This is a genomic window from Sphaerisporangium sp. NBC_01403, from assembly GCF_045040145.1.
GTDB classification, from domain to species: Bacteria; Actinomycetota; Actinomycetes; order Streptosporangiales; family Streptosporangiaceae; genus Sphaerisporangium; species Sphaerisporangium viridialbum.
This window is the reverse complement of sequence record NZ_CP109534.1, coordinates 6,630,228-6,860,913: the sequence shown is the minus strand read 5'-3', so window position 1 is coordinate 6,860,913 and position 230,686 is coordinate 6,630,228. Positions and strand designations below refer to the sequence as shown.

Genomic DNA, 230,686 nt, shown 5'->3' with positions numbered 1-230,686 from the left:
TACTTCTCCGCCCCCTGGACCACCGACTGCCGCACCTGGTCGCGGCCGGGCAGGGCGTTCGGCACGGTCGCGAGGTCGAGGCGGCCGAGCTGGGCCACGTGGCCCCAGTCGAAGCCGCGCGGTCCCCAGATGTCGGCCGTGTGCTGCGGCGAGGCCAGCACGTAGTCCTTGAACTCCTTCTCACCGGTGGTGATGTAGAGCTCGGCGGCGGCCCAGTAGAACTCGTCGCTGACGTCGGCGTCGTCGTAGGTGCCGCCACCGGTGCCGTCCGCGGGGGAGGCGAGCTTGGCGGGGTTGGCCTTGGCGGCCGCCCAGGCCTTGCGGGCGGCGGTCAGGTTCCTGGCCGCGAACGCCGCGTCGTAGGGGGCGTACAGCCTGGAGGCCTGGGCGGCGGTGGCGGCGAGGTTGAGCGTCGCGGCCGTGGAGACCGGGTGCAGCTCGCGCTTCTGGGCGTCCAGGTGGGGGAGCAGCGGCAGGCCGGTCCAGTTCTCGTCGTGGATCTTGTGGTGCGCCATGCCCGCGAACGGCTTGCCGTCGGGGACCTGCATCTTGAGCAGGAACTCCTGCTCCCAGCGGGCCTCGTCGAGGATGTCGGGGACGCCGTTGCCGCTCTCGGGAATGGTCAGCGTGCCGTCGGTCAGCGGCTTGGCCGTCGCGGCGTTCTTGGTGCGCTCGTACTCGCTCATGAGCTGGGCGACCGAGATGCCGCCGTTCACCACGTACTTCCCGTGGTCGCCCGCGTCGTACCAGCCGCCTGAGACGTCGAGGGAGTAGTCGCAGACCCCCGGCTGGCAGGGCACGTTCGTGTCGCCCTGGTTCGGCGCGACCCCGACGTGGCCGGCGGGCCTCGCGTATCCCGGCCGCAGGCTGTCGAGGATCGCGATGCCGCTGCGCTGCGGGTAGTAGAACTTCAGGGCGTCCGTGCCGAGCTGCTCGTAGGCGGTCGCGCCGATGTCGAACGGGCGGCTGGTCTCGCCGTCCGCCGAGAGCGTGTAGCCGGTGCCCGCCTTGGTGTACGACCCGAAGTCGATCGAGTGGACGTTCTGCCCGGAGCTGGCGTCCACGCCGCGCGGCGTGGTGCTCCCGGAGGCGACCAGGTGGCCGCCGCCGTCCTTCAGCTGCCAGGGCAGCGCGGTCGTGGCGTCGGTCACCACGGTCGCGTTCTTCGGGCCCTTGGGCAGGTAGGCCACCTGGTTCACGCGGACCCTCGGGCCGGTGTCGGGCTTGTAGACCTCGCGCTCGGCCCCGCCCTTGAGCGAGATGTCGTCCACGCAGAACCGCCACGGCGTGGCGCTGCCGCCGATCTGGAACACCACCTGGGCGTTCGGCAGATCCACCGGCGAGGTGAACGTGTACGAGTAGGTTGCGCCGTCCGGGCCGAGCTCGGGGTTGGCGGTCAGGTAGGCCGTGTACGGGTCGACGGGGAGCTGGACCAGCGCCCGTCCGACCCTCGCCGGGGTGGCGGAGCCGTACAGGCTGAAGGCGTAGGTCTCGCCCTTGACCAGGGGGATGCCGTCCTGGCCGATGATGGCGTCCCACGGGTTGACGGTGCCGCCGGGGACGTCGGCGCACAGCCGCCCGCCGCTGGTGTCGAAGGTCAGGTTGGCGGTGTGCCACCAGGGGTCGCCGCCGCTGTCGAAGGTCCCGTTGACGATCTGCTCGGGGCCCTCCGCGAGCGCGCTCGCGGCCGGGATGGCGGTATTCGTACCGGACGCGCGTGCGGCCGGGGCGGACAGAGCGGACGCGGCCAGCGTGGCCGCCGCGGTGACGGCGAGCGAGGCCGCCCACCGCCGGGATGGTCTGATCACGCGATTTCCCCAGGAAGTCATGGATTGGAGCGCTGCATGGGAGCGCTCCCAGACAACGGTCCCCGCATGGTTCCAACGGGTCACGTGCCCGTCAATGGATGATCGCGACCCGGGCGCGCGGTCAGGTCCTCCCGGTACGGCTTGCGCCCGTCGCCGTGGCCGCGAGGGGTTCCGGGGGTCGCTCCCGGCGTGAAAGTTTCACCTCCGGGATCCCAAACGAACCTTTGCAAAGTTATCTTTGCAAAGCTATCTTTGTCATATGAGCGAATCTCCGGACACCTACCGTGTGAGCGATCCCCAGGCGCTGAAGGCCGTGGCGCATCCGCTGCGGGTGCGGTTGCTCGGCGCCCTCCGCCTCGACGGGCCGGCGACCGCCACCGAGCTGGCCGCCAGGTTCGGCGAGAGCTCCGGCTCCACGAGCTACCACCTGCGGCAGCTCGCCAGATACGGCTTCGTCGAGCAGGACCCCGAGCAGCGCGACGCGCGGGAGCGCCGCTGGCGGTCCGTCCACAGCTACACGTCGTGGAGCGAGCTGGAGCTGGGCGGCAGCCCTGAGGGCCGGGAGGCGGCCCGGTTCATGCGCAACCGGCAGATCGAGGTCCTGGTCAACGACCGCGAGCGGTTCGAGAGCGAGCGGGAGTCCTGGGGCCCGGCCTGGGTGGACGCGGCCGGCATGGCCGACGACATCGCCCGGCTCACCCCCGCGTCGGTCAAACTCCTGTACGAGCGCTTCTCGGCCCTGATCCGCGAGATGGAGGCGAACGACGCGGGTGGCCCCGACGTGCAGAGGGTCTCGCTGCACCTGGCGGCCTTCCCGACCAGGGGGTACGGCCGATGAGAGCTCCCCACCACGCGGGCCGGTCCGGTCGCGCCTCCAGCCCGCCGGACGACGCTTCCAGGGCGGCCGGCGCCACCGGATCCCTGCCTCGCCTCGATGCCCTCCCCTCGCCCGCCGCCGACGGCGGCGCCCGTGTCCTCGCCCCTCGTACGGCGCTGCGGCGCTACGGGCTCATCAGCTTCCTGACATGGTTTCCGCCGGGCCTGACGATGGCATCGATGATCTTGCTCATGACCTCGCGGGGCCTGGACCTCGCGCAGGTGGGGATGGTGATGTCCGTCCAAGCGATCGTCGTCGTGGCCCTTGAGCTCCCCACCGGCGGCCTCGCCGACGTCCTCGGGCGGCGGGTGCTTCTCGCCGTCTCCGCCCTCTTCAGCGTCGCCGGGCTGGCGCTGCTGGCCGTGGCCACCTCGGTCTGGCTGTTCATGGTGGCCTCGGTGCTCAAGGGGGTCGCCCGTGCGCTGTCCAGCGGGCCCGCCCAGGCTTGGTATGTCGACATGCTGCACGCCGCGCGGGGAGCGGAGGCGGATCTCAAGCCCGGCCTGGCCAGGGGAGAGGCCATGGGGTCGCTGTCGCTCTGCCTGGCCACGCTGACCGGCGGCTTCATGCCGCTCGTGCTGCCCGGTGGCCTGGTCACGCCGATGATCGCCGCGGCGGTCGCGGCGGCCGTGCTGTTCGTCGTCGTCCTCGTCGCCATGCCCGAGCCGCCCCGCCCGCGTCCCACGATCGGGTCGGTCATGCGTGACGTTCCGGTCACCATCGGGGCCGGACTCCGGCTGGGGCTCCGGGACCGGGCGCTCAGCCGGCTGCTCCTGGTGTCCTTCGCGATAGGGGCGGGGCTCTACTCGATCGAGGTGCTGACACCGGGGAGGCTCGCCTCGCTGACCGGAGGGGCGGAGTCCGCCAGCTCGGTGTACGCCCTGGTCGCCTCCGCCGGGTTCGCCGCCAGCGGTTTCGGGTCCTGGTCGGCCCCGTGGGTGGCGCGGCTGCTCAAAGGATCGGTCCCGGCGGCCGTGGCGGGCACGGGGGTCGGAGCCGCCGCGTTGGGGACCCTGGCGGCCACGACCGTGTTGACCGGAGTCTGGGGTGTGGCCGCCGCGGGCGCCTCCTACGTGGTGATGTTCGCGGCCATGGGGGTCGCCGGGCTGCTGCGCGTGGAGATGATGCACCGGAGGGTCGGCTCCTCGCAGCGTGCCACGCTGATGTCCGTCGACTCGCTGCAGCTGCAGTTCGGCGGGGTGGTCTTCTCGCTGGGCCTCGGGCTGCTGGCGTCCCGGGCCGGAACGGCCGCGGCCTGGTGGTCCGCCGCCGCCGTCGTGCTCGTGTCCGCCCTGCTCTACTTGCGGCTGCCGGCCGCTGGGACACCCCCCGAGTAGAACATCGTTCGGTGGCCGGGGCACAATCGTGGCGTCGAAGGCCGAAGGGAGCGCGGGCATGAGCGATCAGGGGGCGGGACCGGCCATGGGCGAGGCGACACCGGACGTGCGGGCCGCACAGGCACAGGCCAGGGCCGCGGACGGCAAGGCGGCCGAGCGCGGCAGGAGGGCCACGCCGGCGAGCGAGGAGCAACGGGACGCCTGGAAGAGCGGGGCCATGCCGAAGGTCGAGCAGGTGCGCCCGGGGCTGTGGTCGATCCCGGTGCCCATCCCGATCAACCCGCTGAGGTACGTCCTCGTCTACGCCCTGGAGCTGCCCGGCGGCGTGGCGATCATCGACGCGGGCTGGAACACCGAGGAGGCCTACACCGCCCTGGTCGACGGGCTGGCCGTGGCCGGATACGCGATCACCGACGTGCGAGCGGTGCTGGTGACCCACATCCACCCCGACCACTACGGCCTCGCGGGACGGGTGCGCGAGGCGTCGGGCGCGTGGATCGGCCTGCACCCGGCGGACGCGGCGCTGTTGCACGACCGCTACGACGAGTCGGCGATCGACGCGCTGGTCGCGCGCGAGCGGGCGCTGCTGTCCCGCTCGGGCGTGCCGCCGCTCACGCTGGACGAGCTGAGCGGGGCGTCGAAGATGATCCGGCACTACGTGACGATGGCCGCGCCCGACCGGCTGATCGAGGACGGCGCCACGCTGGACCTGCCCGGCTGGGACCTGCGGGCCGTCTGGACCCCCGGCCACTCGCCGGGGCACCTGTGTTTCGTGTCACCCTCGCGGCGGGTGCTGTTCTCCGGGGACCACGTGCTGGCGAGGATCACCCCGATCGTGGCCGTCCACCCGCAGTCGGCGCCCGACCCGCTGTCCGACTACCTCGACGCCCTGGCGGCCGTCAGGGACTTCGAGGTGGACGAGGTGCTGCCCGCCCACGAGTACCGCTTCCTGGAGCTGGCCGACCGGGTGGACTACGTCATGGCCCACCACGCCAAGCGGCTCGCGGAGATCGAGTCGGTGGTGGCGGGCGCGGACGGGGCCCACTGCTGGGACATCACGACCCGGCTGACCTGGTCGCGGCCCTGGGACACCATCCCGGCCTACATGCGGAGGGCCGCCACCAACGAGACCCTCGCCCACCTGGTCTACCTGGAGGCGCGGGGCCGGCTGCGCCGCGTGGCGGGGGAGCCCGACCTCTGGTATCCGGACATTTAGTATTTCAGGGAAAACCAGTAGGGAATATTGACATTACGGTTTGGTCTACGTAGGTTTTCGAGCATGAGCCAGATCCCCCTGACCAGGCGCGCGCACGTGGACTTCGGCCACGTCACCAGTGCGCAGTGTCGCCGCACGAGCTGACAACGGCAATCTCTGAGCACTCCTCGCATCGGCTCGACGCGGCCGGTGCCGTCGCGGGAACCGGGAGAAGAGTGGTGAGCGACAGATGAGTTTCGTCACGTTGGTGGGCAATCCGCGGGAAGGGTCACGTACGCGGACGGCGGCGGAGCACGCGGCCGGGCTGGTGGCAGAGCGCCTCGACTACCCAGGAAAGCGAGATGTGGTGGACCTGGCCGCCCTGGCCACGGTCCTGCTGGCCCCGAAGCCTCCGTCCGAGGTCCAGGAGGCCCTCCAGCTGGTCGCGGACGCGAAGGTCCTGCTGGTGGCCAGCCCCACGTACAAGGGCACCTACACCGGCCTGCTGAAGGTCTTCCTCGACCGGCTGCCGTCCCAGGCCCTGGCCGGGACCGTGGCGCTGCCCGTGCTGGTGATGGGCGACGCGCGGCACGCCCTGGCGGTCGAGACCCACCTGCGGCCGCTCCTCGTGGAGCTGGGCGCGAACGTACCGACCCCCGGCCTGGCGCTGCTCGAATCCGAGATCGCCGCTCCCGAGGAGGTGCTGGGCCGGTGGGCGGACCGGGTGGTGCCCCAGATCGTGCTGAGGGAAGGCGCGACGGTATGACCGAGACACTTTCCGAACGGGCCGTGGACAACGAGGGCTTCCGCCGGGCGCTCGCCGTGCACGCGGCCGGGGTGGTCGTGGTGACGGCGCAGACCGGCGGGGTGCCGGTCGGCCTGACCGCGACCTCCTTCTCCTCCGTCAGCCTCAACCCGCCCCTGGTCTCCTTCTACGTCGACCAGTCGTCCACGACCTGGCCCTGGCTGCGGCAGGCCGAGAGCTTCGCGGTCAACGTCCTCGCCAGCGACCAGGCCGACCTCGCGTCCAGGTTCGCGCGCAAGGGGGTCGACCGGTTCGCCGAGCCGACCAGGTGGGGGCCGGGCCCCGGCGGCGTGCCCCTGCTGAGCGGCGTGTCCGCCCATCTGGTCTGCGCGCCGCACACGACCGTCGAGATCGGCGACCACATCCTGGTCGTCGGCCTGGTGACGGGTACGGGGATAGACACGGCGGGCCGTCCCCTCCTGTACCACCAGGGCCGGTTCGGCCGCTTCACCCCGCACTCCTGACCCCTCCCCGCCGCGCGGTTGAACGCGATAGGAGAAACGCGCGTATCTCGGCACGAACGGAGCGCGGGTCTCCTCCGCGCTCCGGCCGGTTCCGCGCCGGACGCCGTCGCGGGGGAAGGGGAAGCCGATGCGCGGGAACCTCGCGGCCGTTGGCCTCGTCGCGGCGCTGGCCGTTCCCGGGGTCGCCGGGTGCGCCTCGGCCCCCGGGCGCGCCGTGCAGGTGGCCGCGACCTACGACATCCCGTACAACCTGACGGACGTGCTGTTCTCGCGGGAGATGATCCTGCACTACCGCCAGTCGATCACGCTGGCGCGGCTCGTCCCCGGACGGAGCCAGGACGGGTACGTGAAGGGCCTGGCGGAGAGGATCATCGGCGAGGAGACCCCCCAGATCGAGGTGATGGCGCGCTCGCTGAGGGCCTGGGAGTTCGCGGTGCCGGACGCGGACAACCCTCCCCAGCACCAGATGCCCGGGATGACGTCCCCGGCCCAGCTCCTGCTTCTGAAGGGCAAGTCGGGGCCGGAGTTCGACCGGCTCTGGCTGACGACGCTCGCCCGGCACGCCGACTACGGCGCCCGGCTCGCGGAGAAGGCGCGCGACGAGGGCAAGGACCGGGGGACCGTGGCCCTCGCGCGGCGGCTCGCCGCCGCCCAGAGGGCCCAGGTCGCCGAGATCGTCCAGCACCTCTCGTGACGCCCGCCCGTACGGACGCGCGGGCGCTCAGGCCAGGCGGGTGGCTCCGCGGCCCGTGGCGAGGGGGAGGTCGAGCAGGGTGCGGATGCCGGGCGGTGCCGCGCACACCGAGGCGATGGAGTTGACGGCGTGCGCCGCGGCGCCCGCCAGCCCGTGGGACACCTCGTCGATCGTGATCATCATCTGCGGCCGGCCCTCGATGTGGATGGCGAAGCCCGGCGCGGGCCACCGGTCCACCTTGGCGGCGTCGGCCTTGTAGACGCACTCCACCGTCATGAACGGCCTGCCCTTGATGAGCCCGGAGAAGATCCACCGCGAGGCGCAGACCGTGCCGGGCCGTACGACGCCCGCGGCGATCTCGAACTCCTCGGTCGCCAGCTCGTACTCGTCGGTCTCCTCGACCTCGTCCAGCCTGACGTCGAGCGCGCTCGCGACGAGCTGGACGCTCTCGGAGAACAGCGCCCGCTGGACGTTCCTGAACGGGCGCACGGCCACGGCGTAGTCCTTCGGGGCGCGGCCGAACCCGATGAGGTCCATGACGATCTGCCGCGAGGGATGGCCGAGGAAGTCGGACGACTCGCGGACGTAGATGTGGTCGAGCCGAGAGGACAGCCCGGTGAGGGTCAGCGGCAGCAGGTCGCTCATGAACCCCGGGTTGATCCCGGTGCCGTACACCGAGGTGCCGCCGGCCAGACAGGCGGCCTCCAGGCGATCGACCACCGCGGGGCCGTACACCTGCGGGTAGATGAAGCCCGTGGTGGTGATGACGTTCTTGCCGGCGGCCAGGAGCGCGCAGACCGTCTCCAGGTCGGCCGCGTAGTCGCCGCCGAAGTAGGCGGCGGGGAGCGGCATGTGCAGGACGCAGTCGGCCTCGGATGCGATGACGCCGTCGAAGTCGTCGACGCACAGGATGCCCGTCTCGGGCAGCCCGACCAGTGCCCCGGCGTCCAGCCCGACCTTGTCGGGGTCGTAGACGAGCACGGCGGAGAGCTCGAACTCGGGACGGGTGATGACGCTGCGGAGCGCATAGCTTCCGACGGCCCCCGTGGCCCACTGGACCACGCGGAGGGGCGGCTGTGCGGGCATGCGGGGCCTCCAGCCCGGATTCCGGGCGGGGCCGTGCAGAGATAGGGGTCGACGCTGACCCACGCCCATGCGAGGCGGAAACTATAGCAGAATACAACTCTCCTGATCACTATCCGCAACGTCACACGGCGTGTCCCCGAGCCGGGCCTGGGTGCGGAGGGCGCCGCGAGCTATTGTGTGATCACTAGAATCTTATTCTCCTCGAAGGGTGGGCGGCATGCCAGAACTCAGGTTCGACGGGAAGGTCGCGGTCGTCACCGGCGCCGGACAGGGGCTCGGCCGGTCGCACGCGCTCCTGCTCGCCGAGCGTGGCGCGAAGGTCGTCGTCAACGACGTCGGCGGGTCGCTCGACGGCACCGGAGCCTCCAGGGGGCCCGCGGCCGACGTCGTGGAGCTGATCGTCAAGAACGGCGGCGAGGCGGTGGCGGACGCGAACAATGTCGCGACGCCCGAGGGCGCCGAGGCGATCATCCAGGCCGCCCGCGACGCGTTCGGCCGCGTGGACATCCTGGTCAACAACGCCGGCATCCTGCGCGACAAGTCCTTCGGCAAGATGACCGTCGAGGAGTTCGACGCCGTGCTGGCCGTGCACGTCCGGGGGTCCTTCCTGGTCAGCCGCGCGGCGTTCCCGCACATGAAGGAGCAGCGCTACGGGCGCATCGTCAACACCTCCTCGCCCGCCGGGCTGTTCGGCAACTTCGGCCAGGCCAACTACTCCACGGCGAAGATGGGGCTGGTGGGCCTGACCAAGACCCTCGGCATCGAGGGCGCCCGCGCCGGCATCAAGGCCAACGCCATCGCGCCGATCGCGTGGACCCGGATGACCGAGGCCCTGCTCCCCGCGGAGTTCGAGGAGAGGTTCACCCCCGGCAGGGTGAGCCCGCTGGTCGCCTTCCTCGCGCACGAGAGCTGTGAGACCTCCGGCGAGGTCTTCAGCGTCGGCGCAGGGCGCGTCGCCCGCGTGTTCGTGGCCGAGGGGCCGGGGTGGCGCACCGACGACCTGACCATCGAGGCGATCCGCGACAACTGGGACGCCATCCTCACCGAGCAGCCCTACGTCCAGCCGACCACCCTCGGCGAGCAGGCCAGTGCCTCCATGAAGGCCATGCTCTGACCCCCTGACGGCCCTGTGGTCCCACCGGAGACCTTCCGGCGGAACACCCCCGTAACCGCATGATCATCGCAGCCCGGCGCGGCTCCGCGATGATCATGCGGTTCGCGTATGTGGGTGAGTTGCGTCACCGGCTTTCGTTTATAACGGCGAAAGTTATGAATTGTCATCTAAAAGGGCTTCCCGAATCAGCGGAAGTAAACTAGCTTCGGCCTCACATCACTCCGATCCCGGAGGCTCTGTGAAGCGCATGCCCGTACGGCCTGACAACGTCCACCAGGCGACCCTGCTGCGCCTGCTGCGAGACGGCGGCCGGTCGCGAGCGGAGCTCGGGGACGTCGTCGAGCTGTCCCGCTCGAAGCTCAACCTGGAGCTCGACCGCCTGATCGAGATGGGCCTGGTCGAACAGGCCGGGCTGGCCGCGTCCCGCGGAGGAAGACGGTCCGGCATGGTCCGGCTGTCGCCCCACATGAGGTTCGTCGGCATCGACATCGGCGCCACCTCGGTCGACGTCGCGGTCACCAACGGCGAGCTGGAGGTGCTCGGCCACGTCAGCGAGCCCTGCGACGTCCGCATCGGACCGGCCGCGGTCCTCGACCGGGCGATGGAACTCCTCGGCAAGCTGCGCGAGCAGGGCCTGTACGCCCAGCTCCACGGCGTCGGAATCGGAGTGCCCGGCCCTGTGAGCTTCCGGGAGGGCGTCCCCGTGGCGCCGCCCATAATGCCCGGCTGGGACCGCTACCCGATCAGGGAGGCGCTCAGCCAGGAGCTCGGCTGCCCCGCCATGGTCGACAACGACGTCAACCTCATGGCGCTGGGCGAGCTGCACGCCGGGCTCGCGAAGCAGGTCGACGACTTCCTGCTCATAAAGATCGGCACCGGCATCGGCTGCGGCATCGTGGTCGACGGCAAGATCTACCGGGGTGTCTCAGGCAGCGCCGGCGACATCGGCCACATGCGGGTCGACGACCAGGGGCCGACCTGCACCTGCGGCAACACCGGGTGCCTTGAGGCCTACTTCGGCGGCGCGGCGCTCGCCAGGGAGGCGGTCAGGATCGCGCCGCGGTCGGCGTACCTCTCCGAACGCCTCGCCTCGGCGGGAAGGCTCTCCGCCGAGGACGTGGCCGCCGCCGCGACGGTCGGCGACCCGGCCGCGATCCAGCTCATCCGCGACGGGGGCCGCCAGGCCGGACAGGTGCTCGCGAGCCTCGTCAGCTTCTTCAATCCGGGCCTAGTGATCGTCGCGGGAGGAGTGGCCCGTCTGGGCCATGTACTACTCGCGGAGATCAGGAGTGTCGTGTACCGGAGGTCGCTGCCCCTGGCGACCGGAAACCTCCCCATCGTGCTCTCCGAGTTGGGGGACACGGCGGGGGTCATCGGGGGCGCCAGGCTCATCAGCGACCACGTCTTCTCTGCTCCGTAACCAGTCAAACATCCGATCTTTTGCGGGCCTTTGAATCATGTTTGCATCGTTCCGTTGCCTACCTGCCTCACACCTCCGATCTATGAAACACTCATGATGGCTCCAGCCCCTCAGAACCCCCCTCTCGATCCACCTTCCGGAGGCCCTGTGAGCGACCTGCTGGTCATGCGCGGGATCGTCAAGCAGTTTCCCGGCGTCCGTGCCCTGGACGGCGTGGACCTCGACGTCCGCGCCGGCGAGGTCCACTGCCTGCTCGGGCAGAACGGCGCGGGCAAGTCGACCCTCATCAAGATCCTCGCCGGAGCCCACCAGCCGGACGAGGGCACCGTGACCTTCGGTGGCGAGGAGGTCCGCTTCGCCGGGCCCATCGCCGCCATCAAGTCGGGCATCTCGACCATCTACCAGGAGCTCGACCTGGTGGACGGCCTGTCGGTGGCCGAGAACATCTTCCTCGGCCACGAGCACGCCGCGTTCGGCTTCACCCGGCGCGGTGAGATGAACAAGGCCGCCGCGGAGCTGCTCGGCAGCCTCGGTCACGGCGAGATGCGCGCCACGACCGAGGTCGGGCGCCTCTCCGCGGCCGGGAAGCAGATCGTCAGCATGGCGCGGGCGCTGTCCCACAAGACGCGGCTGATCGTCATGGACGAGCCGTCCGCCGCCCTCGCGCACGACGAGGTCGGCAACCTGTTCCGGGTCATCAGGGACCTCACGGCACAGGGGGTCGCGGTCGTCTACATCTCCCACCGGCTGGAGGAGATCCGCGAGATCGGCGACCGCGTCACCGTGCTCAAGGACGGCAGGACCGCCGCCGTCGGGCTTCCCGCCCGCGAGACGCCGACGTCTCAGGTGGTGTCGCTGATGACCGGCAGGGACGTGGAGTACGTCTTCCCGCCGCGTCCTGCCCCCGGATCTCACGACAACCGTCCCGAGGTGCTGAAGGTCGAGGGCCTCACGCTCCCCGGCCGCTTCACCGACGTCTCTCTGACGGTGCGGGAAGGCGAGATCGTCGGGCTGGCGGGACTGGTCGGCTCAGGACGCTCGGAGATCGTCGAGACCGTCTACGGAGCACGCCGCGCCTCCTCGGGACAGATCGTGCTCGCGGGCGAGCCCGTGCCTCCCGGCAGCACCTCCAAGGCCGTACGGCTCGGCATGGGTCTCGCGCCCGAGGAGCGCAAGTCCCAGGCCCTGCTGATGAACGAGAGCGTCGCGCGCAACATCACGATCGCGGGCCTCAGCAAGTACGCCAGGTTCGGCTGGGTGGACCGCAAGGAGGAGAGCGCCTCGGCCGCCCGCCTGGCCGAGACGGTCGACATCCGGCCGGCCGATCCCCGCCGCCCGGTGCGAACCCTCTCGGGCGGCAACCAGCAGAAGGCCGTCTTCGCCCGATGGCTGGTCGAGGACCGCAAGCTCCTGCTCCTCGACGAGCCCACCCGGGGCGTCGACGTCGGCGCCCGGGCCGAGCTGTACGCCGTGATCCGGCGGCTCGCGGACGAGGGCGTGGGCGTGCTGCTGGTCTCCAGTGAGGTCCCCGAGGTCCTCGGCCTCGCAGACCGGGTCCTCGTGCTCCGCGAAGGCAAGGTCATCCACGAGTCGGACGCACGAGAACTCGACGAACCCCGGGTTCTAGACATGATCATGGAAGGGAGCGCGTTGTGACGGACGCACGCGCCTCGGGTGGCAGCACCCCGCAGAGCACCCAGCCGCCCGCCGACGAGCATCACCGGGTGGAGGAGCAGGCGCGAGCCGCCCAGCCCGCGCGGCCCAGTGTGCTGAGCAGGATCGGGCAGGAGCGCCACCTCGGCCTCGTCGTGGCGCTGATCCTCCTGGCCGTGGTGGGCCTGGTGACGAGCCCCGAGAACTTCGCCACCTCGTCGAACATGGTGAGCATCCTCGCGCTGGCCTCGACGATCGGCGTCATCACCGTCGGCATGACCTTCGTCATCATCGGCGGGGGCATCGACCTGTCGGTCGGCGCGGTCATGGCGCTCGCCTCGGTGTGGGCCACGACACTCGCCACCCAGGCGTACGGGCCGGTCGTGATGGCGATCTGCGCGATCGTGGTCGGCACGGGCGCCGGGCTGGTGAGCGGCTTCCTGATCTCCTACGGGAGGATGGTGCCGTTCATCGCCACGCTCGCCATGCTCGTGGCGGCGCGCGGGCTCGCGCAGCGCATGTCCGACCGCAGGACCCAGCTCGTCGGCCCGGACAACAGCGCCATCGTGGACCTCTCGACCACGCGCGTGTTCGGCCTGCCGCTGCTGGTCTACATCTTCGCGCTCGTGGTCGCGGTCGGATGGCTCGTGCTCAACCGCACGACCTTCGGCCGGCGCACCTACGCGGTCGGCGGCAACCCGGAGGCCGCCCGGCTCGCCGGAATCAACGTACGGCGTCACACGATGATGCTGTACGCGCTGTCCGGCCTGTGCTGCGGCATCGCCGCAGTGATCATCATGGCCCGCACCACCACGGGCTCCAGTACCCACGGCGACCTGTACGAACTGGACGCGATCGCCGCGGTCATCATCGGGGGAACCCTGCTCACCGGTGGCCGGGGAACCATCATCGGCTCGATACTCGGGCTGCTGATCTTCACGGTCATCACGAACCTGTTCATCCTCAACGGACTCAACACCAGTGACCAGCTCATAGCCAAGGGCCTGATCATCGTCATCGCCGTCCTCCTGCAGCGGCGAAGCCTCGAATCCCGAACGTAGGGCTCGACGGCACGGGACACAGCAAGGGCTTGACGGCACGTCCGGACGGCCGCGGGGGTTCCGCGGTCGCGTTCGCCGCGCCTAAAAGCCCACCAGTTCACGAAATTTCGTGAACTGGGAGCCCGTGCCGAGGCCCCGGTAACCCCCCGTACCAGAAGGAGAAAGTCACCATGAACAAGAGCGTCGGCCGGCGAGGATTCCTCGTCAGCGGAGCCGTCGTCGGCGCAGGGGCCCTCGTGAGCGCCTGCACCAGCAACGAGCCCGCGGCCGCCCCCAGCTCCGCCGCCCCGCAGGCCACCACGGCCGGCACGGACAACGACCAGCCGGGCACCAAGGTCGTCATCGGCTTCTCCGCCCCTGCGGCCGACCACGGCTGGATCGCGGCCATCGCCAAGAACGCCGAGTCGCAGGCCAAGCAGTACTCCGACGTGGAGTTCAAGCCGGTCGAGCCGACCAACGACATCAACCAGCAGATCTCGGCGGTCGAGTCGCTGATCGCGGCCAAGGTCAACGCCCTGGTGATCCTGCCGAACGACGGCGAGCAGCTCAACCAGGTCGCACGCAAGGCGATGGACGCCGGCATCCCGGTGATCAACCTCGATCGCGTCTTCCCCGAGAAGCTGTCGTACCGTACCTGGATCGGCGGCGACAACTACGGCCTCGGCGTGGCCGCGGGCACCTACATCGGCAAGACCCTGAAGGAGAAGGGCGTCTCCAACCCGGTGATCCTGGAGATCCAGGGCATCGCCACGCTGCCGCTGACGCAGGACCGGAGCAAGGGCTTCGCCGACGCCCTGAAGACCTTCGGCTTCACGGTCACCGCCCAGCAGGACGCCAAGTTCACCGTCGAGTCGGGCACGCAGGTGGCCAGCAACCTGCTCCAGGCGCACAAGAAGATCGACGCGATCTGGAACCACGACGACGACCAGGGCATCGGTGTGCTCGCCGCCATCAAGGAGGCGAACCGCAGCGAGTTCTTCATGGTGGGAGGCGCCGGATCGGCCAACGCCATGCGCGACATCCAGGCCGACAACGGCGTGCTGAAGGCCACGGTGACCTACAGCCCGACCATGGCGTCCTCGGCGATCAAGCTCGCGAGGCTCATCGCCCAGGGCAAGGGCCTGAGCGACCTCGTCGAGAACACCGTGCCGCAGTCGATCACCCTGGCATCGGAGACCATCACCAAGGAGAACGCGCAGAAGTATCTGCCGCTCGGGTTCGAATCCTAATTCGGGGGTTATTTCGTGAGTGACAACAGGCCGGCGCTCGGGGTCGGCATGGTCGGGTACGCGTTCATGGGACGTGTGCACTCCCAGGCGTGGCGCAGCGTCGGAGCGTTCTTCGACCTGCCGGTCGCGCCGGTCATGGCGGTTCTGTCCGGCAGGTCGAAGGACCGTACGGCCGCCGCCGCCGCCGACCTGGGCTGGGCGGCAGTCGAGAACGACTGGAAGGAACTGATCAAGCGGGACGACGTGGACATCGTGGATGTCTGCACGCCCGGCGACTTACACGCCGAGATCGCGATCGCCGCGCTCGAGGCGGGCAAGCACGTCCTGTGCGAGAAGCCGCTGGCCAACACCGTCGCCGAGGCCGAGGCGATGGTCGCGGCGGCGGAGCGGGCCGCCGAGCGCGGCGTGCGCAGCATGGTGGCCTTCAACTACCGGCGGGTCCCGGCCGTCGCGCTCGCGCGGCAGTTCGTGGCCGAGGGACGGCTGGGGGAGCTGCGCCACGTCCGCGCGCAGTACCTCCAGGACTGGATCGTGGATCCGGAGTTCCCGCTGGTCTGGCGGCTGCAGAAGGACAAGGCGGGCTCGGGCGCGCTCGGCGACATCGGTTCCCACATCGTCGACACCGCCCAGTTCATCACCGGTCAGCGGCTGACCGGGGTGTCGGCCCTCACCGAGACCTTCATCAACGACCGCCCGCTGGCCGACGAGTCCGCCGGGCTCGCGGCGGGCGCGTCGGAGGACGCGGACTCGACGGGCACCGTCACCGTCGACGACGCGGCGGTGTTCATCGGCAGGCTTACCGGAGGCGCGCTCGCGTCGTTCGAGGCGACCCGCTTCGCCACCGGGCGCAAGAACGCCATGCGCATCGAGGTCAACGGCTCCCTCGGCAGCCTGTCCTTCGACTTCGAGTCGATGAACGAGCTGTGGTTCCACGACCACACCCTTCCCGCCGAGGAGGCCGGCTTCCGGCGCATCCTCGTCACGGAAGGGGGGCACCCGTACGCCGGGGCCTGGTGGCCGCCGGGGCACGGGCTCGGGTACGAGCACACGTTCAGCCACGAGGTGAAGGACTTCCTGGAGGCGATCGGCTCGGGCACGAACCCCGCCCCGTCGTTCGCCGACGGCCTGCGGGTGCAGCAGGTGCTCGCGGCCGTCGAGCGGAGCGCGGCCAACGAGAGCCGCTGGACGCCGATCCCGTAGAGGGTTCTCGGGGAACCGGGCCCCGGGAAGTGTTGCCTTCCCCGGGCCCAGGTCTCCAGGATCCCTGATAAGCGAACCCTGCAACCGCTTGTAAGCACGAAGGAGAGCGCGGACATGACGCGACCGATCACCTTGTTCACCGGCCAGTGGGCTGACCTTCCCTTCGAGGAGGTGTGCCGCCTGGCCGGCGAGTGGGGATACGACGGCCTGGAGATCGCCTGCTGGGGTGACCACTTCGAGGTCGACAAGGCGCTGTCGGACGAGTCCTACATCCCCCGCAAGCTGGAGATCCTGGACAAGCACGGGCTGAAGGTCTGGACGATCTCCAACCACCTCGTCGGGCAGGCCGTCTGCGACAGCCCGATCGACGAGCGCCACAAGGGCATCCTCCCGGCGCGCATCTGGGGCTCGGGAGACCCCGAGCAGGTGCGCCAGGCCGCGGCGGAGGAGATGAAGGACACCGCCCGCGCGGCGGCGAAGCTCGGCGTGAACACGGTGGTCGGCTTCACCGGCTCGTCCATCTGGCACACCGTCGCGATGTTCCCCCCGGTGCCGCCGTCGATGATCGACGCCGGCTACCAGGACTTCGCCGACCGCTGGAACCCCATCCTGGACGTGTTCGACGAGGTCGGCGTGCGCTTCGCCCACGAGGTGCACCCGAGCGAGATCGCGTACGACTACCACACCACCGTGCGGACGCTCGAAGCCATCGGGCACCGTCCGGCCTTCGGCCTGAACTGGGACCCCTCGCACATGGTCTGGCAGGAGATCGACCCGGTGGGGTTCATCCTGGACTTCGCCGACCGCGTCTACCACGTCGACTGCAAGGACGCCAAGGTGCGCTCGGGCGACGGGCGCCGGGGCCGGCTGTCGTCGCACCTGCCCTGGGCGGACCTGCGCCGTGGCTGGGACTTCGTCTCCACCGGCCGGGGTGACGTGCCCTGGGAGGACTGCTTCCGCGCCCTGAACTCCATCGGGTACGAGGGTCCGATCTCGGTCGAGTGGGAGGACGCCGGCATGGACCGCCTCGCCGGAGCCCCCGAGGCCCTGACCTTCGTCAAGGGCCTCAACGCGATCACGCCCCCCACCGCGTCCTTCGACGCCGCCTTCTCCTCCGACTGACGTGCTACGGTTCGCGCCGACGACGGTCACGTCTGATGGCGCTGATCATCTCCATGCCGCGACAACGTCGTCGGGTCCCCACACCAGGTCGGCGTCCAGACCGGGCGTCACTCCCGACAAGGAGACCACGACGAGTCCACCTGAGTCGAAACCGGGGACCTGGACGGCGGTGTCGCGGAGCTTGGCGAGGTCGTGATCGTCGAACGCCGTGCCGAGCCATTTGATCGAACCGGCGAAGCCGACCCGGCGTGCGATAGGTGACCGGTCCGCGCCTACCAGGTCGACCTCGGGGTCGAACCGGCGGTTCCACCATCCGCCCACCGTCTCCACGTCGTCCCAGGGCAGGCGGCCGGCCACCGCGGCCATCGTCAGCGCCTCCCGTACCACCGGTTCGACAGCGCGGCCGCGCAGTGAGGACCACCGGCGCTCGACGAGGCGGATGGCGGCCTCGGGCTGACCGCGCCGCGACCTTTCGGCCGCGGCGCGGAAGGCTCCGAGGTACAGGCGGAGGTTGTGATCGGCGACACGATAGAGGGCTGGTTTTCCAGGCCGGGTCGACAGCGGCTCATCGACGGCCAGCACCCGTTTCTCTTCCGACAGGCGGCGCAGAAGAGGCGAAAGAGAGCCGGACGACAGGGCGCCTTGGCGTCCTCCGGCCGTCGCCGCGATGTTCGTCTGGGTCCTGTCTCCGCTCCCGACCGCCTCCAGCACGCGACGGGCCTGGTCCGGCGTGGGAAACTCGGCGAGTAGGGCGGATTCGGGCACGTTGAACAGCGGGGAAGCGGGGTCGGCGCATTCCTGACGGATGAAGTCCAGGGCAGGAGTGCCGGTCGGCCAGATGCGGAGTATTCCCGGCAGACCTCCGCACGTCAGGTAGGCGTCGATGGCGTCACCGCCGCTCAGGCCAAGCGCGTCGGCGGTCTCAGCGGGATTCAACGGTCCCAATACCATGGCGTCGGCCCGGCCGAAGAACGGCCGATCGTAGGCAGTGAAACGCTCCATCATGTGGAGATCGCTACCAAGTAGTAGCAACAGGACCGGCTTGGTGGACAACAGCCTGTCCCACGCCGTCTGCAGTGCGCCATCGAACAACTCATCCTGCTCGGCCAGCCACGGTAGCTCGTCGACGACCACGATCGACGGCCCGGAGGGCAGCGCGGATGACAGGACCCGGAATGCGTCCGGCCAGCTTCCCGTGCTCGCCTGCGCGACAGACTCCGGATGGGAAGGTAGCGGGGACTCCCTCAGTTCGGAGCAGAAGGCCTCCACTGACTCCACCGGGGACATGCCTTTGGTGGCGGTGAAGAAGAAGTAGGGCATCTGGGCGCGGTTACAGAACTCCTGGACCAGCCGCGACTTTCCCACCTGGCGGCGACCGCGGATCGTGACCGCCGCGCCGCTCCCGCTTGACCGGACTCGTTCCAGCCGCTTGGTGAGAGCGCCAAGCTCAGACGTGCGACCTACGAATCCCGCTCCGGCCATGCCCCTCCTATGTAGATGAAATCTACGTAGATGCAGTCTACATAGGAGGGCGATGCCGGGCCCGCGACCTCCCGGTCAGTCGAAGACGACGATCTGGCGGAGGACCTCGCCGCTCTTGAGGGCCGCGACGGCGTCGTTGAGGTCGCCGAGCCTGATGCGCGAGCTGATCATGCTCTCCAGGTCGAGCTTGCCGGCCTTCCACAGGCCGGCGAAGAACGGGAAGTCACGGCGCACGTCGCTGCCCCCGTACAGCGAGCTGAGGAGGTTCTTGCCCTCGAACAGCAGGCTGAAGGCCGACAGGGGCACGATGTCGTCCATGGCGCCCGCGCCGACCACGATGACGTCGCCGCCCCGGCGGGTGGCCTGCCAGGCCGACATGATGGACGCCGACTTGCCGACCACCTCGAAGCCGTAGTCGAACCCCTGGCCGCCGGTCAGGGACCCGATCACCTCCATGAGCCGGTCGGGGGTGCAGGCGTCCGTGGCGCCGACCTTCTTGGCGAGCGCGTGCTTGGACTCCAGCGGGTCGACCGCGAGGATCGTCGTGGCCCCGGACACCCGGGCCCCCTGGATGACCGACAGACCCACGCCGCCACAGCCGATCACGGCGACGGTGGAGCCCGGCCTGACCTTCGCGGTGTTGATCGCGGCCCCCACGCCCGTGGTGATGCCGCAGCCGATCAGCGCCGCGACCTCGTACGGGACCTCGGGGTCTACCTTGATCGCGCCCTGCCACGGGACCACGATCTCCTCTGCCCAGGTGCCGCAGCCGGCCATGCCGAACGCGGGGGTCTCGCCGCCGAAGCGGAACCTCGCCAGGGAGAAGCTCTCCATGACGTAGGTCATGCAGAGGAACGGCTGGCCGACGACGCAGTTCGGGCACGAACCGCAGGCCGGGGTCCAGTTGATGATGACGTGGTCGCCCGGCTGGACGGAGGTGACGTGGTCGCCCACCTCCACGACCTCGCCCGCGCCCTCGTGCCCGGGGATCACCGGCAGAGGCATGGGCAGCACGCCCGACAGCACCGACAGGTCCGAGTGGCAGACGCCGGTCGCCTTGATCTTCACGCGCACGTCCGTCGGGCCCACCGGGGCGAGGGTGAAGTCGTCGCGGATGTCGAGCTTGTCGTCGCCGACGGCGTGCAGTAGCGCGGCTCGCATTGAGGGGACCTCCTTGGGGGACGCCTAGTCTCCCTGGAGGGAGAGGGCGGCTTTCGGGCAGGAACGGACCGCGTGGCGCACGCGGTCGAGCATCTCCGGCGGGGGCTCGGGAAGCAGGACGTTCAGGTTGTCGTCGTCGTCCACTTCGAAGACCTCGGGTGCCAGGCCCATGCAGACGGCGTTGGCCTCGCAGACGTCGTAGTCGACTTTGATTCTCATCGGAGCCCTTCTCGCGTTCGTATGGCTTAAGGCGAGACTAGGCCGAAGCGGGGGTGGTGAGCTTGCGGTGGTCCCACGAGACCACGCGTGTCGGCTCGACGAGATAGGCGACGCGCTTGCGGCCGGTGTGCTCGACGTACCCGCGAAGCTCGTCGGAGGCCTCGTCCTCACCGGCTCCCGTCATCCGCCTGGTGATGTTCATGCCGATGTCCAGCACGGCGTCCGGGGCGTCGATCAGCCGCGCGGTGCCGTAGACCAGGACGCCTCTCAGGTCGAAGTAGTCGTCCCCGGCCTCGACGAGGCAGGTCACCCGAGGGTCGCGCCCGATGTTCAGGGTCTTCTGGGCCTTGCCGTAGGTCCAGAACGCGATCTGGCCGTCGACCAGGCCGTAGAACATCGTCACCATGTGCGGTGTTCCGTCCGGGTTGATCGTGCCCAGTTGGAGCTTGCGAGACTCCCGCAGGAACGCCGTCACCTCGTCGTCGGACATCACTATGCGAGCACGCTGGTTCACGCTGCAAAGTAGAACACGTTCCACCAGGTGGGGCAAGGGCGGTGTGGAATATTGTTCGGCTCGCTTCGATCAAGAAGGGGGCACGGTTCCCGCGCCCCGAGCGTTGATGGGTAGGGTGCACCAGCATGTCCTACACAGGGGATAAATCATGACTCATGGGTCCTTGCCGGCCGACCTGCGCCATGCGGCCGAGCGCGCGAAGGGGTTCATGCCGTCGAACGAAGGGCTTGCGCTGTTCGGCATCGCCCGCGCGTACGGCTCGCTCGGCCCCATCTGCGAGATCGGCACCTACTGCGGCAAGTCGGCGATCTACCTCGGGGCCGCCGCCCGCGAGACCGGGTCGGTCGTCTTCACCGTGGACCACCACCGGGGCTCCGAGGAGATCCAGCCCGGCTGGGCCCACCACGACCCCACGCTGATGGACCCGCGCTTCGGCAAGATGGACTCGCTGCCGTTCTTCCGCGCGGCCATCGCCTCGGCCGGGCTGGAGGACAACGTGATCGCGATCGTGGGGCGCTCAGAGACGGTGGCCCGCCACTGGAGGACCCCCCTCGCGATGCTCTTCATCGACGGAGGCCACTCCGAGGAGCCCGTCACCAAGGACTACGAGGGGTGGGCGCCGCACCTCATGCCGGGCGGCGCGCTGGTCTTCCACGACATCTACCCCGATCCCGCCACGGGCGGCCAGGCCCCCTACCGCGTCTTCCAGCGCGCCCTCTCCTCGGGCGACTACAAGGAGATCAGCACCGAGGGCTCCCTCCGCGTCCTGGAGCGCGTCGCTCCCGTCGCCTAGACGGCGACGGGGCCCCGGTGGCGGCCGGGGGCCCCTCGCGCTTCTGGGGTAGGGCTGATCAAGGGGGGGTGCTACCCCAGAAGTCCTTCGCGGGTCAGCCGGCGGCCTGGAAGGCTCGGCCCGCCGGGGTGGCGACCCCGTTGCCGTGGAACAGGCCGCTGCTGGGCTCGGTGTCCGAGGCGGGCAGGCCGAACCACGCGTAGCGCTGGATGTAAGACAGGGAGCCCAGCATCTTGGTGGAGGCGGTGACGAAGTCCGCCTGCTGGGTGTCGCTGGGGAAGCGGGTGCCCTTCGAGAAGTCGATCAGGGCGTACTCGGTCAGCCAGATCGGCTTGTGGTAGCGGTCGTACACGGCCTGCAGGTAGGACTTGAGCTGGCCGACCGCGGCGTCGGTGCGGAAGTCGCCGCCGTACCAGTGCAGCGTGATGAAGTCCACGCGGTAGCCGCGAGAGGCCGCACCCGACATGAACCTGTCGAGCCAGCCGCCCGGGGTGTTCCCGCCGTAGGCGACGGCGGGGCTGCCGAGCACCTTGCCGGTCTCCATGAGCTTGGGCCACAGGGACAGGGCCTTGTCCACGGTCATGTTGGACTGCGCGGCCATGTCCGGCTCGTTGAAGCCGAGCAGGTACGGGCCGGCGCTCTTCGCCTGGGCCAGGTTGGCGTCGGTGACGCTGGCGGCTCCCCAGATCATCGGCACGAACTCCGCCGACTTGGGGGTGGTGACGCCGTTGTGGTTCGTGGACCACGTGTAGTACCAGCTAGCGCCGGAGGCGGCGAGCGCCGCGCTGACGCCGGGCGCCTGCCACACGCCGACGCCCTTCTTCGCGGAGGTCTCCACGGGCTTGGCCGGGGTGCCGCTCGGCGCGGGCTTGGTCGGACTGGCGCTGGGCGCGGGCTTGGTGGGGCCCGAACTCGGTACCGGCCTGGTGGGGGTGGCGCTGGGCGCGGGGGTGACCGAGCCGCTGCCGAAGACCTGGAACTCCCACAGCGAGACGCCGTACTGGCTGGACCGCTTGGTGGCGTAGAGCCGCACATACCGTCCGGTGGTGGACACGTTGAGGGTCTGCAGGCCGCCCTTGCCCGCGGTCGTGGACAGGATCGTCGTCCAGTTGCCGCCGCCGGGGGACGTCTGGATCTGGAACGCGGTGGCGTAGGCGCGCTCCCAGTTCAGCACGATCTTCTTGATCGCGGTGGACCTGCCCAGGTCGACCTGCAGCCACTGCGGGTCGCTGAACTTACTGGACCAGCGAGTGTCGCTCCTGCCGTCGACCGCGGCCGAGGGCGACAGGTCACCGCGCTCCGATGAGGAGGCGACGACCGCCCGGCCCTGCGAGAGGGGGGCCTCGGCCGCGCCTGCGCCGCTCACCATGGAGGCGCCGAGGACGGCCGCGAGGGCGCCTACGAGCGCGACGCGGCGGACGTGCCCCCTGGCTCTGCGGCCTCGTACGGTGCCACGCGGAACAGTCTCACTCATGATGGATGAGATCCTTCGTCGGGAATCGGGGATCGGGTGTCGACGGCGCCCAGGATGGACGCATTCGCTCCTGTACAGGAGACCGGCCCGCGAGCCACGGATAACGAAAAATCAGGAAAACCGAAAAGTCGGCGTCAGGCGGTCACGTGCGGCTGGACGTGCGGGAGCAGCCGCAGGTGTCGGGGTCGGTCACCGGGATGGTGTACCGTCCGGCCTCGCGGAACAGGCCCGCCGCCGGGGTGGCGCCGGAGAGCGCGTCGGCCGCGAGGATGACGGCGGCGGCGGTGTACGCCGACTGCTCGTTCGGGAACGACCGCTCGTTGACGAACTGCCAGCCCGTCCAGTACGACCCGTTCTCGTGGCGCAGGTGCTGCATGTCCCGGTAGATGGTGAGAGCGCGCTCGGTGTCGCCGATCGCGTCCAAGGCGAGGGCCAGCTCGCAGGACTCCGCGCCCGTCACCCACGGCTGGTCCGACACGCAGCGGATGCCGAGCCCCGGGACGACGAAGGTGTCCCACTCCTCCTCCAGCCGCTCGCCCGCCTCCGCGCCGCGCACCGCGCCCCCGAGGATCGGGTAGTACCAGTCCATCGAGAACCGGCTCTTGTCCGCGAAGGCCTCCGGATGGGCGGCGAGCACGTGCCCGAGCCGGTCGGCCGCCAGCTCCCAGTCGGGCTGCGGCTCGCCGAGGTGCTCGCCGAGCAGCACGCCGCAGCGAAGCCCCTGGTAGATGGAGGAGCAGCACGTCAGCAGGGCGTACTCCGCCGGGACGCCCGCCGCGGACCGCTCCCAGACGATCTCACCGCGAGCCGTCTGGAGGTCGACGACGAAGTCGAGCGCCTTCCGCACGACCGGCCACATCGCGCGCGCGAAGTCCTCGTCGCGGGTGACCAGCAGCTCGTGCCACACTCCCACCGCGACGTACGCGGCGTGGTTGCTCTCGCCGTTCTTCTCGACCGCCTCGCCGCGCACGGTCTTCATCGGCCACGAGCCGTCGTCGCGCTGGTGCCGCACGAGCCAGTCGTAGCCCTTTCTGGCCTCGGCGGTGAGCCCGGCGACCGTCATGGCCATCAGGCACTCGACGTGGTTCCAGGCGTCGACGTGCCCCTCCGGCCACGGCACCCCGCCGTCGGCCTCCTGTACGGCGGCGATGCTCCGCGCCGTCTCGACGATCTGCTCCGCTGTGATGATCCCGGGTACGGCCGGGACGGCGGCCCGGCCCGCGCCGGTGGTCAAGCGGGCTTCCGGACGTAGACGACCACGCTCTTTCCGATGAGAGGGTTGAGCACGGCCTCCGCGATGCGGGTGGCCGCGGGGCGCTTCATGATGTCCCAGACGAGCAGCTCGTGGTAGGCCTTGGCCAGCGGGTGGTCGTCGTCGTTCACGCCGACCGCGCACTTGATCCACCAGTACGGCGAGTGCAGGCCGTGGGCGTGGTGGTGCGGGCCGACCTCAAGGCCGGTGGCCTTCAGCTTGGCGCTCAGCTCGGCGAGCGTGTAGATCCGCACGTGACCGCCGGGGGCCGTGTGGTACGCCTCCGACAGCGCCCAGCAGATGCGCTCGGGCAGGAAGCTCGGCACGGTGATCGCGGCCCGGCCACCCGGCTTGAGCACCCGGTGGATCTCGCGCATCGCCGCCATGTCGTCGGGGATGTGCTCCAGCACCTCGGCCGCGATCACGCGGTCGAAGGACGCGTCGGGGAAGGGCATGGCCAGCGCGTCGCCCGTCACGGTCTCGGCGGTCGCCTCCGGTGGCACCTCGCCGGCCTTGTCCATGGCGGCGAACATGCTCGCGACGCCCTCCAGCTCGGCCGCGTCCTGGTCGAACGCCACCACGTCGGCGCCGCGCCGCAGCACCTCGAACGCGTGGCGGCCACCGCCGCAGCCCAGGTCGAGCACGCGGACACCGGGCCCGACCGGGAGCTTCCCGAAGTCGACGGTCAGCACTTACCGCTCCCCTTTCGCCTTACCGCGGGCCTCGATGGCCTCGCGATATGCCTCGACTGTCCGCTTGGCGACGACGTGCCAGGTGTACCGCTCCATGACCCGGTCGTATCCGGCCCTGCCGACGCGCTCCCGCTCCTCGGGGGAGTCGTGCAGCCGGCGCAGCACCGAGGCGAGCTCCTCGGGGTCGCCGGGCGCCACCTGGACGGCCGCGTCGCCGACGACCTCGGGCAGCGCGCCCGTACGGCTGGCGACCAGCGGGGTACCGCAGGCCATGTGCTCGACGGCGGGGAGCGAGAAGCCCTCGTACAGCGACGGCACGACGGAGATCTCGGAGGTCGCGATGAGCTCGCCCAGCGCGTCGTCGGAGATGCCGTGGACGAACTTCACGCGGTCGCCGAGCGCCAGCTCCTGGACGAGCTTCTCGGTGGGGCCGCCCGGGGTGGGCTTGCTGACCACGGTCAGGTTCACGTCCCGCTCGGTGGCGAGCTTGGCGACGGCGCGCAGCAGCGTGGCGACGCCCTTCATGGGGGAGTCGGCGCTCGCCACGGCGACGATCGAGCCCTTGCGCTTCGGGAGGTGCGGGCGCGGGTGGAAGAAGCGGGTGTCGACGCCCAGCGGGATGAGCCGCATGTTGTTCTGCGGCACGTTGAAGTCGCGGTGGATGTCGGCGAGGCTCGACTCGCTCACCGTGAGGATCGGCTTCAGCCGGGGCGCGACGAGGCTCTGCATGCGCACGAAGCCGTACCAGCGGCGCATCGACAGTTGCTTGCGCAGCGGCGCGGCCTTCAGCTCGATGCGCCGGTCCACGCTGATGGGGTGGTGGATGGTGCCGACCACGGGGAAGAGCTTCTGGATGCCGAGCAGGCCGTACCCCAGCGTCTGGTTGTCCTGCACGACGTCGAAGTCGCCCTGACGCTTCTTCAGCTCGCGCAGCGCCCGCAGGCTGAAGGTCAGCGGCTCGGGGAACCCCGCAGTCCACATCGTGGCGACTTCCAGCACGTCGATCCAGTCGCGGTACTCGCCGAGGGACGGGGTGCGGAAGGGGTCCTCGTCGCGGTAGAGGTCGAGGCTCGGGATCTTGGTGAGCACCACGCCCTCGTCCAGCTCCGGGTACGGCGGTCCCGAGAAGACCTCGACGTAGTGCCCGAGGGCGACGAGTTCGCGGCTGACGTGGCGCAGGTAGACGCCCTGGCCGCCGCAGGTGGGCTTGCTCCGGTACGACAGCAGGGCGACCCGCAACCTGCCTTCGCCGCCCTGCCCGTGCTCTCGCGCGTCGTCTGGAACCTCCACGGACACCCCTTTCGAGAGCGGTGCTCGGTAGCCGCCCACAAGGGGCATGTACCGCGAAAGCTGATCTTAGGAGCGAACCTTACCATCTGGTAGTGGACACATCTCTAATATGGAATTGTGCCTCATATCACCCTCACGCACTGCGAACTGCGAAGTTAGACCAACCGAGCGTCACTCGGTAGAACGTGTTCTATGTCCGGCCGACGTAGCATCCTGGGCGTCCCATGGCGCTTGCCGGGGGGCATGGCGGTACATTCGCGTCTTACAGCTCAGAGTTCGGGCGAAGCAGTACAAGCGGCTGATCCCGAAGAACAAGGAGGACCCGTTGGCCAGGCGTGCGCTGATCACTGGCATCACCGGGCAGGACGGCTCCTACCTCGCCGAGCACCTGCTCGACCAGGGATACGACGTCTGGGGTCTGGTTCGCGGGCAGGCCAACCCCCGGGTCTCTCGCGTTCGCAGGCTGCTCCAGGACGTGAAGCTCGTCCGGGGCGATCTGCTCGACCAGGGGTCGCTGATCTCGGCTGTGGAACGTGTTCAGCCCGACGAGGTCTACAACCTGGGTGCCATCTCGTTCGTGCCCATGTCGTGGGAGCAGGCCGAGCTGACGGCCGAGGTGACCGGCATGGGCGTGCTGCGCATGCTGGAGGCGATCAGGGTCTGCTCCGGGATCACCTCCTCCCGGGCCTCCGCCTCCGGCCAGATCCGCTTTTATCAGGCTTCGTCCTCGGAGATGTTCGGCCAGGTGCGTGAGACGCCCCAGAACGAGCGCACGCCGTTCCACCCGCGCTCGCCGTACGGCGTGGCCAAGGCGTACGGGCACTTCCTCACGCAGAACTACCGCGAGTCCTACGGGATGTTCGCGGTCTCCGGCATCCTGTTCAACCACGAGTCGCCCCGGCGCGGCACCGAGTTCGTGACGCGCAAGGTGACGCTGGGCGTCGCGCGGATCAAGCTGGGCCTGGCCTCCGAGCTGCGGCTGGGCAACCTCGAAGCCCGCCGCGACTGGGGCTACGCCGGCGACTACGTCCAGGCCATGCGCCTGATGCTCCAGGCCGGGGCGCCCGAGGACTACGTCATCGGCACCGGTCACACGCAGTCGGTGCGCGAGCTGGTCGTCGCCGCCTTCGAGGCCGCCGGGCTCGACTGGGAGCGGTACGTGGTCGGCGACCAGGCCCTGCACCGCCCGGCCGAGGTCGACCTCCTGTGCGCCGACCCCAAGAAGGCACGGGTCCAGCTCGGCTGGGAACCGGCCGTGACGTTCGAGCAGCTCGTCGCCATGATGGTCGAGTCCGACCTCCGCCTCCTGTCCGACGGCAACGACCCGGAACAGGACACCTCCTGGTCCTGAGGCGTCAGGACGCTCCTGTCAGCCGATCCAGGCGCCTGTGGTGAAGTTGCCGACGTTGATGGCCATGACGGGGATCATGATGGCCATGCTCGTGTACCAGACCCATGGTCTCCGCACGCCGGCGACGCCGATGGCCACCCACAGGGGGAACCACGTCAGCGATCCCCGGCCGATCGACATGTAGAACGACGACAGGGTGAGGAACGACAGCACCTGCGGCGTGATGTAGGCCAGCTCGGGCCACCTGCGCCGCACCGCGAGGCAGACGGCCAGGGTCAGCAGCACGGCGGCCGAGATGATCTCCTCGTAGTAGGAGGTGGTCAGCGTGGCGACGTCGTCGGACATGTTCCAGGTGTTGAGGAACGCCTCCCACGGCCAGACGGCGTGCCTGCCCCAGAACTGGTCCTGCACGGTGTTGTAGGCCAGCCAGTCGCCCGTGCGCGTCCAGTGGTAGGTGACGTACAGGACCATCGGCACGCCCGGCAGGGCAAGCCAGGGGAGCCGCTGCCAGCCTTGGGGCGCCCTGCGGCCGTTCTCGGCCACCAGGAACATGACGAGCATGCCGAGCACCAGGAACAGGCCCGAGACGCGCACGCTGACGGCACCCGTCGCGCACAGGGCGGCGTCCTCCCAGCGGCCCCTGCGGGCGAGCAGCCACGCCGAGAGCGCGAGGGCCAGGAACAGCGCCTCGGAGTATCCCGAGTAGAGGAAGACGCCGAAGGGGCTGAGGAACAGCGCGGCCACGGCGAACTTCCCGCTGCCCGTGGCGTACGACTCGGCGAGCCGCGACAGCGCCACCGCGACCACCGCGCTGGCCACCAGGGAGATGAGCAGTGTCGCCACGCGGCCGTCGTGCACGACCGGCCGCAGGAGCCTGATCAGCAGTGCCATGCCGGGGAAGAACGCGGGCAGCTTGGCGCTGTCCTGCATGCCAGGGGGGCCGTCGTAGCCGTAGTCGGCGATGGCGATGAAGTTCTCGGCGTCCCAGCGGGTGAGCCGGTTGACGAAGGGGTCGGTCGTGCGGCCGGGTCCCGCCAGGTAGGTGTAGATCAGCACCCCGACGTGGGACAGGAACCAGATGAGCAGCGCCCGCTGGTCGGCGGCGTCGCTCAGGAACCGCGGCGACCACCACCGCACCCCACCACCCTCGTCCGGCTCATCTCGATGCTCCTCTGGGGCCGGCGCCGGTCGCTCTCCTAGTTCCTTCACGGGCAAATCCTGATATAGCCCTATATCGGTGGCAAGCGGTTGCCCACCGCGTGATGGCGCCGGCTTGGACGCGCCGCGAAACTTTCACACCGCCTCGGCACGCCGCGAAACTTTCACCCGCCTCAGCACGCCGCGGAACTGTCACACCGCCCCGGCACGCCGCGGGCCGCTCCCGCTGTCCGCGGTGGCGACCCGGGCGACGGACGGCTCAGCCGCCGTGGGCGCCGTGGAACGGGGTGGTGACGCCCTCGTAGGCCAGATGCAGGGCCATGCCCTGGTCGGCGTGGCTGAGGTTGTGGCAGTGGTTCATCCACATGCCGAGATTGTTCGCGCGGAACGCCACCTCCCAGACCTCGCCCGGCCGCACGTCGAAGGTGTCCAGCAGCAGGGGGCCACCCGTCGGCGCGTGGCCGTCGCGAGAGAGCACCAGCACCGTGTGGCCGTGCAGGTGCCAGGGATGGGTCTCGCGCCCCCGGTTGACGACCGTGACGCGCACCAGGTCCCCTTCCCGTACGAGCTGGGTTGGGATGGAGGGGAACGCGTGCCCGTTCACCGTGTGCGCGTATGCCGGCCGGCCGTTCGTGATGGCCAGGCCCTGGTCCAGCACGAGGGTGAAGCGGCGGTCGAACCGGCTGCCCGCGCCGAACGGCGTGGCGGCGGGCGTGCCATACGAAAGCGGGTCGAACTCCGGCCACCCCGAGGTGTCCTCGGTGGCGGACGCGGCGGGCGCCGGGGGAGCGCCGTCCGGGGTGAGGCGCAGAGTGCCCGCGCGGTCGTCGGCGCGCAGCACCGCCCCGGCCGTGGGCATGGGGAAGACGAGGTCGTAGCGTCCGCCGGCGGGCAGGCGCAGCGTCGTCCGGCTCAGCTCGCCCGGGCCGTTCAGGTCCCTGCCGTCGATCGCCGCCACCCTGTACGGCGTGCCGCTCAGGGTGAACTGGTGCGGGGTGTTGTCGGTGTTGACCAGGCGCAGCCGTACGGGCGCGCCGGGCGCCACCCGCTGCTCGAACGGCTGGTCGTGGTCGCCGAGCGCGATCTTCCCCGCGAACGTGTGCACGGGGACGGTGAGGTCGGCCCCCTCCTTGGCGGTCTCGCGGGGAGTGACGACGAGCATCCCGTAGAGGCCCATCTTGACTCCCCGGTCCGAGACCTCGTGCGTGTGGTACCAGTACGTCCCCACCTGGGTCGCGCGGAACCGGTACAGGAACTCCTGCCCGGGCATCACGGCGTCCTGCGTCAGGCCGGGGACCCCGTCCTCGCCCGAGGGCACGTCGTAGCCGTGCCAGTGCAGGGTGACGCCCGAGGTGACGTCGGCGTTGCGCAGCCGTACCTCGATGAGGTCGCCCTCGGCCGCGGTGATCGGCGGCCCGGGCACGCGGCCGTCGAAGGTCCAGGCCGCGACCTCGCGCCCGGAGGACAGGGTGATGGTCGCGGTGCGGGCGGTCAGCGTGAACCGGCGCACCTCCCCGCCCGCCGCAGGAGTGGACGGCCCGCGCAGCGCGGTCACCGGCTGACCGCTGCCCGCGTGGCCGCTGTCGGAAGCGCTGGAGGCACCGGTTCCCATGGCGCTGTGGGCGCCGGTGGAATGAGCCGCCATGGCGGCGTGGGCTCGCGTGGCGTGGGGTTCCATGGCCGCCTGGGGGCCGCCGCCGGTGTCGGTGGCCTCGGCGGGTACGAACACCAGGCCCGCGCCGGCCAGGCCCGTCGCGAGCGCCACGGCGGCGGTGACCCGGAGCCCGGGGACGGACGCCGAGACGGCCCGCCACGTCACCAGCACGGCCCCCGCGACCAGCGCCACGGTCACCAGACCGGTGCTCCACGTCGCCGGGTACCCCACCAGCAGCGTGACCGCCGGCCCCGCCATGGCCGCGTACCCCGCCCCCAGCAGCGGGACCACGACCGCCGCGTCCGACGACGACCCTCCCCGTGCGCGTACGGCCGCGACCAGGCGCGGCGCGGCGAGAACGCTCGCGGCGAGCACGGCGGCGACCAGCAGCGGCAGCGTGAGCGTGACCTTCTCCTGGACGAACCACCACCCGGCGGGGGCCAGCGCGAGGGCCGTCCCCGCTCGGGCCAGTGACGCCGCCACGGCGACGCAGAACAGCGCGAGCGCGAGCCCGGCGCGACGGGCGGCGGCCGCCGCGCCCGAGCCCAGCCACGCCACCGTGGCGGCCACCCCGGCGACGAGCTCGAGCGCGATCAGCCCCGCGACCGTCATCGCACGCGCGCGCTCTCGCCGGGAGCCGCCGTCAAGGAGCCCTTCGCGAAGAGCCGGGCCTGGCGGAGCACCATGCCGGACACGGCCATGACGGCGAGCCCGTTGATCGCGTGGAGCCCGAGGATGGCGAGGCTTCCCGGAGTCGTGTTGCCCGCGCCGTCGTCCAGCAGGCCGCCCACGGCGATGATCAGCACCTGGACCACGACCAGGCCGAGGGGAAGGATGGTCAGGCCGATCAGCCGGCCGGGCGCCCGCGACACGGCCGCGGCGACGGTGGCGAGCAGCGAGAGCACCGGGATGACCATCATGCCGGTCACGCTGTGCAAGGCGAAGGAGCTGTCCTCCTGTGGTTTGTCGAACGCGCCGACCGCGGCGAAGTAGAACTGCGCCACGACGGCGAGAAGCATGAGGCCGGCAAGGACGGCATAGACCCTGCGCACGGTTACCTCCATCGAATTGGGTGGTTACCGCGATGCTGGCCGAAACGGCCCGCCGGGTCGTCCGTCGTACAGCGTCATGTCTCGTACGCCCTGGGGAGTACAGCGCCGGGGAACGCCTAATCCAGCGGGCTCGGGGACGCCCGCCCCGTGGCGGACGACGGGCGCCGCGCCCGGGTCAGCGCTTGCGGCCGACGCCGGCGAGAACCCACATCTTGTCGGGGTCGACCTGCTTGGTGAGGTCAGGACGCCATTCGGGAGCGGTGACCAGACCGGGCTCCACGAGGTCGAAGCCGTCGAAGAAGCGCATCAGCTCGGCGCGGGAGCGGGCCACCCACGGCGCGCCGGCCCGGGTGGAGACCTCGACGAGCTCGGCGGTCTCCTCGGGGTGCGGATCGGGGGTCACGTGCGACAGGGCCAGGTAGCTCCCGGGCGCCATCAGGTCCTTGAGCCGTTCGACCACCTCGTAGGGCTTGTCGGCGTCGTGGACGAAGTGCAGCACGGCGACCAGGAGCACGGCCACGGGCCGGTCGAAGTCGATGAGCCTGCGCAGGTCGGGGTGGTCCAGGATGTGGTCGATCTCGCGCAGGTCGCCGCGTACGAAGGAGACGTTGCCGGTGGTGGCGACCAGCGCGTCGCCGTGCGCAACGACGATCGGGTCGTAGTCGACGTAGACGACGGCGGACTCCGGCGCGGTCTCGGCGACGACCTGGTGGACGTTCTGCTGGGTCGGCAGGCCCGAGCCGATGTCGAGGAACTGGCGGATGCCGGCCTCGGCGCTGAGGTAGCGGACCGCGCGGCCCAGGAACGCACGGTTCTGCCGGGCCATCAGCGGCATCTCGGGCGCGAGGGCGAAGACCTTCTCGGCGGCGGCCCGGTCGGCGGCGTAGTTGTCCTTGCCGCCGAGGGCGTAGTCGTAGATGCGCGCGGAACTCGGGGTGTTCGGGTCGACGCCTTCGGGTGCCGGACGCGAGCCTGACATCGTCTCTCCTCTGCCGCCGCCCACCCCCGATTTAAGAGGGAAATATAGGCTTATCGGCCTCTTGGCGATCTTAGCGGGCAGAGGCCGCCCGATCCGCCGCCGGGCGCGGGAGGGACGGCCGTCCCCGCGGACGTGCGCGGGGACGGCCACCGGATGCCGGCCTGGTCAGACCTCCACGGGGAGGGTCTTGATGCCGTTGATGAAGTTCGACCGCAGCCGCTTGGCCTCCCCGGCCTGGCGCAGGTTGGGCAGGCGCTGGGCGACGACCTCGAAGAGCACGCGCAGCTCCAGCTTGGCCAGGTGGTTGCCCAGGCAGAAGTGGGCGCCGCCGCCGCCGAACCCGATGTGCGGGTTGGGGTCGCGGCCGATGTCGAAGCTCGACGGCGCGTCGAACACGTCCTCGTCCCGGTTGGCCGAGGAGTAGAAGACGACGATCTTGTCACCTTCCTTGATCTGCTTGTCCCGGATCACGGTGTCGCGGGTCGCCGTGCGGCGGAACAGGTTGACCGGGGACACCCACCGGACGATCTCGTCGGCGGCCGTGCGCGCGAGGGAGCGGTCGCGTACCAGCCGCTCCCACTGCGCCGGGTTGTCGAAGAGGGTGAGCATGCCGCCGGAGGCCGCGTTGCGCGTGGTCTCGTTGCCCGCCACGACCAGAAGGAGCACGAAGAGGTCGAACTCGTCCTCGGTGAGCACCTCGCCGTTCTCGGCGGGCTGGATCAGCTTGGTGACGATGTCGTCGCGCGGCTGGTCACGGCGCTGCGCGGCGAGCTGGTTGGCGTACGCGTAGACCTCCGCGGCCGCCATCTGCCCTTCCTCCGGAGTCCCGGCGTAGTCGGGGTCCTCGCTGCCGATCATCCGGTTGGACCACTCGAAGATCTTGTTGCGGTCCTCGACGGGCGCTCCGAGGAGTTCGCAGATCACGTACAGCGGAAGGGGAGCGGCCACGTCGGTGACGAAGTCGACCGTGCCCTTGGCCGCGGCCTCGTCGATCAGGTTGTGGCAGATCTCCCTGATGTGCTCTTCCAGGGCGCCCATCTGGCGCGGCGTGAAGCCGCGGTTCACCAGCGACCGCCTGCGGGTGTGGTCGGGGGGATCCTGGTTCAGCATCATCAGCCGCTGGAGCTCGAGCTGCTCCTCGGGCATCTCGTTGAACAGGGCGAGCTTCTTGCTGGAGGAGAAGAGCTCGGAGTGGCGGGAGACGTGGACGACGTCCTCGTGCTTGGTGACCGCCCAGAATCCCGGCCAGCCGAGCTCCGGATCGCCCTTGTGCCAGAAGACGGGATCGTTGGCCCGCAGCCATTTCAACTGCTCGTGCGGGACACCGTCCCTCGCGTAGTGATCCTGGTCGACGAGGTTGATTTCCATATGACCACCTGAGGTTTCGATCAAACGCTTGGCCGAACCAGTTTCTGAAACGTGTTCTATTACGGGCGTGCGGGCACGTCAAGTCGCGCGGACGGCACTGATGCCCCGCCGCGCCGGACAGCGGAAAGTGTTCGTGCCGTCACTGTGCGAGCGTCATGAACATTCTACGGAAGGAAAAATAAGGATCGGATGAATGCAGCCGCCTGACCTCGACGGACTTGACGCTGGCCTATCTCCGCGTAGTCTTCTCTCTCAAGACATCCGATGAATTGAAGGAGACGCGTGAAGCTACTGCGAGTCGGACCACCCGGAGAGGAGCGTCCCGCGGTCCTGGACGACACCGGACGTCCGCGTGACCTGCGAAGCCTGCTCGGGCAGGAAGCCGACCTCGACGGGGCCTTCTTCGCTTCGGGGCAGATGGCACGCGTCGCCAACGCGTTGCTGAGGAACGAGTTGCCGCTCCTCCGCGAGGACACGGCCCCCGGTGCCCTCGGAGGGCGCATCGGGGCGCCGGTCGCGCGGCCGGGGAAGGTCGTCTGCATTGGACTCAACTACCGCGACCACGCCGAGGAGACCGGAGCGGACCTGCCCGCCGAGCCGATCATCTTCATGAAGGCGCCCAACACCGTCGTGGGGCCGAACGACGAGGTCCTGATCCCGCGTGGCAGTGTGAAGACCGACTGGGAGGTCGAGCTCGCGGTGGTCATCGGGAAGACCGCGCGTTACCTCGACTCCCACGAGGCGGCGCTCAGTTGCGTCGCGGGGTATGCCATCTCCAACGACGTCTCCGAGCGGGAGTTCCAGCTTGAGCGCGGCGGCCAGTGGGACAAGGGCAAGTCGTGCGAGACCTTCAACCCCCTCGGGCCCTGGCTCGTCACCGCGGACGAGGTGCCCGACCCGCAGAACCTCGGGCTCCGGCTCTGGGTCAACGGCGAGGCCCGCCAGAACGGCGGCACCAAGAACATGATCTTCGGCGTCGCCGAGGTCGTCCGCTACCTGAGCCAGTTCATGGTCCTTGAGCCCGGCGACGTGATCAACACCGGCACGCCCGCGGGTGTCGCGCTCGGGATGCCGGACCAGCCCTACCTCAGGAGCGGGGACGTGATGGAGCTGGAGATCGACGGCCTCGGCCGGCAGCGTCAGACCGTGGGACAGGCATGAGCGGCCCCCTGATCACCGCGCTGGAGACCCACGACATCCGGTTTCCCACCTCCAGGGAGCTGGACGGCTCAGACGCGATGAACCCCGACCCCGACTACTCCGCCGCGTACGTGGTCCTGCGGACCGACGCCGGCGTCGAGGGGCACGGGTTCGCGTTCACCATCGGCCGGGGCAACGACATCGAGACCACGGCGATCAAGGCCCTCGCGCCCTTCGTCGTGGGCAGGCGGCTCGACGACCTCGGCGCGCTCTACAAGGAGATGGTGGGCGACTCCCAGCTCCGCTGGCTCGGCCCGGAGAAGGGCGTCATGCACATGGCGATCTCCGCGGTCGTCAACGCGCTCTGGGACGCCAAGGCCAAGGTCGAGGGCAAGCCCCTGTGGCTGCTCCTGGGGGAGATGTCCCCCGAGGACCTCATCTCGCTGGTCGACTTCCGCTACCTCAGCGACGCGCTGACCCCCGAGGAGGCCCTCGACATCCTGCGGCGGGCCGAGCCCGGGCGGCAGGAGCGGATCAGCCGCCTCAGGGCCGAGGGCTACCCCGCGTACACCACCTCGCCGGGCTGGCTCGGGTACGACGACGACAAGCTGCGCCGCCTTTGCAAGGAGGCGATCGACGAGGGGTTCACCCAGATCAAGCTGAAGGTCGGCGCCGATCTGGAGGACGACAGGCGCAGGATGCGCATCGCGCGCGAGGTCTGCGGGCCCGAGTTCCGCATCGCCATCGACGCCAACCAGCGCTGGGACGTCGGCTCGGCCATCACGTGGGTCAACGCGCTCAAGGAGTTCGACCCGTACTGGGTCGAGGAGCCGACGAGCCCCGACGACGTGCTCGGCCACGCCACGATCGCGCGGGCGCTCGCGCCGATCAAGGTCGCGACCGGCGAGCACGTCCAGAACCGCGTGGTCTTCAAGCAGATGCTGCAGGCCGGCTCGCTCTCGATCGTCCAGCTCGACTCCGCCCGCGTGGGCGGTGTGAACGAGAACATCGCGATCCTGCTGCTCGCGGCCAAGTTCGGGAAGCCGGTCTGCCCGCACGCGGGCGGCGTCGGCCTGTGCGAGCTGGTGCAGCACCTGGCGATGTTCGACTACGTGGCGGTCAGCGGCAGCGCCGAGGACCGGGTGATCGAGTACGTCGACCACCTGCACGAGCACTTCGCCGACCCCGTCGTGATCGAGAACGGGCGCTACAAGGCTCCCCTGGCGCCCGGTTTCAGCGCCACGATCCGCCCGGAGTCGATCGCGGACTACACGTTTCCCGAAGGCCCCGTCTGGAACGTCGCCGAGACCGCCGCGCTTGAGTCGGCGTGAGGCAAGAGGAAGAGCCAGAGAAAGAGTTGGAGAAGTCAGATGAGTGAGTTCGGCGGACTCGCCGCGCTGGTCACCGGCGGCGGTTCCGGCATCGGCCTCGCGACGGCGACCATGCTCGCCGAGCGGGGCGCCCGGGTGGCCTGCCTGGACGTCAACCCGCCGGGCGACCCCTTCGTCGGCGTCAAGGCCGACGTCACCGACGACGCCGCGGTGCGCGCGGCGGTCGCCGACGCGGCGGAGCGCCTGGGCGGCATCGACATCCTGGTCAACAACGCCGGCATCGGCGCGGCGGGCACGGTCGAGGCGAACGCCGACGAGGAGTGGTTCCGCGTCCTCGACGTCAACCTCCTCGGCATCGTCAGGGTGACGCGGGCGGCGCTGCCGTACCTGCGGGCGTCCGAGCACGCGTCCGTGGTCAACACCTGCTCGATCGCGGCCACCGCCGGCCTGCCCAACCGCGCGCTCTACAGCGCGTCGAAGGGCGCCATCCTGTCGCTCACGCTGGCCATGGCGACCGACCACATCGCGGAGGGCATCCGGGTCAACTGCGTCAACCCGGGCACCGCCGACACCCCGTGGGTGCAGCGGTTGCTCGACGCCGCGCCCGATCCCGACGCCGAACGCCGGGCGCTGGAGCAGCGCCAGCCCATGGGGCGGCTCGTCAGCGCCGAGGAGGTGGCCGCCGCGATCACGTACCTGGCGAGCCCCCTCGCGAGCAGTACGACGGGCACCGCGCTGGCCGTCGACGGCGGCATGCACGGGCTACGCCCCCGCCCTAAGTCCTAGGCTTCTCAAGCCCAAGGCGCCGGGGACACCACCGGCGGCTCAACAGATGAGAAAGACCAGGCCGCTTCCCAGGGGCGGCCCGCACCCCCCAACTCCCCGTTGAATTGAGGCGACAAGTGAAAATACGATCGTCAGCCACCTGCGTGGCCCTGTTCGCGGTCACCATGACGCTGTCGGCATGCGGGTCCGCGGACCCGGCGACCCCCGCGGCCTCGGCCGGGGGCGGCTCCTCCGCCCCCGCCGGTGGCAAGGTCGGCGTCGACTTCCCCCGCGCGGACTCCGACTTCTGGAACTCCTACAACAAGTACGTGCCCAAGCTGGCGAGCGAGCTCGGCCTGGACCTGATGCCGCCCACCAACTCCCAGAACGACGTCTCAAAGCTGGTGTCCAACACCCAGGCGCTGGTCAGCCAGGGCGCGAAGGCCATCGTCATGGCCCCGCAGGACACCGGGGCGATCGCCACCACGCTCGACCAGCTCGCGAGCAAGAAGATCCCCGTCGTCACCGTGGACACCCGGCCCGACAAGGGCGAGACGTACATGGTCGTCCGCGCCGACAACCGCGCGTACGGCGAGAAGGCCTGCAAGTTCCTCGGCGAGCAGCTGAAGGGCAAGGGCAAGGTCGTGGAGTTCCAGGGGTCGCTGTCATCGGTCAACGGCCGTGACCGCTCCGAGGCGTTCGCCGAGTGCATGAAGACGAACTACCCGGGCATCACGGTCTTCGCCGAGCCGACCGAGTGGGAGGGCGCCAAGGCCTCCGCCGCGCTGCAGACCCGCCTCACGCAGCACCCCGACATCAACGGCATCTACATGCAGGCCGGCGGCGTGTTCCTCGCCCCGACCCTGCAGCTGCTGAAGTCCAAGAACCTCCTGGTGCCGCCGACCGACCCCAAGCACATCTTCATCATCTCCAACGACGGCATCCCGCAGGAGTTCCAGGCCATCCGGGACGGCCAGATCGACGCCACGGTCTCCCAGCCCGCCGACCTGTACGCCAAGTGGGCGCTCTCGTACGCCAAGGCGGCGCTCGAAGGCAAGACCTTCGCCCCCGGCAAGACCGACCACGACAGCACGATCGTCGACGTGGGCGGCGGCCGCCTTGAGGACCAGCTCCCCGCGCCGCTGGTCACCAAGGAGAACGTCGACGACCCCAACCTCTGGGGCAACCAGGTCAAGTGATGCCGGAATCCACCACCCCGGCCGTCGAGGCCCGGAGCGTCACCAAGCGCTTCGGGCCGACGACGGCGCTCGACGACGCGGGGATCGTCATCGGCGAGGGCGAGACCCACGCGCTGGTCGGCCGCAACGGGGCCGGCAAGTCGACGCTGGTCTCGATCCTCACCGGCCTCCAGCGCCCGGACCAGGGCGAGGTGCTCTTCGCGGGCCGCCCCGCCCCCTCGATCGCGGACCGTGACGGCTGGCGCGGCCAGGTCGCCTGCGTCTACCAGAAGTCCACGATCATCCCCACGCTCACCGTCGCGGAGAACCTCTTCCTCAACCGCCAGTCGACCCGCGGCCCGATCAACTGGCGCTCGCTGCGGGCCCGCGCCCGCGACCTGCTCGACCAGTACGGCGTGGACGTCGACGCCGGCCGCCTCGCGGGCGACCTCGACGTCGAGCAGCGCCAGCTCCTGGAGATCGCCAGGGCGCTGTCGTTCGGCGCGCGGTTCATCATCCTGGACGAGCCGACCGCGCGGCTCGACGGCCCGGCCATCGAGCGGCTCTTCGTCCGGATGCGGGCGCTGCGGTCCCAGGGCGTGACGATGATGTTCATCTCGCACCACCTGGAGGAGGTGTACGAGGTGTGCCAGGCGGTCACGGTGTTCCGCGACGCCCGGCACATCCTCACCAGCGCGGTCGGCGAGCTTCCGCACGACGAGCTGGTCTCGGCGATGACGGGCGAGGCCGCCGCGGGCTACCAGGCCCGCTCCCGCAAGGCCGACGCCAGGGCGAAGGTCGTGCTCGGTGCGGAGAAGCTGACGCTCGCCGGCCGCTACCAGGACGTGGACCTCGCCGTCCGCGCCGGGGAGATCGTCGGGCTCGCCGGTTCCGGCAGCAGCGGCAAGATCGGCCTCGCGGAGACGCTGGTCGGCCTGCACGCCGCCGACAGCGGCAAGGTGACGGTCAACGGGGGCAGTCCCCGACCCGGGGACGTCACCTCGGCGCTGCGCGCGGGCCTCGGCTTCGTTCCCGAGGATCGGCACAAGGAGGGCTTCGTGCCACTGCTCTCCATCGCCGAGAACGCGACCCTCCCCATCGCCCACAAGCTGGGGCGCTTCGGGGCGGTGTCCCCGGCCTTGCGGAGGGCGAGGGCCGAGCGCATGATCGAGGACCTGGACATCAAGACCACCGGCCCGTCCCAGCCCGTCGGGGACCTGTCCGGCGGGAACGCGCAGAAGGTCGTCATGGCGCGCGCGCTCGCGGACGACCCGAAGGCGCTCGTCGTGATCAACCCGACCTCGGGAGTGGACGTGCGGGCGAAGCAGGCGCTGCTCGGTGCCGTCGAGGACGCCGCGGAACGCGGAGCCGGGGCCGTGCTGGTCTCCGACGAGCTGGACGACCTGCGCATCTGCGACAGGGTCGTGGTGATGTTCCATGGCCGGGTCGTCAAGGAAGTGTCACGAGGCTGGGCGGACGCCGAGCTCGTGGCGGTCATGGAAGGTGTCGACGCACGATGACTGAAACGACCGTGACCTCTCCCGGCACTCCGGGCGGCTCTCCCGGCTCTCCGGGCAAGACGCGTTCGGGACCGTCCGGCCTGCGGATCGCACGGTTCCGCGACCTCGCCCTGGTCCCGGCCATCCTGCTGCTGATGGTCGTGGGCGCGCTGCTCGAACCGGCGTTCCTCAGCGGAGACAACCTGACCAACGTGCTCCAGCAGCAGACCGAGCTGTCCCTGCTGGTGCTGGCGGAGGCGATGATCCTCATCGCCGGGAAGTTCGACCTGTCGCTGGAGTCCACTGTGGGGCTCGCCCCCGCGCTGGGCGTCGGCCTGGTCATCCCGGCGGCCTCCAACGGCCTCGGCACCGACTGGCCGTCCGCCCTCGGGATCCCCATCTGCCTGCTGATCGGCGTGATCATCGGAGCCTTCAACGGGCTGCTGATCCTGCGGTTCAAGCTGTCGGCGTTCATCGTGACGCTGGGCATGCTGATCGTGCTGCGCGGCCTGCAGATCGGCTTCACCGGCGGCCAGAACCTGTTCGCGCTGCCCGAATCGTTCCTTTATCTGGGCAACGCGCGCTGGCTCGGGCTTCCGGCGTCGATCTGGATCTGCGGGGTCGCCTACATCGCCGGCATCGTGACGCTCGGATACTTCCGGCACGGCCGGTCGATCTACGCCATCGGCGGCAACGTCGACGCCGCCCGCGCGGCGGGCGTACGTACCGACCGGGTGGTCTGGGCGGTGTTCATGATCGGCGGGCTGCTCGCGGCCCTGTCCGGCCTGCTGATGACCGGCCGGCTCGGCTCGGTGGCGGCGGCCCAGGGCGACGGCATGATCTTCACGGTGTTCGCCGCGGCGGTCATCGGCGGGGTCAGCCTCGACGGCGGCAAGGGCACGCTGTTCGGCGCGCTCTGCGGCGTGCTGGTGCTCGGCCTGATCAACAACATCCTCACGCTGGCCGGCGTCTCGGCCCAGTGGATCCAGGCCATCTACGGAGGAATCATCCTCATCGCGCTGATGCTGGCCCGGGTCACCAGCGGAAAGGCGCAAGACTAGGTGAGCACGGCCACACGTACCAGGACGCGAGGCACCCCGTGACCCAGCGCATCGCCCTGCGCACCCGGCTCAGACCGGGCGCCGAGGAGACCTACGACAGGGAGCACGCGGCCATCCCGGCCGAGCTGGAGGCCGAGATGCGCGAGGCCGGGGTGCGTTCGTGGAAGATCTGGCGGGACGGTCTCGACCTGTTCCACTATGTCGAGGTGGACGACTACGCCGCGCTCCAGGCCAGGCTGGCGGGCAGCGCGGCGAACCAGGCGTGGCAGCTCCAGATGAACCGCCTGCTCGACGGCGACTTCGACCCGTCCAGCACGGGGCTGCGCATGGTCTGGGAGATGTAGATGACGCCTGTGGACGCGACGACGAAGGAGACGTGAGTGGAGAACGGGATCGTGGGCCGGGGCGCGCGGGTGACCACGTTCGGGTTCGGCGCCGCGCCGATCGGCAACCTGTTCTCGGCGATCAGCGACGAGCAGGCAGGGGAGGCGATCGAGGCGGCCTGGGCCGCCGGGGTCCGCTACTTCGACACCGCTCCGCACTACGGGCTCGGGCTCTCCGAGCGCCGTCTCGGCGCCGCGCTCCGCGGCCGGCCGCGTGACTCGTACACGCTGTCCACCAAGGTGGGCAGGCTGCTGGTGCCGTCATCGGCCGGCGGGCGCGACGACCAGGGCTTCGACGTGCCCGCGGACCACCGCAGGGTCTGGGACTTCTCCCGCGACGGGGTGCGCCGCTCGATCGGCGAGAGCCTCGAACGCCTCGGGCACGACTCGGTCGACATCGTCCTGATCCACGACCCCGACGACCACTGGGCGCAGGCGGCAGGCGAGGCCTACCCTGCGCTCGCCGAGCTGCGCGACGAGGGCGTGATCAAGGCGGTCGGGGTCGGCATGAACCAATGGCAGATGCCGGCGCGCTTCGTCAGGGAGACCGACCTCGACCTGGTCATGCTCGCCGGGCGCTACACCCTGCTCGACCAGTCGGGCGCGGACGAGCTGCTGCCGCTCTGCGAGGCGCGCGGCGTCGCGGTGTTCGCGGCCGGGGTGTTCAACAGCGGGCTCCTCGCCACGCACGACGCGACCGGCACGTACAACTACGGGCCCGCGCCGGCCGCCCTGGTCGAGCGCACACGGCGCATCGCCGCCGTCTGCGAGCAGTACGGCGTGACGCTCCCGCACGCGGCCCTGGCCTTCCCCTCGCGGCACCCTGCCGTGACCTCCGTGGTCGCCGGCGCCAGGTCCGCCGGGGAGGTCGAGCGCAACGCCGCCCTCGCCGCGGCCCCGGTGCCCGGCGAGCTGTGGACCGCGCTCGCCGGGGAGTCCCTGATCACCGACCCGACCATGGAGAGCCGGCGATGATCGACGCGCACCACCACCTGTGGGACACCACACGCCGGCATTACCCCTGGATGGCGGGGGAGGCGCTCGCGCCGCTGCGCAGGCCGTACGGCATCGACGACCTGCGGCGGGAGACCGCGGCGGCGGGCGTCGAGCGCACGGTGCTGGTGCAGACGGTGGCCGCGGTCGAGGAGACCGAGGAGTTCCTGGCGACCGCGGCCGCGTCGGACGGGCTCATCGCCGGGGTCGTCGGATGGGTCGATCTCACCGACCCCGGAGTCGCGGACGTACTCATGCGGCTGCGCACCGGCCCGGGCGGCGAGCTGCTGGTCGGCGTGCGGCACCCGGTGCAGGACGAGGAGGACCCCGCGTGGCTCGCTCGCCCGGACGTGCGGCACGGCATCCGCGCGGTGGGGCAGGCGGGGCTCGCGTACGACCTGCTCGTGCTCACGCCGCAGCTCCCCGCGGCCAGAGACGTCGTCCGTGACCTGCCGGGCGTCCGGTTCGTGCTCGACCACGCGGCCAAGCCCCCGATCGCGTCGGGCGTCACCGAGCCGTGGGCGAGCGAGATCAAGGCCCTGGCCGAGTCGCCCAACGTGACGTGCAAGCTCTCGGGCCTGGTGACCGAGGCCACCTGGACCGACTGGGACGCCCCCCGCATCGCCCCGTACGCCGACCATGTCCTGTCGTGCTTCGGCGCCGACCGCGTGATGTTCGGCTCCGACTGGCCCGTCTGCGAACTCGCCGCCACCTACACCCAGGTCACCGACCTCGCCCACCACCTCACCACCAACCTGACGAGGTCAGAACACACCCAACTCTTCACCACCACGGCCAGGACGGTGTACGAGCTGCCGGCCTGATTTCGGTTGTCCGCAGCAAAGTGACACCACCCTTTGTCCGCATTTAACGGCGTAAATGTCATTGAGCCCATATTGGGCATAGATTGCAAGCTCTTAGTGTGACACCGGTCGAAATTATCCCCTTGCCGGGTATATCGAAAAAGTTGAATCGAAAGACCGATCCGGGCAAGGCAAGGGGGATGTCGTTATGGCGGTGCTCACGGGTGCGGTGGCGATGCTGCTGCCGTTGACGTTGATGAGTACAGGTCCCGTCGACACGAGGCCGGCTGCGGAGCCGGTGCGTAATAGTCAGGAGCCGGTGCTGGCGCTTGGGCGGTTCGCGGCTTATGGGGCTGGGCAGGTGGCGGTCACTTATGACGCGAAACTCGTTCCCACCGGTGCCGCCGCGGCCGTGGCGTACGTGCCGGCGGGCGACGCGCTCGCGTACGTGCAGCTGAAGGCGCACGGCCTTCTGCCCAACCGGAAGTACGGCGCGCACGTGCACAACAACAAGTGCGGGGCGAAGGGCGAGGACGCGGGGCCGCACTACCAGCACACGCAGGATCCCGTCACGCCCTCCACCGACCCGAAGTACGCGAACGCGCGCAACGAGATCTGGCTGGACTTCACGACCGACGCCCAGGGCAACGCGTTCTCGCATTCCGCCATGGACCGGAAGTTCACCGACCGGCACCCGCACTCGGTGGTGATCCATACCGAGCACACCCACACCGGACCCGGTCACGCGGGCCAGGCGGGGGCACGCCTCGCCTGCATCGACGTCGACTTCTGAGATCGCCTTCCATGGCAGGTGAGCGTGCGGCCGGGACCGCCCGGCCGCATCTCGGCATGACGGCCCGGTGCGGTCAGGAGGTGCGGGACGCGGTGCCGGAGTAGCGGGAGGACGTCTCGCCCGGTCTGGTGACCTCGAACGCCACCCGGTCGGCACCCTCCGGCGAGATCTGCACCGTGCTCGGGTAGCACTGGTCGCCGCGCACCTGGTCGAGCCGGAAGGTCGCCGTCGAGGCCTGTCCGCCGAGCCTGGTCAGCCGTCCCGTGCAGTGCAGGTCCGCCCCCCACCGCATGGTCCCGGGTCCCGTGACGCCCTTCAGGAGGATCTCCACGGGGAACACCCGCCCGGCGGTCGGATGCTCGGCGCTGCCGGTCCACCGGCCCGCGTACGAGAAGCCGGCGGATCCTCCCCGGGAACCGCTCCCCTCGGTACGGAGGTTCGCCTGCCACAGCGTGACCCCGATCGCGCCGGCCACCAGGACGGAGATGGCGGCCACGAGGGCGTGCCACCTCGGGCGTGTACGTGCCGGGGGGCCGGAGTCCGTCTCCACCAGGTGGCCGTGACCGCCCGCATCCGGCCCTGACGTGACCGTGGCCGCGCCCTCGCGGCCCTCCACAGGGGCGGAGGTGAGTGTGGACGGGCCTTGGTGGTCGCCTTCCACGGGGGTGAAGGTGAGTGTCGAGGGGCCTTGGTGGTCGCCTTCCACGGGGGTAAAGGTGAGCGTCGAAGGGCCGTCGTGGTGGTGTGCCGCGGGGGTGAACGTGAGCGTTGAGGGGCCCTGGTCGTCCAGTTCCGGGGTGAAAGGGAGTGTCGAGGGGCCGTGGTCGTCGGGGGGTTGGGGCTGCGAGGCGAGGGTGGCGCCCGTTTCCAGCACCTCGCCGGGGAGCGGGGCGGCCCCTTGACCGATGAGGCGGCGCAGCACCTCGTCCGCGCTCGGCCGCCGGGACGGGTCCGCGGCCAGGCAGGCGACGACGATCTCGCGCAGTGACCCGGTGAGCGGGTCGAGGTCCGCCTCGCCGAACAGGATGCGGCCCAGGGTCGCCTCGAAGGAGCCGGCGGCGTACGCGTGCCGGCCGCTGGCGGTGAAGGCGACCGTCAGGGCCCAGCCGAACATGTCCGCCGACGGCCCGGCACGCTCGCCCTTGAGCTGTTCGGGAGACAGGTAGGCGGGCGTGCCTATCGGCACCCTGCCCGTGGTGGCCGTGGTGTTCATCAGCCGCGAGACGCCGAAGTCGATGACGCGCGGCCCGTCGGGGGCGAGCAGGACGTTCCCCGGCTTGAAGTCACGATGGACGACGCCCGCGCCGTGGATGGCCGCCAGCGCGGTGGCGGTGCCGACGGCCACCCGGTCGAGCGAGCCGCCCGTACGGGGGCCCTCCGCCGTGATGTGCTCCTGGAGCGAGACTCCCTCCACGTACTCGCTGACGATGTACGGGCGGTCGCCGTCGAGGTCGGCCTCCAGCACCTGGGCGGTGCAGAAGGGCGCCACCCGCCGCACCGCCTCCACCTCGCCGATGAACCGGCGGCGCGCCTTCTCCTCGTCCAGCCGCGAGTGCATCAGCTTGACCGCGACGCGCGAACCGTCGGGGGAGCGGCCGAGGAACACGACTCCCTGGCCGCCCCGGCCGAGACGTCCGAGCAGCCGGTAACGGCCGAGCTGCTCGGGATCTTCGGCGCGGAGGGGGGACGGTTCGGACATGTGCCCATGACTACCACGACTCCCCGACCTAGGAGGTCGTGGCGGGCTCGGGGGTCGTGACCGGGGCGGAGGAGGGGCGGGCTCGGTAGCGGGTGAAGGCGGGCAGGGCCAGCCCGATCACGGCGGCGCCGGCGACGGTGGCCAGGCCACCGCTCACGGCGCTGAAGGACGGTGACACCAGCGAGCCGACCGCGCCCGCGCGGAAGTTCCCGAGCTCCGGGCATCCCACGCCGACGACGTGGTCGGCGGCGCCCACCCGCCCGCGAAACCGGTCGGGCGTGACGACCTGGACGATGGTCGTGCGGAACACCACGCTGACCACGTCGGCGGCACCGGCGACGGCGAGCAGGGTGAGGGCGAGCCACAGGTCGTGGGCCAGGCCGAACCCGGCCAGGCCGGCGCCCCAGACGGCGCCCGCCACCAGGATGGCCAGTCCTTGGCGGGACACCTGACCGACCCAGCCGGACAGCGCCGTGCCGAGGATGCCGCCGACCGCGACCGCCGAGGTGAGCAGGCCGAGCGTCTGCGTCGAACCACCGAAGCGTTCGGCGTTGATCAGGGGAAAGAGCGCGAAGGGCATCCCGAGGATCGTGGCGTTCATGTCGGCGAGGAACGCCCCGCCGAGGATCCGGTCGCGGCCGATGAACCGCAGGCCCTCGCCGACCGACCGCAGGCTGGGCCGGGTGCCCCCGCCCTCGGGTGGCATGGCGGGCAGCCGGGCGATCCCGTACAGGGCCGCGACGAAGCTCAGCGCGTCGACGAGGTAGCACAGCCGCAGCCCTCCGGCGGCGGCGATCACGCCGGCGAGAGCGGGGCCGATCGTCGCGCTGAAGTGGAAGGCGAACATGTTGAGCGCCGCCCCCGCGGGGACCCGCTCGGCCGTGAGCAGCCGGGGCAGGAAGGTGCTCCGCGCGGGACCGTTGACGGCGCTGAGCACGGACTGCACCGCGACCAGGCAGTACAGCAGCCACAACTGGTCGAGGCCCATGAACGCCTGCACCGCGAGCACGGCCGACACCCCGGTCAGGCAGCCGCTGGTCACCAGCACGAGCTTGCGCCGGTCGACGGCGTCGATGAGCGAGCCGCCGGCGAGGCCGAACACGATCGCAGGGAGGGCCGAGGCGAGGCCGACCGCGCCGACCGCGATCGCGGAGCCGGTGAGCACGTACACCTGCAGGACGACCGCGAAGCTCGTCATCTGGCCGCCGATCGCGGACAAAGTGGACCCTGCCCAGAGCCGCCGGAAGGCGGGTGACTCCTTCAGGGGCCGGATGTCGATGAACAGGCGTCTTCGAGCCATGTCCTTCTCTTTCGCGTGGGGGGATGCGAGCTCAGGCGTCGGATCGGCCGGACAGCGCCTGGCGGAACGGGGCGTGGGACGGGTCGCCGAGTGTCAGCGCGGCGTCGGCGATGCGCTCGCGGAAGGGACGCCGCTCCAGCGCGTCGGAGAGGGCCGCGAGCAGCTCGCCGAACGGAACGGGCAGCTCGGCGTCAAGCGCGGCTGCGGCGGCACTGGTCGCCGCCCATTCGGCCTGGATGGCGGGAAGCAGGGACCGCGCCTTGGCACTCAGGCGCACGATGTGCCGGCGGGCGTCGTCGCCCGGCTCCATCGTGACGAGGCCGCGCCGGCTCATCTGCGCCACCGTCTGGCTCGCCGCCGAGTGGGTGACCGACACCGCGCGGGCCAGGTCGCGTATGGAGCTCGGGCCCAGCTCGACGAGGGCCCGCACGATCGGCGAGAACCGGGGCCGGTAGTCCTCCAGCCCGAGGTCGGCACACGCTCTCGCGACATCGGCGTCCATCACGTCGAGCAGGTGCCGCAACCGCGTTCCCAGTCCGTTGTCCAGCCCCGCCTCGCTCATGGGGCCCAAACTATAACAGCGCTGTTGCATCTGGCCACAGGCGGAGCCCGCCGCCGGGCGTGGCAGAACCAGGGGCAGGGCTCAGCGGGAGGGGCGACCGGGGGTCACAGGGCTCGGCGGAGCCATTCTTCGACGCCGGCGACGTGCACCGTGGCCCAGGCGTGGGCGACGTCCGGCTGGTGGCTGGCGATGGCCTCGTAGATCGCCGTGTGCTGCTCCCGGGTCTTCGCGGTGGCACCCTCCTGGGTGAGGCCCCGCCAGATGCGCGCCCGGGTGGTCGGGCCGGAGAGGCTCTCGATCAGCGAGCACAGCACGGTGTTGCCCGAGCCCTTGGCGATGGCCTGGTGGAAGTCCAGATCGTTGGCCACGAGCTGCTCGATGTTGGGGTCCTCCGGCAGGGCTTCGAGGATGGTCCGCAGCTCCTCGATGGCGTCCGCGCTCATGTTGGCCGCGGCCATCGCCGTCGCCGAGGGCTCCAGGATGCGGCGGACCTGGAAGAACTCCAGCACGGTGTCGTCGCGGTGGAAGTCGACCACGAACGAGAGCGCGTCGAGGAGCAGCCGGGGCTCAAGGCTCGTGACGTACGTGCCGTCGCCCTGGCGCACGTCGAGCACGTTGATCAGCGCGAGCGCGCGGACGGCCTCACGGAGCGAGTTGCGGGAAAGGCCGAGCCGCTCGGCGAGGTCGGCCTCCTTCGGCAGCCTCGCGCCGGGGGCCAGCTCGCCCGAGACGATCATTCCCTTGATCTTGTCGATCGCCGCGTCCGTGACCGCCACGGAGTCACCACCCCTAGAGTTGCGCAGTTCAAGCCGATACATCCGATGTCTAGGAGTGTATGCCGTCAGTGTGTCCGGGCTGTGAACCGTACGGGATCGCCGGGAGCGCCAGGCTCGCGACGGATCATCCCGCGGACCTCCAGTGTCCGCAGGTGCGCGGCCGCCTCGCCCGCCGCCATCCCGCGCTGCATCGGCGCCAGGTCGGCCCAGGGACGGTTCCAGGTCATCCGCTCGGCGACGTCCCAGATCGTCGGTGAGGCCGGCGAGAGCCCGGCCAGCAGGTCGTGCAGCTGGACGAGCTTGTCCTCGTGGTGGGCGCGGATCTCGGCCGCGCGCGTGGCGGCGTCGGGGAACGTCCACTCGTGCGCGGGCAGGGCCTCGACGCTCCCGAGCCCGGCCACGCGCTCCAGGGAGGCCAGGAAGTCGCCCAGCGGGTCGAGGTCGGTCCGGTCGTACGGATAGATCCCGATATGGGGGGTGATGCCGGGGAGGACGTGGTCCCCGGTGAAGAGCCGGTCGGCGTCCTCCAGGTGCAGGCAGACGTGCCCGGGCGTGTGCCCGGGGGTCCACACCGTGCGGAGCCTGCGGCCCGGCACGTCGATCAGGTCGCCGTCGCGGAGCTCCACGTCGGGCAGCGCGGGCGGATCGGGCCGGCCGGACAGCGCGACCGCGTCCGCGTCGGACCCCGCGCCCGCCCGGCGCATCATGTCGGCCTGGAAGTTCCGGTGGGGGCCCTCGGCCAGCTCGTGGATCAGCCGTACGAGCGCGGCGTCCGCCTCGTGCATGGCGATCCAGCCGCCGGACTCCTCGCGCACCCGCCCGGCGAGCCCCGCGTGGTCGGGATGGTGGTGCGTGACGACCACCCCGCGCACCGTACGGAGGTCGATGCCGAGCGTGGCCAGCCCGTCCCTGAGCGCCAGCCAGGCGTCCTCGTGGTTCCACCCGGCGTCGACCAGCACCGGCCCGGCCGGGGACTCGACGGCGTACACCAGCGTGTACCCGAGGGGGTTGCCGGGGATCGGCACCGGGACGCTCCACACCCCGCCGCCGAGGTCGGCGGGCCGCTGCGCGCTGTACGGCCTGCGGCGCGTCTTCACACGCGCTCGAGAACGGTGGCGGTGGCGAGCGCGCCCCCGGCGCACATCGAGACCAGGGCGGTGGAGGAGTCGGACCTCTCCAGCTCGTGGAGGGCCGTGGTGATCAGGCGCGAGCCCGTCGCGCCCACCGGATGGCCCAGCGCGATGGCCCCGCCGTTCACGTTGACCTGGTCCATGTCCGGTTGGTGGACGGTCGCCCAGGACAGCACGACGGCGGCGAACGCCTCGTTCACCTCGAACCTGTCGATGTCGGCGACCTTCATGCCCGACACGGCCAGCGCCTTGGCGGTGGCGTCCACCGGGCCGTCCAGGTGGTAGTACGGCTCGGCGCCGACCAGCGCCTGGGCCAGGATGCGGGCGCGCGGGCGCAGACCCTGCCTGGCGGCGGCCTCCTCGCTCATCAGCAGCACGGCCGCCGCGCCGTCGGAGATCTGGGAGGACGTGCCCGCCGTGTGTAACGCGTTTTCGCCGAGCACGGGCTTCAGCCTGCCCAGTCCCTCGGCCGTGGTTTCACGCAGGCCCTGATCCTTCGCGACCCTGCGGCTCTCGCCCGTCGGCTGGCCGTCCTCGCCCAGCACCGGCGCGGTGACCGGGATGATCTCGCGCTCGAACCGGCCGTCGGCCCAGGCCTCGGCGGCGAGCCGCTGTGACCGCGCGCCGAACGCGTCGAGGCGCTCGCGCGTGAGCCCGCGCCGCCTCGCGATGCGCTCGGCGGCGGTGAACTGGTCGGGCAGGTCGATGGACCAGTCGTCCGGCCGGGGCTTGGCGGGGAGCACGTTGCTGCCGAGCGGCTGGCGGCTCATGGCCTCGACGCCGCAGGCGACGCCGGCGTCGATGACGCCCGCCTGGATGAGCGCCGCGACCAGGTGGACGGCCTGCTGGGAGGAGCCGCACTGGGCGTCCACGGTCGTCACGCCCGTCTGGTACGGCAGGCCGGCGTAGAGCCAGGCGTGGCGTCCGACGTGCCCGCCCTGCTCGCCCGCCTGGGTCACGCATCCGGCGAACGCCTGGCCGATGGTCGAGGGGTCGACGCCGGACTTCTCGACCACGCCCCTCATGGCCGTGGCCAGCAGGGCCATGGGTTTGAGCCCCGCCAGCCAGCCGTTGCGCTTGCCGATCGGGGTGCGTACGGCCTCGACGATCACCGGCGTGCCCATGCGGGCCTCCTCAACGTCCGAACGTTGTTCTAGCCGAGACTGTAACGGGTTCTATTTTGACGTGGAAGCCCCGGTCGCGGGGTTCAGCTGCCGAAGTCGCTGAGCAGGCGCCCGGCGGCGATCTCGATGCGGCGCTGGATCTGCTCGTAGGTGCGGCGCCCGCGGAGCATCTCGAGCAGCTCGTGCACCCAGATGCTCGCGAGCGAGCCCGCCAGGGCGAACTCCTCCTCGGTCGCCGACTGCGCGGTGAGGCCGTTGCCCGAGACGCGCAGGAGCAGGCCGGCCATGCGGTCGCCGAAGGGGGTGTCGACCTCGGCCATGATCAGCGAACGGATCAGCGCGTCCGCCAGCTCGGGCTCGCGCATGAGGCCGCGGGTGGCCCGCATGAGCACGTCGACGGCCCGGCCGGCCGGGGAGGCCGCGCTCGGGGGCCGCCGCTCGATGCTGCTTTCGAGTAGGTCGATCTCTTCGCCGACGACGGCGACGACGAGATCCATCTTGGAGGGGAAATAGCGGTAGAGCGTGCCGAGGGCCACCCCGGCGCGCTCGGCGACGGTGCGCATCTGCATGGCCTCGACGCCGCCCCGGGAAGCGAGCGCGGCGGCGGCCTGGACGATGCGCTTGCGCCGCTGGAGCTGGCTGCGCGTGCGGACGCCGGAGGACACCGGGGCCGCTGGAGGCGGGGGCGCCACGCGATCGCCGCCCTCGGGCCCGGTGGGGGCGGGGACGGCCGTGGTGCCGGCATGCGGGGTGCGCATAAGAACACGTTACCGGATTACCCGCAGGTAGGCCTTGTTACTGGCCGGTCACAAAGAACGCCGGTCTTGCATGACGTTTGTGTTGCGAGGAGATATCCGGCGGCTTCCCGGTAAATCCCCCTGGACACAGATTAGAATCTGTTCTAGTTTGCGGCTGACCAGGTCATGGGAGGCGTCATGTCGGCGGACACGCTCGCGGGGCTGCTCCAGGCGAGGGCGCGGGACGACGGGCCCGGCCTGCTCTTCGAGGACCGCACCTGGTCGTGGCGCGCATATGTGGCCGAATGCCGCGACCGCGCCGCCTGGCTCGGCGAGCTCGCGCGCGGCCGTTCCGCGGGGGAGACCGACGACCGGCCGCTGAACTTCGCCGTCCTGTTCGACAACGTGCCCGAGCTGCTGTTCCTGCTGGGCGGCGCCGCGCTGTCCGGGCACGTGCTCGTCGCCCTCAACACGACCAGAAGCGTGGACGAGCTGGCGCGGGACGCCTCGGCGACGCACGCGGGGCTGGTCGTCCACGAGCCCGCGTACGCGGGGCTCGCCGCCGCCGTCGCGGGACGGCTGGGCGTGGAGGCGGTCGACGTGGACCCGGAGGGCCGGTCCGCCGCCCGGTCCGCCGCCCAGGTGGGTGAGCCGATGGCCCGGCCTGCCGGTCCGGAGGCACTGGTGATGCTGATCTTCACGTCCGGCACCTCGGGACGGCCCCGCGCCGTCAAGGTCACGCAGCGCAAGATCGCGGTGCCCGGCACCAGCCTGGCGGCCATGCTGACGCCCGGCGACGTCGTCTACTGCTCGATGCCGCTCTTCCACTCCGGCGCAATCATGGCCGCGTACGCGCCCGCCGTGGCCTCGGGGGCCGCGCTGGTCCTGCGGAGGCGGTTCTCGGCGTCCGGCGTGCTGCCCGACCTGCGGCGGTACGGGTGCACGTACCTGCACTACGTCGGCAAGGCGCTGTCCTACGTCCTCGCCACCCCCGAGGGGCCGGATGACGCGGGCACCCCCCTCAGGATCGCGTTCGGCAACGAGGGGAGCGCGACCGCCACCCGGCGGTTCGGGGAGCGCTTCGGCTGCCACGTGATCGACGCGTTCGGCTCCACGGAGACCGCCATCTCGATCACCCCCGACGCCGCGGGGCCGCCCGGAAGCCTCGGACGCCTGCCGGAGGAGGTGGAGATCCGCGATCCCCTCACCGGACGGCGCTGCCCGCCGGCGGTCATCGAGGACGGCAGGCTGCTGAACGCGCACGAGGCGATCGGCGAGCTGGTCAACACGCGGGGGCTCGGCCTGTTCGACGGGTACTACAACGACCCCGGCGCCGACGTGGAACGCGTGCGGGACGGCGCGTTCTGGAGCGGCGACCTGGCCTACGCCGATCAGGACGGCTACGTGTTCTTCGCCGGGCGCGGCACGGAACGCCTCCGGGTGGACGGCGAGCCTCGCGGCCATCGAGGAGGAGTTCACCCGGCACGGCCGGCGCCACCTGCTGGAGCTCGACGCATCCCATTCCGGACTGGAGCACTGATGGACCTCATCCCGGACGACCGGCACCCCCTGGAGCGCTGATGGACTTCACCCTGGACGAGACGCAGGCCGAGCTGAGGGAACTGGCCGCGAGCCTGTTCGGCCGGGAGGCCACGCCGGAACGGCTCACGGACCACGAGAAGGGCGGCCGGCCGTACGACGCCGGGCTCTGGGAGGCGGCGGCGCGGGCGGGGCTGATCGGCGCCTGCCTGCCCGAGGACGTCGGGGGCGCCGGGCTCGGCGCGGTCGAGCTGGCCGTGATCCTGCGCGAGGCGGGGGCGAAAGTGGTCCCGGTACCGATTCAGGACAGCCTGGTCGCGGCGATGGTGATCGGGCGGTACGGCTCGGCGGGGCAGCGCGAGAGGCTGGCCCGCCTGGCCGAGGGTGAGATCGTCCTGACGGCCGCGCTGCTGGAACCGGGCCGGGACCTCGGTGCGCCGCCGCTGACGACGGCACGACCATCGGGGGACGGATGGGTGCTCTCCGGGCGCAAGACCATGGTGTCCTACGCCGCCGAGTCCGACGCCATCCTGGTGGCCGCCCAGACCGAGCAGGGCACCGGCCTGTTCCTGGTGAGGCCGGGCGACGCGGCCGTACAGGCGGTGCCGGCCTCCACCGGAGAGCCCGCGGCGGCCGTGATCCTCGACGGCACCCCCGGTGAGCCGGTCGGCGAGCCCGACGGCGCCGCCTACCGCGCGCTGCGGCTGCTCGCCCTGGTCGCGATCACCGCCAGTGCCTCAGGCGTGCTCGCGGGGGCGCTGGAGCTGACGACGGAGTACATCAAGGCGCGCAAGCAGTTCGGCCGCGCGCTGGCAGAGTTCCAGGCGGTGACGGTGCAGATCGCGGACGTCTACATCGCCGGGCGGGCGCTGGACGTGGCGGTCTGGTCGGGCGCGTGGCGGGTGGACGCCGGGCTCGGCGACGAGGCCGAGCTGGACCTCGCCGTCGCCGCGCACACCGTGACCGACGCCGCGCTCGCCGGCCTCTACACCTGCCAGCACCTGCACGGCGGGATCGGCCTCGACGTGACGTACCCGCTGCACCGCTACTTCGCCTGGGGCAAGCACCGTGCCCACCTTCTCGGTGGCGTGGAGGCCCGGCTCGACACGATAGGAGCGCTCGTCTGATGCTGATCGACCTCACCCCCGAGCAGAAGCGGCTCCGCGCGGAGCTCCGCGACTACTTCGGCGCGTGCCTGACCGAGGAGGACCGCAGGAAGATCGCCCAGGACCCGTTCGGCCAGGCTTACATCGAGCACTGCCGCAGGCTCGGCCGCGACGGCAAGCTCGGCCTCGGATGGCCCAAGGAGTACGGCGGCGCCGGTCTCGGGCCGCTGGAGCAGCAGATCTTCGCCAACGAGATCGCCCGTGCCGAGGTGCCGTACCCGATCATCACGCTGCAGACGGTCGGCCCGACCCTGATGCAGTACGGGACGCCGGAGCAGAAGGAGTTCTTCCTGCCCAGGATCCTCGCGGGGGAGTGCCACTTCGCCATCGGGTACAGCGAGCCGGGAGCCGGCACCGACCTCGCGTCCCTGCGCACCACGGCCGTCAGGGACGGGGACCACTACGTCGTCAACGGGCAGAAGATCTTCACCTCGGGCGCCCACTACGCCCAGTACATCTGGCTGGCCGCCCGCACGGACCCGGACGCCAAGAAGCACCGCGGCATCTCCATGATGATCGTCGACACCACCGACCCCGGATACTCGTGGACGCCCATCGTGACGATGGACGGGCGCCACCACACCAACTCCACCTACTACGCCGACGTCCGCGTGCCGGTGGACATGCTGGTCGGGGAGGAGAACAAGGGCTGGGACCTCATCGTCAACCAGCTCAACCACGAGCGGGTCACGCTCGGCCCGGCGGGGAACATCGCCCACGTGTACGACCGGTTCGTCGCGTGGGCGCGGCGCACCGGCGCGATCGAGGAGCCGGCGGTGCGGCGGGCCATCGGGCGCGTCTACGCCTACTTCCGCACGAACGAGCTGCTGAACTGGCAGGTGGCGGCGAACATGGACCTCGGCTGGCTGGGCGCGCCCGACGCCTCCGCCACCAAGATCTACGGCTCGGAGCGCATGCAGGACGTGGGCAGGATCGTCGGAGAGGCGCTCGCCAGGTACGGCGACCCGTCGGACCCGGAGACCGCCGCGTTCGTCGACGTGCTCGACCACGGGGTCAAGGGCGCGGTCGTGCTGACCTTCGGCGGCGGCGTCAACGAGGTGCAGCGCGAGTTGATCGCGATGCTCGGCCTCGGACTCCCGCGACCGCCTCGCTGACGCCCTTCCCATCACCAGGCCGGAAGGCCACCGCAGCGCTTAGGAGAGAGAGTGACGACGGCTGAAGCGAGCATCCACGAGCGGCTGACCGCCCTGGCGGAGCGGCAGATCGCGGTGGGTGAGGTACGGGGGGTCGCCGCCGCCGACCCGGTGAACCTGCCGATGATCCACCACTGGACCGACGCCATGGGGGACGCCAACCCCGTCTACACCGACGAGAAGTTCGCCGAGGGGAGCGTGCACGGGGAGATCGTCGCACCGCCCGCGATGGTGCAGGTGTGGACGATGCCCGGGCTGCGGCGCGACAAGGGCGTGGAGAGCCCGGTGGACGGCGTGCTCGCCATGCTGGACGCGGATGGCTTCACCGGGGTGGTGGCCACCAACTGCGAGCAGACCCACCACCGCTACCTGCGGCTGGGCGAGCGGCTCGTACCCGGCACCCGGATGACGGGCCTGTCGGGGCCGAAGACCACGGCGCTCGGCGTCGGATATTTCGTGACTTGGCTGGTGACCTGGTACTCCGGGAACGAGCCGGTAGCGGAAATGATGTTCCGGGTACTGAAGTTTCGTCCCCGGGAGAAGAAAGCAGCGCCCGAAGCGCGCGAGCCGTACCCCCTGAAGCCCGCCGTCAACAGGGACACGGCGTTCTTCTGGGAGGGTGTGCGGCAAGGCGAACTACGGATCCAGAAATGCGGCGACTGTGGTGAGCTGCGGCATCCGCCGGGACCGGTCTGCCCGTCGTGCCGGTCGGTCAACCGGTCGTACACCGTGGCGAGCGGGCTCGGCGAGGTCTACAGCTTCGTCGTCCACCACAACCCGCCCGTGCCCGGGATCCGGACGCCTTTCGTGGTGGCCGTAATTGAACTACCCGAAGGCGTACGCATTGTCGGGAATGTTGTGGAATGCGGGCCAGAAAAGGTGGGTATCGGTATGCCGGTGCGTGTGACATACCGCGAGATGGACGACGACCTCGTCCTGCCGATGTGGGAACCCCGGGAGCCGTGATGCGCACGTTGACGCAAGACGACATCGAGTGCGGGGCGGTGCTCCCGCTCCTGCGCATCGAGCTGAGCCCGACGATGGTCATCGCGACGGCGCTGGCCACCATGGACTTCACCCCTGTGCACCACGATGTGGAGCTCGCGCAGGCTCAGGGCTCCAAGGACATCTTCCTGAACATCCTGACGACCATGGGGCTGGTCGAGCGCTACGTCACCGACTGGGCCGGGCCCGAGGCGCTGATCCGCGGCATCAACGTACGGCTGGGCGTGCCCGCGTACGCCGGTGACACGATCACCTTCAGCGGGACGGTCGCGTCGCGGGAGGGCGGCGAGGTCTCGGTCGACGTGCGCGGGGCGGTCAGCCTGGGCGACCACGCCACCGGCACCGTCCGCTTCTGCCTCCCCGGCTGAGCGCCGCCGTCAGGGCCGTCAGTTGGGTCGTCATCTGGGTCGTCTGTAGAAAGGCACACCACGTGTACTCGCTTTCCGGCCGTACGGCCGTCGCGGGGATCGGCGCCACCGAGTTCTCCAAGGATTCCGGCCGCTCGGAGCTCCAGCTCGCCGCCGAAGCCGTCCTCGCCGCGCTCGACGACGCCGGGCTGCCGCCGTCCGAGGTGGACGGCCTGGTCACCTACACGCAGGACGGCAACCAGGAGATCTCCGTCGCCCGTGAGGTCGGCATCGGCGACCTGTCGTTCTTCTCCCGGGTCCACTACGGCGGAGGGGCGGCCTGCGGCACGGTGCTGCACGCCGCGATGGCGGTCGCGACCGGGGCGGCGTCCACCGTCGTCTGCTACCGGGCCTTCAACGAGCGCTCCGGGCGCAGGTTCGGCCAGCCGGACGCCGGGCTCGGCGGCGAGCCGTCGTCGCAGGGCATGGAGATGAGCTGGCACGTGCCGTACGGGCTGATGACGCCGGCCGCCTGGGTCGCGATGTTCGCCCAGCGCTACATGCACACCTACGGCGCGACCTCCGAGGACTTCGGTCGGGTCGCCGTGGCCATGCGGCGTCACGCCGCGGCCAACCCCGCCGCGTGGTTCTACGGGAGGCCGATCACGCTGGAGCAGCACCAGCAGTCGAAGTGGATCGTGGAGCCGCTGCACCTGCTGGACTGCTGCCAGGAGAGCGACGGGGCCGTGGCCCTGGTCGTCACCTCGGCCGAGCGGGCGAGGGACCTGCGGCGTTCCCCGGCCGTCGTCACGGCCGCCGCGCAGGGCTCGGGCGCCGGGCAGATGATGATGACGAGCTTCTACCGCGACGACATGTGCGGCCTGCCGGAGATGGGGGTGGTGGGGCGCGGCCTATGGGAGATGTCGGGAATGTCGCCCGATGACATCCAGACGGCCATCCTCTATGACCACTTCACGCCGTTCGTGCTGAGCCAGCTAGAGGAGCTGGGGTTCTGCGGCAGGGGCGAGGCCAGGGACTTCATCGCCGACGGCGGCATCGAGATCGACGGGCACCTGCCGGTGAACCCGCACGGCGGGCAGCTCGGCGAGGCGTACATCCACGGCATGAACGGCATCGCCGAGGCCGTGCGCCAGATCAGGGGAACGTCCGTCAACCAGGTGCCCGGCGTCCAGAACGTACTGGTCACCGCGGGCACCGGCGTCCCCACGAGCGGCCTCATCCTCTCCCAGGACTGACCGGATCGATCTCATGATTCCCGTACGGGCCGGGCCCGCTCGTGCGGCGACGCCGGTCAGGGTGTGACGATCGTGGGGACCGAGAAGAACACGATCATCGCGATGGCGACGCACAGGATGAACCCGGCCAGCTCCCAGAGCCAGTCGTAGTGGTGCTCGCCCAGCTTGATCGGCTTCGGCCGCTCATGCCGGCGCGGCCGTGCCCCCCGCTCGGGTGCGTTCTCCGCTGCCGCCGCCTGCTTGGGGACGCTCACCGCCGTAGCGGGCTCGGTCGAACCGTCCGCCAGGCTCTTGCCCACCGTGTCCACCGTGGCCCCCGGGTCCACCGCGTCCACCGCGTCCACCGTCAGCGCGGCGGCGCTCGTCGTCTCCGGCTCGGCCTCCGCACCGTGGGCTTCGGCGGGTGCGCTTGTCACGGCGTCGGCGGTTTCGGCGTCCACTACGGGGGACGGTCGGCCGTCGGCGAACTTGCGCCGGAGATTCGGCCAGTTCCCGGTGGCCAACGCCTTGCTGAAGGACGAAGATCTCCCGGGGGACGAGCCGGCCGCCGAGGGGCCGTCCACGGCCGGAGCGCCGTCCGCGGGGGGAGCCTCCGCCCCTGCCGCCGCGACCAGGGTGTCAGGCGAGACGATCGGCGTCTCGGCCGCCGCCACCGGTACGTCCGGGGTGACCAGTGCGTCCGGGGACACCGGAGCCGCCCCGGCGATCGGGGCCGCTTCGGCTACGGGGGCGGCAAGGGGGACCGAGGCGGCACCGGCGTGGCGGCGGCGGCGGGGCTTGGGGGGCGTGTCCGACGCTCCGGCGCGGGGTGCCCGGATCTTCGGCATCGGCTCGGTGGTGGCCTCGTGCCTGGACCTGCGGCCGGGCTCGGGAGGCGACAGCTCCTTGGCGGGGAAGACGCCGGTGTTGGTGAAGGGATCGGGCTCGGCGAGGGGCAGCGGCCACCTCGGCGTGGTGGGCCAGAGCCGCTTGCTCCCCGGCCGCGCGCCGCCGGTCGTACCGGCGTCCTCGGGGATCGCGCTGAGGATCTTCACCCGCAGGCCCCCCGACGGCCGGCGCCAGGGGAGACGGGCGAGCGCGTCCTCGGCGGGCCCGATGGCGAGGGCTCCGTACACCTCGGCCGGCTGCGGCGGCACGCCTCCGGAGCGCGCGGCGGCCACGGCGGCGGTGAGGGAGTGGGTGAACCGGTGGCGGGCGCCGAGCTCGAGCTGCTCGGCGGTGTCGGCCGCGACGTCGAGGACCCAGGCCAGCTCCGCGGTGTCCAGCCCGCAGACCGCCGAGAGCAGGAGCACCTCGCGCTGGTGCGGGCGGATCTCGCGTACCACGCGCTCGACCAGCGCGGTCGCGGGATCGGCGGCGGGGTCGACCGACGGGAGGACGTAGGCGACGTCGCGCCGGTAGATCTCGCGGCGCGCGAGCGCGTAGAGCGCGGCGCGCGGAGGCTCCACCACCGGCACGTTGGTGAGCACGGCCGTCAGCGCGTCGGCGGCGGAGGCGGTGTCGCCCAGCTGATCGTGGCAGTACGCGAACAGCCCGGCGGCGTGACGGTCGTAGAGCTCGGCGATCAGCTCGCCCCTGGGACGCTGATCGATGAGCGATGGAGTCACAACCGCTCCTCTGGAATTCTCGTGCGGGCTGGGAGGTTTGGCCTGGCTGAGGGGGATAGGGAGCCAATCATGCCAAGGCTCTCGCAGGAGTCGCACTAATCGATGCCACTTTGATAGATATCGCGAAAGTACCAGGAAGAAGCCGCCGGACAGCGAACATTCGCACCTTTCTGAAATGCTGACAAGTCGCTATGACGGCTGTCTTGAGACAGATTGGTCCAGATCCCCATAGGGTGTGTCGGGAAAGATCAAGTGGACCTGCGGTCGGACCGTCACCTACCGTGGGGGCTGCCGAGCGGGTGGTAGCTGCGCGCAGCCGACTCGACGATTCCGGGCCACGCGGTCCCGGCCGAGAAGCACGAGGTCGTGCGTGATCACATTTGAAGGCGTCACCAAGCGCTATGGAGACGGCACGGTAGCCGTCGACAACCTCAACCTCCAGGTGCCCACCGGGGCCATAACCGTTTTCGTGGGGCCGTCCGGGTGCGGCAAGACCACGTCCTTGCGCATGATCAACCGCATGATCGACGCGACCGAGGGGCGCATCCTCCTCGACGACCAGGACATCCGGAAGATCGACCCGCCGACCCTGCGCCGGGGCATCGGCTACGTCATCCAGCAGTCCGGCCTGTTCCCGCATCGCAAGATCGTGGACAACGTCGCCACCGTGCCGTACCTGCTCGGATGGGACAAGAAGAAGGCGCGCGAGCGCGCGATGGAGCTCCTGGAGCGCGTCGGGCTGGACACCAAGCTGGCCGGGCGCTATCCGTTCCAGCTCTCCGGCGGCCAGCAGCAGCGGGTCGGGGTGGCGAGGGCCCTCGCCGCCGACCCCCCGGTGCTGCTCATGGACGAGCCGTTCAGCGCCGTCGACCCGGTCGTGCGCACCAGCCTGCAGGACGAGCTGCTCCGGCTCCAGGCGGAGCTCCAGAAGACCATCGTGTTCGTGACCCACGACATCGACGAGGCGATCAAGCTGGGCGACACCGTCGCGGTGTTGCGCGTCGGCGGTCACCTGGCGCAGATCGCCGACCCGCCGACCCTGCTCGCCGAGCCCGCCGACGACTTCGTCGAGGGGTTCCTGGGCAAGGACCGCGGCATCCGGCGGCTGTCCTTCGTCCCGGCCGGCGGCATCAAGGTGCGGTCGGAGCCCGGCGTGCCGGGCTGGTCGGTGGTCCTGGACGAGGACGGCCGGCCGACCGGGTGGCGCGCGGACGGCGCCGGCGGGGCGAACGGGCTCCAGCCCTTCGGCACCGTCGACCTGGAGAAGGACTCCCTGCGCGTGGCGCTCGACGCCGCGCTGCTCGCGCCGTCCGGCTGCGCGATCGCGGTGGACGGCGAGGGCAGGTTCGCCGGGGTCGTCACCAGGGAGGCGCTGGACGAGGCCCTCACCCGGAGCACGGGGGTGGCCGATGGGTGACGGCGAGCCGCTGGTCCGCTGGGACTGGATCGGCCGCAACTGGCCCAGCATCCAGACGCTGCTCGTCGACCACGTCATCATGGCGATCGTCCCGGTGCTGCTCGGGCTGATCATCGCCCTGCCGCTGGGCCTGGCGAGCGCGCGGTGGCGGGTGCTCTACCAGCCTACGGTCGGCCTGATGAACGTCGTCTACTCCCTGCCGTCGCTGGCCGTCTTCATCGTGCTGATCCCGCTCACCGGGCTCGCCGAGCGCGCCACGGTGATCATCCCGCTGACCTTCTACTCCCTGGCGGTGCTGATCCCGTCCGTGGTGGACGGGCTCGGGGCGGTGCCCGACCACGTACGCCAGTCGGCGGTCGCGATGGGCTTCGGGCCGTTGCGGCGGCTGCTGCAGGTCGAGCTGCCCATCGCGGTGCCCGTCGTGCTCGCCGGCCTGCGGGTGGCGACGGTGTCCAGCATCAGCCTCGTCAGCGTCGGCGCGCTGGTCGGGCGCGGCGGGCTCGGCTACCTGTTCATCGACGGCTGGCAGCGCCAGTTCTACACGCCGATCGTGGTGGGCATCGTGCTGGTCGTGGCGCTCGCCGTGCTCGCCGACGGCCTCATCGTCCTCGCGCAACGCCTGCTCACCCCCTGGGCCCGTGCGAGGAGGACGGCGTGAACTGGCTGATCGACTTCTTCGGCGACCCGGCGAACTGGTCCGGCCCCGGGGGCATCCCGAGCCGCCTGCTTGAGCACATCGAGTTCTCGGTGGTCGCCCTGCTCCTCTCGATGGTCATCGCGATCCCGCTCGGCCTGCTGATCGGGCACACCCGGCGCGGCGCCGTGCTCGTCGTGATCGCCGCGAACGCCGCCCGCGCGCTGCCCACCCTGGGCCTCGTGGTGCTGATCGTGCTGCTGGCCGGGGTCGGTACGACCTGGCCCGTCCTGATCCCGCTGGTCGCCCTCGCGATCCCTCCGATCCTGGTCAACACCTACGAGGGCATCCGGGGCGTCGAGGAGGACCTGCGCGACGCGGCGTACGGCATGGGCCTGCGCGGCGGCCAGGTGCTCATGAGGGTGCTCGTGCCGGTGGCGTTGCCACTGATCCTGCTCGGCCTGCGCGTCGCGGCGATCCAGGTGGTCGCGACGGCCACCGTCGCCGCGTACGTCGGCCTCGGCGGGCTCGGCCGTTACATCATCGACGGGCTGGCGACAAAGGACTTCCCGAGCACGATCGGGGGAGCGGTCCTCGTCGCGGTGCTGGCGTTGGTCGTGCAGCTCGGCTTCTCGCTGCTGCAGCGCGTGGTGGTCTCCCCCGGGGTGAGCCGGCGCGTCAAGGTCCGCTAATCTCTCTATTACCCCCTGATTTGGAAGGGATTTTCATGAGGCGAATGATAACCACCGCGGCGGTCGCCCTGACCGCGGTGTTCACCCTAGGCGCGTGTGGTGGCGGGGATCCGCTCGACACGACCAGCAGCGCCAGCGCGGCCCCCAGCGCGTCCGGGTCCAGCGGCGGTTCCAAGGTCGTCATCGGCTCCGCCAACTTCCCGGAGAACGTCCTGCTCGCCTCGATCTACTCCCAGGCCCTCACGGCCAAGGGAGTGCAGGTGGAGGAGAAGTTCAACATCGGCAGCCGCGAGGTCTACTACGACCAGATCAAGACCGGCGCGCTGACCGTGCTTCCCGAGTACAACGGGGGTCTGCTCAGCTTCATCGACCCCAAGAGCACCGCGGCCAGCACCGATGACGTCAACACCGAGCTCAAGTCCAAGCTCCCCGCCGAGCTTGAGCTCCTCGACTCCTCCGCCGCGCAGGACAACGACTCGCTGACGGTCTCCAAGGACACCGCCACCAAGAACAGCCTGACGACGATCGAGGACCTGGCGAAGGTCTCCAAGGACTTCGTCGTGGGCGGCCCGCCGGAGTTCAAGAAGCGCCGCGAGGCCCAGTTCAAGGACGTGTACGGTCTCACGTTCAAGGAGTGGAAGCCGACGGACGCGACCACGGCGGACGCCCTCAAGAGCGGCACGATCCAGGTGGGCAACGTCTTCACGACCGACCCCAAGCTGCTGATCAACGGTCTCGTCTCGCTCCAGGACCCGAAGAACGTCTTCAGCGCGCAGAACGTCACGCCGCTGGTCAACAAGGCCGGCGCCGACGACACCGTGCGCACGACCCTGAACGCCATCTCCGCCAAGCTCGACACGAACGCGCTGGTGGACCTGATGAAGCGCGTGGCCGTCGACAAGGACGACCCGCCCGCGGTCGCCAAGGACTGGCTGACCCAGAACGGCCTCGCCTGACCTCGGCCCACGGCTGAACGGTCGGCTCAGAGTCGGCTCAGCGCCGGTTCGGAGTCGGCTCAGAAAGGTCCTCCCGGGAAACTCCCCGTGGAGGGCCTTTCGCATTTGTGCGGGTTTGCTCAGGCTAAAACGGACGGTGTTAGCCTGGCCACCGGTGGTCCTCGACGATCATCGCCGGCCCTCCCACCCTGGACGCGTTCTGATCATGAATCGTATTCGCGCCACCACGATGGCCGTGGCCATGACGCTCCTGACCCTCGCCGGATGCTCCGGGACAGGGGGAGACGGCGGCCCGGACCCGGCGACTTCGAGCGGCGACCGGCCGAGCCCCGCGACCTCGGGTGGCGACCGGCCGAGCCCCGCGACGTCGGGCGAGGACCCGTCGAGCCCCGCGACCGCTCACCAGATGGTCGCGCTGCTGAACTTCTACGGCGGGTTCGCCGGGAAGCGGGTGAAGGAGACCGACGCTCCCGCGCTCGCCGTGTTCGGCGACGGGCTGGTGGTCTCCGACGCCGACCGCAGCCTCTCCCTGACGGAGACGGAGGTCACCGACCTCGTCCGCACGCTCCGCGAGGATCTCGCCTCGCAACCCGCCACCGCCACCCCGACCGGGCCGTCCCAGGTCGCCGACGCCCGAACCATGGTGCTCGGTGTCCGGGTCGGCGACACCATGCACACCGTGACCGCGTACGCCCTGGACGAGACGCGCTCGGACCCCTCGGACCCCTCGTATCCCGAGGGGCTGTACCAGGCGCGCGACCTGCTGGGCGCGCTGGCCGAACGGGTGAGCCGCGAGGGAGGCTCGTACACGACCGACCGGGTGCGCCTGATCGCGGAGCCCCGGCCCGGGCAGACCGGCGAGGAGTGGCCCTCCTCGATTCCGGAGCCGCCCGCGTCACACGAGGGCGACTTCGAGAAGATCCTGGCGGGCGCAAAGGCGGCGGACGCCCGCCGCCTGATCCCACGCGCACGGCAAGGCGGAGCACTGCGGATCTACCTCGACCACCAGGGCCGCCCCTTCGCCGTCACCTGGAGATACGTGCTGCCCTCGGAGTGACGCGGTCGACGGCTCATGCCGGTGGCCGTCGCGCTTCGAGGGCATCTCGTACGGCAGGCCATTCCTCCCGTATGACGCTGTAATAGATCGAGTGGCGGATGTGCCCGTCGCGCAGGATCCGGTGATTGCGGAACACCCCTTCACGCGTGGCGCCAAGACCCTCGATCGCACGCTGCGACCTGTGGTTACGGCTGTCGGTCTTGAAGGCCACGCGGATCATGTCCAGCGTGTCAAAGGCGTGGCACATCAGAAGATAGGCGGCCTCCCGCGCGGCTCCCGTACGCCAGCGAGTCGGCGTGACCCAGGCCCACCCGATCTCGACTCCACGATGCGCTTGCTGGATATCGATATAGCTGATGCTCCCGATCGCCGTTCCCGTACGCCGCTCAACAACCGCGAACGGCAAACGCCGTCCCCTCTCCTGCTCCCCCAGAGCCTCGACGATGAGCACGGCCACAGGCTCTTCACTGCGTGGCGTCGGCTCGTCCAGAAAGGTCCAGACGTCGTCATGCCGCGCCGCCTCGGCGAGATCATCCAGATGCCTCAACCCAAGCGGCTCAAGTCTCACGACATGGCCCTCAAGGACAATCGGTTCCATCGGCGTCCTCTATCCGGCCGGGACGTTGTAGACGAGAACGTGCTTGTCGCCCGCCATGAGCTGGTCGAACGCCTCGACAGGCCTGTCGTTCTCGTCGTAGGCGATCCGTACGACGCGAACGACGCACACGCCGGGGTCCAGCCGAAGTGCGGTCGCTTCTTCGGGAGTGGGCATGCGGAAGCTCAGTTCATCGACGAAATAGGCGATCGGCCCGCCAATGGCCTGTTCCAGAATGGCGAGGACGCCTTCCTCGACGGGTTCCTCCCGCACTATGGCGGTTTCGCGGACGAACTCGTGAACGTAGTAACTGTCTCCGAGCTGGTAAGGCTCCTCGTCGACGAGCATCACGCGGCGCCGGGCCAGCAGCTCCGTGCCCTCGGGCACCGCCAGCCACCTGGCTGTTTCCTCGGTGGCGAATACACAGTCGACGCTTGTGATCCGCTGCCGTCCTATACCGCCCTGAAGGGCTATCTCGGCGTTGAAGGTGGCCGCGTTGTTCGCGGCTCGACGTGCGCGCCGATCTTGGTCCATGGCCATCACCCGGATCGGGCGGGCTTTCCGGACGTACGTGCCCTGACCCTGCCCCGAGCCGATCAGCCCTTGCGATTTCAGGGCGGAGAGCGCGAGCCGCACTGTCGTCCTTGACGCGTCGAAACGCTCGGCCAGGTCGCGTTCTGGAGGCAGCCTTTCTCCCGGAGAGAAGTCACCCCGGGAGATCGCCTCCCGAAGCGCGGTCGCGAGAGTCACATGACGCGGTACGGCCGGAGCCGGCTCGGCGTCGCCCTTCGAGTTGTCTGTCATCAAGCTCCTCCCTTCACCAAGAGACCGGAGTCATCCACTCTAGCCTCTTGGTACGTACCAAGTATTGACAGGCGCCTGGCGGTCCTGCTCTCCTTGGTGCGTACCAAGAGTTATCGGTCGAGCACTCTGTGCATCTAGCCATTGGGTGTGATCGGTCGGGCTGTCGCGTCCCAAGTCGACTACTGGGAGCTACTGGACGGTCGCGTAAGTAGCCAGAAGAAGGGTGGCAATTCATGGCTCGGACCACAAGCGCTGGAGAGACCGGGGAGCCCCTCGTTCCGGAGGCGCGACGATGACCATGCGAGAGGTGCAGGCAATGGCGTCATTTCCCGGGGTGCCTGAGCAGGTGGCCAATGTGCGGGCGTTCGTTCGGGAGACGCTTGGGGATCCCCGGTTCAAGGCGGTGATCGAGGATGTGGAGCTGCTGACCACCGAGCTGGTCACCAACTCGATTCGCCACAGCAGGTCACGCGCGACCGGTGAGGTTCATGTCGTGATCACGGCGAGTGGGACGGTCCGTGTCAAGGTCGTGGACGACGGGTCGGATGTCTCCATGCCGGTCGTCGCCTCCGCCGGACTCATGGACGTCGGCGGACGAGGCCTGATGCTCGTTCAGACGCTGGCGAGCCGGTTCGGAGTTCGGGTGGGGGACGTCAGCACGACGACCTGGTTCGAGATGGCGTTTTGACCCGATCGGCGGCTCCTGTGGCGAGTCGGCACGGTGGGGTGATCGGTGGTAGGAGTGGGGGCCATGAACGAGTTCACGGAGGCGATGAGGCAGCTCGTCGCGGGGGTGGCCGTGGTCACCGTGCACGACGAGCGTGACGACATCGGCACGACGGTCACCACCTTCTCCTCCCTGTCGGCCGATCCGCCGATGGTCATGCTGAGCCTCATCTCCTCCGGCTACCTCTGTGAAGTGCTGCTCCGCCAGGACCTCTGGGCGGCGAGCCTGCTGTCCGGCGGCCAGGCCGTGATCGCCAGCCGGTTCGCCACGCCGGGCCGTCCCAGCGCACGCCTGCTGCTCGCCGGCACGCCGCACCACCGTGGCGCGCGGACCGAGGCGTTCATCGTCGACGGCGGCGTGGCCGCGCTGGAGGCCGAGACCGCCCGGGTGATCCCGGCCGGAGACCACACCCTCTTCCTCGCCCAGGTCCTCGCCGTCGACTACGTCGACCCCTCCCTCCCACCCCTGGCCCGAATGCGCGGCCGCTACCGCCCCGTCAACTGACGACCTGGTTCGATCCCTTCCTGCGGTGGCTCAGAGCGACTCTCATGCTCGTGATCGCGGGCCTGCCGCGGCGATGGGGGCAGAGCGCACTTGAGAAGAACCGTGGCTTGGTGGGCGGCTGTTAGCTTGGCGGTGTTCCGAGTAAGGCCCTGCCGCGACGTGGGCCTGAGTGCGCTGCTACGCCGGTCTGGCTTGGCGGCGGCGCGTCCCGCTGTGGTCTTGAGAAGGTTCCGTGGAGGGAAAGTGGTCACACCCATCACGCAGGGCCAGTGGGAAGCGGTACGCGCCTCTCTCAGGGAGGCCGGTGACCGGTTCGCCGAGATGGTGTCCTCCGCTAGCGAGCCGCACGCCATGGCGACTCGTGACTGGACCGTGGTGGAGAGCGCCGCCCATGTGGCCTCCATCGCCCGGTGGTACAGCTCCATGCTCAGGTTCGACGACGGCCCCCACCCGTTCCCCACCATCGAGGACGCGCTGCTGGCCACCACCGTGGACACCGTCAGCGATGTCAACGACGTGGCTCTGGAGCTCTTCCCTGAGCGGGATCCGCGGACGCTGGCCCATCTGCTGCGGACCTGCATCGGCGAGATCCTGCGAGAGACCGAGGGCTTCGACCCGGCGCGGCCGGTCGTCTGGCTCGGCGACTCCCGGGTCCCTCTCGCCGGGGTGCTGGCCCATCTGGTCAACGAGCTGCTGATCCACGGATGGGACATCGCCTCCGCGACGCGGACGCGCTGGGTGATGCCGCCGCGGCAGGCCGCGCTCTTCTTCGACCTGTTCCTCGTCGGGATGATCCAGGGGGATGTGGGGCGGCTGCTGGACACGGGGGAGCCCGCGCTGGACCGGCGCATCGCCGTCCAGTTCCATTCCAGGTACACGACCCCTGTGACCCTGGTCCTGCGCGACGGACGGGTGTCGATCGAAGAGCCGGGCCGGGACACCGACGTCCACCTGTACTTCGATCCGGCCGCGCTCAACCTGATGCTGTTCGGCCGGATCGGACGGGTGCGAGCCGTGGTCACCGGCAAGCTGGCCGTGTGGGGCCGCCGCCCGTGGCTGCTGCCCGCGTTTCTCCGCACCGTGCGCCTGCCGACCAACGCGCGACCGCGCTCCGCTCAGGAGCCCGCCGGCGCCTGATGGCGCTGCGGGCCCCCTCAGCTAATTCTGGACGTGTAGTATCTAGATTGTGCGGATGAGCGAGGGTGTCGAGTGGGCGATGCACTGCTGCCTGACGCTCGACTGGCTCGGTGAGGACCGGCCGGTGCCGATGGCGAGGCTCGCGGCGAGCTACGAGCTGCCCCCGGCATACCTCAACAAGCAGCTCCAGGCGCTGGTAAAGGCCGGGATCCTCACGTCGACGGCCGGGGCGCGGGGCGGTTTCCGGCTGGCCCGGCCGCTCGACAAGATCACGCTCATGGACGTCGTGACGGCGATCGAGGGTCCCGACGAGGCCTTCCAGTGCATGGAGATCCGCCGGCGCGGGATGGGCGCCGAGACGCCCGAGCGGCAGTTCCGCATCCCGTGCGCGGTCACGACCGCCATGCGCAAGGCCGAGATGGCATGGCGAAAGGCGCTGGCCGCGCAGACCCTGGCCGACGTGCGGGCGAACGCCGACCGCCACGCGCCGAACGTGGGCGACAGCATCCGGCGCTGGTACGCGCGCGGCTGACCGATCTGAACGCGAGGACCCCTCGCGCGAACGTGGGAGGAGAAACTGGATGTTGAATATCTAGATTAGCGACGACCGACAACCGACCCCACATGTACCGGCGAAATGGAGAGACAACGATGCAGGCACGGATGAACGACTTTGGGAAGCTGGCCGCCGAGGGCTACCGGGCGATGATGGGCGTGGAGGCCTTCGTGGCGCGCGGCGGCGTTCCGAAGAGCACGCTGGAGCTCGTCAAGATCAGGGCCAGCCAGATCAACGGGTGCGGGTTCTGCCTGGACATGCACAACCACGACGCCAAGAAGGCGGGTGAGACCGACGAGCGCCTCTTCACGGTGGCGGCCTGGCGTGAGTCGCCGTACTTCACCCCCGAGGAGCGGGCGGCCCTGGCGCTGACCGAGGCGGCCACCCGGATCGCCGACAGTTCGCACGGCGTGCCGGACGAGGTGTGGGACGAGGTGGCCGACCACTACGACGAGCAGTCGCTCGCCGTCCTCATCATGGCCATCGCCCAGATCAACGCCTGGAACCGCATCAACGTCACCATCCGCTCGGTGGCCGGCTCGCACCGCCGTACCGCGGCCGTCTGACCCCTCTCGCGGTCTTGCCCCTCCCTCCGCCGGAGCCGCTTCCGCGTGCGCCGCGCGGGGGGAGGGGCGTCCCCGGTCGCGCCTTCGCCCGTGCGCTACTGGTATGTGCCGAACCAGCCGGGGACGTCCAGGCGGAAGAAGTCGGGCGGGGTGACCAGGCGGAGGTCGGATTCGAGGGCGCGGAGGCGGTCCTCGCCGAGGGTCTCGGCCCAGCCGGCCCTGAGCTTGTCGAAGATGTGGGCCGCGCGCACGAGGCTGTCGACGCCGCGCTCGGTCAGCCGCACGATCTTGCGCCGGGCGTCGTCCGGATCGGTGCCGCGCTCGACGTAGCCGACGCGTTCGAGCGTGTCGATCGTCTTGCCCGCCGCCTGCTTGGAGACCCCGAGCGTGCGGCCCAGCTCTGCCGCCGTCGTGCCGCGCGTGCCGATGGCCTGCATGACGAACCCGTGCATCGGCCGCAGGTCGGGATGCCCCTGACGCGCGAGCTCGGCGTGCAACTCGTCGATGAGCATCCGGAACCCCAGGAACAGGCGCAGCGGCAGCTCGAACCCGGGCGGATCGGCCGGCGCCTCGGCACCGCTGGAACGTGACGTCTCGACGTCGCCGCTGGAGGGCGTCGCCGATCCGGGGCGCGGGGGGTCAGTTGACACGATGGACAACCTCGTTCACTATATAGACAACCACATTGTCGATTGTAGGAGATGTTCCCGATGCCCATCATCCGCCACGCCGAAAGCCGCAGGACCGAGACCCCCAATGCCGTCATGACCACGTTCGCCTCGCCCACGCAGGGAGGGGCGGGGCTGGCCGTCTGGCACGTGGAGATGCGTCCCGGCCAGTCGGGCCCGCTCCACGCCTTCGACACCGAGCAGGTGTGGACGTTCCTCTCCGGAGCCGCCACCGTCGTGCTCGACGGAGAGAAGCTGGACATCGAGCCGGGGGACACCCTGGTCATGCCCGCCGACGTGCGCCGTCAGGTCTTCGCAGGCCAGGATGGCATGACCGCGATCGTCGCCGCGCCCGCGGGCTGCCGGGCGTACACCCCCGACGGCCCCATCGACGTCGCCCCCGGCTGCGCGGTGCCCGACGGCGACAAACTCCTCCCCGCCTGGGTGGCGTAGCAGTCAGGAGGTCAGCGGATCGTCCACCAGCCGGGGAGGATCAGCGGGCCTTGGGGCGGGAGGCCGAGGTCGGTGGCCAGGCGGCTCAGGGGGCCCCAGGCCTCCAGGCGGATCTGGCTCAGGGCGGCGGCCTTGTCGTCGCTGGAGTCCGGCGGGCGGAGCCGCTCCAGCGGATGCATGCGCGGGTACGAGCGCACCGGGGCGTCCTTGGGCAGGTTGACCCTGCTGCGGGCGAGCGCCAGCGCGTCCTCCAGGCCGCCCAGCTCGTCGACCAGGCCGCCGCCGAACGCGTCGGCGCCCGTCCAGACCCGGCCGCGCGCCAGCTCGTGGGCGCGGTCGCGGTCGATGCCCCGGCCCTGGGCGACCTTGCCCACGAAGTCGTCGTAGATGCGGTCGAGCCAGGCGTTGACCCGCTCCCACTGTGGCTCGGAGTAGGCCCGGCTCGGAGAGAACATCCCCGAGTTGGCGCCCACGTCGACCGACTCGGAGGTGACGCCGATGCGGCTGAGCAGCTCGCCCACCGCGGGCTTGCCGCCGAAGACCCCGATCGAGCCGGTCAGCGTGCCGGGCTGGGCGACGATGACGTCGGCGGCCATGGAGACGAAGTACCCGCCGGACGCGGCGAGGTCGCCCATCGAGATGATCACCGGCTTGCCGGCCTTGCGGGTGAGCACGACCTCGCGCCAGATGGCGTCCGAGGCGACGTACGAACCGCCGGGGCTGTCGACCCGGAACACGACCGCTTTGACGTTGTCGTCGCGGCGGGCGGCACGGAAGGCCGCGCAGATCGTGTCGGAGCCCATGGCGCCCCCGCCGCCGAGCGGGCTGCGCCCGCTGCGGCCGAGGCGGATCATGCCGTTGCCGTGGATGAGCGCGACGACCCGCTCGCCCGGGTGCGGCAGCTTCCTGGCGAGGGCGCCCTTGGCGTACCGCGAGACGAACAGCAGCACGTCGCCCTCGTCGCGGACCTCGTCGTACACCTCGTCGCGGTAGGCGAGCCGGTCGACCAGCCCCGCGGAGAGCGCCTCCGACCCGATGAACGGCCCCTGGTCGATGAGCTCGCGCACGCGCTCAGGCGGCAGGCCGCGACCCTCGGAGATGCCGGAGACGATCTGCTCGATCACGGACTCGGCGATGCGGGCGGCCGACTCGCGGTGCGCCTCGGTCATGTGGTCCTGGGTGAACATGTTGGCCGCGGTCTTGTACTCGTGCCGCTGGCCGATCTGGTAGTCGACGCCGATCTTCGCGAGCGCGTTCTTCACGAAACGCTGCTCCATCGAGATGCCGGTCAGCCCGACGTCGCCCGACGGCTGCAGGTAGATCTTCTCGAAGGCGCTGGCCAGGTAGTACGGCACGGTGCCCGCGCCGAACTCCCCGAACGTCTCGGCGTAGGCCACCGTCAGCTTCCCCGCCGCCCGGAGTTGCACGACGGCGGTGCGCAGCTCCTGCACCATGGCCAGCCCCATGGGCCGCCCGCCGAGCTTGACGACGAGCCCCTTGACCCGGGGGTCCCTGCGGGCCCGGCGCAGGCCCTCCAGCACGTCGGCGAGACGGGTCCTGCGCATGGCCAGGACGGCGCTGAGCGGATCGGACGGGGGGCCCTCCGTGAGCCCCTCGGTCAGATCCAACTCCAGAACCAGCGGGGCGGTGCGCCGCTGCCGGAACCGGTCCACCGTGTCCAAGATCGCCTTTGTCGCGTCCATAGCGACACCCTAGGCGACGTTCCGGCCCGAGAGGCACGAGCTTCCCGTCTGGTCGCGCGGTATTCCGCCGGCGCCGGTGCACCGAGGTCCCATGGGAGTTCTCGATGCACATGCGTCACGGCGATTCCCGGAGATTCTGATGGCGTGTGCGCCGGGTGCTCGCCGGCGTCAATCTCCGGTCGTACCCGGCACGGGCCGCGCGTCCGCCGTGTCACCGCCGGCCGGACCGGCCGGTACGGGCCGCGCGTCCGCCGGCACGAGCTGCGTCTCGACGGCGGGCCGCGCCAGCAGGGCGTCAGCCGGTACGGGCTGGGCCTCCGCGGCTTCGGTGGCGGTGGCCGTCAGGGGTGGGCCGGCGTAGCGGAGCCAGAGGGCGCCGAGGGGTGGGACCCGGAGGCGGGTGGAGTACGGCTGGCCGTGCCAGGGCTCCTCGACGGCCTCCACGGAGCCGAGGTTGCCCACCCCGCTGCCGTAGTAGTTGTACGCGTCGGTGTTGATCACCTCGTCCCAGCGGCCCGCTGCGGGCAGGCCGATCGCGTAGTTCTCATGCGGCTGCCCCGAGAAGTTCGCCACGCAGGCCACCATCGAGCCGTCGTCGCCGTGGCGCAGGAAGGAGAAGACGTTCCCCGAGGCGTCGTCGGCGTCGATCCACTGGAAGCCCCTCGGCGAGTGGTCCTGCGAGTGCAGCGCGGGCGTCTCGGTGTACACGCGGTTGAGGTCGCGGACCAACTGCTGCATGCCCTGGTGCGGCTCGAAGTCGAGCAGCCACCAGTCGAGGCCGCGCTCCTCCGACCACTCGGAGCCCTGCGCGAACTCGCCGCCCATGAACATCAGCTTTTTCCCCGGATGCGCCCACATGAACGCGAACAGGGCGCGGAGGTTGGCGAACCGCTGCCACTCGTCGCCGGGCATCTTGCCGAGCAGCGAGCCCTTGCCGTGCACCACCTCGTCGTGTGAGAGGGGCAGCACGAAGTTCTCCGAGTACGCGTACATCAGCGAGAACGTCATCTGGTGATGGTGGTACTGCCGGAACACCGGCTCGTGGTGGAGGTAGGCCAGGGTGTCGTGCATCCAGCCCATGTTCCACTTGAAGCCGAAGCCGAGCCCGCCCAGGTGCACGGGCCGGGAGACACCGGGCCACGCGGTCGACTCCTCGGCGATCGTGACGATGCCGGGCGCCTCGCGGTAGGCGACGGAGTTCAGCTCCTTGAGGAACTCCACGGCGTCGAGGTTCTCGCGCCCGCCGTAGATGTTGGGAGTCCACTCGCCCTGGCGCCGGGAGTAGTCCAGATACAGCATCGAGGCGACCGCGTCCACGCGCAGGCCGTCGATGTGGAACTCCTTGAGCCAGTAGACGGCGTTCGCGACCAGGAAGTTGCGTACCTCCCGGCGGCCGAAGTCGAAGATGTAGGTGCCCCATTCGGGGTGCTCGCCGCGCTTGGGGTCGGCATGCTCGTACAGCGGCGTGCCGTCGAACCTGGCCAGCGCCCACGCGTCCATGGGGAAGTGGGCGGGCACCCAGTCGAGGAGCACGCCGATGCCGGCCTCGTGCAGCTTGTCGACGAGGTACCGGAACTCGTCGGGGCCGCCGAAACGCGAGGTGGGCGCGTAGTAGGAGGTGACCTGGTAGCCCCAGGAGCCGCCGAACGGGTGCTCGGCCACCGGCAGGAGCTCCACGTGCGTGAAGCCCATGTCCTTGACGTAGTCGACGAGCTGGGCCGCCAGCTCCTTGTACGTCAGTCCGGGACGCCACGAGCCGAGGTGCACCTCGTAGGCGCTCATCGGCGCCTCCATCGGGTTGCGCTCGGCCCGCCGGCGCATCCACTCGTCGTCCTGCCAGGAGTACTCAGACGCGTCGACGATCGAGGCCGTGGCGGGCGGGCGCTCGGTGCGGCGGGCCATCGGGTCGGCCTTGGACCGCCAGACGGCGTCCGCGCCCAGGATCGAGAACTTGTAGTGCTCGCCCACCCCGACCCCCGGGATGAACAGCTCCCACACCCCGGACCGGCCGAGCGACCGCATCGGGTGCCCGGAGCCGTTCCAGTGGTTGAAGCCGCCCTCCACGCGCACCCCGAGCGCGTTCGGCGCCCAGACGGCGAAGGCCGTGCCGTCCTCGTCGTCGTGCCGCATGACCCGGGCGCCGAGCACCTCCCACAGGCGCTCGTGGCGGCCCTCGCCGATCAGGTGCAGGTCGACCTCGCCCAGGGTGGGCCAGTGGCGGTACGGATCACCGGTCTCGAAGGGTTCGGCGCCCGGGTAGGTCACCCGCAGCCGGTAGGCCGGGACCTTGTCCACGCCGGGCAGCGTCACGCTGAAGACGCCGTAGGCCTCGTGGGGCATTTCGTGGGTGCTGTCGTCCAGCACCAGCTCGACCTTCTCGGCGAGTGGCTTGAGCGCCCGCACGGTCAACCCGTCGGGGGAAAGGTGCGCGCCCAGGATCGAGTGTGGATCGTGGTGCGCGCCGCCGGCCAGCCGGTTCAGGTCCAGGTCCGCGTTCATCAGATCGCTCACCGCTCCTCGGCACCGTGATTGCTTTTATGAGCTAACCCTGCCCCACATCGGGGTGCCAACCCATGTTGTTGCCTGGATCACACCACAGACGGGGCAAACCCGGGGCCCGCGGGTCACGGGTGCCCGTGTCTGCCCACTTCAGGGGGTGTATCACCACTTCAGGACGCGCACGCTGCCGGTCGGCATGTCGACGATGACCCGGCCGATGTCGAGCTGCTCGCCGTCCGGGAACCAGACGAAGAGCTGGAGGCACCGGCGGGTCTCGCAGCCGTGCCGCCGGAAGATCAGGGAACGCACGCGAAGGTCGTCGGCGGACGCGAGCGGCCTGCCCGCCGCCCGGGCGTACGCCTCGCGCACCGCCGGGCCCAGCGCGGGGTCGGCGAGCAGCAGCCGTGCGGCGCGCGCCTCCTCCCCCCTGGAGGGGGCGGGCGGCGTGGCGGGATCGCGCGGATCGCCGGGGGTGGGCTCGGGGAAGGCGCCCGCGGAGGGCAGGGCGCGGATCTCGTCCCCGCGCCGCCGGGCACGGGTCTCGTCCCTGTGCCGGGTGCTGGGCTCGTCCTGGTACGCGTCGCCGTGGTGCTCGGCGCCGACCTCGGCATGGTCCGCCGGGGCCCCGTGCCGCCCCGGCCAGACCAGCGCCACCGTCATGCCCGCCCCCATCACCGCGGCCAGGGTGGCGCCCGCCGCCGAGAGCGTGATCGCGAGCCGCCCGCGACCCATCGACCCACCGCCTTACGCTCGGTTCGCATTCAGCTACGGATCGTATCGGAGTCGCGGGCGACCGATCACCGTACGGCGTGGGTGAAGGCCGCGAGCGGGATGGGAAGCCAGGCGGGGCGGTTGCGGGACTCGTAGACCACCTCGTAGGCGGCCTTGCTCAGCTCCAGCGCGCGCAGCAGCACGGCGTCGTCGCCGCGGATGCGCCCGCCGCCCGCCGAGTACCCCGCGATGAAGGCCGCCCGGTTGCGCTCCGACCACTCGGCCGCCCGGAGCTCCAGGGCTTCGGCGTCCGGATGGTCGGACAACAGGTGCCTGGCCGCGTAGTCGAATGATCTGAGCATTCCCGCGACGTCCCTGACCGGTGAGTCCAGGGCCCGGCGGTCGCTGAGCGGCTGGCCCGGCTCGCCCTCGAAGTCGAGGACCACCCACTCGCTGGGAGTGCGCATCACCTGGCCCAGGTGGTAGTCGCCGTGGACCCGCTGGACCATGATCGGCCGGTCGATGTCGGCCAGCCGGTCGAACGCCTCATGGGCGATGCCCGCGTGGGCGGCGAGCTCGGGCACCTCGGCGATGGCGGCTTCGAGGCGGCGCCTGAACCCCTCGGCCATCCGCTTGACCTCGGGGGCCTCCACGACGCTCGTCGGGAACGCCGCGGCCAGCTCCTTGTGCAGGTGGGCGGTTGCCATGCCGAGGCGGTGTGACTCGGCGGCGAAGTCCCCTCCGGCGTCGCCCGCCGAGGTGCCCGGCAGTGAGCCGTACAGGTCGCGCACGCTGGTGAGCGCGAGCGCCCAGCCGTCGCTGGCGGTGGGCAGGAACTCCTGGGTGAAGGCCAGCGTGGTGTTCTCGCCCGCGATGTCGGCCTCGATCCAGCCGTACGGCCTGGCGATGTTGGGCGAGCCGCGCTCCGCGAGCGCGGAGACCACCTCCAGCTCGGGGTTCACACCGGGGATGAGCTTGCGGAACAGTTTGCAGATGTACGCGTCGCCGAACACCAGCGAGGTGTTGGACTGCTCGCCGCCGAGCACGAGGCTCCGGGGCGAGGTGTCGATCTCGGCGCCCGGCATGTGGCGGAACCGCAGCGCGCCGAGGTCGGCGTCCGCGGCGATGGACGAGAGCAGGACCCCGGTGACCTCGGCGTCGTGGACGGCGTCGTAGGCGAAGCCGTCCAGGGTCTCGCCGATCGCGACGTGCTTCAACCGCTGGGGCAGCTCGGGGCGGAAGCCCAGGAGGAGCTGGTATCGGTCGGTGAGCGTGTCCTGCCGCACGGTGATGACCAGGTGCCGCAGGGAGACTCGATCCTCGGCCGTAGGCCTCGCCGAGTCGTCCGTGGTCCTGGAGGAACCCGCCACATCGCTGTGGAAGGATTCTGCAGGACCACGAAGGGGTAGCGGGGTGGTGGCCTCCACGGCCAGCTCGGTGATCGCGCGGCTCTTGCCGGCGAACCACCGCTGATGGGTGATCCAGCCGGCAAGTAGCTCTTCGAGAGTATGTGTCACGTCTCCTCGGCTGCTGCGCTCGTGGGCGGAAGGGTGAACCAATAGAACCCATGCCCCGGCAGCGTCAAAAGATACGGAAGTTCGCCAATCGGTGGAAATGGCACCCCACCAGTGCACTCGACGGGGACGACCCCCTCGAACCTCCGCAGGTCCAGCTCCACCGGCTGGGGGAAGCGGGACAGGTTGTTGACGCACAGCACCCGGTCGTCGCCGAGCTCGCGGACGAACGCGAGGACGCTCGGATTGGAGGAGTTGAGCTCGGTGAACTCGCCGAGCCCGAAGACGGGGTGCCGCTTCCGGATCTCGATCATCTTCTTGGTGAAGTGAAGGAGTGAGCCCGGATTCTTCTGCTGCGCCTCCACGTTGAGCGCCTGGTACCCGTAGATCGGGTCCATGATCACCGGAAGGTAGAGGCGGCCGGGGTCGCAGTCGGAGAAACCCGCGTTGCGGTCGGGAGTCCACTGCATCGGGGTGCGGACGCCGTCGCGGTCGCCCAGCCAGATGTTGTCGCCCATGCCGATCTCGTCGCCGTAGTAGAGCACGGGGCTCCCCGGCAGGCTCATGAGCAGGGCGGTGAACAGCTCGATCTGGTTGCGGTCGTTCTCCAGCAGCGGGGCCAGGCGGCGGCGGATGCCGACGTTGGCCCGCATGCGCGGGTCCTTGGCGTACTCGGTGTACATGTAGTCGCGCTCTTCGTCGGTCACCATCTCGAGCGTGAGCTCGTCGTGGTTGCGCAGGAAGATGCCCCACTGGCAGTTCTCGGGGATCTTCGGCGTCTGGGCCATGATCTCCGAGATCGGGTAGCGGGTCTCACGGCGCACGGCCATGAAGATGCGCGGCATCAGCGGGAAGTGGAATGCCATGTGGCATTCGTCCCCGCCGGTCACCGCATCACCGAAGTACTCGACGACGTCGGACGGCCACTGGTTGGCCTCGGCGAGCAGCACGCGGTCGGGGTAGAGGCGGTCGACCTCGCTTCTGACCCGCTTGAGGTACTCGTGGGTCTGCGGGAGGTTCTCGCAGTTGGTGCCCTCCTGCTCGAACAGGTACGGGATGGCGTCCATCCGGAACCCGTCGATGCCGAGGTCCAGCCAGAAGCGCAGGACCTCCAGCATGGCCTCCTGGACGTCCGGGTTCTCGTAGTTGAGGTCCGGCTGGTGGTGGAAGAACCGGTGCCAGTAGTACTGCCCCCGGACCGGGTCGTACGTCCAGTTCGACGTCTCGGTGTCGATGAAGATGATGCGGGCGTCGTTGTACTGCTCGCCGTCGTCCGACCAGACGTAGAAGTCCCCGAACGGCCCGGTGGGGTCGTGCCGGGAGGCCTGGAACCACGGATGCTGGTCGCTGGTGTGGTTCATGACCAGGTCCGCGATAACCCGCATTCCGCGTTTGTGCGCTTCGTCGACCAGCTTGACGAAGTCCCCGAGATCCCCGAAATCCGGGAGAATCTTCATAAAGTCGGAAATGTCGTATCCGCCGTCTTTAAGCGGGGACTCGTAAAGTGGCAGAAGCCACAGGCAGTCGACGCCGAGCCACTGGAGATAATCCAGCTTGTTGATGAGACCGCGGATATCTCCGGTTCCGTCCCCGTTTGAATCTGCGAATCCTCGGATGAGGACTTCGTAGAAGACGGCGCGTTTGTACCAGTGCGGATCGCGCGGCTTTTCGTGTGTGAAGGTGTTCGGGACGGGCTGAGGCGTCAAGCTCACCTGTGGACTCCCCGCTGTGCTCATGCTCGCTTTTCCGCCGTCTTCGCCATGTGCCTATGCCTGGCTGGTCGGCGTCGCTCGCAGTGTGAGGACGTGTGCTGGATTGATGTGCGGATCGAGGCGCACGTAGTTGGCCTGCCGCCAGTGGAACGAATCGCCCGAGAGCTCATCGTCCACGACGAATTCGGCGCCCCAATCGAGGCCGAGGCCGGGCATGTCCAGCCTGACCGTCGCCTCGTGCGTGTTGTGTGGATCGAGATTGACGACGACCAGAACGACATCGCCTAGGCCGTGCCGTCGTGTGGACGGGTCGTAGGCGCCGGGCAGCCGCTTTGAGAAGCAGATCATGTCCGGGTGGTCGACGCTGTGGAAACGTAGGTTACGCAGTTCCTGGACCGCAGGGTGTGCTCTTCGGAACAAATTAAGTTGGGTGATGAAGGGCGCCAGGCTCCGGCCCTCGCGTTCCGCGGCGGCCCAGTCGCGAGGTCTGAGCTCGAACTTCTCGCTGTGGAGATATTCCTCGCTGCCCGGACGTACCGGGGCGTTCTCGGCGAGCTCGTAGCCCGCGTAAACCCCCCAGGAAGGTGACGCCAACGCGGCCAGGACCGCCCTGATCTTGAACGCCGGCATGCCGCCGTTCTGCAGGTACTCGTGAAGGATGTCCGGCGTGTTGACGAAGAAGTTGGGTCGCAGGTAGTACGACGTCTCGTGCGAGAGCTCGGTCAGGTAACTCTCGAGGTCGTTCTTGGTGTTCTTCCAGGTGAAATAGGTGTACGACTGGTCGAAACCCACCTTGGCCAGGCTTCGGAGCATCGGCGGCCTGGTGAACGCCTCCGACAGGAACAGCACGTCGGGGTCGGTGGTGTGGATGTCCGCCAGCAGCTTCTCCCAGAACCCCACCGGCTTGGTGTGCGGGTTGTCCACCCGGAAGACGCGGACGCCGTGGTCCATCCAGTGGCGGACCACCCGCCGGACCTCGGTGTAGATGCCCTTCGGGTCCTTGTCGAAGTTCAGGGGGTAGATGTCCTGATATTTCTTCGGCGGGTTCTCGGCGTACGCGATGGAGCCGTCCGCCCGGATCGTGAACCACTCGGGGTGGTCCTTGACCCACGGGTGGTCGGGGGAGCACTGCAGGGCCAGGTCGAGGGCGATCTCCAGGCCGAGCTCGCGGGCCCGCCGCACGAAGGCGTCGAAGTCCTCGAAGGTGCCCAGGTCAGGATGGATCGCGTCGTGCCCGCCGTCCTCGGAGCCGATCGCCCAGGGGGAGCCGACGTCGTACGGCTCGGGGTGCAGGGTGTTGTTGCGCCCCTTGCGGAAGGTCTCGCCGATCGGGTGGATCGGAGGCAGGTAGACGACGTCGAAGCCCATGCCGGCCACCCCCGGCAGCCGCTCGGCCGCAGTCCGGAAATTTCCGGACTTGGGGATGGCGCCCTCTTCGAGCACCGCCCCCTCCGACCTGGGGAAGAACTCGTACCAGGATCCGAACAGCGCCCGCCTCCGGTCGACCCGGATGCGGTATCGCGGCGCCCTGGTCACCAGGTCGCGGAGCGGGTGGGAGGCCAGCACGCTCGCCGTCTCGGGGAGCTGCGCCACGGCCAGCCTGGCCCGGGGGTCGAGCTCGTCATCCCGCAGCCGGTCGGCCACGGCCTGGAGCGCCGCCCTGTGCGTGCAGTTGTCGCAGCCCGCCGGCCGGACGGCCTTCGCGGCGCGCGCGAATATGCGCGCCCCCTCCTCGCACATGAGGTCGGTGTCGATGCCACGGGGGATCTTGATCCCGGCGTCGTGGAGCCAGGTGGCGACCGGGTCGCTCCAGGCCTCGACACGGAAGTGCCAGTTACCCTCCGTAGGCAGCGTCACGTCGACCGCCCACCGGTCGGTGCCGGGCTCGACCTCGCGCATGAGCAGGAGCCGCCGGCGCCTGCCGTCGGGGTCGACCAGCACGACCCCGGCCGCCACCGCGTCATGTCCCTCGCGGAACACGGTGGCGCTGATCTCGAAGGTCTCGCCCGCCGCTGCCTTCGCGGGCCACCGCCCGCACTCGACAACAGGGTAAATTTCCTGTATTGGGATTCGTCCGATCATCGCGTCTCAAGGTAGCGGCGACGCACCGGGCGCCACCGGGAATTGTGAGGGCAAGGAGTGATCTTTGCTTTCAAGTAGGTCCCGGCTTGATGCCGGTGTATGGGTAGGCGCGGTCGTATTCACCCCCGGAGTGACGGATGTCATCTCGGGGGATCGGAGGTGTGATCCTGAGGCTCTTACATGGGACTGCCCCCATAGTCCCTCTTCAAGCCTGCCTAAGGGAAGTTAGGGGTGCCCCGCACGCCATTCGTCCCCGAGAGTTGCCGTGTGAGGGGGGAGCCGTACATGATCAAGTTGAGATCACATTGACTGGTCCGCTTTAGTGATGTTTGAGCACGTTGGGGAGTGGTGAGAGCGAAACGCATGAGATCTGGTAGGCGCACAAGAGTGTTTCGGTCGCGCGTCGTGGCGCTGAGTAACTAGGGTCTGGCCCCGTGAGAGCAATACGCAGGTTCACCGTCCGTACCGTCCTTCCCGTGGAGCTGGCCGCCCTCGGCGAGCTCGTACAAAATCTGCGCTGGTCATGGCATCCGGAGACCATGGACCTGTTCGCCGAGGTGGATCCGGACACCTGGGAACGGGTCGGGCACGACCCGGTGGCGTTGCTCGGAGCGGTGGAGGCCGACAGGCTGGCCGAGCTGGCCCGTGACCGCAGGTTCCTCCGCAGGCTCGCCGACGCCGCGGACGACCTGCGGGAATACATGACCGCGCCCCGTTGGTACCAAACCCTGCCCGACGCCCCCGCGGCCATCGGCTACTTCTCGCCCGAGTACGGTATCGCCGCCGCGCTCCCGCAGTACTCCGGCGGCCTCGGCATCCTCGCGGGCGACCACCTGAAGGCCGCCAGCGACCTCGGCGTGCCGATCCTCGGGGTGGGCCTGCTCTACCGGCACGGCTACTTCACCCAGTCCCTCTCGGCCGAGGGCTGGCAGCAGGAGCACTACCCGAGCCTCGACCCCGGCGGCCTGCCCCTCAGCCTGCTGAAGGAGGAGGACGGCGCCCCGGCCCGCGTCGCGATCCCCCTGCCCGGCGGGCGCACGCTGCACGCGCAGATCTGGGTGGCCCAGGCGGGCCGGGTCCCGCTGCTGCTGCTCGACTCCGACGTGGCCGAGAACGACAACGCCGCCCGCGACGTCACCGACCGGCTGTACGGCGGCGGCACCGACCACCGGCTCATGCAGGAGCTGCTGCTCGGCATCGGCGGGGTGCGCGCGCTCCGGGCCTACTGCCGCATCACCGGGCACCCCGAGCCCGAGGTCTTCCACACCAACGAGGGCCACGCGGGCTTCCTCGGCCTCGAACGCATCCGCGAGCTGACCGAGCACCGGCTGTCCTTCGACGAGGCGCTGGAGGCCGTCCGCGCGGGCACGGTGTTCACCACGCACACACCCGTCCCCGCCGGCATCGACCGCTTCCCCGCCGAGATGATCGAGAAGCAGTTCGGCGGCGACAACGCCTGGCCCACCGTTCCCGTGGAGCGCATCCTCGCGCTCGGCGCCGAGCCCGGCTCCCCCGAGGCCGAGGCCGACGCGGCGGTCTTCAACATGGCCGTCATGGGCATGCGGCTGGCCCAGCGGGTCAACGGCGTCTCCGAGCTGCACGGCGAGGTCAGCCGAGGGATGTTCCAGGGGCTCTGGCCGGGGTTCGACCTCGACGAGATCCCGATCGGGTCGATCACCAACGGCGTGCACGCCCCCACCTGGGTCGCGCGCGAGGTGATGGAGCTCGCGGGCAAGGAGCTCCCCTCGCTGATCGAGAAGGCCCAGGGCTGGGAAGGGGTGCAGAAGCTCTCCGACGAGGACATCTGGGGCATCCGCGGCCGGCTGCGGCGCCAGCTCGTCGACGCCGCCCGCGAGCGGCTGCGCGCCTCCTGGCGCGCCCGGGGCGCCTCCACGGCCGAGCTGGGCTGGATCGACGAGGCACTCGACCCCGATGTGCTGACCATCGGCTTCGCGCGGCGGGTGCCCTCCTACAAGCGGCTCACGCTCATGCTCAAGGACCCCGACCGGCTCCGCGAGCTGCTGCTCGACCCCGAGAAGCCCGTCCAGATCGTGATCGCGGGCAAGGCGCACCCGGCCGACGAGGGCGGCAAGAAGCTCATCCAGCAGATCGTGAAGTTCGCCGACAGCGAGGACGTGCGCCACCGCATCGTCTTCCTGCCCGACTACGACATGAACCTCGGGCAGCTCATGGTCCAGGGCTGCGACGTGTGGATGAACAACCCGCTGCGTCCGCTGGAGGCGTGCGGCACCTCGGGCATGAAGGCCGCGCTCAACGGAGGGCTCAACCTCTCCATCAGGGACGGCTGGTGGGACGAGTGGTACGACGGCGACAACGGCTGGGCCGTCCCGACCGCCGACGGTGTGGAGGACCCCGACCGCCGTGACGAGCTGGAGGCCGCCGCGCTGTACGACCTGATCGAGCGCGAGGTCGCCGACCGGTTCTACGACCGCGCCGACGGCACGCACCCCCGGCGCTGGCTCGACATGGTCAAGCACACGCTCAGCTCGCTCGGCCCCAAGGTTCTCGCCGGGCGCATGCTGCGCGACTACGTCGTCGACCTGTACACGCCGGCCGCCGGCTCGGCGCGTGACCTGTCCAAGGGCGACCACGGCAAGGCGCGCGAGTTCGCGGCGTGGAAGCTGCGGGTCACCCGTGCCTGGCCGGGCGTCCGGGTGGAGCACATCGAGGCGTCCGGCATCGGGGACACCCCCGAGCTCGGGGCGGCGATGGAGGTGCGCGCGACGATCGCGCTCGGCGAGCTGTCCCCGGACGACGTGAACGTCCAGGCCGCGTACGGCAAGGTGGGGGTGCACGACGAGCTGATCGGGCCGTCGTACGTCACGCTCCACGCCGACGCGGTGGGGGACGACGGCAAGGCCACCTACACGGGGGGCGTGCCGCTCGACCGCACGGGCGCCTTCGGGTACACCGTCCGGGTGGTCCCCGCGCACCCGCTGATGTCCTCGCCTGCCGAGCTGGGTCTCATCGCCGTCCCCGAGGAGCCCGTCGGCATGACCAACGGGACGCTTCGCTAGGACCCGCCGAAAGGACCTTGAGAGGACATAACCCCACAAATCGGGCAAGCTATCTCGAATGTATCGGCCGCTGACTGGGCAGGGCTGACGGAGGCAACGCGATTTCATCCATGAAGGAGCGTGATCCGTCGTGGAAGGCTGGACATTCGAGGGACAGCCGGGAGCCCTGGGGGACACCACGACCACGCTGGTCGAGGGGGGATCGTTCTGCGTCTGCGAGCAGAACGGCGACATCCTGCCGGGCGGGGCGCAGGGCGTGTACTACGCCGACACCCGCCTGGTGTCCCGGTGGGAGCTGCACGTCGACGACGCGCCCCTCGAGAGCCTGAAGGTGGTGCCGGGGGAGCCGTACCACGCGACCTTCCTCGGGCGGACCCCTCCACGTCCCGGGCGGGCCGACAGCACGATGCTGGTGATCAGGGACCGCTACGTCGGCGGCGGCCTCCGTGAGGACGTCACGTTGCGCAACCTCGCGGACGAGGCCGCGGGGTGCCTGGTCACCCTGCTGGTCGCCTCCGACGTCGCCGACCTGTTCGAGGTCAAGGCGCACCGCATCCAGTGGGTGACCGACGTCGAGACCATGGTCGACAGGACCGGGCTGAAGATCGTCTCGGCGAGCCGGTCACGAGGGGCCAGGGTGATCGCGGAGGCCGAGGAGGCGCAGTTCAGCGCGATACCCGGCCTGCTGACCTTCAAGACCGTCGTGCCCGCCCGCAGCGAGTGGCGGGTGACCCTGCAGGTGAACCCCATCCTCGACGGGGAGGAGGCGCCAGCCTGGTTCTCCGCGCGCCACCCGGTCGAGCACGCGGAGCCCGCCATGCGCCTGGCCGAATGGGTGCGCAGCAGCCCGAGCATCAGCACCACGAACGTCGCCCTGGCCCAGGCGCTCCGCAGGTCGAGGACCGACCTCGGCAGCCTGCGGCTGTTCGAGAAGAACAACCCGGACGAGCTTCCCTCGATCGCGGCGGGCGCGCCGTGGTTCATGACCCTCTTCGGCCGGGACTCCCTGCTCACCTCGTGGTTCGCGCTCCCGCTCGACCAGACCCTGGCCCTCGGCACGCTGCGCCGCCTCGCCGAGCTGCAGGGCACCAAGGTCAACCTGCTCACCGAGGAGGAGCCCGGCAAGATCCTCCATGAGCTGCGGTACGGCGTGGAGCCCGGCGCGCCCGCGTGCACGGGGGGCCAGCCCTACTACGGGTCGGTCGACTCCACCCCGCTGTTCGTCATGCTGCTGGGCGAGCTGAGGCGCTGGGGCCTGCACGGCGACGACGTACAGCGGCTCCTGCCGCACGCCGACGCGGCGCTGGGCTGGATCGAGAACTACGGCCAGTGCGACAGTTTCCTCTGGTACCGGCGCAAGACCGATCGCGGCCTGGTCAACCAGGGGTGGAAGGACTCCTTCGACGGCGTCAACTACGCCGACGGCAGCCTCGCCAGGGCTCCCATCGCGCTGGCGGAGGCGCAGGGCTACGTCTACGCGGCCTACATCGCGCGGGCCAACCTCGCCCACGAGGCGGGGGACCCCGAGACCGAGCGGCGCTGCGAGAAGCGGGCGGCGCTCCTGCGCGAGGCGTTCAACGAGCGGTTCTGGCTCCCCGACAAGGGCTACTTCGCGATGGGGCTCGACGGTGAGGGACGCCTGATCGACGCGCTCGCCTCCAACATGGGCCACTGCCTGTGGACGGGCATCGTGGACGAGGACAAGGCGCCGTCCGTGGCCGAGCACCTGGTGTCGCCGGAGATGTTCAGCGGGTACGGCGTGCGGACCCTGGCGGCCGACATGGGCGCCTACAACCCGATGAGCTACCACAACGGGTCGGTCTGGCCGCACGACAACGCGATCATCGTGGCGGGGCTGATGCGTTACGGCTTCGTCGAGGAGGCCCAGCGCATCGCGGAGGGGCTGCTGGAGGCGGCGCACGCGTGCGCGGGGCGGCTCCCCGAGCTGTTCTGCGGCTTCGGGCGGGAGGAGTTCCCGACGCCCATCCCGTACCCCACCTCGTGCGCGCCCCAGGCGTGGGCCGCGGCCTCGCCCATCCAGCTGGTCAGGTCGCTGCTGCGGTTCGACCCGTGGGTGCCGTACGGGAAGGTGTGGGTGGCCCCGGCGCTGCCGAAGGGATTCGGCCTGCTGCAGGTGTCGAACCTGCCCCTCGGTGAGGCCAGGCTTATGGTGAAGGTGCAGGAAGGCGATGACTCCGCCACCGTTTGCGGGCTTCCCGGAGGCGTCCAGCTGATCAACGAACCTCGCCCGCCGACAGCGATCTCGGTGCCTGACCGCGACTGATTTTGAGGGAGTGCGGAGGGGTATGAGCACTCCGGGGATCCGGCTGGAGGTGCGCTCCTACATGGCCACATCGATCGGCGTCTTTGGTCGGCGGCACGCTCCGCGAAACGTCGGAGACTCTTCCGGCCTGCGCGTCGCCATGGTGGCGCCGCCGTGGTCGGAGGTGCCTCCCAAGGGGTACGGCGGCATCGAGGCGATGCTCTCCGACCTCGTCGGGGGTCTGATCGAGCTCGGTCACGAGGTCACCCTCATCGGCGCGGGCAGGACCACCACCAAAGCCCCCTTTCTGCGCACCTACCGCCGCGCGCCCTCAGAACGCATCGGCGAGACGATGCCGGAGGTGCTGCACACGGCCATCGCCGCCCGGCTGCTCTCCCAGCTGGACGCCGACATCGTGCACGACCACACCCTCGCGGGGCCGCTCACCGCCCTGGGCAGGCCCGCCCCGACCGTCGTGACCTGCCACGGGCCGGTCGACGGCGAGCTCGGGGAGTACTACCGCACCCTGGGCGACCGCATCTCCCTGGTGTCGATCTCGCTCGCCCAGCGCACCTACGCCCCCGACCTCAACTGGGTCGGGCAGGTGTACAACGCCGTGGACACCCGCACGTTCCCCTACAGGGAGCGCAAGGAGGACTGGGTCCTGTGGATCGGGCGGTTCGCCGGGGACAAGGGGGCCCATCTGGCCATCGACGCGGCGCGGGCGGCCGGGCGCCGCATCGTGCTCGCGGGCAAGCTCGTCGAACCGGCCGAGTTCGCCTACTTCAACGAGCACGTCCGCCCGAGGCTCGGGCCGGACGCCCGTTATGAGGGCGAGGCCAACATCGTGCGCAAGCGCCAGCTCATGGCGGCGGCGCGCTGCCTGGTCTTCCCCATCACCTGGCAGGAGCCCTTCGGCCTTGTGATGATCGAGGCCATGGCCTGCGGCACCCCTGTGGTCGCGCTGGGGCTCGGGTCGGTGCCCGAGGTCGTCGTGGACGGGGTCACGGGGTTCGTCCGGCGGTTCCCGCACGAGCTGCCCGCCGCCATCGAGGCGGTCGACGGGCTGCGGCCCGCGGACAGCCGCTCGCACGTGGAGCGCGACTTCGACGTCATGGCCATGTCCACGGGGTACGAGCGCGTCTACCGCGAGGTCGTCGCGCGCGCGGGGCTCCCGGTGCGGTGATCGCGTCCGCCCGTATCGTGGGGGTGCCGCACTCCAGAGCCGGGGTGCCGTACCACTGAGGAGGGCGTCATGACGGAGTTCGTACGTGTCGAGGCCGGCGGCGGGGTCGCGACCATCCGGCTGGACCGGCCGAAGATGAACGCCCTCAACGGCCAGATGCAGCGGGAGCTCGCCGCGTGCGCCCGGCTGGTGGACGTCGACCCGTCGGTGCGGGCCGTGGTCATCTACGGAGGAGAGCGGGTGTTCGCCGCAGGGGTGGACGTCAAGGAGATGGCCGACATGACGTATGCCGATATGTCGGCACACTCCGCTGAGCTGCAGGCCTGCTTCACCGCCGTGGCCAAGATCGGCAAGCCGGTCATCGCGGCGGTCACCGGCTACGCCCTCGGGGGCGGCTGCGAACTGGCCCTCTGCGCCGACTTCCGGATCGCCGGCGAGGGCGCCAAGCTCGGCCAGCCCGAGATCGCTCTCGGCATCATCCCGGGCGCCGGCGGCACCCAGCGCCTGCCCCGCCTGGTCGGCCCCGCGCGGGCCAAGGACCTCATCTTCACCGGGCGCCACGTGGGCGCGGCAGAGGCGCTCGCCATCGGCCTGGTCGACAAGGTCGTCCCGGACGCCGACGTGCACGCCGAGGCAGTCGCCCTCGCCGAGCGGTTCGCGGACGGCCCGGCCATCGCGCTGCGCGCCGCCAAGCTGGCCGTCGACCACGGGCTCGACGTCGACCTGACCACCGGCCTGGAGATCGAGCGGCTGCACTTCTCCGGCCTGTTCGCCACCGAGGACGCCCGCGCCGGGCTTCGCGCGTTCACCGAGAAGGCCAAGCCGGAGTTCACCGGCCGCTGACCGGCCCGTACGGCGTGCGGGCACGGCGTCGCGGAAGGCCGGACAGCGGGCGTGCCCGTGACGGCGGGGCGGGGCATGGTCACCATGGGGAATGTGACATAACGGTATTCATCAGCAGTTCGGAGAGATCATGGTTTGCCGCTAAGGTGACCGGTCATGTCGGGGTTTGTTATGCGCGTCCTGGCGCCCCTGCGGGTCCGGCGCGCCATACTGAGCCGGTTGGACGGCCGGTACGTGACGCGGGCCGATCACCGGCAGGACGTCCGGGATTCGCTGTGGGAGGTCCAGGCGCTCAAGCGGGAGGTCGCGGCGCTGAGGCGCGAGGTCGACCAGCTCCGCCAGCGGTCGGCGGGCTCGAAGGCGCCCTCCACCGACCCGGCGCTCGCGGCCAAGGTCGCCGACGCCCACAGGCTCGCCACCGAGACGGCCTCCGCCCTGGACCACGTGCTCCAGTCGGAGGTGCTGATCTGGCAGGCCATCGACACGATCCGCGAGGCCGGGGGTCAGGAGAAGGCGGCCCCATGAGGGTGAGCTGGACGCCCGGCGGGGACCTGTGGCGGCTGCGACTCCGGCTGGATCCCGGTGAGGGCCTCACCGGCACCGTCACCGACGGCCAGCGGGTGGAGCTCACCACCGACACCTGCCATGTCCGGCTGCCGCGCCAGGCGGCCCCCGATGCCGCGATCCACCCCGACCTGCTCGCCCTCGCCGCGTGGACGGTCGCCGCGCCCTGGACGTCCGGCAGGATCGTCTTCGACCGGCCCATCTCCGCCGAGCTGGCCGCCGCCCTCCACGGCGGCTGGGGCGTCGAGGCCGGGCCGGTCGGCGCGTCGTCCCGGACGCCGGGCACCCGGCTCGCGATCTCCTACAGCGGCGGCGCCGACTCGGCGGCGGTGGCCGCGATCCTGCCCGACGCGCCCCTGGTGCACTTCCGCCGGGTGAGCCATCCGCGCGTCCCCAACCGGTGGACGCACTACCGGTCGGACGTGCTCGCCGACCTGGCGGAGCGGACCGGCAGGGAGGTCGTCACCGTCGAGTCCGACCTGGAGTTCCTCCTCAGGCACCCCCGGCCGGGGTACCCCGAGCACCACGCGGTCATGATCGGCGCCGTCCTGCTGGCCGGCGCCATGGACCTCGGCGGCGTGGCGCTGGGGTACGAGATCGGCTCGCGGTGGCTCGGCGGCGGCCGGTACGTCCACCGGTACACCCCCGACAACCCGATGTGGTCGGCCCACGGGCCCTGGGGACGGGCCTTCGCCGCCGCGGGTCTGCCCCTCGTCCTGCCGGTGGGCGGGATCAGCGAGGCGATGACGATGCGGCTCGCGCTCGGCTCCGGGCTGCGCGACCAGGTGCGATGGTGCCTGCGCGGCGACAGCCACGGCCCGTGCGGCCGGTGCGGGAAGTGCCTGTACAAGGAGCTGATCCAGGCCGCCATCGAGCGCCGCCCGATGCGGACCACGATCACCGCGGACCGTCCGGTGGCCCGCAAGTGGCAGCAGCCGCCGCCGTACGGGGGCCAGGAGATGATCGAGTACGGCTGCGCCCACGTGCCCGGCATCGAGGACACCCCCTTCGCCAGGGCCGCCGGGTATCTCGGGGCCACCCGCGAGTCCACCTTGTGGCTGGAGCGGTGCTACCCTCCGGCCGTCGAGGAGATCCCCGAACCATGGCGTAATGGGATCGAGTCGATCATGCTTGACGAGTTCGGGTTCATGAACGCGGAGGACATGGAGCGGGTGGAGAGCTGGGGACGGCGATGAAGGTTTACCTGTCGGTCGACATGGAGGGCGTGACCGGGCTCACCGACCCGGAGGAGATGCACGCCGGGGGCAGGGGCTACGAGCGCGGCTGCGAGCTGATGACCGCCGACGCCGGCGCGGTGATCGCGGGAGCGTACGAGGCGGGCGCCTCGGCCGTGGTCGTCAACGACGCCCACGGGTCCACCAAGAACCTCCGCGTCGACCTGCTCGACCCGAGGGCCTCGCTGATCCGGGGCCCTGGCAAGCCGATGCGCATGGCGCAGGGGCTGTCCGCCGACTTCCAGGCCGCCTGCTTCGCCGGCTACCACGCGAGGGCCGGCGTCCAGCACGGAGTGCTCAACCACACCTGGATGGGCAAGGAGATCCACAACGTCTACCTCAACGGCGAGGTCTGCGGGGAGACGCGGCTGGTGGCCGGCTTCGCCGGGTTCCTCGGGGTGCCGGTCGCGCTGGTGACCGGCGACGAGGCGGTCTGCGAGGAGGCCCGCGCGCTGCTCGGCGACGTCGAGACCGTCGCGGTCAAGAAGGGCATCGACAGGTTCTCGGCCGAGCTGCTGCCGCCCAGCGTGGCCCAGGCGCTGATCCGTGAGGCCACCGCCCGGGCGCTGAACCGCCTGAGCGACTTCCGGCCGTACGAGATCGCGCCCCCGTTCACGCTCGGGGTCGAGTGGAACTCCACCGCCATCGCCTCGGGCTGCGCGCTCATCCCGGGCGTCCGGCCGGCGGGCCCCCGGCACACCGAGTTCACCACAGAGGACTTCCACGACATCATGGGGCTGCTCGGCGTGTTCGCGACTCTCGCCGGCCAGGTGGCCTGCGGCAGCGGCGTCTACGGCTGACCCATGGACAACGATGGGTTACCCGGGCGCCGAGAACGGCTGACGCGCAGGTCACTGCTCGTCGGCATCGGCGCGGCCGGCGGCGCCGGCGCCATGTACGCCGCGATGGGGGTGCTGGGGCTGGCCCCCTCCAAGGAGACGGCGCCCGTGCGCCCCACCGGCGGCGCGGAGCTCCCGGCCCCGTATGTGCCGCCCCAGCCGTCCGACTTCTCCCTGCGGGGCGGGTCTCCGGCGAAGGTGCTCGTGCTGGGCGCGGGCGTGGCCGGGCTGGCGTGCGCGTACGAGCTGGGCAAGGCCGGGTACGACTGCACTGTCGTCGAGGCCCGCGACCGGGTGGGCGGGCGGAGCCTGACCCTGCGGGGCGGCGACGCCGTCACCGAGCTGCCCGCGGGGACCGCCGCGATCGGCGAGACGCAGCGGGTGGCCTTCGGTGCCGGCACGTACTTCAACGCGGGACCGGCCCGCATCGCCCAGTGGATGGTGACGCTCGACTACTGTCGCGAGCTGGGCGTCCCCCTTGAGGTCTTCGTCAACAACAACGCCAGCGCCTACGTCCTCACGGCCGGCATGAAGGCGCCCGTGCGCGCCCGTACGGCCCGCGCGGACGCCTACGGGTACATCTCCGAGCTGCTGGCCAAGGCCACCGACGCCGGGGCGCTCGACGCCGAGCTGACCGGCCCCGACAAGGAACGGCTGCTGGACTTCCTGTCGGAATTCGGGGAGATCGGCCAGGCGCGCGGGTACACCGGCGGCGAGCGGCGGGGGTACCGCGTGAACCCCGGCGTCGGGCCGGGCGCCCCCCTCGGCCCGCCGCCCTCCCTCACCGAGATCCTGAGCCAGGGCCTCGGCCGGATGCTGACGATGGACGCGGGCTACGACCAGGCGATGCCGATGTTCCAGCCCGTGGGCGGCATGGACGCGATCGTCCGCGCGCTGGCGGGACAGGTCGGCGCCGGCCGCATCAGGACCGGCACGCGGGTCACCAGGATCACCAACCGGCCCGAGGGGGTGGAGGTCGCCGTCGAGGGCGGGGCCCCGCTGAAGGCCGACTACTGCGTCGCGGCGCTTCCCCCGCACCTGCTCGCGAAGATCCCCGGCAACCTCGGCGCCGACGTCAGGTCCGCGCTCGCCACCCCCGTCCCGCTGTCGGCGGGCAAGCTCGGCCTGGAGTACGGCCGCCGCTGGTGGGAGATCGAGGACCGCGTGTACGGCGGGGCGACGGAGACCGACCTGGACGTGGGCCACATCTGGTACCCCTCCTACGGCTTCCACACCGAGCGCGGCCTGGTGGTGGGCTACTACAACACCGGCGGGGACGCCGAGGCGTACAACGCGCTGTCCCACCGCGAGCGCCTCCACCGGGCCCTGGTGCAGGGCCGCAAGGTCCACGGCGGCAGGTACGGCAGGGACCTGCTCTCAAGCATCTCGGTCGCCTGGCGGCGGCAGCCGCACATCGAGGGCTCGTGGGTGCGCTGGCCGTCGATGAGCGGTCTGTCGCTGCTCCAGCGCCCCGCCGGGCGGGTCTACTTCGCGGGCGACTGGCTCACACATCTGATCGCCTGGCAGGCGGGGGCCTTCGAGTCCGCCCGTAAGGTGGTGACCGAACTTCATCACCGCGTACTGAAGGAGGGGTGACCCATGAGGCTGGGCACGCTCGACTGGGTGCCCGCAGGGGAACGGCGAGACCTGCTCGCCGACCCGGTGGCCCGGGCCGTGGAGACCATGACCGACGAGGTCGCGGTGGCGCCCATCGACCCGGCGCTGGCCGACACCGCCGCCTTCTGCGAGCGGTACGGCGTGACGCTCCAGGAGTCCGCGAACTGCGTGATCGTGGCGGCGAAGCGGGGCGGCGAGACGCGCTACGCCGCCGTCATGGTGCTCGCCACGATGCGCGCCGACGTCAACGGGGTGATCCGCCGCCACCTGGACGCCCGCAAGACCTCGTTCGCCCCGCAGCAGGACGCCGTCGAGATGTCGGGCATGGAGTTCGGGGGCATCACGCCCCTCGGCCTGCCCGACGACTGGCCCGTGCTCGTGGACGCGGAGGTCGCGCGGCAGCCGTACGTCGTGATCGGCAGCGGCATCAGGGGCTCCAAGCTGGCGCTCGCCGGTGAGGCCCTGACCCGCCTGAAGACCGCCGACGTGGTGGCTCTCGCCCAGTGAGGTGTCCGCCCTGTAAGACTTTCCAGATATGGGAAACCCTTGGGGCTGGTTCATCCGTTGTACTACCGGGAATGTGGCCTCATGGTTCATCTCATGGGCGGGGTTTAAGCCGGTATGGTGCTACGTGCCGTGAACGACCGCGGGCGGATGCCCGTGGAGTGCTCTCATAGCCACGACGGGCCGAGAGGAGAAACCGGTAGCCGCACGGGGGCGGTCGGCTACCGACCGGCTGGCAACGGGGGTTGCCGGCCGCGATGGCGGTTGGCTCCGGCGGCGGGCCACGTCATCGACTGCCGACCGGTGTTTTCCGGTATGGGCATTGCGCAGAGTAAGCGAAATGTGACAATTGGAGCAAGGCGCTTCCTTCCGGACACCAATGCCGGGGCACCGCCGGAGATCAGATGAATCAGGACGACCGATTGGGCCCCTACCGGCTGCTCCGGCGGCTCGGTGAAGGCGGCATGGGCGTGGTCCATCTCGCCCTCGACTCCCAGGGCAGGCAGGTCGCCGTCAAGGTCCTGCGCGCCGAGGTCACCGGGGACGACGTGGCGCGCCGCAGGCTCGCGCGCGAGGTCGAGACCATGCGCCGCGTGCGCAGCAGGCACATCGCCGAGGTCGTCGACGCCGACGTCACCGGCAGCCGCCCCTACATCGTCACCCGTTACGTCCCGGGCAAGCCCCTGGACGACACGGTCAAGCAGGACGGCCCGCTCGCGGTCGGCGCGCTGCTGCGCCTGGCCCACGGCGTGGCCGAGGCCCTCGCCACGGTGCACGCGGCGGGCATCATCCACCGCGACCTCAAGCCCGGCAACGTGCTGATGCTCGACGGCGAGCCCGTGCTGATCGACTTCGGCATCGCGCAGGCCGTCGACGCCACCCGGCTCACCCAGACCGGCATGTTCATCGGCACGCCCGGCTACCTCGCCCCCGAGATCATCGAGGGGCACGAGGCCGGGCCGGAGGTCGACGTCCACGCCTGGGCCGGCACGATGCTGATGGCCGCCACCGGCCAGCCGCCGTTCGGCAAGGGCACGCTGGAGATGGTGTTCTACAACATCACCGCGGGCAAGGCCAACGTCGACGCCGCCCCGGCGATCCTGCGCCCGCTGCTCCGCGCGGCCTTCCAGCGCGACCCCGCCAGGCGGCCCACCGCCGCCGAGCTGGCCGCGCAGCTCTCCCGGCTCGTGCCCCCGCCCCCGGGGCAGGGCCGTCCGAACGTGCCCGACGAGATCCTCACGGTTCCCGACATGTCGGGTGCCCCCGCCACCGGGACGTCGCTGCGTCCCGGCACGGGCACGCCCGTCGCGGGAGCCCAGCCGGTGACACCGGCCAAGCCCGCGCCTGCCGAGGAGTACGTCTCGCTGCTCGGCGAGGCGCCGCAGCAGGGTCCCGGAGCCGGTGACCCGTGGCCGACGGTCCGCGTGACCGGCGAGGAGCTTCGCAGGGCCGGCATCTCCCGCGAGCGGCCGGCCTCCGGCGACGCCCCCGGAGCACGGCCGGGCGGCACCGGGCTTCATGGGGAGGGCCAGGTGCCCACCCGTTACGCCCCGCCGTCGCCCTCCCAGCCGTGGACGGGCGCCCAGCCCGCGCCGCTCGACCAGGGCGAGGTGCCGACGAGGCGGGTGAGGCCCGAGGAGCTGGGCGAGCTCGACGCCCAGGCCAAGCCCTACCGCGCCACGCCGGCCACCCCCGCGGGCCCGGCCGGCCCGGTGCCCCCGGCGCGCTCGAACCATCCGCCCCCGGCCACGCAGGCGTCCCCTGGCGGGCCGTCCGCGCGGCCGTATCAGCACCAGGCGCTCTTCGAGCAGGCCCCCGACCTGTTCGAGATGACGCCGCACGTGCGGCAGCCGCCGGCCGCGCCGTACGTCCCGACCGTGCACCTGCCGCCGGAGGCGACCTCCGGCTTCGGGCCGCACCAGGGCCACGACGACGACCTGCTGCGGCGTTCCCCGGTGTACGGCGTGGCGAGCGTGCTCGCGCTGATCATCGTGATCGGCGCCGCCGTCGTGGCCCCGATCCTGGTGACGGCGCTCGTGGTCCCCGCCGCCGTGCTCCTCAGGGCCGCCGACCTGGCCCAGCCGAGCCTCGCCGCCAGGCGCCCGGCCTCCGCCGCCGCCTCCGACGTGCTCCGCGCCCTGGGGCAGCCCGTGGCGCTGATCAAGTCCATCGGGGTCACCGTCGCGCTCCTGCCCTACGCGCTGATCCTGGGCGTGCCGGTCACGCTCGTCCTGACCTTCCTGGTGAGGTCGGTGTCCACGGGCACGGCTCTGAGCTGGGGAGTCGCCGTCTCCTTGTGGATCATCTGTGCCGGGCCGGGTGTCGAGGGGCCGGGCCGCCAGATGACCAGGACCCTGGCCTCCGCCTTCCCCGCCAAGGGCGCCGCGGCGGCGCTCGCCGTGATCCTCGGGGTGGTGGCCGCGCTCGTGGCCGTTTACGCGGTCAGCACGCTCGTCATGCCCGTCGGCGATGCAGTCTGGAGTCCGGTGGACATGTCCACCTGGCTCGAACGATTGAAAGACCTTCGAAGGAAGGCAGGATGACGGGGGAATCGGTGCCGGACACGCTGGACAGACTCGGTCCTTACCGGCTGCTGCGCCGGCTCGGCGAAGGCGGTATGGGCGTCGTCCATCTCGGCCTCGACCAGGAGGGCAGGGAGGTCGCCGTCAAGGTCCTCCACCCGCACGTGGCGGCCGACCTCAAGGCCCGCGACCGCCTGACCCGCGAGGTCGAGACCATGCGGCGTGTGCGCAGCCCGCGCGTGGCCGAGGTGCTCGACGCCGAGCTCACGGGCGCGACGCCCTACATCGTGACGAGGTTCGCCCCCGGCCGCACGCTGGAGGAGACCGTCCTCGCGGACGGCCCGCTCTCCGCGCGCGAGGTCATACGCCTGGCGCGCGGTCTGTCGGAGGCGCTGATCGCGATCCACGCCGCCGACGTCATCCACCGCGACTTCAAGCCGGCGAACGTCATGCTGGTCAACGGCGACCCGCTGGTCATCGACTTCGGCATCGCCCACCTGGTCAACGCGACCAGGCTCACCCAGACCGGCATGTTCGTCGGCACCCCCGGCTACCTCGCGCCCGAGATCATCAGGGACGAGGGGATCACCCAGGCGGCCGACGTCCACGCGCTGGCGGCCACGGTGTTCTTTGGGGCGACGGGCAAGCCGCCCTTCGGGTCGGGCTCGTTCGAGATGGTCTGCTACAACATCATGGAGGGCCGGGCCAACATCGACCAGGCGCCCCCGTGGCTGCACGGCTGGTTGCGCGCCGCCTTCGCGGTCGACGCCGGCACCCGGCCGAGCGCCCAGGGCCTGCTGGCGATGGCGAGGTCCCTCGACCCGAGCGTGACCTCCTTCCAGGAGAGCCCTCCGGCGCAGACCGGCCACACGCGCAGGCTCGACACCGCGCAGGGGAGCGGGCAGGTCCCGGACGGCACCCGCGTGCTCAACGGGTCCGCGCCTGACGCCACCCACGTGCTGAACGGCGCCACATCCGACGCCACGCACGTGCTCAACGGCTCCACGCCCGACGGCACCCACGTGCTCAACGGCTCGGCGGACGACCTGCCGCCGACCAAGCGCACCAAGCCGGCCTCCGAGGACAGCTACTCCGACCTGCTGCCCCCCGTGCGGTACGCCGAGCGCGAGCGCGAGCGCCGGCGCGGCAACCGTGCCGACGCGCCGCCGCCGGCCCCGCCCGCGGCGCCCGCCGCCTTCGTCCCGCCTCCGGGCGCCCCGGGCTTCGCGCCCCCTCCTGCCTACCCGCCCGCGCCGTACGGGCACCCCGGGCAGCACGCCCCGGCGCCGTACATCGACCAGCGCGTGGCCGGCTATCCTCCGCCGCCGCCCTCGGGGCCGTCCACCCGGGGTGTCGCGCCGCCGCCGACCCACGCCCGGCCGCACGTCCCCGACCAGGGGCGCGGCCCGTACGCGCCCGACCAGGGCCGGGGGCCGTACGCGCCCGAGCAGGAGCGCAGGCCAGAGCCGGAGCGCCCGCGCTACCGCACCGGGCACCCGCTCCTCGCGGCCCTGCTGCTGGTCGTGGCGCTCGCGGGCGCGCGCCTGCTCCCCGTGCTGGTCGGCACGCTGATGGTCGTCGTGGCCCTGTGCCTGCGCGTCGGCGAGTACCTCTGGAGCGACCTGGCGGAGCGCCGCTCGGTCCGGGGCAACAGCGCGAGCGATCCGCTGCTCGCCGTGCTCGGCACGCCGTGGGCGCTGATCAAGGCCGCTCTCATGACGGTCGTGGTCACGCCGCTGGCGGGGATGTTCGCCCTGTGCGTGTGGGGGGCGCTGTACTTCCTCGGCGGGATGCCCACCGACGCCGCGGCCTCCTGGGGAGCCTCGGCGTTCGTCGGGGGCCTGTTCCTGCTGCCGGGCGGCGGGCCGCCGCGCAAGGCCGTGGCCCGCACCCTCACCGCCGTGATCCGCAGCCCGGGGGCCGGGATGGTCATGACGATCATCGTCGGCACCCTGGCGTTCTTCGCCGTGGTGACCGCGATGTCCGCCGTTCCGAGCTGGATCCCCTGGCAGGCGCCGTCCAAGGCGATCAACGCCCTGAGCGACCACGCCAGGAGCAGCGCCATGGGTCTGATCGGCGGGCTGGTCAAGGACCTCATGGACAATCTCGGGCTCGGATTCCTCGCCTTCTGGGGCAAGTGACCTGGTCATCGTTTCCTCGAACGCGACTTTGGAAAAAGGTTCGCCGAGGGCACGATCGAGTGGGGGGCCGGAAGGAGTGGCATGAGCGTGCCGACGGCTGGTCAGCTTGGGCCCTATCGCCTGCTGTCGCGGCTCGGGGCGGGCGGGTTCGGCGAGGTCCACCTGGCGCTCGATCCCGACGGGCACACCGTCGCGGTCAAGGTCCTGCATCCGCACGTGGCGGCGGACGAGGCGGCGCTCGCGCGGCTGGGCCGCGAGGTCGAGACCATGCGCCGGGTGCGGGGGCCGCACATCGCGGAGGTGCTCGACGCATCCCTGAGCGGCGACCGGCCCTACCTGGTCACCAGATATGTGCAGGGCCGCTCCCTGGCGGCGATGCTCGCCACCGGAGGCCCGCTGCGGGGCGAGGAGCTCGTACGGCTGGCGCGGGGGCTGGCCGAGGCGCTGGCGTCGATCCACGGGGCGGGCATCGTCCACCGCGACCTGAAACCGGCCAACGTCATCCTCGCCGACGGGGAGCCCCACGTCATCGACTTCGGCATCGCGTACGCGCTCGACTCCGCCGCCGTCACGGCCTCCGGCGCGGTGCTCGGCACCCCCGGATACCTGGCGCCGGAGGTGCTGGAGGGCGGGGAGGCGGGGCCCTCGGCCGACGTGTTCGCCTGGGGCGCCACCGTCGCCTACGCCGCTTCGGGACGGCAGCCGTACGGCACCGGCCCTGGGCCGGCGGTGGCCTACCGCGTCGTGCACCACGAGCCCGACCTCGCCGAGGTGCCCTCGTGGCTGGTGCCGCTGCTGGGCGAGTGCCTGCGGGCCGACCCCCGGTCACGGCCCACGGCGGGGCAGCTCTGCGCCCGGCTCGGCATCGCGGCGCCGCAGGTGACCGTGCCCCCTGCCCGGCGGCCCGTCTCGGAGGTCCGGGAGCCGCCCACCCAGGAGTGGCGGCCGGGCGCTCGGGAGGCCTCCGGTTCCCTGGACGAGGCGCGGGCCCGGCATCGCGAGAAGGTGCGCAAGCGCTGGGTGGTCGGCACGGGCGTGGTCTCCGGGCTGGTCGCCGCGGCCGTGCGGGCGTACATCCCCGAGATGTCACTGCTGGTGCTCGCGGCGTACGGAGTCGGGGTGCTGGTCGACGCGGGGCTCGGCGTCGCGGCCAGAGCGCGGGCGCGCGTGGTGTTCGACCTGGTCAGCGGGGCGGGTACCGTCGGTCTGTACGCCGCGCTGACCGCGCTGTTCAGCCCCTTCACGTTGCTGCTGGCCCTCGCGACGGTGATGGTCGTGCTCGTGATGGTCGCGTTCGCCAGCTGACCCCGGGGGGCGCCCGCCGGGCGGGACAGGCTCTGGAATAAAGTTCGGCATGGTGGGAAGTGAAGGGCGTGAGACTCGGTATAGCTGCGAGTTTGCCCCTAAGCTACTAGCCGGTAACATAACGGGAGGAAAGGGGCGGGCCTCCGACACGGAGATCGCCCCAGGCCACCCAACGTCACGGCGCCCTCGGGCGCATGACAGTCTGAAGGCGGCTCCCGGTGCCGATCACCGGGGCAGCCCGCACGACGTGCGCGTGCCCCGCGTGCACGTGCCGAGGAATCGGCGCCAACCCAGCGATGTGGTGGCGCCTGTGAAACGGGAGGTCGGCCACCGGCCATGAACATCGTCGTCTGCGTGAAGCAGGTCCCCGACACGGCGACCGAGCGCAAGCTGAGTTCCAAGGACAACACGCTCGACCGTGACGCCGCGGACGGCGTCATCAACGAGTTGTGCGAATACGCCGTCGAAGAGGCACTCAAGATCAAGGAGGCCCACGGCGGCGAGGTGACCGTTCTCACCATGGGCCCGAGCAAGGCCTCCGACACGATCCGCAAGGCCCTGGCGATGGGCGCCGACAAGGCCGTCCACCTGGTCGACGACGCCCTGCACGGCTCGGACGCGCTGTCCACCTCCTACGCCCTGGCCCAGACGCTGAAGAAGATCGGGTTCGACCTGGTCATCCTCGGCTCCGAGTCCACCGACGCCCGCACGGGCGTGCTCGCCGCCATGCTGGCCGAGCGCCTCGGCGCGCCGCAGCTCACGCTGGCGAGCAAGGTCGACATCGACGGGTCCACCATCAAGATCCAGCGGGTCACCGACTACGGCTTCGACAGGGTCGAGGCCACGCTGCCCGCCGTCGTCTCCGTGGTCGAGAAGATCAACGAGCCGCGCTACCCCTCCTTCAAGGGGATCATGGCCGCGAAGAAGAAGCCGGTGGAGACCCTCGGCGTCGCGGACGCGGAGATCGACACCTCCCAGGTGGGCCTGGGCGGCGCCTGGAGCGAGGTGGCGGAGTTCGCCGTCGCCCCGCCGCGGGCGGCCGGCACCATCGTCAAGGACGAGGGCGACGGGGGCTCCAAGGCCGCCGACTTCCTCGCGTCGAAGAAGTTCATCTAAGGGGGACCGATGGCTGAGATTCTGGTTCTCGTCGAGCACGTCGACGGCACGGTCAAGAAGGTCACCCTGGAGCTGCTGACGCTGGCCCGCTCGCTGGGCTCGCCCTCCGCGGTCTGGGCCGGTCCCGGCTACTCCGCGGACGCCAAGGCCAGGCTGGCCGAGTACGGCGCCGAGAAGGTCTACGTCGCCGACTCCGCCGAGATCATCGACTACGTGGTGGCGCCGAAGGCCGAGCTGCTCGCCCAGCTCGTCTCCTCCGCCTCCCCGGCGGCGGTCCTCGTGGCCGCGACCGCCGAGGGCAAGGAGATCGCCGGGCGCCTGGCGATCAAGACCGACTCCGGCGTGCTCACCGACGCCGTCGGCCTCGGTGACGGCTTCGTCGCCGAGCAGTCGATCTTCGGCGGCGGCGTCAACGTGAAGTCCAAGGTCGTCAAGGGCACCCCGATCGTCGCGGTCCGCCCCAACTCCACCGCCCCCGAGGCCTCCACGGGAGCGGCGGCCGAGGAGCAGGTGTCCCTGTCGCTGTCGGACGCCGCCAAGACCGCCAAGGTCGTCGAGCGCGTCGTGCAGGAGAAGGGCGCCCGCCCCGAGCTCGCCGAGGCCGCGATCGTGGTCTCCGGCGGCCGCGGGGTCGGCTCGGCCGAGAACTTCGCGATCATCGAGAGGCTGGCCGACTCCCTCGGAGCGGCCGTCGGCGCCTCGCGCGCCGCGACCGACGCCGGGTGGTACCCCCACCAGTTCCAGGTCGGGCAGACCGGCAAGACGGTGTCGCCGCAGCTCTACATCGCGGCGGGCATCTCCGGGGCCATCCAGCACCGGGCCGGCATGCAGACCGCCAAGACGATCATCGCGATCAACAAGGACCCGGAGGCGCCGATCTTCGAGCTGGCGGACTTCGGCGTCGTGGGCGACCTCAACCAGGTCGTCCCGCAGCTCTCGGAAGAGGTCGAAAAGCGCAAGTAGCCGCCACCAAGGCGTCTTCCAGGACGGCGCCGCGCCCCTGATCCGGGCGCTCGCGGGCGGCGGCCGCACCGGCGGCCGCCGCCCGGCGTGGTGGGTTACTCGGCGGAGAAGGCGGCGTCGAAGGACGCGGTGGGGGGCGTGATCGCGTTGAGGCCCTTGACGAAGGTCAGGGCCTCGGGGGCTCCGGCGAGGCGGTCCATGCCGGCGTCCTCCCATTCGACCGAGATCGGACCCTCGTACCCGATGGAGTTCAGGGCGCGGAAGCAGTCCTCCCAGGGCACGTCGCCCCGGCCGGTGGAGACGAAGTCCCAGCCACGGCGCAGGTCCGCCCAGGGCAGGTGCGACGACAGCCGGCCCCGGCGCCCGTCGCCCGAGCGCACCTTGGCGTCCTTGCAGTCGACGTGGTAGACGCGGTCGGCGAAGTCCAGGATGAACCCCACCGGGTCGATCTCCTGCCAGACCATGTGCGAGGGGTCCCAGTTCAGGCCGAAGGCCGGACGGTGCCCGATGGCTTCGAGCGTCCGCACGGTGGTGTGGTAGTCGTACGCGATCTCGCTCGGGTGCACCTCGTGGGCGAAGCGCACGCCGACCTCGTCGAACACGTCCAGGATGGGGTTCCAGCGGTCGGCGAAGTCCTGGTAGCCGGCGTCGATCATCGACGGCGGCACCGGGGGGAACATCGCGACGGTGTGCCAGATGGACGAGCCGGTGAAGCCGACCACCGTGTTCACGCCGAGCTTCGCCGCCGCGCGGGCGGTGTCCTTCATCTCCTCTGCCGCGGCCTGGCGCACCTGCTCGGGGTCTCCCGAGCCCCAGATGCGCGCCGGGAGGATGCCCTTGTGGCGCTCGTCGATCGGGCTGTCGCAGACGGCCTGCCCGACGAGGTGGTTGGAGATCGTCCAGACCTTCAGCCCGTGCTTGTCCAGGATCTCCAGCTTGCGGGGGATGTAGGACTCGTCCGACAGCGCCTTGTCGACCTCGAAGTGGTCACCCCAGCAGGCGATCTCCAGGCCGTCGTATCCCCACTCGCCGGCCAGGCGGCACACCTCCTCGAAGGGAAGGTCAGCCCACTGGCCGGTGAACAAGGTGATCGGTCGCGTCATGAACCCTCCACGGTGGTAAAGCGGCTTCCGTCAGCCGCACTCTGCTCGACCGCGGCCAGCACCCGCTGCACCCGCAGACCGTCGTCGAAGGACGGCTCGGGGCCGGTGCCGGCGGCGATCGCCTCGATGAAGTCCTTCACCTCGTGGGTGAAGCTGTGCTCGTAGCCCAGCCCGTGGCCCGGCGGCCACCAGGCCCCGGCGTACGGGTGCCCCCCTTCCGTGACGAGGATGCGCCGGAAGCCGGCCTCCTCGGCGGGAAGGGTGTGGTCGTGGAACCACAGCTCGTTCATCGACTCGAAGTCGAAGGACAGGCTGCCCAGCGAGCCGTTGACCTCGACGCGCAGCGCGTTCTTGTGCCCGGTCGCGAAGCGGGTGGCCTCGAAGGAGGCCAGTCCGCCGCCGCTGAGCCGGCCGATGAACAGCGCCGCGTCGTCGACCGTGACCGTGCCCGTCCCGGCGCCGCCACCGGCCGAGAGCCCGGCCGAACTGGCAGCGAGAGGACGCTCCTTGACGAAGGTCTCGGTCAACGCCGACACGCCGGTCAACCGCTCGCCGGTGATGAACTCGGCCGTGTCGATGATGTGCGCGCCGATGTCGCCCAGCGCCCCCGACCCCGCCTTGTCCTTCTGGAGCCGCCACACCAGGGGGAACTCCGGGTCGACGATCCAGTCCTGCAGGTACTGCGCCCGGACGTGCCGGATCTGGCCGATCCTGCCCTCGGCGACCCACTGGCGGGCGAGCGCGATGGCGGGCACCCGACGGTAGTTGAAGGCCACCATCGCGTGTACTCCCCGCTCGGCGGCGGCGCGGGCGACGGCGGCCATGGCCTCGGCCTCGGCGACGGTGTTGGCGAGCGGCTTCTCGCAGATGACGTGCTTGCCCGCCTGTAGCGCCGCGACCGCGATCTCCGCATGGCTGTCGCCCGGTGTGCAGATGTCGACGATCTGCACGTCGTCGCGGTCGATGAGGCGCTTCCAGTCGGTCTCCGCGTGGGCCCAGCCCAGCTTCTCGGCGGCCTGCGCGGTCGCCGCGGCCGATCTGCCGGCCAGTGCGACCATCGACGGCTTGAGCGGCAGGTCGAAGAACGCTCCGACGCTGCGCCAGGCATGGGAGTGCACACGTCCCATGAACGCGTACCCGATCATGCCGATCCCGACGGCAGGTCTCATGATTCGAACCCGAGCGGCAGATACTTCTGCGCGTTCTCCTTGGTGATGGTCTCCGATGCCAGGGTGATCGACTGCGGCACGGTGTTCTCGACGAGGTCGCTCAGGCCCTTGCCCTGGGCGATGAGCCTCGCGAGCTTGATCGCCGAGGACGCCATGGTCGGGCTGTAGGTCACCGTGGCCTTCAGCACGCCGTTGTCGGCCTGGATGTCGCGCATGGCGTTGGCCGATCCGGCGCCTCCCACCATGAAGAACTCGCTGCGGTTCGCCTCCTTGATGGCGGCGAGCACACCGATGCCCTGGTCGTCGTCGTGGTTCCAGATCGCGTCGATCTTCTTGTGCGCCTGGAGCAGGTTGCTGGCCACCTGCGTGCCCGACTCGACGGTGAACTTGGCGTCCTGCTGGGCGGTGACCGTGAAGCCGAAGGTCTTCAGGGCGTCGGCGAAGCCCTTGCTCCGGTCCTGCGTCAGCGGCAGCGTGGCGATGCCCTGGATCTCCAGGATCACCGGGTTGGAGACGCCCTTCTCCTTCAGGGTCTTGCCGATGTAGGTGCCCGCGGCCACGCCGAGGCCGTAGTTGTCGCCGCCGATCCAGGTACGGTACGACAGCTTCTCGGGGAAGACGCGATCGAGGTTGATCACCGGGATGCCGGCGTCCATCGCCTTGCGTGCGACCTGGTTGAGCTGCTCGCCGTCGTTCGGCAGGATCACCAGGGCGTTGACCTTGGCCGCGATCAGCGACTCGACCGCCGAGATCTGCTGGTTGATGTCGTTGGTCGGCTCGACCGGCTTGAACTCCACATCGGAGTACTGCTTGGCCTGCGACTCGGCGTTCTTGGCGATGGCCGCGATCCAGCCGTGGTCGGCCGCAGGGGCGGAGAAGCCGATGACGACCTTGGTGCCCGGCTGGTCGTTGTCCGTGCCGGCCGTGGTGGCCTGCGGGGCGGCGGAGCTGGGGGCGGCCGCGGGCTCGTTGCTGGTGCAGGCGCTCACGAGGGCCCCTGCGCCGACGACGGCTCCGCTGACGAGGAATCCTCGCCGGCCGACGCTCTTGTTCATATGTTCTCCCTTAATTCGGCTGGTCGCGTGTGCGATCCGGCCACAGAACCCACTTTGTGAAGCAAAGAGGGGTTTCGCGGTCTCAGGTGTGTGATGTGAGGCTTCGTCGCTGCAGCAGCACGGCGGCGACGATGATGATGCCTTTGGCGATGAGCTGGTCGCTCGTGTTCAGGCCGTTCAGGATGAACAGGTTGGTGATCAGCGTGAAGATCAGCAGACCTAAGATCGATCCGATGATGCTGCCCCGGCCGCCGGTGAGGAGGGTGCCGCCGATGATGACGGCGGCGATCGCGTCCAACTCGTACAGATCGCCGTGGGTGGAGGAGCCCGTCGTGGTCCGGGCCATGATCAGCACGGCGGCGATGCCACAGCACAGTCCGGACAGCGCGTACAGCATCACGGTGTGCCGGCGTACGTCGATGCCGGCCAGGCGCGCGGCCTCCGGGTTGCCCCCGACCGCGTAGGTGCGCCGGCCGAACGTGGTGCGGTTCAGCAGCACCCAGCCCAGCGCCACGACGAGCGCGAAGACGTAGACCAGCACCGGGAGGCCCAGCACTCGCGTCGTGGAGATGTCCACGATCGCCTGGTTGTCCGGTTGGACCAACTGGGTCCTGCGGTCCGACATCCGCTGGGCCAGACCGCGGGCGGCCACCAACATCGCCAGGGTGGCGATGAACGGCACCATCCGCCCATAAGTGATCAGTATTCCGTTGACCACTCCGGCGCCGACGCCGACCAGCACCGCGCACACGCTCATCACGAGCGGGCCGTAGGCCTGGGTGGCCAGCGTGGTGGCCCATACCGAGGCCAGTGCCATTACGGCGCCGACCGACAGGTCGATGCCCCCACCGATGATCACGAAGGTCGCGCCGATGGTGATCACCCCTATGGTCGCGGCCAGCGACAGGACGCTGACCAGGTTCGACCCTGTGGCGAAGTTGCCGGGCGCCGTCACCAAGCCGACCGCCGCCAGCACCACGAGCGTGATGATCAGGCCGAGATGAGGGATACGCCCGACTCTGTCGCGCATTGTCACTCCAGGGGGGGTCTTGCCGGACTGTCTTCCGGTGGACGAATGCTCGTCCACCGCGGGCGTCAGAGAGTCACTCACGCCGACTTTCCTTCCATGATCATGTCGAGGACGTCGTGTTCATCGAGATTCCGGGCATCGCTCTCGTGGATCACACGGCCCTCTCGGATGACCAGCACCCGGTCTGCCAGGCCGAGCACCTCGGGCACCTCGCTGGAGACCAGCAGCACGCCGATCCCCTCGTCGGCCAGCCTCCTGATGACGGCGTACAGCTCCGCTCGGGCCCCGACATCCACTCCCCGGGTCGGCTCGTCGAGCAGCAGCAGCTTGCGACCGTTGATCAACCAGCGCGCCAGAACGGCCTTCTGCTGGTTACCGCCCGAGAGGTTCTTGATCGGCCGGTCCAGATGCGGGGGACGGATTCCCAGCTCCTCGATCTGGCTCCAGGCCTCCGACGCCTCCAGGCCGCGATTCAGCCAGCCGAGCTTCGCGTAGCGGTCCAGGCTGCTCAGCGAGATGTTGCGCATGACGCTCTGGTCGAGCAGCAGTGCCTGGGCCTTGCGCTCCTCGGGGGCCAGGCCCATACCGGCCCGCACGGCGCGGCTGGGGTTGCCGCCGCGCACCGGTACGCCGTCCAGGATGACCTGCCCGGTGGCGCGGCGGGCTCCGTAGATCGCCTCGACGATCTCCGAGCGGCCCGATCCCACCAGCCCGGCCAGCCCGACGATCTCTCCGGTCCGCACGCTGAACGACACATCGCTGACCCGGCCGGGGACGGTCAGGCCCGCCACGCGCAGGACCTCGGGACGGCCGTCGTGGCTGCCGGGGCGCGGTCTGGGCGGGAAGACGTGCTCGACGTTGCGGCCGGTCATCAGGGATACGACCTGCGAGGTGGGCGTGTCGTTGGCCGGCAGTCCGACCGCGACCGTGCGTCCGTCCTTCAGTACGGTCACCCGGTCGCCGATCTCACGGATCTCCTCCAGCCGGTGCGAGATGTAGACCACCGCCACGCCCTGCGCGGTCAGCTCCCGGATGATCCGGAACAGGTTGGCCACCTCGTCGTGGGCCAGGGCCGCCGACGGCTCGTCCATCACGATCAACCGGGTGTCGTACGAGAGCGCCCGCGCCATGCTCACCACCTGCTTGGCGGCCGGCGACAGCCGGCCGACCTCGGTCGTGGGGCGGATGTCGCCGTGCCCGAGCCCGGCCAGCAACTGGCGGCTGGCCCGGTTGACCTCACTCTGACCGACGAACCCCAGCCGGGTCGGCTCGTGGCCGAGGAACACGTTCTCGGCGACGCTCAGCCCGTCGACCAGGTCCAGTTCCTGGTAGATCGTGGCTATGCCCAGCCGGATCGCGGCCGTCGGACTGGTCAGGCGAACCTGCTGCCCGCTCAAGGTGATGGTGCCCTCGTCCGGCTGGTGCGCTCCGGCCAGCACCTTGATGAGGGTCGACTTGCCCGCGCCGTTCTGACCGAGGAGGCAATGTACTTCCCCGGCGCGAACCTCAAGGTCGACGCCGTCCAGAGCGCGCACGCCTGGGAATTGCTTGACGATTCCTCGCATGACGAGGAGAGACGCCGACTCGGGGGCTGATTGCGGCACGGGAGTCTCCTGGGGGATGTCTGGCAGGCCGAAGAGAAGGAGGGGATCCCGTTCGCCGACCAGGCCAGACGGCACCACTCCGGCGGCGCCGAAATCGGCGAGGACGGTGCCGCTGGAGTTCTGGCCGAGGTCAGGCGAACGGGACGTTCAAAGGGAGGCGGGCAGGGACGGGCATGCCTCAGGAAGGCGGGAGGTGGCCGGTTGTTCTCTTCGGTGCCTGGTTTCTACGTGGAACGGATCGCGATGGTGGTGGGGTCGGACAGTACGCGCTCGATGACGACGTTGACCGCTCCCCGTGACGCCGCGCCGAAGCCGAGGTTGGAGGCGGCGAAGTCACACCGAACGGCGGCGACGGTCATGCCCAGACGTTGCAGCTCCGTCTGGGCGACCGGGATGAGCCGGTCGGCGAGCTGGGCGAAATAGCCACCCAGCACGATCACTCGTGGGTTGTAGAGGTTGACCAGCAGCGCGGTACCTCGCCCGAGCCACCGGCCCACCTCGGTGACGGCCGCGTCGACCCGGGGATCCCCTTCGGCTCGGCGCTGCTCGATCTCGGCGAGCCGCCTCTCCGGATCACGCACGTACTGCTGATGCGTTCCGTAGGCGTGGTCGGGGGTGGCCATCCGCACCAGCGCGGCCAGCCCCACTTTGGTCTCCCAGCAGCCGACCCGTCCACAGCCGCACGGCTCACCGGAGGGGTCGACCACGACGTGGCCCACCTCGCCCGCGAACCCGTCCGCGCCGCTCATCAGCCGGCCGCCGGAGATGACACCGCAGCCGACGCCGACCTCACCGGTGAGGTAGACCAGGTTGGGCGTGTTCATGGCCACGCCCGAGCTGTATTCGGCCAGCGCGGCGAGGTTGGCATCATTGTCGACGGTGATGGGCACGTTCGGCGAGATGCCGGCGGACAGCAGCCAGTCGACCACCGACACCCCGTGCCAGCCGAGGTTCGGGGCGACGACGACGGTGCCGGTCGCCGCGTCGATGAGACCGGGAACGGCCACCGTGATCCCGGCCGGGGTGACCTCAAGCTGGTCGAGGTCCGCGATGGCCTTCTCGATCACTTGGGCGAGCTTGTCGAGTGCGCGCTCGGGACCGGCGCCCATGGCGTCGAAGCCGATCCGCCGGTCGATGAGCACCCGGCCCGCCAGGTCGGCGGCGAACGCCGCGATGTAGTCAACGTTGACCTCCAGTCCCAGCGCGCCCACCCGCGAGCCGTCGAGAACGAGCGCGAGACCCGGCCGCCCGACGGAGCCCGCGTGCTGCGGCCCGATCTCCTTGACCAGCCCGCGAGCCTGCAACTCGCCCACCAGGCTGGTGATCGTGGTCTTGTTCAGGCCGGTCTCCACGGCGACCGCTGATCTGGAGCAAGGGCCGTGTTCGCTGACGTGGCGTAGCACAAGGGACAGGTTGGAGCGGCGAACCGTGGTCTGGTCCGCGGGAATACCTGTGGACCGGCTCAGATTCCTTGAGCCCTTGGCGTGGCCGTCAGGCCGACGTTGATCCACAGTCACCCCCTTGAATTACTTTGCATGGCTGGCCGAATTAAAGCCGTGCACGCCTCCGGGGGGCAAGCTCTGGGGCGCGGCAAGCTGTGTAACGTTCTCGTAACTCGATCGAATTTGCAGCTGACCTGCGGCGTTGTCCGAAGATGTCAACTCGTTATCGTGCGAATGAGTGCATACCGGACACATGCGTGTTACAAACCTTGATTAGTTGATCTCGAAGATAAATGAAGGCAGGTGACCCGTGACGCAGGAAGAGCACTTCACCCGAGCGGCGGGTGGCACCGCTCTGCCGACCAGCCCTGCCGCGTTGCGCCGGGCCAACCTCTCCCTCGTGTTGCGCCGGTTACGCGACAATGTGTCGTCCCGGGCCGACATCGCCGAGGCGACCGGCCTGCACAGGGCCACCGTCTCCAACCTGATGGCCGAGCTCCTCGATCGGCGGCTGGTACGGGAGGTCGGCATCGAGCACGCCGGTGCGGTCGGCCGCCCCCCGCGGGCGGTGGCGCTGCACGGCGCGCACGTCGGCGCGCTGGGCATGGAGATCAACGTCGACTACATCTCGGTGCATGGCTCCGACCTCAGCGGCCGTGCCCTGGTGGAGCGCCGGGTCGGCTTCGACACGATGGGCAGCGGCCCCGACCGTTCGCTGCGCCGGCTCGGCATGGTGGCGCGGGAGGCCATCGAGGCGATGAAGCGGGCAGGGGCCGTCCCTGCCGGAATCGGCGTGGCGGTACCGGCACTGGTCGACGTGGCGCGCGGCGTCGTGACCTTCGCTCCGAACCTGCACTGGCGTGACCTGCCGCTGGCCGCTCGGCTGTCGGACACGCTCGGCCCGCTGGGCATCCCGGTGATGGTGGACAACGACGCCAACCTCGCGGCCCTGGCCGAGCACACCTCAGGCGTCGCCGCCGGCACACCTCATCTGGTCTACCTGACCGGCGAGGTCGGCGTGGGCGGTGGACTCATCGTCGACGGCAGGCTGCTCCGCGGCGCGGACGGGTTCTCCGGCGAGGTCGGGCACCTGCCGGTGGATCCGGCCGGCGCCCGATGCGGCTGCGGGCGGCACGGCTGCTGGGAGACCAAGGTGGGGCTGGCCGCGCTGGTGCGCATGGCCATGCCCGAGCAGGCGTACGAGCTGGCCGGCCTGCCGGTGTCCGACCCCGAGGAGCGGGCGACGGAGATCGCCAGAGGGCTGGCCGCAGGTGACCACCGCATGCTTGAGGCGGTCGCGGAGGTCGGACGGTGGCTCGGGCTCGGTGGCTCGATCGTGGTCAACCTTTTCAACCCGCGGGTGATCGTCGTCGGCGGTTACTTCGCCACGCTGGCCGAGTGGCTGCTGCCGCACGCCCAGGCGGAGTTGGAGCGGCTGGTCGTAGCCGGCCCCGCCGCCCAATGCCGGTTCACCGCGTCCAATTTAGGCTTCGGCGCCGCGTCCCGCGGCGCCGCGAGCATGGTGATCAACCAGCTCATCGACGACCCAACCACGATCATGGATCTATTGCCCCTGCCGACAAGCTAATGACGGCCCCCAGAGCCTGGAGACCGCACCCTCCAGCAACTGAAGTATCCACCACCAGTAAGCGGCAACGGGCGCGGCGGCGCGCGCCTTGCCTGACGTCCCCCCAGTCAGGAAAGGGATTCCCATGTCACCACGTTCCCGAACGTGGGCCAGGCTGCTCACCGCGGCCCTGCCACCCAACCAAGCTCGTTCTCTAAGCCGAACGACAGCAGCGACGATGGCGCTGGCACTCATCCTGCCGATCCTGTCGCTGTTCGCCCTGCCGGCGAGCGCCGCGAGCGCCGCGACCGCGGCGGCGCCCGACTTCAAGGTGCTGGTGTTCTCCAAGACCACCGGCTTCCGGCACGACTCGATCCCGGAGGGCGTCGCCGCGGTCCAGAAGTTGGGTCAGGACAACAACTTCGCGGTCGACACGACCGAGGACGCCACGAAGTTCACCGACGAGAACCTGAAGCAGTACCAGGCCGTCGTGTTCATGTCCACCACTGGTGACCCGCTGGGTACCCAGGACCAGAAGGACGCCTTCCAGCGTTACATCCAGGCCGGCGGCGGCTACGCCGGCGTACACGCCGCCTCCGACAGCGGGTACAGCTGGTCGTGGTACAAGAACCTGGTCGGCGCGTACTTCAAGTCGCACCCGACGCCCCAGAACGCCACGGTCAAGGTCGAGGACCCGGAGCACCCCTCCACCAAGGGCCTGCCGACCTCGTGGACCCGGTATGACGAGTGGTATGACTACCAGTCGAACCCGCGTGGAACGGTACATGTGCTGGCGTCGCTGGACGAGAAGTCCTACACCGGCGGCACCATGGGCATCGACCACCCGACGGTGTGGTGCCAGGACTATGACGGGGGCCGCTCCTGGTACACCGGGCTCGGCCACACCAAGGAGAGCTTCGTCGAGGCGAACTTCCTGCGCATGCTCCTCGGTGGCATCCGGACCGCCGCGGGCGCGGTGAAGGCCGACTGCTCGGCATCGCAGAGCGGCAGCTTCGAGAAGGTCGCACTGGACAACAAGACGTCCAACCCGATGATGCTGGACGTGGCCAAGGACGGCCGGGTGTTCTTCATCGACCGGCTGGGCGACGTGCGCATCATCAAGCCCACCGGCGGCACGGTGACCGCCGGGCACCTGAACGTGTTCACCGCCAACGAGAGCGGCCTGCTCGGCATGGTGCTGGACCGCAACTTCGCCACCAACGGCTGGATCTACTTCTACTACTCGCCGGTCGGAGTGAACGTCGACCGGCTGAGCCGGTTCACCGTCGTCGGCGACACCATCGACATGGCGAGCGAGAAGAAGGTCATGGACGCGCCGGTGCAGCGTGCCGAGTGCTGCCACCACGGCGGCGGCATGCTGATGGATCACAAGACCGGTGATCTGTGGCTGGCCACGGGCGACAACACCAACCCGTTCGCCTCGGACAGCTACACGCCGATCGACGAGCAGTCGGGCCGTTCCTCCTGGGACGCGCAGCGCAGCGCGGGTAACACCAACGACCTGAGCGGCAAGCTGCTGCGTATCCACCCTGAGGCGGACGGCACCTACACCGTGCCCGCGGGCAACCTGTTCGCTCCGGGTACCGCCAAGACCAAGCCCGAGATCTACGGCATGGGCTTCCGTAACCCGTTCCGGATCGGCCTTGACCCCAAGACCGGGTACGTGATGGTGGCCGACTACGGCCCGGACGCCTCGGCCGCCAACGCCAACCGGGGTCCGGAGAACACCGTCGAGTGGAACCTGGTCACCAAGCCGGGCAACTTCGGCTGGCCGTACTGCATCGGCAACAACTCTCCGTACATCCAGTACGACTTCGCCACCAAGAAGTCGGGCTCGGCGTTCAACTGCGCGGCACCGGTCAACAACTCGCCGAACAACACCGGTCTGACCAACCTGCCGCCGGTGACCCCCGCGACGATCTGGTACCACTACAACACCGACCAGCAGAACTTCCCCGAGCTCAACGGTGGCGCGCCGATGGCGGGCCCGGTCTACCGCTACGACGCGAACCTTGCCTCCAGCACCAAGTGGCCGGCGTACTGGGACGGCAAGGCGCTGTTCGGTGAGTGGAACACCAACAAGATGTTCTCGTTCCAGCTGAACGAGGACACCACCAAGCTCGTGAAGATCAACCAGATCCTGAAGTCCATGAGCTTCAAGCGGCCGATGGACATCAAGTTCGGCCCCGACGGGGCGATGTACCTGCTTGAGTGGGGATCCGGTTTCGGTGGCGACAACGCCGACTCCGGTGTCTACCGCATCGACTACGTCAAGGGCGTCCGTCCGCCGGTCGCCCGCGTCACGTCGGACAAGACCGACGGTCCGCTGCCGCTGGCCGTGAAGTTCTCCAGCGAGGGCTCGAAGGACCCCGACGGCAAGCCGCTCACCTACGCGTGGGACTTCGACGGCGACGGCACGGTCGACTCCACCGAGGCCAACCCGTCGTACACCTACACCAAGGCCGGCGAGTTCAACGCGGTCCTGACCGTGACCAACGTCGCCGGCGCCACGGCGCGGGCGAGCGTGACGATCGTCCCGGGCAACACCAAGCCGACCGTCAAGGTGGACCTTCCGCCGAACGGCGGGTTCTTCGACTTCGGCGACCAGGTGAAGTTCAAGGTCACCGTCACCGACCCCGAGGACGGCACGATCGACTGTGACGAGGTGCAGATCCAGGCGATCCTGGGTCACGACACCCACGGTCACCCTCTGGACCAGCTCAAGGGCTGTGAGGGCGTGCTGCCGACCACTCAGAGCGGGCACGGCGCCGATGACAACATCTTCTATGTGATCGAGGCCAGCTACGCCGACCACGGTGCCGGTGCGGCCAAGTCGCTCACCGGACGAGGCCAGGTCATCCTGCAGCCCAAGCGCAAGCAGGCTGAGCACTTCGCCGAGACCGGCCGGGTGGCAGGCGGCGTTGGCACTGACGCCGCGGGTGTGCAGGTAGAGACCACCAGCGACCCGCTGGGCGGCACGAAGAACATCGGATTCATCCAGGACGGCGACTGGTGGTCGTTCGACCCGGTGAACCTGACGAACATCACCGCGATCAAGTTCCGGGCGGCGTCGACCATCGCCGGCGCCACCCTGCAGGTCAAGGCGGGCAACCCGGAGACCGGGACGCTGCTCGGCTCGGTCAACGTGCCGAACACCGGCGCCTGGCAGACGTTCACCGATCTCACGCTGAACCTGAGCAACCCGCCGACCACGAGCGGACCGCTGTACTTCGTCACGCGCAAGCCGGCGAGCGCGGCGAACGACGCGTCGCTGGTCAACATCAACTGGGTCGACTTCATCGGTAAGGGCTTCACCGAGAACCAGCGCCCGGTCGTGACCGTGTCGGCGACCCCGACCACGGGCACCGCTCCGCTGAAGGTCGACTTCACGAGTACGGCCACCGATCCCGACGGCGACCTGCCGCTCACCTACAAGTGGGACTTCGGGGTGACCGGCGCGCCGAAGCCGACCACGGCCAACGCCAGCTACACCTACACCGCGCCGGGCACCTACGTCGCCTCCGTGACGGTGACCGACGCCAAGGGCGCCACGAGCACCGAGCAGGTCTCGGTCAAGGTGAACCCGTCCAACGTGCTCTGCCTGTCGGGGCGTTCGGACGACTTCCTCGGGACCGAGCTCGACCGTGACCGCTGGTCGGTCATCCGGGAGAACCAGACCCTCAAGGTCGCCGACGGCAAGCTGGTCATCCCGACCTCGGCCACCGACATCTACGGCGCGGGCGGCAACACGTCGAACATCGTCGTGCAGCCGGCCCCGGCCGGAGCCTGGGTGGCCACCACCAAGGTGACGCTCAACGCCAGGGACGCCTACCAGCAGGCCGGTCTGATTCTCTACGGCGACGACGACAACTACGCCAAGATGGTGCTGCAGGCGCGGGCGACCAACAACCACGCCAACCGCATCTTCCAGTTCATCCGCGAGGAGAACGGCGCCACCAACGAGGTGACGCAGAGCAACACCGCACAGCTCGGGGACGCCTACCCCGACACGGTGTACGTCCGGTTCATCAGCGACGGCACCAACATCACCGCCCACTACTCGTCGGACGGCGTCACCTACACCGCCATGCCGCAGACCAAGCCGCTCGCCGGGATCACCAACCCGAGGATCGGCCTGATCGCGCTGGCCAGCACCGGCACCCGGCCGGTGATCGACGCCTCCTTCGACTGGTTCCAGATCACCCCGGACGACAAGGCGACCAGGCCGTCCCCGAACGACGAGTTCACCGGTAGCGCGATCGACCTCTGCCGCTGGGACGCGATCGTGCGCTCCGACCCGGCCGCGGCGCGGGTGACCGATGGCAACCTGGAGATCGACACCTCGAAGGGAGACATCTACGGGACCGACAACAGCGCCCCGAAGAACTTCATCCTGCAGCCGGCGCCGAGCGGCGACTGGACGCTGGAGACCAAGGTCGACGCATCGGCGTTCAACGAGGCCTACCAGCAGGGCGGCCTGATCGTCTACGCCGGTGACGACGACTACGTGAAGTTCGACTACATCACCGACAACAACGCCGGCTCGGCCGTGAACCGCAGGATCGAGCTGCGCAGCGAGGTCGGCGGCGTGGTCCAGGACCCGCAGCCGCAGGTCAGTAACCTGACCAGCGGCGTGTGGTGGCTGCGGCTGAAGAAGGAAGGCGACACCTTCCGCGGCTACTACTCCTCGAACGGCACCACCTGGACCGAGATCGCCCTGAACGGCACCGCGACCCCGGTCAAGAACAACAAGGTCGCCAGCGGAGCCAAGGTCGGTCTGTTCGCCTTCGGTGTCAACCAGACGGCGTCCAAGACGGCCAAGTTCGACTACTTCCGCCTCACCCAGGGTGCCGAGGACAAGACCGCGCCGGTGACGACCGCGGCCACCGCCCCGGCCCAGCCGGCCGGCGGCTGGTTCGCAGGGCCGGTGGTGGTCACCCTGACCGCGGCCGACGAGGCGAACGGCAGCGGGGTCGACCGCAGCGAGTACAAGCTGGACAGCGGCGACTGGACCCGGTACGCCGGCCCGGTCACCGTCTCCGGCGACGGCTCGCATGCGCTGGCCTACCGTTCGGTCGACAAGGCGGGCAACGTCGAGGACGCCAAGACCCTCACGGTCAAGGTGGACGCGACGGCGCCGGTGACGACCGCCGCGGTCCCGCAGGGCAACGACGACGGCGCCTACATCGAGGAGGTGGCGGTGACCCTGTCCGCGACGGACGCGACGTCCGGCGTGGCGGGCACCGAGTACTCCCTGGACGGCGGCGCGTGGAAGCCGTACACCGCGGCGGTCACCGTCTCGGGTGCGGGGCAGCACGAGTTGCGTTACCGCTCGACCGACAAGGCGGGCAACGTCGAGGGCATCAAGGTCATCAAGGTGACGGTGGTCTCCGGCGTCACGCTGACCGTGACCGCCTCGTCCCGCTGCGTGGGCTCGTCGGCGTACGTGGCGGTGACGGCCGTCAACACCAGCGGCGTGCCGGTGACCGTGTCGCTGTCGACGCCGTACGGTGCCAAGGTCGTCGCCGATGTGGCGCCGGGCAGCCAGGCCTACCAGTCGTTCAACTCCAGGGCCGGGCAGATCGGCGCGGGCAAGGTCACCGTGACCGGAACCGCGACCATCGGTGGCAAGAAGGTCACCAAGTCCTACGAGGTCGGCTACACCGCGCTCAGCTGCGGCTGATCGCTCCGGCGGCGGTCACAGTGCGCACTGCTGGGGCCGCCGCCCTTGCTGAACCCGGGGCCGGTCGAATCGGCCGGCCCCGGCCCCCAAAGATGGAGCACTCATATGAGAACCAAGAGAACAACCCAGATACTCGCCGCGTCGGTGCTCGGCTTCGCGCTGGTCGGTCTGGCCGGCCCCGCGATGGCGGACGACGGGCCGGACACCGACGGCATCGACGTGTCGGTGACGATCGAGCCGCTGCGCGTTCCCGGTCAGGTGTCGATGACCGTCGCGGACAACACCGGGGTGACCCTGAACGAGAACGGGACCAACGCGGCCGCCCGCCAGTTCGTCGGTACGTTGCCGACGGTCACGGTGGCCGACACCCGTCTTCCCGACGAGATCCCCGCCGGGGACTTCTGGGCCGTGGTCGGCCAGGCCAGCCAGTTCAGCGCGACAGGGAGCGCCTCGACGATCGGGCCGGAGTACCTGGGCTGGACTCCGCGTCTGCTGAACGGATCGACAAGCGGGGTGGTGGAGGCCGGCGAGCCGGTGTCCAGCGTCATCTCCGATGGCACCGGGGCGGCCGCGGTGGGTCTGCAGGGCCAGGAGCTGCTGGTGTCGACCGCGAACTCCGCTGACGAGATCGGGTCCTGGCAGGTCAACGCCGATCTGGTGCTGCGGACTCCGGTGGATGTCACGGCCGGTAAGTACCAATCGACCCTGACGCTTTCGCTGTTCAACCAGTCCTGAGCCGGCGGCAGTACGCCCCCGGCGGGTGTGGGTGTCCGGGACGTGCGCCACTGTGGCCCATGTCCCGGCCATCCGCGAGGACGGTGGCCAACATGGGCAATGTCCGGCTCGTCCCGGACGCGACGGTCCGGGCGTCGGCGCTGGTGGGTGAGAGCGGCTGGGATGACGCCTCCGAGGCCAAGACCAGGGAGGTCATGCCCGGTGGCAGTCGCGGGTTCACCGCGAGTTGAAGACGTGCGCGGGGAGCCGTCGTCACATGTCCCGGGCCCACGGTCCCGGCGGACGGGCGACCCGGCACCCCGCTGAACCATCCGGGTTCCCCGCGACACATGTCCTGGAGCACCCGTACCGCATTCCGCACCCATCAGCAGATACGTCCATCAGGAGGTGGCGGCCGTCAACAGAAGCAAGGAAGCGACGGTGATCCGGAACTCGCCCCGAGGCCGGGTACTCGCGGTCGCGTTCGCGTTCGCGCTCGGCGCGCTGCTCGCAGGTGGCGTCGTCTTCGTCGCGACCAGGCCGAGCTCGACCGAACGGATGGTCGAGCAGCTCCGTGCGGAGTCCGCCCTCCGGGACAAGGCACAGATCAAGACACTCACCGAGCTGGCCCGAACCACCCGCGACCGGCTCACCCCCATGCTCGAAGGCCTGAGCCGGGTCATACCAGCCGACGGCGCCGCGGGACCCGTCGCACCCGCCGCGGTGACCGCCGCCGATGTCGAATCCTGGCAGAAGACGGCCGACGCGGCCGTCGCGGGCTTCGCCGACCCGCCCTCCGGCGAGACCGCCACCAACCTGGCGAGATCGGGCCTCGCCTCCGCCGTCCGGCAGCTCGCCGTCACCGTCGGCACCTACGCCGCCGCGCAGGAGCTCACCGGCGCGGCCCGCGCGAACGTGTTGGCCCTCGTGGCACGGCAACGCGCGGACGCGGTGTTCACCTGGTCGGTCGGCGCCACCGCTCTCGACTCGGTGAACGTCGACGCGGGCTATGGGCACCAGCACGTGTTCCTGCCGATGTCGTCCGGCGAGGGGGCGCTCACTCCGGATGACGCGCCAGAGGGGGAAGGCGAGGAGCGTCATCCCGAGTGATCCTCTTTCAACCTGGGTGACGCGCCTGATTTCCCGGCTCGCCGAATCCCCCGAAAGGCCGATGAGCACTGGGCGGACTCCGCCGGTCGTGAGGCCTGATGAGCAGGGGTGTGTGCGGCCCGTCAGGCGGCGAGCGAGACCGGCTCGGGCTCCGCGGCCCGCTCCCGTAGCGGCTGGACGCCGGCCACGGTGGCGGGCTCGCGTGGCAGGAAGTGCGCGGCCACCGCGATGAGCACGCCCAGCACCACCGCCACGCCGAGCGCGACCCGCAGCGTCGCGGCGTGGCTGATGAAGCCGATCACCACGGGGCCGAGGAGCAGGCCCGCGTACCCCATCGCGCCGGTCTGGGCGATGGCGGGACCCGGGGTCGCGGTCGCCGTGCCGGCGAGCGAGATCGCCATCGGCGAGACCGTGGCGACGGCGAGGCCGATGAGGATCATCCCGCCGACCGCCACCAGCGGGGACGACGTGGTGATCACGATCGCGAATGCCGCGGCCGTGGCGAGCCCGGCGGCGATGATCAGGCGGCGGGCGCCGAACGCGGTGCGCAACCGGTCGCCGGTGAGCCGGGAGACCAGCATGCCGGCCTCGAAGATCGGGTAGCCGAGGGCGGCGACCGCCTCGGGGGCGCCGATGGTGTCACGCAGGAACAGGCCGTTCCAGTCCGCCACCGCGCCCTCGACCATGAAGGCGCCGAACGCGATCGCGCCGAGCAGGTACACCACCGGGGGCATCCGCCGCCGCGACCTGCCTGAGCCGGTCTCAACGGGCGCCGTGTCCGGCAGGAAGCCCCGGCTGAGCAGGTACGCCCCGGGGGCTGACACCAGGGCGACCGCGGTCAGGTTGGCGGTGAACGACACCCCCGTGGAGATGGCCACGGTGCCGAGCAGGCCGGCCGACATGGCGCCCACGCACCAGCCGGCGTGCATGCCGTTCATCAGCGGGCGGCCGTAGGCGCGCTCCACCGCCGAGCCCTGGGCGTTCATCGCGACGTCCACGGCCCCGAAGAACATGCCGAACAGCCCGGCCGCGACGATCATCGCAGAGAACGACGGGGCGAACGCCACCCCGAGCAGGGACGCCGCGCAGAGGGGAGCCCCGACCCGCAGGACGGAGCGGCTGCCCGCCCGTGCCATCACTCCGCGCATGGACTGCATGGTCACCAGCGCCCCCAGCCCCCACGAGAGGAGCACGACGCCGACCGAGGCCTCTGACAGGCCGAGCTTGTCGGTCAGCGCGGGGATGCGCACGGTGAACGTGCCGCACATGAGGCCGGCGAGGACGAAGGTGAGGATCGCCCGGGAGCGGGCGGTCCTCAGGTCGCGGGTCATCACAGGGTCCTTTCAAGGTTCTACACAGGGGTGTAACGGTGTGGGGGGAATGTGGGACGCCGTTCCTGGTCCGCAAGGGCCATCCCGGAACCGGGGCCCGCGGGGGCCGTCCCCGGAACCACGTCCGGACCGGGAGGCACCCCGCCGCGCTCAGGCGGGCAGGGGAAAGCCTGCCGTGCTCAGGCGGACCGGGGGAGTACGGAAGCGGACCTGCGGGTGACGGGTTGGGACCGTACGGAGACGGCCGTGGTCAGGCGGGGCCGCGCGCGGGGACGGCCCTTCCTGGCCGGCCAGGAAGGGCGGGCGCCTGCGGGGTCAAGGGCTCGCGAGCAGCGCCAGGAGCCCGCGGTGGAGCTCCGCGTAGTGGGCCTCGCCGTAGAAACCCGGGTCGTGGGTCACGACGTCCCACAACCCCTCGCAGGCGAGCCGGACGATCTGGGCCGCCATCGGGTCGGCCTCGGCCTCCATGCCCTCACGGTGCCACCGGGCCATCGCCTCGCGCAGCGGCGCGAGCAGCTCGGGGTCGCCGGCCGCGCCGGTGACCACCGCCCAGCGTCTCAGCCGCCCGCTCTGGATCGCGGTGAACGTGGCGGCGAGGTAGGCCCGGGTGTAGGTGCTCTCGTCCTGGGCGGCGACCAGCTCGTCGAAGTCGGCGATGAGCCGCTCGATCATGCCCTTGATCAGGGCTTCTTTGGTGCTGAAGTGGTAGAGGAGACCGCCTTTGCTGACGCCGGCGCGCTCGGCGACGGCCGACAGGGTGAGGCACTGGGCCCCCTGATCGGCCAGCAGCCTTTCCGCCGCGTCCAAAAGCTCATCTTTCCTCACATCCGGAACTATACCGTCCAGACGGTACAGCTCTCAAACTGGGTACCCTGGGTACGTCATGGCATACCTAGACCACGCGGCGACTACGCCGATGCTCACCGAAGCGATCGAGGCGATGACCGCACAGCTCGTGCGCGTCGGCAACGCCTCCTCCCTCCACGCGGCCGGCCGTCGCACTCGCAGGGTCGTCGAGGAGTCGCGCGAGACCATCGCCGGCGCACTCGGGGCACGGCCGAGCGAGGTCGTCTTCACCTCCGGGGGCACGGAGGCCGACAACCTCGCAATCAAGGGGCTCTTCTGGGCACGCCACCAGGCCTCCGGGGCCGACCGGGTGCTGATCAGCGCCGTCGAGCACCACGCCGCCCTCGATCCGGCCCACTGGCTGGGCGACCGGCAGGGCGCGTCCGTCGAGCTCCTGCCCGTCGACGAGTACGGCCGCGTCCATCCCGGCACCCTGCGTGCGGCGATCGAGAGCGATCCGGGGCGCGTCGCCGTGGTCAGCGTCATGTGGGCCAACAACGAGGTCGGCACCATCCAGCGCATCCCCGAGCTGGCGGCGATCGCCCGGGAGCACGGCATCCCGTTCCACACCGACGCGGTGCAGGCCGTGGGGCAGTTGCCCGTCTCGTTCTCGGAGTCGGGCGTCGAGGCGCTCACCCTGTCCGGGCACAAGGTCGGCGGCCCGATGGGCGTGGGAGCGCTGCTGCTGGCGCGCGGCGTCGACCCGGTCCCCGTCCTCCACGGCGGGGGTCAGGAGCGCGACGTGCGCTCGGGCACCCTCGACGCCCCGGCGATCGCCGGGTTCGCGGCGGCCGTGCGGGCGGCGGTGGAGCAGCGCGAGGAGAAGGCCGCCCGGCTGCGCGCCCTGCGCGACGAGCTGATCGCCAGGGTCAGGGAGGCGGTGCCCGACGTGATCCTCAACGGCCATCCGGACGAGCGCCTCCCCGGCAACGCCCACTTCTCCTTCCCCGGGTGCGAGGGCGACGCGCTGCTGATGCTGCTCGACGCCAAGGGCATCGAGTGCTCGACGGGTTCTGCCTGCTCCGCGGGCGTCGCCCAGCCGTCGCACGTGCTGCTGGCCATGGGGTCCGACGCGGTACGGGCGCGCGGGTCGCTGCGCTTCACTCTCGGGCACACCTCGACCAGGGCCGACGTGGACGAGCTGGTCGAGGTGATCGGCGGCGTCGTCGAGCGCGCCCGCCGCGCCGGGCTGACATAGGGCCCGCCGCCGGGCCGGGCGGGCGTGGTACGTCCGTGAGGGAATGCTGTGCGCCGTTCCGGGCGGTCACTCCTTGATCTGGAGGCCCATCGAGCGGGCCGTACCGGCGATGATCTTCTCCGCCTGGTCCAGGTCGGTGGTGTTGAGGTCGGGAAGCTTCGTGCGGGCGACCTCGCGGAGCTGCTCCCTGGTGATCGTCGCGGCGACGTCGTGCCCGGGCCGCGCGCCGCCGCCGTCCAGCCCGGCGATCCTTCGCAGGAGCGAGGCCGTCGTCGGCATCCTGGTCACGAGGTCGAACGACCGGTCCTCGTACATGGTGATCTCGGCGGGCACGACGAACCCCCGTTGGGACTCTGTCGCGGCGTTGTACCGCCGGCAGAAGTCCATGAGGTTGATGCCGAGCGGGCCCAGATCCTTACCGACGGTCGCGGGGCTCGCCTCCCCGGCCTTGACCTGCAGCTTCACGACTCTAGTGATCTTGTTCTTGGCCATGCTCGAAACCGTAAAGTGTCCAGTAACTGGAGACTCAACTGCGATAATCGGGGTCATGGCCCGCGAGACGTACACGATCGGGCAGCTCTCCAAGCTGTCCGGCCTTCCGGTGAAGACGATCAGGTTCTACTCCGACGTGGGCGTCCTGCCCGAGCAGTCCCGCACCCCGGCCGGCTACCGGGTCTACGGCGAGAGCGACCTGGCGAGGCTGGAGCTCGTCCGCACCCTTCGCGACATCGGCGTCGATCTCGCGACGATCCGCTCCCTCGGCGAGCGCGACCTGCGCCAGGTGCTCGCCCTCCACCTGCGCACGGTGGAGACCCAGCTCAAGGCCCTGCAGCGCACCCGGGCGGTCCTGCGGGCCACGCTCGACCGGGGCGACACCTCGGAGGCCGACCTGCGCAGGCTCAACACGCTCGGCCGGATCGGCGCCGCCGAGCGCGAGGCGATGATGGACTCCTTCGTGGCCGAGGTCGGGGGAGGGATCCGCGCCCGCGAGCAGTGGCTGACGCGGCTGCGGGAGGCCATGGTGCCCGAGCTGCCGGCCGAGCCGACCGTCGAGCAGCTCGACGCGTGGCTGGAGCTGGCCGAGCTGCTCTCCGACGACGACTACCGGACGAGCCTTCGCCGCCAGAGCGACGACTTCTGGCAGAGGCGCGAGCGCGACGGGGAGCCCGGCCAGACGAGCTGGGACGAGACCAACGAGGCCGTCACCGAGATGGTGCTCGCCGCTCTCGACGAGGGCGTGGAGCCGGGTTCCGCCGCCGCGGGCCCGATCCTCGACCGGGTGGTGTCCCTTCTGGCCACGATGCACGGCGAGACGGACGGCCCGGAGTTCCGCCGGTCGCTGTCACGCGGCTACGAGGAGCACGACCCGCGTGCCGTGCGCCACTGGGAGCTGGTCGCCGCCATCCAGAACACCCCGTGGCCGCACCCGCAGACCCTCGCCCACGCCTGGATCGCCGAGGCACTGCGCCTCAACCTCCCCTGACCCGCCGTACGTCCGCCCGGGTGCCGCCTCGAACGGCCCCCTGGCACTCGACTCATTCGCTCAGCGCGTCCGACGCAGCCGCCAGTAATAGAGATATAAGACGGAGACGCTGTGGGCCTACGACTTCCGCGTCGGCCAGCAGTTCACGTTGAAGCAGAACCCGCTCCGCCGCGAGCACCTGGACGACTTCGTCAAGTGCTATCGGCCAGGAGAGCCGCGTAAGCACCGGATCGAGACGGAACGGTTCCGGCCGTTCAGTTACGAAGAGCTGATCGCCCGGGACAAGGTCAATCTCGACATCAGCTGGTTGAAGGATCCCTCCCTGGAGGACGCCGACTCGCTGCTGCCTCCCGAAGTGATCGCCCAGGACCCCGTGGAGGACCTGGAAGCCGCGCTGAGCGAGTTCGCCGCAATCGCCGAGGCACTGCAGCAGTCGCGCGAGAGGTCCGCCGACTCATAGATATCCCGGATGAGGGCGAAAACAGGGCGTACGAGGTGGGACTCTGGCGGATCGCCGGAAACGGCGAAGCGGTTCGCATCACTTCTGGTGCGATTCCGTTGGAGTCCCACGTCTCGTCTGGCGAGGGGTTGTGCCTCCGTTGAGATGGTGCATCCGTACCTCAGGCGTTTTGGGGAGGCGCGACGGCCAGGAGCTTGCGTAGCTCTATGGCGGAAGGGCCACTTCGCCGGACTGGGGGGACAGCACGGAGGACCATGTTGGCGGTTTCGATCACGTGGTGGCTGCGGTAGGCGGGAGTGACCGCGTTGATTGCTGTTGCCGCCTGATGTAGGCCCTCGTCGATGCCGCCTTGGGTGACCGTGCACAGTGCACTGTGCAGTTGGACGTTGACGAGGTACACGTAGTCCCGGGTGACCATCAGCACCTTCTCCCGGGCAGTGCCCGCCGCGGAATCGTTGCCCACTCCGGAGTACACCCAGCTTTCCGCGAAGTGGAGCCCATCTGGCTTCCAGAAGCCATACCGGTCCGTGCCGCCCTGTTCCGCGGCCTTGTGCAGGGTGACCAGCGTCCCGAGTGCTTCGTCGTGCCTGCCGAGCATCGACAGCGCCTTCGCTTCGGTGGTCAGCAGCTTGAGGTAGGGCTTGTCGGTGAGCTGCTGGGCACTGCGTACCATGCGCAGGATCGTTTCCGGGTCGCGTTGGCCGTAGAGGCCGTGGCCAGTTTCCTCAGCTCGGACGAGGAGGCGGAGCGCCAGGTCCCCGGAGGCGTCGGCCGCCTGACGGGCGCTGTACCACCAGCGGATGGCCGCGCCGTGATCGCCCAGCCGGGTCAGTGCGTTGGCCTGGAGCGAGGAGAGCATGGCGGTGATGCGCTGGAGCTCCGTCACCTCGGCCGGAGTGGAGACCTGGGACTGGCTTCGCACCGCCATCAGGTCGATGAACAGGTCGGCGGCGACCTGGGCCGGCGGCCGGGTACGCAGGGCGTGCAGGTGGTCGGCGCAGGCCAGTTCCCAGTCTTCGAGGGCTCGGTGCGGGTGGTCGAAGGAGAGGTCGAGGAGCTGGCGGAAGGTTTCGCTGGAGAGGCCGAAGGTGCCGAGGGTGCCGAGTCCGGCGAGGAGTTGGAGGGCGGCCCGACGTTCCATGTCGTCGTCTCCAATGCCATATGCGGGGTTTTCCGAATATCTACCCGTACGCAGCCGCGCTGATTCGGTGGCGGCTTTCAAAGCGGTCAGTGTGTCGTACAGGGCGGTGAGGATGCCGTGTGCGCCGTACACCTGGTCCAGGCGGTGGATCATGTCCGGCGGGGGTGTCCGCTCGCCGCGCTCCCATTTCGCCAGGTTGGAGAAGTCGGTGTACATCTGCTCGCCGGCTCGGCGCAGCCCGAGATTGGGCCTGCTCTCGCGGCAGCGGCGCATGACCGCGCCGAACAGATGCCAGGCCGAGGCGTGCGGGTCGATCGGGTCTGCGGTCACGACACCCCTCGCGATCGTGCTCCGGCACGGCCCCACCCGGACCGCACCACTGTGTGTCTTCCACCACCTTTGATCACTCTGAATCATCGCATCGCTACTTCTGGTAATGCACGTAAACCGTGCATTACCAGGGACCGAAGGCCAAAGCAGAGGATGCCGGTGGCGAAAGCGCGAGGCTAGACGGCCTCTCTGTCCGTGGGCCTTTCTAGAGGGGTTCGAGGGCTGTGGAAGACGACCTCGACCGCGAGAGCGGCCATGGTCTTCTGGTCCCCGCCGCTTAGCCCCGCACGGTTGAAGTGGAAGATGAGGTGGTGGGCTAGGACGGCCCGCAGGCCGCGCTCGAGTTGGCCGTGGCGGTTCAGAGCGGCCAGGGTCTGCCCGGCCTTCTCAAATGCGGAGATCCACGACTCATAGCCGGCCAGCGGCCCGCCCTTCGCGGGGTCGCAAAGGCCTCGGGCGTCGACGGCCATGAGGGTGTGCATCGCGTCGAGGAGTTCTACGCGCTCGGGGTCGGCGGAGATGGCGTTCCGATGCGGCCGTAGGTCGCTGACCCTGGCCCACACGTCGCCCTGCTCAAACCAGTCCAGACCGGCGCCGCGCAGCAGCGCGCCGCACAGCAGAATCGACGTCTCCCGCCGCCCAAGCGCCCGGCCGGTCTCAAGCCAGCGCAGCAGTTGGTGGCTGTCGGCGTGGAAGAGGGCACACGCGGCGTCCATGCCTGCGGGTCCGCCAAAGGCGACAGGCTCCAACTCGCAGACGCTAGGACTCCACGACATGCCCTCGCCGGCGCCGGTCAGGGCGTGGAGTACCGTGTCGGCGGCTGTGGGGCTGGTGGGCAACCACCGGAACCGCCATTGTTCCTTGCGGATGAAGAACCAAGCCGAGATGAGCCCGCGGCCCTCGGCGTCCCGCAGGACCGGGCCGACGCGCGCCACGGCGAGGTGTTCGGCGTCGCCGCGGTCGGCGAAGGTGACGTTGGCTTGCCGCCAGTGAACAGGCCGCACAGGTACCTCTCTTTTGGTCATCGGAGCAGAAGACACGCGTCCCAGGAGGTGGCGGGTGTCGCGCGGTGGGCGAGGGAATGGAGGGCAAGCCCGTAGCCCGCGGATCCGGTCAGGAACCCGGGTGGCGTGTCGGCCGCGGAGGGGCTGTCCAGGAGTAGTTCGGCGACGCGGAGGAGCGGCAGGTCGTGGGGGGCGAGCGCGTCGTCCGCGAAGGCGTTCACAGTCATGAACAGTCCCGCCGTGCCGTGACAGAGGCCGCGGTCGACGATCCGCCGGAGCTGGTGCGGGTCGTTGAGGCAGCCGGTCAAGGCGGATTCGGCGGTGCGCCGGCGGGCGGTGTCGCCGGTCGCCAGGGCGGCGAGTTGCTGAGCGCGCGCGATGGCCGGGGTGCCGTAACACCAGGAGGGGCGCAGCGGCCCGGGCTGGGCGCTCTGCCCATCCTGGAGTTCTGTAAGGGTGACCATTTCGGGCCACCAGGGGTCGCCGTGGTGGTCCTGTTGCCAGTCGTCCAGCCATGCGCAGATCCGGCCGATGGCCTCCAATTGGCCGTGCACGACCAGGCCGTCTCGGGCGGTGAGAGCCAGAAAGGCCAGCGGCCCGCAGATGCCGTGGGCCATCCCATTGTTGCCGTGCCCGCCGAGCGGTTCGTTAGCGGCGCGCCTGGCCGATGACATCGTCCACCAGCCCGGGAGTCCGTCCACCGGTTCGGTGAGAGCAACAAGGTAGGCCAGTACCTCCTTGGCCAGGTCGCCGCCGGGGTCGCGTCTCCACACGTGAGCGCCCAGACCGGTCAGGCCGCTGATCAGGTCGAACTCGGCGAGGGCGGGCCGGTCGCCCCGCGCGAGACGCTGATAGGCGGCGTTGAGCCGGTCCCGGGTAACGGCCGCCACGCCCTCGTCCAGGACTGCCTGCGCGGGCCCGTACCCGGGTTGATGCGCGGGGTGGAGCGCGAACGCGAGCGCGGGCGCCCCGTGATAGAGGCAGGCGCTGGCGCCGATGGAGAGTTCGTCCTGAGTCGCGGCGGCCAGCCAGTCGTGCGCGTCCTGCCACCCGGCGAGGCCCGTGGCGGCCCGCTCGATGTGCAGGAGCGCGATCCCGGCGGCTCCACCGCTGAGCGACTGGGCCGGCGTCCCGACCGGGCGAGGCTCCCTGAGCTGCTGGGCTATGCCGTCGGCGTGGCGACGGGCTCGCTCGTGAATGTCGATGGACCGCTCCTTTCCTCTCGTGCGATCAGGCCCTGGGCGATGGCCCGGGCCAGCCGCATGCAGATCCGCTCGGAGTCCGCGTCGATCCCGATCATGCGGGCGTGGTGCAGATGCAGCAGGTCACCCATAACGGCGTTGACGTCGTGGGCGTCGAGCTGCGCCCGGTAGCGGGTGAGCGCCGCCCGCCGCCGCTCCAACACCCCCGGCGGAACGTCGGCTGGCAGCTGCGCTTGACTCAGCAAGGCCCGGTCGAGTGCCGGAGCCCCGCCGTGGGCTATGTGCTCCATGAGTCGGCGCGGCCCGTCGGCGCCGAGGAAACCCGCCGAGAGGTCAACCAAGCTGTTCGCGGTCGCGGCCTGAGCGTTCGCTGCGGTGCGCAGCTGCGCGACCGCGACCGCGGAGTCCGCGGCGAACACGTCCTCCGCCGCAACCAGGGCCGGGCCCGTGCCGAACCGGCCGGCCTCGGGCCGGTAGGTGTCCAGTGTGAAATCGCGGAGCAGCCCGGCACGGCCAACGTCGCGCGCCCACCGCCCGACTGAGCGGGCGGCGGGCCCGTACAGGTCTCCGTTGTGCAGGCGCAACCGGACCCGCAGGTGCGGGGTGGGGGAGTCGTAGCGGATGAACCACCAGTCGTCGGGGGCGCCATGCTCCCACTCGGCGAGCAGGGCCGGCAGGTAGGTGGTGAGCAGTTCGGTCTGGCGCCCCGGGTGCCCGAACAGTTTCGCGCACAGCCAGGGGGAGTCCCCAGGCAGGTGGCCGGGGCCGTGGTAGATCCGTTCGGGCCGCAGCGGGCGCGTCAAGGGGCGGGGCGGCGCGGTGGAGGCGAGGGGGACGACGATTTCGTGGGGGCGGTCGCCGATCCAGCCGTAGTCGGTTCCGTCCTCGGCCAGCGCCGCCGTGCCGGCCCGGTCCAGGTGGCGGCGCATGAGCGCCAGGTGTGCGTCCTGGGTCAGGTCCAGGAGGATCAGAACGTCGTCGTCGCCGAGCCGCACCGAGTCCGGGATGCGGTGTGAGTGCCGTTGCTTTTGGAACTCCCGTACCCATTCCCCAGTGGTGGCGGCCGGGGCGGGCAGGGTCGCGGCGGCGAGGTTCCACCGGGCCGGGCTGAGCACCGTGCGGCCGTACCGTACGCGCGGCAGAAAGGCGAACCGGTCAGCGACACGGCCCCAGAAGAACGGGGTGCAGGGCGCGGACGTTCCGGTGCTGGCCTCGCACAGGAACCGGGCCAGCGGGTGGGCGCCGTGGCGCAGGTCGACCGCGTTCAACATCAGCGGCTCGACCGCGCACCCGCGCGACAGCGACACCAGGACAAAACGGCGGGCGTCGGCGGTCACCGCCAGGTCGTCGAGGTCGACCGCCGAGTCCAGCGGGTGGCGGTGTTCCCCAAGCGGCAATACCGGCAGGACGTCGGGGATGCGGGCGAGGGTTTCGACGCGGGCGGACAGCGGAGGGCTGGACAGCTGCACGGCCATCGCGCCTGCCGTGCCCGTCGGAAGGCCACGGTAAGCCTCGACGATGCGGCCCCGCTCATCGGCGTCGAGCAGATGCAGGAACCGGCCCACCGACGTCCCGGCGTGCCGCGACGCGCAGACCACCGTGAGGGTGAAGTGCCCGGCGTCCAACGCGGCCGTGGTGGGGGCGTTCAGGCTGACCCGCAACTCCGTGTGAGGGACCGTCCCGGCGCCGCCGCTCTCCAGCTCGGCCACCATCTCCTCGTCAACGACCAGTTCGGCGCAACCGTCCAGGGCGGCTTTCTGGGCGAGAACCGCCAACGCGACGTCCCTGCGCGCCAGAGGCGGGTCGTCTTTGTAGAGCGAGCCCCGGAACCCTGCGGGGTAGCCCAGCCCCCTGTCGGGGTCCAGAAGCTCCCGGACCCCGACCAAAGCGCCAGGGCCATAACGGTCAACGAACGCGGCGTGGTAAGCCTGCCAAGCGGGCCGCCCCGGGGCTACCCGGACTAAAATCGCGGCGGCTGCCTCAACCTCACGGATCACGATGGGCGGGAGGCTGATCGAGCAGTCCACCCGCAGGCCGACCGCCAGGCGGCGGCCTGGGTCGGGGGTGGCGGGGGCGGTCTCTAACCCGTCGAGCTGGGCGGCGATATAGGCCAGGGGATCGGTGGCGGTCATCGGGGGCCGCACGCCCGTGAGCAGGATCCGCAGGCGCACCAACTCGGTGAGCATGCCCTCGATGACCGTGACCGGTGTCTGGGGGGACTCGGCGGTCAGCCTCGCCAGGACATCACCGAAGGCAACCGGGGTCCTGGCCTCCTGGAGGGCCATGCGGACCGCTGCGGTGTAGCGCACAGACACGTCCGACACCGGCCCCTCGGCGGACGCCTGGCACGGCACCACCCAATCTCCGCCCCGCGCGAACCCCACGTTGTTCGCCATGACCGGCAGCTGCCGGAGCAGTTCCGGCTGGCTCTCCAGGGCGCTGATCGCCTCCGTGAGCCAGGTGGAATCCGGCTGGCGCACGGCGGCATGCCGTTCACCGAACAGGACCGACGCTGTAGGGGCCAGATCGACCGGGGCGACTCCGGCGAACAAGCCGAATGGTGTGGCCCGGCTCCTCCACCGCAGGAGATAACGCATCAGCGCCTCGGCCGCGCGGCGGATCTGGCGCGGCTTGAACCCGCCGGGGTTCTCGCAGAACGCAGTGAGGGCGCGAGCCAGGTCAGGGCTCGCTACTTCAACTACGTCGGCCACGCCCGCCAACGGCCAGACCTGGCGGACCCAGTCCGCCGGCCCGGCAACGTCGTCGTTGGTGAGGTCTGGCCAGGGCGGGAGGACCAGGTCATCAGGGTAGGCGGCGACGCGAATGACGGCGGCGTCCACCGCTCGAAAGCCTGGTTGATGCACTCTGGTCCTCCGTTCGGAGCGGGGGTGTTCCCGGCCCGAACGGAGGGGCAGGGAACACCCGGAGAGGTCTAGCAGTTGGCGACGCCGGCGCTGCCCGGGGTGGTACCGCAGTTGTCGCTGGTGCAGTCCTCGGTGTCGACCCGGGTGACTGCGGGGCCGGTAGCAGCCAGACGGACGTCGAGGCGGAAGTCGGTCGGCTCCATAACAAGATCCTTTCGGTTCGGAAGGTTGGGCGGTGCTACCTGGCCGTCGGCCAGGAGATCACGAGACGGGAGTGCTTCTTTTCCAGCACGAACCCGTCGGGCAGGTCGGCGTCCGGCGTGCCGACCGGGTGGACTTCCAGGCGAGGGCTCGGCCGTCCGGCTCGGTCCCACGCGGCGATCTGCTCGGCCAGTAGCCGCGCGGACCGCTCTGCCTGCGGGCCGTGCGCGAACGAGCCGAACTCGCGGGATTCGCCGCTGTCGCCGACCGGGCGGGGCTTGGCGCGGTAGGCGAGGTTGGGGCCGTCCACGAACGCCGGCGTGCCGTACGGCCACGGCAGCGCCACAGTGCCGTCGTCGATGGCCTTCTGTGACGCGGTGATCAAGCAGAAGCCGGGCAGGGTCGCGGCGAGCCACAGATCCTGGTCGCTGAACGAAGTCTTCGCGCCCACGGTGATGCCCGTCCACACCTCGGCGCGAGGCAGGTCCAAGACGCCGGACAACGCCGCCACCTCGACGCTCTCCCGCTCGTCCTGCCACAGTCCGACCGCGTCATCGTCCCGCAGCGGGGTCCCGGTTCCCCTGTGGGCTCCGGCGCCCTGCATGGGCACGAACCCGCACGTCTGCTGGCCCCGGCTCACCAGGGCGGTGCCCTGGCGCTCCAGCACCCAGGACCGGGTCATGCCCTTGGTGCGGAGGGGGACGACGAGCCGGCCGCCCTCGGCGAGCTGCGCCGGCCACGCCGGGGGGACGTCCCATGACCCGACCGTGACGATGATCGCGTCGAACGTCCGGCCGGGTTCGATTGGGAACTCGGCGTCCTTGGGGATCACCTCTACGTCGGTGTAGCCCGCGTCGGCCAGGCACCGTTTGGCGCGGTCGGTGATCTCAAGGTCGATGTCGACCGAGGTCACCAAGCCGGTCGGTCCGACGACCTCCCGGATCAGCGCCGCGTTGTAACCCCCGCTGCCGATCTCCAGCACCCGGTCGCCGGGCTTGAGCTCGGCCTGGCCCAGCATCATCGCCTGGAGCCACGGGGCCGACACCGAGCTGACGGAGATTCCCCGCTCGTCGCGTTTGGTGATGATCGCGGTGTCTTCGTAGGCGGCCTCAAGTTCGGCGTCGCCCGTGAACAGGTGACGGGGGACCGTCCGCAGCGCCCTGTCGATCTCGGCCGGTAGCACCAAGCCCAGCGCCTGGTGCCGGGCCGCGACCTGTTCGGCCAGCGCGCCGCGAAGCTCATCGGCGCTCATCGTGTCCAACATGGTGCCTTCTTTCTGGCCAGGCCGCCGCCGCAGCCCCCAAAGGCGCCACCGGGGGATCCGGTGACGGGATGAAACTCGACGGCCAGCCCAAAGCCGGGTGTATGTGGTCGGCGGCCCGCCCGGGCGTCACGTCGAACTCGCCGCGCTCGACACCCCGGACGAACGCCCGGAAACTCCTCAGGGGTGAACTCCAGGACGGGGCCGTTCACACCCCCGGAACGCCCGGGGGGCGCCTTCCGGTAAGAACCGGTCTCCATCTGACCTCCAAGCACTACTATGCGGATCGCTGTTCCTCGGACGTCGGCCACGAGCGACATCAACCCGGGCCGAGTCAAGGGGCGGTGCGTACCCCTGGCCCTGCTTCGCGCCTTGCTCACTGACAGTGAAGGGCCGCGACGCTGTGTTCGCAATAGGTCGGGGTATTGAATCGAATTGAATTTGAGCGCATGGTGGGAGCCGTACAGCTCTGGGTCCAGATGCTCGCTGGCGAGGGTGGGCGAAGAGTGCCACGTAAGCGGCAACATCCGATCGTGAACACCGGCCTGGCTGACGCCATCGGGCAGGCCGGGTGGAGCATGGCCGCCGTCGCGCGGGCGGTGAACGAGGCAGGCCGCGAGTCCGGGCGGCCTTTGCTCCACGGCGCCACTGCGGTGGCGCACTGGCTTACAGGGGCGGTACCCCGATCCGACACGGTCCTAGCCGCAACCCAGGCGTTCACGCGCAGGCTCGGCCGGGACGTGTCGGCGGCCGATCTGGGCTGGCCATGCACCAGCCTGGATCCGGTTGACCCCTGGCAGGGGGATCCCGTCGCGGTGCTGGCCGCTCTCGGGGAGGACGACATGCTGAATCGCCGTACGGCATTGACGGCCGGCCTGTACTCGCTCGCCGCCCTCGGACTCCCCGAAAGCCCAGCGTGGGCCGGGGAACGCGCCGGCGCCACCCGCAGGGCAGGGCCGGGGGATGTCGACCGCATCCGTGAGATGACCCGCCGCCTGGCTGACGCAGACGAGCTGTACGGCGGCGGACACGCCCGAGCGGCGGTCGCCGCCTACCTGGCCCACGAGGTGACGCCTCTGCTGAGGGGCGCCACGGGCAAGGCCCGGCCTGATCTGTTCCGCGCAGCCGCCGAGGTGGCGTATCTGGCGGGGTGGATGGCTGCGGACGCGGGTGCGGCCGGGCTCGCTCAGCGGTACTACGTGCAGGCGGTACGCCTGGGCGAGGAAGCCGCGGACCCGCTGGTCCGGGCGGCCGGGTTGCGGTCCATGGCGGTGCAGGCGGTCCAGCTCGGCCACGCCGCCCAGGGCCTGGCCCTGGCGGACGCCGCCGCAGCGGGGCTCCGTCAAGGCTGCCCGGCTCGGACCCGCGCGTGGATCACCGGGATGCGGGCCGAAGCCAACGCCGCTGCGGGGAACCGTTGCCAGGCGCGGAATCTGCTCCGGCTCGCCGAGCGGGACCTTGAGCGGGCGGACTCGATCCCGGAGTCCCAATGGGCGGGGGCCTACCGCCGGGAGTCCCTGGAGCACCAGGCGGGGATCACCCTGACAGCGCTGGGCGATCTCCCCTCGGCCGAGGGGCATCTCGCCGCGTCGGCGGGATCGCGTCGCACGGTCGAGCGGCGGGCCCGTACGCTGATCGGTGCCCGCCTGGCGAACGTCCAACTCCAGCGCGGTGAGCCTGAGGCCGCGGCGGTGACTGTGCTCGGCCTGCGCGACGACCTAGTCTCGGTGTCCTCGGCCCGGGTGACGGGGCATCTGCGGGCGCTGCGCGCCGCGTGGGTGCCGTACCGGGCCGAACCGCAGGTGGGCGACGCGGACCGGTTTCTCGCGACGCTGTAGTGCCAGGTGTAGCCGTCCCGGGCAGCGGTCTTCTTGATCCATGTGAAGAGGTCCTGGGTAGCGTCCGCACCGTCGCTGCGAAAGATGATCTTCCGCCGGTAGCGGGCCGGAAGCTGGGCGACTGGCCGCGTGCGCCGGATTCCTCGGCCAGCAGGCGTAGGAGGGGCACTCCGGCTGCGGGTAGTGAGGGACGTGACCTCGCCATGCTCGATTTGTGAGACACGGGCAACGCTCACACCCATGGCGCTGGCGACGTCCTTCTGTCCGTGTCCAAGTTGCTTGCCTCGGCAAGCTGATGGCCGCGCGCGTCGGCGAGGAGCTTTCTGATGCCCTCCTCGATCACGGAAGGGGAGACGCCGGCCTCATGCAGTTCCTGCTCCAGGTCGGCCCAGTCCCTCGGCGTCCTCGGCATGTTCACTCCTCTTCGTCGCCGCTGTAGTCGGTGGGCCGCGCCTTGCTGCTTGGACAGCGCGCCCGGGTCAGGCTGGGCAGGAAGGTCGGGTCGGTTCGGGGCGTGGGTCAGCTCAGGAAGGGGGAGATCGCGATCCAGCCGGGGTCGCTCTCGACGTCGAGGAGGGGAGCCCCCTCCGTCCAGCCGGTGACCAGCTCCTCGGCGGCGGCCGCCGCGTCTCCCGAGGGGTCGGCGTAGACGTGGAGCACGCGGGTGGCTTCCGAGCTCACGTGGACGGCGAGCACGGCGGTGCCGCCGAGCCCGTCGACGGTGCGGGCCAGCCGCTCCTCGAACTCGCGGAGCGCGGCTGTCGACCCCCCGGTGGGCAGCCCGTCGTCGCCGGCCTCCGCGTAAGGAAGCGTGATCGTGATGTGCTGGTCGAACAGCGGGTAGTCGACCGGGCGCAGGGGATAGCGCGCGGTGGCGATCAGGCGCGCTCCGCCGGCCGTCTGGCCCTCCATGAGCGCCCACTGGCCCTGTGGGTACTCGGAGGCGAGGTCGGCCACCACGGCGGGGAGGTGCACGGCGGGCACGGCGTCGAGGGGCTGGAAGGTGGCGGCGACGATGTCGCCCACCCAGCGGGCCACCTCGTCCTCCCCGAGCAGCCAGTCGAGGGCGAGCACGGCCGCCTCGGTGCGGGTCTCGTCCACCAGGTCAGGAAATATCGGGTGATAGGCGGTGACGTCGATGCGGGGCGTGCCGTTGGGCACCCGCAGCCCGAGCACGAGCTTGTCGAGCGCGAACTCGCGCCCGCCCACGTCGAGGGTCAGGTCGATGGCGCCGGGGTTGGCCTGCCGGGACGGATGGAACTCCCACACAGCGTCGGCCCGAGGCGCGGCGAGCGCCCAGCGGTGGGCCAGCGGCCTGAGCTCGGGATTGCCGGCCGCCGAGACGACCAGGGCCTGCCGCGCGGCGCCGCCGGGCGCGATGTCCCACACCAGGCCCGGATCGAGGGCGTCGACGGCCGGGGCGAGCTCCTCGGCGAGCCCCGTGGCGTCGCCCGCCTCCAGCAGGGCGTCGATCCTCGGCCGGGCCTCTGCCCACCACGTCCAGAAGCCGGCGATCACCTGGTCCGGCTCACCCGGCTCGCTTCTCCGCCCGAACAGTCGCATGGCACTCGATCCTCCCAGGTGTCCGGCGCCTGTGCCAACGCCGACCGGCTCCCGGCGGGCGGGGATCTCCCGCACGCCCGCCGGTACCGCCGGGCGGGGTAACCTCGACAGTGTTATGAGTCTTCGTGTGCTTGCCGCCATGTCCGGCGGCGTCGACTCCGCGGTGGCGGCCGCCCGCATCGCCGAGGCCGGCCATGACGTCACGGGCGTCCACCTCGCGCTGTCCGCCAACCCGCAGTCCTACCGCACCGGCGCGCGGGGCTGCTGCACGCTGGAGGACTCCAGGGACGCCCGCCGCGCCGCCGACGTGATCGGCATCCCTTTCTACGTCTGGGACATGGCCGAGCGGTTCCACCGCGACGTCGTCGAGGACTTCGTCAACGAGTACGCCGCGGGCCGCACGCCCAACCCGTGCCTGCGCTGCAACGAGAAGATCAAGTTCGAGGCCGTGCTCGACCGGGCGCTGGCGCTCGGGTTCGACGCGGTGGCGACCGGCCACCACGCCCGGCTCGAAGGCGGCGTGCTGCGCAGGAGCGTCGACCCCGGCAAGGACCAGTCGTACGTCCTCGGGGTCCTCACCCGCGAGCAGCTCTCCCACGCGATCTTCCCGCTCGGCGGCTCCACGAAGGCCGAGGTCCGCGAGGAGGCCGCCGCCCGAGGTCTCGCGGTGGCCGACAAGCCCGACAGCCACGACATCTGCTTCATCGCCGACGGCGACACCCGCGGCTTCCTGGCCGAGCGGCTGGGCGCCGAGCAGGGCCCGATCGTCGACGAGACCGGCGCCGTCGTCGGCACCCACGCCGGGGCCTTCGGCTTCACCGTCGGCCAGCGCAAGGGCCTGCACATCGACCGGCCCACCTCCGACGGCCGCCCGCGTTACGTGCTGTCCATCGAGCCGGTGTCCAACACCGTGACGGTGGGCCCGCGCTCGTCCCTGGCGGTCAGCTCCATCGTGGCCGAGCGTCCCGTCTGGAACGGCCCGGCAGGCGAGCCGTACGAGCCGATGGCGTGCCACGTGCAGCTACGGGCGCACGGCGAGGTGTACGGCTGCCGCGCCCAGCTCTCCGGCGGCGTGGTCCACATCGAGCTCGACAGCCCGGCCACCGGGGTGGCGGCGGGCCAGGCGGCCGTCCTCTACAGCGGGGACACCGTCCTCGGCTCCGCCACCATCGCCTCGTCCTCCTGACCTGGGGTCAACCCCCAAGGATCACGCTCTCGCCCGTCCTCAGGCGGCGGAAGTCGCCTCCCTGCGCCTTGCCGCGGCGGTCGAGGATGCCGTCGACCAGCATCAGCCCGATGTCGTTGTACAGGCCGTCGTGGATGGAGTAGGCGCGCTTGGGCGCCACCTCCAGCAGGTAGTCCACCATCTCGGGGGCCTTCATCCACGGGCCGCTGGTCGGCGTGAGCAGCGTGCCCACGGGCTGTCCCGGCACGGTGAACGCGTCGCCCGGGTGGAACACCTCGCCGTCGACCAGGAAGCCGACGTTCTGCACGACGGGCACGTCGAAGGCGATCACCGCGTGGTCCCGGCCGATCACCCCGACCTCGAAGCCCGCGGCCGTGAACGAGTCGCCGTCCCCGATGACGCCGACCTTGACGTTCAGGCCCTCGAGCTGCTTTGCGACGGCCGCGCAGGTCCAGATCGGCACGCCGGGACCGAGGGCGGCGAGGCGCTTGACCTCCAGATGGTCGAAGTGCTCGTGGGTGATGAGGACGGCGTCCGCCCCGTCGAGCGCGGACTCCTCGGTGAGGCCACCCGGGTCGATGACGAGGGTGGCCCCGTCCTTCTCCAGTCGCACGCACGCGTGGCCGTGTTTGGTGAGCTTCATCTGTCCATCATGGCCCTCGCCTCGTCCGCCGATGGACCGGAGGGCCTGAAGCGGCGACCACGCTCCAGGCCCCCTTGTGAACGGATCACCGGCTCCCGGGCATCAGGTCCCGGTCCCCGGGTCGCCTCAGACGGAGACGCAGATGCCGGGCGGGTCGATGTAGATGCCGACGTCCACCCTGACCTGGCCACCGCTGAGCTTGTCGAGCTCGTTCTCGTCGAGTACCTGCCCGATGTTCTCCGGGTTGCTCACGCTGCCCCTCCTTTCGTTGCCGTTGGGAACGCCCCAACAGTCACTAGAGATATGAGGCCACGCTTGGAATCGGCTTGGATCAGGCTGAACGGTTTCATGTCGCCCTCCCGGCCCCCGCGAGGCTCTGGCCCTCGACCAGGGTCACGTACTCGCCTCCGAGCGCCATGAGGTCCTCGTGCCGGCCGCGCTCGACGATCCGTCCCTCGCGCAGGACGAGGATCACGTCGGCGTCCCTGATCGTGCTGAGCCGATGGGCGATCACGATGCGCGTCTGCCGCAGCCCGGACAGCCGGGCCTCGATGCCGGCCTCGGTGGCCGTGTCGAGGTGGCTGGTGGCCTCGTCCAGAACCAGCATCCGAGGCTCGGTGAGCAGCGCCCTGGCCAAGGCGAGCCGCTGGCGCTGGCCTCCGGACAGGCCGTGGCCCTCCGACAGCGGCGTCTCGTACCCAAGGGGCAGGTGCGCGACGTCCTCATCCACGCAGGCCAGCCGGGCGGCGGCCATCACCCGCTCCAGCGGGGCCGACGGGTCCCCGAGGGCGATGTTCTCCCCGATCGTGCCGGTGAACAGCGCGGGCTCCTGGGTGACGACCCCGAAACGGCGCCGCAGCCCGGGCATGTCCGCCGCCGCCACGGGCACGCCGTCGTAGCGCACCTCGCCCTCCTCGGCCGTGTACAACCCGAGCAGGATCCTCGCGAGGGTGCTCTTCCCCGAGCCCGAGCGGCCGACCAGGGCGATCTTCTGGCCCGGCTCGGCCCTGAGCGAGACGTCGCGGAGGGTCCAGGCGCCTCTCCGGTCGTACCGGAAGCCGACTCCGCGCAGCTCGACGCCTCCCCGCAGGCCCGCAGGCCTCGCCGCGACCGCGTCCCGCCCGGTCGCCCCCGTCTCGCTCTCCGGGTCGCTGTCCAGGATGTCGGCCAGCCTGCCGATCGCCGCTCCGGCAACCTGCAGCCGTTGCAGGGCGCTCATCAGCGAGTTCAGCGGGGTGACGGTGGCGAGCGCGACGGCGTTGAGCGCGAGCAGCGTGCCGAGGGTCATGCTGTGGTCGATCACCCGCCAGGCTCCCACCCAGAGCAGGGCCATGGGCGTCACCAGGTGGATGGCGTTCTGCACGGCCGCCATGCCGCCGATCGCCGTCGTGCTCCGCGCTCCGGCGGCCAGCTGCGCCGTGAGGAGCGTGGACCACCGGTCCATCACCCGGGACTCGGCGCTCATGGCCTTGAGCGACTCGATCCCCTTGATGCACTCGATGAGCCGCCCCTGGGCGTCGGCCTGGGTGGCGAGCTGCCGCTGCATGAGCGCGGCCGTACGGCGCCTGTTGCCGAACAGCAGCACGGCGTGCGCGGCCACGGCGGCGAGCAGGCACCCGCCCAGCACGGGATCGCCCACGGTCACGAGCGCCACGTACACCAGCGTGAGCGGCCCGTCCAGCATCGCAGGGAGCACCTGGCCGGTCGCCAGCTCCCGGATCGCCGTGACGCCCTGGATCCGGGTCACCAGGTCGCCGGTGCCCCGCTGGGCGAAGAAGCGGTACGGCAGGGCGAACAGGTGCCGCACCACCTCCGTGGTCAGGTCGCGGTCGGCCCTGACCTGGAGCGCCGTGAGCATCCTGACGCGCAGGTAGCTCAGCAGCAACTGGGTCGCCGCCGCGACGGCGATGCCCGCCCCGACGAGGGGCAGGAGTCCCGTGCCGCCCGAGGGCAGGATCCGGTCGACGATCACTCCGGAGGACAGCGGCAGCACGAGGCCGAGAGCCTGGAGCACCAGCGACGCCAGCAGGACCAGGGCGACCAGGCAGCGCGAGCGCCTGAGGACATCGGCGGGCATCCTCCGCCGCCATGGGCGCGTGGGGATGTCGAGCCGCCGGGGGCGGAAACCGGGTCCGGGCGTGGGCACGAGCACCACGCCGCTGAACCCGGCCGCGAACTCGGCGGCCGTCAGCCGCAGGCGGCCCCGGGCCGGATCCACGATCGTCACGTGGCCGCGCCCGGCCCGCTCGACGACCACGAAGTGCGCGGGATTCCAGTGGGCGATCGCGGGGAGGGTCACGTCGGCGACGCGTTCCGGCGCGATCCTGAGCGCGACGGTTTTCATGCCGTACTCCCTGGACACCGCCACCAGGGCTTTCGCGGTCAGCCCGTCGCGCGAGACGCCGGCCCTCTCGGTCACCTCGCGGGTCGTCGTGCGCAGGCCGTAGTGGTCCAGCACCATGGTCAGGCAGGCGGGGCCGCAGTCGGTCAGCATGTTCTGCCGCACGACGCGCATACGGCGGCTCACGTGGGCTCCCTCTCGTCGTCGTGACAGGTGCCGGTGGCCCGCGGCGGCGGCTTTCCGTCGCTGGCGGGAACCCCGGCAACGACCAGAGATAGGCGGGTGTTCTTGGAATCGGCTTGCAGGGCGCTGCGCCTGGCGGATGGTCTCCCGTGCGGCCCGCCCTCGAAGCGCTTCTAAGCTTGCGGTTTGTGAGCGAGTTTCCGTGGAACGCGGCGAGTGCCACCGGGGTGGGTTCCCACCCGGGTGATGACCATGTGGAGGCATTGCGCATGGTGTTCGGGGAGCTTCCCGACCTGCCGTATCTCCCGGAGCTGCCTGATCGGGGAGTTGGCGCGGACATGGTCGGGCGCACCGCGTCCCTGCTCGTGGAGCTTCCGGTGGAGGTGCAGCCGTCCGGCTGGCGCTTCGCCGACCGTCCCGGGCGAGACTTCCGCCGTGCCAGGGACCACCTGACCCGCGACCTGGACGTCCTGGAGGAGGTCGCGCAGGGGTACGAGGGACCGTTCAAGATCCAGGTGTGCGGGCCGTGGACCCTCGCGGGCGCCATCGAGCTGCGCTACGGCGACAAGACGCTCGCCGACCCCGGAGCGGTGCGTGACCTGACCGACTCGCTGGCCGAGGGCCTGGCCGCGCACGTCGCGGCGGTGCGCGCCCGAGTGCCGGGCGCGCAGGTCGTGGTGCAGGTGGACGAGCCGGGCCTGCCGGGGGTGCTCGCCGGCACCGTGCCGACCGCCTCGGGGTTCGGCCGGCTCGCCGCCGTCGAGGCGCCGGTCGCCGCCGAGCGGCTCCGCGCCGTGCTGCCCTCCGGCGCCTTCACCATCGTGCACTGCTGCGCGCCCGACCTGCCCTTCGGCGTGCTCCGCACGGCCGGGTTCGGCGGCATCTCGCTGGACGCGCGGTTCCTGCGCCGCCGGGACGAGGACCGTCTCGGCGAGGCGATCGAGGCCGGCACGGCGTTCTTCCTCGGCGTCGTCCCCGGCACGGACACCAAGCTCGCGGACGTCGGCGTGATCGCCAGGCCCGCCGTCGAGCTGTGGCGCAGGCTCGGCTTCGACCCCTCGCGGCTCGCCGAGCAGGTCGTGCTCACCCCGTCGTGCGGGCTCGCCGGAGCCTCTCCCGCGTACGCGCGGGCCGCGCTCGCCCGCTGCCGGGAGGCGGCACGCGTGCTGCGGGACGACCCCGACGACCGCGGCGGGGAGGACCGCGGCCGGTAGCGGCGGGCACTTTCCGTGCAAGTTGCCTCAAGTCCTCTGCAAGGACGCTGCTCTATCTCTTGAGGTGGTAACCGACCACATGTTCAGGAGAGAAAGTCATGCGTACCGGTCTTCGCGCACTGCTCGGGCTCACCGCCGCCGCCGCTCTGGGCCTCGGCCTGCCCGCCGCCGCGGCGGCCTCGGCGGGCGCTTCCACCACGGCCCGGGCGTCCGCCGCCGAATCATGGTCCTGGGGCCCCACCGCCTCGTCCGACTTCAAGGGATGGGCGGGCGGCAAGATCCGTTCGACGGGCTCCGGCCTGCGGATCACCGGTGACCTGTACGACGCGGGCGGCGCGCGCACGTGCTCGTGGCTGAAGATCAAGTGGCTGACGGACAAGGGGAAGTACCGCACCGCCACCTTCAAGAACTGCTCGCAGTCGCGGACCCTTTCGTTCCGCGTGAACGCCGGGTACATGCTGAGCTCCACGGCCAAGGTCTGCCGGGGCACGTCCAAGAAGATCACCGGCAAGTGCTCCCAGTGGGAAGGCGTCTGGGCCCAGGGCGGCTGACCTCCGGCCGGGACGCTCCGCTCACGCCGGCCGCCGTCACGAGATGACCGCTCCCCGCAGGGACGGTCACCCTCGCGAGGGTGGTCGGCGTTTCGCGTGTTCTGTCCCATGAGAGCGATACGCGGGATGTTGACGGCGACGGTCATTTTCGTACAGAAATGTCGGTGCTGGATGGCATGGTGGAAGTAACGATTCCCCAGGTAGACCGCATTTGCGGAGGCGCGAGCACTCGTCGCTGGCCGTAGCGTTCTCCTTGGGTTCGACTGATGAGGGGAGAACGGGCATGGCTGCGGAGGTCGAGGGCGTGCCGGTGGGGGCACTGGAGCGCCACGCCGAGCTGGCGGAGCTGGCCGACGACGCCAACTGGCGCTATTACGTGCTCGACGCGCCCACGGTGAGCGACGGCGAGTACGACGCCTGGATGCGCGAGCTGCGCGAGCTGGAGGAGGCGCATCCGAGCCTGCGCACTCCCGACTCGCCTACGCAGAAGGTCGGCGCGCCGATCTCCACCGAGTTCACCCCCGTGCAGCACCTCCGGCGGCTCGAAAGCCTCGACAACGCCTTCAACGACGCCGACCTCGCGGGCTGGCAGGCCCGTGCCGAGCGGCTCGTCGAGACCGATCCCGGGCCCTACCTGTGCGAGCTGAAGATCGACGGCCTGGCCATCGCCCTGGTGTACGAGAAGGGCAGGCTGGTCAGGGGCGCCACGCGCGGCGACGGGCGCATGGGCGACGACGTGACCGCCAACGTCCGCACGATCGCCAACATCCCCCACCGGCTCACCGGTGACGACGTGCCCGACCTGCTGGAGGTCAGGGGCGAGGTCTACCTCTCGGTCGAGGGCTTCGAGAAGCTCAACGAGCAGCTCGTGGCGGCGGGCAAGGCCCCGTTCGCCAACCCCCGCAACTCGGCGGCCGGGTCGCTGCGCCAGAAGGACCCGCGCATCACCGCCCAGCGCGCGCTCGGCATGATCGCGCACGGCGTCGGCACCTGGGAGGGCGCCCCGCTGCCCGGGACCCAGTCGGGCGTCTACGAGCGGCTGAAGGCGTTCGGGCTGCCGGTCAGCGACCTCTACAAGGTCGTCGGGAGCCTCACGGAGATCGGCGAGTTCATCGAGCTCTACCGGCAGCACCGCCACGACACCGCGTACGAGATCGACGGCGTCGTGGTGAAGCTCGACCGGATCGAGCTGCAGCGGCAGCTCGGCTCCACCTCCCGCGCGCCCCGGTGGGCCATCGCGTTCAAGTACCCGCCCGAGGAGGTCAACACCAAGCTCCTCGACATCCAGGTGGGCGTCGGCCGCACGGGCCGCGTGACCCCGTACGGCGTGATGGACCCCGTCGTCGTCGCCGGGTCCACCGTGGAGCGGGCCACCCTGCACAACTCCTCGGAGGTCGCGCGCAAGGGCGTGCTCATCGGCGACACCGTGGTGCTGCGCAAGGCGGGCGACGTGATCCCCGAGATCGTCGGGCCGGTGGCCACCCTGCGAGATGGGAGCGAGCGCGAGTTCGTCATGCCCACCCACTGCCCCGAGTGCGGCACCGAGCTGCGGCGCATGAAGGAGGCGGACGTCGACATCCGCTGCCCGAACGCCCGCTCCTGCCCGGCGCAGCTGCGTGAGCGCATCTTCTTCGCGGCGGGCCGGGGAGCGTTCGACGTCGAGGGCCTCGGCTACGTCGCCGCCACCGCGTTGACCGCCCCGCTGCCTCCCCAGGAGCCTCCGGTGCGCACCGAGGCCGACCTTTTCGACCTGACGATCGACCGGCTGCTGCCGATCAAGTCCGTCGTGCGCGACCAGGACACCGGCCTGCCCAAGACGGACCCGGAGACCGGAGAGCCGAAGGTCGTCACGTTCTTCGCCAACATGAGCGGCGAGCCGAGCAAGAACGCCGAGCGCATGTTGGAGGAGCTGGAGCGGGCCAAGTCCCAGCCGCTCTGGCGGGTGCTGGTCGCCCTGTCCATCCGGCACGTCGGCCCGACGGCGGCACAGGCCCTGGCCTCGGCGTTCCTGTCCCTCGACCGCATCTTCGGCTCCTCGGTCGAGGAGCTGGCCGTCGTGGAGGGGGTCGGCCCGACCATCGCCGCGTCCATCCACGAGTGGTACGCCGAAGACTGGCACCGCGAGATCGTCGAGCGCTGGCGCCGCGCCGGGGTGCGCATGGAGGACGAGCCCCCGGCCGGGCAGGGCCCGCAGACCCTCGCCGGCCTGACCCTCGTGGTGACCGGCACGCTTGAGGGCTTCACCAGGGACGAGGCGGGGGAGGCCATCCAGAGCCGCGGCGGGAAGGTGACCGGCTCGGTGTCGAAGAAGACCGCCTTCGTGGTCGCCGGCGAGAACGCGGGCTCGAAGTACGACAAGGCGCTGAAGCTCGGCGTCCCCATCCTGGACGAAGCGGGCTTCCGCACCCTCCTCGACCAGGGCCCCGAGGCCGTCACCCCGGCAGAAGAGGCCCCCGACGAGCCCGGGAGCGGGACCGCCGAGTCCGGGACCGAGTCCGGGACCGAGTCCGGGAGCGGGGCCGACGGGGCCGCGGGCGAGACGGCCGGGTCCGGGGGTGGGACCGCCATCGTCGAAGGTGACTCCGCCGAGCCCGAGAAGGTGCCCGCCGAGCCGGGAGGATCCTCGCCCGAGCCCGCCTAGCGGGACCCGTCATGGCGTCCATCCGGGCTTGATCCGCGCGTTTCCGGGCCTAGACGGATATTTCCTGAAATCTTTGTCATCCGTGATCGTCGCTCGTCACGAACAGGAAGAGCCGGAACGCCGAAATTCTCGGTGACGGAACGTGCCCAACCGGTTTCGCGAAGTGGCCCAGAGGTCGTACCCTCCCATAGTGACCTCTTGGGGGTTTACTTGCCTATGACGGACCCATCCGACACGCGCGACACCGCACCTCGGCCCTTCTCCCCGCTCTGGACCTACCTGACCGGGGTCGCCACCGCCGGGCTGGTGGCGCTGCTCGTCGCGGAGTTTCGGCTCGGTTTCAGCGAGCTGGCCGCACTCACGCGCACCCCGCTGTTCTGGGTGCTCATGGTGCTGGTCGTGCTGGGAGAGCTGCGGCCGATCGTGGTCTCCACCTCGCGCCTGGCCGGTGGCACGGCCACCTCGACGCTGTTCACCTTCGCCGTGCTGCTGTACCACGGCCTGTCGGTGGCGGTGCTGATCCACTCGCTCGGGCTGGTCGTCAGCGGCCTCTCGCACCACAGGGCCTGGCACCGCACGGTGTTCAACGTCGCGCAGGTCTCGCTGGCCTCCACCGCGGCGGCGGTCGTGCTCGCGGCCTTCGGGCACCATCCCCATCCGGCCACGCCCTGGGTGCCGGAGGGCACCGACATAACGGCGGTCGCGCTCGCGGCCGTGGCCTACTTCGTCGTGCGCGGTGTCCTGGTCTGCGGGGCCGTGGCGCTGCACGAGCGCAGGCCGCTGCTCCGGGTGGTCCGCACCACGATCGGGCACCAGAGCCTCGTCTACACCGCGCTTCTCGGGCTCGCCCCGCCGGTCGTGGTCGTCATGAGCCACTCGCCCGCCCTGGTCCCCCTGTTCGTCGCACCCCTGGCCACGATGTACTTCACCGCCTCGCTGTCGGTGCGCCGAGACCACCAGGCCATGCACGACGGGCTGACCGCCCTTCCCAACCGCAAGCTGCTGATCCTTCGTACCGAGGAGGCGCTGGCCGAGGCGCGCGAGGACGTGCGGGTGGGCCTGCTCCTGCTCGACCTCGACCGGTTCAAGGAGGTCAACGACACCCTCGGCCACCCCGTGGGCGACCGGTTGCTGCAGATCGTCGCGCACCGGCTCACCCACAGCGTGCGGCCGGGCGACGTCGTGGCGCGGCTCGGGGGAGACGAGTTCGCCGTGCTCCTGCCGACCGTGCGCGACGCCGTCGCCGCCCGCGAGGTGGCCGCCCGGCTGAGGGCCGCGCTCACCCAGCCCGTACGGCTGGAGGGCATGACCTTCGACCTGGACGCCTCGGTCGGCATCGCGCTGTACCCCGACCACGCGCCCGACTTCGAGCTGCTCCTCCAGCGGTCCGATGTCGCGATGTACTTCGCCAAGGAGGGCCGCACCGGGGTCGAGGTCTACCTCGCGGAGAAGGACCGCAACTCGCCCGAGCGGCTCAACCTCCTCGGCGACCTGCGCAGGGCCGTCGGCGGGAGCGAGCTGGAGCTGCACTACCAGCCCAAGGTCAGCCTCTCGTCGGGCGCGGTGCAGGGCGTCGAGGCGCTGCTGCGGTGGTGGCATCCCGACCGGGGGCCGGTGTCCCCGGCCGACTTCATCCCGCTGGCCGAGCAGTCGTACCTCATGCGCCAGATCACCCAGCACGTGATCGACGCCGCGCTGGAGCAGTCGGCCTACTGGTGGCACTCCGGGCTCAAGGTGCCGATCTCGGTCAACGTGTCGGCCCGCGACCTGCTCGACTCGGCGCTCCCCGACCAGCTGGAGGCCGGGCTCGACCGCCTGCGGCTTCCCGCCGAGGCGATCCAGCTGGAGGTGACCGAGCGCATCCTGATGACCGACCAGGCCTACACCTCCGACTCGTTGCACGCGCTGGTCGCGCTCGGGATCCCGCTCGCGCTCGACGACTTCGGCACCGGCTACTCCTCGCTGGTACGGCTCCAGCGCCTCCCGGTGTGCGAGGTGAAGATCGACGGGTCGTTCGTCCAGCGGCTCGGGAAGTCGGTGGACGACGAGCGCATCGTCCGCTCGATCGTCGACCTCGTGCGCTCGCTCGGCCTGCGGTCGGTGGCCGAGGGCGTGGAGAACGAGGAGGTGGCCCAGCGCCTTCGCGACATGGGCTGCGACTCGGGCCAGGGATGGCGGTTCGCCGAGCCGATGCCCGCCTCGGAGACCACCGCCTGGCTCCGCGAGCGGCTCTGCGAGCCGTCGTACGGCAGGTGCGAGTCCGCCGAGGTCACGACCCTCTAGGGCCCCGGTCAGGCGGGTGCGGGCGTGGAGATCCCCGGCGACGGGGGGCCCACGGACGTCCGACGCGCTCATGGCCTCGGAGAACCATGGTTAATGGTTCGGCCACGTTCGGTCACTCGCCCTAGGATGACACTGTCCAATTGCCATCCATGAAACGGGTTAACGACTCATGTCCGCCATAACCCGCGACGAGGTCGCTCACCTCGCCCGGTTGTCCCGGCTGGCGCTGGCCGACACCGAGCTCGACCACTACGCCGCGCAGCTCGATGTCATCATCGGCGCGGTCGCTCGCGTCGCCGAGGTCGCCACCGACGACGTGCCGCCGTCCTCACACGCGTTGCCGCTGACGAATGTCTACCGTCCCGACGAGGCACGGCCCAGCCTGACGCCGCAGCAGGCGCTGGCGGCCGCTCCGGCCGTCGAGGACGACCGTTTCCGCGTCCCGCGCATCCTCGGGGAGGAGGCATGAGCCTCACCCGCAAGACCGCGGCCGAGCTGGGCGCCCTGATGGCAGCCGGCGAGGTCTCCGCCGTCGAGGTGACCCAGGCGCACCTCGACCGCATCGCCGAGGTCGAGCCCAAGGTCAACGCCTTCCTGCACGTGGCCGCCGAGTCGGCGCTGGAGCAGGCCCGCGCGGTGGACGCCAGGCGCGCCGCCGGCGAGGAGCTCGGCCCCCTCGCGGGCGTCCCGATCGCGCACAAGGACGTCTTCACGACCAAGGACATGCCGACCACCGCCGGGTCGAAGATCCTCGAAGGCTACCGCCCGCCGTACGACGCGACGGTCACCGCGCGCCTGCGCGAGGCCGGCCTGGTGATCCTCGGCAAGACCAACCTCGACGAGTTCGCGATGGGTTCCTCCACCGAGAACTCCGCGTACGGCACGACGCGCAACCCGTGGGACCTCGGCCGGATCCCGGGCGGCTCCTCGGGCGGTTCGAGTGCCGCCGTGGCCTCCTACCAGGCCCCGCTGTCCACCGGCACCGACACGGGCGGCTCGATCCGCCAGCCCGCCGCCGTCACCGGCATCGTCGGCATGAAGCCCACCTACGGCGGTTCCTCCCGGTACGGGGTGATCGCCTTCGCCTCGTCGCTCGACACGCCGGGCCCGTTCGCCCGCAACGTGCTCGACGCGGCGCTGCTGCACGAGGCGTTCTCCGGCCACGACAACATGGACTCCACCTCGATCCACGAGGCGGTGCCGCCGGTCGTCGAGGCCGCGCGCCGCGGCGACGTCGCCGGGCTGCGCGTCGGCGTGGTCAAGGAGTTCGGGGGCGAGGGTTACCAGCCGGGCGTGCTGGCCCGCTTCCAGGAGGCCGTGGAGCTGCTGGAGTCCCTTGGCGCCAAGGTGGTCGAGGTCTCCTGCCCGAGCTTCACCTACGCGCTCCCCGCCTACTACCTCATCGCCCCGTCCGAGGCCTCGTCCAACCTGGCCAGGTTCGACGGCATGCGATACGGGCTGCGCGTCGGCGACGACGGCACCCGCAGCGCCGAGGAAGTCATGGCGCTGACCAGGGCGGCCGGCTTCGGCCCCGAGGTCAAGCGGCGCATCATGATCGGCACCTACGCGCTGTCGAGCGGCTACTACGACGCCTACTACGGCTCGGCCCAGAAGGTCCGCACGCTGATCTCGCGCGACTTCGAGGCCGCCTTCCACCAGGTGGACGTCCTGGTCTCGCCGACCACGCCCACCACCGCGTTCCCGATCGGCGAGCGTGCCGACGACCCCATGGCGATGTACCTCGCCGACCTGTGCACCATCCCCGCCAACCTGGCGGGCAACGCCGCCATCTCCGTGCCGTGCGGCCTCGCCGAGGAGGACGGCCTTCCCGTCGGCCTCCAGATCATGGCCCCGGTCCTCGGCGACGAGCGCTGCTACCGCGTGGGCGCCGCCGTGGAAAAGGCCTTCGAGAACCGCTGGGGCGGCCCGCTGCTGAAGGAGGCTCCGTCCCTGTGACCACCACTCACACCGTCATGCCGTACGACGAGGCGCTTGAGCGTTTCGAGCCGGTGATCGGCCTGGAGACCCACGTCGAGCTGGGCACGACGTCCAAGATGTTCTGCGGGTGCCCGACCACGTTCGGGGCGCCGGCGAACACCCACGTCTGCCCGGTCTGCCTCGCGCTGCCCGGCGCGCTGCCGGTGGCGAACGACAAGGCCATCGAGTCGACGATCCGCATCGGCCTGGCGCTGAACTGCACCATCGCCGAGTGGTGCCGCTTCGCCCGGAAGAACTACTTCTATCCGGACATGCCGAAGAACTACCAGATCAGCCAGTACGACGAGCCCCTGTGCGTCAACGGCTACCTCGACGTCGAGGTGGGCGGCGAGACGGTCAGGGTGGAGATCGAGCGGGTCCACCTGGAGGAGGACACCGGCAAGTCCACGCACGTGGGCGGTGCCACGGGCCGCATCCAGGGCGCCGACTACTCGATCGTCGACTACAACCGGGCGGGCATCCCCCTGGTCGAGATCGTCACCAAGCCGGTGGAGGGCACCGACCGGCTCGCGCCCGAGGTCGCGAAGGCGTACGTCACCGAGCTGCGCGAGGTGATGCGCACTCTGGGCGTGTCCGACGTGCGCATGGAGGAGGGCTCCATGCGGTGCGACGTCAACGTCTCGCTGATGCCCCGGGGTACGAGCGTGTGGGGCACCCGCACCGAGACCAAGAACGTCAACTCCCTGCGAAGCGTCGAGCGGGCGGTGCGCGGCGAGATCGAGCGCCAGGCGGCGATCCTCGCCGACGGCGGCAGGATCATCCAGGAGACCCGCCACTTCCACGAGGACACCGGCGTCACCACGTCGGGCCGTTCGAAGGAGGAGGCGCAGGACTACCGCTACTTCCCCGAGCCCGACCTGCTGCCGATCGCGCCGGCCCCCGAGTGGGTCGACGAGCTGCGAGCCGAGCTTCCCGAGCTGCCGACCGTGCGGCGCAGGCGGCTCCAGGCCGAGTGGGGCGTCTCCGACCTCGACATGGCGGCGATGCACAACGCCGACGCCATCGGCCTGGTCGAGGCCACCGTCACGGCGGGCGTGCCCGCGGCCGACGCGCGCAAGTGGTGGATGGGCGAGCTGGCCCGGCGCGCCAACGAGGCCGGCACCTCCCTCGCCGACCTGCCGATCACCCCCGCGCAGATCGTCCGGGTGGTCGAGCTGGTGGCGTCCGGGGCGCTGAACGACAAGCTGGCCCGCCAGGTGCTCGAAGGCGTGCTCGCGGGGGAGGGCTCCCCCGACGAGGTCGTCGAGGCGCGGGGCCTGCGCATCGTCAGCGACGAGGGCGAGCTGTCCTCGATCATCGACCAGGTGCTCGCCTCGAACGCCGACGCGGCCGACAAGGTGCGCTCCGGCAAGATCGCCGCGGTGGGCGCGCTGGTCGGCGGCGTGATGAAGGCCAGCAGGGGCAAGGCCGACGCCGGCCGTGCCCGCGAGCTGATCCTGGAGAAGCTCGGCGTGTCCGAGTAGCACCCCGGCCACCCCCGGCCGTACGAGCAGGCGCCACGGGCTCCGCGAGCGTTCGCGGGGCCCGTCGTGCTGTCCGGGGCCCGTCGTACTTGGTACGTGTTTAAAGTGTGAAATGTCGGTACGTGGGACTGGATTCATCCGGAGATGTAGAGGAATTTGCGAGTGGTGTTGGTTTAGGGTGATGCGGGGGAATCGGTACGGAGCGGGAGGAGACGAGGGCGTGCGGAACGCCGGAGCGTCCATCGACCCGCCGCCCGACCCGTTCGCGGCGGTGCGTCCGGACTCCCCCGTCGCATTGCCCGTCGACCGCCAGTATTCGAAGGACAGCACTCCCGCGCGGCCCCCCGGCGGACGCAAGAAGCTCCCCCCAGGGGTCTCGCCCCTCCCGCCCGGCGTGTCGCCCGACCTCTTCGCGCAGACGCCGCCCTCCGGCATCGGCGGGCAGTCGGGCCAGTCGGTGACGCTGCCGCCTCCCGCGCCCCCGGCCGAGCCGTGGCCCATGACCGCGAGCGCGCGGGTGCGCCGCGCCGACGACGTGGCGGTCGAGCCCTCTGTCGTCATCGTGCCGGAGCCGCAGGAGACCCGGAGCAGGTTACGCGTCTTCCTGATCCTCACGGGCGGGCTCGCCTTCCTCTTCCTGCTGGCCTACGCGATCCCCGCCACGTACATGTGGGGCAGGGTGCTGCCCGGCACGCACGTGGCGGACGTGCACATCGGCAACCTGACCGAGACCGAGGCGATCGACCGCATCCACCAGCGTTTCGACGGGAACGACCAGGAAGCCGTCGGCCTCATGCTGAACGGCCGGCGGGTCGGAGTGCTCGACCCGCGCGACGCGGGGCTGACCATCGACGTGGAGGCCACGGTCGCCGACGCGAAGACCGGGTTCCCGAGCCCCCTCGCCGTCTGGCAGTCGCTCACCGGAGATAGCGATCTGCCGCTGCGGATCTCGCTGAACCCCGTCAAGCTCAGCCAGCGCGTACGCAAGATCGCCAAAAACGTCGACCGGCCCGCCCGTGAGGGGGCGATCGTCTACAAGGGCACCACCCCGCAGGTCGTCCACCCCAAGGAGGGCGTGGTCCTCGACCAGCGGGCCACGGGCGAGGCGATCAAGCGGGCCTTCGTGAACGCCCCGGCCACGGTGTCGCTGCCGGTGACCACGGTACGGCCGAGGGCGGGCAAGGCCGCGTTCGACGGCGCGGTCGAGGTGGCGCGCCGGGCGGTGTCGGCGCCGATCATCCTGGCGAACGGCAGCAGGCGGGTGCGCCTGTCCGCGCCGGCCATCGCCGCCCACCTGAGCTTCGCGGCCGACGAGCGCGGGGTGGTGCGGCCCCGGTTCGACGCCTGGAAGGCCGTCAACGGCCTTTCGACCAGGCTCGTCGGCGTCGCGGAGACGCCGCGCGAGGCGGGGTTCGTCATCGAGAACGGCGCGCCGAAGCTCGTGCACGCCCGCACGGGCAAGGGCGTGGACGCCGCCAAGCTCGCCGCCGCGGTGGCCGGCGTGGTCACCGGGGGCGGGAGCCGCACCATCCCGGTGTCCCTCGCCATCACCCAGCCCGTCCTCACCGACGAGTACGCCATGAAGCTCGGCGTGAAGGAGCAGATCGGCTTCTTCACGACGTACTTCCCGTGCTGCGCCGCCAGGGTGACCAACATCCAGAAGGCCGCCGACCTCGTGGACGGCCGGCTGGTGAAGCCGGGGGAGACGTTCTCGCTGAACGAGGCCGTCGGGAAGCCCGACGCCGCGCGCGGGTTCGTCCCGGCGCAGTCCATCGACGACGACCGCCTGGTCATCGCCCTGGGCGGCGGTATCTCGCAGTTCGCGACCACCATGTACAACGCGACCTTCTACGCCGGGATGGAGGAGATCGAGCGCACCGCCCACGCGTTCTACGTCTCGCGCTATCCCGCCGGGCGCGACGCGGCGGTGTCGTACCCCGACACGGACCTGCGATGGAGGAACGACACGGAGTACGGCGTGCTGATCAAGACCTCGTACAGCAGTACCTCCGTGACCGTGACCCTGTGGAGCACGAAGAAGTACGACCGCATCGAGGCCGAGACGACCGAGCGCTCCAGCGCGACCCAGCCCGAGAGCAGGTCCGACAGCGACCCCGGTTGCCTTCCGATGGAGGGCGGCCCCGGCTTCACCGTCACGGTCACCCGGGTCTTCTACAAGGACGACGAGGTCTTCAAGCGCGACCGGCAGGAGACCACGGTCTACAAGCCGCAGGACAAGGTCACCTGCGCGCAGGCGCGGCCGTCCTCGACGAGTGGTACGTCCGGGCGAGGAAGCTCCAGCGAGGACACCGGCGAGGACACCGGCGGGGACGCCGGCGGGGACATCATTGTGGACATCGGCGTGGAGCCCCTGCCGGGGTGACCGCCCGGGTCAGCTCATGGGGATGACCAGGATGCGGTCGTCGCCCTTCTTGGGGGAGCCCCGCCCGTCCTTGTTGCTGGTGGACACGTACAGGTTGCCGTCCGGCGCCGCCGCGACGGCCCGCAGCCGGCCGTACTCGCCCTCGTACCGGGGGATGGGCCTGCCCGCCTGGCCGGAGGCGGACAGCGGGATCTGCCACAGCCGGGTGCCGCGCAGCGCGGCCACCCACAGCGACCCGCCCGCATAGGCCATGCCGGACGGGGACGACTCGTCGGTGGACCAGGTCAGCAGGGGGTCGACGTACTCGTCCCGGCCGCCGAAGCCCTCCACGGTGGGCCAGCCGTAGTTCTTGCCCTTCTTGATCAGGTTGACCTCGTCGTAGGTGTTCTGGCCGAACTCCGAGGCGTACATGCGGCCGGAGGGGTCCCAGGCCATGCCCTGGACGTTGCGGTGGCCGTAGCTCCAGATCACGTTCTGGAACGGGTTGCCGGGGGCGGCCTTCCCGTCGGGGGTCATGCGCAGGATCTTGCCGCCCAGCGAGCCGAGGGCCTGGGCGAGGGGACGGTCGCCGGTCTCGCCCGTCGAGGCGTAAAGGTACCCGTCGGGGCCGAACGCGAGCCGCCCGCCGTTGTGGATGCCGCCCTTGGGTATGCCGCTGAGGATCGTCTCCGGGTCCTTCAGGCCGCCGTCGTAGCGGTAGCGCACGATGCGGTTCTCGGTCGCCGCCGTGAAGTACACGAAGATGTGGTGATCCCGCGTGAACTTCGGGGACACCGCGACGCCGAGCAGGCCGCCCTCCCCGCTCGGGGACACGCCCTCCACGACCCCCACCGGGCTCGTCTTCCCGGCCGGGGTCACCCGTAGCAGGCGCGCGGAGTCGCGTTCGGTGACCAGCGCGTCGCCGCCCGGCAGGAACGCGATCGCCCACGGCACGGTCAGGCCCTCGACGAGCGTGCGGGGCGTCGCGGGCTCCTGCTGGGGAAGGGCGCTGGCCAGCGGGGACGGCGTGCCGCCCTCCTCGCCTTCGCCGCGCGCCGCCGTACCGGGGGTGCACCCGGCGACCAGGGCGGCGGCCGTGATCGCGGCGAACGCCCGTCCGGCGACCGTGGCACGCCGAAGTGCGGTCCTGCGCGTGGCCCGGGGCCCGCCATCGATGGGACAAAAGGTTTGGTTCGACATTATTGGACCTCCTCCGTGACTCCATACTGGTCCCGGCGCCGCCAGGTTCCCGGCCCAGTAGGGGATCGTTAGGCTTAACGGTCATGAAGATTTGGGCTCCCTCGCAGGCCATCGTCGAAGTTCTGACCGATCTGCCCGACGTGGACTGCGTCCTCTACGACGGTGGCCCGCGGCCGCCGGAGGGGGCCGAGGAGGTCGAGGTCTGGGTGCCCCCGCTGGTGCCGCCGCGCCAGACCCCGGAGCTTCTGGGCCGCATGGCGAAGCTGCGCCTCCTGCAGACCGTGACGGCGGGCGTGGAGGCCTACCGCCCGCACCTGCCCGACGGGGTCATCCTGTGCAACGCCCGGGGAGTGCACGAGGCGGGCACGGCCGAGTGGGCCGTGGGAGCGATGATCGCGGTGCTGCGCGACTTCCCCGGCTTCACCGACGCCCAGCGGCGCGGCGAGTGGGCGTACCGCTACACCGGAGTGCTGGCCGACGCCACCGTGCTGATCATCGGGTACGGCTCCATCGGCCAGGCCCTGGAGCGCCGCCTCGACGGGTTCGAGGTCGACGTCGTCCGGGTGGCGAGGACCGCCCGTGAGGGCGTCCACGGGGAGGACGAGCTTCCCGCCCTGCTGCCCGAGGCCGACGTGGTGGTGCTGCTGGTGCCCTCGACCCCGGGCACGGCGGGCATGGTGGACGCCGCGTTCCTCGCGAGGATGAAGGACGGCGCCGTGCTGGTCAACGCCGCCAGGGGCCCCGTGGTCGACACCGGCGCGCTCGTCGCCGAGCTCCAGCGGGGCCGCGTCCGCGCCGCACTGGACGTGACCGACCCCGAGCCCCTTCCCGAGGGGCATCCCCTGTGGACGGCTCCCGGGGTCTTCATCACGCCCCACGTGGCGGGCAGCACACCCGCCTCGATCCGGCGGGCGCGCAGGCTCGTACGGTCTCAGATGTTGAGATATCTGTCCGGAGAACCACTGAACAACGTGATCACGGGGTCCTACTGACATGCTTGACACGTCTTCCTGACTCGGACCGATAGGAAAGCAAACCCAGACCGTGGCTGCCTCGTGACCTCAACTGCGTACGGTGAGACTCACCGCGCGAACCGCTAGAAGGCACCACGGCGGTTATCAGATCGGTGACGACTCAGCGGTTGTCGCCCCTCCCGCCGCCGGGCGGGCGCGACACTGGCGACGTGACAGGGATGAGCCGTATGGGCGACGACGTTGAACGGCCTTCGTGACCCGAGGGTCCCGTTGACCGCCGCCGCCGGCCTCGGCGCGGTGGGCCTCGCGGCTGCCCTTCTCGTCAGCGGGTCCTACTCCGTCGTCACCGCGATCGCGGGGGTGGTGGCGGGGCTTCTCGCCGCCTTCTCGCTCCTCGTGACGGCGGTGCGGGCCACCCCGCGTCCCCAGTCCTCCTCGTGGCGCTGGCTCACCGGCGGGTCGATCACCTGGCTCGCGGGTGTCGGCCTGCGGCCGATCGCCGAGGGCACGCCCTTCGTGCTGACCTTCGCCGACGTCCTGCTGCTCGTGGGCACCCTGCTGCTCGCCATCGGGTGCGGCGTCAGCGTGGGACGGCCCGCGTACGGCAGGTCGGTGCTCCACTACGTCTCCAGCGCGTACACCAGCGCCGCTTCCCTCTTCGTGATCTGCTGGGTCGGGTTGCTCGGGCCGGCCTACGCCAAGGCCGAGGAGCCGGGCACGCTGGCCCTGCCCGTGGTGTGCCTGCTCACGACCTGCGCCGTGGCCCCGGCCGTGCTGGCCGCGCGCTCAGGCGGCAGGCGGGTCGGCACGGCGGCCTTCGTCGTGCTCGTGGCGATCACCGTCGGTGAGCTCGCCACGGCGGTCGGGCGGCTGACCGTGGGAGGCACCCCGCCGCTCATCGCGGGCATGGTGGCCCCCGTCGCCTTCCTGCTGCTCGCCGCCATGCCCTGGGCGAACCGCGGCTGCGCCAAGCCGGTGCGGTCCACGCCCTCCGCCGTGGTCGACGGCGCGCCGCTCGCCCTGGCGGGCGTCGCCGCCGTCGTCCTGGTCGTACGCGTGCTGGCGGGCCCGCTGGACGATCCGGTGGCGGTGCTGCCGATCGTCGGCGGCTCGGTCGTGTTCGTGCTGCTCGCCCGGGTGTTCGTGATGGCCCTTGAGACCGCGAGCATGCGCGGCACCGTGGAGTCCGGCGAGCGCCGGCTCATCCACCTGGCCGAGAGCGCCGGAGACGTCGTCCTGGTCTGCGACCACGACGGGGTCGTCCGCGAGATGGGGTCAGGGGTCGAGGCGCTGTACGGCTACAGCCCGCAGGAGCTGATCGGCACCTCCATCCTCGACTACGTGCACTCGGAGGACTCGCCCGCCGTCCAGGCGGCGCTGCGGGCGATGACTGCCGACGAGGAGCCCTCCGGCGACCGCCAGGGCGCCTGCAGGGTCTCCTGCCGGGTGCGCGCGGCCGACGGCACCTGGCGGCCCGCGGAGTCCGTCGCCACCCGGCACCCGCACGAGGGCGAGGACCTCGTCCTCATCTCCACGCGCGACGTCAGCGACCAGGTGGCGCTGCGCAACCAGGTCGCCCACCTGACCTTCCACGACGGCGTGACCGGCCTGCCCAACCGCGCCTACTTCGAGGAGCGCACCCGCGAGGTGCTCGCCCGCAGGGGCACGGGGCGCACGGCCGTCGTCTTCGTCGACCTCGACGGGTTCACCGGGGTCAACGACTCCGTGGGCCACGCCAGCGGCGACTACCTGCTCAGCCAGGCCGCCCGGCGGCTGCGCGCGGCCGTACGGGCGGACGACACGCTGGCCCGCTGGGGCGGCGACGAGTTCGCGGTGCTCCTGGAGTCCGGCAGCTCGGGCGGGTCCGCGTCGGGCAGCTCGGGCACGGCCGACGCGCAGACCGCCATCGACCTCGCCGAGCGGCTGGTGCGCGCGGTGTCCTCCGAGCCCTTCAGGGTCGCCGACCGCGACATCGCGCTGACCGCCAGCGTCGGGGTGGCGTTCGCCGAGGACGGCGTCCCGGCGGGCGACCTCATCCGCAACGCCGACGTGGCGATGGCGAGGGCCAAGGAGCTCGGCGGGCGCCGCGTCGAGGTGTTCGCCGCCCACATGCACGCCGACGTCGTACGGCGGCTCGAGCTCGCCGCCGACCTCCAGCGGGCCCTCCTCGCCAACCAGTTCGCCGTGGAGTACCAGCCGGTGGTCGACCTCGCGACGTCCCGGGTGACGGCGGTGGAGGCCCTGGTGCGCTGGTGGCGCGGGAGCACGTTCGTCCCTCCCCAGCAGTTCCTCGGCGCCGCGGAGGACACCGGCCTGATCGTCCCCCTGAGCGAGTGGATCCTGCGGGAGGCCTGCCGCGAGGTGGCCAACTGGCGGGCGTCGTCGTGGGACATCGGGCTCTCGCTCAACCTCTCCAGCCGCCAGATCACCGCCCCCCGGTTCGTGGAGACCGTCGAGGCGGCCCTGGCCGAGAGCGGCCTGCCCGCGAGCGCCCTGACGCTTGAGGTCATCGAGGAGATGCTCGTCGAGGACGCCGAGGAGATCATCAACCGCCTGTCGGAGCTGCGCGCCCTCGGCGTGCGGCTCGCGATCGACGACTTCGGCACCGGGTACGCCTCCCTCGCCCTGCTCCGCAGGCTTCCCGTCGACATGATCAAGATCGATCCGTCGTTCGTGTCGGGTCTGGGCCGCGATGAGACGCTCACGCTGCTGACCCGCACGATCGTGCGGCTCGGCCACGACCTCGGCCTGATCGTCGTCGCCGAGGGCATCGAACGTCCCGAGCAGCTGGAGCTCCTGCGCGAGATGGGCTGCACCCGAGGTCAGGGCTATCTGGTGGCCAGGCCCATGGCGGCGAGGGGGGTCGACTCGCTGATGCGCACGAGTCTGTCGCCACTCCAGAACACCGCTTAGCATCTCCGCCCGACATCCCATATGGTGAGACATGTGTCCGGGGATTTGACACGTCGGATGTGTCAGGGGCTATCGTTGCGGCATGCGTATCACTGGGGACCTCATCGCCGGGCTCTCGCGAGCCTGGTTTGACGGTGTAGTACTTCGCCGGCGCGCGGGTCGCTGACGAAGAGTCCCCAGCCTGCGCGCCAGCCCCAGCACCGCCTCTCCCGGCGGGCGGGGCATTTTTTATGGCCACACCCAGCTCAGCCACGCAAGGAAACGAGCCGATGACCGAAGAGATGACAGGTGCGCAGGCCCTCGTCAGGGCACTGGAACAGGTCGGGGTCGACACGGTGTTCGGGATCCCCGGCGGTGCCATCCTGCCCGCCTACGACCCGCTCTACGACTCCACCAAGGTCAGGCACGTGCTCGTACGCCACGAGCAGGGTGCCGGCCACGCGGCCGAGGGGTACGCCCAGGCGACCGGCCGCGTCGGGGTCTGCATGGCCACGAGCGGTCCCGGCGCCACGAACCTCGTGACCGCGATCTCCGACGCCTACATGGACTCGGTGCCGATCGTCGCGATCACCGGTCAGGTCGTGGCTCCTCTGATCGGCACGGACGCCTTCCAGGAAGCCGACATCTCCGGCATCACCATGCCGATCACCAAGCACAACTTCCTGGTCACCGATGCCGACGAGATCCCCCGGATCATCGCCGAGGCCTTCCACATCGCCTCCACCGGCCGCCCGGGCCCCGTGGTGGTCGACATCTCCAAGGACGCGCTCCAGGCGACCACCGCCTTCGCGTGGCCGCCCACCATGCGCCTGCCCGGCTACCGCCCGGTCACCCGGCCGCACTCCAAGCAGATCAGGGAGGCCGCGCGCCTCCTGGTCGAGGCCAAGCGGCCGGTGCTCTACGTCGGCGGCGGCGTGCACAAAGCGCGGGCGTCCGCCGAGCTGGCCGAGCTGGCCGAGCTGACCGGCATCCCCGTGGTCACCACGCTGACGGCCAGGGGCACCTTCCCCGACAGCCACCACCTGCACCTCGGCATGCCCGGCATGCACGGCACGGTCGCGGCCGTCGGCGGCCTCCAGCGCAGCGATCTGATCATCGCTCTCGGCACGCGCTTCGACGACCGCGTGACCGGCAGGCTCGACAGCTTCGCCCCGCACGCCAAGGTGATCCACGCCGACATCGACCCGGCCGAGATCTCCAAGAACCGGCACGCGGACGTCCCGATCGTGGGCGACTGCCGCGAGGTCCTCACCGACCTGGTCGCGGCGGTCAAGCACGAGCACGACGAGGGCCGCGTCGGCGACTACACCGCCTGGTGGACCACGCTCCAGGGCTACAAGGACACCTACCCCCTCGGGTACGACAAGGCGGAGGACGGCTCGCTGGCCCCGCAGTACGTCATCGAGCGGCTCAGCGAGATCGTCGGGCCGGACGCCTACTACCTGGCGGGGGTCGGCCAGCACCAGATGTGGGCCGCGCAGTTCGTCAAGTACGAGAACCCCGGCACGTTCATCAACTCCGGCGGCGCGGGCACCATGGGCTTCGCGGTCCCGGCCGCGATGGGCGCCAAGATGGGACAGCCCGAGGCCACGGTGTGGGCCATCGACGGCGACGGCTGCTTCCAGATGACCAACCAGGAGCTCGCCACCTGCGCGATCGAAGGTGTGCCGATCAAGGTGGCCGTCATCAACAACGGCAACCTCGGCATGATCAGGCAGTGGCAGACGCTGTTCTACAACCAGCGCTACTCGAACTCCGACCTGAAGACGGTCCGTCGCATCCCCGACTTCGTCAAGCTGGCGGAGGCGTACGGTTGTGTCGGCCTGCGGTGCGAGCGGCCCGAGGACGTCGACGCGACGATCCGCAAGGCCATGGAGATCAACGACGTCCCCGTGGTCATCGACTTCGTCGTCCACAAGGACGCGATGGTCTGGCCCATGGTCGCGGCCGGCACCGGCAACGACGAGATCAAGATCGCTCGGGACATGGCTCCCGTGTGGGACAACGAGGAGCTGCTGTGAGCCGCTTCGCACGTCTGACGGGTTTCTCGGGAGGGAACGCATGAGCCGCCACACGCTGTCGGTTCTCGTCGAGAACAAGCCGGGCGTCCTCGCCCGGGTCGCCTCGCTGTTCAGCAGGCGGGGCTTCAACATCGACTCACTGGCCGTCGGGCCGACGGAGCACGCCGACGTCTCGCGGATGACCATCGTCGTCAGCGTCGCCGAGCTACCGCTCGAGCAGGTCACGAAGCAGCTCAACAAGCTGGTCAACGTGATCAAGATCGTCGAGCTCGACCCCTCCCAGTCCGTGCAGCGGGAGCTGACACTGATCAAGGTCCGGGCCGACGCCGAGACGCGCAGCCACGTGCTGGAGCTCGTGCAGCTCTTCCGCGCCCGCTGCGTGGACGTCGCCACGGACGCGGTGACCATCGAGGTCACCGGCACGCCGGACAAGCTCGACGCCTTCATCAGGGTGCTTGAGCCGTTCGGCATCAAGGAGCTCGTCCAGTCGGGCATGGTGGCCATCGGCCGCGGCGCCCGTTCCATCACCGACCGCTCGCTCCGGGCCCTGGACCGCAGCGCGTAAGCGTGCTGCCGGCGAGCCGTACGAAACCACGAAAGGCAAGCTAGTGACTGAGATCTTCTACGACGACGACGCCGACCTGTCGATCATTCAAGGTCGGCACGTGGCCGTGCTCGGGTACGGCAGCCAGGGCCACGCCCACGCGCTGTCGCTCCGCGACTCCGGGGTGGACGTCCGGGTCGGCCTGCCCGAGGGCTCCAAGAGCCGCGAGAAGGCCGAGAACGACGGCCTGCGCGTCCTCAGCCCGGGGGAGGCGGCCGAGGAGGCCGACCTCATCATGATCCTCGCGCCCGACCACATCCAGCGTCACCTGTACGCCGAGCACGTCGCGCCGAACCTCGTCGAGGGCGACGCGCTGTTCTTCGGGCACGGCCTCAACATCCGGTACGGCCTGATCGACGCTCCCGAGGGCGTGGACGTCGCCATGGTGGCGCCCAAGGGCCCGGGTCACCTGGTCCGCCGGCAGTTCACCGCCGGGCGCGGCGTCCCGGTCCTGGTGGCCGTCGAGAAGGACGCGACCGGCGACGCCTGGCCGCTGGTGCTCTCGTACGCCAAGGCCATCGGCGGCACCCGCGCCGGCGCGCTCAAGACGACCTTCACCGAGGAGACCGAGACCGACCTGTTCGGCGAGCAGGCCGTGCTGTGCGGCGGCGTGTCCGAGCTGATCAAGACCGGCTTCGAGACGCTGATCGAGGCGGGCTACCAGCCCGAGGTCGCCTACTTCGAGTGCCTCCACGAGATGAAGCTCATCGTCGACCTCATGTACGAGGGCGGCATCTCCAAGATGTACTGGTCGGTCTCCGACACCGCCGAGTACGGCGGCTACTCGCGCGGGCCGCGCATCGTCAACAGCGAAACCAAGAAGGAGATGGAGCGCATCCTCGGCGAGATCAAGTCGGGCGAGTTCGCCCGCGAGCTCGTCGACGAGTTCGACAGCGGCCAGAGCAACTTCCGCAAGTACCGCGAGGAGCTGGCCGGGCACCCCATCGAGAAGACCGGCGCCAAGCTCCGCCCGATGATGAGCTGGCTCAAGGAGAAGTAACCCTCCTCGGCCATTCCGCGTGACAGTGATCGCCCGAGCCCAGCTCGGGCGATCACTGTTTCCGGCTCGACCTTCAGATTGTCCCCGCTCCAGCGCCCCGCGCCGTGCCACGGCTGCGAGTTGACGTTCTACCCGCTTTGTTCACTGCCCGCCGGTAACGCATCCTCCGCCACCTCCCGCAGGACTCGCGACTAGCGTAGGGCCCTCGGCCGAGTCGGGACCCAGGTACCATTGGGTACTGGAGGTTGTTGTGGCTGGCTCAAACGTGGCTCCCTTGAAGGTGGATACCGAAACCGATCGCCTGATCTCTCATGGTGCGCACTTCCTGCACGTGACGAAAAAGGAGTTCGTCGCGCAAGCCGTACGCGTGTATCTCCAGGTCCGTCAGGCAGAACTACATGCGGCGATGCAGGAGGCGATGGCCCAGTTGGACGGGACACATGCCGCGAGGGTGGCCCTTGTCTCCGGACTGACCAAGGAGCAGATCGAGGAACTCGGCGGTGTGGAGGAAGGGTGAACCCTACTCGTCCGACCATCCGTTGCCTGCGTGAGGACCTCGGCATCGCCAAGCTGCCGCCCGCTCGCGTGGCGCTGGACGAGATCGATCACCCATTGATCCGCAAGGCGTCCGCTCAGTTCGCCGGGGACAGCGCCCGGGAGCGCATCGTCTCGGTGGATGACAACGTGCTCTTCAAAGTCAAGATCCAGCGATGGCGGGGAGCGGTTTGGCCGGACAACCGCTGCCCGTGGCTGGTAGCAGCCGGACGTCGCGAGGACGGCAGCCCGGACGACTTCTATGCGGCGCTCACCGAACGAGCCCGGCAGGCCCGGAAGGCATACAACAGCTCCCACACGCCGGCGCTGACCAGCGACACCTGCACAAAGGACCTACTTCCTGGCCCACTGGATGAAGCTCGCCTGCGGCTTGAAGAGGCCGAACGCAGCGTCCTCCGGATGGAGGCATGCGTTCGGACCCTCGTCACCCACGCCCTGCTGACCGGGCGCGAACAGCGGGAGGATCTTGCTGGTTATACGCTTGCCGTCCTGGTCCGCGCGGATGAAGGGCACGAGACCTACGTGGGCATCCGCATCATCGGCCACGTAACCATCGCCGACCAGGCCGCCATCCTCGATGCCGTGCCTGGCTGCGATCGCGACAGCTGGTATCCCGATGTAATGCCTCACCGCGATGTCGAATCCGGCGAGGTGATCTGGTCCAATCTCATGGACCTGCATGCCGCGGCGGCGCTCCTGGCCGAAGGCGAGCAAGAGTAACGACTGTACGGCAGGCCTCGACGATTGCTCGCTGGAACCGCGATCACGTCTTGTCTGTCGAGGACCCACGTCGGCTATAGGACGCCGCCGGATCCTTTAGTTGCGCGGCGATCGATTGCCCGGCCGTGCACGCTCTACCCATCTGGCACGCCAAGGCCATCGGCGGCACCCGCGCCGGCGCGCTCCTTCCTCCGGCACGCTCTCGGGCATGTCGAACGCCACCGGCTCCGCCCCGTGTCACACACGGGACGGAGCCGGTGGCGTTTCGGCCTCAGGACGGGATCACAGCACCGGCCCCTCAGGTGCGGGTCAGCACTGGACGGGCTTGAGCCAGGAGCATTCGAGGTCGCTCTCCGGACCCTCGGGGGTCGCGTTCTTGAGCTGCACCGTGGCGTCCACCGGGGTGTCCCGCTTGAACTGCGCGAGCCGGACCGCGATGGCGTCCTCCACGGTCGTCTTCGGACTGCCGGTCAGGTAGTTGTTGGTCAGGATCGAGAACACCAGCGGCTCGCCGTCGGCGCTGGTCACGTAGCCCGACAGCCCGGTGACGCTGGTCAGGGAGCCGGTCTTGGCGTGCACGTTGTTCGCCGCCGGGGTGCCCGCCATGCGGCTGCGCAGCGTACCGCCGGTGAAGCGGTCGGAGTTGCCCGCGATGGGCAGGGCGTCGTACCAGGTCTTGAACCACGGCTTGGAGCGCATGGTGATGAGGAACCCCGTGAGCTCGCCCGGGGTCACGCCGTCCAGCCGCGACAGGCCCGAGCCGTCGCGTAGCCGCACCGCCTTGACCCCGTTCTTCGCGGCGAACCCGAGCGTGACGGCCAGCCCGGCGTCCCAGGTGCCCTTGCCGGACACCTTGCGGCCCATCGCCTTGGTGAGGATCTCGGCGTGCATGTTGTTGCTGAGCTTCAGGAAGGGCACCAGCAGCTCGCTGAGCGGCATGGAGTCGCGCTGGGCCACGCTCTTGGCGGCCTCCGGCGTCGCGCCCCGGCCGGTCGTGCCCAGCACGCGCACTCCGTGGTTGGCGAGTGCCTTCCTGAACAGCGACGCGGCGTACCCTGTCGGGTCGTCGACCGTGACCCACTCGTCGTACTTGCCGGCCACGGTGCCGGTGATCACGACCTTGTTGGTGCCGTGCACGCGGTTGACGAGGACGTCGGTCTCGGCGCCGGTGGTGGCGTGGTTCTCGATCGTGATGTAGTCGGTCGGCGGCGTGGTGGTCACCTTGGCGGCGGCGCCCGCCGACGCGCCGGGGGCGACGGAGACGATCACCGAGCCGGCGTCGTAGTCGGTGTCGGGGGAGGCGGTCAGCGCGGAGATCTGGGCCGCGTAGTAGTACGGCTCGTCGTCCCACGCCCAGTCGGTGCCGAGCCGCACGTCGTCGAACCACGTGTCGTCGGCGACCAGCTTGCCGGTGACGATCTTGACGCCGGAGTCGGCCACCTTGGCGGCGAGCGCGTCGTAGTCGGCGGCGAGCATGGTCGGGTCGCCGGTCCCCTTGAGGTAGAGGTCACCGGCCAGGGTCGAGCCCAGGCGGCGTCCCGAGCTCAGCACGCTCGTGGTGAAGCGGTAGTCGAGACCCAGCGTCTCGACGGCGGCGGTGGAGGTGAGCAACTTGGTGTTGGAGGCCGGGAGGAACACCTTCCCGGGGTCCTGCCCGTACAGCTGCTCGCCCGTCGAGGCGCTCTTGACGACCACACCGGAACGGGCCACGGCGAGGTTCGAGGCATTGAGGATCTGGTCGAGGTCCTTGACGAGATCGGCGACGCCGGGCGCCGGATCAGCGGCGTTCGCAGGGGCGCCCGCGCCCGACGCCCACGTCACGGTGAGGGTGAGAAGTACTGCCGTCAGCAGTCCGGCCGGTCGTCGGGGCATCCGCACGGGTTCCTCCAGAAATAGATGGCCCGGATCATGCCGCGATCATCGAGAACCTCTGCCCAGACGGCAATACGGAAATGTTCGTATCTTGTCCGGCCGGAACCGCTTACTGCGGCAGGGAGACCAGGAACGCGCACTCGCCGAAGGAGATCTCGTCGCCCGCGCGGACGTGGGCGGGCCCGACCAGACGCCAGCCGTTCAGCCGGGTGCCGTTGAGCGAGCCGAGGTCTACGAGGAGCCAGGCCTCGCTGTCTCGGCGGAGCTCGGCGTGCACGCGTGACACCGTGAGGTCGGTGAGGATCAGGTCGCAGTCGGAGCCGCGGCCCACCACGTAGCGCGTACGGCTGTCGCCTGGCAGGGCGAGCCTGGGGAGGCGCGGGCGGCGCCACGCGGTCTCGATGCGGGTGGTGAGGTCGGAGACCGAGGCCACGGCGTCGGTCAGCCTCCGCCGCCATCTGCCGCTCGGCGGGAGATCGGAGACGAGGTCGGTCAGCTCGACGCGGCTGCGGGCACGCAGCGCTCGATCGACCCGTCCGAGAAAGGTGTCATGCGAGATCTGTCCTTCGAGTGCATGATCGCGGAGCTCACTGATCGCGCGATCACGGTCCCCGTCGGAGGCGCGCACAGGCGGGTGCGTCGAGCTCATCTCCCGAGTATCAGGCTGGCAACGGCAAGGTGTCCAGAATATGCGGGATCTCTTGTCGAGAGCATACTCGGTATGCATACTGAGTATTCATGTCGATCCGCCACGGCCTGCTCGCCCTGCTGACCCAGGGGCCGCGCTACGGCTACCAGCTTCGTGTGGAGTTCGAGGCGTCCACGGGGGCGACCTGGCCGCTGAACATCGGCCAGGTCTACACGACGCTCTCCCGCATGGAGCGCGACGGCCTCGTGGCGCCCGGCGAGCAGGATGACCAGGGCCGGGTGGTGTACGCCATCACAGAAAAGGGCCGGTCGGAGCTGTCGCGATGGTTCGGCACCCCCATCGCCCAGGCCGACCGGCCCCGCGACGAGCTGGTGATCAAGCTCGCCATGGCCGTCACCGCGCCGGGCGTCGAGGTCCGCCAGGTCGTGCAGGCCCAGCGCACCGCCACCATGCGCACCCTGCAGAACCTGACCCGCGCCAAACGCGCCGAGGCCGGAACCGCGCAACGCCTGGTGCTCGACTCCATGATCTTCCAAGCCGAGGCCGAACAACGCTGGCTCGACCACTGCGAGGCAGTCATCGCGTCCCTCTCCCCGAACACACCACCCCCGGCGGATCCCTCCCGCACCGCGCCTTCGTCCCAGGAGTAGGAATGACCAACCCTGATCTTTCCGCGGAAACGGCGGACGCTCCCGTCATCAGCCTCGTGGAGGTGTCGCGCGTGCACGGTTCCGGAGCGGCGGCCGTCGAGGCGCTGAAGAGGGTGAGCATGCAGGTCGCGGCCGGAGAACTCGTGGCCGTCATGGGCCCCTCAGGCTCCGGCAAGTCCACGCTGCTCAACCTCGCGGGCGGCCTCGACCGGCCCACCTCCGGACAGGTGGTCGTCGAGGGCACGGACGTCGGAGCCCTTCCCCCCAGGCGGCTGGCCGAGCTGCGGCGCCGTCACGTGGGCTACGTCTTCCAGGACCTCAACCTGATCCCCTCGCTGACGGCCGTGGAGAACGTCATGCTCCCGCGGGAGCTCGACGGGGTCCGCGCGGGCAAGGCCCGGAGTGAGGCGTCGCACGCGCTCGCCGAGATGGGCGTCGCCGAGGTCGCCGGCCGCTTCCCCGACGAGATCTCCGGCGGCCAGCGCCAGCGCGTCGCGATCGCGCGCGCCATGGTCGGCGTGCGCCGCGTGCTCCTGGCCGACGAGCCCACCGGCGCCCTGGACACGCCCACCGGGGACGACGTCATCCAGGCACTGCGCGCCCGCGCCGACTCCGGATCCGCCGTCCTCCTGGTCACCCACGAGCCGCGCTACGCCGCCTGGGCCGACCGCGTGATCTTCCTTCGCGACGGCGAGATCGCCGACTCCGCCGAAGCCCAGGCGACCACCCGATGAGCACCACCAGATCCGCGTTACGCCTCTCCCGGAGGACCATCGCCAGGTCCCCGGGACGCGCCGCCCTGATCGTGGCGATGATCGGCCTGCCCGTGCTGGTCGTCACGGCCCTGGCGACGCTTCTCAGCACCCTCGACAACGCCGCGTCCGCGACCTCGCGCACTCTCGGCAGCGCGGACGCGCTGGTGTGGGGGAACCATGGCTGGAGCGGTGTCACGCAGGAGCCGACCGGCGACGGCTACGGGTGGTCGCCCGGCGAGCATCCGCGGCCCTTCACGGCGGTCGAGATCGGCGCCCTTTTCGGGCGGGGGAGCAGGGTCATCCCTTTGAGGGAGGAGAGGATCGCCTATGAGACCGGGGAGACACGAGACCTGGGGACCCTGCGGGAGCTGGACCTGAGAGATCCGCTCGCCGGAGGCGCCTACCGCCTCCTGGACGGACGGCTTCCCCAGGCGGCCGGTGAGATCGTCGTCACACGGGAGATCCTCGACGGGGGCGGCCGGATGGGCGGAACCCTGCTGGTCACCCCGCAGCGGCGGCCGATGCGGATCGTCGGCGTCGTGCTCGTGCCGTCCGACTCGTCCGGCACGCGGATGGTGGCGCTGCCCGGCAGCGTGATCGGTCCGGTTGGGATGGACATGGCCTCGACCGAGAAACGGGCCTGGCTCGTCGATGCCCCCCATCCGGTGACATGGAAGGACGTGCGGCGGCTGAACGGGTCCGGGCTGATCGTGATCTCGCGGGCGGTTCTCGCCGACCCGCCACCCGAGCGGTCGCGCCTCCCGGCCACGGAGAGCCCCGGCTACCGCGATCCCCTGGTGGTCATAGCGCCGCTCATGATCGTGATGTTCGTGCTGGAGGTCGTGCTCCTCGCCGGCCCGGCCTTCGCCGTGGGGCTGCGCCGCAGGCGCGTGGAGCTGGCCCTGATCGCGGCCCAGGGCGGCACGCCAGGTCAGCTTCGAGCCGTCGTACTCGCCGACGGCCTGGTGCTCGGGCTGGGTGCCTCGACCGCGGGCGCGGGGGCGGGCATCGGTGTCGCCGTGGCGGTCATGCCCTGGGCCGAGAGAGTCTTCGACAGCGTGATGACCTCGTTGAGCGTGCCGTGGGCGGTTGTGGCGTTGATCGTCTTCCTGGGTACGGCCAGTGGTCTGGCCGCCGCCCTCGCTCCGGCCGCGCAGGCGAGCCGTACCGACATCGTGGCGGTGCTGGCGGGACGGAGCGAGCGCAGGCGTGATCGGGTCGGATGGCCGCTGCTCGGCCTGGTCCTCCTGGCGGGCGGCGTCGCCGCCGCGCTGATGACACCCCGGCACGGCGTGACATGGGTGTTCGTCGCCGCCGTGCTGACCCAGTTCGGCATGGTCGCCGTGATCCCGTGGCTGGTCGGCGGGGCCGGCCGCCTCGCGGGGCGGCTCCCGCTCCCGCTGCGGTTCGCCGCACGGGACGCGGCCCGTCACCGCGGGCGCACGGCTCCGGCCGTCGCCGCCGTCATGACGGCGACCGCACTGGTCACGGCTCTGACCGTCGCCGGGACGAGTCTTTTCGGCAGGGCGTCCCTCGACTACCGGCCCGCCGCTCCACCTGGCGCCACGATCATCAGCCGCGACCGGGTTCCCGAGGAACTCTGGCGCCGGGTACACGAGGCCGCTCGTCGTACGTTGCCCGCCGGGGTCCCGCTGATCGACGTCGCCCTGCCGACCAGCCGGGACGGCGCCCTGATGCTGACGTCCATCTCCTCTCCCGGTGCGGAGAACGAGGGCCAGGCGTCCCGTATCTCCCCGGACCTGAGCGGCATGGGCGGCGTGCTGATCGGCGACCGCATGCTGCTCCGCTTCGCTCTGGGAAGGGACGATCCGTCTGCGGTCGCGGCTCTGGAGGCGGGTCGCGCGGTGGTGTTGAACCCGTCCTACGTAAGCAATGGCAAGATCCAGCTGTCCCTCACGCCGCAGAACTCCGGCGGGCGAACCGAGAACCTCACCTTGCCGGCCGTCGGCATCCGGGCGACGGGTGAGGGCTGGGCGCGTGTCGTCATGTCCGCGGAGGCCCTCAAGGGCCATGACCTCAGCGCGGAGTCCCGTCTCCTGCTCGTCGATCCGGGGCGATACCGGCCGTCCCGGGCCGTCCAGGACCGGCTCGCGGGCGGGATCGGGGCGATCACCATGCATGTGGGCGTCCGGGTGGAGCGCGGCTTCGAGCAGGACTACACCGGGATGATGCTGCTTCTCGCCGCGGCGGCGGTCGTCATGGTGCTCGGCGCGACGTTCGTGGCCACCCGCCTCGCCGCCGCCGACGCCCGGCCGGAGCTGACCACCCTGGCGGAGGTCGGCGCGAGCCCGGGGTCACGCCGCGCGGTCGTCGCATGCCAGGCGTTCGTCATAGCCGCCCTCGGCGTCGCCACCGGACTGCTCGCGGGCCTTGTGCCGGGCATCGCGGCGACCTGGTCGGCGTCCGCGCGAGAAGCGGTCTCGACGGCGTACGGCGCAGACGGCGTCCCGGTGGCCCTTCCCCAGCACGAGCGAGCGGTGATCGGCCTCCCCTGGCCTTTCCTCACGACCCTCCTCATCGGCCTCCCCCTCCTGGCCGCCCTCACCACCGGCCTACTCGGCGCAACCCGCCCGAACGCACGCCGCCGCCCCACCTGAAAGACGCCACGAGGCCGTTGTCGTCACTTCCCAGGAGACCACTAATGAAGATTGAACGGGTTGTCCGGCTCGCCGGCGCGGCACTCGTCCACAGTGAAGGAACGCGAGCCGTGCATGCTCGCGACGGCATGATGGCCGACAGCGCCGTGGCGGTGACCGCGTGAGCGGCATCCGTGCTGCCCTACGCATCTCTCGGCGGAACGCCTGGCATTCGAAGGGGAGAAGCACCCTGGTGGTCACCATGATCGGGCTGCCGGTTCTGGTGATCACCGCACTGCCGGTTCTCATCGCGACCTTCGAGGTCACGCCGGAGGAGGGCCTGAGCCGGGATATGGGTACGGCGGACGCGCGCATTCGTGTTCCGCCCTACCCAGGTGGGCGTGTCCTTCAGGACTATCTGGGGCGGGACGCGATCACGACGGGCGACCCTTCACCCCAGGGGGCGAAGCCCTGGACGGCGGAGGAGGTCGCAGGCCTGCTGCCGCCGGGCAGCCGGGTCATCCCCATCAGGTCTGGTTCGCGGGTCTATCGAGGGAAATGGTTTGATCCCACTCCGGTGGTGGAGATCGACCTACGTGATCCGTTGACTCGCGGGATGTACCTCCTCAGGCAGGGCCGATTCCCCGCGGCCGCCGACGAGGTCGTCGTGTCCACGTGGCTCGCACGGCACGGCGTGGGCATCCGATCGGCTATCTCGCTCTCCGGTTCGTCCACCATTTCCTATCGCGTCGTGGGGGTGGTGGACGACGCCCACAGCCTTGGCCGTGGCCTGGTGGTCGCGATGCCCGGCACCGCAGGGCGGCAAAGCGAGTGGCTCGTCGACACGCCGGGGCCGGTGCTCTGGAATCACGTGCTGCGGTTGAACGCCCAAGGCCTGGTCATACAGTCACGTGCGGTCATCTCCGACCCGAAGCACCCGCAGGGGACGATCATGGAGATGGGCATGGTCATCTCGACGGATACAGAGAGGCTCGCCATCGCGGCCCTTGTCATCATGATGATCGTGCTGGAGGTCGTTCTGCTGGCCGGGCCCGCGTTCGCGGTGGGAATCCGGCGCCGCCGGCGGGAACTGGCGCTCGTCGCGGCGCAGGGAGGGGCACGGCATCACCTCGGCTCCATGGTGCTCGCCGACGCCTTGGTGCTGGGAGGCGTCGCGGCATCGTGCGGAGCGGCGGGGGGACTCGCCGGGGCGTGGGCGGCCATCCCGGTCGTGGAGCATGTCAACGGCTCACTGGCGGGTCCGTACGAGGTGCCGATCGGCCAGGTCGCCGGCGTCGTCGTGCTCGGGATCGCCGGGGCGTTGCTCGCCGCGGTGGTCCCGGCTCGTCAGGCTGCGCGCACCGACGTGGTGGGGGCACTGGCCGGGCTTCGCGGTGAGGCGCGGATACGCAAGGGCTGGCCCCTGGCCGGTCTGGCCCTGCTCGTGTCCGGGTTCGCCGTCACGATCCATGCCGCCGTGCGGGAACCTTGGTTTCTCCTCGATGGTCTCGGCAGTCTGGGCTTGGTCGGTGGATCCTTCTGCACGATGGTGGCGCTGGTCCTGCTGACGCCTTGGCTGGTGGAGGTGGCGGCCGGCCTCGCCGCCCGTCTTCCGTTCCCATTCAGGCTCGCCGCGCGGGACGCCACCCGCAATCGTGGCCGGACGGCCCCCGCGGTTGCCGCCGTGGCCGCTGCCACCGTGGGCCTCGTCGCGATGATGATCGTCGTGGCGACCAACCAGGCGCGGCAGGCTGTCGGCTACCGCCCAGAGCAGGTGTACGGCACGCTCAGTGTCGACATGGTGGCCCCGCGTCCGGACCAGGCCCGGAGGCTGCGTACGGGCATCGAGCGAGAACTGCCCGGAGTGCCGCTCATCGAGGTGGCCCGGCCGTCCTTCCAGGAGGACTTCGGCAGCGGCGTCGGGGTGCGCTCCCTGTCATGTGTTCCTGAGCAGATGTGCGCGAAGCACCGGGTCGTGATCGGGGGGCGGGACCTGTTGCGATACCTCGCCGGCCGCGACGAGCCGGCCGCGGCCGCGGCGCTCGCGGGCGGAAAGGCGGTGGTCTTCCACCCGGGGGTCGTGACCGGTGGAAAGGTCGCGTTGCATCTCGACGGAGGCGACGATGACCCGGCCGGTCGTGCCGTCAGCGTGCCGGCGATCGAGATGACGCCTGTCCAGCCGGGGCTCGCGGACGTTCTGGTGCCGGTGCCACCGGCCACGAACCTCGGTCTCAAGCCGCGGGTGGAGCAGTTCCTCGTCGACCCCGGCCGTCACGTGATCACACGGGCGGAGGAGAAACGGGTCCTGCGCATGCTGGGCGATTGGGGGCCCAACGTCTCCGGCCACGTTGAGCGGGGATACGAGGGACAGATGAACGTGCTGGTGCTGGGCGCTGCGGCGCTGCTCCTTGTCCTCGGTGGTACGTTCGCCGCCACCGGCCTGGCCGCCGTCGACGCGTGGCCCGATGTGACCACTCTCGCGGTGATCGGAGCGCCACCTGGCACCAGGCGGATGGTGACCATGGGGCAGGCATGGTTCATCGCGGCGACAGGTGTGGTCCTGGGGGCCGTCGTGGGTTTCGTCCCGGGAATCACCGTCGCCTGGTCGTTGAGGGTGTACCCCCTTTACCCCCCGACGCCGGAACCAGGGGTCGTCATCCCTTGGGCGGACATCATTGGCCTGGTGGTGCTGCTTCCCTTGGTGGCCGGTCTGGTGGCCGGTGTGTTCGCGCGGACCCGGGTCACGCTGACGCGCCGGGTGACATGACCTGAGGGGTCGCGCCGGCGAGGTCGGTGGCCGTGAGTCGGTATTTCAGGGTCATCAGGATGCCGGTGAGGATGATGACGGCGGGGATGACGGCCTGGGTGAGGATGATGGCGGTCAGGGCGCTGCCGGGCTGGGTGACGGGGTGCTCGGGATCGGAGGAGATGAAGCCTCCGGCCCCCAGCACCGCGCCGACCACCAGGGCGCCGAGGGCGGTCACCGCGCTCTCCACGGCCGTCCACAGGCCGGTGAAGACGCCACCCCTGCGCTTCCCGCTCCTCGCGGAGTCGTGGGCGATCACGTCGGCCAGCATGGAGAACTGAAGAAGCTGGAGACCGGCGTACCCCACGCCGATGATCAACGTCACCAGGTGGGCGTACAGGGCGCCGAAGGCGGGGGTGAGGGCCGCGAGCAGCGCCCCGATCATGAAGAGCGCGCCCGAGAGGATCATCGCGCCCCGCTTGTCCATCTTGCGCGCGAGCCACACCCACAGGGGCATCGTGATCAGCATGGGGCCGACGAGCGCCGCGAAGAGCGTGCTGGTGGCCGCGGGGTTGTCCAGGGTGTACGAGGCGAAGTACGGGGCGCTGGCGAGCATCACGCCCGCGGCCAGCGTCTGCGCGCTCGACAGGCCGAGCAGCCAGAGGAACGGCCGGCTGGCCTTCGCCGCCGCGAGCTGGGCCCTGAGGGTCGCCTCCGGCTCGGAACTGCCCGTCAGCGGCGCGCGGGCCGTACCGAAGAAGGACGCGAGCATGGACACGAGCAGCACGGCCGCGAAGATGATCCCCATCATGCGGTAGCCGTCGAGGGAGTGCGACGCGATGGCCGGGGCGATGATGCCGCTCAGCGCCACCGCGAGGGCGACGAAGATCATGCGCCACTGCAGGAGCGAGGTGCGCTCGTGGTAGTCGTCCGTCATCTCGGCGGGCATCGCCTTGAACGGCACCTCGTACAGCGCGTACCCGGTCGCGGCGATGAGGAAGAAGGCGCCGACGAACAGGGCGGCCGGGGTGCCGGTCAGGGGAGGTCCCGCGAACGTGAGCGCGAAGGCGATGGGGAGGATGATCGCCCCGCCGAGCAGCCAGGGACGCCGTGGGCCCCACCGCGAGACCGTGCGGTCGGACCACTGGCCCACGAGTGGGTTGATCACCAGATCCCACGCCTTGGGGGCGAAGACCACCACGCCGGCCAGCCACGCGGGCACCGCGAGGATGTTGGTGAGGTAGAACAACAGCAGCAGGCCCGGGATGGCGCTGAACGTCGCGGTGCAGAACGAGCCCACACCGTAGCCGAGCCGCACGCCTCGCGAGACGGCCTGGGGCCGGGGTGCCGCCGTCGAAGGGATCATTGCGTAATTACAGCCCACACGGCCTTGGGCCGCCAGCCCCAATCACCGGCGTTCACGGGGGATTCGGATCCGAAGTGCGAAACGGCGGTTCGGACCCGAGGTCCGTGATGGGGGACGGTGACGGCGGTTCGGATCCGAAGTCCGTGGTGCGGCGAGGGCCGGGTGGCCGTGGATGGCAGCCGGTCCGCCGGACACGGCTGGGCGCCGGTCCGGCGGTCGGTCAGCAGTCGGAGACGTCGGCGCACACCACGTGGGCGCCGAGCTCGATCATGCGGCGTTCGGTGTTGGCGTCGGCGACGCGGGCCATGAGCACGGGCGCCTCGCTGGCCGCCAGTTGCGGCAGCCGGGCGCGGACCATGCGGTGCAGGTCCCTCACGATGTCCTCGGCCGCCCGCGTGTGCACCTTGACGTGGAGCATGATGCCCGAGGACCCCGAGACCGTACGGGCCTCGGAGATCCACACGTGGTGCACCAGGGGGAAGTCGCGGAGCAGCTCGGAGATCGCCACGCGCAGCGCGGGCAGGATCGGGTGGACGCACCGCTTGTACCCCGGGTCGACCTGTTGCATCGGGCCCGACAGGTGGGGTCTCGGGGAGGGGATCCACGGCCGCGCGGGCGCGTCCGGCGGGCTCTGCGGCACCGGCGAGGCGTTCCGCTCCAGGACGGGCGAGCTGGGCACCGTGGTGTGGCGCGAGACCGTCGCCATGGCGCCCGTGGCGTACGCCGTGGGCGACGCGCTGGACAGGGCCGGAGCGTGCTGCCCGCTGCGGGTGGCGGCGAGGTAGCGCTGGAGGTCCTCGATGGGGATGGCCGCCGCCGCGGGGCCCGCGGCGTCGATGACGATCTCCCGCACGCCGGTGACGCGCTGGATGTCGAGGATGGTGTCGGCGTCACAGGCCGACAGCGAGTGGTTGCCGCGGTGCCGCGCGTAGGTGTTCGGGCCGGTGTACCCGAGGAGCACACGTTCGCCGGTCTGCGTCGTGCCGAGCACGACGGAGCGGTCCGGCCGCACGGCTACCAGGATGCCCCACTCGGCAAGGGCCGCCAGTAGCCGATGGGGGCTGCCGTGCTGCGCGAGCACTTCTCCGAGAGCGGGGTTCCCGATGCTCATACGACAAACGATAGGTAGTGGGACACAGCTTATCAGCCTAATCGTCAAGAAATATTGTGATCAATACCAAGATGGCGGCTTGCGCGTGGAATCCAGTTTAGAAGGGTACGCGCCGGTGTCTCGGATGGCGGGACGTTCGTGAGTGGATTCACAAGCGCGGATAGACTCGAACCTTGTCCGTGCATCCGCACTTCCCAAAGGACCCACCAGTGAACAAGCCCGTCGTCCTGGTCGCAGAGGAGCTCTCCGAAGCAGGTCTCGCCGTGCTCGGGGCCGACTTCGAGGTCCGTCACACCGACGGCGCCGACCGATCGCAGCTCCTGCCCGCCCTCGCCGAGGTGGACGCGCTCATCGTGCGCAGCGCCACCCAGGTGGACGCGGAGGCGCTGTCCCACGCGCCTCGGCTGCGCGTCGTCGCCCGAGCCGGGGTCGGCCTGGACAACGTCGACGTCGCGGCCGCCACCAAGGCCGGTGTCATGGTCGTCAACGCGCCGACGTCCAACATCACCAGTGCCGCGGAGCACACCGTCGCCCTGATCCTCGCCAGCGCCCGCAACGTCGCCCAGGGCCACAGCGCCCTCAAGGCCGGCGAGTGGAAGCGCTCGAAGTACACCGGTGTCGAGCTCGACGAGAAGGTCATCGGCGTCCTCGGCCTCGGGCGCATCGGGCAGCTCGTCGCGCAGCGCCTCGCGCCCTTCGGCGTCGAGCTGATCGCGTACGACCCCTACCTCCAGCCGGCGAGGGCCGCCCAGATGGGCGTGCGCCTGGTGTCGCTGGAAGAGCTGCTCATGCAGGCCGACTTCATCACCGTGCACCTGCCGAAGTCCAAGGAGACCGTCGGGCTCATCGGCGAGCGCGAGCTGCACACCGTCAAGCCGTCGGTCCGCATCATCAACGTCGCCCGCGGCGGCATCGTGGACGAGAACGCCCTCTACTCCGCCATCAAGGAGGGCAGGGTCGCCGGGGCCGGCATCGACGTCTTCTCCAAGGAGCCCTGCACCGACAGCCCGCTGTTCGAGCTCGACAGCGTCGTGGTGACCCCGCACCTGGGCGCCTCCACCCACGAGGCCCAGGAGAAGGCCGGCACGCAGGTGGCGCGCAGCGTCAAGCTCGCGCTCGCCGGAGAGTTCGTGCCGGACGCCGTCAACGTCCAGGGCGGCGCCGTCGCCGAAGACGTCAAGCCCGGCCTGCCGCTGGCCGAGAAGCTCGGCCGCGTCTTCACCGCCCTCGCGGGCGAGGTGGCCACCCGGCTCGACGTCGAGATCCGCGGCGAGATCGCGGCCCACGACGTGCGCGTGCTGGAGCTCGCCGCCCTCAAGGGCGTGTTCACCGACGTCGTTGAGGACGCCGTGACCTACGTCAACGCCCCGCTGCTCGCGAAGGACCGCGGCGTCACGGTGGAGCTGGTCACCAGCGACGAGAGCCCCGACTGGCGCAACGTCGTCACGGTCAGGGGCGTGCTCGCCGACGGCCGCACGGTCTCGGTGTCGGGCACGCTGTCGGGCCCGCGCCAGATCACCAAGATCGTCGAGGTCAACGGTTTCCAGATGGAGATCGAGCCCACCGACCACCTGGCGTTCTTCACCTACGCCGACCGGCCGGGCATCGTGGGCATCGTCGGCAAGATCCTGGGCGAGCGCCAGGTCAACATCGCCTCGATGCAGGTCGCCCGTGACGCCAAGGGCGGCAAGGCGCTCATCGCGCTGACCGTCGACTCCGCCATCCCCGCCGAGGTCACCGACCAGATCGTGCAGGAGATCGGCGCCGAGGGCGGGCGCACGGTCGACCTCGGCGACTGAGCCCGCGTTTCCGTCCCGCAGGCCGAGCCGTACGGTCTCACCGGCTGGACGGAGCGACCACGTGAAGGCCCACCACCCGCCGGGTGGTGGGCCTTCGTCGTCTCACATGGCGAGATACTAGGTCGTCCTACAAGACACCTCGCCTACTGGCAGGTAACGTGGAGAGCGATGACGCGCCAGGTATCCGTACTCATTACCTGCCGCGGCGGGGCCTGATCAGGGCAGGCCGGCGACCCGCCGCGGTGTAGGCGTTCGTCGGCTGTGAGACCAGTCCCGATCCGCGATCCGGATCAGGGGCAGGAGCCCGGTCCGCATACGTGACCGGAGTCCACCTTCCCGTCCCCATCGCGTGCGCCGTGCGCATGCTCTCTAGCGAGCGAGACCTTGCCATGTATGACATGTATCCCTGGAACCGTCCGGAAGAGCACCGTCCCGAGGACGAGGCGCCCGACCCCGTGCAGACCGCGCTGGACCGGCGCGACAACGGCGGCGTGCCGGTCCGCTAGCGGACGGCTCTCCCCGAACCCCTCTCCGGCCGGTCCTTGCGACCCGATCGGCCGGTCATCCCCTCCCCGTACGCGTCATCCCCTCGCGGTCAGCGCGAGCGCCAGCGCGCCGTACAGAGGGGCGTCGTCGATGAACCTCGCCGCTATGATCTCGGGCGGGAACGGCACCGCCCGGTGGATCTCGGCCGTCAGCCTGGGCATGATCTGGCCCGACGCGCCCATCAGCCCGCCACCGATGACCACGCGGTCCGGGTCGAGCACCACGCACACGTTGGCGACCGCCATGGCGAGCGCCTCCACCGCGCCGTCCAGCAGCGCCCGTACGGCGGGGTCGCCGTCGGCCTCGAACAGCGAGGCGGCGCTCACCGGCCGGCCGAGCAGGGCCGATCCCCGCTGCGCGAGCGCGTGCCCTGAGACGATCTCCTCCAGAGGCGCGTGGCCCTCGGCGAAGGCGAGATCCCCTGGCCGGCTGAGCAGGTAGCCGATCTCACCGGCCGCGCCGTGTGCCCCGGGCACCACCGCCCCGTTGACCACGAGCGCCGCCGCGAGGCCCGTGCCGAGGTTCAGGTACAGGCCCGTGCGCACGCCCTGGAGCGTGCCCCAGCGCAGCTCGGCGGCCGCCGCCGCGTTCACGTCGTTGTCGATCGCGACCGGAGTGTCGCCGAACTCCTCGCGGAGCAGCCGGGGAAGCTCCAGGCCCTCCCAGCCGGGCACCGTCGGCGCGAGCCGCACCGTCTCGCCCCTGACCACGCCGAACGTGGAGACCCCGACCGCCTGGAGCGTTCCTGACGAGCCGCCCAGCTCGCGGGCCGCGTCCAGGGACCTCCGCAGCACCTGCTGGGCGCCCTCGCCGCCCAGGGTCGGCAGCCGCATCTTGCGCAGCGGCCGGTCGACTCTGTCCGCCGAGGCGGTGGCGAGGGCGACCTTGGTGCCGCCGAAGTCGATGCCCAGCACGAACTCCCGGCTCACTGGGCGCTTCCACGGCGGGCCAGCGAGTCGATCGCCACGGCGAGGGCGAGGACGCCCGCGGTGACCATGTAGCGCACCGAGGAGTCCACGTTCAGCAGCAGCATGCCGTTGGTGATCGACTGGATCACCAGGATGCCGAGCAGCGCCGCGTACGTCCGTCCCCGGCCGCCGAACAGGGACGTGCCCCCGATGACCGCCGCGGCGATGGCCATGAGCAGGATGTCGCTGCCGCCGGAGCTCTGGTTGACGGCAGAGAGCCGGCTGGCCGCCAGGATGCCGCCGAACGCCGCGAGGCTCGCCGACAGCATGAAGGCGAGCAGCCGGATGCGGGTGACGTTGATGCCCGCCCGCCGCGCGGCCTCGGCGTTGCCGCCCACGGCGTACATCCAGCGCCCGAAGGCGGTGTGGCGCAGCACCAGGTCGAGCACGACGACCAGCGCGCCGAAGATGACCAGCAGCAGCGGTACGCCCCGGTCGGCCTGGAGCACGAGCACGGCTCCCGCGAGCACGACCGCGAGGCCGCCCACCCGTACGGCCGCCCAGTAGGCCGGGCCCACCGGCAGGTCCGCGGCGAGCCGGAGCCGCCGGCTCAGCAGCAGGGACCCTCCGTAGACGCCGGCCAGCACCACGGCGAGCGTCCAGGCCACCCCCGGCGGCAGCCACGTGTCACTCAATTTCGCGATAAATCCGTCGAAGGGCAGGTTGATGGTGCCGCGCTCGCCCAGCAGGTACAGCAGCAGCCCCTGCCAGCCGATCAGCCCCGCCAGCGTCACCACGAACGACGGCATCCGGATGCGGGTGAACAGGAACCCGTGCAGCAGCCCGACCGCCGCCCCCGCCGCCACGGCCACCACGATGGACAGCAGCGGGTTCCAGCCGTGCCGCACGTTCAGGATGGTCATCACGACCGCGCACAGGCCACTGACCGACCCGGCCGACAGGTCGATCTCGCCGAGGAGCAGCACCATGATGATGCCCAGCGAGATCGTCCCGGTCGCCGCCATCTGCAGGGCCAGGTTGGTCAGGTTCTCCGGCGACAGGAAGTGCTCGTTCAGCGAGCCGAACACGATCGCGATCGCGATCAGCCCGCCGACGACGGGCCAGGCGCCGAGGTCGCCCCGCCGGGCCCGCTCGATGGCCTGCCTCGGGCTGTACGGCTTGCGCGGGGGGCTCATGGTGGTCGCGCTCATGCGGCGGCTCCGGTGATGGCTGCCACGATGGACTCCTGCGAGGCGTCGGACGTACGGAACTCGCCGGCGTTGCGCCCGAGACGCAGCACGACGACGCGGTCGCTGACGGCCCGTACATCGGCGAGGTTGTGGGAGATGAGCAGCACGGCGAGCCCCCGGTCGCGCAGCCGGCGGATCAGGTCGAGGACCTGGGCGGTCTGCTCGACGCCGAGGGCGGCGGTGGGCTCGTCGAGGATGACGAGCCTGGGCTCGCCGATCAGGGCGCGGGCGATCGCGACCGACTGCCGCTGGCCGCCCGACAGCATGGCGACCGGCACCCTGATGTCCCGGATGCGCACGTCGAGCTGGGTGAGCAGGTCGCGGGTCGCCCGTTCCATGCGGATGTGGCCGAGCACAGACCAGCGGCGGCGCTCGGAGCCGAGGAACAGGTTGGCCACCACGTCGAGGTTCTCGCACAGGGCGAGGTCCTGGTAGACCGTGGAGATGCCGAGGGCCTGCGCGTCGTGGGGGTTGCCGATGCGCACCGGCCGGTCGTCCATGGTGATCTCTCCGGAGTCCGGTGACAGGACGCCGGAGATGGCCTTGACGAGTGTGGACTTGCCCGCGCCGTTGTCGCCGACCAGGGCCACCACCTCGCCCGGGGGCAGGTCCAGGCTCACCCCTTCGAGGGCCTGGACCGCGCCGTACCGCTTGGAGATGTCCTTCGCGCGGATCATTTAGCTGATGCCCGCCTTGGCGCACGCGGCGGCGGTCTCGTCCTTGCAGATGTCGGCCGCCTTGTAGAAGCCGTCCTTCACGATGGTGTCCTTCACCTTGTCCGCGGTGACCGCGATCGGGTCCAGGAGGAAGGAGGGGATGTCGGCGGTGCCGTTGTTCACCGTGGTCGTGGCCGAGGGCTTCTCGCCCCTGCCGACCGCCACGGCCAGCTCGGCCGACTTCTCCGCCTCGCTCCTGATGTCCAGGTAGATGGTCATGTACTGCTCGCCGGTGAGGATGCGCTGGACCGCCGCCAGTTCGGCGTCCTGGCCGGTGATGGGAAGCGTCGGGTCGTACCCCGCGCGCTTCATGGCCGCGATCGCGCCGCCCGCCATGCCGTCGTTCGCCGAGAGCACGCCGACGATCTTGTCGCGGCCGAGCGCGGTGATGGACTGCTCCATCTCCTGCTGCGCCTTGTCGGGGCTCCAGTCGGGGGTGTCGAACTCGCGCCCGATCTTGACCTTGCCGTCGAGGACGTTGTGGGCGCCCTTCTTGTAGTCGGCGGAGCTGGGGTCGGTGGTCGCGCCGTTGATCATGACGATCTGGCCCTTGTCCGTCGTGCCGTTCTTGTCCAGCGCGTCGAGCAGGGCCTGGCCCTGCATCTCGCCGACCCGGACGTTGTTGAACGAGACGTAGTAGTCGTAGCCGATGCCGGAGATCAGCCGGTCGTAGGCGATGACCGGGACCTTCTTCTGCTTGGCCTGGTTCACCAGGGGCGCCACCGCGGCGGCGTCCACGGCGTCGAGCACGAGCACGTCGGCGCCCTGGGTGAGGGCGGCCTCCACCTGCTGCTGCTGCTTGGCGGCGTCCTGGTCGGCGTTGGAGTAGAGCAGCTTGCAGTCGGCGCAGAGCGCGCTGACCTTGGCCTCGAACAGGGGCTTGTCGAAGGCCTCGTACCGGGTGGTCTTGGACTCGGGGAGGAAGAGCGCGATCGTCGGAGCCTTCTCGCCGCCGCTCGTCCCGCCCGTTCCTCCGGTGGTCGCCTTGTCGGTGGAACCACCGCAACCGGTGGCCAGTAGGGCTATCGCAAACGGAACCGCGAACCATTTCGCCCGCATGATTGCCTCTCAGGGTGTTCGGAGGTACTTCAGGTGCTTGGCAGCATGCTGAACTGCGCGTAGAAATTTGGCAAGGTCTCTAACAAAGTTCGTCCGCGACCTTGCCGCGGTAAAGCGTGTGCCAGTCTTGGGGGCGTGGTGGGTATCGGCGGTACGGCAAGCACGACAGCGGTGCTGCGAGTCATGAACGAGCGCGCGGTCTTCGGTGAGATCTTCAAGCTGGGAAAGGTCTCGCGGCCCGAGCTCGCGCAGGCCACGGGGCTGTCCAAGCCGACCATCTCCATGGCCCTGGCCGATCTCGAACGGGCGGGCCTGGTGCGCGCGATCGGCCTGCGCACCGGCAACGCCGGGCGCGCGGCGCTGCTGTACGAGATCAGGCCCCAGGCGGGCTGGGTCCTCGCGGTCGACGTGGGCAGGGAGTTCGTCCGGCTGGCGCTCGCCGACCTCGTGGGCGACATCGCCGCACGCAGGGACGAGCACCGCAAGGGCGGCGAGACCCCCGGCGAACTGGTGGCCCGGCTCGGCGAGCTCACCCGCGAGCTGGCCGAGGAGGCGGGCGCGGCAGTGGCCGACATCACGCTGACGGTCTTCGGCACGCCCGGCATCCACGACAAGGAGACCAGCTCCCTCCAGCTCGCCCCGAACCTCCCCGGCTGGGAGCGGCCGGGAGCCGTCGAGCTGCTCGGCGGCGTGGCCGCCGACGCGCCGTACGTCGTCGAGAACGACGTCGACCTCGCCGCCGTGGGGGAGGGCGCCTACGGCCTCGGCCAGGGCGTCGACCACTTCGCTCTGGTCTGGATCGGCACCGGCATCGGCATGGGCGTCGTCATCGACGGCAAGCTCTACCGGGGCGCCCAGGGGGCCGCTGGGGAGATCTCCTACCTCCCGGTGGGCGAGGGCGACCCGCTGGTCAACCGTGGGCGGGGCATGCTGGAGTCCGTGGCCTCGGCCGACGGGGTGGTGGCGCTCGCCACCCGGCTCGGCATGCGCGGCGTGGCCAGCGCCAAGGACGTCTTCGACGCCGCCCGCACCGGCGACCCGCTCGCGTGCGAGGTCGTCGCCACCGAGGCCGACCACATCGCGCACGCCCTGGCGGGAGTGATCGCCGTGCTCGACCCCGAGCTGGTCGTGCTGGGCGGGGGCATCGGAGTGCAGGCCGGTGACCTGCTGATCGGCCCGGTCACCGAGTGCCTGCGCGGCCTCGTGGCGCTGCGCGTGCCGATGATCAAGGCCTCCACGCTGGGCACGGAGGCGGTGCTGCTCGGCGCGCTGGCGGTGGGCCTGACGACGGCCCGCGACCTGGTCTTCGAGCGCGCCGTCGCGCAGGTTCCGCCCGGCTAGGCCGCACGACTCTCGTCCGGTATGTGAGACCCTGTGTTCGAGTACCGAGACGGAACGGTAGGGTACGAGCATGCGGGATTCTCACAACATCCGTCTGGCGGTCATCCCGGGTGACGGCATCGGCAGTGAAGTGGTCGCCGAGGGGCTGAAGGTCCTCGACGCGGTCGGCCTGAAGGTGGAGACCACCACCTACGACCTCGGCGCCGAACGCTACCACGCCACCGGCGAGACCCTCCCCGACGAGACGCTCGCCGAGCTGCGCGGGTACGACGCGATCCTGCTGGGCGCGGTCGGCGACCCGAGCGTGCCGCCCGGCGTGCTCGAGCGCGACCTGCTGCTCAAGCTCCGCTTCGAGCTCGACCACTACGTCAACCTGCGCCCGGTCAAGCTCTTCCCCAGCGTGGAGACCCCGCTCGCCAAGTCCCGCCCCGAGGACATCGACATGATCGTCGTCCGCGAGGGCACCGAGGGGCCGTACGCCGGAGCCGGCGGCGTCATGCGCCGGGGCACCTCGCACGAGATCGCCACCCAGGAGAGCCTCAACACCGCCTTCGGCGTCGAGCGCGTCGTGCGCTTCGCCTTCGAGAAGGCCATGACCAGGCCCCGCAGGAAGCTCACGCTGGTCCACAAGACCAACGTGCTCACCTACGCCGGCGATCTGTGGGCGCGCGTCGTCGAGCGGGTCTCAGCCGAGTATCCCGAGGTCACCACCGACTACTGCCACGTCGACGCGGCCTCGATGTTCTTCGTCACCCAGCCGCAGCGCTTCGACGTGATCGTCACCGACAACCTCTTCGGCGACATCCTGACCGACCTCGGCGCGGCCATCGCCGGCGGCATCGGCCTCGCCGCCAGCGGCAACGTCAACCCGTCGGCTCCCGGGTCCGCCTCCTGGGCCCCCAGCATGTTCGAGCCCGTGCACGGCAGCGCCCCCGACATCGCCGGTCAGGGCAAGGCCGACCCGACCGCCACGATCCTTTCCGTCGCCATGCTCCTCGACCACCTCGGTTTCGCGGACGACGCGGCCCGGGTCGAGCAGGCCGTCGCCGACGACCTCGTCGAGCGCCAGGTGGCCTGGGTCTCCCGCACCACCAGGGAGATCGGCGACGACATCACCGCACGAGTAGCCGGCTGAGGGGCTACCCGACGCCGGCAGACGCGCATGGTGGCCCCGCACGGGCCGCCATGCGCTTTTTCGTGTTCAGCGCCCAAGCGCCATGCACAGCCTGGACGACACACTCCCGTATGTCCGGATGATGCAGTAGTTTCCCGTTACCTGGTCCGTCGCAGAATGGATGCAGGCGCGACCGACAGAGAAGAGAAGGATCTTCGACATGACCACCGCTCAACAGCTCAGCTTCGACGTGCAGCTCTCCGACGCCGCTCGCACTCCGGCCGAGCGTGAGCGGGTACTGGCGGATCCGGGGTTCGGGCAGACGTTCACGGATCACATGATCTCGATCGACTACACCGAGGGGCAGGGCTGGCACGACGCCCGCCTCATGCCGTACGGACCGCTGACGCTCGACCCGGCCACCTCGGTCTTCCACTACGCGCAGGAGCTCTTCGAGGGGCTCAAGGCCTACCGGCAGGCGGGCGGCTCGATCGCGAGCTTCCGCCCGTTCGCCAACGCGGCCCGCTTCAACAGGTCCGCCGACCGCATGGCGATGCCCGAGCTGCCCGAGGAGACGTTCGTCGAGTCGCTGGAGCTGCTCGTCCAGACCGACCGCGACTGGGTGCCCACCACCGAGGGTCACAGCCTCTACCTGCGTCCTTTCATGATCGCGACGCAGCCGGCGCTGGGCGTCAACTACCCGTCCAGGACCTACAAGTACATGGTGATCGCCTCACCCGCGGCGGCGTACTTCTCGGGTGGCGTCAAGCCGGTCTCGGTCTGGCTCTCCCAGGACTACACGCGCGCCGCGCCCGGCGGCACCGGCTTCGCCAAGTGCGGCGGCAACTACGCCGCGGCCTTCGTCGCGCAGCGGCAGGCCGTCGCGCAGGGGTGCGACCAGGTCGTGTGGCTGGACGCGTTCGAGCACCGCTACGTCGAGGAGATGGGCGGGATGAACCTGTTCTTCGTCTTCGGCGACCGCCTGGTCACCCCCGACCTGACCGGCACGCTGCTCCCCGGCGTCACCCGCGACTCGCTGCTCACCCTGGCCGCCGACCTCGGCATCGCCGCCGAGGAGCGCAAGATCTCCATCGAGGAGTGGCGCGCGGCGTGCGAGTCGGGCGAGCTGACGGAGGTCTTCGCCTGCGGTACGGCCGCGGTGATCACCCCCGTCGGTTCGGTGAAGGGCGTGGAGGGCGGCTGGACGATCGGCGACGGCACCCCCGGCGAGCTGACGCTGCGACTTCGCGACGAGCTCATGGGCATCCAGTACGGCACCCGCCCCGACCCCCACGACTGGGTCCGCAAGATCTGCTGACCGCGGCACGCGAGAGCCCGGCCGAGCTCCGGCCGGGCTCATCCACGCATGGCTTACCAGGCTTGAGCGCGCCAACCGAGTGGACACATACAGAAGCACTCGCGCCGCGACCCGAGTGGGGCCTGGGAGAGTACATACGGTGACTCTTTGGATTTTTGGCTTTAGGGCTGAGACAATTCGCGGCAGTTAGATACGCGATCTCACCAGTAAAATGCGAATTGGCGACTCCGGGCCAGGGTAGTCGGCGTCGGAGGCCAGGAGCTTGCTGCCGCCGAGTGTGAATGGCGGCCCGGGATTCCGGTGTGGGCGAGGTCGGGTCAGGCTGCGCGCGCCGCTCCCCGCCACTTTCACTTTATATCAGACTCGCGCGTCTCATGAGGCGCCAGAAAGTGCTTCATACTTGCCCGTTGCCGAACCGACCCCGACGAACGATGGAGCAACGGAATTGGGCTACGTGCTGGGTTTCGAGGAGATCGACTCGACGAATATCGCAGACGTCGGCGGAAAGGGGATGCACCTGGGCGAGCTCTCGCGAATCAATGGCATCCGCGTGCCGGACGGCTTCTGCGTCACGACAGACGCCTTCCAGCGGGTCGCGGCCGAGGCGCCGTCGATCGACGCTCAGCTTGACCTGCTGTCGCGCGTGAAACCGGACGACCGCGCGGCGATCCGCACCCTGAGCGCCGATATCCGCCGCGTCGTCGAAGGCGTCGCGGTTCCCGACGATCTTGTGGCGGCGATCAGCGAATCGCTCGCCCGGCTCGGGGAGCAAGCCTCCTACGCGGTGCGTTCCAGCGCGACGGCCGAGGACCTGCCGACCGCATCCTTCGCCGGCCAGCAGGACTCGTACCTGAACATCGTGGGCCTACCGGCGATCCTTCGGCACGTCCGAAGGTGCTGGGCCTCGCTGTTCACCGAGCGGGCAGTGACCTACCGGCGCCGTAATGGCTTTGACCACCGCAAGGTACGGATGGCCGTGGTCGTACAGCAGATGGTGTTCCCGGACGCGGCCGGGATCCTCTTCACCGCGGACCCCGTGACCTCGAACCGGAAAATCGCCACTGTGGAAGCCGGTTGGGGGCTCGGCGAGGCGCTTGTCTCCGGTCTGGTCGCCGGGGACGTCTACACGGTGCGCGACGATCAGGTCGTCACCACAGCGGTCGCCACCAAGCCGCGGTTCGTCCAGGCGTCGCCGGGAGGCGGTACCCAGGACGCACCAATCGAACCGCGGCGGCAGACGCAGCCGGCTCTGACGGATGCACAAGTCGTGCGCCTGGTGCAGCTGGGCCGGCGCATCGAAGCGCACTTCGGCAGGCCCCAGGACATCGAATGGTGCCTGGTCGGCGATGACTTCCACATCGTCCAGAGCCGGCCGATCACCACCCTGTTCCCCGTCCCCAGGACCGATGACCAAGAGAACCATGTCTACGTCTCCGTCGGTCACCAGCAGATGATGACCGACGCGATGAAGCCGCTGGGACTCTCCCTGTGGCAGCTGACGACCCCACGGCCGATGCACGAGGCGGGCGGACGGTTGTTCGTCGACGTAGCCCCCGCCCTGGTGACGCCCGCGGGTCGCGCGAACCTCCTCGGGACCCTGGGGAAGTCCGACCCGCTGATTCGGGACGCGCTACAGACCGTCCTCGACCGCGGCGACTTCATCCGCTCGCTTCCGGACGAAGATTCCATCGCCGCACCCGCCGGTGACTCACCCGCCCCGATCGAGACCGATCCGGCCGTCGTCACCCAGCTGATCCGACACAGTCAGGCGTCCGTCGCCACCCTGCAGAGCGAGATCCAGACTTTGTCCGGGCCGGCGCTGCTCGACTTCATCCTGGCCGACATCGCAGAGCTGAAGCGCATCCTGTTCGATCCGCAGAGCCTCCAGGTGATCATGGCGGCGATGGAGGCGACCTGGTGGCTCAATGACCACCTCGAGGAGTGGCTGGGCGAGAAGAACGCGGCCGACGCGCTCACGCAATCCGTCCCCCACAACGTCACGTCGGAGATGGGGCTGGCGCTCCTCGACGTCGCGGACACAATCCGACCGCACGCGGACGTCGTGACGTTCTTGCACCGCGTCGTGGACGAAGGCCGGGAGGGCGACGGCTTCCTGAACGAGCTGGCCGGGCTGGCCGGCGGACGGGAAGCACATGACGCCATCCGGGGCTACCTCGACGAGTACGGCATGCGCTGCGCAGGCGAGATCGACATCACCAGAACGCGCTGGAGCGAGCATCCCGCCACGCTAGTGCCCACCATCCTCGGCAACATCAAGAACTTCGAGCCGGGCGCCGGCAAACGACACTTCGAACAAGGACGCCTGGCGTCACGACGGAAAGAACAGGAACTTCTGACGCGATTGCGCGCCCTACACCACGGGGAGCAGAAGGCCGAGGAGACCAAGCGGATGATCGACCGCGTCCGCACCTTCGCCGGATACCGGGAGTACCCCAAGTACGGCATGGTCAGCCGCTACTTCGCCTACAAGCAGGCCTTGCTGCGGGAAGTCGATCGCCTCGTCCGCTCCGGCACCTGCGCGAGAAAGAAGACATCTTTTTCCTCCGGTTCCCGGAGTTGCAAGAAGTCGTGCGCACCAACGACGTGGACGCCGAACTCATTCTGGAAAGGCGGGAGGCGTTCCGGTCGTACGAGGCGCTCACACCGCCCCGGGTCCTCACATCGGACGGCGAGGCCATCACCGGCCAGTATCGGCGTGACGACGCCCCGCCCGGCGCGCTGGCCGGCCTCCCGGTCTCGGCCGGAACCGTCGAGGGCCGTGCCCGTGTCGTCATGGACATGGCGCAGGCCGACCTTGAGGCGGGCGACATCCTGGTCACCGCCTACACCGACCCCAGCTGGACCCCCCTGTTCGTCACCGTCGCCGGACTGGTGACGGAGGTAGGCGGCCTTATGACGCACGGGGCGGTGATCGCGCGGGAGTACGGCTTGCCGGCCGTTGTGGGTGTTGAGCAGGCCACCCGGCTGATCAGGGACGGGCAGCGGATCCGCGTTCACGGAACCGACGGGTACGTCCAGATCCTCGCCTGAACCGTCGCCTCGGACCCGGGACTCCAGCACTCGAGGTGGGCCAGTCTCGGGAAAACGCTGGTCATCATGTCTCTCCTTGGGTGACGAGGGTGTGGGGGCGAACAAGTGTGTCCGTTTTGGGCAGCAAGAGCGGGGTGGCGAGCAGGAGAACGCCGGAGATGGTGATCGCGGCGAGAGGGCTGGTGAGTGCGGCGAGGATGCCCCAGATCACCATGAGGGTGGCCTGCACGAGTTTGCTGCTGACACTCCATGCGCTGAGGACTTGGGCAACATGATCCGCGGGAGTCCGTTGCAGGCGTTCTGTGGCGTAGATCGGGTTGAAGATGCCCATGCATATGATCAGCAGGCCCTCAATGATGATCACGGTGAGGAGTCCGGTGATGCCGGGATGGATGAACGCGAGACCGAGCGGGAAGAGCGATCGCAGCCAGCCGGAGACGGTCATGACCCGGTGCCGGCCGTAACGCTTCACGAGGCGTGCGGAGAGGCGGGCGCCCACGAAGCCGCCGAGTGCCGGGATGCCGAAGGCAAGCCCATATTGCGAGGCCGAGAAGTGGTATTCGCCCAGCAGGAGGACGGCCAGGAGCGGGACGGTGGCCATGATCAGGCCGCCGACCAGGATCGAGTTGAGGAACAGGCACCGTAGTGCGCGGTCGTGGAGGATGAACCGCCAGCCACCAAGAAGGTCGGCTCCGCGCAACCTGGTGGCCGGGTCGCGGGGTGCCGCGACGTCGCCTCCGCGGATGCGGAGGACCGCGAGCGCGGATAGCAGGTAGCTGAGGGCGTCGGCCATGATAGTGATGACCGGGCCGAGCAGCCCGATGAGCGCGCCGCCGAGGGGCGGTCCGGCCGCGGTCGCCACCCAGCTCGTGCCCTCGAATCTCCCGTTCGCGGTAAGGAGGTGATCGCTGCGGACGAGGTATTTCAGGTACGCGCCGGACGCGGCGGTGAAGGCGATGCTCGCGGTTCCGGAGATGACCGAGACGACCAGCAGCTGGCCGTAGGACAGCAAGCCGAGGAAGTACGCGACCGGAACACTCGCCATCGCGAGGAACCGGGCCAGGTCCATCGCGATCATCACCGGACGCTTGGACCGGTGCTCGACCCACGGCCCGAGCGGGAACGCCATGATCGCCGCGACGGCCAGCCCGGCTGCCTCCAGAAGCGAAACCGCGAATGCCGACGAGTGCAGCACTCGAACCGCGATGAGCGGGAACGCTCCGAAGGCGATCCACGTGCCGTACGTGCTGACGGCGTAGGCCGACCACAGCCAGCCGAAACCGGACCCCAATTTCACGCGCACATGACTCCTCTGCAACAACCGATATTTGGGTCCCTGAATCACATCGGCTACAGGAGAGCGGGATCAAACAACTGCCTTTCGGCGAGCCACAACGATCGGTTGGGCGGGCATAAGCTGCACCAATGGATACCGAGGCAGTGCGATCGTTCGTCCGGGCGGCCGAGCTCGGACAGTTGCGACACGCGGCCGACGAGCTGGGCGTGACACAGCAGGCGGTCTCGAAGCGGATCGCCGCCCTAGAGCGCGAGCTGGAGGTCCGCCTGTTCACCCGTACCGCCCGAGGGGTCGAACTGACGCTCGACGGCCAGGCGTTCCTCCCACACGCACGGAGTGTCGTCGCGGGTGTTGATCGCGCCGTCACCGCGGTCAGGCCGGGCTCGCGGGCCCTTCGGATCGACGTTCTAGGCCTGCGAAGCGCGCAGGCCGTCGTTCTGCACGACTATTGGCGGTCGCATCCCCAAACTGACCTCGACGTGGTGATCCTCAGGGTCAACGACCCTCACGTGGCGGCCGCCGCCGTCCAGGCAGGCGATATCGACGCCTCGTTCCGCACCGTAACCGATCCGGCCACGCTGCCGCGCGACGTGCAAATGATCCACGCCTTCGACTCCCCGCTGGAACTCCTCGTCGGCCCCAGGCATCCGCTTGCCTCCGCACGAACACTGACACCACCCCAGCTGCGCAAGCTTCGGATCTGGGTGCCGGGTATCGTGCCCCGAAGCGAATGGGCAGAGTTCTACGATCAGCTCGCCACCGCCTTCGACCTCCGCATCGACGCGGCAGGCCCGAACTTCGGTAACGAGGTACTCCTCGACGCCCTCGCGGACTCCGCCGACCTGGCCACCCTCGTCGGCGCGCGCGACCGGTACATCTGGCCGACGAACTACGACCTACGCCGCATCCCGATCGTGAACCCGACGCTCGCCTACCCGCTCTCCCTCATGTTCCCCAGAACGAATCCGCACCCGGGACTTCGGGCGATCATCAACCACTTCGCAAGCCTGACACCGCTCCCCGAGACGGCCTGGCTCCCGTCCTGGGCAACAACAGGCGGGTTTGCGTAACGTGGTTTCGCCATTACGTAAAGTGATGGAAAGGGGTTACGGTCCGCCCGGAATTCGTCAATGTTTGCGGATGAAGGTCAGGCCGTCGGCGATGGGGAGGAGGGTGCTGGTCACGCGGGTGTCCCTCATGACCAGATCGTTGAAGTCGCGCATCGTCGCGGCCTCGCCGTCGGTGTAGTCGGCCACGCTGCCGTGGCGCAGGGTGTTGTCCATGAGGATGATGCCGCCGGGGGCCAGGCGGGACATGATCGCCTCGTAGTAGACGGGGTAGCCGGCCTTGTCCGCGTCGATGAAGGCCAGGTCCACCTCGGGCCGTACGGGGAACCGCTGGAGCGTCTCGGCGGCGGGGCCGAGCCGCAGCTCGATGAGGCCTGCGACGCCGGCCTTCTCCCAGTACTTGCGGGCGATCGAGGTCCACTCGTCGCTCACGTCGAAGCAGGTCAGCCTGCCGTCGGCGGCCAGCCCCCGGGCGATGCAGATCGAGGAGTAGCCGGTGAACGTGCCGATCTCCACGACGTTACGGGCCCCGCTGATCTGGGTGATCATCGTCAGGAAGGTGCCCTGCTCAGGCGATATCTGCATGCCGGCACTGTCGCCGGTGGCCGTGAGCGTCTCCTCGGCCAGCTCTTTGAGGACCTCGTCGGGCGGGGTCGTGTGCCCGGCGATGTACTCGGCGACGTCGGCGTTGATGAACGAGAATGCCTTCATGCGGGCCATTCTCCGCCCTCCGGCGCCCTTGGCACGGCGAACCGCGCGGGCGTGGCTACTTCACGACATCAGCCCTCGCAGGTCCCGGATGCTGAGATCGATGTGCCACATGGTGGCGAGGTGTGGCACACTTCGTAGCACCATGTTCTACGGTCTGCTCATTATCAGCAGGCGCGCTGGCTGAAAAGGGACACCGCCAGCGCGCAGACCTCTCACGTCCGTGAGGGGTCTTTTTGTTTGGGCCAGGTTCCGGCCTTAGGCGGAAACCGCGCGCGGCGAACGAAAAGCACCCCCTCGAAGGAGACGAAACCATGGCCGACGACCGCTTCCACGTGTACGACACGACGCTGCGCGACGGCGCGCAACAGGAGGGGCTCTCCCTCACCGTCGCCGACAAGCTCGCCGTCGCACGCCATCTGGACGGCCTGGGCGTGGGCTTCATCGAGGGCGGCTGGCCCGGCGCCAACCCCAAGGACACCGAGTTCTTCCGGCGGGCTCAAACAGAGCTCGACCTGAAGCACGCGCAGCTCGCCGCGTTCGGCGCGACCCGCCGAGCCGGTGTGAAGGCGGCCGACGACCCGTTGGTGGCCGCGCTGCGCGAATCCGGCGCGCCGGTCGTGACCCTTGTCGCCAAGAGTCACGACCGGCACGTGGAGCTGGCCCTCCGTACGACTCTCCAGGAGAACCTCGCGATGATCCGCGACACGGTTTCTCACCTTCGTGCGGAGGGACAGCGGGTCTTCCTCGACGCCGAGCACTTCTTCGACGGCTACAAGTCCAATCCAGCGTACGCGCTGGAGGTCCTGCGCACCGCCGCCGAGGCCGGGGCGTCCGTCGTCGCCCTGTGCGACACCAACGGCGGCATGCTGCCGGACGAGCTGGCCGACGTCGTGCACGAGGCGGTCGGCACCGGCGCCCGCGTCGGCATCCACTGCCACGACGACACCGGCTGCGCCGTCGCCAACTCCCTCGCCGCGGTCAAGGCCGGCGCCACCCACGTGCAGGGCTGCGCCAACGGGTACGGCGAGCGGTCGGGCAACGCCAACCTCTTCACCGTCGTGGCCAACCTCCAGCTCAAGCGGGGCTTCGACCTGGTGCCGGCGGATTCGCTGGCCGACATGACCCGCATCGCGCACGCGATCACCGAGGTCACCAACGTCACGCCGAACTCCCACCAGCCGTACGTCGGCGTCTCGGCCTTCGCGCACAAGGCCGGCCTGCACGCCAGCGCGATCAAGGTCGACCCGAACCTTTACCAGCACATCGACCCGGCCCAGGTCGGCAACGACATGCGCATGCTCGTCTCCGACATGGCCGGCCGCGCGTCCGTGGAGCTGAAGGGCAAGGAACTCGGGTACGACCTCACCTCCGGCCAGTCCCGCGAGCTGGTCGACCGGGTGAAGGACCTGGAGTCCAAGGGTCACACCTTCGAGGCCGCCGACGCCTCGTTCGAACTGCTGCTCCGCGACACGGTCACGGGGGAGCGCAGGCGCCACTTCACCGTCGAGTCCTGGCGGGTCATCGTCGAGCGGCGGCCCGGCGGCGACGTCGTCAGCGAGGCGACCGTGAAGCTCCACGCCAAGGGCGAGCGCATCGTCGCCACCGGCGAGGGCAACGGCCCGGTCAACGCGCTCGACCGCGCCGTACGCCTCGGCCTGGAGAAGCTCTACCCCGAGCTGGCCGAGGTCGAGCTGATCGACTTCAAGGTCCGCATACTTGAGGGCACCCACGGCACCGACGCCGTCACCCGGGTCCTCATCACCTCCAGCGACGCGAGCGGGGAGTGGGCCACCGTGGGCGTCGACGAGAACATCATCGAGGCGTCCTGGCAGGCCCTGGAGCAGGCGGTCACGTACGGCCTCCTGCGCGCGGGCCACACCGCCTGACGACCCCGCCTGGCCACCCCGCCTGGCCACCCCGCCTGACCACGACGCCCAGATCGCGCACCGACCTGACCGCACCGACCTGACCGCACCGCCCTGCGCCATGATCACCCGTCGCGCAGGGCGGCCAGCTCGCGCCATTCGCGCAGCGGAAGGCCGGCGGAGCCGGGGGTGAGGACCTGCAGGCACACGTGGTCGGCCCCGGCGTCGAAGTGCTCGCGCACGCGTTCGGCGATGACCTTCATGTCGCCGTAGGCGACGATCGCGTCCACCAGCCGGTCGCTGACGCCTCCGGTCATGTCGGCGTCGCCGAACCCGAGCCTGCGCAGGCTCGCCTGCTGGTGCGGCGCCGCTGCGGCGTAGAAGGCGACGTGCTCCGTGGCGACCTCGCGGGCCCTCGTGAGGTCGGTGTCCAGCACCACGGCCTGCTCGACCGCGAGGAAGGCGTCCGGGCCCATGATCTCCCGGGCCCGCCGGGTGTGCTCCACGGGCACGAAGTACGGGTGCGCGCCCCACGTACGCGCGGCGGCGAGCTCCAGCATCTTGGGGCCGAGCGCGGCCAGCACCCGCTGCGGCGGCGCCGCCGGTGCCGCGGAGCTGAGCGGGATCGCGTCCATGGCGTCGAGGTAGGCGTTCATGGTCTGTACGGCCCGGCCACGGCTGGGGATGCTGTAGCCGTCCATCTGGATCGGGGTGTCGCTGATCCGGTGCCCGCCGAGCCCGAGCAGGAACCGGCCGGGGAACGCCTCGTTGATCGACCTCTCGCCGGCGGCCATGGTGATCGGGTCCCGGTAGGCGATGTTGGCGATGCCCGCGGCGACGACCAGCCGCTCGGTGGCCGACAGCAGCAGCCACGACTGGCTGGTGCTGTCGCGGCCGAACCCTTCGCCGAACCACAGGGCTCGGTACCCCAGCTCCTCGATCTCCGCCGCGGCCTCGCGCACCCTGGTCGCGGGCTGTTCCTCGAAGGCGAAGGTCCAGATGCCCACGCGTCCGAGGTCGAGCCGTCCGTCGTTCATGTCTGAAAGCTCCCACCCGAACATAATCCGGAGAGGTTCTCCGGATAGCTTCGGCCTATAATACGGAGAACTTCTCCGCTTGCAACACCTCTGGAGCACTCGATGGGAACGCGGCCTCTGCGAGCCGACGCGCGGCGCAACCGCGATCACCTGGTCACGGTCGCCACCTCGGTGTTCGCCGAAGAGGGGCCCGAGGCGTCCCTGAACGAGATCGCCCGCCGGGCCGGGGTCGGCTCCGGGACGCTCTACCGCCACTTCCCGACGCGGCAGGAGCTGCTGGTCGCCGTGTTCAAGGACAGGGTGACGACGCTGTGCGCCAAGGCGGAGACGCTGGCGGCGGGGTCCCCGCCCGGGGAGGCGCTGACCGGGTGGCTGCACGCCCTGCTCGCCCACGCCCTCACCGACCGGGGGCTCGGGACCACGATGATGAGCGCCGGGCCCGTGTCGGGCTTCGACTGCTCGGCGCTGATGCGCTCGGCGGCGGACGGCCTGCTCACCACCGCCAGGGACGCCGGAGCCGTACGTCCCGACCTCGAACTGGACGACCTCTTCGAGCTCGTCACCGGCCTGGCCCTGGCCACCGGCGACCTCGGCCGAGCCACCCGCCTGCTCTCCCTCGCCTTGGACGGCCTGCGCAACCCCGCCCGTTCGTCTCCTTGATCTCGCCGTGGCACTCACATGGGCCCGAGCCTCCGCCGTCCTTCCCGACCGTGACGTGGATGCCACGACCCCCGGGGGAGCCCGGCCCACAGGCCGCCTCAAACCCCGAGGCCGCGACGCTTACGACCCCCGGCTCCCCGCCTGGAGCCCCGAGGGCATGACGCTCGGCACCCCGCCTGGAAGCCCGGGGCCGCGAGGCTTACCGCCTCTGGCTCTCGGAGGCGGCCTCCGCCGGAAGACCGGCGAGGTGCCCGGCCGCGCCCGGCATGTCGGCGGAGACGACGACGCCATCGCATCGGACGATGCGGTAGCGGGGCCTTCGCGGATCCGCGACGTAGACCGTCGCGACCAGAGCCCGCCCGGCGTACACGTCCATGTGCGGAGCCAGCAGAACCGTCCTGCTGAACCGGGTCCTGGGCCCCTTCAGGGTGAGGCGGATCCGGTCCAAGGGCCGGCATCGGAAGCCCGGCAGGATGTCGCTCAGCTCGGCGAGTGCGAGGCGGTACGCGCCCGCCTTGGCCGGGAAGACGCTGCCGGCCGGCGGCTCGTCCCGGATCACCATCCGCGACCGCCTAAGGCTTCGCCGGTCAGAGGTCTCCAGTCCGCTCGGTGTTCGGGAAAAACCCTACCTCCGTCGCGCGTGGAGAGTCGGCATTTCCCGAACGCGACGCACCGGTCGTGTTGAGCTCGGGCCGTGGGGGCGGTGCCTCCGGGATCCTTGGTCACCAGTTGCCGCCGGAAGCTCAGTGCTACCACCTCCAGTGTGCGATCAAGGAGCCCGCCAGGTGTCCACGCCTCGGCGGGCTCCACTTGTTGGGTGACGTTGCGCTATCGAGCAAGCGCATCGCGTAGGGCCTTTGTGTCATGCTGGAGGTGATCAGACCTGATTCCAAGGGCAGCGTTTTGGCCGAATCCGCTGGCCAAGCGCGACCAAAACGAGGAGCCGGTATGCCTCGCACCCCCGATCCGGTAGACCCTGCGGCATCCCCTGGCATCTCTTCGGAGCCGGCCTGCGGCATTGGCGGGAACAACGCGGTCTGACGCTTCAACAGGCAGGAGCGAAAGCCCTGGGCGACTGGTCCAATCTGGCCCGATGGGAACGAGGGGAACGCAGACCCCCGGCCGATGCCGTCGAGCGACTGGACGCCGCATTCGAGGCGGGCGGATTCCTGGTGGCTCTATACGCCACGACGACCACCTCGGGTCGACCGGCTTCGTCCGTGAGTCGCGGCACTGGTGGGCGTGCGCGCGCCGTGCCGCTGAGCAGACGGACGACCAAGATCTACGAGCCTGGCGTACGCATCCGAAGCGGTCCAAGCACTGCATGAAAATCGGCCAGTGGCGTTGGTGCTGTCTCGCGCCAATATGGCACTGGAGCTCAGCCAGGGGAGGCCATGTGTGGCCACGGTGCAGGCTCTCGGCGCCCGGTCGCACGTGTTGACCTTGGCGGGCGAGGTGGGTCAGGCATACGCCGCATTGCACGAGCAAGCGCGGGCGTTTGACCGGCTCCCCGATCGAATCACCTCGGATCTGTTGTCGGCCGGAGGATGGCCGGTGTTCAGGCTGCTGTACTGCCGCTCCCTGGTTTACACCCTGGCTGGTCATACGGATGCCGACCAGGCGCAGAGGGAGGCGATCTCCTCCTATCCGTCAGCGCGGGTACGCCAGCGTGCGCAGGTAGAGCTACACCGCGCCCATACCGAGGTGCAGCAAGGTCACATAGACGATGGGCTCGGCCACGCCCGCGAGGTTCTTGCCAGGGTCGGTGCGGCGAACATGACTCGATTCGTCCTTCATGTGGCGGCCGGGGTGGCCGACGCGGTGCCAGTGGCAGAGCGTTCGCGGCCTTCAATGATCGAATACCGGCAACAAATCGCGTTGACAGCAGGTGGAGGAACCTGATGGGGACCGCGTTCGAGCACAAGCATGACGGTGACGCAGCTGAGGTTCTGAACGACGAGTACGTGGACGCCTACCTCCAGATCAGGGAGGAACCGCCGTACAACTCCAATCTGAACTCTTCCAGGGAGCGATGCCTGGAGCGCACTCGCCGCCAGGTGGACACGCCTGGCTTCCATTTGGTGTCGGCCCGAGATGACGACGGCAGACTGATCGGTTGGGCTTTCGGCCTTCCGTTTGCCGCTGGCCGATGGTGGGGCGGAGAGAGCACACCCGCCCCGGAGGAAGTGCTCCAGGCCGAAAAATTCGCGGTCATCGAACTCAATGTGGTCAAGGAGCACCGGGGCAACGGGTACGGCCGCCGATTGCTGGAGGAACTGGTGAGGTGCCCCGAACCTTCCGGACTCGGACCCAAGCAGGGTCAGAGGTATTCCGGGAAGGAAGCACGTGGCGAAGAAGCCGAGAATATATCCGCCCGAGTCTCAGCGCGGGCCGAGCAGCGATGATAGGGCCACGGGCACGGCTTCCTCCGAAGATCGAACGGCGTCAGATACCGCCGATCTTCAGGAGCCGTGCCCTTTCTCGCACTCGAATTTGGCCGGTCATTACCGGCTACGAACGCCCGCTTATGGCTTCACATGCCGAGCACAGCGGAATCAAACCAGGTCAAACCCTCAACATGCCGGGGCCGTGGGGCAACCGTGGGATGAGCTTCGGGTGTCGCAGACCGATCGCAGCGATCCGAAGCCTCCTGCCCGCCTGAATATCCGAACTCCGTAAAGGCCCTAGAACGGCCTGACCGGAGTGCACTCCAGCTGTATCTCAGCCAGCATGTCCTTCGAGCGGGATTCGTTCCTGAAGAAGACGGACAGCTGCTGCCGGTATTCCTTCATCGGGTAGGGCGGAGTCCCCGACCAGGTGTAGTAGCCGGTTATCACCGCGGTCGTGTACCACGGGTGGGTGTCGGGGCACTTGAGGAACAGGTTGGTGCTGGTCTGTGGTTCTAGGATCTTGCTGGTCCTGATGGTGACGGTCGCTGGTAGCTGGTCCGCGGCCGAGGCCGGGAGCGCCGGGACAAGGAGCCCACCAGCCAGGGCTGCGGCGACCGCCACACCGGTGATTCCGCGTGTTCTCATGACCTTCTCCTTCACTTCCTTGCCCGAGGGCGGGGAAAGTCGTGCCGGAACAGCGTGAACGGGCGAAGCCGCAGGTTCCCGCGCCGTCGTGTCCGGTCACCGGCCAACACGGTTTCTCCCCCAGGGGATCTTCCAGAGAAGTCTTCTCACACGATCTTGGGTGCGACTTGCACCCTGCTTGGACGCCGGTCCAAATAGGGCGGTGGCGGTGGGGGTGGGAGTGGGGAGCGGCAGGGGTCGCGTCCGCTGAGCGGGGAAAGCCATCAACCCGCAGCGTGGGTTCCATTGACCCATGATTGGGACAGTGCCTTCCCTGCGGATCGATTGCGAATTCGGCAGTACGTTGAGCAGCTCAAACCTAAGAAATCTAGATGAACCGGGTGCCGGTGTTGATCTGCATCAGGTCGCTCCATTGAAGGAATGAATGTGAAGAGACTGATTGTCCGGGTCTGGCGGCTTTTGCAGGGGCCGCTTCAGTGGTGGGTTCTGTGGATCCGGCACGCCAAGTTCATGGTCGGCGTCACCGGGGTCGTGAGGGACGTCGACGGCAACGTGCTTCTGCTCAAGCACCGGTTCTGGCCGGAGGGGCGGCAGTGGGGGCTGCCGAGCGGGTACGCGAACAAGGGCGAGACCTTCGAGGACACGATCGTCCGCGAGGTCCGCGAAGAGGCGGGTTTGCGCGTCCGTGTCGGACGGCTCTCCTACCTCAAAAGCGGCTTCAAGCTGCGAGTGGAAGTGGCGTACGAGGCGGAGGCGACCGGCGGAACGATCACCATCGACTCCTTCGAAATCCTGGAGGCGCGCTGGTTCTCACCGGACGACCTTCCAGAAGACATCCAGGAGTCCCATCGCCTCCTGATCCACGGCAAGCCGGATTAGCAAGAGCCAGTGTGCAACCTTCAACGAACTTCTCCGACGCCGCGCGAGATCGGTCTTCCTGCGCCTTCACGCGACGTCATCTAGATTGCTTCGCATGGATGACGGGCAGCCGATCGACTATGGCGCCGTTCGCCGCCGGTTCCCATTGGCCGGCCTGGTGAACACGGGGCAGCATGATCTCTCCGCGCGATACAGAGAGATCATGGCTGCGCCGCGATGGGGCCCCAGTTCGTGCTACGAGAGGTTTCCGGAGGCGGCTCGGAAGGAGGTTTCGCCGTCGGAGGTTTTGACCTTGACGCGGGTGCCGGAGCAGGTGATGTCAGGCTTGTCCGTACCCGGGACGACGACGGTGAGCAGGGAGCCCGTGGCGGGGGAGACCACCACTGAGGCGGGCACCTTCTTCATGTAGGACGGCGACACCCAGCCCTGGTACGGGTTCGTCTGCCCGCGCACGACCGACTGGCCGGAGATCGGCTTGCACGACGGCATGGCGAGCTGGACGAGCGTGGCCTTCCACCCGGACTTGTCCTTCACCACGATCTGGCCGCCGCTGGTGGACACCGGGGTGAGCGCCGGGTCGAGGTGCCAGTAGCTGCGGGCCTGCGCGCCGGACGGCACGGTGTCGAGCACCGCCATCAGGTCGTCGCCGTGGTTGACCAGCACCGATCGGGTGCGGCTCACGCCGTAGGCCTTGTCGGTGAGTTTGTACGACTGCCGGTCGCCCTTGATCGAGGAGTTGACCAGCGGAGTGGCCGTACGCCCCCGGAACGGCTTGCCCACCACGACCGGCACGTTGTGCGCCTCGGGGGACATCGTCCAGTAGCGGTAGGAGGTCTTCTCGTAGGAGTGGAAACCGGCCTCCACCAGCACGTCATGGCCCTGCGCGTAGTAGGTCACGCCCATGTGGTCCTCGTGCCCGTGGAACTTCAGGGCCGGGCCGAACCGGATCGAGTAGTACGCCGACTCGGGCTTGTCCCACGCCGTACGGCCGAAGGCGTAGCCGGCCTTGAACACCTGCACGGTCTTCTTCGAGTGCTTGTAGCCCGAGGGCTTGACGTCGGCGCCGCCGTCGCCGATCGGCACCATGAAGCCGTTCGGCCCGGTGGCGTGGGTGATGTACGCCTCCAGCGACTCCCAGCGCTTCTCGATCTCGGACGGAATCTTGCGCCCGCAGTCGGTGATGGCCTCCATCCCGACCTTCAGCCGCTCGTGGACGTAGACGCCGTAGCGCGGAGCCTGCTCCTGGAGCGCGCCCTGCGAGTCGATGTCCAGCTTCACCGATCCGGTCATGCGCCGGATGGCGAGGTCGGTCCATTCCTTGTGCCCGGTGCGGCAGCCGATGCGCAGCAGCGCGATGTCCTGGTCCATGCCGTGGTTGTGGCCCTTCTCGTACAGGGCCGGGTTCGACAGCATCTTGGCGTGGTCGGCGAGGCTGCCGGTGAGCCACGACGCCTTGACGTGCCTGCTCAGGCACACGAGCACGGGGGCGCGCAGCGCGATGGGGTGCTCGGCCCAGGCGTACTGGCTGGCGCGGGAGCTGCCGCGCGGGTTGCTCTCCACCCAGCTCTTGACCAGCTCGGTGGCGCGCTTGAGGTAGCTCTCCTCCCCGGAGGTCTCGTAGTCGGCGACGAGCCTGCCGACCCAGCGCAGCGAGGAGAAGACCATGTCCCAGGAGCGGTTCTTGTACGGGCTCCAGCGCCAGTCGATCGTCTTGCCGATCTTGACGGGCGGCAGGTCGAGGAACTGCACCTCGCCCGACATGACCTGGGCGGAGGTCGGCGTGGCGGGTAGCCAGTCGCCCTGGCACTCCGCGCTGGGCTTCACGGCCACCAGCGTGTCGAGGGCGGCGGCCGGTGCCGCCTGGGAGATCCCGCCGCCGGTCAGGAGGAGGGTGAGGAGAAGACCGAGAGCTCGTGTGCGGCGGCGCACGCCAGTTCCTTCCGTGACCATAGTGGGGGCGGATCATGCTGACCGAATCCCACCAAATAGGTCAAGTCGCACGGGGCTCATCGGTCACATCGTTAACAACCAGATGCCGGAGCCCCAGGTAATTCCCAGATTCCGGGGCGCCCGCACGCCTCCGGCTGACGGCTTCCGTACGCCCCCCGCCGACGGGCAGTCGTACGCCTCCGGCCGCGAGGCGCGCGACCGGAGGCGTACGAGGGAAGGTCACATGGAGTGGGCGCGGGCCTGCCTCGGGAGGCGGAACCCGAGCGCGAAGGCGAGCGCGATCAGGCCGATGGTGACCAGCGAGGTCGACTCGGCGGCGCCGAGGGCGTCGCGCACGGTGTGGTGGGCCTGCGTGCCGAGGACCGCGAAGAAGATCGTGCCGATCACGGCGACGCCCAGCGACATGCCGAGCTGCTGGACGGCCTGCAGGGCGCTGGAGGCCGAGCCCACCTCGTGGTCGGCGACGTCGCCGAGGATGATGTCGAAGAGCGGCACGAAGATCATGCCCATGCCGACGCCGCCGATCAGCAGCGGGACGATGAAGTCGGTGCTGCCGATGCCCGCGCCCGACTGCCTGAGCACCACGCAGAGGACGGCCAGCCCGATGCCCATGCCGGCCAGGCCGAGGTGCAGCAGCCTGCGGCCGAGCTTGGCCATCAGCGCGCCGCTGACGCCGGATCCGATCATCGCGCCCAGCGCCCACGGCATCGTGGTCAGGCTGGCCCTCAGGGGCGTGTAACCCAGGCCGACCTGCATGAAGACGCCGAGGGTGAGCATGGTGCCGCCCATCGCGCCGGTGAACACGATCGCGAACAGCACGCCCGAGACGTACGAGCGCCTGGCGAACACGCTCGGCTCGACCAGCGGGGTCGCCCCCGCGCGCTTGCGGCGGAGCTGGTGCCACCCGAACAGCACGAGCACGGGGATCGAGCACGCCAGCATGACGAAGATCCAGACCGGCCAGTCCAGCTCACGCCCCTGGACCAGCGGGAAGATCAGCATGAACGTGCCCGCCGCCGCGAGGACCACGCCCAGCGTGTCGAGGCGCGCGGAGCGGACCGCGGGAGGCGTGGCCGGCAGGAAGCGAGCCGCGACCACGAGGACGAACCCGCCGATGGGCGCGTTGACCAGGAAGATCATGCGCCAGCCGGTGCCGAGCAGGTCGGCGTCGATCAGCACGCCGCCGACGATGGGCCCGAGCACCGCCGACAGGCCCATGATCGGCCCGAAGGCGGTCCACGCCTTCTTCATCTCGGCGGGCGGGAACAGGTCGCGGATGAGGCCGAAACCCTGCGGCAGCATCACGGCGCCGAACGCGCCCTGCAGTCCCCGTGCGGCGAGCAGCATCTCGGGCGAGACCGACACGGCGCAGATCATCGAGGCGAGGGTGAACCCGCCGACGCCGACCAGCAGCATGCGCTTGCGGCCGAACATGTCGCCGAGCCGCCCGCCGATGAGCAGCATGACCGCCAGCGCCATGGTGTAACCCGCGGCCATCCACTGCACGGTGGCGTACGAGCCGCCGAGGTCCTCGCGGATCGCCGGCGCGGCGGTGTTGATCACGGTCGAGTCGAGAAGGTCCATCACGCTCGAGGCCATCACGGCCGAGAAGGCGAGCCAGCGCCACCGGTACGGGGACGCCGCTCCGGCCGCGGGAGGGGCTTCGAGTATTGCGGTCATCAGGGTCTCCTGAGTACGACGACGATGAGACCACGCTAGGGTCGATAGCGGCCACTTTCTGACCTGAATGACGAGCACCCTGAAGATATGGCGAACACGAGCTCACGAACGCTGCGGCTGCTCTCCCTGCTCCAGACACACCGCTACTGGCCGGGCACTGAGCTGGCCGAAAGGCTGGAGGTCTCCGTCCGCACCCTGCGCCGCGACGTCGACCGGCTCCGCGAGCTCGGCTACCCGGTGGAGGCCAATCGCGGCGTCGACGGGGGCTACCAGCTCGCCGCGGGGGCCGCGCTGCCGCCGCTGCTGGTCGACGACGAGGAGGCGGTCGCGCTGGCCATCGGCCTCCGGCTGGCCGCCCAGGGAGCGGTCGCCGGCATCGAGGAGTCCTCGGTACGCGCGCTGACGAAGATCGTCCAGGTCATGCCGCCCCGCCTGCGAAGGCGCATCGAGGCGCTGCGCGCCGCCACCGTGCCCACGGTCTGGGGCGCGGGGCCGACCGTCGACGCCGGGGTGCTCACCGCCGTCGCGCAGGCCTGCCGGGACGAGGAACGGCTGCGCTTCTCCTACAACGCGCGCGGGGGAGAGCTGACCGACCGCCATGTCGAGCCGCACCGGCTGGTCTCGCTCGGCCGCAGGTGGTACCTGGTCGCCTACGACCTGACCCGCCACGACTGGCGCAGCTTCCGGCTCGACCGGCTCGGCGACCCGCGCAGCACCGCCGAGCGGTTCCGCCCGCGCGAGCTGCCCGCCGAGGACGCCGCGACGTTCGTACGGGCCGGCATCGACAACATCGTCCCGCCGCTCGCCGTCGAGGCGGTGGTGCACGCGCCCGCCGCGACCGTGCGCGTCGCCGTCGGCCAGTGGGCGACGGTCGAGGAGATCGACGACGGGCGGTGCCGGCTGCGCATGACGTCCGACACGCTCGACTGGCCGGCGATGGCGCTGGGCGTGGTGGGCGCGGAGTTCGAGGTGATCCACCCGCCCGAGCTGGTCGACCACCTCCGCGACTGGGCCGGCCGCTTCACCCGCGCCACCGGCACATGATCGCCCGGTCCACCCATGTCGCCGGGCCCGCGTCACGTTCGCCCGTGGGCAGGTGCGGGAGGGCTGAGAGGCGCTACTTCTTGTGACCCGCGCTCTGCACGACCTCGAAGGACCACAGCTCGGACCCCGTCGCGGCCGGGCCTTGCCCGTGGCCGTGCCCCTGGGCCGCCGCCTGGCCGTGCCCGTGGCCCTCGCCCTGCCCCTGCGCCTCGGCCTCGGCCCTCGCCCGCGCGTGGCCGGCCTGGAACGCCTGGCTCTCCTGCCAGCGCTGGAAGTCCTCCTCGCTGCGCCAGCGCGTGTACACGAGATAGCGGTCGGTGCCCTCGACCGGCCTGAGCAGCTCGAACCACTCGAAGCCGTCGGACGACTCCACCATCCCTGCGCGGTTGCCGAACCGGCTTTCAAGCGCCTCGCGCATCTCGGCCGGGACGGTCAGCGCGTTGATCTTCACCACGGACATGTCCACTCCTCGTCAGGCGTGCTCGTACCCCTCGCCGGGCCGTCCTGGACGGTACCGAGCCCGGTAACGCCACCCTACGATCACCGGCCCCCGCCCGTACGGCTCCCGCCTCTTCCGCCGCCGATGCCGCGCATAAGCTGGGAGAACACCGTCTAGGTATCCCGGAGGGCGATGGCCATGAAGAAGGGCATCCATCCCGATTACCACCCGGTCGTCTTCCGCGACCCGAGCGCGAACTTCGCCATTCTCACCCGGTCGACCATCCGGAGTGACAAGACCGTCGAGTGGTCGGACGGCAAGGTGTACCCCGTCGTCGACGTGGACGTCTCCTCGGCGAGCCACCCGTTCTATACCGGCCGCAGCCGCGTGATGGACACCGCCGGCCGGGTGGAGCGCTTCAGGCAGCGGTACGCCGGGCGCCGCGGCCAGGCGGACACCGTAGGCCAGGCGGGCACCCAAGGTCAGGAGAACGCCGAAGGCCGGGCGGGCGCCGAGGAGACGACGACTCCTGAGCCGGAGGGACACGCCGAGGGCTGACGTCCGGCCACGCTGGTGTCCTTGCGGGTTTGCGGGCGGCACTAGCCTTGTGGGGTGCGTATCGCAAGGTTCTCCACAGGTGAAGGTGTCGCGTTCGGCGTGGTCGAGGGCGCTCAGGGTGAGGAGTTCGTCTCCAGGGTCGCCGGGCACCCGTTCGGCGAGATCCAGTTCACCGGCGAGCGTTTCCCGCTCCAGGAAGTCCGCCTCGTGACGCCGATGCTGCCCAGCAAGGTCATCGCGGTCGGCAAGAACTACGCCGAGCACGCCCGCGAGATGGGCGGCGAGCCTCCGGCCGAGCCGCTGATCTTCAGCAAGCCGTCCACGTCGGTGATCGGCCACGGCGAGGCGATCGTCTACCCCCACAAGCTCTCCGAGCGGGTCGACTACGAGGGCGAGCTCGCCGTGGTCATCGGCCGCCTGTGCCGCGAGGTGCCGGTCGAGCGGGCCCACGAGGTCATCTTCGGATACACCTGCGCGAACGACGTCACCGCCCGCGACCTCCAGCGCAAGGACGGGCAGTGGACCAGAGCCAAGGGGTTCGACACGTTCTGCCCGCTCGGCCCGTGGATCCAGACCGCGGTCGACCCCTCCGACCTCGCGATCACGACGACCGTCAACGGCGAGCTCAAGCAGAGCGCGCGCACATCCCAGCTCATCCACGACATCCCGAAGCTGATCGCCTACATCACCGAAGTCATGACCCTCATCCCGGGCGACGTGATCCTCACCGGCACGCCGGAGGGGGTCGGCCCGCTCGATGACGGCGACGAGGTCAGCGTGGGCATCGAAGGCATCGGCACTCTCACGAACCGGGTGGTTCCCCGTGACTGACCTCCAGCCCGAGCCCGCCCTCAGGGTCCGTTTCGCTCCGTCCCCGACCGGCATGTTCCACGTCGGCGGGGCCCGTTCCGCGCTGTTCAACTGGGCGCTCGCCGAGCAGACCGGCGGCCGGTTCGTCCTGCGCGTGGAGGACACCGACGCCGCGCGCAACCGGCCCGAGTGGACCGAGGGCATCATCTCGGCCCTCGCCTGGATCGGCATCCACGGCGAGTCCCCGCACTTCGAGGGGCCGTACTTCCAGTCGGCGTACGAGGAGCAGCACCGCGCCGCCGCGGCGAAGCTGATCGCGGACGGCAAGGCGTACCACTGCACCTGCACCCGCGACGAGGTGAAGGCGCGCACGGGCTCGGAGCACCAGGGGTACGACGGGTTCTGCCGCGACCGGGGCCTGCCGGAGGGCGCGGTGCGCTTCCGCACGCCCGACGAGGGTGTGACCGTGGTCGACGACCTGGTCCGCGGCCGGGTGGAGTTCCCGAACCAGGCCATCGAGGACTTCGTCATCGCCCGGGCCGACGGATCCCCGCTGTTCGTCCTCGCCAACGTGGTCGACGACATCGAGATGCGGATCACCCACGTCGTCCGCGCCGAGGAGCACCTGTCGAACACCCCCAAGCAGCAGCTGCTCTGGGACGCGCTCGGTGTCGCCCCGCCGACGTGGGCGCACCTGCCCGTCATCGTCAACGAGAAGCGGCAGAAGCTCTCCAAGCGCCGCGACAAGGTGGCGCTGGAGTCCTACCGCGACGAGGGCTACCTCCCCGAGGCGATGGTCAACTACCTCATGCTGCTCGGCTGGGGCCCCGGGGACGACCGCGAGATCATGCCGTGGTCCGAGATGGTGCCGCTGTTCAAGCTCGCCGATGTGAACCCCTCCCCGGCCTTCTTCGACGAGAAGAAGCTGCGGGCGTTCAACGGTGAGTACATCAGGGCGCTGCCGGTCGAGGTCTTCATCAGGCGCTGCGACCCCTGGCTCGACCAGAGCTGGGGCCGCGAGACCTTCGCCAAGGTCGCGCCGCTGGCCCAGACACGCATCACGGTGCTGTCCGAGATCACGGCCAACGTCGACTTCCTCTTCCTCGACGAGCCGGTCTTCGACCAGGCGAGCTGGGACAAGGCGATGAAGCCCGGCGCGGAGAACATCCTGGCCGGCTACCTCGCGCGGCTGGAGACGGTCTCCTTCGACACCGAGTCGCTGAAGACCGCCCTGGAGGAGGTCGGCGCCGAGTACGGGCTGAAGCTCGGCAAGGCCCAGGCCCCGGTCCGCGTCGCGATCACCGGCCGCACGGTTGGGCTTCCGCTGTTCGAGTCGATCGAGGTGCTGGGCCGCGAGAAGGCCGTCGAGCGGCTGCGCACGGCTCTGGCGAAGCTCCAGGCACAGACCCCGGCCTGAGCGGCGGGCCATCGCTCCGGGCACAGACCCCGGCCTGAGCGGTCGGCCGAGGCAGGCCATCGCCGGCCTCGAAGGGGACCCTTCACGGCTCACCGCCGCGCCCGGCTCCGGGCGCGGCGGTGAGCCGTGCCTGTGGCCTCAGAGGAGGCCGCGGCGCTCCAGCAGGGGTGAAAGGTGCGGGTCGCGGCCACGGAAGCTCCTGAAGGCCGTCATGGCGTCCACGCTGCCGCCCCTGGAGAGCAGCTCGCGGCGGAAGGTGTCGCCGTTCTCCCGCGAGAGGCCGCCGTTCTCCTTGAACCACTCCACGGTGTCGGCGTCCAGGATCTCGCTCCAGATGTAGGAGTAGTAGCCCGCGCTGTAGCCGCCCGCCCAGATGTGGGCGAAGTACGTGCTGCGGTAGCGCGGCGGCACGAGCGGCAGGTCGACGTTGGCCTCGCGCAGTGCCCGGCTCTCGAACTCCAGCGGGTCGCCCGGCTCGCCGTCGACGGTGTGCCACGCCCAGTCGAGCAGGGTGGCGGCGAGGTACTCCACGGTCTCGAAGCCCTGGTTGAACTTCTGCGCCTCCAGCATCCGGTCGACCAGGTCCTGCGGCATCGGCTCACCGGTCTCGTGGTGGCGGGCGTAGTTGGCCAGCACCTCGGGCCAGACGGCCCACATCTCGTTGACCTGCGAGGGGTACTCGACGAAGTCGCGCGGCACCGCCGTACCCGAGAAGCGCGGGAACTGGACGGCCGAGAACAGCCCGTGCAGCGCGTGCCCGAACTCGTGGAACATCGTGTTGACCTGGTCGAAGGTCATCAGCGTCGGCTCTCCGGCCGGAGGCTTGACGATGTTGAGGTTGTTGACCACCACGGGGCGCGTGCCGTCGAGGCGCGACTGCTTGACCAGGCTGTTCATCCACGCGCCGCCGCGCTTGGACTCCCTGGCGTAGAAGTCGCCGAGGAACAGGCCGAGCGGCGAGCCGTCCTCGTCCGACACCTCGAAGACCCGCACGTCGGGGTGGTAGCCCACCAGGTCGGAGCGCTCGCTGAAGTTCAGCCCGTAGAGCTCGTGGGCCGCGTGGAACACCCCGTCGCGCAGCACGCGGTCCAGCTCGAAGTACGGGCGCATCTGGCGGCTGTCGATGGCGTAGCGGGCCTCTCGGACCTTCTCGGCGTAGAAGGACCAGTCCCAGGCCTCGATGTCGAAGCCGGCCGTCTCGCGCAGCTCGCCGGCCTCCCTGTGGGCGTTCGCCACGGCGGCGGGGGTGAGCTTGCCCAGCATCTCGGTGACGGCCTCGGTGCCGGGCGCGGTCTGGTCGGCCACGACGTACGCGGCGTGGCTGGCGTAGCCGAGGAGCGCCGCCCGGTCGGCCCTGAGCTTCGCCATGCGGACGACCAGCTCGGCGTTGTCCCGGAGGCCCCGCTCCGTGGACGCCTTGTGGATGCGCTCGCGCAGGTCGCGGTTCGTCAGCTCGGTCAGCACGGGCTGGCCGGTGGGCAGCACCAGCGTGAGGACGTACTTGCCTTCGAGCCCGCGTGACTTCGCGGTCTCGGCGGCGGCCCTGATGGAGTCCTCCGACAGGCCGTCGAGCTCGGCGGCGTCCTCGACCACGATCGCGGAGGCGTTGGTGTCGGCGAGAAGGTTCTGCTCGAACTGGGTCGAGAGGGTCGACAGCTCCTCGTTGAGGCCCCTGAGCCGCTCCTGGTCGGCGGGCCCCAGCTCGGCGCCCGCGCGGACGAAGTCGGTGACGTAGCGCTCCAGCAGCCACCGCTGCTCGGCGTCCAGCCCGGCGGCGGAGATCGCCTTGATGCGGGCGAAGAGCCGCGTGTTGAGGTGGATCGCGTCGCTGTGCTGGGCGAGCTTCGGGGTGACGTCCTTCTGGATCGCCTGGACGGCCGGGTTGGTGTCGGAGGAGGCCTGGTTGAAGAACACCGTGGAGACGCGGTACAGGAGCCGGCCCGACCGTTCGAGCGCCGCCACGGTGTTGTCGAAGGTCGGCGGGTCGGCGCTGCCGGCGATGGCCTCGACCTCCGCGAGCTGCTCGGCCATGCCGCGTTCGAAGGCGGGCGCGTAGTGCTCCTCGCGGATCTCCGCGAACGGCGGCAGCTCGTAGGGCAGGGCACTCGGGACGAAGAAGGGGTTCTCGGTCAACGCGCGGGCTCCTCACGTGGCAAAGGCTCTTCCTTGCAGCGTTACACAGGCGGAGCGGTCCTCGGCACTCCTAACGGGCGATCGGGTGCCACCGGGCCGGATCCAGGGCTCACCAGGGGTGATCCGCCGCTTCGGCAATCGTTTTGGTCTTGGCCCCCAAGCTGGGCTATTCTTTCGGAGTCGCAAGCGCGCCAGCTCTAAGCGGGCCGCGAGCAATGGGGTATGGGGTAATTGGCAGCCCGGCTGATTCTGGTTCAGCTAGTCTAGGTTCGAGTCCTGGTACCCCAGCAGGTTTACCTGTGCAGCGCCTATGCCTTGAAGTAAGGCATAGGCGCTTTCGCTTTCCAGGATCGCAATGGCCTCATCGCGGTGCGAGGACGTGCAAGATCTTGACGATCTCCCGCCACCCGGCTGTCGTGGCCGTGCGTACGTGCGCACGTCGGAGCGGTTGTGCGGTGTCAGGAGAACCGGCGATCGGCGGAGCGCCAGTTCGTCCGGCTTGCTCCGATCTTGGCGGGGTCCCCCACCACTCCGAGCGCGAGGCCGCCGAGCAGGGTCGTGGATCCCTCGGGCGTCATGATGTGGCGGTGCGGGCCCTGGTGCTGGCCACGTTCGACGGCGACCGCCGGGGGCCTCTCGGCTGATCGCCCAAGGGTCTCCTGTCCTGCTTGGACGCCATCGTCGATTACGTGAAGGGGAATCGGTTTGGCCGTGCTCTGAAGGGTGCGGTAGAGTTACGCCCGTTGCCGAGGCGTCCGCAGGGGCGCCTCCGTCGGTTCAGAATCCGGTTCCGGCAGGCAGTGGCAAGGTCCCGTCGTCTAGTGGCCTAGGACGCCGCCCTCTCAAGGCGGTAACGCCGGTTCGAATCCGGTCGGGACTACCACACTGCCGCAACATGACCCAGGTCATGCACCACCTGGCTCCGTCGTCTAGTGGCCTAGGACGCCGCCCTCTCAAGGCGGTAGCGCCGGTTCGAATCCGGTCGGGGCTACAGATCGAGAACCCTCGGAAGCATTCCTTCCGAGGGTTTTTCGCATTCACCGTAAAGCCGCCAGGCCGCGGGGTGCGCCACCGTCCGACGGCGACGCACCCGCTGCCGGGTGGGGCTACTCGCGGCCGGCGCCTCCGGACCTGACCTTGAACAGGGCTCGCTTGGCCGCCTTGGCCACCTGCTTGTCGGGGTGGGCCTCGCTGATGGCTTCCAGCAGCTCCTCGACGTGCGGGTGGGGCACCTTCCAGATCACTTCGAGCAGGCTGCTCAGCACCGGCGAGGGGCCGATGTCGTGCAGGCTGCTGACGAACTCGGGCCTGCCCAGGCCCGCCGAGATCGTCCACATGTCGAGGATCAGCCAGTGCGTGTCGCTCTGGCTCGGCTCAGGGGCGTCCTCGACGCCGAGCTGGGCGAGGTGGGTCGCGGCGTACGGCCGCAGCGACGGCTCGTTGAGCGCCTCCTGCCAGGCCGGGACGGCGACGGGCCCGAGGGACCCCACCAGGCTGGCGGCCTGGACCCGGATGAGCGCGTCCGCCTCGTCCTCCGCGGCGGCCTCCAGGAGCTCCTCGGCGGCCGTGGCGGGCTGTCGCAGCTTCATCCAGGCGGCGAACTCGGAGTCGGCCTCCTCCTCGGGCAGATCGGCGCTGAACGACAGCAGGTCGAGCGCGGTCATCGCGTCGATCGCGGGACGCGCGTCCACCTCGATGTCGTCGTCGTCCAGCAGGTGGACCACGCCCTCGGTGCCGAGCGGCGTGAGCCGTACCTGGTCGCCGGACACGGTGATCATGCCGAAGCCGGTGAGCCATTCGAGCACGGAGGCGAGCGGGTCGCCCGCCTCGGCCCACGCGGAGGCGCCGAGGTCGTCGAACTCGGCGGCGGCCTCCGCGAGCTCCTCGCGCAGGTCGTCGACCGGGCGCTCGCCGCCCGCGACCAGCAGCCTGATCAGCAGCGCGCGGGTGAGGCCCGAGAGGGCGAGGGTCAGATCGTCGTCGTCGAGCTCGGGGTCGCCGTAGTCGACCGAGTGCAGGCCGAGCATCCAGGCGTCGAGGACGTCCTCGTCGTTCTCGAACGGCCAGGCGGCGGTGTCCTCGTCGACGCTGACGGTGTCCTCACCGTCGGGGGTGAGGAACTCCAGGTCGACGGCGAGGTTCCAGAGGTTCCACAGGGCGGGGACCTCGTGTGCGAGCGGCCCCTCGGGGGGCTCGGGAAGCCCGGCCACGGCCAGGGCCTGGCGGATCTCCTCGTCGCTCAGCAAGGTGTCCTCGCCGACCTTGCGCGACTTGCCGACCCAGACCGCCAGGTCGCGGGCCTTGGAGATCAGCGGCACCTCGCGGGCGGCCTCGGCCAGCTCGGCGTCGGGGCGCAGGCGGATGGTCGGCAGCTCGGCGAGCTCGTCGGCGAAGGGCTCGAAGTCGCCGAGACCCTCCACCTCCTCCTCGTCGAGGTCTTCCTCCTCCTCGTCCCAGTCGCGCTCGCCGAGGACCTCCTCCATCGCCTCGACGAAGTCGTCCTCGACGGCGTCGAGCTCGTCGAGCAGGTCGTCGAGGCTGTCGGAGCCCTTCGCCAGCCGGCCCGTGGAGGAGAGGAAGGTGAGGTAGGAGCGCACGGCCGGGATCATGCCGTCGGCCGCGGCGTCGGGATCCTCGACGACCTGGGGCATGCGTTCCACCAGGACCGGGCGGAGATCGTCACGCTTCCACAGGTGGACGTCGTCTCGAGCGATCAGGCGGTGCCAGAGAGCGGCGGGTCCCACCAGGTCGGGATCACTGTCCGGTGCGTTGTCTGATGCCCAGAGAATGAACTCTTGAAGGAGGGGACGCAGCTCCGTTGCCGCTGCCTCGATGCGATCTGTCACCCCGCCAGGCTAGTGCTTGGCGGCGGCCGTCTCTAATCAGTTCGCACGGCTTCGACGCCCAATCGGTCAGCACATGTCCGATTGGCGGGCTGGGTCACCGCCAGTTGGCACAACGCTTACCCGAATATGACGTGGCGTCAGTTCGCCCGGCGCATGGCCTCGGTGATGCGCTCGGCGGCGGCGACCACGGGAGCGGCGTGGATGCGGCCGGGCGTACGGGTCAGGCGCTCGATCGGCCCGGAGACCGAGACCGCGGCGATGACCTTGCCGCCCGCGCCCCTGATGGGGGCCGAGACGCTGGCCACGCCCTGCTCGCGCTCGCCGACGCTGTGGGCCCAGCTGCGCCTGCGTACGCTGGCCAGGGTGGCCGCGGTGAACTTCGCGCCGCGCAGGCCGCGGTGCAGGCGGTCGGGCTCCTCCCAGGCCAGCAGGATCTGGGCGGCGGACCCGGCGGTCATGGGCAGGGAGCTGCCGACGGGCACCGTGTCGCGCAGGCCGCTCGCGCGCTCGGCGGCGGCCACGCACACGCGCTCGTCGCCCTGCCTGCGGTAGAGCTGCGCGCTCTCGCCGGTCAGGTCGCGCAGGTGGGTCAGCACGGGGGAGGCCACGGCGAGCAGCCGGTCTTCGCCGGCCGCGGTGGACAGCTCGGACAGCCGGGGCCCGAGGATGAAGCGGCCCTGGGTGTCGCGGGACACGATGCGGTGGTGCTCCAGGGCGACGGCGAGGCGGTGGGCGGTGGGACGGGCCAGCCCCGTCGCCTGCACCAGCTGTGCCAGGGACGCGGGGCCGGCTTCAAGAGCGTTCAGCACGAGCACGGCCTTGTCCAGTACGCCGACTCCGCTAGAGTTGTCCATACCCCGATACTGCCGTCTCGCTATCCGAGATGCAACTGGCATTCGCGGGAGGGATGGGTAGGCTGTCCATATCCCGAAATTACCGTCTTATGATATGAGACGTTCCCAGGGATGAAACGCAAGGAGGCGTTCACGACATGGGTCGCACACTGGCTGAGAAAGTATGGGAGCAGCACGTCGTCCGCCGAGCCGACGGCGAGCCCGACCTGCTCTACATCGACCTGCACCTCATCCACGAGGTGACCAGCCCGCAGGCGTTCGACGGCCTGCGCATGGCCGGGCGGAAGGTGCGCCGGCCCGACCTCACGATCGCCACCGAGGACCACAACGTGCCCACGGTGCTCGGCCCGATCGCCGACCCCGTGTCGAAGGCCCAGGTCGAGACCCTGCGCAAGAACGCCGCCGAGTTCGGCGTCCGGCTGCATCCGATGGGCGACGCCGGCCAGGGCGTGGTGCACATCATCGGCCCGCAGTTCGGCCTCACGCAGCCGGGCATGACGGTCGTCTGCGGCGACTCCCACACCTCCACCCACGGCGCCTTCGGAGCCCTCGCCTTCGGCATCGGCACCTCCGAGGTGGAGCACGTGCTGGCCACCCAGACCCTCCCGGCCTACCGGCCGAAGACGATGGCCATCGAGGTCTCGGGCGAGCTGCCGTTCGGCGTCACCGCCAAGGACCTCATCCTCGCCATCATCGCCAAGATCGGCACCGGCGGCGGCCAGGGCCACATCGTCGAGTACCGAGGCCAGGCCATCCGCGACCTCTCCATGGAGGGGCGCATGACGGTCTGCAACATGTCCATCGAGGCGGGCGCGCGGGCCGGCATGATCGCCCCCGACGAGACCACCTTCGAGTACCTCAAGGGCCGCAGGCACGCGCCCTCCGGCGAGGCCTGGGACGCCGCCGTCGAGTACTGGAAGTCGCTCAGGACCGACGACGACGCCGCCTTCGACACGGTGGTGGAGATCGACGCCACCACGTTGTCGCCGTTCGTGACGTGGGGCACCAACCCCGGCCAGGGAGCGCCGCTCCGCGACGCCATCCCGGCTCCCGAGGAGACCTCCGACCCGGCCGCCGCCCAGCGGGCCCTCGACTACATGGGCCTGCGCGCGGGCACCCCGCTCAGCGAGATCCAGGTGGACACCGTCTTCGTCGGCTCTTGCACCAACGGCCGGCTGGAGGACCTGCGCGCCGTGGCCGACGTGCTGCGCGGCCGCACGGTCACGGCCCGCACGCTGATCGTCCCGGGTTCGATGCAGGTCAAGGCCGACGCGGAGGCCGAGGGCCTTCACGAGGTGTTCAAGGCCTCGGGCGCCGAGTGGCGCGAGGCGGGCTGCTCGATGTGCCTGGGCATGAACCCCGACACCCTCGCCCCTGGCGAGCGCAGCGCGTCCACCTCCAACCGCAACTTCGAGGGCCGCCAGGGCAAGGGCGGGCGCACCCACCTCGTGTCGCCGGCGGTCGCCGCCGCCTCCGCCGTGACCGGCCGTCTCACCGCGCCCGCCGACCTGTAAGGAGCTTGGAACCATGGACGCCTTCACCACCCACACCGGCCGGGCCGTGCCCCTGCGCCGCAGCAACGTGGACACCGACCAGATCATCCCCGCCGTGTGGCTCAAGCAGGTCAGCCGCACCGGGTTCGAGAAGGGCCTGTTCGCCGCCTGGCGCGAGGACCCCGGCTTCGTGCTGAACAACCCCGTCTACGAGGGCGCCTCGATCCTCGTGTCCGGGCCCGACTTCGGCACCGGCTCCTCGCGCGAGCACGCCGTCTGGGCGCTCCAGCAGTACGGCTTCCGCGCCGTGATCGCCGCCAGGTTCGGCGACATCTTCCGCAACAACTCCACCAAGATGGGCCTGCTCCCGATCGTCCTGCCCGCCGAGACCGTCGAGGCGCTGCAGGCCGCGATCGAGGCCGACCCCGCCACCGAGGTGACCGTCGACCTGGTCGAGCGCCAGGTGCGCTGGGGCGGCGAGTCGGCCGGCTTCGAGATCGACGACTACACCCGCTGGCGGCTGCTGGAGGGCCTCGACGACATCGGGCTGACGCTGCGTCACGCGGACGACGTCGCGGCGTACGAGAATGGTCGGCAGCCATGGCTGCCGACGACCGTTTGACCGATCCCGCGACCCCTGAGTACGAGCTGGCGCGGCGGTTGCGCGACGCTTACCGCCGCGTGACCGCCGCGAGGCTTCCCCCTGAGGAGAAAGAGCGGTTCGCGAGGCGATTCGTCGCCATTTGTGACCTCGCAAAGCGGGACGTCAACCACGCCGGCGCCCGCCTGGACGCCTTTCTCGCCGATCTGGAAGAGGGCTCCGACACGCCGCGTAGGCGAAACATTGCGGAATGTGATTGAGTCCTGGACGCGTGTCCCCTAATTTCAAGCGGGTAAGGGGTTTCTGACCGTTGACTGGTGGGTGCGTGCCGAAACCCCGCACTTGGCAACACCGGGTGAGGCGGGGTACGGGCACTGCCCGCCGCAGCGCTCATCCTCAGACAGCGGTAACAGGGGGAGCAACCTAGATGAACAAGCGAGAACTCGTGGACGCGATCGCAGATCGGGTCGGCGACAGGAAGACGGCCACTGAGGCCGTAAACGCGATAATCGAGGCCATCCAGCACGCTGTCTCGAACGGGGAGAAGGTTTCGATCACGGGCTTCGGCGCGTTCGAGATGGCGCACAAGCCGGCCCGCCAGGCAAGGAACCCTTCGACGGGGGAGCCCATCAAGGTCTCCGAGAGCTGGGGACCCAAGTTCCGTGCCGGGGCCGACTTCAAGGACCAGGTCAACGCGGCTGGAAAGAAGGCCGCCAAGAAGAAGTGACGCCTTACCGGCTCACCTGCGCGCCCGGAAACCCCACCAGGGGTTCCGGGCGTCGCCGTGTCAGGGCCCTGTCACTCCGGCAGGGGAAAGGTCGAGAGGGTGATCGCGGTGATGGCGTCGTCCTCGACGCGGATGTTCACCCGCTGGCCGACGCGCAGCAGCCGCAGAGGGCCCGCGTCGAAGGCGGCGGCGCCGAACGGCAGCTCGGTCCCGTCGTCGAGGAAGACGGAACCCGCACGGGTGTCGAGGTCGAAGGCGCGCACCGTTGCCTGCACGCCGGTCAGCTTACCGCGCGGGAAATCGCTCCACCGGAGACCGGCGCTCAGCCCTGATCGCGCGGCTGGATGTAGGAGGCCAGGCCCCGCAGGATGATCTCCAGGCCGAGCTCGAACCTGGAGTCGTTGTTCTCGTGGAACATCATGCGGGACAGCTCGACCAGGTTCGGGAACCGGTCGGCGGGGAGTGCCTCGAAGTACTCCTTGAGCGTGACCTGCATCTCGTCCCACGTGTCCATGTTGGTGGTGCGGCGGCGCTCCTCCCACATGCTCTCCTCGAAGGCGAACCCGTCCATGTAAGTGGACATCATGTCGCCCGCCGTCGCCGCCACCTCGTCGGGCAGCCCGGCGCCGCGCAGGACCGCCATCAGGTACTCGACGTGGGGGAGCAGCTCGGGGGTGAAGGGCACGTGGGCCATGGAGATGCGGGCCATGTCACGGTGCTGGAGTAGCCGCGCCCGGCCGTGCCGCGCGTAGTCCTTGATCTGCTCCTGCCAGTGCTCCGGGTCCGGATCGGGCAGCTCGTAGCCCTCGAACAGCCGGGTGTACATGTGCTCCAGGAGCTCGTCCTTGCTCGCCACGTGGGCGTACAGCGCCGAGACGGCCACGCCCAGCTCGGCCGCCACCTGGCGCATGCTCATGCGGTCGTAGCCCTCACGGTCGAGCACGGCGAAGGCCGCGTCGATGATGCGCTCGCGCGTCAGCGGCACGCGAACCGCGGCCGGCCGCCTGCGGGCCCGCTCCCAGGGGGCGGCGGGCATGTTCTGGTCGTCGTGCCCTGGCCCGCTCATGCGTCACCGCCCCTTGAAGTCCGTGGTGATCGAGTCTAGTTGCCCGGGCGAACAGTGCTCGCCCGACTAGAACGCCACTCAATTTCGCGATATATCTTGTCTGTCCGGCAGATGCGACATATCTTGAGAACACCGCACTTTGCTGATGAACGTTGTTCGATGATAGAACACTGCTCGAATTAAGTGAACACTGTTCTTACGAGCGTGGACGACGCTCGGTCCTGAGGAGCCCGCATGACAACGACTGACACCCCCCTGAAGGGATCACCGCCCGAGACGGCGCCGTACCGGTGGCGCTGGGCGGCCCTTTTCGTCATCCTCGCCGCCGAGGTGATGGACCTGCTCGACGCCATGGTCACCAACATCGCCTCGCCCACCATCCGGGCCGAGCTGGGCGGCACCGCCGCGACCATCCAGTGGCTCGGCGCCGCCTACACCCTGGCGATGGCCGTCGGCCTGATCACCGGGGGCAGGCTCGGCGACATCTTCGGCCGCAAGAGGATGTTCATCATCGGCGCCGTGGGCTTCACCGTGGGGTCACTGCTGTGCGCCACCGCCCAGGGGCCCGAGCTGCTGATCGCCGCCCGGGTCGTCCAGGGGCTGTTCGGCGCGGTCATGCTCCCGCAGGGCCTCGGCATGATCAAGGAGATGTTCCCGCCCAAGGAGATGCAGGCGGCGTTCGGCATGTTCGGGCCGGTCATGGGCCTGTCCTCGGTGGGCGGCCCCATCCTGGCCGGCTGGCTGATCGACGCCGACTTCTTCGGCACCGGCTGGCGCATGATCTTCCTGATCAACCTGCCGCTCGGCGTCGCCGCGGTGATCGGCGGGCTGCGGTTCCTGCCCGAGTCGCGGTCGCCGCATCCGCTGAAGCTCGACTTCGCGGGCGTAATCCTCGCCTCGCTGGCGGGCCTGCTGCTGGTCTTCCCGCTGGTCCAGGGCCGGGAGCACGACTGGCCCCTGTGGTCGTTCCTGATGATCGGCGCGTCCGTCGTGGTCTTCGCGCTCTTCGGCTGGTTCGAGTCCCGCAAGAGCAGGGCCGGTGGCGACCCCCTCATCGTCCCCAGCCTGTTCCGCAAGCGCGCCTTCACCGGCGGCCTGGTCACGGGCCTGGTGTTCTTCTCGGGGATGATCGGCTTCTCGCTCGTCTTCAACCTCTACACCCAGCTCGGCCTCGGGTACTCCACCCTGAAGGCCGGCCTGTCGATGGTGCCGTGGTCGCTCGGCATGGTCGTCGGCTTCGGCCTCGCCCAGCCCCTCCAGAAGTACGGCCGCAAGCTCCTGCACGGCGGCACGCTGCTGATGGCCCTGGGCGTGCTGGCCATCCTCGTCACGCTCAACGTCGCGGGCATCGGCGTGACCCCGTGGCAGCTCGCCCCCGCGCTGCTCGTGACGGGCATCGGCATGGGCATGCTGATGGCGCCGTTCTTCGACATCGTGCTCGCCGGGGTCGAGCCCCACGAGACCGGCTCGGCCTCCGGCTCGCTGACGGCGATCCAGCAGCTCGGCAGCGCGTTCGGCGTGGCGCTCCTCGGCACGGTCTTCTTCGGGCTTCTCGGCAGCAGCGTCGCCACCGCCGCGGACGGCGTCACGCCGAAGCTCCGCTCGGACCTGGCCGCCGTGCAGGTCACCGGCCCCGCTCAGGAGCGGATCGTCACCGGGCTGCGGGCCTGCGGGCACGATCGCGCCGTCGCCAAGGACCAGGCCGAGGTGCCCGAGTCGTGCACGCGGCTCGAGGCCGACGCCAGGGCCGCGGCGACGTCCCCCGAGACCGGTGGCGCCATCCAGAAGGCCGTGATGACGGCCGGCGCCGAGGCGGGCAAGGAGGGCTTCAGCGACGCGATGAAGACCATCCTGTGGGTCGTGGACGGCATGCTGCTGCTGACGTTCCTCGTCGCCTTCCTGCTGCCGAAGCACGCGCGCGAGGGCGAGGCGGTCGGCCACTGACCCATACGAACCGCCGGCCGCCGACCCCGTACCGGCTACGTACCGATCATGAAGGAGTCCTCCGTGCGGAGGACTCCTTCAGTGTCTTCACCACGGCCGCGGTGTGCGGGCCGACGCCGAGGGCCAGCGCCTCCTCAAGGTCCGACGGCGTGTCGACGTCGCGGCGCACCGAGGGGATGCCGTCCGGCGCCAGCTCCTTCGCGCCGGCGCCGAGATGCCTGGCCCGCGACTCGCCCCCGAACCTCGGGGTGAACGCCACGCCGGGCCGTACCCCGTAGAACGTCGTGCCGATCTCGGCCGCGTCCGGCACGAACGACTGGTCGAAGTCGGCGGCCGAGGCCAGCGCGACGCCCAGCTCCTCCGGTCGAAGGGCGGGCAGGTCGGCCTGGAGCGCGCCGATCGGGCTTCCCGGCGCCAGCCGCACCGCCTCGGCGCCGCCGAACCGTAGCGCGGCGTTGAGCCCGGCGTTCGGATCGGGCACCACGTGCGCGCCCAGCGCGGACAGGGCATCGGCGGGCACGGGATCACCCGTCACCACGACGACCCGGGCCACGTCCTCGCAGGCCAGCGCCGCCGAGACCGTGTCACACGCGATCGCCACGGCGAGCGCGGCGCGGTAGGGCCCGGCCGCGGCGGCCAGGCGGGTCTTTGCGGCGAGCAGGGTCTTCACCGGCACCACAATGGTCCAGCCGGAGTGCCGGCCGAGGTCGCTACGTTCCGTACCACGCATAGCCTTAGCATCCCGCCTCGACATCTCGTGGAGCCAACCGGGAGACTGATGGCGCACAGGCATGACTGGAGGAGTCAATGAGCCGCCCCGGACGTCCGCCCATCCCCTGGGAAGCCCTAGTCGTGGCGATCGTCAAACCGCTGCTGTATCTCTTCACCAAGCGCGACTGGCGGGGCCGCGCCCACCTGCCGCGCACCGGCGGCGTGATCATCGCGGCGAACCATCTGTCGTGGAGCGATCCGCTGCTGTTCGCGCACTACGCCTACGACAACGGCCGCTGGCCCGTCTACCTGGCCAAGTCCGGGGTGTTCGACATCCCCGTGATCGGCGCGATCATCAGGAAGTGCAGGCAGATCCCGGTGCAGCGCGGAAGCACCGACGCCGCGCGCTCACTGAAGGACGCCGAGCAGGCGCTGCGGGACGGCTCGTGCGTGATCTTCTACCCCGAGGGCACGATCACGCGCGACCCCGAGTTCTGGCCGATGTCCGCCAAGACGGGCGTGGCCCGGCTCGCGCTGGCCACCGGCGTCCCGGTGATCCCCATCGCCCACTGGGGCGCGCAGGAGATCCTTCCGTACGGCCAGAAGAAGCCCAGGCTGTTCCCCCGCAAGACCTTCCGCGTGCTCGCCGGGCCGCCGGTCGACCTCTCGAAGTACGAGGGCCTTCCGATGCGCGGCAAGGTGCTGAAGGAGGCGACCGCCGACATCATGGCCGCCATCACCGCCCAGCTCTCCGAGCTTCGCGGCGAGAAGGCCCCCGACGCCCCCTTCGACCAGGTCGAGAGCCGCGCCGGGTGACCGCGGTCCGTCCGGTGGTGAGCGCCGGTCCGGCACGGTGCGGTGAGCGTACGGTGAACAGATGACCAAGGCAGTCGTTTTCGGAACCGGTTCGTGGGGCACCACCTTCGCGATGATCTTGGCGGAGGCGGGCACCTCGACGACGATTTGGGGGCGGCGCGCCGAGGTGGTGGAGGCCGTCGACCGGAGGCACGAGAACCCCGAGTACCTGCCCGGGGTGCGGCTCCCCTCGTCGCTGCGCGCCACCACCGACCCCGCCGAGGCGATGGAGGGCGCCGACTTCGTCGTCCTGGCCGTGCCGTCCCAGACCCTGCGGGGCAACCTCGCCGCCTGGACCCCGCACATCCCCGACCACGCCGTGCTCGTCAGCCTGATGAAGGGCATCGAGCTGCGCACCTCCAAGCGCATGAGCGAGGTCATCTGCGACGTCGCGGGCGTCCCGGCCGAGCGGGTGGCCGTCGTGTCGGGGCCGAACCTCGTCGGCGAGCTGATCCGGCGCGAGCCGGCCGCGACGGTGGTCGCCAGCGTGGACGACAAGGTCACCGGTCGCCTGCAGGAGGCCTGCCACCTGCCGTGGTTCCGCGCCTACACCAACGCCGACGTGGTGGGGGTCGAGCTCGGCGGCGCCGTGAAGAACGTCATCGCCCTCGCAGTGGGGGTGGCGGCGGGCATGGGGCTCGGTGACAACGTCAGGGCCACCCTCATGACGCGCGGCCTGGCCGAGATCTCACGGCTGGGCGCGGTGCTCGGGGCCGACCCGCACACCTTCGCCGGCCTTGCGGGCATGGGCGACCTCGTGGCGACCTGTACGTCCCCGTTGTCGAGGAACCGCACTTTCGGGGAGAATCTCGGCCGGGGCATGACCCTGGCCGAGACCATCGCCGCCACCAGGCAGACCGCCGAGGGGGTCAAGTCCTGCGAGTCGGTTCTCGACCTGGCAAGGAAGCACGACGTGGAGATGCCGATCACCGAGGTGGTGGTGGGCGTCGTCCACGACGGAATGACCCCGAGCGAGGCCGCGACGCTGCTCATGTCGCGAACTCCCAAGCCCGAACGGTACGGCGTGTGACATTCTCTCGACGTATGCGCAGGAGACTCGGCGAGAACTCCCGGGCGGTCCACCTGCCGCCCGCTCCCGTCCCCCGCCAGCTACCCATCGGGCTGCCCGTGTGGCGCAGCGCGGCCTGGAGCTTCGACAGCTCGGCCGAGTACGCCGACGTGGTCGGCGACCGCGTCCCCGGCTTCGCCTACAGCCGCATCGACAACCCCACCGTGGCGGCGTTCGCCTCCGGCATCGCCTCGCTGGAGGGTGCCGCCGCCCCCGAGGACGTCGCGGGCCAGGCGTTCTCGTCGGGCATGGCGGCCGTGAGCGCCGTGCTCATGACCTTCCTGCGCGCCGGCTCCCACGTCGTCGCGCCCGCCCCGGTGTACGGCGGCACGTACTCGCTGCTGTCGAACGTGCTGGCGCGCTTCGGCGTGTCGGTGGACTTCGTGGACTACTCCGACCTGCGCCGCGTCCACGCCACCGTGCGCTCCTCGACCAAGATCGTCTATGCGGAGACGCTGAGCAACCCCACGATGACGGTCGCCGACATCCGGGGGCTCTACCGCATCGCGCGCGACGCGGGCGCGCTGCTGGTGGTCGACTCGACCTTCGCCACCCCCGTGGTGTGCCGTCCTCTGGAGCACGGCGCCGACCTGGTCATCCACTCCGCCACCAAGTACATCGGCGGGCACGACGACTGCACGGGCGGGGCCGTGGTGGGCCGTCCCGATCTGATCTCCCAGATCCGGGAGGTCCGCATCGACACCGGGGGCACCCTCTCGCCGGACGAGGCGTTCCTGCTGCGCCGGGGCCTTGAGACGCTGCCCCTGCGGGTGCGCCGCATGTGCGCGACCGCGATGGTCTTCGCCGCCGCCGTGGCCAAGCATCCCGCCGTGCGCCGCGTCGACTACCCCGGCCTGGCCGACCACCCGGGTCACCAGCTCGCCCGCCAGCTCTTCGACTCCGGCCCCGAGGGCACCAGGTACGGCGCGTGCGTCACCGTCACCCCGCACGGCGGCTACGAGGCGGGGGTCATGCTGGCGGACGCCGTACGGCTCGCGCGCATCGCCACCTCGATCGGCGGCACGCACACCAAGGTCGCCCACGTGGCCTCCACGACACACCGGCAGCTCGACGAGGCGGCCCTCACCGCCTCCGGCATCGACGCGGGCGCCGTGCGTTTCTCCATCGGCCTTGAGGACTCCGAGGACCTCATCGCCGACGTCACGGAGGCACTCGACGCGCTGCGTTCGAACACCGCCACCCGTACCTGACAAGCAGGGACGACAGGGGCGCAAGGTAGATTCGTGCATCATGAGCCATCAGCATGAATCCCGGCCTCGTGTGGCGGTCGTCTTCGGCGGGCGCAACTCCGAGCACGCGGTGTCCCTGATGGGCGCGGGCAGCGTCCTGTCGGCCATCGACCGGTCCAAATACGACGTCGTCCCGATCGGCATCGCGCCGGACGGGCGCTGGGTGCTGGCCTCGGACGACCAGAGGTTCGAGATCGAGGGCGGCGAGCTTCCCGCCGTGGACGCCAGCGGCACCTCGCTCGCGCTGCCGTCCGACAGCGGGTCCATCGTGGCGCTCGACGCCGGGCGCATCCCCGGGTCGCTCGGCCAGGTCGACGTCGTGTTCCCCATGCTGCACGGCCCGTACGGCGAGGACGGCACCATCCAGGGCCTGCTGGAGATGGCCGGGGTGCGTTACGTCGGCTCGGGCGTGCTCGCGAGCGCGGTCGGCATGGACAAGGCGTACATGAAGGCGCTGCTGGCCGCCGCGGGGCTCCCCGTCGGACCGTACGTCGTGGTGCGCGACCGTGACTGGCGCCTCGACCGCGAGCGCGTCATGAAGGACGTCGAGGTGCTCGGCTGGCCCGTGTTCGTCAAGCCGTCCCGCGCGGGATCAAGCCAGGGCATCTCCCGGGCCGGGGACTTCGAGGAGCTGGAGCGCGCGATCGAGCTCGCCCGCGAGCACGACCCGAAGGTCCTCGTCGAGGCGGCCATCGAGGGTCGCGAGATCGAGTGCGCGGTGCTCGAGTCCCTCGGAGACGAGCCGCCGGCCGCCAGCCACCCCGGAGAGGTGCTGGTCAACGAGAACCACGAGTTCTTCGACTTCTCGGCCAAGTACATCGGCTCCGACATGTCGCTCGCGGTGCCCGCCGATCTGCCCGAGGCGGTGAGCGAGGAGCTGCGGCAGATGGCCGTACGGGCGTTCGAGGCGCTCGGATGCGAGGGGCTGTCCCGCGTCGACTTCTTCTACACCCCGGCGGGCGGCCTGGTACTGAACGAGATCAACACGATGCCGGGCTTCACGGCGATGTCCGTGGCGCCGCAGCTGTGGGCCGCCTCTGGCGTGTCGTACGCGGAGCTGGTCGACCGCCTGATCCAGCTGGCGCTGAACCGTCCCGTGGGCCTGCGGTGAGTCGCGCCCGCTGAGTCGCCCTCGTGGGCGCGTGGCGTTCGTGTCGCGCGTCCACGACGCGGGATTCGCGGGTTCAGGGCGCAAGGGCTTGCGGGTTCAGGGCGTGGGGCATGCGGGTTCAGGGCGTAGGGCTGCGGGGACTTGCGGGGGTTTGCGTGGGTTCAGGACGCGGGGCTTGCAGGCGCTTGCGTAGATTCGACGGGGAAGGCCGCTTTGATCGGGTCGGCGAGGTCGACGAGCACCCCGGCGGTCTCGTGCCTGCGGGAGATCGTCACCTCGATGTAGCCGTCGCGGGTGATCGCCGTGAACAGGGCCGGCCTCACCGGGTCGGCGAACCACGCGACCCCGTTGATCTCCGGAACCTGCTGGAGGGGATCCATGGCGACGGGCCGGTGCACGCCGCAGCGGAGCGCGATCTCGGCCCCGCCCCACACCGCGACGTACGGCGAGCGGGGTTCGGACGGGACGCGCTCCGCGCCGTCGAGAGTGTGGGGCAGCCGATCGTTCAGCTTGGAGCAGGCGGTCGCCGTGGCGCCCTGCGGCGTGGGGGGATCGACCCTGACGGCCCCGCCGCATCCCGCCAGCAGCGCCAAGGCCGCCGCGGCCAAGACGACCCGGACCACGGCTCCCCCCGAAAGTTGTCGACGCTCAGATATGGACTATCGGACAGGTAAGGGTACGCGTGATTCCCTCAACGGCCTGAATCTGCGCGACGACGAGCTTGCCGAGGTCGTCGACGTTGCTCGCCTCCGCACGAACGATCACGTCGTACGGGCCGGTGACGTCCTCCGCCTGGGTTACACCCGGGATGACCGCGATCGCGCCTGCGACCTCGGCGGCCTTGCCAACTTCTGTCTGGATAAGGATGTAGGCCTGCACCATCACGTCCTCCCGCGGGGGCGAAGCTTTGTATCAGTCCGTAGCTAGATCAGTGCCGAATCGCCACCGTACATGCAACACACCTGGAGGTGTGCTATCAGAGTCGCAGATCTTGGTGAATTCGGGATCATTGCACGTATTGTCGGACGCTTGCCACAATTTCCGGCGGTATTGCTCGGCCCCGGCGACGACGCCGCGGTCCTTCGGGCCCCCGATGGACGAGTCGTGGTGACGACGGATCTCCTACTTGAGGGTAGACACTTCCGTCGTGATTGGTCCAGTCCGTACGACATCGGGCGAAAAGCGGCAGCGCAGAACCTCTCTGACGTGGTGGCGATGGGTGCCGATCCTACGGCCATTTTCGTCGGCCTGGGGCTGCCTGAGGACCTTCCGACGGCGTGGCTCGACGGGCTGACCGACGGGTTCGGGGACGAATGCGCACTTGTCAGCGCAAGCGTTGCGGGGGGCGACATCGCCAGATCCGAGCAGGTCGTGCTGGGGGTGACCGCACTGGGCGATCTTGGCGGGCGTGCCCCCGTCACGCGGTCGGGGGCCCGTCCTGGCCAGGTCGTCGCGGTGGCGGGCCGGCTCGGCCACGCGGCGGCCGGGCTCGCGCTGCTCCTTTCCGGCCGTGAGGAGCTCTCCTACCCCGAACTGGTGGACGCCCATCGACGTCCCCAGCCGCCGTACGGCTGCGGGCCCGGGGCCGCCGTACTCGGCGCCACGGCCATGGTCGACGTCAGCGACGGGCTGCTCCAGGACGTGGGGCACATCGCCAAGGCGAGCGGCGTGCGCGTCGAGCTGGAGCCCCAGGATCTGCCGGTACCGGAACAGCTGGCCGCCGCCGCGGGTGAGCTGGGGGAGGACCCGCTGCGGTGGGTGCTGACGGGAGGCGACGATCACGCGCTGGTGGCGGCCTTCCCTGCGGAGGTACGGCTGCCGCCGGAGTGGCGGGTCATCGGCCGGGTCGCCGAGGGGGAAGGTGTGCAGGTCAGAGGCCATGCTGAGACTCAGGGTGGCTGGGATCACTTCCGTTAATAAGGTGAAAATTGTGACAAAGAAGTGTTGAAGGTGTTATGAAGTGTGGCGCCGTGGTTTCTACAAGGAAGGCGCTTCATGGGACGGGGACGACGCCACAAGTCATCCCGAGACCGGGAATCCGACCCCGAGTGGGCGGGCCGGCAAGGGGGTTCGGGATGGCAGGACGACGAGCGTGGCACCCAGGAGTGGCTGGCCGACGCGAGCGGCCCAGCCTGGCTCGACCCACCCACCCCACCCCACACCCCCTCCACTCCGCCTGAGCCGGCACGCCCTGACGACGCCTGGAACCCCGGCTCACCGGACCCCGTACGTCCTGACGGCTGGACCGCCGCTCCCGCCCCCACAGAGCACCTCGCGGGCTGGGACACCGGTTCACAGGGTGTCCAGCAGGCCGCCGCCGGGGCGGTCGCGGAGCCGGAGGCCTGGCCGCAGGGAGAAGACGCGTTCCCGGACGCGGAGCCGCCGCGGATACGGCCCGAGCGTGCGGACACCCTGCTCGCCCCCGGCCCGGAGAAGCGGGGGAGCAGGGCGCGGACCAACCGGACCAACCGGACGCGGTTCTGGCGGGGGCGCCGACTCATGGCGCTCTCGGCGGTGGCGGTCGTAACCGCCATCGGCACCGTCGTCATCGGCGTCAAGCTCTCCTCGTCGCAGCTCGAACTCAGGCGTGCCCCGGACTGCCCTTCGGGCCAGGCATGCGCCGCCATCGCCCCGGGCAAGCCCCCGGCGAGCACGTCGCCCGCACCCACGGAGTCCGGAACCACGCCGGACCCGTCCGGCACCGAATCCGAGTCCCCCAGCGCGTCCAGGTCGGCCAAGCCGTCGGCCGGCACCAGCGGTACCCCGGACCGGCGGACACCGGTCGCCTCCACGCGCCCCACGCCGGACCGTAAGCGCACCCCCACCCCGAGGCCCAGCCGGACCGTTCGGGACACTCCCGAGCCCGTCCCGTCGATCGAGGAGACCGACACCGCCTCCCCGGACGCGACGCCACTGGCGGACGAGGGCGACCCGCTGATCTCGCCGGGCAGGGTGGCGGTCGACTTCGGCGTGTCAGAGGTGACCGACACCGGCTACAGCGGCCGGCTCACGGTGACCAACACAGGAGCCACGCTGGACGGCTGGAGCCTGCGAGTGCCGGTCGGCGGCATCGTCACCGGAGCCGACGGCGCCGAGTGGACGCAGGAGGGCGACACGCTGGTCCTCAGCTCCGCCGAAGCGCTCGGCAGGAACGAGGTGGCCGTGATCTCGTTCGTCGCGGAGGGCGACTCCACGCCACCCGACGGCTGCGAGCTCAACGGCGGCACCTGCCGCCTCCAGGTGGCCGACCCACCCCAGGTGGAACCCGGACGGTGACCCACCCGGATGGGCGGATGGGCGGTGGCGGTGGGGGCCGCGCCGTCCTGGTTTGATGGGTGGGTGACTCCTCCCCGTGTGCTGACGATCGCAGGCTCCGACTCCGGCGGAGGCGCGGGCATCCAGGCCGATCTGAAGACGATGCTGGCGCTCGGCGTCCACGGCATGAGCGTGATCGCGGCCGTCACCGCGCAGAACTCCCTCGGCGTCCAGGGCTACTGGGAGCTTCCCGCCGAGGCGGTGCGCGCCCAGCTCGACTCGGTGCTCGGCGACATCGGCGCCCAGGCCGTCAAGACCGGCATGCTGGCGTCCCCTGAGCTGGTCGAGGTGGTCGCCGAGGTGCTGGCCGGTGTGGACGTGCCTGTGGTGGTCGACCCGGTGGGGGTCTCCAAGCACGGCGACTCACTGCTTGCGCCCGAGGCCGTGCACACGCTCGCGTCCCGCCTGCTGCCCGTCGCGACCGTGGTGACCCCCAACCTCTGGGAGGTCGAGCAGCTCACCTCGGTGAAGGTCGAGGACGAGGACGGGCTGCGCCCGGCGGCCGAGGCGATGCTGGAGCTCGGCTCCACCTGGGTGCTGATCAAGGGAGGCCACCTCCCTGGCCCGCCGGTCGACCTCCTCACCGACGGCGTCAGCGAGTACCGCTTCTCCGCCGAGCGGCACGACAACCGGCACACCCACGGCACGGGGTGCACGCTGGCCTCGGCCATCGCGTCGTACCTCGCGCTGGGCGAGGAGGTCCCCGGCGCGGTCGAGAGGGCCAAGGAGTACGTCACGGGCGCCATCGCCCACGGTTTCCCCCTCGGCGCCGGCATCGGCCCGGTAGACCACGCCTGGCGCCTCCGCTGACCCCGTACGCCCGCACGGCCGTGGCCGGTCAGAGGAGGCGGGCGATCGGGTCGTCGGCGAGGCGGCGGAGCAGGGTGGCGGTGTCGGCGGCCTGGGAGGCGTCCACGTCCGACCCGGCGCGGGTGCCCGACTCGACGGCGTTGGCCAGGGCGTTCAGCTCGTGTGGCGGCAGCAGGGTGCGGGCCATGCTGTGGAGGCGGAGCCGGATCCTCCGCCCGTTGCCGGGGTCCTCGGCCACCAGGTGCGGCACGCGGCGCCCCGTGGGGATCGTGCCCTCGCCATGGGGGTTCCTGACGTACTCCGGCTCTGAGTCGATCCAGACGCGCGCCGTCGCGAGGTCGGCCCGCCGGCTGCCGAGCAGGCCGCGAACCTCCAGCACGGTGCCGCTGAGGACCGCGCGCCGCCGGTACGTACCGAGCACCATGGTGCCGACGAACCCCACCATCAGCACGGCGATCACCGCGAAGAGCACCTTGACCCCGGCACCGGGGAACCCGTCGAACGGCGTATCCATGGACCCGCTGTCCGGGAAATCGGGCGCGGGGCCCCCGAGGACGAGGGTGGCCACACCGGCGATGCCACCGAGCACGGCCAGGAAGAGAAGCGCGATGACCGAGACCGTGACCTTCTGGCCGGTGGAGGCGTTCACGCTCAGTTGTACGGGCGGATTCAGCACGAGAACAAGCTACCCAGCAGGCCCCGCGCCACGCCTTGAGATCAACACCGACCACGAAAGCCCGGCAGGCCCCGCGCCACGGTCTCGGATGGCTCGTGTGAGGCGGAGGCGGGCGCTCTGGGATCACGCCGGGCACGCAGAAAGCCCGCCGTCCTTGATGGGCGGCGGGCTTTCTGGAAGCTCAGGTCAGCGGGTGACCTTACCCGCCTTGATGCAGGAGGTGCACACGTTCAGCCGCTTCGGCGTGCTGCCCACCATGGCGCGCACACGCTGGATGTTCGGGTTCCAGCGGCGGCGGGTGCGGCGGTGCGAGTGCGAGATGTTGTTGCCGAAAGTCGGCCCCTTGCCGCAAACGTCGCAGACGGAAGCCACGGTCATCGCTCCTTAGATCAGTCAATAGGCCCGAAACCGAGGTAGAAGCGGTGGTCGGGCATGCCGGGACAACCGGCTGGCCACACGAGGCTATCCGATGTTGCCCGGTGCACGCCAAATGGGGGAACCGGCGAACGGAAGATAATCTCGTAGCACCAACCGTAGCGCATCCCCGGAGACCCCGTGTTCGCGAGCGTGCGAACCCGACGGGAACCGTGCTCATCGTGTTCGCCGGCGTGTGAAAACGATCTGAGCCCGTTCCCGGCGTGTGAAGCGACGTGAGCCCGTTCCCGGCGTGCGAGCTCGACGGGCGCACCCGTGCCCAGCGGAAATCCACCCGAGGCTCTGTGTACTCGGATGAGCATGCCGGGAAGTCTCATGTACACGCGGGAGGCGCCCGCGCAGGAGGAAGGAGCCGCATGCCCACGGAGCCCCCCGATGCCGGTGAGCGCGTCCACGAGTCGCTCCAGATCCTCGATCCCCAGGCGGTGCGCCGCTGGTCCCGGCTGTGCGCCGACGTCCTCGGGCGCGCACGCGCGGAGATCGACGCGCTCAACGTCTTCCCCGTGCCCGACGGCGACACCGGGACGAACCTCCACCTGACCATGCTGTCGGCCGCCGAGGCGCTGGACGGGCTGCCGCAGGACGCCGACGCCGAGAGCACGTGGCGCACGCTGGCCCAGGGGGCCCTGCTCGGAGCCAGGGGCAACTCCGGCGTCATCGTCAGCCAGGCGCTGCGAGGCATGGCCGAGGTGCTCAAGCACGCCAAGGGCGGCGGCCGTGACCTGCGGGAAGGGCTGGTCAGGGCGGCCGAGATGGCGCGCAAGGCCGTGGCGAGGCCGGTCGAGGGCACCGTCCTCAGCGTGCTCAGCGCGGTGGCGGGTGCCGTGGAGGACGCCTCCGACGAGCTGGCCGAGGTCGCCAGGAAGGCGGCGGTGGCCGCCCGGGGAGCGCTCGGCCGCACCACGGGCCAGCTGGACGTGCTCGCACGCAACGGCGTCGTGGACGCCGGCGCCGCGGGCCTCACGGTGATCATGGAGAGCCTGGCCGCCGTGGTCACCGACTCCTACGCCGATCGGTACGACGTGCCCGCGCCGGCCGCGAAGTTCGAGCCCGAGGTGGCGCGGGGCCCCGGGTACGAGGTGATGTACCTGCTGGAAGCCGGCGAGGACGCCGTGGCCGGGTTGCGGGAGGAGCTCGACGGCCTCGGCGACTCACTGGTGGTGGTCGGGGGAGACGGCCTGTGGAACGTCCACGTCCACGTGGACGACGCCGGGGCCGCGATCGAGGCCGGGATGCGCGCCGGGCGGCCGTACCGCCTCAAGGTCGTCTACCTGGAGGCCCCGGCGCGCACCCATCGCGCCGGGGACGGCCGGGGCGTGGTCGCCGTCGCGGCCGGTGACGGCATCGCGAGGCTGTTCCGGGAGGCCGGGGCCGTGGTGGTGCGCCGCGAGCCGGGCTCCAGCCCCTCGCTGGCGGCCGTGCTGGCCGCGATCAGGGAGGCGGGCACCGAGGTCGTCGTGCTGCCCAATGACACCGGGGTCAACGCGGTCGCGGTGGCAGCCGCCGAGATCGCCCGCGAGGAGGGCGTCGTCGTCAGCGTGCTGCCCACCAAGGGCACCGTGCAGGGCCTCGCGGCGCTCGCCGTGCACGACCCGCTGCGCCGTTTCGACGACGACGTGGTGGCGATGACCGACACCGCCGGCCACACCCGCCACGGCCACGTCTGGGTGGCCGACCGCGAGGCCATGACCAGCGCGGGCATGTGCCGTCCCGGTGACGTGCTGGGCGTCATCGACGGCGACGTCGCCCTGATCGGCTCGGCAGTGGAGGACATCGCGGTGGAGATCACCTCCCGCATGCTCTCGGTCAGCAGCGAGCTCGTGACCCTGATCATGGGAGTCGACGCCGACGCGCGGCTGGCCCGGGCCGTAAAGGACCACCTCGACGCGGTACGCCCGGACATCGAGGTCGTCGCCTACGAAGGAGGCCAGGGCGGCTACCCCCTCCTGATCGGCGTCGAATGACCCGCCCACCCCCGGGAGCCGGGGCAGGGCGCGTTCTCGTGGACGGTGAGCATGGTGTCCTTGTCGGCCGGGAGCGGTAGAACTTGGTGACGTGACGCGTTTCGACGAGCCGCTCATCAAGGCGCTTGACCCCAAGACGGCCAAGCCGCTCGAGAGCTCGCTCAACATCACCACGGTCGGCGAGCTGCTGCGCCACTACCCCCGGCGGTACGCCGAGCGGGGCGAGCTGACCGCGCTCGACGCCCTCGAGGTCGACGAGCACGTGACGGTGGTGGGCGAGGTCTCGCGCCTGATGCGCAAGCCCATGCGCAACCGCGCGGGCACCTGGCTGGAGGTCGAGGTCGTCGACGGCAGGCGCAACACGATCTACCTGTCGTTCTTCGGCAAGGTCTCGCACGTGATCGAGGGCCGCCTGAAGGCCGGCACGCGCGCGATGTTCTCCGGGAAGGTCGGGCGCTTCGGGCGCGGCGAGCGGGCGAAGTGGCAGCTCAACCACCCCGAGTTCGAGCTCTTCGAGGAGAGCGACTCCTCGGCGGCCGAGTTCGCCGCCGCGCCCGTCCCGATCTACCCGGCGGCCAACGGCATCACGTCCTGGGTGATCCGCAGGGCGATCGGCATCGTGCTCGACACGCTGGGCCCGCTTCCCGACCCGCTCCCCGAGGAGCTGCGGTCGCGTCACCGGCTGCCCGGCCTGGCCGACGCGCTGGAGGCCGTCCACCGGCCGCGCGACCAGGGTGACATCTCGCGGGCGCGCAAGCGGCTGAGGTTCGACGAGGCGTTCGTGCTCCAGGCCGTGCTGGCCCAGCGCCGCCAGGCCGCCGCCGCGTGGCCCGCGACGCCCCGCCCGCGCCGCGACGGCGGGCTGCTCGCCGACTTCGACGGCCGGCTCCCGTTCCAGCTCACCGAGGGCCAGGTCGAGGTGGGCGAGGAGGTCGCGGCCGAGCTGGCGCGCGATCACCCCATGCACCGGCTGCTCCAGGGCGAGGTCGGCGCGGGCAAGACCGTGGTGGCCCTGCGCGCGATGCTCCAGGTCGTCGACGCCGGCGGCCAGGCGGCCCTGCTGGCGCCCACCGAGGTCCTGGCGCAGCAGCACCACAGGTCGATCACCCGCATGCTCGGCGACCTCGGCACGGGGGGCATGTTCGGCGGCACGGCGGTGACCTTGCTGACCGGCTCGATGGGGGCCGCGGGCCGGCGGGCGGCGCTGCTCGACGCCGCGTCGGGCGCGGCGGGCATCGTCGTGGGCACCCATGCCCTGCTCCAGGAGCACGTCCAGTTCGCCGATCTGGGGCTCGTCGTCGTGGACGAGCAGCACCGCTTCGGCGTCGAGCAGCGCGACGCGCTGCGCGAGAAGGCGGGCGGCGGCCGTCCGCACGTCCTGGTGATGACGGCCACCCCGATCCCGCGCACGGTCGCCATGACCGTCTTCGGCGACCTGGAGGTCTCCACGCTGACCCAGCTGCCCTCCGGCCGCGCGCCGATCACGACCCACGTGGTGCCCGCCTCCGACAAGCCCCACTTCCTGGAGCGCACCTGGGAGCGCATCCGCGAGGAGGTCGGCCTCGGCCGCCAGGCGTACATCGTCTGTCCCCGCATCGGCGACCTGGAGGGCGACGAGGGCGATCTGGGCGACGCGGCGCCGGAGTCCGAGGAGGAGCGGCGCCCGCCTCTCGCCGTGCTGGAGATCGCCCCGATGCTCGCGGGCGGGCCGCTGGGCGGGCTGCGCGTCGAGGTGCTGCACGGACGCCTGCCCCCCGACGAGAAGGACGGGGTGATGCGCGCGTTCACGCGGGGCGAGATCGACGTGCTGATCGCGACCACCGTGATCGAGGTCGGGGTGGACGTCCCCAACGCCTCGGTCATGGTGATCATGGACGCCGACCGGTTCGGCGTCTCCCAGCTCCACCAGCTTCGCGGGCGGGTGGGCCGTGGAGGGCTGCCCGGCCTCTGCCTGCTCGTCACCGACTTCCCGGCGGGCACCCCGGCACGCGACCGGCTGGACGCGGTGGCCGCCACGCTCGACGGCTTCGAGCTGTCCAGGGTCGACCTTGAGCAGCGGCGCGAGGGCGACGTGCTCGGCGCGGCGCAGTCCGGGCGCAGATCCTCGCTCAAGATGCTGCGGCTGCTCCGCGACGAGGACGTCATCAGGGACGCGCGCGAGGAGGCCGCGAGCCTCCTGGCGGGCGACCCGGAGCTGGAGGAGCATCCCGCGCTCAAGGCCGAGATCGACAGGCTGCTCGGCGACGACCGCGCCGAGTACCTGGAAAAGGCCTGACACGCTTGAACACCTGGGCGTGGCCTGGTTCTCGGTTCGATACCAGGTGGCCGCAGGTGGGAGAGGGCTGGGTCAGCTCAGGGCGCCGCCCTGGGTCATGAGAATGACCCAGGGCCCAGCCTTGGGACGGCCTCCCCCCGAATGCCGTCCCCGGCTGGGCCCACCCTCGGGTCAGGTGCCGAGGGCACCGGCGCGCGGAAGGGCTCACGATCACGCCGGTCGGCCTTCCCCTGGGTCACCATGAAGGCCGCAGAACTCATCATGTGGGTTCGGACGGCGGTGGGGAACGACCCTTGCGCATTCGTCGCCGACACTTGGCCACTCTTGACCTTGCGGCTTCGGAAGGCGCGGCGAGCAGCGAGAATGGGCGGGTGACCCGAGTCATCGCAGGAACCGCCGGGGGGCGGCGCATCGCCGTCCCGCCAGGGCGTGCCACGCGGCCGACGAGCGACCGCGCCAGGGAAGGCCTGTTCTCCTCCGTCGGCTCCCTCCTCGGGCCGCTCGACGGCGCCAGGGTGCTCGACCTGTACGCCGGGTCCGGCGCGGTGGGCCTGGAGGCGCTCTCGCGGGGGGCGGCGCACGCGTTGCTGGTGGAGTCCGACGCGAAGGCCGCGCGCACGATCAAGGCGAACATCTCCGAGCTCGGGCTGCCGGGGGCCGTCGTCGTGGGCGACAGGGTCGAGCGGGTGGTCGCCGGAGCGTGCCCGGAGCCGTACGACTTCGTGTTCGCCGACCCTCCCTACGCCGTCAAGGACGAGGTGGTCCTCCAGGTGCTCGAAGCGCTCCGCGACAACGGGTGGCTCGCGCAGGACGCCTTGGTCGCGGTGGAGCGCGAGTCACGGGGGAAGGACTTGGTCTGGCCCTCCGGATTCGAAGAGGAGAGGGTCCGTCGCTATGGCGAAGCGTCTGTTTGGTACGGTCGCGCCGCCGGGAACCAGTCAAACTGGGGGTAAGCCTTGCGTCGTGTCGTCTGCCCGGGGTCCTTCGACCCCGTCACCAACGGTCACCTCGACATCATCGGCCGGACGTCGCGCCTGTACGACGAGGTCGTGGTCGCCGTGCTGATCAATGTTGAGAAGAAGAGCCTGTTCACCGTGGACGAGCGCATCGCGACGCTCGAGGCGGTGACGCGGGAGTACGGCAACGTGCGCGTGGAGAAGTTCTACGGGCTGCTCGTCGACTTCTGCAAGCAGCAGGGCATCCCGAC

Annotated in this window: 197 protein-coding genes, 3 tRNA genes and 2 pseudogenes (2 of these 202 only partly in view); 123 read left to right on the top strand and 79 right to left on the bottom strand. The window is 70.3% G+C overall.

Going from position 1 to position 230,686, the window contains the following annotated elements; genetic code table 11:
- Window positions 1-1,808: the 5' portion of a glycoside hydrolase family 9 protein gene (locus OG589_RS30635; RefSeq protein WP_405141378.1), read on the bottom strand. Its footprint begins 808 nt before the window's first position; 1,808 of the gene's 2,616 nt are visible here — the first part of the coding sequence; its start codon is at window positions 1,806-1,808; its stop codon lies off the left edge, out of view.
- Window positions 1,809-2,067: 259 nt separating this feature from the next.
- Between OG589_RS30635 and OG589_RS30630 the strand changes: the two genes are divergently transcribed.
- The 6 genes from OG589_RS30630 to OG589_RS30605 all read left to right on the top strand — a co-directional run bounded on the left by OG589_RS30630 (window position 2,068) and on the right by OG589_RS30605 (window position 7,180).
- Window positions 2,068-2,646 carry an ArsR/SmtB family transcription factor gene (locus tag OG589_RS30630; RefSeq protein ID WP_405141377.1) on the top strand — a complete coding sequence of 193 codons (579 nt, stop codon included), beginning with the start codon at window positions 2,068-2,070 and terminating at the stop codon, window positions 2,644-2,646.
- A complete protein-coding gene (locus OG589_RS30625; RefSeq protein ID WP_405141376.1) occupies window positions 2,643-4,022 on the top strand; it encodes an MFS transporter in 1,380 nt (459 codons plus the stop codon). Before OG589_RS30630 ends, OG589_RS30625 begins: the two co-directional genes overlap by 4 nt.
- A gap of 58 nt (window positions 4,023-4,080) precedes the next feature.
- A complete protein-coding gene (locus tag OG589_RS30620; RefSeq protein ID WP_405141375.1) occupies window positions 4,081-5,238 on the top strand; it encodes an MBL fold metallo-hydrolase in 1,158 nt (385 codons plus the stop codon).
- 229 nt (window positions 5,239-5,467) lie between these two features.
- On the top strand, window positions 5,468-5,983 hold the full coding sequence (locus OG589_RS30615) for an NADPH-dependent FMN reductase (protein WP_405141374.1): 516 nt from the start codon (window positions 5,468-5,470) through the stop codon (window positions 5,981-5,983).
- Window positions 5,980-6,486 carry a flavin reductase family protein gene (locus OG589_RS30610; protein WP_405141373.1) on the top strand — a complete coding sequence of 169 codons (507 nt, stop codon included), beginning with the start codon at window positions 5,980-5,982 and terminating at the stop codon, window positions 6,484-6,486. Before OG589_RS30615 ends, OG589_RS30610 begins: the two co-directional genes overlap by 4 nt.
- Window positions 6,487-6,613: 127 nt before the next feature.
- A complete protein-coding gene (locus tag OG589_RS30605; protein ID WP_405141372.1) occupies window positions 6,614-7,180 on the top strand; it encodes a DUF305 domain-containing protein in 567 nt (188 codons plus the stop codon).
- Window positions 7,181-7,207: 27 nt separating this feature from the next.
- Here OG589_RS30605 and OG589_RS30600 read toward each other — a convergent pair whose 3' ends face one another.
- The gene (locus tag OG589_RS30600) at window positions 7,208-8,266 is read right to left on the bottom strand and encodes a dihydrodipicolinate reductase (protein ID WP_405141370.1); all 1,059 of its coding nucleotides are present in this window, start codon (window positions 8,264-8,266) and stop codon (window positions 7,208-7,210) included.
- A 217-nt stretch (window positions 8,267-8,483) separates the two neighbouring features.
- On the opposite strand from OG589_RS30600, the gene OG589_RS30595 reads away from it, so the two are divergent.
- From OG589_RS30595 to OG589_RS30565, 7 genes are all read left to right on the top strand, one after another.
- Window positions 8,484-9,380 (top strand): SDR family oxidoreductase, encoded by an 897-nt coding sequence (locus tag OG589_RS30595; protein WP_405141369.1) that lies wholly within the window; start codon window positions 8,484-8,486, stop codon window positions 9,378-9,380.
- A gap of 247 nt (window positions 9,381-9,627) precedes the next feature.
- Window positions 9,628-10,800 (top strand): ROK family protein, encoded by a 1,173-nt coding sequence (locus OG589_RS30590; protein ID WP_405152162.1) that lies wholly within the window; start codon window positions 9,628-9,630, stop codon window positions 10,798-10,800.
- A gap of 147 nt (window positions 10,801-10,947) precedes the next feature.
- Window positions 10,948-12,456, top strand: coding sequence for a sugar ABC transporter ATP-binding protein (locus OG589_RS30585; protein WP_405141368.1), 1,509 nt, complete (start codon window positions 10,948-10,950; stop codon window positions 12,454-12,456).
- Entirely contained in the window at window positions 12,453-13,514 is a 1,062-nt protein-coding gene (locus OG589_RS30580) for an ABC transporter permease (protein ID WP_405141367.1), read from the top strand. The genes OG589_RS30585 and OG589_RS30580 overlap by 4 nt, the downstream gene beginning before the upstream one ends.
- Before the next feature lie 170 nt (window positions 13,515-13,684).
- The gene (locus tag OG589_RS30575; RefSeq protein ID WP_405141256.1) at window positions 13,685-14,743 is read left to right on the top strand and encodes an ABC transporter substrate-binding protein; all 1,059 of its coding nucleotides are present in this window, start codon (window positions 13,685-13,687) and stop codon (window positions 14,741-14,743) included.
- A 15-nt stretch (window positions 14,744-14,758) separates the two neighbouring features.
- A complete protein-coding gene (locus OG589_RS30570; protein ID WP_405141365.1) occupies window positions 14,759-15,943 on the top strand; it encodes a Gfo/Idh/MocA family protein in 1,185 nt (394 codons plus the stop codon).
- 114 nt (window positions 15,944-16,057) lie between these two features.
- Window positions 16,058-17,065: a sugar phosphate isomerase/epimerase family protein gene (locus tag OG589_RS30565; protein ID WP_405141363.1), complete on the top strand. Its 1,008-nt coding sequence runs from the start codon at window positions 16,058-16,060 to the stop codon at window positions 17,063-17,065.
- A gap of 45 nt (window positions 17,066-17,110) precedes the next feature.
- On the opposite strand, the gene OG589_RS30560 is transcribed toward OG589_RS30565, so the two are convergent.
- The 4 genes from OG589_RS30560 to OG589_RS30545 all read right to left on the bottom strand — a co-directional run bounded on the left by OG589_RS30560 (window position 17,111) and on the right by OG589_RS30545 (window position 20,441).
- Window positions 17,111-18,547, bottom strand: coding sequence for an ATP-binding protein (locus tag OG589_RS30560; RefSeq protein WP_405141361.1), 1,437 nt, complete (start codon window positions 18,545-18,547; stop codon window positions 17,111-17,113).
- 75 nt (window positions 18,548-18,622) lie between these two features.
- Window positions 18,623-19,708, bottom strand: a complete 1,086-nt coding sequence (locus OG589_RS30555; protein ID WP_405141360.1) for a Zn-dependent alcohol dehydrogenase — start codon at window positions 19,706-19,708, stop codon at window positions 18,623-18,625.
- 24 nt (window positions 19,709-19,732) lie between these two features.
- Window positions 19,733-19,927 carry a ferredoxin gene (locus OG589_RS30550; protein ID WP_405141359.1) on the bottom strand — a complete coding sequence of 65 codons (195 nt, stop codon included), beginning with the start codon at window positions 19,925-19,927 and terminating at the stop codon, window positions 19,733-19,735.
- A gap of 37 nt (window positions 19,928-19,964) precedes the next feature.
- A complete protein-coding gene (locus tag OG589_RS30545; protein WP_405141357.1) occupies window positions 19,965-20,441 on the bottom strand; it encodes a pyridoxamine 5'-phosphate oxidase family protein in 477 nt (158 codons plus the stop codon).
- A gap of 148 nt (window positions 20,442-20,589) precedes the next feature.
- Here OG589_RS30545 and OG589_RS30540 point away from each other — a divergent pair, with 148 nt between their 5' ends.
- Window positions 20,590-21,234: a class I SAM-dependent methyltransferase gene (locus OG589_RS30540; protein ID WP_405141355.1), complete on the top strand. Its 645-nt coding sequence runs from the start codon at window positions 20,590-20,592 to the stop codon at window positions 21,232-21,234.
- A gap of 94 nt (window positions 21,235-21,328) precedes the next feature.
- Here OG589_RS30540 and OG589_RS30535 read toward each other — a convergent pair whose 3' ends face one another.
- From OG589_RS30535 to OG589_RS30520, 4 genes are all read right to left on the bottom strand, one after another.
- Entirely contained in the window at window positions 21,329-22,708 is a 1,380-nt protein-coding gene (locus OG589_RS30535) for a glycosyl hydrolase (protein ID WP_405141353.1), read from the bottom strand.
- Between the two features lie 142 nt (window positions 22,709-22,850).
- Window positions 22,851-23,942 (bottom strand): prenyltransferase, encoded by a 1,092-nt coding sequence (locus OG589_RS30530; protein WP_405141351.1) that lies wholly within the window; start codon window positions 23,940-23,942, stop codon window positions 22,851-22,853.
- Window positions 23,939-24,652, bottom strand: a complete 714-nt coding sequence (locus OG589_RS30525; RefSeq protein WP_363912062.1) for a methyltransferase domain-containing protein — start codon at window positions 24,650-24,652, stop codon at window positions 23,939-23,941. The genes OG589_RS30530 and OG589_RS30525 overlap by 4 nt, the downstream gene beginning before the upstream one ends.
- Window positions 24,653-25,942 carry a glycosyltransferase family 4 protein gene (locus tag OG589_RS30520; protein ID WP_405141349.1) on the bottom strand — a complete coding sequence of 430 codons (1,290 nt, stop codon included), beginning with the start codon at window positions 25,940-25,942 and terminating at the stop codon, window positions 24,653-24,655.
- 325 nt (window positions 25,943-26,267) lie between these two features.
- Between OG589_RS30520 and OG589_RS30515 the strand changes: the two genes are divergently transcribed.
- The gene (locus OG589_RS30515) at window positions 26,268-27,293 is read left to right on the top strand and encodes a GDP-mannose 4,6-dehydratase (RefSeq protein WP_405141347.1); all 1,026 of its coding nucleotides are present in this window, start codon (window positions 26,268-26,270) and stop codon (window positions 27,291-27,293) included.
- Window positions 27,294-27,311: 18 nt separating this feature from the next.
- Here OG589_RS30515 and OG589_RS30510 read toward each other — a convergent pair whose 3' ends face one another.
- The 5 genes from OG589_RS30510 to OG589_RS30490 all read right to left on the bottom strand — a co-directional run bounded on the left by OG589_RS30510 (window position 27,312) and on the right by OG589_RS30490 (window position 33,504).
- Complete coding sequence (locus OG589_RS30510) at window positions 27,312-28,502, bottom strand: mannosyltransferase family protein (RefSeq protein WP_405141345.1); 1,191 nt, start codon at window positions 28,500-28,502, stop codon at window positions 27,312-27,314.
- Between the two features lie 208 nt (window positions 28,503-28,710).
- Window positions 28,711-30,717 (bottom strand): multicopper oxidase family protein, encoded by a 2,007-nt coding sequence (locus OG589_RS30505; protein WP_405141343.1) that lies wholly within the window; start codon window positions 30,715-30,717, stop codon window positions 28,711-28,713.
- Window positions 30,714-31,157 carry a DUF6220 domain-containing protein gene (locus OG589_RS30500; RefSeq protein ID WP_405141341.1) on the bottom strand — a complete coding sequence of 148 codons (444 nt, stop codon included), beginning with the start codon at window positions 31,155-31,157 and terminating at the stop codon, window positions 30,714-30,716. The genes OG589_RS30505 and OG589_RS30500 overlap by 4 nt, the downstream gene beginning before the upstream one ends.
- Window positions 31,158-31,332: 175 nt before the next feature.
- Entirely contained in the window at window positions 31,333-32,136 is an 804-nt protein-coding gene (locus tag OG589_RS30495; RefSeq protein ID WP_405141339.1) for an SAM-dependent methyltransferase, read from the bottom strand.
- A gap of 165 nt (window positions 32,137-32,301) precedes the next feature.
- A complete protein-coding gene (locus tag OG589_RS30490; protein ID WP_405141337.1) occupies window positions 32,302-33,504 on the bottom strand; it encodes a cytochrome P450 in 1,203 nt (400 codons plus the stop codon).
- Between the two features lie 282 nt (window positions 33,505-33,786).
- Between OG589_RS30490 and OG589_RS30485 the strand changes: the two genes are divergently transcribed.
- The 10 genes from OG589_RS30485 (at window position 33,787) to OG589_RS30440 (ending at window position 43,450) form a co-directional block, all read left to right on the top strand.
- Window positions 33,787-34,665, top strand: coding sequence for a fumarylacetoacetate hydrolase family protein (locus OG589_RS30485; protein WP_405141336.1), 879 nt, complete (start codon window positions 33,787-33,789; stop codon window positions 34,663-34,665).
- Window positions 34,662-35,975, top strand: a complete 1,314-nt coding sequence (locus OG589_RS30480) for an L-fuconate dehydratase (protein ID WP_405141335.1) — start codon at window positions 34,662-34,664, stop codon at window positions 35,973-35,975. The genes OG589_RS30485 and OG589_RS30480 overlap by 4 nt, the downstream gene beginning before the upstream one ends.
- A 39-nt stretch (window positions 35,976-36,014) precedes the next feature.
- Window positions 36,015-36,761 (top strand): SDR family NAD(P)-dependent oxidoreductase, encoded by a 747-nt coding sequence (locus tag OG589_RS30475; protein ID WP_405141333.1) that lies wholly within the window; start codon window positions 36,015-36,017, stop codon window positions 36,759-36,761.
- Window positions 36,762-36,904: 143 nt separating this feature from the next.
- Window positions 36,905-37,939 (top strand): sugar ABC transporter substrate-binding protein, encoded by a 1,035-nt coding sequence (locus OG589_RS30470; RefSeq protein WP_405141331.1) that lies wholly within the window; start codon window positions 36,905-36,907, stop codon window positions 37,937-37,939.
- Window positions 37,939-39,438 (top strand): sugar ABC transporter ATP-binding protein, encoded by a 1,500-nt coding sequence (locus tag OG589_RS30465; protein WP_405141330.1) that lies wholly within the window; start codon window positions 37,939-37,941, stop codon window positions 39,436-39,438. The genes OG589_RS30470 and OG589_RS30465 overlap by 1 nt, the downstream gene beginning before the upstream one ends.
- On the top strand, window positions 39,435-40,478 hold the full coding sequence (locus OG589_RS30460) for an ABC transporter permease (protein ID WP_405141328.1): 1,044 nt from the start codon (window positions 39,435-39,437) through the stop codon (window positions 40,476-40,478). Before OG589_RS30465 ends, OG589_RS30460 begins: the two co-directional genes overlap by 4 nt.
- 38 nt (window positions 40,479-40,516) lie before the next feature.
- The gene (locus tag OG589_RS30455) at window positions 40,517-40,822 is read left to right on the top strand and encodes an L-rhamnose mutarotase (protein WP_405141327.1); all 306 of its coding nucleotides are present in this window, start codon (window positions 40,517-40,519) and stop codon (window positions 40,820-40,822) included.
- A 36-nt stretch (window positions 40,823-40,858) separates the two neighbouring features.
- Window positions 40,859-41,836: an aldo/keto reductase gene (locus tag OG589_RS30450; RefSeq protein WP_405141326.1), complete on the top strand. Its 978-nt coding sequence runs from the start codon at window positions 40,859-40,861 to the stop codon at window positions 41,834-41,836.
- On the top strand, window positions 41,833-42,678 hold the full coding sequence (locus tag OG589_RS30445) for an amidohydrolase family protein (protein ID WP_405141325.1): 846 nt from the start codon (window positions 41,833-41,835) through the stop codon (window positions 42,676-42,678). The genes OG589_RS30450 and OG589_RS30445 overlap by 4 nt, the downstream gene beginning before the upstream one ends.
- Window positions 42,679-42,865: 187 nt before the next feature.
- Window positions 42,866-43,450, top strand: a complete 585-nt coding sequence (locus tag OG589_RS30440; protein WP_405141324.1) for a superoxide dismutase family protein — start codon at window positions 42,866-42,868, stop codon at window positions 43,448-43,450.
- A gap of 73 nt (window positions 43,451-43,523) precedes the next feature.
- Here OG589_RS30440 and OG589_RS30435 read toward each other — a convergent pair whose 3' ends face one another.
- The 7 genes from OG589_RS30435 to OG589_RS30405 all read right to left on the bottom strand — a co-directional run bounded on the left by OG589_RS30435 (window position 43,524) and on the right by OG589_RS30405 (window position 50,799).
- Window positions 43,524-45,149 carry a serine/threonine-protein kinase gene (locus OG589_RS30435; RefSeq protein WP_405141323.1) on the bottom strand — a complete coding sequence of 542 codons (1,626 nt, stop codon included), beginning with the start codon at window positions 45,147-45,149 and terminating at the stop codon, window positions 43,524-43,526.
- A gap of 28 nt (window positions 45,150-45,177) precedes the next feature.
- Window positions 45,178-46,449 (bottom strand): MFS transporter, encoded by a 1,272-nt coding sequence (locus tag OG589_RS30430; RefSeq protein ID WP_405141322.1) that lies wholly within the window; start codon window positions 46,447-46,449, stop codon window positions 45,178-45,180.
- A gap of 31 nt (window positions 46,450-46,480) precedes the next feature.
- Entirely contained in the window at window positions 46,481-47,011 is a 531-nt protein-coding gene (locus tag OG589_RS30425) for a MarR family winged helix-turn-helix transcriptional regulator (protein WP_405141321.1), read from the bottom strand.
- A gap of 104 nt (window positions 47,012-47,115) precedes the next feature.
- Window positions 47,116-47,787: a FadR/GntR family transcriptional regulator gene (locus tag OG589_RS30420; protein WP_405141320.1), complete on the bottom strand. Its 672-nt coding sequence runs from the start codon at window positions 47,785-47,787 to the stop codon at window positions 47,116-47,118.
- A gap of 65 nt (window positions 47,788-47,852) precedes the next feature.
- Window positions 47,853-48,884: an MBL fold metallo-hydrolase gene (locus OG589_RS30415; protein ID WP_405141319.1), complete on the bottom strand. Its 1,032-nt coding sequence runs from the start codon at window positions 48,882-48,884 to the stop codon at window positions 47,853-47,855.
- On the bottom strand, window positions 48,881-50,041 hold the full coding sequence (locus OG589_RS30410) for a steroid 3-ketoacyl-CoA thiolase (RefSeq protein WP_405141318.1): 1,161 nt from the start codon (window positions 50,039-50,041) through the stop codon (window positions 48,881-48,883). Before OG589_RS30410 ends, OG589_RS30415 begins: the two co-directional genes overlap by 4 nt.
- A gap of 83 nt (window positions 50,042-50,124) precedes the next feature.
- Entirely contained in the window at window positions 50,125-50,799 is a 675-nt protein-coding gene (locus tag OG589_RS30405) for a TetR family transcriptional regulator (protein ID WP_405141317.1), read from the bottom strand.
- 177 nt (window positions 50,800-50,976) lie between these two features.
- On the opposite strand from OG589_RS30405, the gene OG589_RS30400 reads away from it, so the two are divergent.
- From OG589_RS30400 to OG589_RS30375, 6 genes are all read left to right on the top strand, one after another.
- Window positions 50,977-52,359 carry an AMP-binding protein gene (locus OG589_RS30400; RefSeq protein WP_405141316.1) on the top strand — a complete coding sequence of 461 codons (1,383 nt, stop codon included), beginning with the start codon at window positions 50,977-50,979 and terminating at the stop codon, window positions 52,357-52,359.
- Window positions 52,359-53,444 (top strand): acyl-CoA dehydrogenase family protein, encoded by a 1,086-nt coding sequence (locus OG589_RS30395; RefSeq protein ID WP_405141315.1) that lies wholly within the window; start codon window positions 52,359-52,361, stop codon window positions 53,442-53,444. Before OG589_RS30400 ends, OG589_RS30395 begins: the two co-directional genes overlap by 1 nt.
- The gene (locus OG589_RS30390; protein WP_405141314.1) at window positions 53,444-54,598 is read left to right on the top strand and encodes an acyl-CoA dehydrogenase family protein; all 1,155 of its coding nucleotides are present in this window, start codon (window positions 53,444-53,446) and stop codon (window positions 54,596-54,598) included. Before OG589_RS30395 ends, OG589_RS30390 begins: the two co-directional genes overlap by 1 nt.
- Before the next feature lie 51 nt (window positions 54,599-54,649).
- Window positions 54,650-55,603: a bifunctional MaoC family dehydratase N-terminal/OB-fold nucleic acid binding domain-containing protein gene (locus tag OG589_RS30385; protein WP_405141312.1), complete on the top strand. Its 954-nt coding sequence runs from the start codon at window positions 54,650-54,652 to the stop codon at window positions 55,601-55,603.
- Window positions 55,603-56,010, top strand: coding sequence for a MaoC/PaaZ C-terminal domain-containing protein (locus OG589_RS30380; protein WP_405141311.1), 408 nt, complete (start codon window positions 55,603-55,605; stop codon window positions 56,008-56,010). The genes OG589_RS30385 and OG589_RS30380 overlap by 1 nt, the downstream gene beginning before the upstream one ends.
- 62 nt (window positions 56,011-56,072) lie before the next feature.
- Window positions 56,073-57,245 carry a lipid-transfer protein gene (locus OG589_RS30375; RefSeq protein ID WP_405141309.1) on the top strand — a complete coding sequence of 391 codons (1,173 nt, stop codon included), beginning with the start codon at window positions 56,073-56,075 and terminating at the stop codon, window positions 57,243-57,245.
- A 56-nt stretch (window positions 57,246-57,301) separates the two neighbouring features.
- On the opposite strand, the gene OG589_RS30370 is transcribed toward OG589_RS30375, so the two are convergent.
- The gene (locus OG589_RS30370; RefSeq protein WP_405141308.1) at window positions 57,302-58,852 is read right to left on the bottom strand and encodes a hypothetical protein; all 1,551 of its coding nucleotides are present in this window, start codon (window positions 58,850-58,852) and stop codon (window positions 57,302-57,304) included.
- Window positions 58,853-59,222: 370 nt separating this feature from the next.
- On the opposite strand from OG589_RS30370, the gene OG589_RS30365 reads away from it, so the two are divergent.
- The 5 genes from OG589_RS30365 to OG589_RS30345 all read left to right on the top strand — a co-directional run bounded on the left by OG589_RS30365 (window position 59,223) and on the right by OG589_RS30345 (window position 63,608).
- On the top strand, window positions 59,223-60,269 hold the full coding sequence (locus OG589_RS30365; protein WP_405141307.1) for an ABC transporter ATP-binding protein: 1,047 nt from the start codon (window positions 59,223-59,225) through the stop codon (window positions 60,267-60,269).
- Window positions 60,262-60,927 (top strand): ABC transporter permease, encoded by a 666-nt coding sequence (locus tag OG589_RS30360; RefSeq protein ID WP_405141306.1) that lies wholly within the window; start codon window positions 60,262-60,264, stop codon window positions 60,925-60,927. The genes OG589_RS30365 and OG589_RS30360 overlap by 8 nt, the downstream gene beginning before the upstream one ends.
- On the top strand, window positions 60,924-61,595 hold the full coding sequence (locus OG589_RS30355; RefSeq protein WP_405141305.1) for an ABC transporter permease: 672 nt from the start codon (window positions 60,924-60,926) through the stop codon (window positions 61,593-61,595). The genes OG589_RS30360 and OG589_RS30355 overlap by 4 nt, the downstream gene beginning before the upstream one ends.
- A 35-nt stretch (window positions 61,596-61,630) precedes the next feature.
- Window positions 61,631-62,551: an ABC transporter substrate-binding protein gene (locus OG589_RS30350; protein WP_405141304.1), complete on the top strand. Its 921-nt coding sequence runs from the start codon at window positions 61,631-61,633 to the stop codon at window positions 62,549-62,551.
- A gap of 205 nt (window positions 62,552-62,756) precedes the next feature.
- Complete coding sequence (locus OG589_RS30345) at window positions 62,757-63,608, top strand: hypothetical protein (protein ID WP_405141303.1); 852 nt, start codon at window positions 62,757-62,759, stop codon at window positions 63,606-63,608.
- 13 nt (window positions 63,609-63,621) lie between these two features.
- On the opposite strand, the gene OG589_RS30340 is transcribed toward OG589_RS30345, so the two are convergent.
- Window positions 63,622-64,206, bottom strand: a complete 585-nt coding sequence (locus tag OG589_RS30340; protein WP_405141302.1) for a GNAT family N-acetyltransferase — start codon at window positions 64,204-64,206, stop codon at window positions 63,622-63,624.
- A 9-nt stretch (window positions 64,207-64,215) separates the two neighbouring features.
- Complete coding sequence (locus OG589_RS30335) at window positions 64,216-65,007, bottom strand: GntR family transcriptional regulator (RefSeq protein WP_405152161.1); 792 nt, start codon at window positions 65,005-65,007, stop codon at window positions 64,216-64,218.
- Between the two features lie 316 nt (window positions 65,008-65,323).
- On the opposite strand from OG589_RS30335, the gene OG589_RS30330 reads away from it, so the two are divergent.
- The 5 genes from OG589_RS30330 (at window position 65,324) to OG589_RS30310 (ending at window position 68,497) form a co-directional block, all read left to right on the top strand.
- Window positions 65,324-65,695, top strand: a complete 372-nt coding sequence (locus OG589_RS30330) for an ATP-binding protein (RefSeq protein ID WP_405141301.1) — start codon at window positions 65,324-65,326, stop codon at window positions 65,693-65,695.
- 63 nt (window positions 65,696-65,758) lie between these two features.
- Entirely contained in the window at window positions 65,759-66,238 is a 480-nt protein-coding gene (locus OG589_RS30325; RefSeq protein WP_358548068.1) for a flavin reductase family protein, read from the top strand.
- A gap of 243 nt (window positions 66,239-66,481) precedes the next feature.
- Window positions 66,482-67,375, top strand: coding sequence for a maleylpyruvate isomerase N-terminal domain-containing protein (locus OG589_RS30320; RefSeq protein WP_405141300.1), 894 nt, complete (start codon window positions 66,482-66,484; stop codon window positions 67,373-67,375).
- Between the two features lie 55 nt (window positions 67,376-67,430).
- A complete protein-coding gene (locus OG589_RS30315) occupies window positions 67,431-67,907 on the top strand; it encodes an RrF2 family transcriptional regulator (RefSeq protein ID WP_405141298.1) in 477 nt (158 codons plus the stop codon).
- 131 nt (window positions 67,908-68,038) lie between these two features.
- Complete coding sequence (locus tag OG589_RS30310; RefSeq protein WP_405141297.1) at window positions 68,039-68,497, top strand: carboxymuconolactone decarboxylase family protein; 459 nt, start codon at window positions 68,039-68,041, stop codon at window positions 68,495-68,497.
- Between the two features lie 95 nt (window positions 68,498-68,592).
- On the opposite strand, the gene OG589_RS30305 is transcribed toward OG589_RS30310, so the two are convergent.
- Entirely contained in the window at window positions 68,593-69,147 is a 555-nt protein-coding gene (locus tag OG589_RS30305) for a MarR family winged helix-turn-helix transcriptional regulator (RefSeq protein WP_405141295.1), read from the bottom strand.
- A 60-nt stretch (window positions 69,148-69,207) separates the two neighbouring features.
- Here OG589_RS30305 and OG589_RS30300 point away from each other — a divergent pair, with 60 nt between their 5' ends.
- Complete coding sequence (locus tag OG589_RS30300) at window positions 69,208-69,618, top strand: cupin domain-containing protein (RefSeq protein WP_405141293.1); 411 nt, start codon at window positions 69,208-69,210, stop codon at window positions 69,616-69,618.
- Between the two features lie 11 nt (window positions 69,619-69,629).
- Here OG589_RS30300 and sppA read toward each other — a convergent pair whose 3' ends face one another.
- From sppA to OG589_RS30270, 6 genes are all read right to left on the bottom strand, one after another.
- On the bottom strand, window positions 69,630-71,321 hold the full coding sequence (sppA, locus tag OG589_RS30295; RefSeq protein ID WP_405141291.1) for a signal peptide peptidase SppA: 1,692 nt from the start codon (window positions 71,319-71,321) through the stop codon (window positions 69,630-69,632).
- A 168-nt stretch (window positions 71,322-71,489) separates the two neighbouring features.
- The gene (gene glgB, locus OG589_RS30290; protein ID WP_405152160.1) at window positions 71,490-73,820 is read right to left on the bottom strand and encodes a 1,4-alpha-glucan branching protein GlgB; all 2,331 of its coding nucleotides are present in this window, start codon (window positions 73,818-73,820) and stop codon (window positions 71,490-71,492) included.
- 162 nt (window positions 73,821-73,982) lie between these two features.
- Complete coding sequence (locus OG589_RS30285) at window positions 73,983-74,552, bottom strand: hypothetical protein (protein WP_405141290.1); 570 nt, start codon at window positions 74,550-74,552, stop codon at window positions 73,983-73,985.
- Window positions 74,553-74,617: 65 nt separating this feature from the next.
- On the bottom strand, window positions 74,618-76,048 hold the full coding sequence (locus OG589_RS30280) for a maltokinase N-terminal cap-like domain-containing protein (RefSeq protein WP_405141289.1): 1,431 nt from the start codon (window positions 76,046-76,048) through the stop codon (window positions 74,618-74,620).
- Window positions 76,045-77,781, bottom strand: coding sequence for a maltose alpha-D-glucosyltransferase (gene treS / locus OG589_RS30275; RefSeq protein ID WP_405141287.1), 1,737 nt, complete (start codon window positions 77,779-77,781; stop codon window positions 76,045-76,047). Before treS ends, OG589_RS30280 begins: the two co-directional genes overlap by 4 nt.
- A 30-nt stretch (window positions 77,782-77,811) precedes the next feature.
- Window positions 77,812-79,839, bottom strand: a complete 2,028-nt coding sequence (locus tag OG589_RS30270) for an alpha-1,4-glucan--maltose-1-phosphate maltosyltransferase (RefSeq protein ID WP_405141285.1) — start codon at window positions 79,837-79,839, stop codon at window positions 77,812-77,814.
- Between the two features lie 434 nt (window positions 79,840-80,273).
- Here OG589_RS30270 and glgP point away from each other — a divergent pair, with 434 nt between their 5' ends.
- From glgP to OG589_RS30200, 14 genes are all read left to right on the top strand, one after another.
- Window positions 80,274-82,877, top strand: a complete 2,604-nt coding sequence (gene glgP / locus OG589_RS30265; protein ID WP_405141283.1) for an alpha-glucan family phosphorylase — start codon at window positions 80,274-80,276, stop codon at window positions 82,875-82,877.
- 130 nt (window positions 82,878-83,007) lie between these two features.
- Window positions 83,008-85,161: a glycogen debranching N-terminal domain-containing protein gene (locus OG589_RS30260; RefSeq protein ID WP_405141282.1), complete on the top strand. Its 2,154-nt coding sequence runs from the start codon at window positions 83,008-83,010 to the stop codon at window positions 85,159-85,161.
- Between the two features lie 22 nt (window positions 85,162-85,183).
- Window positions 85,184-86,326: a glycosyltransferase family 4 protein gene (locus tag OG589_RS30255; RefSeq protein ID WP_405141280.1), complete on the top strand. Its 1,143-nt coding sequence runs from the start codon at window positions 85,184-85,186 to the stop codon at window positions 86,324-86,326.
- A 69-nt stretch (window positions 86,327-86,395) separates the two neighbouring features.
- Window positions 86,396-87,169: an enoyl-CoA hydratase/isomerase family protein gene (locus OG589_RS30250; protein ID WP_405141278.1), complete on the top strand. Its 774-nt coding sequence runs from the start codon at window positions 86,396-86,398 to the stop codon at window positions 87,167-87,169.
- 156 nt (window positions 87,170-87,325) lie between these two features.
- Window positions 87,326-87,694 (top strand): hypothetical protein, encoded by a 369-nt coding sequence (locus tag OG589_RS30245; protein ID WP_405141277.1) that lies wholly within the window; start codon window positions 87,326-87,328, stop codon window positions 87,692-87,694.
- On the top strand, window positions 87,691-88,929 hold the full coding sequence (locus OG589_RS30240; protein WP_405141275.1) for a DUF6395 domain-containing protein: 1,239 nt from the start codon (window positions 87,691-87,693) through the stop codon (window positions 88,927-88,929). Before OG589_RS30245 ends, OG589_RS30240 begins: the two co-directional genes overlap by 4 nt.
- Entirely contained in the window at window positions 88,926-89,768 is an 843-nt protein-coding gene (locus OG589_RS30235; RefSeq protein WP_405141273.1) for a M55 family metallopeptidase, read from the top strand. Before OG589_RS30240 ends, OG589_RS30235 begins: the two co-directional genes overlap by 4 nt.
- Before the next feature lie 3 nt (window positions 89,769-89,771).
- Window positions 89,772-91,403, top strand: a complete 1,632-nt coding sequence (locus OG589_RS30230) for a flavin monoamine oxidase family protein (protein ID WP_405141271.1) — start codon at window positions 89,772-89,774, stop codon at window positions 91,401-91,403.
- A 3-nt stretch (window positions 91,404-91,406) separates the two neighbouring features.
- A complete protein-coding gene (locus OG589_RS30225; protein WP_405141270.1) occupies window positions 91,407-91,931 on the top strand; it encodes a YbaK/EbsC family protein in 525 nt (174 codons plus the stop codon).
- Between the two features lie 401 nt (window positions 91,932-92,332).
- Entirely contained in the window at window positions 92,333-94,471 is a 2,139-nt protein-coding gene (locus OG589_RS30220) for a protein kinase domain-containing protein (protein ID WP_405141268.1), read from the top strand.
- Window positions 94,468-96,591, top strand: a complete 2,124-nt coding sequence (locus tag OG589_RS30215) for a serine/threonine-protein kinase (RefSeq protein ID WP_405141266.1) — start codon at window positions 94,468-94,470, stop codon at window positions 96,589-96,591. The genes OG589_RS30220 and OG589_RS30215 overlap by 4 nt, the downstream gene beginning before the upstream one ends.
- A gap of 81 nt (window positions 96,592-96,672) precedes the next feature.
- Window positions 96,673-97,896 carry a serine/threonine-protein kinase gene (locus tag OG589_RS30210; RefSeq protein ID WP_405141265.1) on the top strand — a complete coding sequence of 408 codons (1,224 nt, stop codon included), beginning with the start codon at window positions 96,673-96,675 and terminating at the stop codon, window positions 97,894-97,896.
- A 336-nt stretch (window positions 97,897-98,232) separates the two neighbouring features.
- Window positions 98,233-99,012, top strand: a complete 780-nt coding sequence (locus tag OG589_RS30205) for an electron transfer flavoprotein subunit beta/FixA family protein (protein WP_405141264.1) — start codon at window positions 98,233-98,235, stop codon at window positions 99,010-99,012.
- A gap of 9 nt (window positions 99,013-99,021) precedes the next feature.
- On the top strand, window positions 99,022-99,975 hold the full coding sequence (locus OG589_RS30200; RefSeq protein WP_405141262.1) for an electron transfer flavoprotein subunit alpha/FixB family protein: 954 nt from the start codon (window positions 99,022-99,024) through the stop codon (window positions 99,973-99,975).
- Between the two features lie 95 nt (window positions 99,976-100,070).
- On the opposite strand, the gene OG589_RS30195 is transcribed toward OG589_RS30200, so the two are convergent.
- The 6 genes from OG589_RS30195 to OG589_RS30170 form a co-directional block, all read right to left on the bottom strand.
- Window positions 100,071-101,078: a sugar phosphate isomerase/epimerase family protein gene (locus OG589_RS30195; protein WP_405141260.1), complete on the bottom strand. Its 1,008-nt coding sequence runs from the start codon at window positions 101,076-101,078 to the stop codon at window positions 100,071-100,073.
- Window positions 101,075-102,247, bottom strand: a complete 1,173-nt coding sequence (locus tag OG589_RS30190) for a Gfo/Idh/MocA family protein (protein ID WP_405141258.1) — start codon at window positions 102,245-102,247, stop codon at window positions 101,075-101,077. The genes OG589_RS30195 and OG589_RS30190 overlap by 4 nt, the downstream gene beginning before the upstream one ends.
- Window positions 102,244-103,302 (bottom strand): ABC transporter substrate-binding protein, encoded by a 1,059-nt coding sequence (locus OG589_RS30185; protein WP_405141256.1) that lies wholly within the window; start codon window positions 103,300-103,302, stop codon window positions 102,244-102,246. Before OG589_RS30185 ends, OG589_RS30190 begins: the two co-directional genes overlap by 4 nt.
- An 82-nt stretch (window positions 103,303-103,384) precedes the next feature.
- A complete protein-coding gene (locus OG589_RS30180) occupies window positions 103,385-104,332 on the bottom strand; it encodes an ABC transporter permease (protein ID WP_405141254.1) in 948 nt (315 codons plus the stop codon).
- A 77-nt stretch (window positions 104,333-104,409) separates the two neighbouring features.
- Complete coding sequence (locus OG589_RS30175) at window positions 104,410-105,867, bottom strand: sugar ABC transporter ATP-binding protein (protein WP_405141252.1); 1,458 nt, start codon at window positions 105,865-105,867, stop codon at window positions 104,410-104,412.
- Between the two features lie 293 nt (window positions 105,868-106,160).
- Entirely contained in the window at window positions 106,161-107,288 is a 1,128-nt protein-coding gene (locus OG589_RS30170) for an ROK family protein (protein ID WP_405141250.1), read from the bottom strand.
- A gap of 400 nt (window positions 107,289-107,688) precedes the next feature.
- Here OG589_RS30170 and OG589_RS30165 point away from each other — a divergent pair, with 400 nt between their 5' ends.
- The 5 genes from OG589_RS30165 to OG589_RS30145 all read left to right on the top strand — a co-directional run bounded on the left by OG589_RS30165 (window position 107,689) and on the right by OG589_RS30145 (window position 116,473).
- Window positions 107,689-108,966, top strand: coding sequence for an ROK family protein (locus OG589_RS30165; RefSeq protein WP_405141248.1), 1,278 nt, complete (start codon window positions 107,689-107,691; stop codon window positions 108,964-108,966).
- Window positions 108,967-109,183: 217 nt separating this feature from the next.
- Window positions 109,184-114,649 carry a ThuA domain-containing protein gene (locus OG589_RS30160; protein ID WP_405141246.1) on the top strand — a complete coding sequence of 1,822 codons (5,466 nt, stop codon included), beginning with the start codon at window positions 109,184-109,186 and terminating at the stop codon, window positions 114,647-114,649.
- A gap of 105 nt (window positions 114,650-114,754) precedes the next feature.
- Window positions 114,755-115,384, top strand: coding sequence for a hypothetical protein (locus OG589_RS30155; RefSeq protein ID WP_405141245.1), 630 nt, complete (start codon window positions 114,755-114,757; stop codon window positions 115,382-115,384).
- A 59-nt stretch (window positions 115,385-115,443) separates the two neighbouring features.
- Window positions 115,444-115,614, top strand: coding sequence for a hypothetical protein (locus tag OG589_RS30150; protein WP_405141244.1), 171 nt, complete (start codon window positions 115,444-115,446; stop codon window positions 115,612-115,614).
- A 190-nt stretch (window positions 115,615-115,804) separates the two neighbouring features.
- Window positions 115,805-116,473, top strand: a complete 669-nt coding sequence (locus tag OG589_RS30145) for a hypothetical protein (RefSeq protein WP_405141243.1) — start codon at window positions 115,805-115,807, stop codon at window positions 116,471-116,473.
- A 122-nt stretch (window positions 116,474-116,595) separates the two neighbouring features.
- Here the strand turns inward: OG589_RS30145 and OG589_RS30140 are convergent, their stop codons facing one another.
- Window positions 116,596-117,804 carry an MFS transporter gene (locus tag OG589_RS30140; protein WP_405141242.1) on the bottom strand — a complete coding sequence of 403 codons (1,209 nt, stop codon included), beginning with the start codon at window positions 117,802-117,804 and terminating at the stop codon, window positions 116,596-116,598.
- Between the two features lie 315 nt (window positions 117,805-118,119).
- Complete coding sequence (locus tag OG589_RS30135; protein WP_405141241.1) at window positions 118,120-118,629, bottom strand: TetR/AcrR family transcriptional regulator; 510 nt, start codon at window positions 118,627-118,629, stop codon at window positions 118,120-118,122.
- Window positions 118,630-118,687: 58 nt separating this feature from the next.
- Between OG589_RS30135 and OG589_RS30130 the strand changes: the two genes are divergently transcribed.
- A complete protein-coding gene (locus OG589_RS30130) occupies window positions 118,688-119,848 on the top strand; it encodes a cysteine desulfurase family protein (protein WP_405141240.1) in 1,161 nt (386 codons plus the stop codon).
- 66 nt (window positions 119,849-119,914) lie between these two features.
- Here OG589_RS30130 and rplK read toward each other — a convergent pair whose 3' ends face one another.
- The gene (gene rplK, locus OG589_RS30125) at window positions 119,915-120,340 is read right to left on the bottom strand and encodes a 50S ribosomal protein L11 (protein WP_405141239.1); all 426 of its coding nucleotides are present in this window, start codon (window positions 120,338-120,340) and stop codon (window positions 119,915-119,917) included.
- A 55-nt stretch (window positions 120,341-120,395) separates the two neighbouring features.
- Here rplK and OG589_RS30120 point away from each other — a divergent pair, with 55 nt between their 5' ends.
- On the top strand, window positions 120,396-121,331 hold the full coding sequence (locus OG589_RS30120) for a MerR family transcriptional regulator (RefSeq protein WP_405141238.1): 936 nt from the start codon (window positions 120,396-120,398) through the stop codon (window positions 121,329-121,331).
- 148 nt (window positions 121,332-121,479) lie between these two features.
- Window positions 121,480-121,791, top strand: a complete 312-nt coding sequence (locus OG589_RS30115) for a hypothetical protein (protein WP_405141237.1) — start codon at window positions 121,480-121,482, stop codon at window positions 121,789-121,791.
- 160 nt (window positions 121,792-121,951) lie between these two features.
- On the opposite strand, the gene OG589_RS30110 is transcribed toward OG589_RS30115, so the two are convergent.
- The 6 genes from OG589_RS30110 to fxlM all read right to left on the bottom strand — a co-directional run bounded on the left by OG589_RS30110 (window position 121,952) and on the right by fxlM (window position 129,797).
- On the bottom strand, window positions 121,952-123,262 hold the full coding sequence (locus OG589_RS30110; protein ID WP_405141236.1) for a multiprotein-bridging factor 1 family protein: 1,311 nt from the start codon (window positions 123,260-123,262) through the stop codon (window positions 121,952-121,954).
- Between the two features lie 176 nt (window positions 123,263-123,438).
- Window positions 123,439-124,287, bottom strand: coding sequence for a thiopeptide-type bacteriocin biosynthesis protein (locus tag OG589_RS30105; protein ID WP_405141234.1), 849 nt, complete (start codon window positions 124,285-124,287; stop codon window positions 123,439-123,441).
- Window positions 124,284-125,432 (bottom strand): lanthionine synthetase C family protein, encoded by a 1,149-nt coding sequence (locus OG589_RS30100; protein ID WP_405152159.1) that lies wholly within the window; start codon window positions 125,430-125,432, stop codon window positions 124,284-124,286. Before OG589_RS30100 ends, OG589_RS30105 begins: the two co-directional genes overlap by 4 nt.
- Window positions 125,429-128,308 carry a lantibiotic dehydratase gene (locus tag OG589_RS30095; protein ID WP_405141233.1) on the bottom strand — a complete coding sequence of 960 codons (2,880 nt, stop codon included), beginning with the start codon at window positions 128,306-128,308 and terminating at the stop codon, window positions 125,429-125,431. Before OG589_RS30095 ends, OG589_RS30100 begins: the two co-directional genes overlap by 4 nt.
- Window positions 128,309-128,400: 92 nt before the next feature.
- Window positions 128,401-128,535 (bottom strand): hypothetical protein, encoded by a 135-nt coding sequence (locus tag OG589_RS30090; protein WP_405141231.1) that lies wholly within the window; start codon window positions 128,533-128,535, stop codon window positions 128,401-128,403.
- Between the two features lie 35 nt (window positions 128,536-128,570).
- Window positions 128,571-129,797 carry a methyltransferase, FxLD system gene (gene fxlM / locus OG589_RS30085; protein WP_405141229.1) on the bottom strand — a complete coding sequence of 409 codons (1,227 nt, stop codon included), beginning with the start codon at window positions 129,795-129,797 and terminating at the stop codon, window positions 128,571-128,573.
- A gap of 530 nt (window positions 129,798-130,327) precedes the next feature.
- Here fxlM and OG589_RS30080 point away from each other — a divergent pair.
- Window positions 130,328-131,632 (top strand): hypothetical protein, encoded by a 1,305-nt coding sequence (locus tag OG589_RS30080; protein WP_405141227.1) that lies wholly within the window; start codon window positions 130,328-130,330, stop codon window positions 131,630-131,632.
- A gap of 232 nt (window positions 131,633-131,864) precedes the next feature.
- On the opposite strand, the gene OG589_RS30075 is transcribed toward OG589_RS30080, so the two are convergent.
- Together OG589_RS30075 and OG589_RS30070 are read right to left on the bottom strand one after the other, a co-directional pair.
- Window positions 131,865-132,044 carry a hypothetical protein gene (locus tag OG589_RS30075; protein WP_405141225.1) on the bottom strand — a complete coding sequence of 60 codons (180 nt, stop codon included), beginning with the start codon at window positions 132,042-132,044 and terminating at the stop codon, window positions 131,865-131,867.
- A 107-nt stretch (window positions 132,045-132,151) separates the two neighbouring features.
- Complete coding sequence (locus OG589_RS30070; protein ID WP_405141224.1) at window positions 132,152-133,195, bottom strand: DUF695 domain-containing protein; 1,044 nt, start codon at window positions 133,193-133,195, stop codon at window positions 132,152-132,154.
- A gap of 115 nt (window positions 133,196-133,310) precedes the next feature.
- On the opposite strand from OG589_RS30070, the gene mnmA reads away from it, so the two are divergent.
- Complete coding sequence (gene mnmA, locus OG589_RS30065; protein ID WP_405141222.1) at window positions 133,311-134,381, top strand: tRNA 2-thiouridine(34) synthase MnmA; 1,071 nt, start codon at window positions 133,311-133,313, stop codon at window positions 134,379-134,381.
- A 7-nt stretch (window positions 134,382-134,388) separates the two neighbouring features.
- Here the strand turns inward: mnmA and OG589_RS30060 are convergent, their stop codons facing one another.
- The 3 genes from OG589_RS30060 to OG589_RS30050 all read right to left on the bottom strand — a co-directional run bounded on the left by OG589_RS30060 (window position 134,389) and on the right by OG589_RS30050 (window position 137,551).
- Entirely contained in the window at window positions 134,389-135,024 is a 636-nt protein-coding gene (locus OG589_RS30060; protein ID WP_405141220.1) for an MBL fold metallo-hydrolase, read from the bottom strand.
- 126 nt (window positions 135,025-135,150) lie between these two features.
- On the bottom strand, window positions 135,151-135,276 hold the full coding sequence (locus OG589_RS30055; RefSeq protein WP_405141219.1) for a hypothetical protein: 126 nt from the start codon (window positions 135,274-135,276) through the stop codon (window positions 135,151-135,153).
- Between the two features lie 94 nt (window positions 135,277-135,370).
- Complete coding sequence (locus tag OG589_RS30050) at window positions 135,371-137,551, bottom strand: peptidase domain-containing ABC transporter (protein ID WP_405141218.1); 2,181 nt, start codon at window positions 137,549-137,551, stop codon at window positions 135,371-135,373.
- A gap of 185 nt (window positions 137,552-137,736) precedes the next feature.
- On the opposite strand from OG589_RS30050, the gene OG589_RS30045 reads away from it, so the two are divergent.
- From OG589_RS30045 to OG589_RS30010, 8 genes are all read left to right on the top strand, one after another.
- Window positions 137,737-138,762 (top strand): methionine synthase, encoded by a 1,026-nt coding sequence (locus OG589_RS30045; protein WP_405141217.1) that lies wholly within the window; start codon window positions 137,737-137,739, stop codon window positions 138,760-138,762.
- A gap of 98 nt (window positions 138,763-138,860) precedes the next feature.
- Window positions 138,861-139,313, top strand: a complete 453-nt coding sequence (locus OG589_RS30040) for a hypothetical protein (RefSeq protein WP_405141216.1) — start codon at window positions 138,861-138,863, stop codon at window positions 139,311-139,313.
- 283 nt (window positions 139,314-139,596) lie between these two features.
- Window positions 139,597-141,954, top strand: a complete 2,358-nt coding sequence (gene ligA / locus OG589_RS30035; protein WP_405141215.1) for an NAD-dependent DNA ligase LigA — start codon at window positions 139,597-139,599, stop codon at window positions 141,952-141,954.
- A gap of 216 nt (window positions 141,955-142,170) precedes the next feature.
- On the top strand, window positions 142,171-144,237 hold the full coding sequence (locus OG589_RS30030; RefSeq protein WP_405141213.1) for a putative bifunctional diguanylate cyclase/phosphodiesterase: 2,067 nt from the start codon (window positions 142,171-142,173) through the stop codon (window positions 144,235-144,237).
- A gap of 169 nt (window positions 144,238-144,406) precedes the next feature.
- Window positions 144,407-144,706 carry an Asp-tRNA(Asn)/Glu-tRNA(Gln) amidotransferase subunit GatC gene (gene gatC, locus OG589_RS30025; protein ID WP_405141212.1) on the top strand — a complete coding sequence of 100 codons (300 nt, stop codon included), beginning with the start codon at window positions 144,407-144,409 and terminating at the stop codon, window positions 144,704-144,706.
- Window positions 144,703-146,193, top strand: a complete 1,491-nt coding sequence (gatA, locus tag OG589_RS30020; protein ID WP_405141210.1) for an Asp-tRNA(Asn)/Glu-tRNA(Gln) amidotransferase subunit GatA — start codon at window positions 144,703-144,705, stop codon at window positions 146,191-146,193. Before gatC ends, gatA begins: the two co-directional genes overlap by 4 nt.
- A complete protein-coding gene (gene gatB, locus OG589_RS30015) occupies window positions 146,154-147,698 on the top strand; it encodes an Asp-tRNA(Asn)/Glu-tRNA(Gln) amidotransferase subunit GatB (RefSeq protein WP_405152158.1) in 1,545 nt (514 codons plus the stop codon). Before gatA ends, gatB begins: the two co-directional genes overlap by 40 nt.
- A 220-nt stretch (window positions 147,699-147,918) precedes the next feature.
- Window positions 147,919-150,081 (top strand): VanW family protein, encoded by a 2,163-nt coding sequence (locus OG589_RS30010; RefSeq protein WP_405141209.1) that lies wholly within the window; start codon window positions 147,919-147,921, stop codon window positions 150,079-150,081.
- A gap of 9 nt (window positions 150,082-150,090) precedes the next feature.
- Here OG589_RS30010 and OG589_RS30005 read toward each other — a convergent pair whose 3' ends face one another.
- On the bottom strand, window positions 150,091-151,260 hold the full coding sequence (locus OG589_RS30005) for a PQQ-dependent sugar dehydrogenase (RefSeq protein ID WP_405141207.1): 1,170 nt from the start codon (window positions 151,258-151,260) through the stop codon (window positions 150,091-150,093).
- Between the two features lie 83 nt (window positions 151,261-151,343).
- Between OG589_RS30005 and OG589_RS30000 the strand changes: the two genes are divergently transcribed.
- From OG589_RS30000 to OG589_RS29970, 7 genes are all read left to right on the top strand, one after another.
- Complete coding sequence (locus tag OG589_RS30000) at window positions 151,344-152,252, top strand: 2-hydroxyacid dehydrogenase (protein WP_405141206.1); 909 nt, start codon at window positions 151,344-151,346, stop codon at window positions 152,250-152,252.
- A 222-nt stretch (window positions 152,253-152,474) separates the two neighbouring features.
- A complete protein-coding gene (locus tag OG589_RS29995; protein ID WP_405141205.1) occupies window positions 152,475-155,147 on the top strand; it encodes an EAL domain-containing protein in 2,673 nt (890 codons plus the stop codon).
- A 230-nt stretch (window positions 155,148-155,377) separates the two neighbouring features.
- Window positions 155,378-157,168 carry an acetolactate synthase large subunit gene (locus tag OG589_RS29990; protein WP_405141203.1) on the top strand — a complete coding sequence of 597 codons (1,791 nt, stop codon included), beginning with the start codon at window positions 155,378-155,380 and terminating at the stop codon, window positions 157,166-157,168.
- 40 nt (window positions 157,169-157,208) lie between these two features.
- Window positions 157,209-157,733, top strand: coding sequence for an acetolactate synthase small subunit (gene ilvN, locus OG589_RS29985; RefSeq protein ID WP_363911534.1), 525 nt, complete (start codon window positions 157,209-157,211; stop codon window positions 157,731-157,733).
- 52 nt (window positions 157,734-157,785) lie between these two features.
- The gene (ilvC, locus tag OG589_RS29980) at window positions 157,786-158,772 is read left to right on the top strand and encodes a ketol-acid reductoisomerase (RefSeq protein WP_405152157.1); all 987 of its coding nucleotides are present in this window, start codon (window positions 157,786-157,788) and stop codon (window positions 158,770-158,772) included.
- Between the two features lie 274 nt (window positions 158,773-159,046).
- Window positions 159,047-159,289: a hypothetical protein gene (locus OG589_RS29975; protein ID WP_405141202.1), complete on the top strand. Its 243-nt coding sequence runs from the start codon at window positions 159,047-159,049 to the stop codon at window positions 159,287-159,289.
- A complete protein-coding gene (locus tag OG589_RS29970; protein ID WP_405141201.1) occupies window positions 159,286-160,047 on the top strand; it encodes a hypothetical protein in 762 nt (253 codons plus the stop codon). Before OG589_RS29975 ends, OG589_RS29970 begins: the two co-directional genes overlap by 4 nt.
- Before the next feature lie 309 nt (window positions 160,048-160,356).
- On the opposite strand, the gene dacB is transcribed toward OG589_RS29970, so the two are convergent.
- Both dacB and OG589_RS29960 read right to left on the bottom strand, forming a co-directional pair.
- Complete coding sequence (gene dacB / locus OG589_RS29965; protein ID WP_405141200.1) at window positions 160,357-161,919, bottom strand: D-alanyl-D-alanine carboxypeptidase/D-alanyl-D-alanine-endopeptidase; 1,563 nt, start codon at window positions 161,917-161,919, stop codon at window positions 160,357-160,359.
- Between the two features lie 109 nt (window positions 161,920-162,028).
- Entirely contained in the window at window positions 162,029-162,568 is a 540-nt protein-coding gene (locus OG589_RS29960; RefSeq protein ID WP_405141199.1) for an FHA domain-containing protein, read from the bottom strand.
- A gap of 89 nt (window positions 162,569-162,657) precedes the next feature.
- Here OG589_RS29960 and OG589_RS29955 point away from each other — a divergent pair, with 89 nt between their 5' ends.
- The 4 genes from OG589_RS29955 (at window position 162,658) to OG589_RS29940 (ending at window position 169,337) form a co-directional block, all read left to right on the top strand.
- Window positions 162,658-163,218 carry a PadR family transcriptional regulator gene (locus OG589_RS29955; protein ID WP_405141198.1) on the top strand — a complete coding sequence of 187 codons (561 nt, stop codon included), beginning with the start codon at window positions 162,658-162,660 and terminating at the stop codon, window positions 163,216-163,218.
- 2 nt (window positions 163,219-163,220) lie between these two features.
- Window positions 163,221-163,952: an ABC transporter ATP-binding protein gene (locus tag OG589_RS29950; RefSeq protein ID WP_405141196.1), complete on the top strand. Its 732-nt coding sequence runs from the start codon at window positions 163,221-163,223 to the stop codon at window positions 163,950-163,952.
- The gene (locus tag OG589_RS29945; RefSeq protein ID WP_405141195.1) at window positions 163,949-166,591 is read left to right on the top strand and encodes an FtsX-like permease family protein; all 2,643 of its coding nucleotides are present in this window, start codon (window positions 163,949-163,951) and stop codon (window positions 166,589-166,591) included. Before OG589_RS29950 ends, OG589_RS29945 begins: the two co-directional genes overlap by 4 nt.
- A gap of 241 nt (window positions 166,592-166,832) precedes the next feature.
- The gene (locus OG589_RS29940) at window positions 166,833-169,337 is read left to right on the top strand and encodes an FtsX-like permease family protein (RefSeq protein WP_405152156.1); all 2,505 of its coding nucleotides are present in this window, start codon (window positions 166,833-166,835) and stop codon (window positions 169,335-169,337) included.
- Here the strand turns inward: OG589_RS29940 and OG589_RS29935 are convergent.
- A complete protein-coding gene (locus tag OG589_RS29935; protein ID WP_405141193.1) occupies window positions 169,312-170,682 on the bottom strand; it encodes an MFS transporter in 1,371 nt (456 codons plus the stop codon). The genes OG589_RS29940 and OG589_RS29935 overlap by 26 nt on opposite strands.
- A 220-nt stretch (window positions 170,683-170,902) precedes the next feature.
- Window positions 170,903-171,793 (bottom strand): hypothetical protein, encoded by an 891-nt coding sequence (locus OG589_RS29930; protein WP_405141191.1) that lies wholly within the window; start codon window positions 171,791-171,793, stop codon window positions 170,903-170,905.
- A 209-nt stretch (window positions 171,794-172,002) separates the two neighbouring features.
- Between OG589_RS29930 and serA the strand changes: the two genes are divergently transcribed.
- Window positions 172,003-173,592: a phosphoglycerate dehydrogenase gene (gene serA / locus OG589_RS29925; RefSeq protein WP_405141189.1), complete on the top strand. Its 1,590-nt coding sequence runs from the start codon at window positions 172,003-172,005 to the stop codon at window positions 173,590-173,592.
- 317 nt (window positions 173,593-173,909) lie between these two features.
- The gene (locus OG589_RS29920; protein ID WP_405141187.1) at window positions 173,910-174,098 is read left to right on the top strand and encodes a hypothetical protein; all 189 of its coding nucleotides are present in this window, start codon (window positions 173,910-173,912) and stop codon (window positions 174,096-174,098) included.
- 75 nt (window positions 174,099-174,173) lie between these two features.
- Here the strand turns inward: OG589_RS29920 and OG589_RS29915 are convergent, their stop codons facing one another.
- Genes OG589_RS29915 through OG589_RS29900 form a run of 4 tightly spaced genes read right to left on the bottom strand, consistent with a single transcriptional unit; the run spans window position 174,174 to window position 178,071 of the window.
- Window positions 174,174-175,067 carry an ROK family protein gene (locus OG589_RS29915; RefSeq protein WP_405141185.1) on the bottom strand — a complete coding sequence of 298 codons (894 nt, stop codon included), beginning with the start codon at window positions 175,065-175,067 and terminating at the stop codon, window positions 174,174-174,176.
- Window positions 175,064-176,257: a sugar ABC transporter permease gene (locus OG589_RS29910; RefSeq protein WP_405141183.1), complete on the bottom strand. Its 1,194-nt coding sequence runs from the start codon at window positions 176,255-176,257 to the stop codon at window positions 175,064-175,066. The genes OG589_RS29915 and OG589_RS29910 overlap by 4 nt, the downstream gene beginning before the upstream one ends.
- The gene (locus OG589_RS29905; RefSeq protein ID WP_405141181.1) at window positions 176,254-176,973 is read right to left on the bottom strand and encodes an ATP-binding cassette domain-containing protein; all 720 of its coding nucleotides are present in this window, start codon (window positions 176,971-176,973) and stop codon (window positions 176,254-176,256) included. The genes OG589_RS29910 and OG589_RS29905 overlap by 4 nt, the downstream gene beginning before the upstream one ends.
- A complete protein-coding gene (locus OG589_RS29900; protein ID WP_405141179.1) occupies window positions 176,974-178,071 on the bottom strand; it encodes a sugar ABC transporter substrate-binding protein in 1,098 nt (365 codons plus the stop codon).
- 183 nt (window positions 178,072-178,254) lie between these two features.
- On the opposite strand from OG589_RS29900, the pseudogene OG589_RS29895 reads away from it, so the two are divergent.
- The 6 genes and pseudogenes from OG589_RS29895 to OG589_RS29870 all read left to right on the top strand — a co-directional run.
- Window positions 178,255-178,380: pseudogene (locus OG589_RS29895) on the top strand (sugar kinase); the annotation flags it as partial.
- 99 nt (window positions 178,381-178,479) lie between these two features.
- Entirely contained in the window at window positions 178,480-179,412 is a 933-nt protein-coding gene (locus OG589_RS29890) for an ROK family protein (RefSeq protein WP_405152155.1), read from the top strand.
- Window positions 179,413-179,482: 70 nt separating this feature from the next.
- A complete protein-coding gene (locus OG589_RS29885; protein ID WP_405141177.1) occupies window positions 179,483-180,547 on the top strand; it encodes a 3-isopropylmalate dehydrogenase in 1,065 nt (354 codons plus the stop codon).
- Window positions 180,548-180,746: 199 nt separating this feature from the next.
- The gene (locus OG589_RS29880) at window positions 180,747-181,844 is read left to right on the top strand and encodes a branched-chain amino acid aminotransferase (protein ID WP_405141175.1); all 1,098 of its coding nucleotides are present in this window, start codon (window positions 180,747-180,749) and stop codon (window positions 181,842-181,844) included.
- Window positions 181,845-182,298: 454 nt separating this feature from the next.
- A complete protein-coding gene (gene rph, locus OG589_RS29875; protein ID WP_405152154.1) occupies window positions 182,299-184,740 on the top strand; it encodes a rifamycin-inactivating phosphotransferase in 2,442 nt (813 codons plus the stop codon).
- Window positions 184,638-184,895, top strand: coding sequence for a PEP-utilizing enzyme (locus tag OG589_RS29870; RefSeq protein ID WP_405141173.1), 258 nt, complete (start codon window positions 184,638-184,640; stop codon window positions 184,893-184,895). Before rph ends, OG589_RS29870 begins: the two co-directional genes overlap by 103 nt.
- A gap of 64 nt (window positions 184,896-184,959) precedes the next feature.
- On the opposite strand, the gene OG589_RS29865 is transcribed toward OG589_RS29870, so the two are convergent.
- Window positions 184,960-186,192: an MFS transporter gene (locus OG589_RS29865; RefSeq protein ID WP_405141171.1), complete on the bottom strand. Its 1,233-nt coding sequence runs from the start codon at window positions 186,190-186,192 to the stop codon at window positions 184,960-184,962.
- A gap of 128 nt (window positions 186,193-186,320) precedes the next feature.
- Here OG589_RS29865 and OG589_RS29860 point away from each other — a divergent pair, with 128 nt between their 5' ends.
- Window positions 186,321-187,262 carry a LysR family transcriptional regulator gene (locus tag OG589_RS29860; RefSeq protein ID WP_405141169.1) on the top strand — a complete coding sequence of 314 codons (942 nt, stop codon included), beginning with the start codon at window positions 186,321-186,323 and terminating at the stop codon, window positions 187,260-187,262.
- Between the two features lie 57 nt (window positions 187,263-187,319).
- Here the strand turns inward: OG589_RS29860 and OG589_RS29855 are convergent, their stop codons facing one another.
- Window positions 187,320-187,970 carry an O-methyltransferase gene (locus OG589_RS29855; RefSeq protein WP_405141167.1) on the bottom strand — a complete coding sequence of 217 codons (651 nt, stop codon included), beginning with the start codon at window positions 187,968-187,970 and terminating at the stop codon, window positions 187,320-187,322.
- Window positions 187,971-188,281: 311 nt separating this feature from the next.
- Here OG589_RS29855 and cimA point away from each other — a divergent pair, with 311 nt between their 5' ends.
- Window positions 188,282-189,856: a citramalate synthase gene (gene cimA / locus OG589_RS29850; protein ID WP_405141165.1), complete on the top strand. Its 1,575-nt coding sequence runs from the start codon at window positions 188,282-188,284 to the stop codon at window positions 189,854-189,856.
- Between the two features lie 104 nt (window positions 189,857-189,960).
- Here the strand turns inward: cimA and OG589_RS29845 are convergent, their stop codons facing one another.
- Window positions 189,961-190,872, bottom strand: a complete 912-nt coding sequence (locus tag OG589_RS29845) for a TIGR03620 family F420-dependent LLM class oxidoreductase (protein ID WP_405141163.1) — start codon at window positions 190,870-190,872, stop codon at window positions 189,961-189,963.
- A gap of 102 nt (window positions 190,873-190,974) precedes the next feature.
- Here OG589_RS29845 and OG589_RS29840 point away from each other — a divergent pair, with 102 nt between their 5' ends.
- The gene (locus OG589_RS29840) at window positions 190,975-191,532 is read left to right on the top strand and encodes a TetR/AcrR family transcriptional regulator (protein WP_405141161.1); all 558 of its coding nucleotides are present in this window, start codon (window positions 190,975-190,977) and stop codon (window positions 191,530-191,532) included.
- A gap of 199 nt (window positions 191,533-191,731) precedes the next feature.
- Here OG589_RS29840 and OG589_RS29835 read toward each other — a convergent pair whose 3' ends face one another.
- On the bottom strand, window positions 191,732-192,094 hold the full coding sequence (locus tag OG589_RS29835) for a hypothetical protein (RefSeq protein WP_405141159.1): 363 nt from the start codon (window positions 192,092-192,094) through the stop codon (window positions 191,732-191,734).
- A gap of 349 nt (window positions 192,095-192,443) precedes the next feature.
- On the opposite strand from OG589_RS29835, the gene OG589_RS29830 reads away from it, so the two are divergent.
- The 3 genes from OG589_RS29830 (at window position 192,444) to OG589_RS29820 (ending at window position 193,937) form a co-directional block, all read left to right on the top strand.
- On the top strand, window positions 192,444-192,860 hold the full coding sequence (locus OG589_RS29830) for a helix-turn-helix domain-containing protein (protein WP_405152153.1): 417 nt from the start codon (window positions 192,444-192,446) through the stop codon (window positions 192,858-192,860).
- A 70-nt stretch (window positions 192,861-192,930) separates the two neighbouring features.
- On the top strand, window positions 192,931-193,434 hold the full coding sequence (locus OG589_RS29825) for a hypothetical protein (protein ID WP_405141157.1): 504 nt from the start codon (window positions 192,931-192,933) through the stop codon (window positions 193,432-193,434).
- Window positions 193,434-193,937 (top strand): GNAT family N-acetyltransferase, encoded by a 504-nt coding sequence (locus OG589_RS29820; RefSeq protein ID WP_405141155.1) that lies wholly within the window; start codon window positions 193,434-193,436, stop codon window positions 193,935-193,937. Before OG589_RS29825 ends, OG589_RS29820 begins: the two co-directional genes overlap by 1 nt.
- A 279-nt stretch (window positions 193,938-194,216) precedes the next feature.
- Here OG589_RS29820 and OG589_RS29815 read toward each other — a convergent pair whose 3' ends face one another.
- Window positions 194,217-194,567 carry a hypothetical protein gene (locus OG589_RS29815; protein ID WP_405141154.1) on the bottom strand — a complete coding sequence of 117 codons (351 nt, stop codon included), beginning with the start codon at window positions 194,565-194,567 and terminating at the stop codon, window positions 194,217-194,219.
- Window positions 194,568-194,987: 420 nt separating this feature from the next.
- Here OG589_RS29815 and OG589_RS29810 point away from each other — a divergent pair, with 420 nt between their 5' ends.
- The gene (locus tag OG589_RS29810; protein ID WP_405141153.1) at window positions 194,988-195,446 is read left to right on the top strand and encodes an NUDIX domain-containing protein; all 459 of its coding nucleotides are present in this window, start codon (window positions 194,988-194,990) and stop codon (window positions 195,444-195,446) included.
- 234 nt (window positions 195,447-195,680) lie between these two features.
- Here OG589_RS29810 and OG589_RS29805 read toward each other — a convergent pair whose 3' ends face one another.
- Window positions 195,681-197,375 (bottom strand): heparinase II/III family protein, encoded by a 1,695-nt coding sequence (locus OG589_RS29805; protein WP_405141151.1) that lies wholly within the window; start codon window positions 197,373-197,375, stop codon window positions 195,681-195,683.
- Between the two features lie 240 nt (window positions 197,376-197,615).
- A complete protein-coding gene (locus OG589_RS29800; protein ID WP_405141150.1) occupies window positions 197,616-199,076 on the bottom strand; it encodes a DHA2 family efflux MFS transporter permease subunit in 1,461 nt (486 codons plus the stop codon).
- Between the two features lie 87 nt (window positions 199,077-199,163).
- Here OG589_RS29800 and OG589_RS29795 point away from each other — a divergent pair, with 87 nt between their 5' ends.
- Window positions 199,164-200,120 carry a helix-turn-helix transcriptional regulator gene (locus OG589_RS29795; RefSeq protein WP_405141148.1) on the top strand — a complete coding sequence of 319 codons (957 nt, stop codon included), beginning with the start codon at window positions 199,164-199,166 and terminating at the stop codon, window positions 200,118-200,120.
- Window positions 200,121-200,193: 73 nt separating this feature from the next.
- Here OG589_RS29795 and OG589_RS29790 read toward each other — a convergent pair whose 3' ends face one another.
- The gene (locus OG589_RS29790) at window positions 200,194-200,580 is read right to left on the bottom strand and encodes an antibiotic biosynthesis monooxygenase family protein (protein WP_405141146.1); all 387 of its coding nucleotides are present in this window, start codon (window positions 200,578-200,580) and stop codon (window positions 200,194-200,196) included.
- Between the two features lie 177 nt (window positions 200,581-200,757).
- Between OG589_RS29790 and OG589_RS29785 the strand changes: the two are divergent.
- From OG589_RS29785 to gltX, 3 genes and pseudogenes are all read left to right on the top strand, one after another.
- Window positions 200,758-201,000 (top strand): annotated as a pseudogene (locus OG589_RS29785) (type B 50S ribosomal protein L31); the annotation flags it as partial.
- A 171-nt stretch (window positions 201,001-201,171) separates the two neighbouring features.
- Window positions 201,172-201,948, top strand: a complete 777-nt coding sequence (locus OG589_RS29780) for a fumarylacetoacetate hydrolase family protein (protein ID WP_405141144.1) — start codon at window positions 201,172-201,174, stop codon at window positions 201,946-201,948.
- The gene (gene gltX, locus OG589_RS29775) at window positions 201,941-203,344 is read left to right on the top strand and encodes a glutamate--tRNA ligase (protein ID WP_405141142.1); all 1,404 of its coding nucleotides are present in this window, start codon (window positions 201,941-201,943) and stop codon (window positions 203,342-203,344) included. The genes OG589_RS29780 and gltX overlap by 8 nt, the downstream gene beginning before the upstream one ends.
- Window positions 203,345-203,482: 138 nt before the next feature.
- Here gltX and OG589_RS29770 read toward each other — a convergent pair whose 3' ends face one another.
- Entirely contained in the window at window positions 203,483-205,477 is a 1,995-nt protein-coding gene (locus OG589_RS29770; protein ID WP_405141140.1) for a M3 family metallopeptidase, read from the bottom strand.
- 216 nt (window positions 205,478-205,693) lie between these two features.
- Here OG589_RS29770 and OG589_RS29765 point away from each other — a divergent pair.
- The 3 genes from OG589_RS29765 (at window position 205,694) to OG589_RS29755 (ending at window position 206,468) form a co-directional block, all read left to right on the top strand.
- Window positions 205,694-205,765: transfer RNA gene (locus OG589_RS29765), tRNA-Gln, on the top strand.
- Between the two features lie 519 nt (window positions 205,766-206,284).
- Window positions 206,285-206,360 (top strand) — tRNA-Glu (locus tag OG589_RS29760).
- Between the two features lie 35 nt (window positions 206,361-206,395).
- A tRNA-Glu gene (locus OG589_RS29755) sits at window positions 206,396-206,468 on the top strand.
- A 115-nt stretch (window positions 206,469-206,583) separates the two neighbouring features.
- Here the strand turns inward: OG589_RS29755 and OG589_RS29750 are convergent.
- On the bottom strand, window positions 206,584-208,221 hold the full coding sequence (locus tag OG589_RS29750) for a hypothetical protein (protein ID WP_405141138.1): 1,638 nt from the start codon (window positions 208,219-208,221) through the stop codon (window positions 206,584-206,586).
- Window positions 208,222-208,460: 239 nt separating this feature from the next.
- Complete coding sequence (locus OG589_RS29745; protein ID WP_358553331.1) at window positions 208,461-209,177, bottom strand: IclR family transcriptional regulator; 717 nt, start codon at window positions 209,175-209,177, stop codon at window positions 208,461-208,463.
- A gap of 137 nt (window positions 209,178-209,314) precedes the next feature.
- Between OG589_RS29745 and leuC the strand changes: the two genes are divergently transcribed.
- The 4 genes from leuC (at window position 209,315) to OG589_RS29725 (ending at window position 211,998) form a co-directional block, all read left to right on the top strand.
- Window positions 209,315-210,691: a 3-isopropylmalate dehydratase large subunit gene (gene leuC, locus OG589_RS29740; RefSeq protein ID WP_405141136.1), complete on the top strand. Its 1,377-nt coding sequence runs from the start codon at window positions 209,315-209,317 to the stop codon at window positions 210,689-210,691.
- Between the two features lie 13 nt (window positions 210,692-210,704).
- Window positions 210,705-211,292 carry a 3-isopropylmalate dehydratase small subunit gene (leuD, locus tag OG589_RS29735; RefSeq protein ID WP_405141134.1) on the top strand — a complete coding sequence of 196 codons (588 nt, stop codon included), beginning with the start codon at window positions 210,705-210,707 and terminating at the stop codon, window positions 211,290-211,292.
- Window positions 211,271-211,531: a hypothetical protein gene (locus OG589_RS29730; RefSeq protein ID WP_405141132.1), complete on the top strand. Its 261-nt coding sequence runs from the start codon at window positions 211,271-211,273 to the stop codon at window positions 211,529-211,531. The genes leuD and OG589_RS29730 overlap by 22 nt, the downstream gene beginning before the upstream one ends.
- A gap of 167 nt (window positions 211,532-211,698) precedes the next feature.
- The gene (locus tag OG589_RS29725; RefSeq protein WP_363911460.1) at window positions 211,699-211,998 is read left to right on the top strand and encodes an HU family DNA-binding protein; all 300 of its coding nucleotides are present in this window, start codon (window positions 211,699-211,701) and stop codon (window positions 211,996-211,998) included.
- Window positions 211,999-212,069: 71 nt separating this feature from the next.
- Here OG589_RS29725 and OG589_RS29720 read toward each other — a convergent pair whose 3' ends face one another.
- Complete coding sequence (locus OG589_RS29720) at window positions 212,070-212,273, bottom strand: hypothetical protein (RefSeq protein ID WP_405141130.1); 204 nt, start codon at window positions 212,271-212,273, stop codon at window positions 212,070-212,072.
- A gap of 47 nt (window positions 212,274-212,320) precedes the next feature.
- The gene (locus OG589_RS29715) at window positions 212,321-213,064 is read right to left on the bottom strand and encodes a TetR/AcrR family transcriptional regulator (protein WP_405141129.1); all 744 of its coding nucleotides are present in this window, start codon (window positions 213,062-213,064) and stop codon (window positions 212,321-212,323) included.
- A 234-nt stretch (window positions 213,065-213,298) separates the two neighbouring features.
- Here OG589_RS29715 and OG589_RS29710 point away from each other — a divergent pair, with 234 nt between their 5' ends.
- Window positions 213,299-215,008, top strand: a complete 1,710-nt coding sequence (locus OG589_RS29710; RefSeq protein ID WP_405141127.1) for an MFS transporter — start codon at window positions 213,299-213,301, stop codon at window positions 215,006-215,008.
- Window positions 215,009-215,054: 46 nt separating this feature from the next.
- On the opposite strand, the gene cofC is transcribed toward OG589_RS29710, so the two are convergent.
- A complete protein-coding gene (gene cofC, locus OG589_RS29705; RefSeq protein ID WP_405141126.1) occupies window positions 215,055-215,738 on the bottom strand; it encodes a 2-phospho-L-lactate guanylyltransferase in 684 nt (227 codons plus the stop codon).
- A gap of 77 nt (window positions 215,739-215,815) precedes the next feature.
- Between cofC and OG589_RS29700 the strand changes: the two genes are divergently transcribed.
- The 4 genes from OG589_RS29700 to OG589_RS29685 all read left to right on the top strand — a co-directional run bounded on the left by OG589_RS29700 (window position 215,816) and on the right by OG589_RS29685 (window position 220,004).
- Window positions 215,816-216,535 carry a lysophospholipid acyltransferase family protein gene (locus tag OG589_RS29700; RefSeq protein ID WP_405141124.1) on the top strand — a complete coding sequence of 240 codons (720 nt, stop codon included), beginning with the start codon at window positions 215,816-215,818 and terminating at the stop codon, window positions 216,533-216,535.
- 61 nt (window positions 216,536-216,596) lie between these two features.
- The gene (locus tag OG589_RS29695; protein WP_405141122.1) at window positions 216,597-217,604 is read left to right on the top strand and encodes an NAD(P)H-dependent glycerol-3-phosphate dehydrogenase; all 1,008 of its coding nucleotides are present in this window, start codon (window positions 216,597-216,599) and stop codon (window positions 217,602-217,604) included.
- Between the two features lie 14 nt (window positions 217,605-217,618).
- On the top strand, window positions 217,619-218,854 hold the full coding sequence (locus OG589_RS29690; protein WP_405141120.1) for a trans-sulfuration enzyme family protein: 1,236 nt from the start codon (window positions 217,619-217,621) through the stop codon (window positions 218,852-218,854).
- A gap of 40 nt (window positions 218,855-218,894) precedes the next feature.
- Window positions 218,895-220,004, top strand: a complete 1,110-nt coding sequence (locus OG589_RS29685) for a D-alanine--D-alanine ligase family protein (RefSeq protein WP_405141118.1) — start codon at window positions 218,895-218,897, stop codon at window positions 220,002-220,004.
- A gap of 161 nt (window positions 220,005-220,165) precedes the next feature.
- Here OG589_RS29685 and OG589_RS29680 read toward each other — a convergent pair whose 3' ends face one another.
- Both OG589_RS29680 and OG589_RS29675 read right to left on the bottom strand, forming a co-directional pair.
- Window positions 220,166-220,627, bottom strand: coding sequence for a DUF3515 family protein (locus OG589_RS29680; protein WP_405141115.1), 462 nt, complete (start codon window positions 220,625-220,627; stop codon window positions 220,166-220,168).
- A gap of 25 nt (window positions 220,628-220,652) precedes the next feature.
- The gene (locus tag OG589_RS29675) at window positions 220,653-220,886 is read right to left on the bottom strand and encodes an Lrp/AsnC family transcriptional regulator (protein ID WP_405141113.1); all 234 of its coding nucleotides are present in this window, start codon (window positions 220,884-220,886) and stop codon (window positions 220,653-220,655) included.
- Window positions 220,887-220,955: 69 nt separating this feature from the next.
- Between OG589_RS29675 and OG589_RS29670 the strand changes: the two genes are divergently transcribed.
- The 3 genes from OG589_RS29670 (at window position 220,956) to thiD (ending at window position 224,129) form a co-directional block, all read left to right on the top strand.
- A complete protein-coding gene (locus OG589_RS29670) occupies window positions 220,956-221,921 on the top strand; it encodes a thiamine-phosphate kinase (RefSeq protein ID WP_405141111.1) in 966 nt (321 codons plus the stop codon).
- Window positions 221,922-221,999: 78 nt separating this feature from the next.
- A complete protein-coding gene (locus OG589_RS29665) occupies window positions 222,000-223,280 on the top strand; it encodes a hypothetical protein (RefSeq protein WP_405141109.1) in 1,281 nt (426 codons plus the stop codon).
- 9 nt (window positions 223,281-223,289) lie between these two features.
- On the top strand, window positions 223,290-224,129 hold the full coding sequence (thiD, locus tag OG589_RS29660; protein ID WP_405141107.1) for a bifunctional hydroxymethylpyrimidine kinase/phosphomethylpyrimidine kinase: 840 nt from the start codon (window positions 223,290-223,292) through the stop codon (window positions 224,127-224,129).
- A 28-nt stretch (window positions 224,130-224,157) separates the two neighbouring features.
- Here the strand turns inward: thiD and OG589_RS29655 are convergent, their stop codons facing one another.
- Window positions 224,158-224,805, bottom strand: a complete 648-nt coding sequence (locus OG589_RS29655; protein WP_405141105.1) for a hypothetical protein — start codon at window positions 224,803-224,805, stop codon at window positions 224,158-224,160.
- Between the two features lie 186 nt (window positions 224,806-224,991).
- Window positions 224,992-225,177, bottom strand: coding sequence for a 50S ribosomal protein L28 (gene rpmB, locus OG589_RS29650; RefSeq protein ID WP_262848146.1), 186 nt, complete (start codon window positions 225,175-225,177; stop codon window positions 224,992-224,994).
- 419 nt (window positions 225,178-225,596) lie between these two features.
- Between rpmB and OG589_RS29645 the strand changes: the two genes are divergently transcribed.
- The 4 genes from OG589_RS29645 to coaD all read left to right on the top strand — a co-directional run.
- A complete protein-coding gene (locus tag OG589_RS29645; protein WP_405141103.1) occupies window positions 225,597-227,204 on the top strand; it encodes a DAK2 domain-containing protein in 1,608 nt (535 codons plus the stop codon).
- Window positions 227,205-227,295: 91 nt separating this feature from the next.
- The gene (gene recG, locus OG589_RS29640) at window positions 227,296-229,479 is read left to right on the top strand and encodes an ATP-dependent DNA helicase RecG (protein WP_405141101.1); all 2,184 of its coding nucleotides are present in this window, start codon (window positions 227,296-227,298) and stop codon (window positions 229,477-229,479) included.
- A gap of 371 nt (window positions 229,480-229,850) precedes the next feature.
- Window positions 229,851-230,432 carry a 16S rRNA (guanine(966)-N(2))-methyltransferase RsmD gene (rsmD, locus tag OG589_RS29635; protein WP_405141099.1) on the top strand — a complete coding sequence of 194 codons (582 nt, stop codon included), beginning with the start codon at window positions 229,851-229,853 and terminating at the stop codon, window positions 230,430-230,432.
- 3 nt (window positions 230,433-230,435) lie between these two features.
- On the top strand, window positions 230,436-230,686 hold the 5' portion of the coding sequence (gene coaD / locus OG589_RS29630) for a pantetheine-phosphate adenylyltransferase (RefSeq protein WP_405141097.1). 226 nt of this gene lie beyond the right edge of the window; 251 of the gene's 477 nt are visible here — the first part of the coding sequence; the start codon lies at window positions 230,436-230,438; its stop codon lies off the right edge, out of view.

Bases quoted from the DNA above. Each gene is read 5' to 3' on its own strand.
- OG589_RS30270 (WP_405141285.1), bottom strand. From the start codon at position 79,839: ATGATCGGACGAATCCCAATACAGGAAATTTACCCTGTTGTCGAGTGC.
- OG589_RS30070 (WP_405141224.1), bottom strand. From the start codon at position 133,195: ATGCGACTGTTCGGGCGGAGAAGCGAGCCGGGTGAGCCGGACCAGGTG.
- OG589_RS29645 (WP_405141103.1), top strand. From the start codon at position 225,597: ATGCCCACGGAGCCCCCCGATGCCGGTGAGCGCGTCCACGAGTCGCTC.
- OG589_RS30440 (WP_405141324.1), top strand. From the start codon at position 42,866: ATGGCGGTGCTCACGGGTGCGGTGGCGATGCTGCTGCCGTTGACGTTG.
- OG589_RS30130 (WP_405141240.1), top strand. From the start codon at position 118,688: ATGGCATACCTAGACCACGCGGCGACTACGCCGATGCTCACCGAAGCG.
- OG589_RS30255 (WP_405141280.1), top strand. From the start codon at position 85,184: ATGAGCACTCCGGGGATCCGGCTGGAGGTGCGCTCCTACATGGCCACA.
- OG589_RS29715 (WP_405141129.1), bottom strand. From the start codon at position 213,064: ATGAGCGGGCCAGGGCACGACGACCAGAACATGCCCGCCGCCCCCTGG.
- OG589_RS29900 (WP_405141179.1), bottom strand. From the start codon at position 178,071: ATGCGGGCGAAATGGTTCGCGGTTCCGTTTGCGATAGCCCTACTGGCC.
- OG589_RS30620 (WP_405141375.1), top strand. From the start codon at position 4,081: ATGAGCGATCAGGGGGCGGGACCGGCCATGGGCGAGGCGACACCGGAC.
- OG589_RS29930 (WP_405141191.1), bottom strand. From the start codon at position 171,793: ATGAGCATCGGGAACCCCGCTCTCGGAGAAGTGCTCGCGCAGCACGGC.
- OG589_RS30565 (WP_405141363.1), top strand. From the start codon at position 16,058: ATGACGCGACCGATCACCTTGTTCACCGGCCAGTGGGCTGACCTTCCC.
- OG589_RS30330 (WP_405141301.1), top strand. From the start codon at position 65,324: ATGGCGTCATTTCCCGGGGTGCCTGAGCAGGTGGCCAATGTGCGGGCG.
- OG589_RS29950 (WP_405141196.1), top strand. From the start codon at position 163,221: ATGACCAACCCTGATCTTTCCGCGGAAACGGCGGACGCTCCCGTCATC.
- OG589_RS30400 (WP_405141316.1), top strand. From the start codon at position 50,977: ATGTCGGCGGACACGCTCGCGGGGCTGCTCCAGGCGAGGGCGCGGGAC.
- OG589_RS29795 (WP_405141148.1), top strand. From the start codon at position 199,164: ATGGCGAACACGAGCTCACGAACGCTGCGGCTGCTCTCCCTGCTCCAG.
- OG589_RS30535 (WP_405141353.1), bottom strand. From the start codon at position 22,708: ATGAGTGAGACTGTTCCGCGTGGCACCGTACGAGGCCGCAGAGCCAGG.
- OG589_RS29815 (WP_405141154.1), bottom strand. From the start codon at position 194,567: ATGAGAACACGCGGAATCACCGGTGTGGCGGTCGCCGCAGCCCTGGCT.
- OG589_RS29710 (WP_405141127.1), top strand. From the start codon at position 213,299: ATGACAACGACTGACACCCCCCTGAAGGGATCACCGCCCGAGACGGCG.
- OG589_RS30550 (WP_405141359.1), bottom strand. From the start codon at position 19,927: ATGAGAATCAAAGTCGACTACGACGTCTGCGAGGCCAACGCCGTCTGC.
- OG589_RS30390 (WP_405141314.1), top strand. From the start codon at position 53,444: ATGCTGATCGACCTCACCCCCGAGCAGAAGCGGCTCCGCGCGGAGCTC.
- OG589_RS30625 (WP_405141376.1), top strand. From the start codon at position 2,643: ATGAGAGCTCCCCACCACGCGGGCCGGTCCGGTCGCGCCTCCAGCCCG.
- OG589_RS29670 (WP_405141111.1), top strand. From the start codon at position 220,956: ATGCAACACACCTGGAGGTGTGCTATCAGAGTCGCAGATCTTGGTGAA.
- OG589_RS30030 (WP_405141213.1), top strand. From the start codon at position 142,171: ATGACGGACCCATCCGACACGCGCGACACCGCACCTCGGCCCTTCTCC.
- OG589_RS30210 (WP_405141265.1), top strand. From the start codon at position 96,673: ATGAGCGTGCCGACGGCTGGTCAGCTTGGGCCCTATCGCCTGCTGTCG.
- OG589_RS29700 (WP_405141124.1), top strand. From the start codon at position 215,816: ATGAGCCGCCCCGGACGTCCGCCCATCCCCTGGGAAGCCCTAGTCGTG.
- OG589_RS30315 (WP_405141298.1), top strand. From the start codon at position 67,431: ATGAGCGAGGGTGTCGAGTGGGCGATGCACTGCTGCCTGACGCTCGAC.
- treS (WP_405141287.1), bottom strand. From the start codon at position 77,781: ATGAGCACAGCGGGGAGTCCACAGGTGAGCTTGACGCCTCAGCCCGTC.
- OG589_RS30480 (WP_405141335.1), top strand. From the start codon at position 34,662: ATGAGCGGCCCCCTGATCACCGCGCTGGAGACCCACGACATCCGGTTT.
- OG589_RS29955 (WP_405141198.1), top strand. From the start codon at position 162,658: ATGTCGATCCGCCACGGCCTGCTCGCCCTGCTGACCCAGGGGCCGCGC.
- OG589_RS29835 (WP_405141159.1), bottom strand. From the start codon at position 192,094: ATGGTGATCCGGGACGAGCCGCCGGCCGGCAGCGTCTTCCCGGCCAAG.
- OG589_RS29745 (WP_358553331.1), bottom strand. From the start codon at position 209,177: ATGGACAACTCTAGCGGAGTCGGCGTACTGGACAAGGCCGTGCTCGTG.
- OG589_RS29695 (WP_405141122.1), top strand. From the start codon at position 216,597: ATGACCAAGGCAGTCGTTTTCGGAACCGGTTCGTGGGGCACCACCTTC.
- OG589_RS30630 (WP_405141377.1), top strand. From the start codon at position 2,068: ATGAGCGAATCTCCGGACACCTACCGTGTGAGCGATCCCCAGGCGCTG.
- OG589_RS30225 (WP_405141270.1), top strand. From the start codon at position 91,407: ATGAGGCTGGGCACGCTCGACTGGGTGCCCGCAGGGGAACGGCGAGAC.
- OG589_RS30495 (WP_405141339.1), bottom strand. From the start codon at position 32,136: ATGTCAGGCTCGCGTCCGGCACCCGAAGGCGTCGACCCGAACACCCCG.
- OG589_RS30505 (WP_405141343.1), bottom strand. From the start codon at position 30,717: ATGACGGTCGCGGGGCTGATCGCGCTCGAGCTCGTCGCCGGGGTGGCC.
- OG589_RS30380 (WP_405141311.1), top strand. From the start codon at position 55,603: ATGCGCACGTTGACGCAAGACGACATCGAGTGCGGGGCGGTGCTCCCG.
- OG589_RS30410 (WP_405141318.1), bottom strand. From the start codon at position 50,041: ATGGGCACGCCGGTGATCGTCGAGGCCGTACGCACCCCGATCGGCAAG.
- OG589_RS30555 (WP_405141360.1), bottom strand. From the start codon at position 19,708: ATGCGAGCCGCGCTACTGCACGCCGTCGGCGACGACAAGCTCGACATC.
- mnmA (WP_405141222.1), top strand. From the start codon at position 133,311: ATGAGTCTTCGTGTGCTTGCCGCCATGTCCGGCGGCGTCGACTCCGCG.
- OG589_RS29810 (WP_405141153.1), top strand. From the start codon at position 194,988: ATGAATGTGAAGAGACTGATTGTCCGGGTCTGGCGGCTTTTGCAGGGG.
- cofC (WP_405141126.1), bottom strand. From the start codon at position 215,738: ATGCGTGGTACGGAACGTAGCGACCTCGGCCGGCACTCCGGCTGGACC.
- OG589_RS30180 (WP_405141254.1), bottom strand. From the start codon at position 104,332: ATGCGCGACAGAGTCGGGCGTATCCCTCATCTCGGCCTGATCATCACG.
- gatC (WP_405141212.1), top strand. From the start codon at position 144,407: ATGTCCGCCATAACCCGCGACGAGGTCGCTCACCTCGCCCGGTTGTCC.
- OG589_RS30195 (WP_405141260.1), bottom strand. From the start codon at position 101,078: ATGACGCGACCGATCACCTTGTTCACCGGCCAGTGGGCTGACCTTCCC.
- OG589_RS30150 (WP_405141244.1), top strand. From the start codon at position 115,444: ATGTCCCGGCCATCCGCGAGGACGGTGGCCAACATGGGCAATGTCCGG.
- OG589_RS30240 (WP_405141275.1), top strand. From the start codon at position 87,691: ATGAGGGTGAGCTGGACGCCCGGCGGGGACCTGTGGCGGCTGCGACTC.
- OG589_RS30395 (WP_405141315.1), top strand. From the start codon at position 52,359: ATGGACTTCACCCTGGACGAGACGCAGGCCGAGCTGAGGGAACTGGCC.
- OG589_RS30430 (WP_405141322.1), bottom strand. From the start codon at position 46,449: ATGGCTCGAAGACGCCTGTTCATCGACATCCGGCCCCTGAAGGAGTCA.
- OG589_RS30610 (WP_405141373.1), top strand. From the start codon at position 5,980: ATGACCGAGACACTTTCCGAACGGGCCGTGGACAACGAGGGCTTCCGC.
- OG589_RS30185 (WP_405141256.1), bottom strand. From the start codon at position 103,302: ATGAACAAGAGCGTCGGCCGGCGAGGATTCCTCGTCAGCGGAGCCGTC.
- OG589_RS29820 (WP_405141155.1), top strand. From the start codon at position 193,434: ATGGGGACCGCGTTCGAGCACAAGCATGACGGTGACGCAGCTGAGGTT.
- OG589_RS29935 (WP_405141193.1), bottom strand. From the start codon at position 170,682: ATGATCCCTTCGACGGCGGCACCCCGGCCCCAGGCCGTCTCGCGAGGC.
- OG589_RS30060 (WP_405141220.1), bottom strand. From the start codon at position 135,024: ATGAAGCTCACCAAACACGGCCACGCGTGCGTGCGACTGGAGAAGGAC.
- gatA (WP_405141210.1), top strand. From the start codon at position 144,703: ATGAGCCTCACCCGCAAGACCGCGGCCGAGCTGGGCGCCCTGATGGCA.
- OG589_RS30465 (WP_405141330.1), top strand. From the start codon at position 37,939: ATGCCGGAATCCACCACCCCGGCCGTCGAGGCCCGGAGCGTCACCAAG.
- OG589_RS29840 (WP_405141161.1), top strand. From the start codon at position 190,975: ATGGGAACGCGGCCTCTGCGAGCCGACGCGCGGCGCAACCGCGATCAC.
- OG589_RS30005 (WP_405141207.1), bottom strand. From the start codon at position 151,260: ATGTCGAACCAAACCTTTTGTCCCATCGATGGCGGGCCCCGGGCCACG.
- sppA (WP_405141291.1), bottom strand. From the start codon at position 71,321: ATGGACGCGACAAAGGCGATCTTGGACACGGTGGACCGGTTCCGGCAG.
- fxlM (WP_405141229.1), bottom strand. From the start codon at position 129,797: ATGTTGGACACGATGAGCGCCGATGAGCTTCGCGGCGCGCTGGCCGAA.
- OG589_RS29885 (WP_405141177.1), top strand. From the start codon at position 179,483: ATGCGGGATTCTCACAACATCCGTCTGGCGGTCATCCCGGGTGACGGC.
- OG589_RS29880 (WP_405141175.1), top strand. From the start codon at position 180,747: ATGACCACCGCTCAACAGCTCAGCTTCGACGTGCAGCTCTCCGACGCC.
- OG589_RS30215 (WP_405141266.1), top strand. From the start codon at position 94,468: ATGACGGGGGAATCGGTGCCGGACACGCTGGACAGACTCGGTCCTTAC.
- OG589_RS29960 (WP_405141199.1), bottom strand. From the start codon at position 162,568: ATGAGCTCGACGCACCCGCCTGTGCGCGCCTCCGACGGGGACCGTGAT.
- OG589_RS30445 (WP_405141325.1), top strand. From the start codon at position 41,833: ATGATCGACGCGCACCACCACCTGTGGGACACCACACGCCGGCATTAC.
- glgB (WP_405152160.1), bottom strand. From the start codon at position 73,820: ATGAACGCGGACCTGGACCTGAACCGGCTGGCCGGCGGCGCGCACCAC.
- OG589_RS30310 (WP_405141297.1), top strand. From the start codon at position 68,039: ATGAACGACTTTGGGAAGCTGGCCGCCGAGGGCTACCGGGCGATGATG.
- OG589_RS29940 (WP_405152156.1), top strand. From the start codon at position 166,833: ATGATCGGGCTGCCGGTTCTGGTGATCACCGCACTGCCGGTTCTCATC.
- OG589_RS30435 (WP_405141323.1), bottom strand. From the start codon at position 45,149: ATGTCCGAACCGTCCCCCCTCCGCGCCGAAGATCCCGAGCAGCTCGGC.
- OG589_RS30475 (WP_405141333.1), top strand. From the start codon at position 36,015: ATGAGTGAGTTCGGCGGACTCGCCGCGCTGGTCACCGGCGGCGGTTCC.
- OG589_RS30160 (WP_405141246.1), top strand. From the start codon at position 109,184: ATGGCGCTGGCACTCATCCTGCCGATCCTGTCGCTGTTCGCCCTGCCG.
- OG589_RS30490 (WP_405141337.1), bottom strand. From the start codon at position 33,504: ATGGAAATCAACCTCGTCGACCAGGATCACTACGCGAGGGACGGTGTC.
- OG589_RS30220 (WP_405141268.1), top strand. From the start codon at position 92,333: ATGAATCAGGACGACCGATTGGGCCCCTACCGGCTGCTCCGGCGGCTC.
- OG589_RS30605 (WP_405141372.1), top strand. From the start codon at position 6,614: ATGCGCGGGAACCTCGCGGCCGTTGGCCTCGTCGCGGCGCTGGCCGTT.
- OG589_RS30560 (WP_405141361.1), bottom strand. From the start codon at position 18,547: ATGGCCGGAGCGGGATTCGTAGGTCGCACGTCTGAGCTTGGCGCTCTC.
- OG589_RS29855 (WP_405141167.1), bottom strand. From the start codon at position 187,970: ATGAAGGCATTCTCGTTCATCAACGCCGACGTCGCCGAGTACATCGCC.
- OG589_RS29990 (WP_405141203.1), top strand. From the start codon at position 155,378: ATGGCCACACCCAGCTCAGCCACGCAAGGAAACGAGCCGATGACCGAA.
- rplK (WP_405141239.1), bottom strand. From the start codon at position 120,340: ATGGCCAAGAACAAGATCACTAGAGTCGTGAAGCTGCAGGTCAAGGCC.
- OG589_RS30405 (WP_405141317.1), bottom strand. From the start codon at position 50,799: ATGCGCACCCCGCATGCCGGCACCACGGCCGTCCCCGCCCCCACCGGG.
- OG589_RS30540 (WP_405141355.1), top strand. From the start codon at position 20,590: ATGACTCATGGGTCCTTGCCGGCCGACCTGCGCCATGCGGCCGAGCGC.
- leuC (WP_405141136.1), top strand. From the start codon at position 209,315: ATGGGTCGCACACTGGCTGAGAAAGTATGGGAGCAGCACGTCGTCCGC.
- OG589_RS29685 (WP_405141118.1), top strand. From the start codon at position 218,895: ATGAGCCATCAGCATGAATCCCGGCCTCGTGTGGCGGTCGTCTTCGGC.
- OG589_RS29945 (WP_405141195.1), top strand. From the start codon at position 163,949: ATGAGCACCACCAGATCCGCGTTACGCCTCTCCCGGAGGACCATCGCC.
- ligA (WP_405141215.1), top strand. From the start codon at position 139,597: ATGGCTGCGGAGGTCGAGGGCGTGCCGGTGGGGGCACTGGAGCGCCAC.
- OG589_RS30250 (WP_405141278.1), top strand. From the start codon at position 86,396: ATGACGGAGTTCGTACGTGTCGAGGCCGGCGGCGGGGTCGCGACCATC.
- OG589_RS30205 (WP_405141264.1), top strand. From the start codon at position 98,233: ATGAACATCGTCGTCTGCGTGAAGCAGGTCCCCGACACGGCGACCGAG.
- OG589_RS30325 (WP_358548068.1), top strand. From the start codon at position 65,759: ATGAACGAGTTCACGGAGGCGATGAGGCAGCTCGTCGCGGGGGTGGCC.
- OG589_RS30285 (WP_405141290.1), bottom strand. From the start codon at position 74,552: ATGGGTCGCGGGCGGCTCGCGATCACGCTCTCGGCGGCGGGCGCCACC.
- OG589_RS30040 (WP_405141216.1), top strand. From the start codon at position 138,861: ATGCGTACCGGTCTTCGCGCACTGCTCGGGCTCACCGCCGCCGCCGCT.
- ilvN (WP_363911534.1), top strand. From the start codon at position 157,209: ATGAGCCGCCACACGCTGTCGGTTCTCGTCGAGAACAAGCCGGGCGTC.
- OG589_RS30590 (WP_405152162.1), top strand. From the start codon at position 9,628: ATGCCCGTACGGCCTGACAACGTCCACCAGGCGACCCTGCTGCGCCTG.
- OG589_RS29870 (WP_405141173.1), top strand. From the start codon at position 184,638: ATGGACATGGCGCAGGCCGACCTTGAGGCGGGCGACATCCTGGTCACC.
- OG589_RS29790 (WP_405141146.1), bottom strand. From the start codon at position 200,580: ATGTCCGTGGTGAAGATCAACGCGCTGACCGTCCCGGCCGAGATGCGC.
- OG589_RS30200 (WP_405141262.1), top strand. From the start codon at position 99,022: ATGGCTGAGATTCTGGTTCTCGTCGAGCACGTCGACGGCACGGTCAAG.
- OG589_RS30615 (WP_405141374.1), top strand. From the start codon at position 5,468: ATGAGTTTCGTCACGTTGGTGGGCAATCCGCGGGAAGGGTCACGTACG.
- dacB (WP_405141200.1), bottom strand. From the start codon at position 161,919: ATGCCCCGACGACCGGCCGGACTGCTGACGGCAGTACTTCTCACCCTC.
- OG589_RS30600 (WP_405141370.1), bottom strand. From the start codon at position 8,266: ATGCCCGCACAGCCGCCCCTCCGCGTGGTCCAGTGGGCCACGGGGGCC.
- OG589_RS30155 (WP_405141245.1), top strand. From the start codon at position 114,755: ATGAGAACCAAGAGAACAACCCAGATACTCGCCGCGTCGGTGCTCGGC.
- OG589_RS29665 (WP_405141109.1), top strand. From the start codon at position 222,000: ATGGGACGGGGACGACGCCACAAGTCATCCCGAGACCGGGAATCCGAC.
- OG589_RS30235 (WP_405141273.1), top strand. From the start codon at position 88,926: ATGAAGGTTTACCTGTCGGTCGACATGGAGGGCGTGACCGGGCTCACC.
- OG589_RS29910 (WP_405141183.1), bottom strand. From the start codon at position 176,257: ATGAGCGCGACCACCATGAGCCCCCCGCGCAAGCCGTACAGCCCGAGG.
- OG589_RS29675 (WP_405141113.1), bottom strand. From the start codon at position 220,886: ATGGTGCAGGCCTACATCCTTATCCAGACAGAAGTTGGCAAGGCCGCC.
- OG589_RS30340 (WP_405141302.1), bottom strand. From the start codon at position 64,206: ATGGAACCGATTGTCCTTGAGGGCCATGTCGTGAGACTTGAGCCGCTT.
- OG589_RS30425 (WP_405141321.1), bottom strand. From the start codon at position 47,011: ATGAGCGAGGCGGGGCTGGACAACGGACTGGGAACGCGGTTGCGGCAC.
- OG589_RS30140 (WP_405141242.1), bottom strand. From the start codon at position 117,804: ATGACCCGCGACCTGAGGACCGCCCGCTCCCGGGCGATCCTCACCTTC.
- OG589_RS30350 (WP_405141304.1), top strand. From the start codon at position 61,631: ATGAGGCGAATGATAACCACCGCGGCGGTCGCCCTGACCGCGGTGTTC.
- thiD (WP_405141107.1), top strand. From the start codon at position 223,290: ATGGGCGGATGGGCGGTGGCGGTGGGGGCCGCGCCGTCCTGGTTTGAT.
- OG589_RS30075 (WP_405141225.1), bottom strand. From the start codon at position 132,044: ATGCCGAGGACGCCGAGGGACTGGGCCGACCTGGAGCAGGAACTGCAT.
- OG589_RS30345 (WP_405141303.1), top strand. From the start codon at position 62,757: ATGAATCGTATTCGCGCCACCACGATGGCCGTGGCCATGACGCTCCTG.
- OG589_RS29725 (WP_363911460.1), top strand. From the start codon at position 211,699: ATGAACAAGCGAGAACTCGTGGACGCGATCGCAGATCGGGTCGGCGAC.
- leuD (WP_405141134.1), top strand. From the start codon at position 210,705: ATGGACGCCTTCACCACCCACACCGGCCGGGCCGTGCCCCTGCGCCGC.
- OG589_RS29730 (WP_405141132.1), top strand. From the start codon at position 211,271: ATGGCTGCCGACGACCGTTTGACCGATCCCGCGACCCCTGAGTACGAG.
- OG589_RS29860 (WP_405141169.1), top strand. From the start codon at position 186,321: ATGGATACCGAGGCAGTGCGATCGTTCGTCCGGGCGGCCGAGCTCGGA.
- OG589_RS30000 (WP_405141206.1), top strand. From the start codon at position 151,344: ATGAAGATTTGGGCTCCCTCGCAGGCCATCGTCGAAGTTCTGACCGAT.
- OG589_RS30090 (WP_405141231.1), bottom strand. From the start codon at position 128,535: ATGGAGCCGACCGACTTCCGCCTCGACGTCCGTCTGGCTGCTACCGGC.
- cimA (WP_405141165.1), top strand. From the start codon at position 188,282: ATGGCCGACGACCGCTTCCACGTGTACGACACGACGCTGCGCGACGGC.
- OG589_RS30575 (WP_405141256.1), top strand. From the start codon at position 13,685: ATGAACAAGAGCGTCGGCCGGCGAGGATTCCTCGTCAGCGGAGCCGTC.
- OG589_RS30360 (WP_405141306.1), top strand. From the start codon at position 60,262: ATGGGTGACGGCGAGCCGCTGGTCCGCTGGGACTGGATCGGCCGCAAC.
- OG589_RS30300 (WP_405141293.1), top strand. From the start codon at position 69,208: ATGCCCATCATCCGCCACGCCGAAAGCCGCAGGACCGAGACCCCCAAT.
- OG589_RS30120 (WP_405141238.1), top strand. From the start codon at position 120,396: ATGGCCCGCGAGACGTACACGATCGGGCAGCTCTCCAAGCTGTCCGGC.
- OG589_RS29800 (WP_405141150.1), bottom strand. From the start codon at position 199,076: ATGACCGCAATACTCGAAGCCCCTCCCGCGGCCGGAGCGGCGTCCCCG.
- OG589_RS29690 (WP_405141120.1), top strand. From the start codon at position 217,619: ATGCGCAGGAGACTCGGCGAGAACTCCCGGGCGGTCCACCTGCCGCCC.
- OG589_RS30230 (WP_405141271.1), top strand. From the start codon at position 89,772: ATGGACAACGATGGGTTACCCGGGCGCCGAGAACGGCTGACGCGCAGG.
- OG589_RS30595 (WP_405141369.1), top strand. From the start codon at position 8,484: ATGCCAGAACTCAGGTTCGACGGGAAGGTCGCGGTCGTCACCGGCGCC.
- OG589_RS29905 (WP_405141181.1), bottom strand. From the start codon at position 176,973: ATGATCCGCGCGAAGGACATCTCCAAGCGGTACGGCGCGGTCCAGGCC.
- OG589_RS30190 (WP_405141258.1), bottom strand. From the start codon at position 102,247: ATGAGACCTGCCGTCGGGATCGGCATGATCGGGTACGCGTTCATGGGA.
- OG589_RS30335 (WP_405152161.1), bottom strand. From the start codon at position 65,007: ATGACAGACAACTCGAAGGGCGACGCCGAGCCGGCTCCGGCCGTACCG.
- OG589_RS29845 (WP_405141163.1), bottom strand. From the start codon at position 190,872: ATGAACGACGGACGGCTCGACCTCGGACGCGTGGGCATCTGGACCTTC.
- OG589_RS30245 (WP_405141277.1), top strand. From the start codon at position 87,326: ATGTCGGGGTTTGTTATGCGCGTCCTGGCGCCCCTGCGGGTCCGGCGC.
- OG589_RS30460 (WP_405141328.1), top strand. From the start codon at position 39,435: ATGACTGAAACGACCGTGACCTCTCCCGGCACTCCGGGCGGCTCTCCC.
- OG589_RS30105 (WP_405141234.1), bottom strand. From the start codon at position 124,287: ATGACCAAAAGAGAGGTACCTGTGCGGCCTGTTCACTGGCGGCAAGCC.